Origin of the sequence: Plantactinospora siamensis (assembly GCF_042434095.1) — a bacterium.
Lineage (GTDB): Bacteria > Actinomycetota > Actinomycetes > Mycobacteriales > Micromonosporaceae > KBS50.
Window position 1 is genome coordinate 56,951 of the sequence record NZ_JBHLUE010000016.1, and the last position, 230,686, is coordinate 287,636.

At 73.7% G+C, this 230,686-nt stretch carries 194 protein-coding genes, 1 tRNA gene, 3 pseudogenes and 1 riboswitch (2 of these 199 cut by a window edge); of the genes and pseudogenes, 79 read left to right on the plus strand and 119 right to left on the minus strand.

What is annotated here, in order from left to right:
- Together ACFFHU_RS17740 and ACFFHU_RS17745 are read right to left on the minus strand one after the other, a co-directional pair.
- Positions 1-590, minus strand: the 5' portion of a protein-coding gene (locus ACFFHU_RS17740) for an SPFH domain-containing protein (RefSeq protein WP_377340319.1). 529 nt of this gene lie to the left of the window's left edge; the window shows 590 of its 1,119 coding nt (coding positions 1-590); the start codon lies at positions 588-590; its stop codon lies beyond the left edge, outside the window.
- Positions 591-602: 12 nt separating this feature from the next.
- Entirely contained in the window at positions 603-1,067 is a 465-nt protein-coding gene (locus ACFFHU_RS17745) for an NfeD family protein (protein ID WP_377340321.1), read from the minus strand.
- A gap of 102 nt (positions 1,068-1,169) precedes the next feature.
- Between ACFFHU_RS17745 and ACFFHU_RS17750 the strand changes: the two genes are divergently transcribed.
- Together ACFFHU_RS17750 and ACFFHU_RS17755 are read left to right on the plus strand one after the other, a co-directional pair.
- Entirely contained in the window at positions 1,170-2,477 is a 1,308-nt protein-coding gene (locus tag ACFFHU_RS17750) for a serine hydrolase domain-containing protein (RefSeq protein ID WP_377340323.1), read from the plus strand.
- Between the two features lie 118 nt (positions 2,478-2,595).
- Positions 2,596-5,076, plus strand: a complete 2,481-nt coding sequence (locus ACFFHU_RS17755) for a putative bifunctional diguanylate cyclase/phosphodiesterase (protein ID WP_377340325.1) — start codon at positions 2,596-2,598, stop codon at positions 5,074-5,076.
- A gap of 83 nt (positions 5,077-5,159) precedes the next feature.
- On the opposite strand, the gene ACFFHU_RS17760 is transcribed toward ACFFHU_RS17755, so the two are convergent.
- Positions 5,160-5,975, minus strand: coding sequence for a DUF3097 domain-containing protein (locus ACFFHU_RS17760; RefSeq protein WP_377340327.1), 816 nt, complete (start codon positions 5,973-5,975; stop codon positions 5,160-5,162).
- 222 nt (positions 5,976-6,197) lie between these two features.
- Between ACFFHU_RS17760 and ACFFHU_RS17765 the strand changes: the two genes are divergently transcribed.
- Positions 6,198-6,989: an Rv1486c family protein gene (locus ACFFHU_RS17765; RefSeq protein ID WP_377340329.1), complete on the plus strand. Its 792-nt coding sequence runs from the start codon at positions 6,198-6,200 to the stop codon at positions 6,987-6,989.
- Positions 6,990-7,046: 57 nt separating this feature from the next.
- Here ACFFHU_RS17765 and ACFFHU_RS17770 read toward each other — a convergent pair whose 3' ends face one another.
- The 4 genes from ACFFHU_RS17770 to fabG all read right to left on the minus strand — a co-directional run bounded on the left by ACFFHU_RS17770 (position 7,047) and on the right by fabG (position 10,689).
- On the minus strand, positions 7,047-7,826 hold the full coding sequence (locus ACFFHU_RS17770; protein ID WP_377340331.1) for an HAD-IIA family hydrolase: 780 nt from the start codon (positions 7,824-7,826) through the stop codon (positions 7,047-7,049).
- Positions 7,827-7,990: 164 nt separating this feature from the next.
- Positions 7,991-9,028 (minus strand): ferrochelatase, encoded by a 1,038-nt coding sequence (locus ACFFHU_RS17775; RefSeq protein ID WP_377340332.1) that lies wholly within the window; start codon positions 9,026-9,028, stop codon positions 7,991-7,993.
- Positions 9,029-9,174: 146 nt separating this feature from the next.
- Entirely contained in the window at positions 9,175-9,942 is a 768-nt protein-coding gene (gene fabI, locus ACFFHU_RS17780; RefSeq protein ID WP_377340333.1) for an enoyl-ACP reductase FabI, read from the minus strand.
- 42 nt (positions 9,943-9,984) lie between these two features.
- Positions 9,985-10,689: a 3-oxoacyl-ACP reductase FabG gene (fabG, locus tag ACFFHU_RS17785; protein WP_377340334.1), complete on the minus strand. Its 705-nt coding sequence runs from the start codon at positions 10,687-10,689 to the stop codon at positions 9,985-9,987.
- 151 nt (positions 10,690-10,840) lie between these two features.
- On the opposite strand from fabG, the gene ACFFHU_RS17790 reads away from it, so the two are divergent.
- The 4 genes from ACFFHU_RS17790 to ACFFHU_RS17805 all read left to right on the plus strand — a co-directional run bounded on the left by ACFFHU_RS17790 (position 10,841) and on the right by ACFFHU_RS17805 (position 15,195).
- On the plus strand, positions 10,841-12,064 hold the full coding sequence (locus tag ACFFHU_RS17790) for a sensor histidine kinase (RefSeq protein WP_377340335.1): 1,224 nt from the start codon (positions 10,841-10,843) through the stop codon (positions 12,062-12,064).
- Entirely contained in the window at positions 12,061-12,723 is a 663-nt protein-coding gene (locus ACFFHU_RS17795) for a response regulator (protein WP_377340336.1), read from the plus strand. The genes ACFFHU_RS17790 and ACFFHU_RS17795 overlap by 4 nt, the downstream gene beginning before the upstream one ends.
- Positions 12,724-12,817: 94 nt before the next feature.
- Positions 12,818-13,720, plus strand: coding sequence for an alpha/beta hydrolase (locus ACFFHU_RS17800; protein ID WP_377340338.1), 903 nt, complete (start codon positions 12,818-12,820; stop codon positions 13,718-13,720).
- Positions 13,721-13,899: 179 nt separating this feature from the next.
- Positions 13,900-15,195 (plus strand): acyltransferase family protein, encoded by a 1,296-nt coding sequence (locus ACFFHU_RS17805; RefSeq protein WP_377341189.1) that lies wholly within the window; start codon positions 13,900-13,902, stop codon positions 15,193-15,195.
- Between the two features lie 371 nt (positions 15,196-15,566).
- Here the strand turns inward: ACFFHU_RS17805 and ACFFHU_RS17810 are convergent, their stop codons facing one another.
- The 3 genes from ACFFHU_RS17810 to ACFFHU_RS17820 form a co-directional block, all read right to left on the minus strand.
- Positions 15,567-16,517 (minus strand): VWA domain-containing protein, encoded by a 951-nt coding sequence (locus tag ACFFHU_RS17810; protein ID WP_377340339.1) that lies wholly within the window; start codon positions 16,515-16,517, stop codon positions 15,567-15,569.
- Positions 16,514-17,428, minus strand: coding sequence for a DUF58 domain-containing protein (locus ACFFHU_RS17815; protein WP_377341191.1), 915 nt, complete (start codon positions 17,426-17,428; stop codon positions 16,514-16,516). The genes ACFFHU_RS17810 and ACFFHU_RS17815 overlap by 4 nt, the downstream gene beginning before the upstream one ends.
- 149 nt (positions 17,429-17,577) lie before the next feature.
- Positions 17,578-18,795 carry an AAA family ATPase gene (locus tag ACFFHU_RS17820; RefSeq protein WP_377340340.1) on the minus strand — a complete coding sequence of 406 codons (1,218 nt, stop codon included), beginning with the start codon at positions 18,793-18,795 and terminating at the stop codon, positions 17,578-17,580.
- Positions 18,796-19,171: 376 nt separating this feature from the next.
- On the opposite strand from ACFFHU_RS17820, the gene ACFFHU_RS17825 reads away from it, so the two are divergent.
- The 5 genes from ACFFHU_RS17825 (at position 19,172) to ACFFHU_RS17845 (ending at position 22,818) form a co-directional block, all read left to right on the plus strand.
- A complete protein-coding gene (locus ACFFHU_RS17825) occupies positions 19,172-19,405 on the plus strand; it encodes a hypothetical protein (protein WP_377340341.1) in 234 nt (77 codons plus the stop codon).
- Positions 19,402-19,893, plus strand: coding sequence for a PH domain-containing protein (locus ACFFHU_RS17830; RefSeq protein WP_377340342.1), 492 nt, complete (start codon positions 19,402-19,404; stop codon positions 19,891-19,893). The genes ACFFHU_RS17825 and ACFFHU_RS17830 overlap by 4 nt, the downstream gene beginning before the upstream one ends.
- A gap of 40 nt (positions 19,894-19,933) precedes the next feature.
- Positions 19,934-21,457: a PH domain-containing protein gene (locus tag ACFFHU_RS17835; RefSeq protein ID WP_377340343.1), complete on the plus strand. Its 1,524-nt coding sequence runs from the start codon at positions 19,934-19,936 to the stop codon at positions 21,455-21,457.
- A 105-nt stretch (positions 21,458-21,562) separates the two neighbouring features.
- Positions 21,563-21,970 carry a thioesterase family protein gene (locus ACFFHU_RS17840; RefSeq protein WP_377340345.1) on the plus strand — a complete coding sequence of 136 codons (408 nt, stop codon included), beginning with the start codon at positions 21,563-21,565 and terminating at the stop codon, positions 21,968-21,970.
- Complete coding sequence (locus ACFFHU_RS17845) at positions 21,967-22,818, plus strand: MBL fold metallo-hydrolase (RefSeq protein WP_377340346.1); 852 nt, start codon at positions 21,967-21,969, stop codon at positions 22,816-22,818. Before ACFFHU_RS17840 ends, ACFFHU_RS17845 begins: the two co-directional genes overlap by 4 nt.
- A gap of 52 nt (positions 22,819-22,870) precedes the next feature.
- On the opposite strand, the gene ACFFHU_RS17850 is transcribed toward ACFFHU_RS17845, so the two are convergent.
- Positions 22,871-24,040: a hypothetical protein gene (locus ACFFHU_RS17850; RefSeq protein ID WP_377340347.1), complete on the minus strand. Its 1,170-nt coding sequence runs from the start codon at positions 24,038-24,040 to the stop codon at positions 22,871-22,873.
- A 128-nt stretch (positions 24,041-24,168) separates the two neighbouring features.
- Positions 24,169-25,101 carry a PfkB family carbohydrate kinase gene (locus ACFFHU_RS17855; protein WP_377340348.1) on the minus strand — a complete coding sequence of 311 codons (933 nt, stop codon included), beginning with the start codon at positions 25,099-25,101 and terminating at the stop codon, positions 24,169-24,171.
- Positions 25,102-25,441: 340 nt separating this feature from the next.
- On the opposite strand from ACFFHU_RS17855, the gene ACFFHU_RS17860 reads away from it, so the two are divergent.
- Positions 25,442-26,581, plus strand: coding sequence for a lytic polysaccharide monooxygenase (locus ACFFHU_RS17860; protein WP_377340349.1), 1,140 nt, complete (start codon positions 25,442-25,444; stop codon positions 26,579-26,581).
- 82 nt (positions 26,582-26,663) lie between these two features.
- Here ACFFHU_RS17860 and asnB read toward each other — a convergent pair whose 3' ends face one another.
- On the minus strand, positions 26,664-28,619 hold the full coding sequence (gene asnB, locus ACFFHU_RS17865) for an asparagine synthase (glutamine-hydrolyzing) (protein WP_377340351.1): 1,956 nt from the start codon (positions 28,617-28,619) through the stop codon (positions 26,664-26,666).
- Between the two features lie 128 nt (positions 28,620-28,747).
- Between asnB and ACFFHU_RS17870 the strand changes: the two genes are divergently transcribed.
- Positions 28,748-30,235 carry an aminopeptidase P family protein gene (locus tag ACFFHU_RS17870; RefSeq protein ID WP_377340352.1) on the plus strand — a complete coding sequence of 496 codons (1,488 nt, stop codon included), beginning with the start codon at positions 28,748-28,750 and terminating at the stop codon, positions 30,233-30,235.
- A gap of 142 nt (positions 30,236-30,377) precedes the next feature.
- On the opposite strand, the gene ACFFHU_RS17875 is transcribed toward ACFFHU_RS17870, so the two are convergent.
- Together ACFFHU_RS17875 and ACFFHU_RS17880 are read right to left on the minus strand one after the other, a co-directional pair.
- On the minus strand, positions 30,378-31,034 hold the full coding sequence (locus ACFFHU_RS17875; RefSeq protein WP_377340353.1) for a hypothetical protein: 657 nt from the start codon (positions 31,032-31,034) through the stop codon (positions 30,378-30,380).
- A complete protein-coding gene (locus ACFFHU_RS17880; RefSeq protein WP_377340355.1) occupies positions 31,009-31,416 on the minus strand; it encodes a PadR family transcriptional regulator in 408 nt (135 codons plus the stop codon). The genes ACFFHU_RS17875 and ACFFHU_RS17880 overlap by 26 nt, the downstream gene beginning before the upstream one ends.
- 164 nt (positions 31,417-31,580) lie before the next feature.
- Here ACFFHU_RS17880 and ACFFHU_RS17885 point away from each other — a divergent pair, with 164 nt between their 5' ends.
- Positions 31,581-31,841, plus strand: coding sequence for a DUF6244 family protein (locus ACFFHU_RS17885; RefSeq protein ID WP_377340356.1), 261 nt, complete (start codon positions 31,581-31,583; stop codon positions 31,839-31,841).
- 327 nt (positions 31,842-32,168) lie between these two features.
- Complete coding sequence (locus ACFFHU_RS17890; protein ID WP_377340357.1) at positions 32,169-32,603, plus strand: hypothetical protein; 435 nt, start codon at positions 32,169-32,171, stop codon at positions 32,601-32,603.
- A gap of 69 nt (positions 32,604-32,672) precedes the next feature.
- Here the strand turns inward: ACFFHU_RS17890 and ACFFHU_RS17895 are convergent, their stop codons facing one another.
- On the minus strand, positions 32,673-33,548 hold the full coding sequence (locus tag ACFFHU_RS17895; RefSeq protein WP_377340358.1) for an alpha/beta fold hydrolase: 876 nt from the start codon (positions 33,546-33,548) through the stop codon (positions 32,673-32,675).
- A gap of 129 nt (positions 33,549-33,677) precedes the next feature.
- On the opposite strand from ACFFHU_RS17895, the gene ACFFHU_RS17900 reads away from it, so the two are divergent.
- From ACFFHU_RS17900 to fxsT, 4 genes are all read left to right on the plus strand, one after another.
- On the plus strand, positions 33,678-35,441 hold the full coding sequence (locus ACFFHU_RS17900; protein ID WP_377340359.1) for a RyR domain-containing protein: 1,764 nt from the start codon (positions 33,678-33,680) through the stop codon (positions 35,439-35,441).
- Positions 35,442-35,457: 16 nt separating this feature from the next.
- Complete coding sequence (locus tag ACFFHU_RS17905) at positions 35,458-35,940, plus strand: hypothetical protein (protein ID WP_377340360.1); 483 nt, start codon at positions 35,458-35,460, stop codon at positions 35,938-35,940.
- A gap of 168 nt (positions 35,941-36,108) precedes the next feature.
- Positions 36,109-37,365, plus strand: a complete 1,257-nt coding sequence (locus ACFFHU_RS17910; RefSeq protein ID WP_377340361.1) for a TIR-like protein FxsC — start codon at positions 36,109-36,111, stop codon at positions 37,363-37,365.
- A gap of 23 nt (positions 37,366-37,388) precedes the next feature.
- Positions 37,389-41,327, plus strand: coding sequence for an FxSxx-COOH system tetratricopeptide repeat protein (gene fxsT, locus ACFFHU_RS17915; protein WP_377340362.1), 3,939 nt, complete (start codon positions 37,389-37,391; stop codon positions 41,325-41,327).
- Between the two features lie 15 nt (positions 41,328-41,342).
- On the opposite strand, the gene ACFFHU_RS17920 is transcribed toward fxsT, so the two are convergent.
- The 7 genes from ACFFHU_RS17920 to ACFFHU_RS17950 form a co-directional block, all read right to left on the minus strand.
- On the minus strand, positions 41,343-43,343 hold the full coding sequence (locus tag ACFFHU_RS17920) for an aKG-HExxH-type peptide beta-hydroxylase (protein ID WP_377340363.1): 2,001 nt from the start codon (positions 43,341-43,343) through the stop codon (positions 41,343-41,345).
- A 33-nt stretch (positions 43,344-43,376) separates the two neighbouring features.
- Complete coding sequence (locus ACFFHU_RS17925) at positions 43,377-44,573, minus strand: FxsB family cyclophane-forming radical SAM/SPASM peptide maturase (protein WP_377340364.1); 1,197 nt, start codon at positions 44,571-44,573, stop codon at positions 43,377-43,379.
- A gap of 7 nt (positions 44,574-44,580) precedes the next feature.
- Positions 44,581-44,751 (minus strand): FxSxx-COOH cyclophane-containing RiPP peptide, encoded by a 171-nt coding sequence (gene fxsA, locus ACFFHU_RS17930; protein WP_377340365.1) that lies wholly within the window; start codon positions 44,749-44,751, stop codon positions 44,581-44,583.
- Positions 44,752-45,058: 307 nt separating this feature from the next.
- On the minus strand, positions 45,059-45,901 hold the full coding sequence (locus ACFFHU_RS17935) for a PhzF family protein (RefSeq protein WP_377340366.1): 843 nt from the start codon (positions 45,899-45,901) through the stop codon (positions 45,059-45,061).
- 187 nt (positions 45,902-46,088) lie between these two features.
- Positions 46,089-46,724, minus strand: coding sequence for a flavin reductase family protein (locus ACFFHU_RS17940; RefSeq protein ID WP_377340367.1), 636 nt, complete (start codon positions 46,722-46,724; stop codon positions 46,089-46,091).
- Positions 46,725-46,955: 231 nt separating this feature from the next.
- Positions 46,956-52,448: a pullulanase-type alpha-1,6-glucosidase gene (gene pulA / locus ACFFHU_RS17945; RefSeq protein WP_377340368.1), complete on the minus strand. Its 5,493-nt coding sequence runs from the start codon at positions 52,446-52,448 to the stop codon at positions 46,956-46,958.
- 154 nt (positions 52,449-52,602) lie between these two features.
- Positions 52,603-55,287 carry a cation-translocating P-type ATPase gene (locus ACFFHU_RS17950; RefSeq protein WP_377340369.1) on the minus strand — a complete coding sequence of 895 codons (2,685 nt, stop codon included), beginning with the start codon at positions 55,285-55,287 and terminating at the stop codon, positions 52,603-52,605.
- A 91-nt stretch (positions 55,288-55,378) separates the two neighbouring features.
- Between ACFFHU_RS17950 and ACFFHU_RS17955 the strand changes: the two genes are divergently transcribed.
- Entirely contained in the window at positions 55,379-55,918 is a 540-nt protein-coding gene (locus tag ACFFHU_RS17955; protein WP_377340370.1) for a GNAT family N-acetyltransferase, read from the plus strand.
- A gap of 24 nt (positions 55,919-55,942) precedes the next feature.
- On the opposite strand, the gene ACFFHU_RS17960 is transcribed toward ACFFHU_RS17955, so the two are convergent.
- Entirely contained in the window at positions 55,943-57,043 is a 1,101-nt protein-coding gene (locus ACFFHU_RS17960; RefSeq protein ID WP_377340371.1) for a threonine aldolase family protein, read from the minus strand.
- A 174-nt stretch (positions 57,044-57,217) separates the two neighbouring features.
- Positions 57,218-60,007, minus strand: a complete 2,790-nt coding sequence (locus tag ACFFHU_RS17965; RefSeq protein WP_377340372.1) for an ATP-binding protein — start codon at positions 60,005-60,007, stop codon at positions 57,218-57,220.
- Between the two features lie 156 nt (positions 60,008-60,163).
- Between ACFFHU_RS17965 and ACFFHU_RS17970 the strand changes: the two genes are divergently transcribed.
- On the plus strand, positions 60,164-60,685 hold the full coding sequence (locus ACFFHU_RS17970) for an RICIN domain-containing protein (RefSeq protein WP_377340373.1): 522 nt from the start codon (positions 60,164-60,166) through the stop codon (positions 60,683-60,685).
- Between the two features lie 104 nt (positions 60,686-60,789).
- Here the strand turns inward: ACFFHU_RS17970 and ACFFHU_RS17975 are convergent, their stop codons facing one another.
- From ACFFHU_RS17975 to ACFFHU_RS17985, 3 genes are all read right to left on the minus strand, one after another.
- Positions 60,790-61,179, minus strand: coding sequence for a DUF6841 family protein (locus ACFFHU_RS17975; protein WP_377340375.1), 390 nt, complete (start codon positions 61,177-61,179; stop codon positions 60,790-60,792).
- Between the two features lie 95 nt (positions 61,180-61,274).
- Positions 61,275-62,111, minus strand: coding sequence for a hypothetical protein (locus tag ACFFHU_RS17980; protein ID WP_377340378.1), 837 nt, complete (start codon positions 62,109-62,111; stop codon positions 61,275-61,277).
- A 24-nt stretch (positions 62,112-62,135) separates the two neighbouring features.
- On the minus strand, positions 62,136-63,305 hold the full coding sequence (locus ACFFHU_RS17985) for a MalY/PatB family protein (protein ID WP_377340380.1): 1,170 nt from the start codon (positions 63,303-63,305) through the stop codon (positions 62,136-62,138).
- 18 nt (positions 63,306-63,323) lie between these two features.
- Between ACFFHU_RS17985 and ACFFHU_RS17990 the strand changes: the two genes are divergently transcribed.
- Positions 63,324-63,500: a hypothetical protein gene (locus ACFFHU_RS17990; protein ID WP_377340382.1), complete on the plus strand. Its 177-nt coding sequence runs from the start codon at positions 63,324-63,326 to the stop codon at positions 63,498-63,500.
- Between the two features lie 3 nt (positions 63,501-63,503).
- Here ACFFHU_RS17990 and ACFFHU_RS17995 read toward each other — a convergent pair whose 3' ends face one another.
- On the minus strand, positions 63,504-64,361 hold the full coding sequence (locus tag ACFFHU_RS17995) for a DUF559 domain-containing protein (protein ID WP_377340384.1): 858 nt from the start codon (positions 64,359-64,361) through the stop codon (positions 63,504-63,506).
- A gap of 680 nt (positions 64,362-65,041) precedes the next feature.
- Here ACFFHU_RS17995 and ACFFHU_RS18000 point away from each other — a divergent pair.
- The 4 genes and pseudogenes from ACFFHU_RS18000 to ACFFHU_RS18015 all read left to right on the plus strand — a co-directional run.
- Positions 65,042-65,676: pseudogene (locus ACFFHU_RS18000) on the plus strand (C39 family peptidase); the annotation flags it as partial.
- Between the two features lie 150 nt (positions 65,677-65,826).
- Positions 65,827-69,009 carry a penicillin acylase family protein gene (locus ACFFHU_RS18005; RefSeq protein WP_377340388.1) on the plus strand — a complete coding sequence of 1,061 codons (3,183 nt, stop codon included), beginning with the start codon at positions 65,827-65,829 and terminating at the stop codon, positions 69,007-69,009.
- A 29-nt stretch (positions 69,010-69,038) separates the two neighbouring features.
- Positions 69,039-71,123: an ATP-dependent zinc metalloprotease FtsH gene (gene ftsH, locus ACFFHU_RS18010; RefSeq protein ID WP_377340391.1), complete on the plus strand. Its 2,085-nt coding sequence runs from the start codon at positions 69,039-69,041 to the stop codon at positions 71,121-71,123.
- A gap of 66 nt (positions 71,124-71,189) precedes the next feature.
- Positions 71,190-71,313, plus strand: a riboswitch (ZMP/ZTP riboswitch).
- A gap of 115 nt (positions 71,314-71,428) precedes the next feature.
- Complete coding sequence (locus ACFFHU_RS18015; RefSeq protein ID WP_377341192.1) at positions 71,429-72,268, plus strand: bifunctional 5,10-methylenetetrahydrofolate dehydrogenase/5,10-methenyltetrahydrofolate cyclohydrolase; 840 nt, start codon at positions 71,429-71,431, stop codon at positions 72,266-72,268.
- A gap of 136 nt (positions 72,269-72,404) precedes the next feature.
- Here ACFFHU_RS18015 and ACFFHU_RS18020 read toward each other — a convergent pair whose 3' ends face one another.
- Together ACFFHU_RS18020 and ACFFHU_RS18025 are read right to left on the minus strand one after the other, a co-directional pair.
- Entirely contained in the window at positions 72,405-72,926 is a 522-nt protein-coding gene (locus tag ACFFHU_RS18020; protein WP_377340393.1) for a hypothetical protein, read from the minus strand.
- A gap of 96 nt (positions 72,927-73,022) precedes the next feature.
- Positions 73,023-73,712, minus strand: coding sequence for a TetR/AcrR family transcriptional regulator (locus ACFFHU_RS18025; RefSeq protein WP_377340394.1), 690 nt, complete (start codon positions 73,710-73,712; stop codon positions 73,023-73,025).
- 74 nt (positions 73,713-73,786) lie between these two features.
- Between ACFFHU_RS18025 and ACFFHU_RS18030 the strand changes: the two genes are divergently transcribed.
- Positions 73,787-74,809 (plus strand): aldo/keto reductase, encoded by a 1,023-nt coding sequence (locus ACFFHU_RS18030; RefSeq protein WP_377340396.1) that lies wholly within the window; start codon positions 73,787-73,789, stop codon positions 74,807-74,809.
- 48 nt (positions 74,810-74,857) lie between these two features.
- On the opposite strand, the gene ACFFHU_RS18035 is transcribed toward ACFFHU_RS18030, so the two are convergent.
- Positions 74,858-75,304 (minus strand): VOC family protein, encoded by a 447-nt coding sequence (locus ACFFHU_RS18035; RefSeq protein WP_377340397.1) that lies wholly within the window; start codon positions 75,302-75,304, stop codon positions 74,858-74,860.
- A gap of 189 nt (positions 75,305-75,493) precedes the next feature.
- Here ACFFHU_RS18035 and ACFFHU_RS18040 point away from each other — a divergent pair, with 189 nt between their 5' ends.
- Positions 75,494-78,346 (plus strand): aconitate hydratase, encoded by a 2,853-nt coding sequence (locus tag ACFFHU_RS18040; protein ID WP_377340398.1) that lies wholly within the window; start codon positions 75,494-75,496, stop codon positions 78,344-78,346.
- Positions 78,347-78,451: 105 nt separating this feature from the next.
- Here the strand turns inward: ACFFHU_RS18040 and ACFFHU_RS18045 are convergent, their stop codons facing one another.
- From ACFFHU_RS18045 to ACFFHU_RS18075, 7 genes are all read right to left on the minus strand, one after another.
- On the minus strand, positions 78,452-79,042 hold the full coding sequence (locus ACFFHU_RS18045; protein ID WP_377340400.1) for a GTP-binding protein: 591 nt from the start codon (positions 79,040-79,042) through the stop codon (positions 78,452-78,454).
- Positions 79,023-79,409 (minus strand): DUF742 domain-containing protein, encoded by a 387-nt coding sequence (locus tag ACFFHU_RS18050; RefSeq protein ID WP_377340401.1) that lies wholly within the window; start codon positions 79,407-79,409, stop codon positions 79,023-79,025. The genes ACFFHU_RS18045 and ACFFHU_RS18050 overlap by 20 nt, the downstream gene beginning before the upstream one ends.
- A 4-nt stretch (positions 79,410-79,413) precedes the next feature.
- Positions 79,414-79,830 (minus strand): roadblock/LC7 domain-containing protein, encoded by a 417-nt coding sequence (locus tag ACFFHU_RS18055; RefSeq protein ID WP_377340403.1) that lies wholly within the window; start codon positions 79,828-79,830, stop codon positions 79,414-79,416.
- Between the two features lie 14 nt (positions 79,831-79,844).
- On the minus strand, positions 79,845-83,429 hold the full coding sequence (locus ACFFHU_RS31710; RefSeq protein ID WP_377352556.1) for a nitrate- and nitrite sensing domain-containing protein: 3,585 nt from the start codon (positions 83,427-83,429) through the stop codon (positions 79,845-79,847).
- A gap of 98 nt (positions 83,430-83,527) precedes the next feature.
- Entirely contained in the window at positions 83,528-85,249 is a 1,722-nt protein-coding gene (locus tag ACFFHU_RS18065) for a prenyltransferase/squalene oxidase repeat-containing protein (protein WP_377340405.1), read from the minus strand.
- A gap of 43 nt (positions 85,250-85,292) precedes the next feature.
- Entirely contained in the window at positions 85,293-86,186 is an 894-nt protein-coding gene (locus ACFFHU_RS18070; protein WP_377340406.1) for a terpene synthase family protein, read from the minus strand.
- Positions 86,187-86,192: 6 nt separating this feature from the next.
- A complete protein-coding gene (locus ACFFHU_RS18075) occupies positions 86,193-87,521 on the minus strand; it encodes a cytochrome P450 (RefSeq protein ID WP_377341194.1) in 1,329 nt (442 codons plus the stop codon).
- A gap of 293 nt (positions 87,522-87,814) precedes the next feature.
- Here ACFFHU_RS18075 and ACFFHU_RS18080 point away from each other — a divergent pair, with 293 nt between their 5' ends.
- Positions 87,815-88,060: a DUF2630 family protein gene (locus ACFFHU_RS18080; protein WP_377340408.1), complete on the plus strand. Its 246-nt coding sequence runs from the start codon at positions 87,815-87,817 to the stop codon at positions 88,058-88,060.
- A 95-nt stretch (positions 88,061-88,155) separates the two neighbouring features.
- Here ACFFHU_RS18080 and ACFFHU_RS18085 read toward each other — a convergent pair whose 3' ends face one another.
- Both ACFFHU_RS18085 and ACFFHU_RS18090 read right to left on the minus strand, forming a co-directional pair.
- Positions 88,156-88,800, minus strand: a complete 645-nt coding sequence (locus tag ACFFHU_RS18085; protein ID WP_377340410.1) for an HAD family hydrolase — start codon at positions 88,798-88,800, stop codon at positions 88,156-88,158.
- A gap of 93 nt (positions 88,801-88,893) precedes the next feature.
- Positions 88,894-89,754 (minus strand): carbon-nitrogen hydrolase family protein, encoded by an 861-nt coding sequence (locus ACFFHU_RS18090; protein WP_377340412.1) that lies wholly within the window; start codon positions 89,752-89,754, stop codon positions 88,894-88,896.
- Positions 89,755-89,836: 82 nt separating this feature from the next.
- Between ACFFHU_RS18090 and ACFFHU_RS18095 the strand changes: the two genes are divergently transcribed.
- The 7 genes from ACFFHU_RS18095 to ACFFHU_RS18125 all read left to right on the plus strand — a co-directional run bounded on the left by ACFFHU_RS18095 (position 89,837) and on the right by ACFFHU_RS18125 (position 95,149).
- Complete coding sequence (locus ACFFHU_RS18095; protein ID WP_377340414.1) at positions 89,837-90,409, plus strand: TetR/AcrR family transcriptional regulator; 573 nt, start codon at positions 89,837-89,839, stop codon at positions 90,407-90,409.
- 67 nt (positions 90,410-90,476) lie between these two features.
- Positions 90,477-91,406 carry a TIGR04222 domain-containing membrane protein gene (locus tag ACFFHU_RS18100; protein ID WP_377340416.1) on the plus strand — a complete coding sequence of 310 codons (930 nt, stop codon included), beginning with the start codon at positions 90,477-90,479 and terminating at the stop codon, positions 91,404-91,406.
- Positions 91,403-92,224 carry an MbnB/TglH/ChrH family RiPP precursor modification enzyme gene (locus ACFFHU_RS18105; RefSeq protein ID WP_377340418.1) on the plus strand — a complete coding sequence of 274 codons (822 nt, stop codon included), beginning with the start codon at positions 91,403-91,405 and terminating at the stop codon, positions 92,222-92,224. Before ACFFHU_RS18100 ends, ACFFHU_RS18105 begins: the two co-directional genes overlap by 4 nt.
- The gene (locus ACFFHU_RS18110) at positions 92,221-92,709 is read left to right on the plus strand and encodes an SCO6045 C-terminal-like domain-containing protein (protein ID WP_377340421.1); all 489 of its coding nucleotides are present in this window, start codon (positions 92,221-92,223) and stop codon (positions 92,707-92,709) included. Before ACFFHU_RS18105 ends, ACFFHU_RS18110 begins: the two co-directional genes overlap by 4 nt.
- Positions 92,710-92,859: 150 nt before the next feature.
- Entirely contained in the window at positions 92,860-93,618 is a 759-nt protein-coding gene (locus ACFFHU_RS18115; protein WP_377340422.1) for an SDR family oxidoreductase, read from the plus strand.
- 353 nt (positions 93,619-93,971) lie between these two features.
- Complete coding sequence (gene mug, locus ACFFHU_RS18120; RefSeq protein WP_377340424.1) at positions 93,972-94,562, plus strand: G/U mismatch-specific DNA glycosylase; 591 nt, start codon at positions 93,972-93,974, stop codon at positions 94,560-94,562.
- 53 nt (positions 94,563-94,615) lie between these two features.
- A complete protein-coding gene (locus tag ACFFHU_RS18125) occupies positions 94,616-95,149 on the plus strand; it encodes an SET domain-containing protein (protein WP_377340426.1) in 534 nt (177 codons plus the stop codon).
- Positions 95,150-95,379: 230 nt separating this feature from the next.
- Here the strand turns inward: ACFFHU_RS18125 and ACFFHU_RS18130 are convergent, their stop codons facing one another.
- From ACFFHU_RS18130 to ACFFHU_RS18150, 5 genes are all read right to left on the minus strand, one after another.
- Positions 95,380-95,742, minus strand: coding sequence for a hypothetical protein (locus tag ACFFHU_RS18130; protein ID WP_377340428.1), 363 nt, complete (start codon positions 95,740-95,742; stop codon positions 95,380-95,382).
- Positions 95,743-95,792: 50 nt separating this feature from the next.
- Positions 95,793-97,775, minus strand: coding sequence for an ABC transporter ATP-binding protein (locus tag ACFFHU_RS18135; protein WP_377341195.1), 1,983 nt, complete (start codon positions 97,773-97,775; stop codon positions 95,793-95,795).
- Between the two features lie 119 nt (positions 97,776-97,894).
- Complete coding sequence (locus ACFFHU_RS18140) at positions 97,895-98,659, minus strand: enoyl-CoA hydratase/isomerase family protein (protein WP_377340430.1); 765 nt, start codon at positions 98,657-98,659, stop codon at positions 97,895-97,897.
- Positions 98,660-98,710: 51 nt separating this feature from the next.
- Entirely contained in the window at positions 98,711-98,938 is a 228-nt protein-coding gene (locus ACFFHU_RS18145) for a helix-turn-helix domain-containing protein (RefSeq protein WP_095566055.1), read from the minus strand.
- A 185-nt stretch (positions 98,939-99,123) separates the two neighbouring features.
- The gene (locus ACFFHU_RS18150) at positions 99,124-100,728 is read right to left on the minus strand and encodes an ABC-F family ATP-binding cassette domain-containing protein (RefSeq protein ID WP_377340432.1); all 1,605 of its coding nucleotides are present in this window, start codon (positions 100,726-100,728) and stop codon (positions 99,124-99,126) included.
- 251 nt (positions 100,729-100,979) lie between these two features.
- Here ACFFHU_RS18150 and ypfJ point away from each other — a divergent pair, with 251 nt between their 5' ends.
- From ypfJ to ACFFHU_RS18165, 3 genes are all read left to right on the plus strand, one after another.
- A complete protein-coding gene (gene ypfJ / locus ACFFHU_RS18155; protein WP_377340433.1) occupies positions 100,980-101,906 on the plus strand; it encodes a KPN_02809 family neutral zinc metallopeptidase in 927 nt (308 codons plus the stop codon).
- Positions 101,907-102,028: 122 nt separating this feature from the next.
- Complete coding sequence (locus ACFFHU_RS18160) at positions 102,029-102,448, plus strand: PPOX class F420-dependent oxidoreductase (protein ID WP_377340435.1); 420 nt, start codon at positions 102,029-102,031, stop codon at positions 102,446-102,448.
- Between the two features lie 109 nt (positions 102,449-102,557).
- Positions 102,558-103,241 (plus strand): DNA alkylation repair protein, encoded by a 684-nt coding sequence (locus ACFFHU_RS18165; protein WP_377340437.1) that lies wholly within the window; start codon positions 102,558-102,560, stop codon positions 103,239-103,241.
- 26 nt (positions 103,242-103,267) lie between these two features.
- Here ACFFHU_RS18165 and ACFFHU_RS18170 read toward each other — a convergent pair whose 3' ends face one another.
- The 9 genes from ACFFHU_RS18170 to ACFFHU_RS18210 form a co-directional block, all read right to left on the minus strand.
- Positions 103,268-103,888 (minus strand): LysE family transporter, encoded by a 621-nt coding sequence (locus ACFFHU_RS18170; protein ID WP_377340438.1) that lies wholly within the window; start codon positions 103,886-103,888, stop codon positions 103,268-103,270.
- 320 nt (positions 103,889-104,208) lie between these two features.
- Positions 104,209-104,625, minus strand: coding sequence for a metal-sulfur cluster assembly factor (locus ACFFHU_RS18175; RefSeq protein WP_377340440.1), 417 nt, complete (start codon positions 104,623-104,625; stop codon positions 104,209-104,211).
- On the minus strand, positions 104,544-105,017 hold the full coding sequence (gene sufU, locus ACFFHU_RS18180; RefSeq protein WP_377340442.1) for a Fe-S cluster assembly sulfur transfer protein SufU: 474 nt from the start codon (positions 105,015-105,017) through the stop codon (positions 104,544-104,546). The genes ACFFHU_RS18175 and sufU overlap by 82 nt, the downstream gene beginning before the upstream one ends.
- Entirely contained in the window at positions 105,017-106,324 is a 1,308-nt protein-coding gene (locus ACFFHU_RS18185; protein ID WP_377340444.1) for a cysteine desulfurase, read from the minus strand. Before ACFFHU_RS18185 ends, sufU begins: the two co-directional genes overlap by 1 nt.
- Before the next feature lie 26 nt (positions 106,325-106,350).
- Positions 106,351-107,124, minus strand: coding sequence for a Fe-S cluster assembly ATPase SufC (sufC, locus tag ACFFHU_RS18190; protein WP_377340445.1), 774 nt, complete (start codon positions 107,122-107,124; stop codon positions 106,351-106,353).
- Positions 107,124-107,459 (minus strand): non-heme iron oxygenase ferredoxin subunit, encoded by a 336-nt coding sequence (locus ACFFHU_RS18195; RefSeq protein ID WP_377340447.1) that lies wholly within the window; start codon positions 107,457-107,459, stop codon positions 107,124-107,126. Before ACFFHU_RS18195 ends, sufC begins: the two co-directional genes overlap by 1 nt.
- Positions 107,459-108,655 carry a Fe-S cluster assembly protein SufD gene (gene sufD / locus ACFFHU_RS18200; protein ID WP_377340449.1) on the minus strand — a complete coding sequence of 399 codons (1,197 nt, stop codon included), beginning with the start codon at positions 108,653-108,655 and terminating at the stop codon, positions 107,459-107,461. Before sufD ends, ACFFHU_RS18195 begins: the two co-directional genes overlap by 1 nt.
- 109 nt (positions 108,656-108,764) lie before the next feature.
- Positions 108,765-110,198 (minus strand): Fe-S cluster assembly protein SufB, encoded by a 1,434-nt coding sequence (sufB, locus tag ACFFHU_RS18205; RefSeq protein WP_377340452.1) that lies wholly within the window; start codon positions 110,196-110,198, stop codon positions 108,765-108,767.
- Positions 110,195-110,986, minus strand: coding sequence for a helix-turn-helix transcriptional regulator (locus ACFFHU_RS18210; RefSeq protein WP_377340454.1), 792 nt, complete (start codon positions 110,984-110,986; stop codon positions 110,195-110,197). Before ACFFHU_RS18210 ends, sufB begins: the two co-directional genes overlap by 4 nt.
- Before the next feature lie 105 nt (positions 110,987-111,091).
- Here ACFFHU_RS18210 and ACFFHU_RS18215 point away from each other — a divergent pair, with 105 nt between their 5' ends.
- The gene (locus tag ACFFHU_RS18215) at positions 111,092-112,042 is read left to right on the plus strand and encodes a COX15/CtaA family protein (RefSeq protein WP_377340456.1); all 951 of its coding nucleotides are present in this window, start codon (positions 111,092-111,094) and stop codon (positions 112,040-112,042) included.
- Positions 112,043-112,088: 46 nt separating this feature from the next.
- On the opposite strand, the gene ACFFHU_RS18220 is transcribed toward ACFFHU_RS18215, so the two are convergent.
- The 3 genes from ACFFHU_RS18220 to ACFFHU_RS18230 all read right to left on the minus strand — a co-directional run bounded on the left by ACFFHU_RS18220 (position 112,089) and on the right by ACFFHU_RS18230 (position 114,513).
- The gene (locus tag ACFFHU_RS18220; RefSeq protein WP_377340458.1) at positions 112,089-112,997 is read right to left on the minus strand and encodes a DcsG N-terminal domain-containing protein; all 909 of its coding nucleotides are present in this window, start codon (positions 112,995-112,997) and stop codon (positions 112,089-112,091) included.
- A 2-nt stretch (positions 112,998-112,999) separates the two neighbouring features.
- Positions 113,000-113,329, minus strand: a complete 330-nt coding sequence (locus tag ACFFHU_RS18225; protein WP_377340459.1) for a hypothetical protein — start codon at positions 113,327-113,329, stop codon at positions 113,000-113,002.
- A 221-nt stretch (positions 113,330-113,550) separates the two neighbouring features.
- Positions 113,551-114,513, minus strand: coding sequence for a heme o synthase (locus ACFFHU_RS18230; protein WP_377340460.1), 963 nt, complete (start codon positions 114,511-114,513; stop codon positions 113,551-113,553).
- A gap of 311 nt (positions 114,514-114,824) precedes the next feature.
- Between ACFFHU_RS18230 and tkt the strand changes: the two genes are divergently transcribed.
- The 7 genes and pseudogenes from tkt to ACFFHU_RS18265 all read left to right on the plus strand — a co-directional run bounded on the left by tkt (position 114,825) and on the right by ACFFHU_RS18265 (position 124,214).
- Positions 114,825-116,963 carry a transketolase gene (gene tkt / locus ACFFHU_RS18235; RefSeq protein ID WP_377340462.1) on the plus strand — a complete coding sequence of 713 codons (2,139 nt, stop codon included), beginning with the start codon at positions 114,825-114,827 and terminating at the stop codon, positions 116,961-116,963.
- Between the two features lie 16 nt (positions 116,964-116,979).
- Positions 116,980-118,158: a transaldolase gene (gene tal, locus ACFFHU_RS18240; protein ID WP_377340464.1), complete on the plus strand. Its 1,179-nt coding sequence runs from the start codon at positions 116,980-116,982 to the stop codon at positions 118,156-118,158.
- A 16-nt stretch (positions 118,159-118,174) separates the two neighbouring features.
- A complete protein-coding gene (locus ACFFHU_RS18245; RefSeq protein WP_377341197.1) occupies positions 118,175-119,824 on the plus strand; it encodes a glucose-6-phosphate isomerase in 1,650 nt (549 codons plus the stop codon).
- Between the two features lie 2 nt (positions 119,825-119,826).
- Positions 119,827-121,374, plus strand: coding sequence for a glucose-6-phosphate dehydrogenase (gene zwf / locus ACFFHU_RS18250; protein WP_377340466.1), 1,548 nt, complete (start codon positions 119,827-119,829; stop codon positions 121,372-121,374).
- A 28-nt stretch (positions 121,375-121,402) separates the two neighbouring features.
- Positions 121,403-122,401, plus strand: a pseudogene (locus ACFFHU_RS18255) (glucose-6-phosphate dehydrogenase assembly protein OpcA); the annotation flags it as partial.
- Positions 122,402-122,526: 125 nt separating this feature from the next.
- On the plus strand, positions 122,527-123,300 hold the full coding sequence (pgl, locus tag ACFFHU_RS18260) for a 6-phosphogluconolactonase (protein WP_377340467.1): 774 nt from the start codon (positions 122,527-122,529) through the stop codon (positions 123,298-123,300).
- Between the two features lie 158 nt (positions 123,301-123,458).
- Positions 123,459-124,214, plus strand: coding sequence for an FkbM family methyltransferase (locus ACFFHU_RS18265; protein ID WP_377340469.1), 756 nt, complete (start codon positions 123,459-123,461; stop codon positions 124,212-124,214).
- Between the two features lie 139 nt (positions 124,215-124,353).
- On the opposite strand, the gene secG is transcribed toward ACFFHU_RS18265, so the two are convergent.
- The 11 genes from secG to rsgA form a co-directional block, all read right to left on the minus strand.
- On the minus strand, positions 124,354-124,617 hold the full coding sequence (gene secG, locus ACFFHU_RS18270) for a preprotein translocase subunit SecG (RefSeq protein ID WP_377340471.1): 264 nt from the start codon (positions 124,615-124,617) through the stop codon (positions 124,354-124,356).
- Positions 124,618-124,711: 94 nt separating this feature from the next.
- Entirely contained in the window at positions 124,712-125,503 is a 792-nt protein-coding gene (gene tpiA, locus ACFFHU_RS18275) for a triose-phosphate isomerase (RefSeq protein ID WP_377340472.1), read from the minus strand.
- Positions 125,503-126,702 carry a phosphoglycerate kinase gene (locus ACFFHU_RS18280; RefSeq protein WP_377340474.1) on the minus strand — a complete coding sequence of 400 codons (1,200 nt, stop codon included), beginning with the start codon at positions 126,700-126,702 and terminating at the stop codon, positions 125,503-125,505. The genes tpiA and ACFFHU_RS18280 overlap by 1 nt, the downstream gene beginning before the upstream one ends.
- A 52-nt stretch (positions 126,703-126,754) precedes the next feature.
- Positions 126,755-127,759, minus strand: coding sequence for a type I glyceraldehyde-3-phosphate dehydrogenase (gene gap / locus ACFFHU_RS18285; RefSeq protein ID WP_377340476.1), 1,005 nt, complete (start codon positions 127,757-127,759; stop codon positions 126,755-126,757).
- Between the two features lie 259 nt (positions 127,760-128,018).
- Positions 128,019-128,999 (minus strand): DNA-binding protein WhiA, encoded by a 981-nt coding sequence (gene whiA / locus ACFFHU_RS18290; RefSeq protein ID WP_377340477.1) that lies wholly within the window; start codon positions 128,997-128,999, stop codon positions 128,019-128,021.
- Between the two features lie 54 nt (positions 129,000-129,053).
- Entirely contained in the window at positions 129,054-130,145 is a 1,092-nt protein-coding gene (locus ACFFHU_RS18295; protein WP_377340479.1) for a gluconeogenesis factor YvcK family protein, read from the minus strand.
- Complete coding sequence (gene rapZ / locus ACFFHU_RS18300; protein WP_377341199.1) at positions 130,142-130,990, minus strand: RNase adapter RapZ; 849 nt, start codon at positions 130,988-130,990, stop codon at positions 130,142-130,144. Before rapZ ends, ACFFHU_RS18295 begins: the two co-directional genes overlap by 4 nt.
- Before the next feature lie 201 nt (positions 130,991-131,191).
- Complete coding sequence (gene uvrC, locus ACFFHU_RS18305; RefSeq protein WP_377340481.1) at positions 131,192-133,129, minus strand: excinuclease ABC subunit UvrC; 1,938 nt, start codon at positions 133,127-133,129, stop codon at positions 131,192-131,194.
- Positions 133,130-133,288: 159 nt separating this feature from the next.
- Positions 133,289-133,819: a Rieske (2Fe-2S) protein gene (locus ACFFHU_RS18310; protein ID WP_377340483.1), complete on the minus strand. Its 531-nt coding sequence runs from the start codon at positions 133,817-133,819 to the stop codon at positions 133,289-133,291.
- A gap of 219 nt (positions 133,820-134,038) precedes the next feature.
- A complete protein-coding gene (gene uvrA, locus ACFFHU_RS18315) occupies positions 134,039-136,996 on the minus strand; it encodes an excinuclease ABC subunit UvrA (protein ID WP_377340485.1) in 2,958 nt (985 codons plus the stop codon).
- Positions 136,997-137,118: 122 nt separating this feature from the next.
- On the minus strand, positions 137,119-138,207 hold the full coding sequence (rsgA, locus tag ACFFHU_RS18320) for a ribosome small subunit-dependent GTPase A (protein ID WP_377340486.1): 1,089 nt from the start codon (positions 138,205-138,207) through the stop codon (positions 137,119-137,121).
- Between the two features lie 181 nt (positions 138,208-138,388).
- Here rsgA and ACFFHU_RS18325 point away from each other — a divergent pair, with 181 nt between their 5' ends.
- Positions 138,389-139,105, plus strand: coding sequence for a maleylpyruvate isomerase family mycothiol-dependent enzyme (locus tag ACFFHU_RS18325; RefSeq protein WP_377340488.1), 717 nt, complete (start codon positions 138,389-138,391; stop codon positions 139,103-139,105).
- An 8-nt stretch (positions 139,106-139,113) separates the two neighbouring features.
- Positions 139,114-139,767, plus strand: a complete 654-nt coding sequence (locus tag ACFFHU_RS18330) for an MBL fold metallo-hydrolase (protein WP_377340491.1) — start codon at positions 139,114-139,116, stop codon at positions 139,765-139,767.
- Between the two features lie 21 nt (positions 139,768-139,788).
- On the opposite strand, the gene ACFFHU_RS18335 is transcribed toward ACFFHU_RS18330, so the two are convergent.
- On the minus strand, positions 139,789-140,247 hold the full coding sequence (locus tag ACFFHU_RS18335; RefSeq protein ID WP_377340493.1) for an SRPBCC family protein: 459 nt from the start codon (positions 140,245-140,247) through the stop codon (positions 139,789-139,791).
- A gap of 120 nt (positions 140,248-140,367) precedes the next feature.
- Between ACFFHU_RS18335 and ACFFHU_RS18340 the strand changes: the two genes are divergently transcribed.
- The 3 genes from ACFFHU_RS18340 (at position 140,368) to ACFFHU_RS18350 (ending at position 142,933) form a co-directional block, all read left to right on the plus strand.
- Entirely contained in the window at positions 140,368-141,051 is a 684-nt protein-coding gene (locus ACFFHU_RS18340; RefSeq protein ID WP_377340495.1) for a TetR/AcrR family transcriptional regulator, read from the plus strand.
- Between the two features lie 60 nt (positions 141,052-141,111).
- On the plus strand, positions 141,112-141,753 hold the full coding sequence (locus ACFFHU_RS18345) for a hypothetical protein (RefSeq protein WP_377340497.1): 642 nt from the start codon (positions 141,112-141,114) through the stop codon (positions 141,751-141,753).
- Between the two features lie 88 nt (positions 141,754-141,841).
- Positions 141,842-142,933: an NAD-dependent epimerase/dehydratase family protein gene (locus tag ACFFHU_RS18350; protein ID WP_377340499.1), complete on the plus strand. Its 1,092-nt coding sequence runs from the start codon at positions 141,842-141,844 to the stop codon at positions 142,931-142,933.
- Here the strand turns inward: ACFFHU_RS18350 and ACFFHU_RS18355 are convergent.
- The 4 genes from ACFFHU_RS18355 to ACFFHU_RS18370 form a co-directional block, all read right to left on the minus strand.
- The gene (locus tag ACFFHU_RS18355) at positions 142,930-143,883 is read right to left on the minus strand and encodes a hypothetical protein (RefSeq protein ID WP_377340501.1); all 954 of its coding nucleotides are present in this window, start codon (positions 143,881-143,883) and stop codon (positions 142,930-142,932) included. The two genes, ACFFHU_RS18350 and ACFFHU_RS18355, sit on opposite strands and share 4 nt — an antisense overlap.
- Before the next feature lie 228 nt (positions 143,884-144,111).
- Positions 144,112-145,758 carry a CocE/NonD family hydrolase gene (locus tag ACFFHU_RS18360; protein ID WP_377340502.1) on the minus strand — a complete coding sequence of 549 codons (1,647 nt, stop codon included), beginning with the start codon at positions 145,756-145,758 and terminating at the stop codon, positions 144,112-144,114.
- A gap of 201 nt (positions 145,759-145,959) precedes the next feature.
- Positions 145,960-146,853: a lytic transglycosylase domain-containing protein gene (locus ACFFHU_RS18365; protein ID WP_377340504.1), complete on the minus strand. Its 894-nt coding sequence runs from the start codon at positions 146,851-146,853 to the stop codon at positions 145,960-145,962.
- A gap of 46 nt (positions 146,854-146,899) precedes the next feature.
- Entirely contained in the window at positions 146,900-148,426 is a 1,527-nt protein-coding gene (locus ACFFHU_RS18370; RefSeq protein WP_377341200.1) for a VTT domain-containing protein, read from the minus strand.
- Positions 148,427-148,548: 122 nt separating this feature from the next.
- On the opposite strand from ACFFHU_RS18370, the gene typA reads away from it, so the two are divergent.
- Positions 148,549-150,414 carry a translational GTPase TypA gene (typA, locus tag ACFFHU_RS18375; protein ID WP_377340506.1) on the plus strand — a complete coding sequence of 622 codons (1,866 nt, stop codon included), beginning with the start codon at positions 148,549-148,551 and terminating at the stop codon, positions 150,412-150,414.
- 43 nt (positions 150,415-150,457) lie between these two features.
- Positions 150,458-151,336 carry a serine hydrolase gene (locus ACFFHU_RS18380; RefSeq protein ID WP_377340508.1) on the plus strand — a complete coding sequence of 293 codons (879 nt, stop codon included), beginning with the start codon at positions 150,458-150,460 and terminating at the stop codon, positions 151,334-151,336.
- A gap of 61 nt (positions 151,337-151,397) precedes the next feature.
- On the opposite strand, the gene ACFFHU_RS18385 is transcribed toward ACFFHU_RS18380, so the two are convergent.
- Together ACFFHU_RS18385 and ACFFHU_RS18390 are read right to left on the minus strand one after the other, a co-directional pair.
- A complete protein-coding gene (locus ACFFHU_RS18385) occupies positions 151,398-151,880 on the minus strand; it encodes an SRPBCC family protein (RefSeq protein ID WP_377340511.1) in 483 nt (160 codons plus the stop codon).
- Between the two features lie 128 nt (positions 151,881-152,008).
- Positions 152,009-152,806 (minus strand): tyrosine-protein phosphatase, encoded by a 798-nt coding sequence (locus ACFFHU_RS18390; protein ID WP_377340513.1) that lies wholly within the window; start codon positions 152,804-152,806, stop codon positions 152,009-152,011.
- A gap of 43 nt (positions 152,807-152,849) precedes the next feature.
- Here ACFFHU_RS18390 and ACFFHU_RS18395 point away from each other — a divergent pair, with 43 nt between their 5' ends.
- Together ACFFHU_RS18395 and ACFFHU_RS18400 are read left to right on the plus strand one after the other, a co-directional pair.
- Positions 152,850-153,935, plus strand: a complete 1,086-nt coding sequence (locus ACFFHU_RS18395) for a mandelate racemase/muconate lactonizing enzyme family protein (RefSeq protein ID WP_377340515.1) — start codon at positions 152,850-152,852, stop codon at positions 153,933-153,935.
- Positions 153,936-154,020: 85 nt separating this feature from the next.
- Complete coding sequence (locus ACFFHU_RS18400; protein WP_377340518.1) at positions 154,021-154,941, plus strand: C40 family peptidase; 921 nt, start codon at positions 154,021-154,023, stop codon at positions 154,939-154,941.
- Between the two features lie 8 nt (positions 154,942-154,949).
- On the opposite strand, the gene ACFFHU_RS18405 is transcribed toward ACFFHU_RS18400, so the two are convergent.
- Positions 154,950-155,942, minus strand: coding sequence for a TerC family protein (locus tag ACFFHU_RS18405; protein ID WP_377340520.1), 993 nt, complete (start codon positions 155,940-155,942; stop codon positions 154,950-154,952).
- A gap of 391 nt (positions 155,943-156,333) precedes the next feature.
- Here ACFFHU_RS18405 and ACFFHU_RS18410 point away from each other — a divergent pair, with 391 nt between their 5' ends.
- Positions 156,334-156,627, plus strand: coding sequence for an antibiotic biosynthesis monooxygenase family protein (locus tag ACFFHU_RS18410; protein WP_377340522.1), 294 nt, complete (start codon positions 156,334-156,336; stop codon positions 156,625-156,627).
- A 49-nt stretch (positions 156,628-156,676) separates the two neighbouring features.
- Here ACFFHU_RS18410 and ACFFHU_RS18415 read toward each other — a convergent pair whose 3' ends face one another.
- The 4 genes from ACFFHU_RS18415 to uvrB form a co-directional block, all read right to left on the minus strand.
- A complete protein-coding gene (locus ACFFHU_RS18415; RefSeq protein ID WP_377340523.1) occupies positions 156,677-157,558 on the minus strand; it encodes a GNAT family N-acetyltransferase in 882 nt (293 codons plus the stop codon).
- Positions 157,559-157,602: 44 nt separating this feature from the next.
- Positions 157,603-157,971 carry a VOC family protein gene (locus ACFFHU_RS18420; protein WP_377340526.1) on the minus strand — a complete coding sequence of 123 codons (369 nt, stop codon included), beginning with the start codon at positions 157,969-157,971 and terminating at the stop codon, positions 157,603-157,605.
- An 80-nt stretch (positions 157,972-158,051) separates the two neighbouring features.
- Positions 158,052-158,855, minus strand: a complete 804-nt coding sequence (locus tag ACFFHU_RS18425; RefSeq protein ID WP_377340528.1) for a helix-turn-helix domain-containing protein — start codon at positions 158,853-158,855, stop codon at positions 158,052-158,054.
- 22 nt (positions 158,856-158,877) lie between these two features.
- On the minus strand, positions 158,878-160,983 hold the full coding sequence (gene uvrB, locus ACFFHU_RS18430; RefSeq protein ID WP_377340530.1) for an excinuclease ABC subunit UvrB: 2,106 nt from the start codon (positions 160,981-160,983) through the stop codon (positions 158,878-158,880).
- A 388-nt stretch (positions 160,984-161,371) separates the two neighbouring features.
- On the opposite strand from uvrB, the gene ACFFHU_RS18435 reads away from it, so the two are divergent.
- Entirely contained in the window at positions 161,372-163,042 is a 1,671-nt protein-coding gene (locus ACFFHU_RS18435) for a hypothetical protein (RefSeq protein ID WP_377340532.1), read from the plus strand.
- Positions 163,043-163,077: 35 nt separating this feature from the next.
- Here the strand turns inward: ACFFHU_RS18435 and coaE are convergent, their stop codons facing one another.
- Positions 163,078-164,253 carry a dephospho-CoA kinase gene (gene coaE / locus ACFFHU_RS18440; RefSeq protein ID WP_377340534.1) on the minus strand — a complete coding sequence of 392 codons (1,176 nt, stop codon included), beginning with the start codon at positions 164,251-164,253 and terminating at the stop codon, positions 163,078-163,080.
- Positions 164,254-164,422: 169 nt separating this feature from the next.
- Complete coding sequence (rpsA, locus tag ACFFHU_RS18445; RefSeq protein WP_377340537.1) at positions 164,423-165,937, minus strand: 30S ribosomal protein S1; 1,515 nt, start codon at positions 165,935-165,937, stop codon at positions 164,423-164,425.
- Between the two features lie 316 nt (positions 165,938-166,253).
- On the opposite strand from rpsA, the gene ACFFHU_RS18450 reads away from it, so the two are divergent.
- The gene (locus ACFFHU_RS18450; protein WP_377340539.1) at positions 166,254-167,075 is read left to right on the plus strand and encodes a class I SAM-dependent methyltransferase; all 822 of its coding nucleotides are present in this window, start codon (positions 166,254-166,256) and stop codon (positions 167,073-167,075) included.
- Between the two features lie 37 nt (positions 167,076-167,112).
- On the plus strand, positions 167,113-167,709 hold the full coding sequence (locus ACFFHU_RS18455) for a Uma2 family endonuclease (protein WP_377340541.1): 597 nt from the start codon (positions 167,113-167,115) through the stop codon (positions 167,707-167,709).
- A 15-nt stretch (positions 167,710-167,724) separates the two neighbouring features.
- Here ACFFHU_RS18455 and ACFFHU_RS18460 read toward each other — a convergent pair whose 3' ends face one another.
- A complete protein-coding gene (locus ACFFHU_RS18460) occupies positions 167,725-168,663 on the minus strand; it encodes a MerR family transcriptional regulator (RefSeq protein ID WP_377340542.1) in 939 nt (312 codons plus the stop codon).
- A gap of 367 nt (positions 168,664-169,030) precedes the next feature.
- Between ACFFHU_RS18460 and ACFFHU_RS18465 the strand changes: the two genes are divergently transcribed.
- Complete coding sequence (locus tag ACFFHU_RS18465) at positions 169,031-169,378, plus strand: DUF3140 domain-containing protein (protein ID WP_377340544.1); 348 nt, start codon at positions 169,031-169,033, stop codon at positions 169,376-169,378.
- Between the two features lie 131 nt (positions 169,379-169,509).
- Here ACFFHU_RS18465 and polA read toward each other — a convergent pair whose 3' ends face one another.
- From polA to ACFFHU_RS18520, 11 genes are all read right to left on the minus strand, one after another.
- On the minus strand, positions 169,510-172,197 hold the full coding sequence (gene polA, locus ACFFHU_RS18470; RefSeq protein ID WP_377340545.1) for a DNA polymerase I: 2,688 nt from the start codon (positions 172,195-172,197) through the stop codon (positions 169,510-169,512).
- 129 nt (positions 172,198-172,326) lie between these two features.
- Positions 172,327-173,133 (minus strand): amino acid ABC transporter ATP-binding protein, encoded by an 807-nt coding sequence (locus ACFFHU_RS18475; protein WP_446686812.1) that lies wholly within the window; start codon positions 173,131-173,133, stop codon positions 172,327-172,329.
- The gene (locus ACFFHU_RS18480) at positions 173,133-174,116 is read right to left on the minus strand and encodes an amino acid ABC transporter permease (protein WP_377340546.1); all 984 of its coding nucleotides are present in this window, start codon (positions 174,114-174,116) and stop codon (positions 173,133-173,135) included. The genes ACFFHU_RS18475 and ACFFHU_RS18480 overlap by 1 nt, the downstream gene beginning before the upstream one ends.
- Positions 174,117-174,233: 117 nt before the next feature.
- Positions 174,234-175,139: an ABC transporter substrate-binding protein gene (locus tag ACFFHU_RS18485; RefSeq protein ID WP_377340548.1), complete on the minus strand. Its 906-nt coding sequence runs from the start codon at positions 175,137-175,139 to the stop codon at positions 174,234-174,236.
- Positions 175,140-175,228: 89 nt separating this feature from the next.
- Positions 175,229-175,939, minus strand: coding sequence for an ABC transporter ATP-binding protein (locus ACFFHU_RS18490; protein WP_377340549.1), 711 nt, complete (start codon positions 175,937-175,939; stop codon positions 175,229-175,231).
- A complete protein-coding gene (locus ACFFHU_RS18495) occupies positions 175,929-176,693 on the minus strand; it encodes an ABC transporter ATP-binding protein (RefSeq protein ID WP_377341204.1) in 765 nt (254 codons plus the stop codon). The genes ACFFHU_RS18490 and ACFFHU_RS18495 overlap by 11 nt, the downstream gene beginning before the upstream one ends.
- 220 nt (positions 176,694-176,913) lie before the next feature.
- Entirely contained in the window at positions 176,914-178,011 is a 1,098-nt protein-coding gene (locus ACFFHU_RS18500) for a branched-chain amino acid ABC transporter permease (RefSeq protein WP_377340551.1), read from the minus strand.
- Positions 178,008-178,958, minus strand: a complete 951-nt coding sequence (locus ACFFHU_RS18505) for a branched-chain amino acid ABC transporter permease (protein WP_377340552.1) — start codon at positions 178,956-178,958, stop codon at positions 178,008-178,010. The genes ACFFHU_RS18500 and ACFFHU_RS18505 overlap by 4 nt, the downstream gene beginning before the upstream one ends.
- A 106-nt stretch (positions 178,959-179,064) precedes the next feature.
- Complete coding sequence (locus tag ACFFHU_RS18510) at positions 179,065-180,171, minus strand: branched-chain amino acid ABC transporter substrate-binding protein (protein WP_377340554.1); 1,107 nt, start codon at positions 180,169-180,171, stop codon at positions 179,065-179,067.
- Between the two features lie 439 nt (positions 180,172-180,610).
- Positions 180,611-181,822 (minus strand): hypothetical protein, encoded by a 1,212-nt coding sequence (locus ACFFHU_RS18515; RefSeq protein ID WP_377340557.1) that lies wholly within the window; start codon positions 181,820-181,822, stop codon positions 180,611-180,613.
- A 185-nt stretch (positions 181,823-182,007) separates the two neighbouring features.
- Positions 182,008-182,640, minus strand: coding sequence for an ANTAR domain-containing response regulator (locus ACFFHU_RS18520; protein WP_377340559.1), 633 nt, complete (start codon positions 182,638-182,640; stop codon positions 182,008-182,010).
- A 108-nt stretch (positions 182,641-182,748) separates the two neighbouring features.
- Here ACFFHU_RS18520 and ACFFHU_RS18525 point away from each other — a divergent pair.
- From ACFFHU_RS18525 to ACFFHU_RS18535, 3 genes are all read left to right on the plus strand, one after another.
- A tRNA-Leu gene (locus ACFFHU_RS18525) sits at positions 182,749-182,821 on the plus strand.
- A gap of 51 nt (positions 182,822-182,872) precedes the next feature.
- Positions 182,873-183,625, plus strand: a complete 753-nt coding sequence (locus ACFFHU_RS18530) for a transcriptional regulator (protein WP_377340560.1) — start codon at positions 182,873-182,875, stop codon at positions 183,623-183,625.
- Between the two features lie 102 nt (positions 183,626-183,727).
- On the plus strand, positions 183,728-184,732 hold the full coding sequence (locus ACFFHU_RS18535; RefSeq protein ID WP_377340562.1) for an LLM class flavin-dependent oxidoreductase: 1,005 nt from the start codon (positions 183,728-183,730) through the stop codon (positions 184,730-184,732).
- A gap of 123 nt (positions 184,733-184,855) precedes the next feature.
- Here the strand turns inward: ACFFHU_RS18535 and ACFFHU_RS18540 are convergent, their stop codons facing one another.
- The 4 genes from ACFFHU_RS18540 to ACFFHU_RS18555 all read right to left on the minus strand — a co-directional run bounded on the left by ACFFHU_RS18540 (position 184,856) and on the right by ACFFHU_RS18555 (position 188,449).
- Positions 184,856-185,443: an RrF2 family transcriptional regulator gene (locus ACFFHU_RS18540; RefSeq protein ID WP_377340564.1), complete on the minus strand. Its 588-nt coding sequence runs from the start codon at positions 185,441-185,443 to the stop codon at positions 184,856-184,858.
- A gap of 77 nt (positions 185,444-185,520) precedes the next feature.
- Complete coding sequence (locus tag ACFFHU_RS18545) at positions 185,521-186,402, minus strand: acyl-CoA thioesterase (protein ID WP_377340566.1); 882 nt, start codon at positions 186,400-186,402, stop codon at positions 185,521-185,523.
- The gene (gene pyk / locus ACFFHU_RS18550) at positions 186,399-187,847 is read right to left on the minus strand and encodes a pyruvate kinase (RefSeq protein WP_377340568.1); all 1,449 of its coding nucleotides are present in this window, start codon (positions 187,845-187,847) and stop codon (positions 186,399-186,401) included. Before pyk ends, ACFFHU_RS18545 begins: the two co-directional genes overlap by 4 nt.
- A gap of 212 nt (positions 187,848-188,059) precedes the next feature.
- Entirely contained in the window at positions 188,060-188,449 is a 390-nt protein-coding gene (locus tag ACFFHU_RS18555) for a YciI family protein (protein WP_377340569.1), read from the minus strand.
- Positions 188,450-188,603: 154 nt separating this feature from the next.
- On the opposite strand from ACFFHU_RS18555, the gene ACFFHU_RS18560 reads away from it, so the two are divergent.
- The 3 genes from ACFFHU_RS18560 to ACFFHU_RS18570 all read left to right on the plus strand — a co-directional run bounded on the left by ACFFHU_RS18560 (position 188,604) and on the right by ACFFHU_RS18570 (position 191,545).
- On the plus strand, positions 188,604-189,902 hold the full coding sequence (locus tag ACFFHU_RS18560) for a low temperature requirement protein A (RefSeq protein ID WP_377340571.1): 1,299 nt from the start codon (positions 188,604-188,606) through the stop codon (positions 189,900-189,902).
- 86 nt (positions 189,903-189,988) lie between these two features.
- Positions 189,989-190,747 carry a TIGR03089 family protein gene (locus tag ACFFHU_RS18565; protein ID WP_377340574.1) on the plus strand — a complete coding sequence of 253 codons (759 nt, stop codon included), beginning with the start codon at positions 189,989-189,991 and terminating at the stop codon, positions 190,745-190,747.
- 192 nt (positions 190,748-190,939) lie between these two features.
- A complete protein-coding gene (locus tag ACFFHU_RS18570) occupies positions 190,940-191,545 on the plus strand; it encodes a GNAT family N-acetyltransferase (protein ID WP_377340576.1) in 606 nt (201 codons plus the stop codon).
- Here ACFFHU_RS18570 and ACFFHU_RS18575 read toward each other — a convergent pair.
- Positions 191,542-192,123: a pentapeptide repeat-containing protein gene (locus ACFFHU_RS18575; RefSeq protein ID WP_377340577.1), complete on the minus strand. Its 582-nt coding sequence runs from the start codon at positions 192,121-192,123 to the stop codon at positions 191,542-191,544. The two genes, ACFFHU_RS18570 and ACFFHU_RS18575, sit on opposite strands and share 4 nt — an antisense overlap.
- Positions 192,124-192,695: 572 nt before the next feature.
- Positions 192,696-193,496, minus strand: a complete 801-nt coding sequence (locus tag ACFFHU_RS18580) for an SGNH/GDSL hydrolase family protein (protein WP_377340579.1) — start codon at positions 193,494-193,496, stop codon at positions 192,696-192,698.
- A gap of 739 nt (positions 193,497-194,235) precedes the next feature.
- Between ACFFHU_RS18580 and ACFFHU_RS18585 the strand changes: the two genes are divergently transcribed.
- Positions 194,236-195,057 (plus strand): C39 family peptidase, encoded by an 822-nt coding sequence (locus tag ACFFHU_RS18585; protein ID WP_377340581.1) that lies wholly within the window; start codon positions 194,236-194,238, stop codon positions 195,055-195,057.
- Between the two features lie 159 nt (positions 195,058-195,216).
- Entirely contained in the window at positions 195,217-196,599 is a 1,383-nt protein-coding gene (locus tag ACFFHU_RS18590; protein WP_377340583.1) for a helix-hairpin-helix domain-containing protein, read from the plus strand.
- Between the two features lie 159 nt (positions 196,600-196,758).
- Here the strand turns inward: ACFFHU_RS18590 and ACFFHU_RS18595 are convergent, their stop codons facing one another.
- The 3 genes from ACFFHU_RS18595 to gltB all read right to left on the minus strand — a co-directional run bounded on the left by ACFFHU_RS18595 (position 196,759) and on the right by gltB (position 205,212).
- The gene (locus tag ACFFHU_RS18595) at positions 196,759-198,606 is read right to left on the minus strand and encodes an APC family permease (protein WP_377340584.1); all 1,848 of its coding nucleotides are present in this window, start codon (positions 198,604-198,606) and stop codon (positions 196,759-196,761) included.
- A 314-nt stretch (positions 198,607-198,920) separates the two neighbouring features.
- Positions 198,921-200,528 carry a glutamate synthase subunit beta gene (locus tag ACFFHU_RS18600; RefSeq protein ID WP_377340586.1) on the minus strand — a complete coding sequence of 536 codons (1,608 nt, stop codon included), beginning with the start codon at positions 200,526-200,528 and terminating at the stop codon, positions 198,921-198,923.
- Positions 200,521-205,212 carry a glutamate synthase large subunit gene (gltB, locus tag ACFFHU_RS18605; RefSeq protein WP_377340588.1) on the minus strand — a complete coding sequence of 1,564 codons (4,692 nt, stop codon included), beginning with the start codon at positions 205,210-205,212 and terminating at the stop codon, positions 200,521-200,523. Before gltB ends, ACFFHU_RS18600 begins: the two co-directional genes overlap by 8 nt.
- 146 nt (positions 205,213-205,358) lie before the next feature.
- Between gltB and ACFFHU_RS18610 the strand changes: the two genes are divergently transcribed.
- Positions 205,359-206,207: a GNAT family N-acetyltransferase gene (locus ACFFHU_RS18610; protein ID WP_377340590.1), complete on the plus strand. Its 849-nt coding sequence runs from the start codon at positions 205,359-205,361 to the stop codon at positions 206,205-206,207.
- A gap of 115 nt (positions 206,208-206,322) precedes the next feature.
- Here the strand turns inward: ACFFHU_RS18610 and ACFFHU_RS18615 are convergent, their stop codons facing one another.
- The 3 genes and pseudogenes from ACFFHU_RS18615 to lgt form a co-directional block, all read right to left on the minus strand.
- Complete coding sequence (locus ACFFHU_RS18615) at positions 206,323-209,871, minus strand: AfsR/SARP family transcriptional regulator (RefSeq protein ID WP_377340592.1); 3,549 nt, start codon at positions 209,869-209,871, stop codon at positions 206,323-206,325.
- A 156-nt stretch (positions 209,872-210,027) separates the two neighbouring features.
- The gene (locus tag ACFFHU_RS18620; RefSeq protein ID WP_377341206.1) at positions 210,028-211,218 is read right to left on the minus strand and encodes an FAD-dependent oxidoreductase; all 1,191 of its coding nucleotides are present in this window, start codon (positions 211,216-211,218) and stop codon (positions 210,028-210,030) included.
- Positions 211,219-211,580: 362 nt separating this feature from the next.
- Positions 211,581-212,825, minus strand: a pseudogene (gene lgt, locus ACFFHU_RS18625) (prolipoprotein diacylglyceryl transferase); the annotation flags it as partial.
- A gap of 95 nt (positions 212,826-212,920) precedes the next feature.
- On the opposite strand from lgt, the gene ACFFHU_RS18630 reads away from it, so the two are divergent.
- The gene (locus tag ACFFHU_RS18630) at positions 212,921-213,472 is read left to right on the plus strand and encodes an NUDIX hydrolase (protein ID WP_377340594.1); all 552 of its coding nucleotides are present in this window, start codon (positions 212,921-212,923) and stop codon (positions 213,470-213,472) included.
- A gap of 166 nt (positions 213,473-213,638) precedes the next feature.
- On the opposite strand, the gene trpA is transcribed toward ACFFHU_RS18630, so the two are convergent.
- The 3 genes from trpA to trpC form a co-directional block, all read right to left on the minus strand.
- Positions 213,639-214,439 (minus strand): tryptophan synthase subunit alpha, encoded by an 801-nt coding sequence (gene trpA / locus ACFFHU_RS18635; RefSeq protein ID WP_377340595.1) that lies wholly within the window; start codon positions 214,437-214,439, stop codon positions 213,639-213,641.
- 153 nt (positions 214,440-214,592) lie between these two features.
- Complete coding sequence (gene trpB, locus ACFFHU_RS18640) at positions 214,593-215,834, minus strand: tryptophan synthase subunit beta (RefSeq protein WP_377340597.1); 1,242 nt, start codon at positions 215,832-215,834, stop codon at positions 214,593-214,595.
- 35 nt (positions 215,835-215,869) lie between these two features.
- A complete protein-coding gene (gene trpC, locus ACFFHU_RS18645) occupies positions 215,870-216,730 on the minus strand; it encodes an indole-3-glycerol phosphate synthase TrpC (protein WP_377340599.1) in 861 nt (286 codons plus the stop codon).
- Positions 216,731-217,063: 333 nt separating this feature from the next.
- On the opposite strand from trpC, the gene ACFFHU_RS18650 reads away from it, so the two are divergent.
- A complete protein-coding gene (locus ACFFHU_RS18650; RefSeq protein ID WP_377340601.1) occupies positions 217,064-217,384 on the plus strand; it encodes a hypothetical protein in 321 nt (106 codons plus the stop codon).
- On the opposite strand, the gene ACFFHU_RS18655 is transcribed toward ACFFHU_RS18650, so the two are convergent.
- The 5 genes from ACFFHU_RS18655 to ACFFHU_RS18675 are packed head-to-tail and all read right to left on the minus strand — an operon-like array spanning position 217,276 to position 221,319.
- Complete coding sequence (locus ACFFHU_RS18655) at positions 217,276-217,830, minus strand: Trp biosynthesis-associated membrane protein (protein ID WP_377340603.1); 555 nt, start codon at positions 217,828-217,830, stop codon at positions 217,276-217,278. The genes ACFFHU_RS18650 and ACFFHU_RS18655 overlap by 109 nt on opposite strands.
- The gene (locus tag ACFFHU_RS18660; protein WP_377340605.1) at positions 217,827-219,380 is read right to left on the minus strand and encodes an anthranilate synthase component I; all 1,554 of its coding nucleotides are present in this window, start codon (positions 219,378-219,380) and stop codon (positions 217,827-217,829) included. Before ACFFHU_RS18660 ends, ACFFHU_RS18655 begins: the two co-directional genes overlap by 4 nt.
- Positions 219,377-219,853: a phosphoribosyl-AMP cyclohydrolase gene (hisI, locus tag ACFFHU_RS18665; RefSeq protein ID WP_377340607.1), complete on the minus strand. Its 477-nt coding sequence runs from the start codon at positions 219,851-219,853 to the stop codon at positions 219,377-219,379. The genes ACFFHU_RS18660 and hisI overlap by 4 nt, the downstream gene beginning before the upstream one ends.
- Before the next feature lie 45 nt (positions 219,854-219,898).
- Complete coding sequence (locus ACFFHU_RS18670; protein WP_377340609.1) at positions 219,899-220,903, minus strand: aldo/keto reductase; 1,005 nt, start codon at positions 220,901-220,903, stop codon at positions 219,899-219,901.
- On the minus strand, positions 220,900-221,319 hold the full coding sequence (locus ACFFHU_RS18675) for a MerR family transcriptional regulator (protein ID WP_377340611.1): 420 nt from the start codon (positions 221,317-221,319) through the stop codon (positions 220,900-220,902). Before ACFFHU_RS18675 ends, ACFFHU_RS18670 begins: the two co-directional genes overlap by 4 nt.
- Positions 221,320-221,425: 106 nt before the next feature.
- On the opposite strand from ACFFHU_RS18675, the gene ACFFHU_RS18680 reads away from it, so the two are divergent.
- From ACFFHU_RS18680 to ACFFHU_RS18690, 3 genes are read left to right on the plus strand one after another with little or no spacing between them, the layout of a single operon-like run.
- On the plus strand, positions 221,426-222,253 hold the full coding sequence (locus ACFFHU_RS18680) for an ABC transporter ATP-binding protein (RefSeq protein WP_377340613.1): 828 nt from the start codon (positions 221,426-221,428) through the stop codon (positions 222,251-222,253).
- A complete protein-coding gene (locus ACFFHU_RS18685; protein WP_377340616.1) occupies positions 222,250-223,005 on the plus strand; it encodes an ABC transporter permease in 756 nt (251 codons plus the stop codon). Before ACFFHU_RS18680 ends, ACFFHU_RS18685 begins: the two co-directional genes overlap by 4 nt.
- Before the next feature lie 54 nt (positions 223,006-223,059).
- On the plus strand, positions 223,060-223,674 hold the full coding sequence (locus ACFFHU_RS18690; protein WP_377340617.1) for a TetR/AcrR family transcriptional regulator: 615 nt from the start codon (positions 223,060-223,062) through the stop codon (positions 223,672-223,674).
- Between the two features lie 27 nt (positions 223,675-223,701).
- On the opposite strand, the gene ACFFHU_RS18695 is transcribed toward ACFFHU_RS18690, so the two are convergent.
- Entirely contained in the window at positions 223,702-224,223 is a 522-nt protein-coding gene (locus ACFFHU_RS18695) for a dihydrofolate reductase family protein (protein ID WP_377340620.1), read from the minus strand.
- Position 224,224: 1 nt separating this feature from the next.
- Positions 224,225-224,818, minus strand: a complete 594-nt coding sequence (locus tag ACFFHU_RS18700; RefSeq protein ID WP_377340622.1) for a dihydrofolate reductase family protein — start codon at positions 224,816-224,818, stop codon at positions 224,225-224,227.
- 101 nt (positions 224,819-224,919) lie between these two features.
- Here ACFFHU_RS18700 and ACFFHU_RS18705 point away from each other — a divergent pair, with 101 nt between their 5' ends.
- Positions 224,920-225,438: a winged helix-turn-helix transcriptional regulator gene (locus ACFFHU_RS18705; RefSeq protein ID WP_377340624.1), complete on the plus strand. Its 519-nt coding sequence runs from the start codon at positions 224,920-224,922 to the stop codon at positions 225,436-225,438.
- 22 nt (positions 225,439-225,460) lie between these two features.
- Positions 225,461-226,330, plus strand: coding sequence for an LLM class F420-dependent oxidoreductase (locus ACFFHU_RS18710; RefSeq protein WP_377340625.1), 870 nt, complete (start codon positions 225,461-225,463; stop codon positions 226,328-226,330).
- A 98-nt stretch (positions 226,331-226,428) separates the two neighbouring features.
- On the opposite strand, the gene ACFFHU_RS18715 is transcribed toward ACFFHU_RS18710, so the two are convergent.
- Both ACFFHU_RS18715 and ACFFHU_RS18720 read right to left on the minus strand, forming a co-directional pair.
- Positions 226,429-228,294, minus strand: coding sequence for an ABC transporter ATP-binding protein (locus ACFFHU_RS18715; protein ID WP_377340627.1), 1,866 nt, complete (start codon positions 228,292-228,294; stop codon positions 226,429-226,431).
- On the minus strand, positions 228,291-230,135 hold the full coding sequence (locus ACFFHU_RS18720) for an ABC transporter ATP-binding protein (RefSeq protein ID WP_377341208.1): 1,845 nt from the start codon (positions 230,133-230,135) through the stop codon (positions 228,291-228,293). Before ACFFHU_RS18720 ends, ACFFHU_RS18715 begins: the two co-directional genes overlap by 4 nt.
- A 185-nt stretch (positions 230,136-230,320) precedes the next feature.
- Between ACFFHU_RS18720 and ACFFHU_RS18725 the strand changes: the two genes are divergently transcribed.
- A protein-coding gene (locus ACFFHU_RS18725) for a TIGR03085 family metal-binding protein (protein WP_377340629.1) crosses the window boundary here: on the plus strand, positions 230,321-230,686 show its 5' portion. 264 nt of this gene lie beyond the right edge of the window; the window shows 366 of its 630 coding nt (coding positions 1-366); its start codon is at positions 230,321-230,323; its stop codon lies off the right edge, out of view.

Sequence of the window (230,686 nt, forward strand, 5' to 3'; positions counted from 1 at the left end):
TTGTGACCCTCGGCGTTCAGGATGGCGGCCCGCCGGTCCCGCTCGGCCCGCATCTGCTTCTCCATCGAGTCACGGATGCTGGGCGGCGGCTCGATGGCCTTGATCTCGACCCGGGTGACCTTGACGCCCCACCGGCCGGTGGTCTCGTCCAGCACCACGGACAGGTGCCGGTTGATCTCCTCGCGGCTGGTCAGCGCCCGCTCCAGGTCCAGCGAGCCGATCACGTTCCGCAGCGTGGTGACGGTCAGCTGCTCGATCGCCTGGAGGAAGTTGGAGATCTCGTACGTCGCCCGGACCGGGTCGACCACCTTGAAATAAAGCACGGTGTCGATGGAGACCACCAGGTTGTCCGAGGTGATCACCGGCTGCGGCGGGAAGCTGACCACCTGCTCGCGCATGTCGACCTTGGTCCGTACGGCGTCAACGAACGGCACCAGCAGGTTCAGCCCGGGGCTGAGGGTCCGCTTGTACTTGCCGAGCCGCTCGACCACGTCCATCCGCTGTTGCGGAACGATCCGCACGGCACGGATCAGCGTTATCACCACTATCAGGGCCACGGCGCCGAGCAGCACCGCGATCACAGTCCCCATCACACCCACCTCTTAAGATTCGGGTAGCTCACCGGACGCGGAGAAGTCATCCCGCCAAACCAGGGCGGTCACGCCCCGCACCTCGATCACACGCACCCGCTCCCCGGGCTGGAACACCTGGGTCGCGTCGAAGGAACGGGCGCTCCACAACTCGCCGTCGATCTTCACCTGGCCGCTGTCGGCGTCCACCCGTTCCAGCACGAGCGCCCGCTCCCCCTCGATGGCCGCCGCGCCGAACGACCGCGCCGGGCCGTCGTCGTCGAGCAACCGCCGCCGCAGGGATGGCCGGCCGAGCGCCACGGTCAGCGCCGACACCACCGCGAACACCAGCGCCTGCACCGCCACCGGGGCGCCCAGCGCGGCCGCGCCGGCGGCCGCGAACGCGCCGATGGCAAACATGATCAGGAACAGCGTCGTGGTGAAGATCTCGGCGATCGCCAGCGCGGCGCCCAAGACGATCCACAGCAGCGGTTCCATGACCCAATGGTGTCACGTTCGCGCACCCTCGGGTACTTGTGAAGATCACGATAGGGTTGGCCGGAACGCCGGCGCCGCCGGCCGGGCGAACCGGGAGGCCGGATGTTGCAGGCGGAGACCACCAGCCGGGTCGATGCCCGGATCGCCGCGGCCCAGGCCGCCGGCGCGGCCCCGTCGCTCATCCTCGGCGTGGTGCGGGACGGCCGGCTCGCGCACGTGGCCGCCGCCGGCACGGCCCCGGCGCCGGACCCGGACACCCAGTACCGGATCGGCTCGATCAGCAAGACGATGACCGCCGCCCTCGTGCTGCGGCTGCGCGACGCCGGCCGGCTGGCCCTGGACGACCCGCTGGAGAAGCACCTGCCCGGCACCCCGGTCGGCGCGGTCACCCTGCGGCAGCTGCTCGGGCACGCGTCCGGGCTCCAGCGCGAACCCGACTCCGACGGCTGGTGGGAGCGGGTCGACGGCCCCGACCTGGCCGGCCTGGTGGCCGGGCTCACCCCGGAGAAGCTCGCCCACCGGCCGCAGACCGTCTACCACTACTCCAACCTGGCGTACGGGCTGCTGGGCGGGGCGCTCGAACGGCTCACCGGCGCGTCCTGGTGGGCGCAGGTGCGCTCCGGACTGCTCGAACCGCTGGGCATGACCCGCACGACGTACCAGGCCACCGAGCCGTTCGCCCGCGGGTACGTCGTACACCCGTGGAACGGCACGCTGCGCGAGGAGCCGCGGACCGACACCGGCGCGATGGCGCCGGCCGGCCAGCTCTGGTCCACCACCGCGGACCTGGCCCGGTGGGCGGCGTTCCTGGCCGACCCGGACCCGGCGGTCCTGGCCCCGGAAACCCTCGCCGAGATGTGCCTGCCGGTGATCATGAGCGAGCCCGACACCTGGGCGCACGGGCACGGCCTCGGCATCGAGCTGGCTCGCTCCGGCGACCGGGTGTACGCCGGGCACGGCGGCTCGATGCCCGGCTACGTGGCCACCATCAGCGTGCACCGGCCGTCCCGCACCGGCGTGGTCGGCTACGCCAACTGCTACGGGCTGCGCGAGGGCCACCTGGGCCAGCTGGGCGTCGAGATCCTCGACCTGGTCCTGGACGCCGACCCGCCGGCCCCGACCGAGCCCTGGCGGCCGGCCGGCGCCGCCCCCGACGACGTGGCCGACCTGCTCGGCCGCTGGTGGTGGATGGGCCGGGAATACGAGGTCAGCTGGGATGGCGAGCTGGTGTTCGCGCCGCCGGGCCGCCCGGCGTGGCGGTTCACCCGCGCCGGCGCCGACCGCTGGCGCTGCCACACCGGCCAGAACGACGGCGAGATCCTGACGGTACGCCGGGACGCGGCCGGCCGTCCGGACACTGTGGACATCGCCACGTTCGTCTTCACCAGGGATCCCGACCGGGTCGAGTAACGGGCTCGGCGCCGGGGCGGCGCGCCCGCGCCGGTGCGCGCGGGCCGCTGTGCTAGCTTGCCGTCCCGTACACCGTCATCGATCGGTGCGACGGTGCCGCGCGGGCGGGGACGCACGGATGCGCGCCGGAGCGCACCGGAACGTAACGGAAGGCGAGCCGATCGCGTCGCTGTCGAGGACCCAGCCGGGGCCGTCCGGGCCGCCCGGCCGGGCCGGCCGCGCCGCCCGGACGGCGGCGCCGCTGGCCATCGGCCTGGGCGGCGCCGTGCTGCTCGCCGAGGCAGGCTGGCTGGTGCTGGGCCTGCCCGCCGGGCCGGGCGCCACCGACGCCACCGCGACCCTGGTGGCGGCCATCGCGGCCGGCTGCTGCCTCGGTGCGGCGCGCCGGCACCCGCTGCGGCTGCGCCGGTTCTGGCTGCTGATGGCGCTCACCATGGCGCTCGCCGCGCTGGGCCGGATCTCCTGGACGGTGGCCCGGCTCATCGGGCGGGAGGGACTGCCCAACAACATCGCGGTCGGGTCGATCTTCGTGGCCGGCATCGTCTCCGGGACGGCCGCCCTGCTCAGCTGCGTGTCGGGGCCCTCCACCGCGGTCGGTCGGCTGCGCGTTGTGCTCGACGGCGTCATCGTGGGGCTGTCCCTCGTGCCGGTGGGCTGGATGATCGTGCTGCGCGACGTGGCCGAGGCGCCGCTGGCCGATCCGCAGCGCGCCTTCGGGCTGTTCTACCCGATGCTCGACATCATGCAGCTGACCGTCCTGGTGGCGGTGAGCGGACCGCTCCGGCCGGTCTGGCGCCCGCTGTCGGCCATCGGGGCCGCGCTGGCGATCCGGGCGGTGGCCGACACCGCGTACGTGGCCCTGGTCGCCCGCGGCACGTTCCTGCCCGGCCGGCCGGTCGCGGTGTGCTGGCCGCTCAGCTACCTGCTGATCGCCGTGGCCACCCGGTTCCCCGCGCCCGCCGGGCTCGACGCCGCCGAGCCGGACGCCGAGGCCCGAACGCTGCCCTGGTGGCGGCTGGCCCTGCCGTACCTGCCGGTGGGCGGGGCCGTGGTGGCGCTGGTGCTGGCCCGCCGCCACGACGAGCCGCTGCCCCCGCCGGTCTTCGCGGCCGGCACCGCCCTGCTGGCCGTGCTGGCCATCCGGCAGGGCCTGGCCGCGTACGAGACCACCAACCTGGCCGAGCGGCTGCGCCAGCTCGCGTACGCCGACCAGCTCACCGGGCTGCCCAACCGGCTCCAGTTCACCCGGCAGCTGCGCCGGTCGATCCGGGGCCGGCGCCCGGTCGCCATCCTGCTGCTCGACCTGGACGGGTTCAAGCAGGTCAACGACCGCTTCGGGCACGCCAGTGGCGACAGCCTGCTGACCAGCGTGGCGGCCCGGATGCGGGCGGTGATCGGCGACGCCGGGACGGTCGCCCGGATCGGCGGGGACGAGTTCGCGGTCCTGCTGGAGGGCGGTCGGGCCGAGGAGCGCGGTCGGGCCGAGGAGCGCGGTCGGGCCGAGGAGCGCGGTCGGGCCGAGGAGCGCGGTCCGGCCGACGAGGGCGGTCGGGCCGAGGAGGACCGACGGCCCGGCGGGCAGGAGCCGGAGCGACTGGCCCAGCGCCTGCTCGGCGCGCTCGGCGGGGCCGGCTCGACGGCCGACGGGACGCACAGCCCCACGGCCAGCATCGGCATCGCCCAGTACGGGCCGCAGCACCTGGGCCACACCGACCTGCTGCGGGACGCCGACATCGCGATGTACGCGGCCAAGGCGGCCGGCAAGTCCGCGTACCGGATCTGCACGCCCGCGCTGCGGGAGGCCGCCGTGGGCCGGGCCGAGCTCATCGCCGACCTGCGCCGCGCCGTCCGGGACACCGACCAGCTCGAGCTGGAGTTCCAGCCCATCGTGGACCTGTGCACCGGCGCGGTACGCGGGGCCGAGGCGCTGGTGCGGTGGCGGCATCCCCGGCACGGCCTGCTGCGGCCCGACCGGTTCCTGCCGCTGGCCGAGGAGACCGGGCTGATCCTCGCGGTGGACCGGTGGGTGATCCGGTCCGCCTGCCGGGCCGCGGCCGACTGGCAGGACCTGGCCGCCGGCACCGCCGTGGCGGTCAACGTGTCGGCCGGGCACCTGCGCCGGGCCGACCTCACGGCAACCGTCGCCGACGCCACCGACGCGGCCGGCCTGCCGCCCGGCTCACTGACGCTGGAGCTGACCGAGTCGGCGCTCATCGAGGGCACCGACGCCGTGCTGGACCGGCTCGGTCAACTGCGCGCGCTGGGGGTGCGGATCGCCATCGACGACTTCGGCACCGGCTACTCGGCGCTGAGCTACCTGCACCGCATCCCGGCCACCGAGCTCAAGATAGACCGGTCGTTCGTCCGGCGGCTGGACGACGCCGACCGCCGCGCGTACGCCACAGTGGAAATGATCCGCCGGCTGGCCGACGCGTTCGGCCTCGGGGTGGTGGCCGAAGGGGTGGAGACGGACGCCCAGCACGAGGCCGTGGCGGCCATCGGTTGCCCGCACGGTCAGGGCTATCGGTACGGCCGGCCGCGACCGCTCGGCGAGCTGCGGCGGCTGCTGGCCGAAGCACCGGACCGGACCGGCCACTGAGCACTCCGGCCGACGCGGGCCCGCCGGGAGGGTGACGCCCGCGTGGCGGGCGGCCCGCGCCGGCACGGCGCCGGCCGGCGGCGTCACTCCGGCGGGACGGTGACGAAGTCGATGAGCCGTTCCATGGCGTTGATCAGCGGCGTCTCCACGTCCGCGAACGTGTCCACCCGGGACAGGATGTGCCGCCACATGGCGGCGGGCTCGGCCACGCCCAGGGCGGCGCAGACGCCCTCCTTCCACGGCCGGCCGGGCGGCACCACCGGCCAGGCCCGGATGCCCAGCGCCGACGGCCGCACGGCCTGCCACACGTCCACGTACGGATGCCCGGTGACCAGCACATCCGGCGAGGTGACGGCCGCGACGATCCGGCTCTCCTTGGAACCCGGGACGAGGTGGTCGACCAGCACACCGAGCCGGCGACGCGGCCCGGGACCGAACTCCCGTACCCGGCTCGCCAGCTCGTCGATGCCGTCCAGCGGCTCCACCACGATGCCCTCGATGCGCAGGTCGTCGCCCCAGATCCGCTCGACCAGCGCCGCGTCGTGCACACCCTCGACCCAGATCCGGCTCGCCTGCGCCACCCGGGCCCGCACACCGTCCACGGCGACCGATCCCGACGCGGTCCGCCGCCGGGCCGCCGGCACCGGCCCGGCGGTCGGCCGGCGAAGCGTCACCGGCGCACCGTCCAGCAGGAACGCCGCGGGCAGCAGCGGAAAGTTGCGCCGCCGCCCGTGCCGATCCTCCAGCACCACCGCGCCGGCCTCGAACCCGACAACCGCGCCGCAGAACCCCGAATCGGCATCCTCCACCACGAGGTCGGGCTCGGCGTCCACCTCGGGCGTCACCCGGCGTCGCCGCCAGTCCCCGGCCAGCACGTCCTCGCCGTATCTCCTCCCCATGCGACGCGACGGTAGCGGCTGCCGGCTCAGCGGCCACGCCGACACGCCACCACCGGCCACGTGGACGCGCCGCCACCGGCCACGCCGACACGCCGCCACCGGCCACGTGGACACGCCGCCGACGGCCGCGCCGACACGCCGGTTACGGCGTCAGCGGCATGGGAGCGGGCACACGCGCGCGGGAAGAGACAGCGGCCGGGCCGACCACGTACCCTTGCCTGCATGTCTGCTCCAACGGACGCGGCAACGCTGGCTCCGCGCCGGTCCAGCCGGTTCGTCGCCTGGGTGCGCGCGTGGCGGGCCGGCCTGGTCCCGTACGACGAGGTGGCCGCCGAGATCGCCGCCGGCGAGGAACACCTGGTCGCCGACGCGCCGGGGACCTGGACCGACGTACCGCTGGCGGAAGCGCTCCCGGCGTTGTCCCGCACCCCGGCCGACCAGGTCCGGCTGGTGCTGCCGGTGCCCGGCGACCCGCGCGGCCTGCCCGGGCCCGGGCCGTTCGCCGGCGCGGCGCTGCTGGCCGGCGAGGCCGTCGTGGCCGGCCAGCTCGGGTTCATCCCGGAGGTACGCAGCCACACGTCCGGCTCCGGCATGACCTTCGAGACGGTGCTGTGGCGGGTCTACCCGCTGCCGCCCGAGGCCGCGGCCGCGGCGCTGGCCGACCCCGGCGCGGCCGAGGCGGAGGCCGAGCTGGCCACCGCGCTGGCCGAGGCGACCGCCGCGCTGACCCGGCTCGACGTGGCGGCCTGGCGGCCCGAGCTGGGCGGCGCGCTCGCCGCGCTGCGCCGCCCGGACAGCTGCGCCGACCTGCCCCCGGGCTTCGACCCGCGCTCCCGCCGGCTGTTCGCCCGGGCGTCGGTGCTGGATCGCATGCTGGCGCTGGCCGAGCACGCCGCGCCCGGCGGCGCGGTCAACGGGTACGAGGCGCAGCAGCGCGACGCCGCGCTGCGGCCGCTCACCGCCGCCTGCCGGCGGGCGCTGGTGGCCGCCTGCAACGCCCCGCTGCGCCCCTGAGCCGGTTGCGGGGCGCAGCCCCGGAGCCTGGTTGAGGGGCGCAGCCCCGGCGCCGGCTCAGATCTCGTCGATCAGGTCGGCCACCGACCCGATGATCCGGGACGGCCGGTACGGGTAGCGCTCGGCCTCGGCCCGGCTGCTGATCCCGGTCAGCACGAGCACGGTTTCCAGGCCCGCCTCCAGCCCGCAGAGGATGTCGGTGTCCATCCGGTCGCCGATCATCGCGGTGGTCTCCGAGTGCGCCTCGATGGTGTTCAGCGCCGACCGCATCATCATCGGGTTCGGCTTGCCGACGAAGTACGGCTCGACGCCGGTGGCCTTCGAGATCATCGCGGCCACCGACCCGGCCGCCGGCAGGGCGCCCTCGGCGGACGGGCCGGTCGGATCCGGGTTCGTGCAGATGAACCGCGCGCCCGCGTCGATCAGCCGGACGGCCTTGGTGATCGCCTCGAAGCTGTAGGTGCGGGTCTCGCCCAGCACCACGTAGTCCGGCGAGAAGTCGGACAGGATGTAGCCGACCGCGTGCATGGCGGTGGTCAGCCCGGCCTCACCGATGACGTACGCCGTGCCGCCGGGCCGCTGGTCGGCCAGGAACTGCGCGGTGGCGAGCGCCGCGGTCCAGATCGACTCCTCGGGCACGTCGAAACCCATCCGGGTCAGCCGGGCCTGCAGGTCGCGGGGGGTGTAGATGGAGTTGTTCGTCAGCACCAGGAAGCGCTTGCCGGAGCCGCGCAACCGGCTGATGAACTCGGGTGCGCCCGGCACCGGCTGGCCCTCGTGCACCAACACCCCGTCCATGTCGGTGAGCCAGCTCTCGACGGGCTTGCGGTCCCTCATCGTGTCGTCCTCGCCGTCGGGGGTGTCTGATCGATCGGGGGTGGTCGGGTCGGGGGGTTGTCGGGTCGGTGGCTGCCGGCCTGGTCGACCGGTTGGCGTCGACCGGTCGCCGTGACCGGGCCGTGCCCTGCCGAGCGCTGAACGGGCCCGCTCGGCCGGCCCGGTCAGCGCCGCCGGGCCGGCACGCAGCAGCCGGCCGGGCAGAAGTCCCAGGCCGGCAGCGTACCCAACCGGCAGCGATCGGCCGCCACCCCGGCCCCGGCCGGGGTCAGGCGTTCCTCGACCAGCTCCCTGATCATCGTCACGAACCGCGGATCGGTGCCCGGGGTGGCCGCCCGCACGTAGTCCAGGCCGAGGCGCTTGGCGGTGTCGGCCGCCTCGGTGTCCAGGTCCCACACCACCTCGAGGTGGTCGGAGACGAACCCGATGGGGCTCACCACGACCTTGCCGATGCCGTCGGCGGCCAGGGCCGCCAGGTGATCGTTGATGTCCGGCGCCAGCCACGGCACCTGCGGCGGCCCGGACCGGCTCTGCCACACCAGGTCATAGGGCAGGTCGGTGCCGGCCGCCGCGGCCACCAGCGCGGCAGTCTCGCGCAGCTGGGCCTCGTACCGGCCGCCCTCCGGCCCGGCCGTGGCGGCCATGGAGGTCGGCACGGAGTGCGCGGTGAAGACCAGCCGGGTGGTGTCCGGCCCGGTGGGACCGAGCGTCGCGAGCGCGTCCCGTACGGCGTCGGCGTGCGGCCGGACGAAGCCGGGGTGGTCCCAGAACTGGCGCAGCTTGTCGATCACCGGCGCGGTCGAGCCGACGGCCGACCGGGCCAGCGCGAGGTCCTCCTGATATTGCCGGCAGGAGGAGTACCCCCCGTACGCGCTGGTGACGAACGCCAGGGCGGACCGGATCCCGTCGTCGCGCATCTGCGCCACGGTGTCCGCGAGCATGGGGTGCCAGTTGCGGTTGCCCCAGTAGAGCGGCAGGTCGAGGCCGTGCTCGGCGAACTCGCCGCGCAGCGCGGCCAGCAGCTCGCGGTTCTGCTGGTTGATCGGCGACACCCCGCCGAAATGCTGGTAGTGCTCGGCCACCTCGGCCAGCCGCTCGGGCGGCACGCCCCGGCCCCGGGTCACGTTGGTCAGGAACGGCAGGACGTCCTCGGGACGTTCCGGTCCGCCGAACGAGACCAGCAGCACTGCGTCGTACGCCATGCCGCCATTTTCCCCGCCGGTGGTGACCGGCGAACGGCGGCCCGGTGTTAGCTGCGTTACCCGGCCCGCCAGGGCGTTAGGAAGGGCCCCAGCGAACCCTCCGGCGGCGCGTGCTGCGCCGAAGCGCCCCCGGAGGGTTCGTCCTTTCAGGCGCCGAGCGCGTGGTAGCCGCCGTCGACGTGCACGATCTCGCCCGTGGTGGCCGGGAACCAGTCGGAGAGCAGCGCGAGCACCGCCCGGGCGGCCGGCTCGGCGTCGGTGAGGTCCCAGCCCAGCGGCGCCCGGTTGGCCCAGGCGTCCTCGAACTGCTCGAACCCGGGGATCGACCTGGCGGCCATGGTGCGCAGCGGTCCGGCCGAGACCAGGTTGCTGCGGATTCCCTGCTTGCCCAGGTGCAGCGCGAGGTAGCGGGAGGCGGACTCCAGCCCGGCCTTGGCCACGCCCATCCAGTCGTACACCGGCCAGGCCTTGGTGGCGTCGAAGGTGAGGCCCACCACCGAACCGCCCGAGCCCATCAGCGGCAGCGCGGCCATGGCCAGCGACTTGTACGAGTACGTGGAGACCTGCACGGCCTTGGCCACGTCCTCCCACGGCGCGTCCAGGAACCCGCCGCCCAGGCAGCTCTGCGGCGCGAACCCGATCGAGTGCACCACCCCGTCCAGCCCGTCGACGTGCTCCCGGACCCGGTCGGCCAGCGCGGCCAGGTGCTCGGGGTCGGTGACGTCCAGCTCGATCACCGGCGGCGGCTCCGGCAGTCGCTTGGCGATCCGTTCCACCAGCGACATCCGGCCGAAGCCGGTGAGCACGACCGTCGCCCCGTTCTCCTGAGCCAGCTTGGCCACCGAGAACGCGATCGAGGCGTCGGTGAGAACGCCGGTTACCAGCAGCCGCTTACCGGCCAGCAGTCCAGACACGTACGCGACCCTTTCGTTGTCGTTTGCCGGGAAGGGGATACGTCAGTGGCCCATGCCGAGGCCGCCGTCGACCGGGATGACGGCGCCGGAAATGTACCCGGCCGCGTCGCTGGCCAGCCAGGTCACCACGCCGGCGACCTCGTCCGGCGCGGCGAACCGGGCCGCCGGGATGGCCTTCAGGTATTCCGCCCGGCGCTGCTCGGGCAGCTCGGCGGTCATGTCGGTGTCGATGAAGCCCGGCGCCACCACGTTGGCGGTGATGTTGCGGCCGCCGAGTTCCCGGGTGATCGAGCGGGCCACCCCGACCAGGCCCGCCTTGCTGGCCGCGTAGTTGACCTGCCCGGCCGACCCGTACAGGCCGACCACCGAGGAGATGAAGATCATCCGACCCCAGCGGGCCCGCAGCATCTTGGTGGCCGCCCGCTTGGCGCAGCGGAACGCGCCGGTGAGGTTCGTGTCCACCACCCCGGTGAACTGTTCGTCGGACATCCGCATCAGCAGCGTGTCGGCGGTGACGCCGGCGTTGGCCACCAGCACCTCCACCGGGCCCAGTTCCGCCTCCACCGCGGCGAAGGCCGCGTCCACGGCGGCCGAGTCGGTGATGTCGCACCGGACCCCGAACAGGTGCTCCGGAACCTCGCTGCCGCGGTGCGTCACGGCCACCCGGTCGCCCTGCTTGGCGAACGCGTTGGCGATGGCCAGGCCGATCCCCCGGTTGCCACCGGTCACCAGCACAGTTCGGGCCACGGCTGCTCCTCGTGATCGTGCGGACGGTCGCGATGGAGACTAGGCGCTACCGACCGGTAGGCGCTAACCAGGGCGTACCACGCCGGTATGACGCCGTGGATCACGCCACGGTGGGACGCCGGGACCGGTCCCGGACCGTACGCTCCGGACGGTGAACCTCCCTCCCCCGGTCGCGGCGCTGCTGCGCACGCTGGCCGGCCCGGACTACCCGCCGGCCCGGCCGCTGCCCGGACCTCCGGCGGTCCGCCGCTACGCGGGCCCGACCGGCATCCTGGCCGTGGGCATCATCTTCGCCATCACGCTGGCCGAGGAGCACGACCGGGCGCTGCCGCTGGTCATCGCCATCCTCTTCGCCGGGCTCACCGTGGCGCCGCTGGCGGCGCTGCGGCGCCGCCCGCTGCTGGCCTGGCGGCTGCTGATCCTGGCGCTGGCGCTGTGCACCTTCAACGCGCCGGCCCGCGCGTCGTGGCCGTGGAACCCGGCCCTGGTCCTCATCGGGCTGCTCGTGCTCGCCGTGGTGGCGCTGCGGGTGGACTGGCCGCTGCTGCCCTGGATCGGCGGCATCACGCTGGTCCCCGTCGTGGCCCTGGTGGACGCCAACAACGTCGTCGGGGTCATCGTGCTGGTGGTGCTGTTGCTGGTGGTCGGCGGCCTGATCCGGCGCACCCGGCAGTCCGGCGCGGCGCTGGCCGAGCAGACCGAGCTGAGCGAGCTGGAGAAGGCCCGCCGGGCGGTCCTGGAGGAACGCGCCCGGATCGCCCGGGAGCTGCACGACGTGGTGGCGCACCACATGTCGATGATCGCCGTGCAGGCCGAAACCGCGCCGTACCGGCTGGACGCCCTGCCCGACCCGGCCCGGGCCGAGTTCGGGGCGATCGCCGGCTCCGCCCGGGAGGCGCTCACCGACATGCGCCGGCTGCTGGGCGTGCTGCGCAACGCCGACAGCGGCCCGCAGACCGCGCCCCAACCCGGCCTCGCCGAACTCCCCGAGCTGCTGGCCGGCGCCCGGCGCGCGGGGATGACCGTCGAGCTCGCCGGGCCGCTGCCCGTACCGGACGCGCCGGACCGGCCGGCGGTCCCCGCGCCGGTGCAGCTGGCCGCGTACCGGATCATCCAGGAGGCGGTGGCCAACGCGGCCCGGCACGCGCCCGGAGCGCCGGTGCGGCTCGCGGTCCGCGCCACCGGCGCGGAGCTGGAGGTACGGGTCGACAACGCCCACGCCGGCCCGGCGGCGCGGCCCGGGGCGGCCGGTCACGGCCTCACCGGGATGCGGGAGCGGGCGGTCCTGCTGGGCGGCGCGTTCAGCGCCGGACCGACCGGCGAGGGCTTCGTGGTGCACGCCCGCCTACCGTACGAACCGGAGGGTGACCGATGATCAAGCTGCTGATCGCGGACGACCAGGCCATGGTCCGGCAGGGCTTCGGGGCGCTGCTCGCGGCCCAACCCGACCTGCTGGTGGTGGGGGACGCGGCGAACGGCGCCGAGGCGGTGGCGGCGGCCCGCCGGCTGGACCCGGACGTGGTGCTCATGGACATCCGGATGCCGGTCCTGGACGGCCTGGCCGCCACCCGGCAGCTGGTCGGCGACGGCCGCGGCGAGCGGCCGCGGGTGCTCATCCTCACCACCTTCGACCTGGACGACTACGTCTACGACGCGCTGCGGGCGGGCGCCAGCGGCTTCCTGCTCAAGGACGCCCCGGCCGCCGACCTGGTGCACGCGGTCCGGGTGGTGGCCGCCGGCGACGCGCTGCTGGCCCCCGCGGTGACCCGCCGGCTGATCGCCGAGTTCGCCGCCCGGCCCCGGCCCGACCGGCCGCGCCCGGTCTCGCTGGCCGCGCTCACCGCCCGGGAGACCGAGGTGCTGCGGCTGATCGCGCGCGGCCGGTCCAACGCCGAGATCGCCGCCGAGCTGGTGGTGGCCGAGCAGACCGTGAAGACCCACGTCGGGCGGGTGCTGGGCAAGCTGCACCTGCGGGACCGGGCCCAGGCCGTCGTGCTGGCGTACGAGTCGGGCCTGGTCGCCGCCGGCGAGTAGCCCCCCGGTACCGGCGCCGGATCCCGCCGCGGGTTGATCCGCGCAGACCGGCCGCCCGCGCACCCTTCGGTTCCACCGACCGAGGGGGTACGACATGATCCGTCAACTTTTCTCCGGCGGCGCGCTGGCCACGCTGCTCGCCGCGGGGCTGCTGGCCCCGGCGCCGGTGACCGCCGGGCCGGCGCCGGCGCCGGCGGTGGCGTTCGACGTCGCGTACCGGCGCAGCGCCGCCGCCATGGTGGCGGCCGGGCCGCCGTACGCGGAATGGGCCGGGACGGGCCGACGGTTCCTGGCCTTCGATCCGGCCGGGGACGGGCTGGCCGTGGAGGCCGTCGGCGACCTCGACCACGCCGACCGGATCGTGGTGCTGGTGCCCGGCGTGGCCACCACGCTGCGCGACTTCGACCGCGGCCTCGGCGGGGTGCCGGGCCGGGCGCCGGCCCGGCAGGCCCGGACGGTGTACGCCGCCCTGCGGGCCACCGATCCGGCCGCCCGGGTGGCCGTGGTGGCCTGGCTGGGCTACGACCCACCGGAGGGGCTGGGCCTGGCGGCGGCCCGCCCGGAACGCGCCCGCGGCGGCGCGGCGCGGCTGGCCGCGTTCGCGGCGGACCTGGCCGCGCTCCGCCCGCACGCCGCCGTCACCCTGGTCGGACACAGCTACGGCGCGCTGGTGGTGGGGCTGGCCGCCGCGCGCCTGCCCCGCCAGGTGACCGACCTGGTGACGCTGGGCGGGATCGGGACGGGCGTGGACACGGCGGCCTCGCTGCACACCCCGGCCCGGGTGTGGGCGGCCGAGGCGCCGGACGACTGGGTGCGCCAGATCCCGCAGCTCCGGCTGGGCGACCTGGGCCACGGCGTACGCCCCGGCTCGGCCCGGTTCGGCGCGCGTCGGCTGCCCACCGACGGCGTGCCGGGGCACGACGGTTACCTCGCGCCGGGCACCGGCACCGTCCGCGCGCTGGCCGCGCTGGTGCTACGGGCGGAGGCGGTCCGGTGAGCACCTCGGTCCGCCAGCCCGGCCCACCGGCCCCGCCGGCCGCCCCGCCCGGCCCGGCCGCCCCACCCGGCCCGGCCGCCCCGCTTGGCCCGCCGATCGGCCCGGCGGCCTCGCTGGGCCGGGCGGTCTGCCCGGCGGCCTCGCTGGGCCCGGCGACCTCGCTGGGCCCGGCGACCTCGCTGGGCCCGGCGGCCCCGCCGGATGGCCGGGACCGGGCCGTGGACGGGGTGCGGGCGCTCGCGATGGCCGGCGTGGTGCTCGGGCACTGGCTGGTCACCGCGCTGGTGCTCACCCCCGACGGCGATCTCGTGGCCGACAGCCCGCTGCGGGCGATGCCGGCCCTGGCCCCGCTCAGCTGGCTGCCCCAGACGCTCGGCCTGTTCTTCTTCGTGGCCGGCTTCGCCGCCACCCGCGCCTGGACGGCCCGACCCGGCCGGGCTGGCCGGGCTGAACCGGCTGGCCCGGCTGGCCGGGCGGGCCGGGCTGGCCGGGCGGGCCGGGCTGGCCGGGCGGGCCGGGTTGGTCGGGCTGGCTCCCGGGGACAGCCGGCCCAAGCCGGCTCGGCCGGCCGCGGCCGGTACCGGGGCTGGCTGGCGAGCCGGTTGCGCCGGCTCGGCGGCCCGCTGGCCGCCTTCGCGGCCGTCTGGACGGCCGCCCTGGTGCTCGGCCTGGCCGCCGGCGCCCCGGACGGCACCGTCGAGACGGTCGGCCGGCTGGTGGCCAGCCCGCTGTGGTTCCTCGTCCCGCTGCTGGCGCTCACCGCTGCCACGCCCGTGCTGGACCGGTGCGTCGACCGGTGGGGCCCGCTGGCCGCGTCGCCGCCGCTGGCCGCGGTGATCGCCTCGGACGCCCATCCGGGCGCGTACACCCTGCCGCTGACGCTGACCGCGGCGTGGGCGGTGCCGTACCTGCTCGGGGCGGCGGCCGCCCGCGGTCGGCTGCGCGGCCCGGTAGCCGGCGCCGCGCTCGCCGGCGCCGGCCTGCTGGCCCTGGTGGCGCTGGTGGGCCTGGCCGGCTACCCGGACAGCGCCGTCGGCATCCCCGGCGCCGGACGGTCGAACCTGGACCCGCCGTCGTCGGCGACCGTGGCGCTGGCGCTCGCCCAGGTCGGGCTGGCCGTGCTGCTGCGCCCGGCGCTGAACCGGCTGCTCGCCCGGCCCCGCTGGTGGCGGCCGGTGCGCGCGCTCAACCGGCTCGCGCTGCCGATCTTCCTGACCCATCAGAGCGCGCTGATCCTGGTGACCCTGGCCGGGCTCTGGCTGGCCGGCGGGCACGCCGTACCCGGCCTGCACACCCCACCCACGGGCACCGGCTGGCTAACCGCGCGCGCGTGCTGGCTGCCGGTCTTCGCCGCCGCCCTGGCACTCCTGCTCGGCGCCCTCGCCCGGAAGCACGGTCGGGGCGGGCACGCCGGGCGGCTTCGGCGGGTGTACGATTCTCGTGGATCTTCCCGCCCGGCCGACCAGTGGAGGTGATCGCTGTGCGAGATAGCGATCCTCCTAGTCGTGGCCGGGTCGCCGGTCCGCCCCGCTGAGCCGTCGCCAGCCTGAGCTGACCCCGCTACACCGCCACGCACCGCCCGGGACCCGGCCGAAACGCCAGGGCCGTTCCGGGCGTGTCGTCCGGCGGTTCACCCGGTCGCGATTTCTCCCCGCTCCAGTCCTCGTTCCCGCGTGTCTGTCGCCTTCGGAGAGTCGCCATGCACCGTTACGCCGCCCCGCTGGGCTTCACCCTCGCCGCCGTCTGGGTCGTCTACCTCTTCGTCCTGGTCGGCGCCACCCACTGAGCGAGCGCCGCTGCGCCGCACACCCCGACCCACCCACCACAACTGCGCGATCGACTCCGGTCACGGCAGCCGTGAGGTCCACAGCAGACTCATGGCCGCGGCGACCAAGGCCAGTAGCAGGGCGATCCCCGCGTACCACTGGGTGACCTCGCGCGGCTCGGTCCGGAAGCCGATCGAGCTGCCCATGTCCTGGTACACCTTCTTCAGCTCACTCACCGACGCGGCCTCGTAGAAGAAGCCCTGGGTCGTCTCGGCGAGCTGGGCCAGCGAGAGCCGGTCCACCGGCACCCGCTGCTGCTGCCCGGCGATGTCCACCTCGCCACCGTCGGTGCCGAAGGCGATTGTCGACACGGGCACGTTCGCGTCCTGGGCCGCCGACCCCGCCTCCTCGATGGAGCGGCCCGAGGTGCGGTACCCGTCGGAGAGCAGGACGATGCGCGCCGGCGGCGGCCCCTGAGCCCCGTCGGCCGGCACCGACCGGATGGCGTCCAGGCAGGTGAAGACCGCCTCGCCGGTGGCCGTGGCCTCGGCGAGCGAGAGTCCGTCGATGGCCTCCACCACCGCCGTACGGTCCTTGCCGGGCGGGACCAGCACGTTGGCCGACTTGGCGAACGACACGAGACCCAGGTTGAAGGTCGGCGGCAGCTCCGCCACGAACTGCTTGGCCGCCTCCTGCGCGGCCTGCAGCCGGGTCGGCGCCACGTCGTCGGCCTGCATCGACAGCGACACATCGATCGCCAGCATGATGGTGGCGCGCTCCAGCGGCCGCCGCTCGTCGATCGAGGGCCGGGCCAGGCCGGTGGCGAGCACGAGCAGGCTGAGCAGGAACGCGCCCGCCGAGGCATGCCGCCGCCAACCGAGTCCCTTCGGCGCGAGGGAGCGCAGCAGCTCGACGTTCGTGAACCGCATCGCATAGCTGCGCCGGTGCAGCTGGCGCCAGACGTACACCCCGGCCAGGGCGAGCACCGGCAGCACGGCCAGTAGCCACCACGGTTGGAGAAAACGGATCATCGTGTGGTCCCCCTGGTGCGGGCGTGGCGCTGTGCCGCGACGAACCGCACCGTGTCCAGAAGCCAGTCGGAATCGGTACGCAACCGTAGATGCGCTGCCCCCGCGGCGCGCAGTTCGGTGGCGATCGCCGTCCGCTGCGCCGAGGCGGCCTCGGCGTACCGGCGGCGTAGCTTCGGGTCGGCGGTCTGCACCTCGTGCAGGTCGCCGGTCTCCGGATCAACCAGCTCGAGCACGCCGACGTCCGGCAGCTCCAGCTCGCGCGGGTCGACCACCTCGATCGCCAGCACGTCGTGCCGGACGGCGAGCTTGCGGACGGCCCGCCCCCACTGCGCCGGCGGGGCCAGGAAGTCCGAGATCACCACCGCCATGCCGCGCCGGCGGGGCGGCGAGTTGAGCATGTTGACCAGGGCGCCCAGGTCGGTCCGGCCGGGCCGGATCCGGGTGGTGGCGACGGCCCGGACGAGGCCCTGCGCCTCCTTGCGACCGGGGCGGGCCGGCAACCGCCGGACCCCGCTCACCCGGCCGGCCGCCGGGCCGGGCGCCGGACCGGCGGCGCCGGTGCCCACCACCGCGCCCACCCGGTTGCCGCCCCGGGCCGTCAGGTGCGCCATGGTCGCCACCGCCGCCACCACCAGGTCGCGCTTCAGCCAGCGGCCCGTGCCGAAGTCGAGGCTGGCGGACAGGTCGACGGCCAGCCAGGTCTCCAGCTCCCGGTCGGCCACCGTCTGCCGCACGTGCGGCAGCGTGGTGCGGGCGGTCACCGGCCAGTCCATCCGGCGTACGTCGTCTCCGGGCCGGTACTCCCGAGACTCGCCGGCCTCGCTGCCCGGCCCCGGCAGCAGGCCGAGGTAGTCGCCCTGCAACAGCCCGTCGAGCCGGCGGGTGACCAGCAGCTGCAACCGGGACAGCACGGCCTCCGCACGGCGCCCCGTCGCGCCGGCCGGATCTCCGCGATCCCCGGTCGCGGCCGCCGGATCGGACCGGCCCCCGAGGTTGGACCGGCCGGCGGCCCCGCCGGCCGGATCGGCGTACCCACCGCCCGGGCCGGTCCCGGGTCGGCTCACGCCGGCCGCCCGGGCCAGCCCGCGCCGGAGCTGGGCGCCGGGGTGGCCTGCTGGCGGGGGGTCACCGTCGGTAGCGGGATGGTGGAGAGCACCCGGCCGACGATTTGGTCAGCCGGTACGTCGTCGGCCAGCGCGTCGTAGCTGAGCACCAGCCGGTGACGCAGGATGTCCGGGGCGATGTCCTGGATGTCCTGCGGCAGCGCGTAGTCCCGGCCGCGCAGCATGGCCAGCGCCCGGGTCGCCCGCACGATGCCCAGCGAGGCACGCGGGCTGGCGCCGTACTGGATCAGCTGCGCGACGTCCGGCATGCCGTGCTCGGCCGGGGTCCGGGTGGCCAGGACCAGCCGCACGGTGTAGTCCACCAGCGCGTTGTGCACGAAGACCCGGTCAGCCTTGCGCTGCAGGGCGAGCAGGTCGCTGGGGCCGAAGACCGGCGCCGGCTCGGGGGGCTCGACCCCCATCCGGTAGACGATCTCCCGCTCCTCGGCGTCGGTGGGGTAGCCGACCAGGATCTTCATCAGGAACCGGTCCCGCTGCGCCTCCGGCAGCGGGTACACGCCCTCCTGCTCGATCGGGTTCTGCGTGGCCATCACGAGGAACGGCTCGGGCACCCGGTGGGTCTGGCCACCCAGCGACACCTGCCGCTCGCTCATCACCTCGAGCAGCGCCGACTGCACCTTCGCGGGCGCCCGGTTGATCTCGTCGGCCAGCAGGAAGTTGACGAAGATCGGGCCGAGCTCGACGTCGAACTTCTCGCTGGACTGGCGGTAGATCCGGGTGCCCACGATGTCGGCCGGCACCAGGTCCGGGGTGAACTGCACCCGGGAGAACGTGCCGCCGACGACCTTGGCCAGCGTCTCCACGGCCAGCGTCTTGGCCACCCCCGGCACGCCCTCGAGCAGGCAGTGCCCGCGCGCCAGCAGCGCCACGAACATCCGCTCGACCAGCCGGTCCTGGCCCACGATCACCTTCTTGACCTCGAACAGCGCCCGCTCCAGCAGCGTCGCGTCCTGCGCCGGGGTGCCGCCGGAGGCCGGGACGTCCCGGCCGGCCGGCCGCGCCGTGCCGGCCGGGTCCCGCGGTACGCCGCTCCCGGCCGGGTCCCGCGGTACGCCGCTCCCGGCCGGATCCTGCGGTACGCCGCTCCCCGCCGGCGACGGGTGACCGTCGGCGGCGGACGGGTTCGGAACGTCGGGTGTGGTCGGCTGGGCCACCGGTCCTCCACAACTTCTTCGGGTCACGCGGTCTGGGGCCACCGCTCGCCGGCCCCGCACCGGGGTCGCCGCTCGGCGACGCTGTCGACGCCACCGGCGCCGGACGTCGCCGCCATCGCGGACGGCGGCTGCCGGCGGGGTACCGCCGCACCAAGCCTCGCACGTCCGGTCGGGAAGCCGGTCGGCGGAAACCCCGGTTGGCGACGTGGCGACTTCGCCACCCGGCGCAGGCTGGACAGAGGGGGGCTGTTGGTGTGTACCATTCAGCCGTCGCCGGGCGGCTTCCCCCGTGGCCGCCCGGCGCTCAAACTTCCGGCGCCGGAGCGCGACGATTTCCCCCGGCCGCCCGCCCCGGTCCCGTCCGTAGACTGACCGCGTGGCCGACCTTCCCCCGCCCCAGTCCGAGCCGCCGATCTGTTCGGCCCGGGGCTGCCGCGCCCCGGCCGGGTGGGCGCTGCGCTGGAACAATCCTCGGCTGCACACCCCCGACCGGCGCAAGACCTGGCTGGCCTGCGCCGAGCACCGGGAGCACCTCGGCGGCTTCCTGACGGCGCGCGGCTTTCTGCGGGACGTCGAACCCGTGCCCGCATCGCCTAGGCTCGACCCGTGAGTGATCCGCTCGAACCCTGGCCCCGGACGGTCCGCTGGCAGCCGGTCTCGCGCAGCCTGATCTGGGTCGAGCTGGTCCGGCTCGGCGTCGGCCTCGCCATCCTGGTCGTGGGCCTGCTGATCGGGTGGGCCCTGACCGGGCACTGGTCCTTCCCCGCCGCCCTCGCGCTGGTGCTGCTGCTCGCGGCCTGGCGGGTTTCCGTGATCATCCGGGCGGTTCGCGCCTGGGGCTACGCCGAGCGGGACAACGACCTGCTGGTCCGGCACGGCCTGCTGGTCCGGCGGCTGTCGATCGTCCCGTACGCCCGGATGCAGTTCGTTGATGTGACGGCCGGCCCGCTGGAGCGGGTCTTCCGGCTGGCCACCGTGCAGCTGCACACGGCCGCGGCGGCCAGCGACGCGCGGGTGCCGGGGTTGCCGCCGACCGAGGCCGCCCGGCTGCGGGACCGGCTCACCGCGCTCGGCGAGGACCGGGTGGAGGGGCTGTGAACGGGATCACGACGCCCCCGCCGGTCCGCGGGCCGCAGCGGTGACCGAACCGGTCGGGCAGCCCCGGCGCCGGCTGCACCCGCTCAGCCCGCTGCTGCAGGGCGCCAAGACCCTCGTTGTGGTCGTCGCCGGGTTGTCCTGGTCGACGCTGTCCAGGCTCGGGCTGGGCTGGTTCGCGCTGACCGTGGCCGCGCTGGCGCTCGGCGCCGTGGCCCTGTCCGCGGTCAGCTGGTACAACACCGGCTACCAGCTGGTGGGCCGCGAGCTGCGGATCCACGAGGGCCTGCTGTGGCGGCGCACCCGGGCCATCCCGCTGGAACGGCTGCAGGCCGTGGAGGTGGTGCGCCCGCTGCTGGCCCAGCTCACCGGCCTGGCCGAGCTGCGGCTCGAGGTGGTGGGCGGGGCGAAGGCCGAGGCGCCGCTCGCGTACCTGACCGTGGCCGAGGCCGCCGAACTGCGCGACCGTCTGCTCCAGCTGGCCGGCCGGACCCGGTACGTGGCCGGCGCCGGCGCCGGCGACGCGGCGGCCTGGGCCGGTCCCGGGACGCCGGCCGACACCATCCCGGCGGCAGGCGAGGCCGCACCGGCCGGCGCCACCGGCCAGGTCGGCCCAGGCGTGCCTGGTGGTGGCCCGGCGCCCGCCGGACCCGGCGGTGCGACCCTGCCGGCCGGACCCGGCGGCGCGACCCTGCCGGCCGGACCCGGCGGTGTCCGCGCGCGCGGCCTGCCGGGTGCGCTGCCGTGGCCCGCGCAGGTCCGCCCGTTGCACGCGGTGGCCAACCGCGACCTGCTGATCAGCCAGCTGCTCACGCCGCAGGCGTTCCTGCTGCCGTTCGGCGTGGCCTTCGTGATCATCCAGTTCCTCACCGAGAAGTCCTGGTCGTTCGTCGCGGTGGCCAGCACGCTCACCGCGATCGCCGGCGTGCTGCTGCGGCCGGTGCGGCGCGTCCTCGACGACTGGAACTTCCGGCTGGGCCGGGACGGCGACGCGCTGCGGATCCGCAACGGCCTGGTGGAGACCCGCGCCCAGACCGTGCCGCTGAACCGGGTGCAGGCCATCGGGGTGACCTGGCCGCTGCTGTGGCGGGTGAACGACTGGCTGCGGCTCCGGCTCGACATCGCCGGGTACGCCCGGGAGGAGACCGACGACCGGAACCGGTCGGACCGGCTGCTGCCGGTCGGCGAGCTACCCGTCGCCCGGATGATCACCGCGGAGGTGCTGCCCGGCGTCGACCTGGCCACCCTGCCGCTGACCCCGCCGCCCGAGCGCGCCCGGTGGCTGCGGCCGATCGGCCGATCGGCGCTGGGCGCCGGGCTCACCGACCGGGTCTTCGCCGCCCGGCACGGGCTGCTCACCCGGGAGCTGATGGTGGTGCCGGTGGCGCGGATCCAGAGCGTACGGGTGGTGCAGGGTCCCGTACAGCGCCTGCTCCGACTGGCCAGCGTGCACGCCGACACGGCCGGCGGCCGGGGCGCGGCCGCGCTGCACCGGGACGTGCTCGAGGCGTACGAGCTGGCGGCCGCGCTGGCCACGCGGGCCCGGGCGGCCCGCGACCGGGGCTGACCGCCGGCACGACCCGGCGCCTTCGCCGGCCCCGAAGCCGGCTCGGCGCCGTCCGAACTCCCCTCGCTCCCCGGAGATCCCCGCGACACCGCCTAAGCTGGGCGCATGGAGCGACAGCAGGCGGACGACACCTTCCCGCCGGGGCTGGGTGCCCGGGTGGAGCTGACCGTGACCGACTCGGACACCGCCCAGGCGGTCGGCTCCGGCGACGTGCCGGTGCTCGGCACGCCGCGGGTGCTGGCCCTGGCCGAGGCGGCCACCGTGGCCGCGACCGCGGCCCGGATGCCGACCGGGCTGACCACGGTGGGGGTACGGGTCGAGCTGGACCACCGGCTGCCCACCCCGATCGGCGGCACCGTGGTGGCGCAGGCCCGGCTCGCCAAGGTGGACGGTCGACGCCTGCTGTTCGAGGTGACCGTCACCGACGGCGCGGAGACCGTGGCCGAGGCCCGGGTGGAGCGGGCGCTGGTGGACCGGCACCGGTTCGTCGAGCGGGCGTCCCGGCCGGCATGACCAGCGATCCCGCCTTCACCGAGGTCGGCGACCGGATCTTCGTGCTCCGGCACCCGGTGTTCGACGTTTCCGTGACGCTCGTTCCCGGCCGGACGGCCGCGCTGCTGGTGGACACCCTCTCCACCGCCGGCCAGGCCGCCGCGCTGGCCGACGCGGTACGCCGGATCACGACGCTGCCGCTGGTGCTGGTCAACACCCACCACCACTTCGACCACTGCTTCGGCAACGCCGTCCTGGCCAGGGCGGCGGAGGCCGGCAAGGCGTCCCGGCCGATCTGGGCGCACGAGGCCGCCGCGGCGCTGTTGCGGGACACCCCCGAGCGGGTACGCCGGGAGGCGTACGACGAGGCGCTGGCCGTCGACTCTGAGCTGGCCGCCGAGGTCGCGGCCACCGCGATCCTCGCTCCGGACCACACGGTGCACCAGGAGTCCACCCTCGACCTCGGCGACCGCGCGGTGCTGCTGCGGCACCACGGCCGCGGGCACACCGCCGGCGACCTGGTGGTCGCCGTGCCGGACGCGGACGTGCTGCTGGCCGGCGACCTGCTGGAGGAAAGCGGACCGCCGGACTTCACCGACGCGTACCCGCTGGAGTGGCCGGACACCGTGGACGCCCTGCTCGGCACGGCGTCATCGGGCACGGTGATCGTTCCCGGCCACGGCGCGCCGCTCGGGGTGGAGCGGGCCCGGATCCAGCAGGCCGACCTGGCCGCGCTGGCCTGGGCTATCCGGGACGGGCACGCCGACGGCCAGCCCGCCGAGGCGGTCGCGCAGCGGGCGGCGTTCGGCGCCGGCCCGTCGCTGGTGGCGGTCCGCCGCGGCTACGCCGAACTCTCCGGCGACGCCTGAGGGGTAAGGAAGGGCCCCTTGTTATCGCTTTCTGTATAGCAAGGGGCCCCTGTTAACGGTCGTCCCGGCCGCAGTGCACGCAGTGCGGTCGAGTGCGGTAGTGGAAGGCGGCCGCGGAGACCAGCACGAGGGCGCCCCACAGCAGCAGCGAGATGGCCGGCAGGTGGGAGAGCCAGGTGGTCCGGACGGCGGTGCCGGGGTAGTAGACCCGCCGACCGGCGGCGAACCGCAGCAGATCGGGCACCAGGGTGGTGGCGAAGCCAAAGAGCCCGATGCCGCAGACCGTGGCCAGGCCCACCGGCAGCCAGTGCGGGACGGGCCGGCCGGCGAGCCCCGGCACCCAGCGGGGCCAGGTCTCGCTCCACGGTCTGGTCAGCCCGAGGCAGAGCAGCCCGCCGCCGATGGCCAGACCGGACAGGATCAGCTCCAGCAGGAGAGTTCCGTGGCCCGGGTTGGCCGCGTTGATCTGCCGCAGGAAGTCCTTCGTGGTGCCCACCGGTATGCCGGCGGCCCAGCACAGCCGGACGACGGCGTAGCCGAACGGCGCCAGGAACGCGGCCACGGCGGACACCGTGCCGATCCGCGCCCACCGGGCCCGGGACCACGTCCCGGCACGGCCGCGCGGCCACGACGCGGCGCGACCGCCGGAACCTGCCGCCGCGCGACCGCCGGAGCTTGTCCCGGCGCGACCGCGGCCGCAGTGCTCGCACGCGCCGCGGGTGGCCCGGGCGTACGCCAGGGTGGCCGCGCCGAGCGCCAGGCCGGTGTATTCCAGCAGCACCAGATGCACGGTCGGCCAGGCCAGCCGCTTGAGGTTGGCCAGGTTGAGGACGGGAATGCCGTCCAGCGCCTGCGGGCCGGGCAGCACCAGGGCCAGCAGGACCGCCACGCCGAAGCCCACCACCAGCAGCGCCGGGCGCAGCGGCCCGCCTATCCGGCGCCGCATGAGCAGCACCGCGGCCACCGCGAGGCCGGCGAGCGCCAGCGTGGCCGCCTCCACCGCGGCCGGGCGCAGCGACGCCAGCCAGTGCTCCGGGAAGGTGCTCTCCGGATTGTCCGGCCGGGCGAAGGCGTACGGGCCGCCGAGGAACCAGACCGCCGCGGCCACCCCGTACCCGCTGAGCACTGCGACAACGACGGCGCCGGACCAGCGCGGCCAGCCGGACCACCGGCGGCGCCACGGGGTTGGCCGCGGTAGGGCGGGGACGGTACGCGACGACATGCGCTCAGCCTGCGGGCGCGCGGCGGCGGGCGACTCCCCCGGCAGGGTGACCGGCCCACGGCCGGTTCCCCCGGCAGGGTGACCGGCCCACGGCCGGTTCCCCCGGCGGCGGGACCGGGCCGCTCCGGTCAGGCCGGGAAGCGGGCGGCCACCTGGGCCCGGGTCGGCATCGAGACGGCCCCGCCCGGCGACTCACAGACCAGACCGGCCACCCGGAGGGCGAAGGCGACCCGGTCGGGCCAGGCGGACGGGTCCGGCACGGGCCCGTCGGCCAGCAGATCCGCCGACAGCGCCGCCATGACCGAATCGCCCGCGCCGGTGGCGTCGACCGCCGAGACCTCCGGGGCCGGCACCCGTACGGCGGCGCCGCCCGCCGCCACCAGCGCGCCGTTCGCGCCCAGCGTGACCACCACGGCCTCGGCGCCGAGCGCGCGCAGCCGCGCGGCCGCGTCCTCGACCGGCAGGTCCGGGTAGAGCACGGCCAGGTCGGCGACGCTCAGCTTGACCAGGTGGGCGCCGGCGGCGAACTCCGCCACGACCGCCCGCAGCTCGTCCACGGCCCCCGTGCCGGGCAGCAGGCTCGGCCGGACATTGGGGTCGAACACCCGAAGCGCCGGCGTGAGGGCCCAGGCCCGCCGGGCCGCGGCCAGCGCCGGCGGGCAGAGCAGCGCGATCGAGCCGCAGTAGAGCACGTCGGCGGCCTCGATCAGCGCCACGTCAAGGTCGTCCGGCCCGAGCAGCCCGTACGACGGTGGCTCGCCGTAGAACCGGAACTCCGGCTCGGCGCCGGCGAAGGTGGCCACCGCGAGCGCGGTCGGCGCGGGGACCGTGACCATGCCCCGCTGCCCCACCCCGGCGCCCTCGACGAACCCCCGGATCCGGGTGCCCAGCGCGTCGTCGCCCACCGAGCCGACGAACTGCACGTCGGCGCCGAGCCTGGCCAGGCCGACCGCCACGTTCAACGGGCCGCCGCCGACGACCTGGCGGTACACCCGCTCCCCGCCGCACTCCCCGTCGAGCAGGTCGATCAGCGCCTCGCCGAGTACCACCGCGTACCCCATGCGTTCCTCCACCCGTCGGTTCCGGCACCGACGTGCCGGTCCGGGCATTGTCCCAGCCAGCGGGCGGTCCGGCCGCCGACCGGGCATTGATCGGCGTTTCTCTATTGATTTCGGTCCCCGATCCGTGCTGCAATGCCCGCATCGGGTAGGCGCAGGGCCGTCAGGCGCCGCCCGACCTCAGCCGGGCATGCGCGTTCCGCGTCCTCGACCGATGGACGCCGGCCGCCGGCCGCGCCGACCGCCACCAGCGGCGGCCGGGGGCGGACCGGACGGTCCGAGGACGCACGATCCCGCACGCCACCGCACGCCGGTGGCCGAATCCCCGGCAGGGAGACCATCGATGAATCGTGTACGCAGGGTCGCGGCGCTCGCCGTCGTGGCCGGCACCGCCGTCGCGGCCGCGGCGCTGACGCTGCCACAGTCCGCCGCGGCGCACGGCGCCGCCATGATGCCCGGCGCCCGCACCTACCTGTGCTGGAAGGACGGGCTCACCACGACCGGCGAGATCAAGCCGAACAACCCGGCCTGCGCCGCCGCCGTCGGCATCAGCGGCACCAACTCGCTCTACAACTGGTTCAGCGTGCTGCGCTCGGACGCCGGCGGCCGCACCACCGGGTTCATCCCGGACGGCTCGCTGTGCAGCGGCGGCAACCCCAACTTCACGGGGTACGACCTGGCCCGGAACGACTGGCCGATCACGCACCTGACCGCCGGCCGGACGATGGAGTTCGACTACAGCAACTGGGCGCAGCACCCCGGCACGTTCTACTACTACGTGACCAAGGACAGCTGGAGCCCGACCCGGCCGTTGGCCTGGAGCGACCTGGAGAGCACCCCGTTCCTCACCGTGACCAACCCGCCGGCCATCGGCGGTCCGGGCACCAACGACGGGCACTACTACTTCACCGGCACGCTGCCGTCGAACAAGAGCGGCCGGCACATCATCTACTCCCGCTGGGTCCGCTCGGACAGCCAGGAGAACTTCTTCGGCTGCTCGGACGTGACCTTCGACGGCGGCAACGGTGAGGTCACCGGCGTCGGCCCGGGCGGCAACCCGACGCCCACCCCGAGCAACCCCACGCCCACCCCGACCCGCCCGACCCCGACGCCGACGAGCGCCTCGCCGACCCCGACCCCTACCCCGACGAGCGCGTCGCCGACCCCGACCATGCCCCCGCCCACCGGCACCTGCATGGCGATCTACAAGGTGGTCAACTCCTGGAGTGGCGGCTTCCAGGGCGAGGTCCAGATCATGAACCACGGCTCCAGCACCTGGTCCGGCTGGACGGCCACCTGGACGCTGCCCAGCGGTCAGACCATCAACCAGGTCTGGAACGGCACGCTGAGCACCAGCGGATCGACGGTGTCGGTCAGCAACGTCTCCTACAACGGCACCGTGGCGCCGGAGGGAAGCACCACGTTCGGCTTCCTCGCCGGCGGCACCAGCAGCCTGCCGACGGTCACCTGCACCGGTCGCTGACGGCGAGTCACCCGACGCGGACGTTAAGAGGGGCCCCCTGCTATATCAAAAGCGATAACAGGGGGCCCTTCCTTTCAACTGGTCAGCGGACCATGCTGCCGACGACCGGCTTGGTGAGCAGCGCCGAGGGGTTGCGCCGGATGCCCGGGTCGAGGGTCTTGGCCACGAAGATGGCGTGCCAGACGCAGAAGACCAGCACCGTCCACACCTTGCGGGAGTGGTCGGCCTCCTCCCGCTTGTGCTCGTCCAGCAGCCGCAGCGCGTACGGCAGGTCCAGCAGCTCGCCGGCGCCGGAGTTCGCGATCACGTGCCGGGCCCACTCGTACATCTCGCCGCGCAGCCAGACCCGGGTCGGCGTGGGGAAGCCCAGCTTGCGCCGGTTGACGATGGCCGGCGGGACGACACCGTTGAGCGCCTGCCGCATGGCGTACTTGGTGGCGTCCGAGCGGGGCGGCAGCTTCAGATCCACCGGGATCCGGGAGGCCACCTCGAAGACCTCACGGTCCAGGAACGGCACCCGCACCTCCAGCGAGTGCGCCATGGAGATCCGGTCGGCCTTCACCAGGATGTCGCCGCGCAGCCAGGTGTAGAGGTCGACGTACTGCATCTTGGTGACGTCGTCCAGCTCGGTGGCCTCGGCGTAGATCGGCGCGGTGACGTCGGTGTACCGCACCGAGGGGTCGTAGCGGCGCAGCAGGTGCCGCTTCTCCTCCTCGGTGAACATCCGCGCGTTGCCGTAGTAGCGCTCCTCGATGGGCGTGGTGCCGCGCTCGAGGAAGCTCTTGCCCTTGACCCCCTGCGGGATGGCCTTGGAGACCGCCCGCAGGCCCTTCTGGACACCGCCGGGCAGCCCGTTGACGCCGCTCAGCGACAGCGGCTCGCGGTAGATCGTGTAGCCGCCGAAGAACTCGTCGGCGCCCTCGCCGGAGAGCACCACGGTGACGTGCTCGGCGGCCTTCTTGGCCACGAAGTAGAGCGGCACCAGCGCGGGGTCGGCCACCGGGTCGTCCAGGTGCCAGACGATCCGGGGCAGCGCCTCCATCATGTCCTGCGGCCCGATCTTCGTCGGGATCGTGGTGACGTCCAGGTGCCGGGCCGAGTCCTGGGCCACCTCGATCTCCGAGTAGCCCGGAACGTCGTAGCCGACCGTGAAGGTGAGGATGTTCGGGTTGAACTCGCGGGCCAGCGCCACCACGGCGGTCGAGTCGATGCCGCTGGACAGGAACGACCCGACCGGCACGTCCGAGCGCATGTGCATCCGGACGCTCTCCCGCAGCGTCTCGCGGATCTCCGCGTACAGGTGCTGCTCGTCGTGCACGGGAGCCGGCCGGAACACCGGGCGGTACCAGCGGCGGACCTCGGCCCGGCTGCCCGGGCTCCAGGTGAGGTATTCGCCCGAGCCGATCCGGCTGATGCCGCGGTGCAGGGTGCCGGGCTCCGGAACGTACTGCAGGGTGAGGTAGTGGGACAGGTTGGCCGTGTCCACCCCGGCGTCCCCGGCGTACGCGGACGGGGCGAAGGGCAGCAGGGCCTTCTTCTCCGAGGCGAGGTAGAAGCCGTCCTGGGTCTCCAGGTAGTGCAGCGGCTTGATCCCGAAGTAGTCCCGGGCGCCGAACGCCTTGCGCTCCTGCCGGTCCCAGATGACGAATGCGAACATCCCGCGCAGCCGGCGCAGCACCTGCTCGCCCCAGTAGTGGTAGCCGGCGACGATCACCTCGCCGTCCCCGGCCGTGGCGAACTGGGCGCCGTAGGTGCGGACCAGCTCGTCCCGCAGCTCGATGTAGTTGTAGATCTCGCCGTTGAAGGTCAGCAGGTAGCGGCCGCCGGCGTACGGCAGCGGCTCGTGGCTGGACGCCACATCGATGATCGCCAGCCGCTTGTGCGCGAAGATCGCGTCCGCGTAGCCGCCCTCGGAGATCACCTCCACCCCGGTCTCGTCCGGGCCGCGGTGGTGGAGGCACTCCAGCGCCCCACCGATCGCGTCGCGGTGCGCCGCGGCGTTGCCGTGCGCGCTGAAGAAGGCCAGGAGTCCGCACATGGCGGTCATCTTTCCACGCGGGCCCGACGCCCGTGCCGGCACCGGGGGCTCTGCCGGCGCCCCGAACCGAGGTACGGTCGCAGGCGGGACGAGCAGGCGGCACGAGCACGCGGCGGCGAGGAGCGATCATGACCGAGGAGCGACCGGAACAGACGGTGACGCCGGAAGGCACCGAATCGCACGATCCGGACTTCCCTGAGAAGTTCCTGGAGTTCATGCGCTCCGGCTGGCGGGACGACACGCTGCCGGTCGGCCCGCGCCCCGAGGTGCCGAACTACGCCAAGCGCCGGGCCGCGCTCTCCGCGGCCTTCCCGGGCGAGACCCTGGTGATCCCCACCGGCACGGAGAAGGTACGCGCCAACGACACCGACTACCCGTTCCGGCCGGGCAGCGACTACGCGTACCTCACCGGCGACCACGACCCGGACGGCGTGCTGGTGCTCCGGCCGACCGGCTCGGGCCACGACGCCACCCTCTACACGCGCCCGCGCACCGGCCGGGACAGCGACGAGTTCTTCCGCAGCCGGCACGGCGAGCTCTGGGTCGGCCGCCGGTACGCGCTGGCCGAGAAGGCCACCGAGCTGGGCGTGGAGACGGCCGACCTGGCCGAGCTGCCGGCCGCGCTGGCCGACCTGGCCCCGCGGCGCACCCGGGTGCTGCGCGGGTTCGACCCGGGCGTGGACACGGCGGTCCGGCCGTACGACGAGCCGGGCCGGTCCGACGACGCCCCGCCGCGGGACCGGGAGCTGGCCCAGGCCATCTCCGAACACAAGCTGGTCAAGGACGAGTGGGAGCTGGCCCAGCTCCAGGATGCGGTGGACGCCACCGTCCGCGGCTTCGAGGACGTGGCCCGGGTGCTGCCGGCCGACCGGCCGGTGCGGGAGCGGCTGCTGGAGGGCGTCTTCGCGCTGCGCGCCCGGCACGACGGCAACGAGGTCGGCTACGGCTCGATCGTCGGGGCGAGCGAGCACGCCACGATCCTGCACTGGGTCCGCAACACCGGCCAGACCCGCCCCGGCGAGCTGCTGCTGATGGACATGGGCGTGGAGAACCGCAACCTCTACACCGCCGACGTGACCCGGGTGCTGCCGGTGAGCGGGCGGTTCAGCCCGCTGCAGCGGCAGGTCTACGAGGCCGTGTACGCCGCGCAGCAGGCCGGCATCGACGTCATCAAGCCCGGCGTGGCGTTCAAGGACGTGCACCGGACCAGCATGCGGGTGCTCGCTGAGGCGCTGTCCGACCTCGGGCTGCTGCCGGTGAGCGTGGACGAGGCGATGGACGAGAAGTCCACGATCTACCGCCGGTGGACCCTGCACGGCACCAGCCACATGCTCGGGATCGACGTGCACGACTGCGCGAACGCGCGCAAGGAGACGTACAAGGACGGCACGCTCGCCGAGGGCTACGTGCTCACCGTCGAGCCGGGCCTGTACTTCCAGCCCGAGGACGACCTGGTGCCCGAGGAGCTGCGCGGCATCGGGGTACGCATCGAGGACGACATCGTGGTCACCGCGACCGGCTCGGTGAACCTGTCGGCCGGCCTCCCCCGCCGCGCCGACGAGGTGGAGACCTGGCTGGCCGAGCAGCGCGAGGCCGGCCCCCGCCTGCCCGGCTGAGCCGAAAGGAAGGGCCCCTTCTTATCGCTTTTTGTATAGGAAGGGGCCCTTCTTAACGCCCGGTCGCGCAGCACCCACCTCGACGGGAGGCGAGCAGGGCGGCGGGGGTTGCGGCCGGTGGGGCGGCGCCGCGGCACGCGCCTCAGGCCGCCGCCACGGACCAGTGGCGGGCGAGCCCGGTGGCCAGCAGGAAGGCCACGAGGACGAGGGCCGCCTCGGTCCCGATCACCAGCGGGGTGAGCCGGAAGTCGAGCGCCGAGCCGAATCCGACCGCCGCCACGGTCCCGACCGCGAGGGCCGGCGGTAGCAGCACCACCATCCGTGCCGCGGTGTGCCGGATCCCGGGCACGTCCCGCAGGGCGAGGCGTACGGCCAGGACGGCGCCGGCCACGACGACCGCGGCCACACCGGCGTAGAAGACGCCGGCGGCCAACCACAGCGGTACGCGGACGCCGCGCGGCAGGTCGAACACGGCGGCGAACGCGTCGGTCAGGCCGCTGACCACGAAGTATCCCAGGAGCACGGAGAGGATCCCGCCGGCGCTCGCCACCCCGAGCAGCTGGCCGTACCGCGGCGGAATCGGCTTCGTGGCCGCCTCCTCCGCGATCCTGCGGGCGAACCCGGCGGGGTCCGGGCCGAGCAACTCCGCCGGATCGAGGCCTTCGGCCGCGGCCGCGTCGAGCTCGGCGCGCAGGTCCCCAACGAGCCTCGCGCGGTCGTGCGGACGCAGACCGAGGGCGCGCCACTCCCGGTCGGCGGTGGCGAGGAGGCCGTCAACGACCGGCATCGACGTGTTCATGGTCGTCTCCTGAGTTCGATGGACGGTGCGCGAGGGTCGTGGTCACCACGCCGGCGAACCGGGTCCACTGCTCCCGCCAGACCCGCAACCGGTCGTGGCCCGCGTCGGTGAGCCGGTAGACCTTGCGGGGTGGGCCGCTGGGACTCGACTCCGGGGCGTTGGCGACGAGCCCCATCCGGTGCAGCCGGGTGATCAGGGGATAGATGGTGCCGTAGCTGACCGCGCCGAAGCCGGCCGTGTCGAGCCGGCGGACCAGCTCGTATCCGTGCGCCGGCTCGACGGCGAGCAGGGCGAGCAGGCACATGTCCAGGCAGCCGCGCAGCAGCTGAGCCTGCCGCTCGGCCGCGTCGTCAGGGCCGTCCACCGGTACCATGCGGAACATAATAGCCACGGTATTATGCGGCGTCTAGTAGTTCCTTTCCCGCGATCGAACGCGGGCACCCCCGCACGACCAGGACATCGATGTTGGACGCTCTCACATACGCTGCAGGCGCACGATCACGATCGGTGAGTTCAACGTCATTGCGGCCTGCCGAGGGAGGACCGTTGAGCACCGCAGAGATCATCGCCCAGCTGACCGCCGCGTCCCGGAAGCTGGACGAGGCGCAGGGCAAGCTGCTGGCCGCGAAGCAGGACGTGGCAGAGGCGCAACGGCTGGTGGCGGCCGCGCTCCAGGGGGGTTCCACCCAACTGGCGGGCCACCTTGGCCAACTCGCTAGCGCCGTGGGCGAGGTCGCCACCCGTACGCCGGCCAGCAAACAGCAGGTGCAGCAGACTATCGCGAGAGCCCAAGCGCTGGGAAACTGACCGGGGGTGGTGGTAGCGCATCAGGCCGACCACCCGTCACGACCTCGCCCGGACAACGGGTGCCCCGGAACGCCTCAGACGCCTCCAGGGCACGACGTAACGCCGATCTGCCGAAGCGCGAGCGTCCGCCCCGACGCGAGCGCGCAACGGCAGAGGCCGTCGGCTTCTGGGCAGCATCGCTGGGGGCGGCATGGGCCACGGTCTCGGAGTTCATGCCGGCCCTTCCCAAGACGATAGCTGGATCGCTGCTGGGAACGGCGGCGGCCGTGAGCGCTGCCAAGGCCTGGCGCAACACCCTAGCTGAAAGGCGGAAGACCCAGGATGAAGGTGGATCCCGAGATTGAGCCGCTGGTGCGCGACGCCATTCATGCGGCGGTGATACGCGACTTCGACGTCCTCGATGAGCGGCTACAGGCCCTGCCTGCGGGCGAACCGACCGCGCGAGCCGTGGAACTGACCACGGCTCTCGTTTACCTCATCATGATCGACATTCACAACGGCAAGCCAACCGAGGAAGAGATTCGTGGTGTGGCTGCCGAGATCGCCCGCGGAGAGGCCTGGGCGGCACCCACCGCAGAAGAGGTAACCAGCTATCTGGTTCGCCTGCTGAACGGTCAACCGTTCGGCACCGAGGTCCCATCCGAGAACGTCGTGATACTCGCGTTCGTCTGTGCGGCAAACCTGTTGTCCTCGTGTCATCGGGACGACGAGGAGTGGTGGGACTACCTGGACCGGGCCGAAGCGGCCCTGGAGGCCGCCTGAGGACGCGCACCCGCTCCGGATGAGGGCCCGGCCGGTCGGGCCCCCCGTCCAGGCGGCGTCGCCGACCCGTCAGCCGGCGTCGGAGAGCACCTCGCGCAGCTTGCGGGCGAACGCCTCCGGCTGTCCGGGATAGCCGCCCTCGGGGCCCGCAAAGCCGCCGTGATGGCTCGGGAAGACCGTGGCCTTCTGCCCGAGCGCCTCGGCGGTGGCCTCCGCGGTGCGTCCGGTGAAGGTGTTCAGGGACTCCTCGCCCACCGCCACCACGATCCGGGTCGGCGCCCGCCGCAGCGCCTCCACGTCCGGACGGTACGCGGTGATCGCGTCGGCCCGGTCGGACAGCAGCGGGTCGTCCCGGACGCCGTTGTCCTCGGTCGGCATCCCGAACGCGGCCGGGTCGGGCGCCGGCAGCGCGAAGTAGTCGTCGGTGTACTCGCCCGGCCAGGACGACATCGCCATGAACGCCGCCATGCCGGCCCCCCAGCCCCCCTTCCGGTACGCCTCCCGCACGCCGGCCAGGGCCCGCGCGGCCGCCTCGGCGTCCGGAAGGACCGGGATCAGCGGCGGCTCGTGCGCCACCAGCGTGGTCACGTCGTTCGGGTACGCGGTCACCAGCGCGAGCGCCGTCACCGCGCCACCGCTGCTGGCGAACAGCTCCACCGGGCCGGCGCCGAGCGCCTCGATGAGCGCGTGCACGTCGCCGGCCTGCACCTCGGGCCGCTGATCGACCCGACCGTCCTTGCGGGTGCTGCGGCCGAGGCCACGCGGGTCGTAGGTGACCACCGTGCGGTCGGGGAAGTGCGACGCCAACGCGCGAAAACCGCTGGCGGCCATGGGTTGGCCGATCATCAGCAGCGGCGGCCGCCCGTCGGCGGTGGGCAGCGGTCCGCGTACGTCGTAGCCGAGATCGACCTCGGGGGTCTCAAGCACCTGGTTCTCCATACTCATAGAAACTCCCCGAGCCCCGGAAACTCATCGGTCGGCAGGCGACCGTCCGGCGAATCGGGTGGATGCGTCCGGGAAGCAGGTGACGGTACGCTTGCGGTGCGTCATCACCCGCGACGACAGGTGGCCGCCGTGCCCGACAGCCTGCCCGACACCGGTCCCGGGGGGTCGGCCCGCGCCCCGGCCGCGGTGCTGCTCCGGGTGGCGTTCGCGGTCCTGGGCCTCACGTCGGTGCTCGCCGGGTACCTCGGCCTGGCCCACTACCTGCGCGGCCACCCGGAGATGAGCAGCGCTCCGCTGGACATCCTCTACTACGACCTGCAGCTGTTCGTGCTCGGTTCACCCCCGCTGGACAACGGCGGCCCGTTCAATCCCGCCCTCGACCTGGCCCGGTTCACCGCACCGGCGTTCACCGCGTACGCCCTGGCCGAGGCCGCCCGGGCGATCTTCTCCACCGAGCTGCGCCGCTGGCGTACCCGGCGGCTGCGCGGTCACGTGATCGTCTGCGGCGACGGCATGGTGGCGGGCACGCTGGTCCGGCGGCTGCGCGCGGACGGCGAGCGGGTGGTGGTTATCCCGTCCAACGCCGTGGCCGTGGAGCCCTCGACGGCCCTGACCAACTCGCCGGACACCCACGTGACCGGCGCGGCCCGCGATCCGGAGGCGTTGCGCGCCTCCGGCATCGCGCACGCCCGCGCCCTGTACGCCTGCACCACCGACAGCGCCACCAACACGGCCATCGCGCTGGCCGCCGCACGCACCGGCCGGCAGAGCCCGCTCGCCGTGTACGCGCACGTCGACGACCCCGAGTTCGGGCTGGCCCTGCAGGCCCGGGTGCTCGGCGGCGGCGAGCCGGACGCCACCAGGCTGGCCTTCTTCAACGTCGACGACCTGGCCGCCCGGAAGCTGCTGGCCGAGCAGCCGCCGGTGCCGCTGCCCGGCGGCGGGCCGCCCCGGATCGTGCTGCTGGGCGCCTCCAACTTCGGCCAGGCGGTGCTGGTGGAGCTGGCCCGGCGCTGGCGCCGCAGCGGGCTGCGGGACGACGCCCCGCTCCGGCTGGCCCTGGTGGACGACCGGGCCACCGCGATCGCCGCCGACCTGGCGTACCGCTATCCGTTCCTGGCGATCTCCTGCCGGGTCACCCCGTTCGACGGCGGGCTGCCGCAGCTGCTCGACGACGGGAGCTTCCCGCTGCCGCCGGATCGGGTCTACATCTGTCGCGACGACGACGAGTGGGCGCTCAAGACCGCGCTGCTGGCCGAGCAGCTGTGGCATCCGGGGCCGGGGTCGATCGTGGTCCGGCTGGAGCGGCTGGCCAGCCTCCGCGAGGTCTTCGACACCGAGCCGGACTACCTGCTCGGCGGCGCGGCCGGGGCGGTCCGCCCGTACGGGGTGGTGCAGGCGGCCTGCGATCCCCGGTTGATCGGCGAGGACCTGGTCGAGCGGCTGGGCCGCGCCATCCACCAGGCGTACGTGTTGGAGCGACGCCGCAACGGCGACACCCCGGCCACGAACCCGGCGCTGGTGCCGTGGGAGGAGCTGCCGCCGGCGACCCGGGAGTCCAACCGGAAACAGGCCCGGGACATCGGCCGCAAGCTGGCCCGGGTCGGCTGCGCGCTCTATCCCCGGGTCGGGCCCAGCCCGGAGTACGCGCTCGCCGAGCCCGAGGTGGAGCTGCTGGCCGAGCTGGAACACGAGCGGTGGTCCAGGGCCCGCCGGGACGCCGGCTGGTCGTACGGCGAACAGCGGGACGACGACCGCCGGCTGCACCCCGCGGTGGTCGACTGGAAGGACCTCTCGGACGACATGCGGGAGCGCAACTACAGCGAGATCCGGGAGCTACCTGAGATCCTGGCCGACGCGGGATTCCGCATCGTCCGGGTGCGGGCCAGATGACCGGGGACGGGGGCGCATGCCGCGGATCGGGATCACCGGTCACGTCCGGTTGGCCGACGGCACGGCCGAGCTGGTGTACGACTGCCTGGCCGGGTTCCTCGCGCCGTACGCCGGGACCGACCTGCACGGCGTGACCTGCCTGGCCGACGGCGCCGACCAGCTGTTCGCCCGGGCGGTGCTCGCGCTCGGCGGCAGCTACGAGGCGATCATCCCGGCGCTGGACTACCGGCGGGCCGCCGTGCCGGCGGGAAACCGGGTCGACTTCGACGACCTGCTGGAACGGGCGGGATCGGTGTCCTACATGCCGTTCCCGCGCAGCGGGCGGGCCGCGTACGCGGCCGCGAACGACGAGCTGCTGCGCCGGTCGGACCTGCTCGTGGCGGTCTGGGACGGCCGGCCGTCGGACCGGCTGGGCGCCACCGCCCACGTCGTCCGGGCGGCCCGGGAGCGCGGCCTGCCGGTCACCGTGCTCTGGCCCGATGGCGCTCGCCGGGGCTAGGCGTACCACGCGGGAACGACAATAGTTACACCCATCGAAATCATCGGCGCATTGCTGTTGGTTGACTTCTATATACTCTCGGTCAGGTAGCCCTCGTCGCCAGCGGTCCCGAACGGCTCGCCTGAGCACAGCATCCGGCATGCAGACGCGGGCGGTCCGGAGGTGTGGGTGCTGTACTTCTTCCTCAGCTACGCGCGAGGGGACGACGACGTCTTCGTCGAGGAGTTCTACCGGGACCTGAGCCGCGAGGTGCGGGTCCGCGCCGGTCTCGACCGGGGCCAGGAGGTCGGCTTCGTCGACATGCACAGCATCGAGCTGGGCGCGGCCTGGTCCGAGCGGCTCGTCTCGGCGCTGAGCACCTGCCGGTCGTTCATCGCGCTCTGCGGCCCGCGCTACTTCACCAGCGAGGCGTGCGGCCGGGAGTGGCACGTCTTCGCCAGCCGCGCGGAACGGTACGAGCGGGACACCGGCCAGCCCTCCTCGGCGCTGCTGCCGATCCTCTGGCTGCCGCCGCGGCGGATGCCGGAGGTGGCCAGCGCCCTGCAGTACGACTCGGACGTGCTCGGCGAGGCGTACCGGAAGACCGGGCTGCGCCAGCTGCTGCGGTTGCAGCGCAACCGGGAGGCGTACATCGACTTCGTGGACGCGCTGGCCGACCGGATCGTGGAGACCGCCGACACGCACGAGCTGCCCCAGCCGGAGGAGCTGCCGCAGTTCGACGAGATCCCGAACGCCTTCCGGTCGGTGCCCGGCGGGCGCCGGGCGCTGCCGACGCCACCGTCCTCTCCGGAGCGCGGGCCGGACCGGGGTGACACGCTGTCCGTGCAGTTCGTCGTGGCGGCCGGCTCGACCGACGAGATGCGATCCATCCGCGCCTCGCTGGACTATCACGGCGCCCGTCCGGTGGACTGGGCGCCGTACCAGCCCACCATGTCGCAGCCGCTCGGCGAGTACGCGGTGGCGGTGGCCACCCGACGCAGCTTCGCGGCGGCCGTGGCCGATCTCGCCGAGCTCGGTCCCTCGGCCGAGGTGGCCAGCCAGGAGAACCGCATCCTCGTGCTGCTGGTCGATCCGTGGGCCACCCGGGTCGATCAGGCCCGGCTGGCCCTGCTCAAGTACGACCAGCAGGATCGGGAGCCGCGTACGCCGGCGTCGGCCGTGATGATCCCGGCCAGCCACGACGACTCGGAGACCCAGCTGCACTGGCGGGAGCTGTCCGACTCGCTGCGGGCCATCTTCGCCAGCCGGGTGGCCCGGGCCGACGACGTCATGTTCCGCACCAGCATCCTCACCCACCAGGCCTTCGAATCCGACCTGCAGGTGGTGCTCGAGGTGGCGGTCAACCGCCTCTTCGTCGAGGGCCGGGTGCACCGCAGACCGAGCGGTGACACCGCGGGCGGTTGGCCGCAGTTGCAATCACCCTAGAAACCCAAGGGGAGGGATGCGTCGTGACATCCTCCGGACCTGGCAAGATCGTCACCTTCTACTCGTACAAGGGCGGCACCGGCCGGACCATGGCGGTGGCCAACACGGCGTGGATCCTGGCCAGCAACGGGCACAAGGTGCTCGCGGTGGACTGGGACCTGGAATCCCCCGGCCTGCACCGCTACCTGCACCCGTTCCTGCGCGACAAGCAGCTGCGCGGCTCCCCCGGCGTCATCGACCTGATGCGCGGCTTCGCCAAGGCCACCGTCCGGGAGCCGGACCACGGCGGCGACGACCCGAACTGGTACGAGCAGTACGCCGACGTGCTGCAGTTCGCCTTCTCGCTGGACCGGTCCTTCCCGGACGGCGGCGTCATCGACTTCCTGCCCGCCGGTCAGCAGGACGCCTCCTACTCGGAGTCGGTCCGCACCTTCGACTGGCACAGCTTCTACGACCGGCTGGGCGGCGGCATCTTCCTCGAGGCGCTGCGCCGCAGCATGCGGGACAACTACGACTACGTGCTGATCGACAGCCGGACCGGGCTGAGCGACACGGCCGGCATCTGCACGGTGCGCCTGCCGGACATCGTCGTCGACTGCTTCACGATGAGCACCCAGAGCATCGACGGCGCCGCCGCGGTGGCGCACTCCATCCGCGGCCAGCGGGTCGGTGAACCGGTCCGGTTGCTGCCCGTGCCGATGCGGGTGGAGGACGCCGAGCAGCTCAAGCTGGAGGCCGGCCGGGACTACGCCCGGGCGCGGTTCGCGCCGTTCCTCAGCCACCTGGCGCCCGCCGCGCTGGAGCGGTACTGGGGTGACGTCGAGATCCCGTACAAGCCCTTCTACGCGTACGAGGAGATCCTCGCGCCGTTCGGCGACCGGTCCCTGCAGGAAAACTCCCTGCTGGCCGCGTTTGAACGGCTGGCCGGGGCGCTCACCGAGGGCCGGGTGGACCGGCTCAACCCGGTGCCCGAGACGGAGCGCCGGCGGCTGCTGGCCGAGTTCGAGCGTCCGCGCGCCACCGTCACGCCGGACGTGCTGGTCAGCTACGCCGCCGTGGACCGGATGTGGGCCGAGTGGATCGCGGCGCAGCTCACCGGGGCCGGGCTGCGGGTGCTGCAGCGCGAGGTCGACTTCTCGCTGACCCCGGACCAGGCCGACCCGGCCGGCGGGCTGGCCAACATGCAGCACATCATCGTGTTGCTGTCCCGCGAGTACGTCGGTTCGGCGCGGGCCGCGGAGTTCTGGAAGGCCGCCGCGGCCCGCGACCCGCTCGGCGGCCGCCGGTTCCTGATCCCGATCCGGCTGGACGCGGCCCGGGTGCCGCCGCCGTTCCTGGACCGCCCCCCGGTGGAGCTGTCCGACCTGACCGAGGAGCAGTCGGTGGCGGCCCTGCTGACCGCCGTGGGCCAGCCGGGGGTCGGCGCCGAGCGGCCGCCGGAGGGCTTCGCCGGGCCACGCTTCCCCCGCCGCCGGCCGCCGGTCTGGTCGGTGCCGCAGCGCAACCCCAGCTTCATCGGCCGCCGGCAGCTGCTGGAGGCGCTGCGCAACCGGCTGGCGGCGGCCGACGGCGCGATCGCGCCGCAGGTGCTGCACGGACTGGCCGCCGTGGGCAAGAGCCAGGTGGCGGTGGAGTACGCGCACCGGTTCCAGGCGTACTACGACATCGTCTGGTGGGTGCCGGCCGAACAGACCGGGATGGTGCCGGCCGAACTGTCCCGGCTGGCCGGTCAGCTCAAGCTGCCGACCGGCGACAGCCTGGCCGAACGGGTCCGGCTGCTGCTGGACGCGTTGCGCACCGGCGAGCCGTACCAGCGGTGGTTGATCATTTTCGACAACGCCGACGACCCGGCGGAGCTGCTGAGCTACCTGCCGCAGGGCTCCGGGCACGTGCTGGTGACCACCCGCAACCAGGCCTGGACCCGGCACGGGCAGACGCTGGAGATCGGCGTGTTCCGCCGGGAGGAGAGCGTCGAGTTCCTCCGCCGCCAGGTGACCGGGCTGGCGGCCGCGGAGGCCGACCGGGTCGCGGAGAAGCTCGGCGACCTGCCGCTGGCCATCCAGCAGGCCGGCGCCTGGCTGGCCGCCACCGCCATGCCGGTGGCGCAGTACCTGGAACGCCTCGACCACGAGCTGCCCCGGCTGCTGCGGACCGAGCTGCCGGCCAGCTACCCGCAGTCCGCCGCGGCCGCCTGGCTGGTCTCGCTGAGCCGGCTGCGCGACCAGATGCCGGCGGCCGCGAAGCTGCTGGAGGTGTGCGCCTTCTTCGCCCCCGAGCCGATCCCGATGTCGCTCATCTACGGCGACCGGTTCGTCAGCGTGCTGCTGCCGTTCGACCGGACGCTGCGCGACCCGATGCTGCAGGGGCGGATCATCCGGGAGATCGGCCGGTACGCGCTGGCCCGGGTCGAGGCCGGGCCCACCAGCATCCAGCTGCACCGGCTGGTCCAGGCGGTGATCCGGGACAACCTTCCGCTCCACGAGTGGGACGCCAACCGGGCGCACGTGCACGAGATCCTGGCCGCGGCGAACCCGCGGGACTCCAACAACCTGGCCAACTGGCCGACGTTCGCGGCGCTGCGCCCGCACCTCGGGCCGTCCAGGGCCGTCCAGTCCCCCGTCGAGGACGTCCGCCGGCTGATGATCGACATGGTCCGGTACCTGTGGAAGGCGCTCGACTCGCAGGGCAGCGAGCAGCTGGCCGAGGAGGCGCTGGCGGCCTGGCGGGAGTCCTTCGACGCGGACGACACGCTCACCCTGCTGATGCGCTTCCAGCTGGCCAACGCGCTCCGGTTGCAGGCGCGCTACCAGGAGGCGTACGACATCGACGCGGACGTCTTCGAGCGGCTGCGCAGCCAACTCGGCGACGACCACCCGTACACGATCACGGTGGCGAACGGCCTGGCCGCCGACCACCGGGCGCTCGGCCGGTACGCCGAGGCGTACCGGTTGGACCGCGAGACGTACGCCCGGTCCAAGGAGGCGTTCGGTGAGGACGACCGGACCTGGTTGGCCGCGCACAACCTCGGCGTGTCGCTCCGGCTGCTCGGCGAGTTCGACGAGGCGCTACGGATGGATGAGGAGGCCTGGTACAGCCGCCGGGACAACCTCGGTGAGCGGCACATGTACGCGCTCTTCTCGGCCGCCAACTACGGGCGGGACCTGCGGGACATCGGCGACTTCGCGCAGTCCCGGCTGCAGCTGGCGAGCACCGTGGCGATGATGCGGGAGGACCTGCAGGAGGACCATCCGGAGACGCTGCGGGCGGCCAAGAGCCTCGCCGTGACGCTGCGCAAGCTGGGCGAGTTCGCCGAGGCGTACGACCTCACCAGCGACACGCTGGCCCGGTCGCGGCGGGTGCAGGGCGAGAACCATCCGGACACCCTGGCCTGCGCGCTCAACCTGGCGTCCGACCAGTCGGCGCTGGGCCGGGACCCGGCGGCCGTGAAGACCGCGCAACGGGTGCACGACTGGTACCGCCGGGTGCTCGGCGAGGACCACTCCTTCACCCTGGCCGCCGCCAACAATCTCGGCATCTTCCTCCGCAAGACCGGCGACCACACGCGGGCCCGCGAGTTCACCGAACCCGCGCACCACCGCCTCGCCGACCGGCTCGGCGAGGATCATCCGTACACCCTCGCCTGTCAGGTCAACCTGGCCAACGACCTGTTCGGGTTGGGCGACATCGAGGCCGCCGCCGAACTCGACCGGCGGACGTACGAGCGGATCCGCCGCCGGCTCGGCGAACGGCATCCGGAGACGCTGGCGGCGGCCAGCAACCTCGGGGTCAGCCTGCACGCCGTCGATGAGCGGGCCGCCGCCATCGAGCTGTTCGACCAGGTCCTGCCGGTCTTCCGGCAGGAACTCGGCGACGACCACCCGAACACCCGGACCGCGGTGGCGGCGGCGAGTGGCGTCGCCGGCTCCCGGCTCAACTGCGACATCGAGCCGCCGCCCACCTGACGGCGACCCGGTCGATCACGGAGTCGGGGCGGTGATGGCGGGCGCGGAAAGCGGCGGACCGCCCGCCGCGACTCCATGCTCGACGGCGCCGTCGAGCGGGCCCTCCGCGGCGGCGCCGCCGACCGGGCGATCCGCGGCGGCGCCGTCGAGCCGGCCCTCCGCGGCGGCGCCCTCGACCGGGGCGTCCGTGCCGGTGGGCGGGGCCAGCCAGGCCGCCAGGGCCAGCGGATCCGGCGGCGCCGCACCGGCCGCCCGGACCGCCAGGTGGACGGCGTACACCACCTCGGGGCACTCCGTCAGCGCCCGGACGGCCGGCGCCGGCGGGCGAGGCGCGGCGAGGGCGAGCCCGGCCCAGGCGGCCACCCGGTCCGGCGCCTCGGCGATCATGGCCAGGTAGCCCCCGACCGCGGCCGCGTGGTCGCCGCGGACGAAGGCCAGGTCCGCGGCGCACGCCTCCGGGGCCACCTCCGGCAGCAGCCGGGGGTCGGCGCACACCTCCCGGAACCGGGCGGGCCGGGTCAGTCGCAGCCGGTCCAGGTCCTGCCGGCCGGTGCGAAACAGCCGGTCGTCGCTGGCCGGGGCGATCCTGGTCGGCACCGGCTCGCCCGCCGACGCCCGCCCGGCCAGCCAGTCGGCCGCCAACCCGGCGATCCGGCCCGGGTCGGGTCGCACATTGCGCAGCCGCCAGCCGATGCGGTGGTCGGCCGCGCTCACCCCGGCCGCCGTCTCGGCCGCGGCCGGCACGGGGACGGTACGGAAGCCGGTCAACGTCTCGCGCATGCCGTCCAGGAAGCGGCGACCGGCCGGGGTGAACGAGGTCGAGGCGGCGAGACCGCGGTGCGCCTCGTACACCAGGGCCCGCCACCGGGCGAACTCGCGGTCGGCGGCGGCGGCGGCGCCGCCCCGCAGGTGGTGCCGCTGCACCCGCCAGAAGTCGGTCACGGCGAGGAACGCGTACACCCCGTGCAGCAGGCCGCCCAGCGGCCGCGGGTCGTCCCGCCACGGCGCGTAGTAGCGGGGCTCGTCGTCATCGTCGTGCAACCGCTCGATGTCGAGCAGCGCCCACAGCTTGGCGTGCTGGAACTCGTGCACCAGCGCCAGGGCCAGGCCGAGCGCGTCGGCCGGCCGGGTCAGCGACATGGCGCCGAAGGCGTCGTTCGAGGTCACGTTCATGCCCTGATCGGCCCGGACGGCCCGCAACGGCACGACGGTGGTCAACCCGGCGGCGATCGCCTCGGCATAACCCCGGTGCGACTCGACCAGGATCGGCCACGCCTCGTCGAGCAGGCGCTGCCAGCCCGCCACGGCCGCGGCGTCCAGCCGCTCCGCGGCCGCCCGCTGCCCGCAGTTGCGATACGGGTCGAGATCGTCGAGGCACAGCCGGACGGTGAGCCCGGCCGCCGTCGCCGCGATGGTGCGCAGCGGCTGCCAGCCCGGCATCCCGTCGTCCGCGCGCTCGTGCCCGACCGGCCCGGCGCCCGCCCCGGCCGGCGAACCGGCATCGGTGCGGACGCCGCCGGGCGAGCCGGTCGGCACCCGCCGGTCGTCCACCCACAGCGCGCCGTCGGCGGACCGCAACCGCAGCTGGGCGCGGCCGGGCACCGCGACCCGGCCGTGCCGCGGCAGCATGACCGCGCCCTCGTGGACCGGCACCACCACCTCCGCCGGCAGCCCGGCGGCGGCCGCGGCCACCACGGCCAGCGCGCCGAGATAACCGAGCTCCCCGGTCACCGGTCGGCCGGCCCGCAGCGCCCGCAGGGTGGCCGCGATCCAGGCCCCGGTGTGCGGCGCCGCGAGCACGTCGAGCACGGCGGGCGGATGGCGGTCCTGCGCCACGGCCAGGGTCGCGTACCAGCCCTCGCACTCGGCCGACCGGGCCAGATCGAGCAGCACGCGCAGCCCGAGCAGCCGCCGGCTGAGCTGGGCCGTACGCAACCGGTTGATGGTGTCCACGCCGCCCTGCCCGCGGGCGAGGTCGGCGAAGTCGGCCGCCGGCAGCCGGTGCACCTCAATCATCGGGACCTACCCTTCCTCGACCGGTTCGCCGACTCACGCCGGCACCGCCAGCCGGGCGATGTCGACCCGGAGCCGGCCGGCGACGTGATCGACGAACCGCAGCAGGTCCGGGCAGTAGACGGACGGATTGTCGAAGCCGGCGCCGGCCCGGTAGCGGTGCGGGTAGTAGCCGCCGCCGCAGGTGTCCCGGATCCGGCAGGACCGACAGCCGGCGGCGAGCGCCCGCGCCCCGAGCTGGCGCGCGACCACCGCGGGGTGCGCCAGCGCATCGTCCAGCCGGTGGGTGAAGACGTTCAGCCCGGTCCCGGCGGCGCCGTGGTAGGTCGACCGCAGCGTGTCGATCTGCTCCAGCGCGCCGTCGGCGTTCACCACGATGGTGGCCACCGGGCTCAGCCCGATGGATTCGGACCGGCTCGCCCCGCCGAGCAGGACGTTCACGGTCTCCTCGAACAGCCGCACCCCGACCCTGGCCGGCTCGTCGTACCAGCGGTCGAACGCCGCCGACAGCCAGTCGCCGTACGGGGTCTCGGCGCCGGACCCCCGCCCCGGCGGCGGGCTGGTCCAGTTGCCGTGCGGCAGCAGCAGATCGATCAGCGGAGGCTCGTGCGCCACCAGGGCGTCGTAGGTGCCCACCGGGTCGTTGTCGAGGCTGACCACGCAGAGGATGCCGGCGAGGATGCCGGCGGCGCGAAGCAGCTCGATGCCCCGGCAGGCACGGTCGTAGCTGCTGTCCCCCCGGGCGCTGCGCCGGTGCCGGTCGTTGGCCCGGCGGTCACCGTCCAGGCTCACCCCGACCCGGACGCCGGCCTCGGCCAGCGCCGCCGCGCCGGCCTCGTCAAGGAGCACGGCGTTGGTCTGCACCGTCACGTCGACGGTGGCGTCCGGGACCGCGGCCCGCACCCGCCGGGCGATCGCCGCGAGCCGGGACGGCCCGACCAGCAGCGGCTCGCCGCCGTGCAGCACCACCCGGACGGCCGGCAGCCGGTGCTCGGCCACGTGCTCGGCGACGCGCCGGCAGGTCTGCCCCAGCACCCGGTCCGACATGGACCGCGGCTGGTCCCGCCAGCCGGAGTCGGCGAGCTGGTACATGTAGCAGTAGGTGCAGGCCAGGTCGCAGCGCGAGTGGACCTTCAGGACGTACTCGTGGAACGGCGTGGGCCGCCACCCGTCCGCGCCGGAAGCCGCGATAGCCGGGGTGGTGACGGGCGGGATGCCGGTCCGGTCGGCCACCTGCGCCTCAGACGGCCGAGTTCCACCCGGCGACGGCGGCCTGCGGTCGGTCCGCCTCGGCCAGGATGCGGCGCAGCGATCGGGCGAGCACAGAATCGTCCGAGGAACGCAGCTCGGCGAGCCGGAGCGTGGCCACGTCGGCCAGCTCGGGCCGCTGCTCCTCGTGGGTTGCTTCCATGGCAGCCGTCCTTGTCCATTGACCACGATCGGATGCTGGCTTCCGTTGCGTCGCCATCGACGGCGGATGTGATCGGCGGCCAACGGTCGCCAATGGTAGATGTCCGGGTGGCCACGGTGTATCACCCGGCCCGTCACAATCGCGTGTCGAAGGACCCGCCCGGATTTCGGATCCCGCGACGCCGCCGACCGGGTCGGCGGTCGAAACTTTCACCAACTACCGTGATGGTACGCCCCATTTGCCGGGCAAGACCCCTTTGCCGGTGTGTCGCGATAATGACATCCTTCGCGCGGTTGTTCCGGCCGGCTCACTCCGGCAGCGGCACGGCCGTCCCGGTGACGTCGATGCCGGCGGCCGGGTCCGCGCCGATGTCCACCCGCAGCAGGCTCGGCCGCCCGAGGTCCACCCCCTGATGCACGCTCAGGGCGGCCGGCACCGCCACCAGGCCGAGTTCCCGCAGGTAACCGCCGAAGGCCGCGGCCGCGGCCCCGGTCGCCGGGTCCTCGACCACGCCACCGGGCGGGAACGGATTGCGGGCGTGGAACAGGGTCGCCGACTCCCGCCACACCAGGTCCACCGTGGTCCAGTCGCGGGCCGCCATCAGGGCCGCCAGCGCCGGGTAGTCGTACTCCAGCTCCGCCAGCCGTCGCCGGGTGCCGGCCGCGAGCACCGGATGCCAGGCGCCGGCGTACGCCACCCGCGGCGGCAGGGCCGCGTCGAGGTCCTCGATGGACCAGCGCAGCGCGGCCAGCAGAGCCGTCAGGTCGGTGTCGGCCAGCGGGACCGTCCGCGGGGGCACGCTGGTGAGGGTGGCCGTGAACGCGCCGTCCTCGCCGCCGGACGTGCGCACCCGGACCGCGCCGGCCGCGGTGGCCAGCCGCAGCGTCCCGGCGCCGTGCCGCTGGGCGTACGCCACCGCCGAGGCGATCGTGGCGTGCCCGCAGAACGGCACCTCGGCCTTCGGGCTGAAGTACCGGACCGCCCAGGTCCGCTCGCCGGTCGGGGTCAGGAACGCGGTCTCCGAGTAGCCGAGGTCGGCGGCCACCGCGAGCATCTCGGCGTCGGTGGCGCCCCGGGCGTCGAGCACCACGCCCGCCGGGTTGCCACCGCTCGGCGTGTCGGTGAAGGCGGCGTACCGCAGGATCTCCATGACCCCGACGCTAGCCGGCGCGGCCGGGCGGCGTCGGCGGCCAATCCGCGGCCCGCGGCCCGCGCCGGTTCGGCGACGGTACGGCGGCCCCCGCAGCCCCCGCAGCCCCGCGGCCCCCGCAGCCCCGCGCCCCCGCGGCTCCGCAGCCCCCGCAGCCCCGCGGCCCTCGGCGGCCCCGCCGGCCGGCTCAGGCGGAGGTGCTCACCATCCGGTGCGGCATCTCCCAGCCCTCAGCGAGCCTGGACGGGTGGACGTTGCGGCCACCACCGAAGAACTCGCAGAACTTCATGATCAGCGGATCCCAGCCGACCGGGTCCACGTGCCGGGTCCCCGGGATCACCAGTTCCTCCTCGACGTGGGCGCGCAGCACCGCCACCTCGAACGCCGTCGCGTTCTCGGCGCCGCCGAACGGGTGGGTCGCGGCCACCCGGCACTCCAGCTGGATGGGGCACTCGGCCACCCGGGGCGGCGCCACCAGCTCGGACGGCTGCTCGGTGAGCCGGGCCACCGCGAACTTGTCCGGCTCATACCGATAGCCCTGCCGACGCTTGCCGGGCGGCACCACCGGTGTGCCCGTGGTCAGCGCCAACCGGTCGACGGCGTCGACCAGGGTCGACGGCGCCAGGTTGAGCACGCATTCGCGCTCACGTCGCAGGTTGGCCGTGGTCTGGCCGCTGTTTCCCAGGCCGAGCATGGCCGACTGGCCGAGCCACCAGGCGGACGACATCGGGGCGAGATTCGGGGTGCCGTTCTCGTTGCGCGTGCTGACCAGCACCACCGGGGTGCCGAAGTAGAGCACCTTGAGCCCCGGGACCACGTGCATCGTTCCACCCTCCGCCGGTCGACCACGGCCGCCATCGGGCGGCCCGTGGTCAACTCTGCGCGGAACGGACCGCCGATGCTGGCGCTCATCGGACCCGGCGCTCATCGGACCCGAGCGTTGGCTCGGGCGAGCTCGGTCGAGCTCGGGCGAGCTCGGTCGAGCTCGGGCGAGCTCGGGCGTTAGGAAGGGCCCCTTCCTATACAAAAAGCGATAACAAGGGGCCCTTCCTTCTCACTTCTGCACGTACACCGCCACGCTGCGGGCGGGCACCGTGAAGGTGCCGCTGCCGGTGTCGAAGGACGCCGTCCGCAGCACCGGGTCGGCCGAGTCGCGCAGCACCGGGTGCAGGCTCACGTTCGCGCCGCGCAGGCCCGGCACGGTCTGCCGGGCGGTGTCCGGGGTGCCGTTGAACACCACCGTCACCGACGACCAGCGGCCGTCCAGGCCCCGCCCGTCGATCCGCATGGTCACCACGCCGGGGGTCTCCCCCGTGCCGGACAGCGGGAAGGACACCCGGCGCTGGACCTCGGCCGCGCTGCCCAGCCCGAACACCGGCGACGAGCGCCGGATCCGGAGCAGCTCGGCGTACCGGGCATCGGCCTGGTTGATGGCCGCGCAGCCCGGCACCAGCTTCGGGTCGGCCAGCAGCGGCTTCGCGTACGGCCACTTGTCCTGGTTGTCCGCCGCCGGCGGCAGGCCGGCGCCGAACCCGTTGCCCTGGGCGCAGTCCCAGCGGATCTGGTTGAACCAGTCGCCGGAGTTGAACGAGTTGCGGTCCAGCGACTTGGATCGCAACCGCTCGGAGCCGGCCGCCACGAAGCCGGTGCCCTGGCCGAGCGCGGTGGTGGCCAGCGCGAGGACCTGCATCCGGGCCCGGTCCGTGTCGCTCGTGCCCTGCGGCAGCTTGTACGCCAACGCGTCATACAGGATCTCGTTGTCGTGCGCGTCGACGTACGTGACCGCCTCGCCCGGCGCGGCCGTGTAGCCGGCCGGCGAGCCGTTGTAGTCCACCTGCGACCCGGTGACCTGCTTGCCGGCGGAGTCGGTGAACCGGTAGCCGGCCAGGTTGCCGACCAGCCCGACCTTGATCAGGTCCTGGTAGTGCAGCAGCCGGGCCCGCTGCTCGGCGGCCGAGCCGTTGACCGGGTCACCGTTCGGGTCGGTGAACAGCCCCGAGGCGAAGCCCTGCACCCGGGGGTTGCCGTCGAACGGGCCGCCGCCGCGCACCGCGTCCCGCAGCCGGTCGTTGAACGTGCCGATGCCGGTGCCGGCCATGTTGGCCTGGGTGGCCTGGACGAACCGGGCGTCGTTGGCCACCTCGCCGAAGTTCCAGCCCTCGCCGTAGAGGACGATCGACTTTCCGTCGACCCCGTCGCGGGCCATGGTCAGCCTGTCCAACGCGGCCCGGACGGCCAGGATGTTCGCCTTCGGGTGGTGGCCCATGAGGTCGAACCGGAACCCGTCCACCTTGTACGCCCTGGCCCAGGTGACGATCGAGTCGACCACCAGCTTGCCCATCATGGCGTGTTCCGGCGCGGTGTTGGCGCAGCAGGTGGAGTTGGCCACCGTGCCGTCGTCGAGCAGCCGCTGGTAGTAGCCGGGCACGATCTGGTCGAGCACCGACTTCGGGTCGGTGCCGGCCGCCGACGTGTGGTTGTAGACCACGTCCATCACCACGCGCAGCCCGGCGCCGTTGACCCCGGCCACCATCTGCCGGAACTCCCGGGTCCGGGCCGCGCCCTGCGGGTCGACCGCGTAGCCGCCCTCGGGCACCGTGTAGTGCAGCGGGTCGTACCCCCAGTTGTAGCCGTCGGTGTCGGCGACCGCCGCCACGCACTCCTGCTGCTTCGCCGAGTCCGGCGGCAGGGCCGCCAGGTCGCACGCCGGCTGCTTCTGGTCGGCGCGCCGCTCGGGGATGGTGGCGAAGTCGAACGCCGGCAGCAGGTGCAGGTGGGTGACGCCGGCGTCGCCGACCGCCCTGAGGTGCCTCATCCCGGCGCTGTTCGGGTCGGTGAACGCGTCGAACGTGCCGCGCTTCTCGGCCGGCACGGTCTGGTCGGCGATCGAGAAGTCCCGCACCGACAGCTCGGAGATCTGCGCCCTGGCGGCCGGCACCGCGGCCGGCTTGCGCAGCGCGCCCCAGCCGGCCGGGGCCAGCCGCGGGTCGGCCAGGTCGATGATCTGGCTGTGGGTCGAGTCGGCCGACAGCGCCACCGAGTACGGGTCGGTCACCGCGGCCGTCACGACCTTCTGCGCGGCCGGCTGCCAGGCCCGCACCTGGTAGCGGTAGTACTTCCCGATCCAGTCGCGGCCGCCGGTCACCGACCAGACGCCGGTACGGTCGTCCCGGCGCATGGCCACCGTGCGGGGCGAGCCGGACGGGTCGTCGAACAGTTGCAGCGACACGCTCTGCGCGGTGGGCGCCCACACCGACAGCGTGCTCCGGCCACCGTGGAAGCTGGGGCCCAGCGTGGCGTCGGTGGCCCTCGGATACAGATCGTCCAGCACGCCGGGGATCTGCACGCCGGTGGCCGACAGCAGGTTGCCGGCGTCGTCGCTCTCGGTCACCACGAGCTGGCCGCGAAGCAGGTCCGGCGCCCGGGCCAGGTCGCGCCGGTCCAGCGTGAACGCGCCGTACTGCCACAGCTGTGGGAACTTCGCCCGCTGGGCCTCGGTGAGCCCGTTGCGCTGCGCGTGCAGCTGCACCCGGGTGTACATCCCGGAGAGCTTGCCGTCGGTGATGGCGAGCCCGCCGTTCGGCGCCGAGACCAGGTCGTACCGGCGCCCGTCGGTCGGGCCGGCCTGCCAGGCCACGGTCCTGGTGTCGATCCACTGGGCCCGCTGCTTGGTGATGTCCTGGTCGTGGCGCACGCTGGCGGTCACCGGCAGCAGGTGCCCGGGCGTGCCGGCCAGCAGCCATGCCTCGTGGCCGGCGCTGGCGAAGTCGAGGCGCTGGTCATCGGGGAGGTCCTTGGTGTCGCCGGAGTGGATGATGTAGTTCAGCCCGGTCGCCCCGGCCGCCAGCGGCACCTTCCAGTAGACGCCGTACGCGTCGGTCCCGGTCGGTGGCAGCGGGCTGCCCCAGTCGGTCGGGTTGGCCGCGCCGTCCCAGACGTGCAGCCCCCAGCCGCCGTAGTTGCCGTCGGCCCGCCGGTAGTGCAGTGTCGCCGTGGTCTGGTCGACCGGCGGGTCCGGCTGACCGGTGGCCGCCTGCCGGGTGGGATAGAGGGCCGGGTCGCCCTGCTTGACCCAGACCTCGCCGGTCTTGGTCACGTCGATGGTCCGGTCGGCCTCGACGTCCTTGGCGCCGTTCTTGTCCACCACGAGGAAGCCCACCGACTTGGCGCCCGGCTTGAGCTTCACCCAGGCGAACCGGCCGTACGAGTCCTCCCCGGCGAACGGCTGGCCCTTGGGCCAGTCGGTCTGGTAGGCCGGGTCGATGTCGCCCCAGGCGTACAGCCCCCAGTCGCCGTAGTCGCCGGCCGGGCGCTGGTAGTGCACCACCACCCAGTCCCGGGAGGTGGACTCGGGCGGGGTGCCGACCCGGGCGGTCGACCGGGCGGTGGCGGTCCGGCCCCGGCCGTCCCGCACCACCGCCTTGTACTCGATCGGGGTGCCGGCCGCCAGCCCGGTCAGGTCGTGGTAGACGAGGTACGGGGCGCGGTCGGCCCGGCCGAGCAGCGTCCACGGGCCGCTGCCGGCCCGCGCGGCCACCGTGACGGTGGCCAGCGGGTCGCCGGTGACCTGGGCGCTCACCGCGGCCCGGGTGGCCACCGTGCCGCCGGGCGCGGGGTCGGTGATCCGCACGGTCGGCGCCGCGGCCGGGACCGCGATCGGGCCGCCGGCCTTGTACACCACGGCCGACATCGGCGGTACGCGCACGGCGAGCTTGCCGTCCGCGCCGGCCTGTGCGGCGCCGGTGCCGCCGTAGATCCCGGTGAAGGTCGCGCCGGCCGACCAGGTGTCCAGGGTGGCGTCCTGTGCCGTGGCCGCGTTGTTGACGGCCACCACGTACTCGACCCGCTGCTTCGGGTCGACCCGGGAGAACGCGAAGACACCCGGCCCGTCCGAGGCGTACCGGGTGACCTGGATGCCGTCCCGCAGGCCCGGGTTGGCCGCGCGCAGCCTGCCCAGCTCGGCGATGGTCCGGTAGAGCGGGTGGGTCGGGTCGTACTGGTCGGACGCGTGCGTGCGGTCGGTGCCGATCAGGTCGTCGTGCAGGTAGTCGGGCACCTTCGAGGCGAACATGTCCTGCCGGGCGTCCTTGTCGCCGCCGGGCCCGGTGAAGCCCTGCTCGTCGCCGGAGTAGACCACCGGCTGGCCGCGGGTCAGGAACATGAGCTGGTGCGCGAGCTCGTCCCGGCGCAGCTCGGCGGCGGGGTCGTGCTCGGTCGCGGCGATGAACGAGCCGATCCGGCCCATGTCGTGGTTGCCGAGGAAGGTGGTGAGCCGGCCCGCGTCGGTGTTGCGGGAGGTGTAGAGGTCGTCGCTGGCGTACACGTCGGCCAGGGACTTGGCCGAGCCGTTGGCGGTGGTGTAGCCGCGGGCCGCCTCCTGGAACGAGAAGTCCAGGGTGGCCGGCAGGCCGCCGCGGCGCACGTACGTCGACTCGATCTCCTCGTCGGCGCTGTAGACCTCGCCGAACATGGAGAAGTCCGGCTTGCCGGCCCGCTGCGCGGCCCGGGCGATGCCCTGGCTGAACTGCGGCCAGAAGTCGAGGTCGGCGTGCTTGACGGTGTCCAGCCGGAAGCCGTCGATCCCGGTGGAGCCGATCCAGTCGCCATAGATCTTGGTCATCCCGCGCACCACCTCGGGCCGTTCGGTCCACAGGTCGTCGAGGCCGTAGAAGTCGCCGTACTCGCTGTTCTCACCGGTGAAGGTGGAGTCACCGCGGTTGTGGTACATGGTCGGGTCGTTCAGCCAGGCCGGCACCTTGGCGTGGCTGTCGGCCGCGGTGGCGAACGTCGGGCGGTGCGGGAAGGAGTCGAGGTTGACCGCCGGGAAGGCACGGCTGCCGTCGGCGTAGTTGCGGTCCTCGAACGGCCGGCCCTGCGCGTCCTTGTACGGCTTGGTCGCCTTGTCCACGTACGAATAGTCGTTGTCGGCGTACTTGATGACGTCGGCCGTGTGGTTGACGATCACGTCGAGGTAGATCTTGATCCCGCGCCGGTGGGCGAGGTTGACCAGCTTCTTCAGGTCGGCGTTGGTGCCGAAGTGCGGGTCGACCTGGGTGAAGTCGGTGATCCAGTAGCCGTGGTAGCCGGCCGAGACGTCCTTGCCGGTGCCCTGGACGGGCCGGTTCTTGAACACGGGGGCCAGCCAGATGGCCGTGGTGCCCAGGCCCTGGATGTAGTCGAGCCGGTTCATCACCCCCTTCAGGTCGCCACCGTGGTAGAAGCCCTTGTCCGTCGGGTCGTATCCGGTGCTGAGCCGGTCCCCGGGCAGGCCGCCACGGTCGTTGCCGGGGTCGCCGTTGGCGAACCGGTCGGGCAGGGCGAAGTAGAACTGTTCGGCATGGTCCTTGCGGTCGGCGGCCCGGAGGAGGGCGTCGGCCGACGGCTCGGCCGTCCACTGTGCGGCGCCGGTGCTGGACGCGGGGGCCGCGGTGCTCCGCTGGTGGCCGGCGTCGCGCGGCTGGGCCACGGCGGGGGTGCCGGTCAGGGCGAGCGTGAGCAGGGCGGCAAGGGCGGGGAATGTGGTGCGCGATCGGGGCGGGGGCTTCATCGACGGCCTTCCTCTGGTCGCTGATTGGCCCGCACGCTACTTCTTGCGCAAACTTTCCGCAATGCTCTGCAAACACCGCAGTAACCCGAGCCGCAGGCGTTAAAAGGGGGCCCTTCCTATACAAAAAGCGATAAGAAGGGGCCCTTCCTTCGCCTCAGCCGGCGGGGCGGTCGGGTGGGACGTGGCGCTTTACCAGTTCGCTGAGGGCTACGTAGCCGGCGGTGAGGGCGGCCAGCGCGGCCAGCAGCGTTCCAGGCGGCGCCACCAGCCCGAGCGGCGCGGCGAGCGGGGTGAACGGCACCGCCACGGTGACCACCGCGAGCGACGCGCTGGTGGCCAGCAGCCGGGTCGCCGGCCGGCTCCGGAAGAACGGCCGGTTGGTGCGCAGCACCAGCAGGACGCTGAGCTCGGTGACGGTGAACTCGATGAACCAGCCGGTCCGGACCAGCTCGGCGCCGGCCCCGAACCCCCAGCGCAGCACCGCCAGGGTCACCAGGTCGAAGGCCGCGGTGACCGAGCCGTACACCAGCATGAAGTCGCGGATGGCCCGGATGCTCCACCGGCGCGGCCGGCACACCTGCTCGGGATCCACATTGTCCCCGGAGATCGTCGTGTACGGCACGTCCGAGAGGAAGTTGAGCAGCAGGATCTGCCGCGGCAGCAGCGGCAGAAAGGGCAGGAAGGTCGCCGCCACGCTCATGCTCAGCACGCTGCCGAAGGCCGCGCCGGTGTTCACCCGGATGTACTTGAGGGTGTTCGCGAACGTCCGGCGGCCCAGCCGGACGCCCTCGGCGATCACCGCGAGGTCCTTGTCCAGCAGCACGATGGCGGCCGACTGCTTCGCCACGTCGACCGCGGTGTCCACCGAGATGCCCACGTCCGCCGCGTGCAGCGCGGGCGCGTCGTTGATGCCGTCGCCGAGGAAGCCCACCACCGCGCCGCTGGCCCGCAGCGCCCGCACGATCCGCTCCTTGTGCAGCGGCTCGACCTCGGCGAACACCGTGGTGTCGGCGACCCGGTCGCGCAGCTCCTGGTCCGCGAGCCGGTCCAGGTCCGGGCCCAGCAGCATCGGCCCGGCCAGCCCTACCGCCTCGGCCACGTGCCGGGCCGCGAGCCGGTTGTCCCCGGTGACCAGCCGGACCGAGACCCCCGAGGCGGCCAGATCCGCCACCGCGGGCCCGGCCTCCGGCTTGGGCGGGTCCTGGAAGGCCAGCAGCCCGCGCAGCTCCAGCCCGGTTTCGTCCGCGATGCCGGCCGAGGTGGCGCCGCGGCACTCCCGCACCGCCAGCGCGAGCACCCGGTGCCCGCTGCCGGAGAGCCGCTCGAACGTCCGCTGCACCCGATCGCGCACCCGGTCCAGCGGGACCGTCCCGTCGGCGGTCCGGGCCGTGCCGCAGACCGCCAGCACCGCCGCGTACGCCCCCTTGGTGATCAGCAACGGCGGCCCGGCGCCGCCGGGCCGCCCGGCGGCGTCGTCGGACCGCCCGGCGGCGTCGTCGGACCGGCCGGCGGCGTCGTCGGACCGGCCGGCGGCGTCGTCGGACCGGCCGGCGGCGTCGGCGGACCGGCCGGCGGCGTCGGCGAACCGGCCGGAGACCAGCACCGAGAGCCGCTTGCGGGTGAAGTCGTACGGGACCTCCGCGATCAGCCGCCGGTCGTCCCGCACCGGCCGGTCGGCCAGGATCGCCCGGTCGAGCGGGTTGCCGAACCCCCGCTGCAACCCGGCGTTCAGCCGGGCCAGCCGGCGCACCTCCTCGCTCGGCTCCCCCGCCAGGTCCAGCGCGCCGGCGAGCGCCACGTCGCCCGTGGTCACCGTGCCGGTCTTGTCGGTCAGCAGCACGGTCATGGCGCCGAAGTCCTCGATCGCGGCCAGCCGCTTGACGATCACCCGGTTCGCGGCCATCCGCCGCGCGCCGGCGGACAGGCTCACCGCCACGATGGCCGGCAGCACCTGCGGGGTCAGCCCGACGGCCAGCGCCAGCGAGAAGAGCAGCGAGTCGACGAATGGCCGGCCGAGCAGGAGGTTGACCACGAAGATCCCGGCGAGCAGCACCGCCATCACCCGCACCAGCAGCAGGCCGTACCCGGTCAGGCCGCGCTGGAAGCCGGTGGCCCGCTGGCCGGCCGACAGCCGGGACGCCATCGCGGCGAACTCGGTGTGCCGGCCGGTCCGCACCACCACCGCGGCGCCCTCGCCGGAGACCACGTGGGTCCCGGTGAACAACGCCCCGGCCCGGGCCGCCAGGGGCGCGTCGGCGGCGACCGTCACCGGCCGCTTCTCCACCGGAAACGGCTCGCCGGTCAGCTCGGCCTGGTCCACCTGCAGTTCCCGGGACTCGAGCACCCGGCAGTCCGCCGGGATCACGTCACCGGCCCGCAGCACCAGCAGGTCCCCCGGAACCACCCGGTCGGTGGGCACCGCCACCTCCCGGCCGCCCCGCCGGACATCGACGTGTACCCGTACCCGGGCCAGCAGCGCGTCCACGGCCCGCCCGGCCGAGCGCTCCTGCCAGAACCCGAGCGCGCCGCTGGCCAGGATGATCACGAGGATGATCACCCCGTCGGTGACGTCGCCCAGCGCCATCGAGACCACCGTGGCGGCGGTCAGGATCAGGATGATCGGGCTGGTGAACTGGGCCAGCAGCAGCCGCGGCCCACGCCGGCGCTCGTCCCGGCCGGACCGGTTCGGCCCGTACGCGCCGAGCCGGTGCTCGGCCTCGGCGTCGGACAGGCCGCGCCCGTCGGTGGCCACCGCGCGCAGCACGTCGGCCGGGTCCAGCGCCCAGAACGGGCGGGACTCCCCGTCCGGCGCGGCCCGGCCGCTTCCCCCTCGTGTCACCGCATCCGATGCTCGCACCCGGGCCGGGTCCGCCCGGCGGGATCGGCGTAATCCGCTGGCCTTCCGCGGGCGGACTCGGTTGACTACCGGCATGCCGACCCTGACCGCCCCGATCGAGCGGGTCCGCGAGTCCTTCCTCGCCGCGATGGCCGAGTTTCGGGCCGAGGGGCGGGGCGACCGTCAGGACTTTTCCATGATCGGCTCGGAGATCCGTGCCCACGCCGACACCTGGTCCTCCGCCGAGGGCTTCGCCCGGTTCGTCGCCGAGCTGCGCGCGCAGGCCCTGCCGGAGTCCCCGCGGCCGGCCGGGTACGTCCCGTCCACCACTCTGTGGTGGGTGGACGGCGCCGAGTACCTCGGTCGGATCGCCGTCCGGCACCGCCTCACGCCCTCGCTGCTGGAGTTCGGCGGGCACATCGGCTACGACGTACGCCCGACGGCCCGGCGGCGCGGGCACGCCACGGCGATGCTGCGGGCGGTCCGGCCGGTGGCCCGGGAGCTGGGCATCGACCCCGCTCTGCTCACCTGCGACGTCGACAACGCCGTCTCCCGCCGGGTCATCGAGCGCAACGGCGGGGTGTTCGAGGATCAGCGCGGCGACAAGCTCCGCTTCTGGGTGCCCACCGGCTGATCCGCTCCGCCCGGCCCGCCGGCGTCAGGACGGCAGGTGGGTGCGGAATCTGCCGGCCAGGTCGGCCACGGCGGCCGCGTCGAGGTCGAGGGCCGGGCCGGCGACCGTCACCTCGGTCATCGCCATCCCGGGCACGGCGCCGTCCCGCCAGCCGCCGGCGAACCACACCCGGTCCCGCTCGGCCAGCTCCAGGTTGGCCCGGTTCAGCTCGTCCGCCGGATGCGGCAGCCAGAGCTGAAACGCCTGGGTGTGCGGCGGCTCGGGGTGGATCCGGGCGCCGGGAACGGCCGCCAGCGCCGCGGCCACCGTGCGGGCGTGCCGCACGTACGCCGCCAGGCGCGGCAGCTCGGCGTCCAGGCCCTGCAGGGCGGTGACCGCGGCCGGCCACTGCTGATACAGGTTGCCGCCGTGCCGGTGCCGCCACGCCCGGGCGTACCGGGCCAGCTCGGCCGGGCCGGCGAGGGCCGCCCCGCTCATCCCGCCGAGCGACTTGTAGAACGACACGTACGTGCTGTCGGCCAGCGCCGCCACCTCGGCCAGCGACCGGCCCAGGTGCGGGGTGGACTCCCACAGCCGGGCGCCGTCGAGGTGCACCCGGGCGCCGGCCGCGCGGGCCGCCGCCACCACCGCCACCAGCTCGTCCCAGGACGGCAGGACGAGCCCGGCATCCCGCAGCGGCAGCTCCAGCATCAGGGTGCCGATCGGCTCGTCCAGCCCGGCGATCTCCTCGGCCGTCGGGTTCCGCGGGGCCGTCGTGGTGCGCACCGCGCGCAGCCCGCTGAGGGCGGCGTACGCGTCCCGCTCGTGCACCATGGGATGGCTCAGCGGGTGCAGCCCGACCGCCGGCGTCCCGGTCCGCTCCGCGCCGAACCGCAGCGCCACCTGCTGCGCCATGGTGCCGGTCGGGAAATAGACGGCCGCCTCCGTGCCGAGCAGCCCGGCCACCCGCTCCTCCAGCTCGGTGACCGGGCCACCGTCGCCGTAGGTGTCGGGCGGGCCGTCGACGTACCGGCTGCCGGCCATCCCGGCGAGCACCTCGGCCATGCTGCGGGGCCGCGGCCCGGAAAGGATCACCGTGCAGTCGCGCCGCGCCGCCGCCAGCCGTTCCCGGTCCGTCCCAGTCATGGCCGCGATCATGCCGTACGGGCCGCCCGGCGCCACACCCGGCGGGGCCTGGACCGGCGGCGGTGGCCGACACCCCGATCGGCCGCCGAGGCCGGCACCCCGGTCGGCCGCCGAGGCCGGCACCCCGGTCGGCGGCCGGGGCCGGCACCCCGGTCGGCGGCCGGGGCCGGCACCTCAGTCGGCGGCCGGGGCCGGCGGGCGGGAGAGGTAGCGGATCAGGTCCGGCCGGGAGCGCAGGTTCAGCTTCCGATAGACGTTCCCCAGGTGGTACTCCACGGTCTTGGGAGACAGGAAGATCCGCGTGGCGATCTCCCGGTTCGTGAGGCCCTCGGCGACGTGCAGCGCGATCTGCCGCTCCTGGGCGGTCAGCCGGCCGGCGGCGCGGTCGTCGCGGCTCGGCGCCTGCCGGCCGGTCGCGCTGATCTCCGTACGGCACCGCTGGGCCCAGCCCTGCGCGCCGAGGTTTTCGAAGAGGGCCAGCGCGCCCGTCAGCCGGTCCCGGGCGTCACGACGGCGCTTGGCCCGGCGGAGCCGCTGCCCGTGGCAGAGCAGCGTCCGGGCCCGTTCCAGCGGCACGACCACCGGATCGGCCACCGCCAGCGCGGCCGCGAACACCTCGTCAAGTTCCCGCTCCGGTGCGATCATGCCGCGCACCCGGGCCACCGCGGCCCGGGTGGTGACCCGGGCGGCGTCCGCGGGCAGCTCCCGGACCAGCCCGGCCGCCAGGTCCGGACGGGACAGATGGGCGTACGCCTCGGCCAGCTCGCTCCGCACGGGTAGCCAACTCGGCTCCGCGACACCCCCGCGGCGCAGCACGGCCTCGATCCACTCCAGATCGGTCACGGCCTCGGTCCAGCGTCCCGCCACCACCGACGTCATGGCGGCGGCGTACCGGATCTTGGCCTCGAGGTCCTGGTAGCCGGCCGGCACGATCCCGCGGGCCGATTCGAGGTGCGACAGCGCCTCGGCCTCCTCCCCGAGCAGCGCCTCGACCGTGGCCAGCGCCACCAGCGCGTCGGCCCAAACCACCGGCAGCCCGACCTGCTCGCCGATCAGCGCCCCCTCGGCGCCGGCCCGGTAGGCGGACCGCAGCCGGCCGGTCCGGCATTCCAACCCGGCCATCCGGGGCAGCGCGTACGCCAGCAGGTACAGGTCGCCGGCCGCCCGGGCCTGCCGGATCTCGGGCTCCAGCAACGACCGGGCGGTGTCGTAGTCCTCGATCCAGTAGAACACCTCGGCCAGTTCCGCGGCCGAGCCGTCGACCCGCTCGGCGCTGGCGGCCATCCATTCGCGGGCCAGCGCGACGCCGCCGGGCTGCCCCGCCAGCACCTGGGCGGTGGCCAACCGGATCGGCCCCTTGGGCCACTTCGGTCCCGACGGGCCCGAGAGCAGTTCCACCGCCCGGCCGCACACCGAGACCATTCCGGCGATGTCGAGCCGCGCCCAGCACCGATTGACCGCGCCGCTGACCATCCGGCCCGCGTCGAGCGGATCGGTCCGCGCGTACTCCTCCGCCTCGGCCAGGTAGGCCTCGTCGGCCGCCGCCGTGTCACCGTGTTGCAGAGCGACGTGGGTGAGCGCCCCCCGCGCCGTACAACGCAGGTCGACCCGCTTGGTGAGGGTGAGGGCCTCCTCGTGCAGCGCGACCGCACGACCGCTGGCGCCGGCGTTGGTCCACGCGATGGCCGCCCGGATCATTCGAAGCGCCCGGGTGTCCGGATCCGGCGTGAGCCGCGCCGACCGCTCGTACGCCCGGGCCCCGGCCACCACGCCGCCCCGGCGTTGCGCCCGCTCGGCCGACCCGACCAGCAGCGCGGCCACCTCCTCGTCCGGGCCGGTCGCGGCGGCGGCCAGGTGCCACGCCCGCCGGTCCACCGCGTCCGGGTCGACCGCCAGCGCCGCCGCGATCGCGAGGTGCACCGACCGGCGCTGCCCGGGTCCCACCAGGGAGTGCACCGCGGCGCGCACCAGGGGATGCCGGAAGGTCACCTCCTGCCGTTCCACCCTGATCAGGCCGGCGTCGACGGCCGGGTCCAGCGCGCCCAGGTGCAGCCCTTCGGCCTTGAGCACCCGCTCCAGCAGCACCAGGTCACCGGCCTCGGACAGCGCACAGACGATCAGTGCCCGCCAGGCCTCCGTCGGCAGGCCGCGGGCCTGCGCCAGGAAGGTCGCCTCGATGCGCTCGGCAAGCGCCAGCGGGTGGTCGAGCGGCGACCGGCCCCGGCGCTGACCCTCGGTCAGGGTGGCCGGCAACTCGATCAGGGCGAGCGGGTTGCCCTCGGTGGCGGCCGCGAGTTCGGCGGCCACCCGGCGATCCAGCCCGGACCGCATGGCCAGCCGGACCGCGGCGTCCTGCCCCAGCCCGGACACCGGCAGCTCGGGCAGGCCGGGCGCGTCGAACCCGGCCGCGGGCCGGGCGGCGAAGACGATCGCGACCCGGTCCGCGAGCAGGCGCCGGGCGGTGAACAGGAGCGCCTCGGTGGAGGCGTGGTCGATCCAGTGCGCGTCGTCGACGAGGCACAGCACCGGCCCCCGCTCGGCCGCCGTCGTGAGCAGGCTCAACGTCGCCACGTACGCGGCCAGCCGGTTGACCGAGCCGGGTCCGCCGCCGAGGGCGAAGGCGGCCCGCAGCGCGTCCGCCTGCTGTGCCGGCAGTTCGTCGAGCAGGTCCAGCACCGGACGAGCCAGCTCGAACAGGGCGGAGAACGGCAGCTCCGCCTCGAACGGCACGCCGGTGGCGCGCAGCACCCGCATCCCGCCGGCCCGCGCGGCGCAGCGATCTAGCAGGGCCGTCTTGCCCACCCCTGCCGTGCCCCGCAGCACCAGCGCGCCGCCCCGGCCCTCGACCGCAGCCGCCAGCAACTCGTCCAGCCGACCGCACTCGTCGGCCCGACCGACCAACTCCGCGTCCCCGCCACCCGACGCCCTGCCGGCATCCGCCGAACCCACCATCGCCGCGTCCATGGCCGAACGCTAAGGCCCGGCCGGGCCTCGCCGGGCCGCCCCGACACGAACCCGACAACGCCCCGCCCTCATCGACTAGGAGGTACCCGGATCCGGGCCGCGCCCCGGCTCCGTAGCGTCACATCCGCCGATGGAATGGCAACGACGGGAGGGAACATGATCCGACGCAGAATCGCCGGAACGGTGCTGGTGAGCCTGATGAGCGCCCTGCTGGGGGTGGTCCTCGTGCAACCGGCACAGGCAACGACCGGCTACTACAGGATCGTCAACTACGGCAGCGGGAAGTGCGCGGAGGTGGACCGGTTCGGGGCCCCGTACTCGAACGGTGGCCTGGTGGTGCAGCGCACCTGCGACGGGGCCGACGTACAGCTCTGGTCGCCGGGCGGCACCGGCCCGTACACGTTCCTCAACCGGGCCAGCGGCCTGTGCATGGACGTCCGCAACGGGGTCAACGCGGACGGCACCCCCGTGCAGCAGTGGGCCTGCACGGGAACCACCAGCATGAAGTGGAGCATCAACCCGAACTCGTTCACCGGGGTCCACCAGATCACCTCGCAGACCGGTGGCCGCTGCCTGGACGTGCGGGGCGGCTCGGGGGCCGACGGCGCGCAGCTCCAGATCTACCACTGCACCGGGTTCGGCAACTCGGCGCAGGTGTGGTCGTTCGTGCCCGCCTGAGCAGGCGGCTCGACCGTCGGCAGTCCCGGCCCCGCGGGCCGGGACTGCCCGTTAACAGGGGGCCCTTCCTATACAGAAAGCGATAACAGGGGGCCCTTCCTTCGTCAGCCGGCGCGGATGACCGTGCAGATGGCCGGGCCGTCGTCGGTCATCCGGAGTAGGTATTCGAACCGCTCGCCCGGCACGGCGCAGCCGCGACTGTCGAGGTATTCCCACTCGACGGCCACCATGGTGAGCAGCGCCGAGACCGGCCGCACGTGGAGGATCTGCGCGTTGGCCGCCACCAGCTCCCGGTCCTGGTAGTCGGGCGCCGCGCCCACGAAGGACAGCGCCACCGCGGCCGGCGTGGTGAAGGAGAAGCTGTACGCGTCCGCGACCACCATCCCGGGCATGGCGTAGCAGCCCGTGATGGCCGGCAGGTCGCCCGCCACCAGCGCGGCGCCGTACCGGTCGAGGAAATCGGTCAGCACCTGCAGGTCGGTGGAAGTGTTCACGCAGCCGCCAATATCCCCGCCGGCCCCCCCGCAAACCCCGACTCCTGCAAGGAAGGGCCCCTTCTTATCGCTTTCGGTATAGGAAGGGCCCCCTCTTAACGGGGCGGGATCCGGACCGCGATCTCCGCGCCCAGGCGCGCGCCGCCGGTGAGGGCCAGATCGTCGCCGCTCCAGAACCGCCCCGGGTCGTACCAGTTCGGACGCCGGCCCGCGGGCAGCAGACCCATCTCCTCGTACGTCACCGCCACCACCTCGGCGCAGTACGCCGTCTCCAGCGCGCTGTCCCGGACCTGCGCCGGCGGTCGTGCCGAAGGATCGACCGCGCCCTCGGCACGGCGCGGACCGCCCACGGCCCGCCCGGGTAACAGACCGCCCACGGCCCGCCCGGAGAACAGACCGCCCCCGGCCCGCCCGGAGAACAGACCGCCCCCGGCCCGCCCGGGGAAAGGGCCGCCCGCGGCCCGCCCGGGGCGCGGGTCCGGCCGGCCGGGCAGGCGCACCGCCGGGACCCGGCCGTACACCCAGCGCCAGGCCAGCCGCGCGCTGGACGGGAACGGCGTGCCGTCCAGCCGGGCCACGGTGCGCAGCACCGCGTCCTCCATCTCCCGGCCGGCCGGCGGCTCCAGCTGGCGCAGCCAGGCGCGCTGGCCGTACCGGTTGGCCCACACGCAGACCGCGTCCCGCAGGTCGTGCAGCTGCACGCCGCGCTGCCGGGTGCCGGACCACAGGTCGGGCAGCGACCGGCCCAGCTCGGCGTGCCACATCAGCGGCGGGAGGTCCTCCAGCACCACCGACATGCCCACGTGGTTGACCGGGCTGTTGGTGGTGAACTGGATGGCCCGGTCCGGCATGCTCCGGCCGCGGAACACCCAGACGTCGCCGGTACGGGCCAGCTCCACCGCCTCGTCCAGGCTGATGCTCGTGTCTGCCACCGGTACACCCTAGAAGGGCGGCGCTCAGTCCAGCGCCGCGACCATCCGGTGTACGGCCTCGGCGACGTTCTCCGGCGACGTGGCGAGGTTCAGCCGGACGTGCCCGGCGCCGCCCGTGCCGAACTCCGGCCCCGGGTTCAGGGCCACCCGACCCCACTCCAGGAACGTGGCGGCCGGGTCGTCCCCCAGCCCGAGCCGCCGGCAGTCCAGCCAGGCCAGGTACGTCCCCTCGGGCGGCCGGTACCGCACGGCCGGCAACCGCTCGGCGAGCAGCTCGGCCAGCAGCAGCCGGTTGGCGTCCAGCCCGGACAGCAGGCCGGTCAGCCAGCCGCCGCCCTCGGTGAGCGCGGCGCTGTGCGCGATGATCCCCAGGTGGCTCGGGCCGTGGCTCACCTCCTCGGGCAGCCGGGCCAGGTCCGCCGCCGCGGCGGGACCGGCCACCGCGAGCGCCGCCTTGAGGCCGGCCAGGTTCCACGCCTTGGAGGCCGACAGCAGCGCCAGGCCGTTCTCACCGCCCGGCACCGTCAGGTACGGCACGAACTCCGCGCCGGGCAGCACCAGCGGGGCGTGGATCTCGTCGGCGATCACGCGTACCCCGTACCGTCCGGCCAGCTCGGCCACCGCGGACAGCTCGTCCCGGGTGTGCACCGTGCCCGTCGGATTGTGCGGGCTGCACAGCAGGTAGGCCGCCGGCCTACCGCCGGTGGTGGCGTCCCGAAAGGCCGGCGCCAGCGTCGCCGGGTCGAGCCGGCCGTCCTCGCCGAGCGGCGCCTCGACCACCCGTCGCCCGGAGTGGACGATGAACTGGTAGAACGGCGGGTACACCGGCGGGTTGACCACCACGGCGTCGCCGGCGCCGGTGACCAGCCGGAGCATCTCCACCACGCCGAGCATCACGTCCGGCACGATCGCCGTGTGGTCCGGGTCGATCCGCCACCCCCAGCGCCCGGCCGCGAACTCGGCCAACGCGTCGGCGTACCGGGTGCCCGAGGGGTAGCCGGTGTCGCCGAGGGCCACGGCCTCGGTCAGGGCCCGCACGACCGGCTCGGCCAGTGGCACGTCCATCTCCGCGACCCACAGCGGCAGTACGTCCGGCGGGAACCGCCGCCACTTCATGCTGGTCCGCCGGCGCAGCTGGTCGAGGGTGAGCGCGCCCAGCGGGTTGGTCAACTCCGTGCTGCCCCGGTCCGCCATGCGGTCTAGCCTATGCGGATGCGGTGGTGGAAGATCCTCGGTCTGGCCGGGCTCGCGGGCGTGGCGGCGACCGGTGTGGTGGTGGCCCGGGCCGAGCGCAAGCGCCGGGCGTACACCCCGGAGGAGATCCGGGACCGGCTGCGCGAGCGGCACGCCGAGGCGGCCGGCGGCGGCACCGAGCCCGCGGCCTCCTGAGGTTTATCCGCGCCAGCCGGCGGCGGCGAGCGCCGCCCAGAGCTGGGCCAGCACCTCTGCCGGGCGCTCCCGGACCACCCAGGCCGGGAAGCGCAGCACCCGGACCCCGGCGGTCCACAGGTCGTTCTGCCGGCTCATGTCGGCCCACCAGTGCCGCACCTCGCGGTGCTGCCCGCCGTCGATCTCGATCTGCAGGTTCCACTCCTCGAACAGGACGTCCAGGTACCGGCGTCGGCCCGAGGCATCCGTGCGGCGGACCTGCCGGCTCGGCTCCGGCAGCCCGGCCCGGCGGCACAGCCGCAGGAAGTCGGCCTCGGCTATCGACGCGACCCCGTCCCGGGCGTCGGCCACCGCCTCGACGATGAGCCGGCGCCGGCGCACCCTGGACATCCTCGCCAGCACCTCGTCCAGATCCACGGCACTGACCAGTCGCTGCTGGCAGCCGGCCGCCACGATGGCCCGGGCGCGGTCATCGTCCGGCGCCCACTGCGCCGCGTCCACCAGCGAGCGGGCCGGCATCGTGCACGGCGGCAGCCCCATGGCATGGATGTCGGCCGGGATCAGAGTCCGGGAGCGATGCACCACGATGCCCGGCGGCGGGTCGTTCTCCCGCCGCCGCGCCCGGATCAACACGTGGATGGCCGTGGTGGCGTAACCCCGCAAACCCAGCTGCTCCAGCGCCGACGTGCCGGCCAGGGTGGCCCGCCGGCCGGCGCCGGCCGCCAGCACCGCGTGCCACCACCGCTGCCGCCGAGTCATCGTCCCCGAGTTGGCCAGGTAGATCCCGCGCGAAAGGGTCTGCCAGCGACCGGTGGCCAGGCGATGCTCGATGGCCGCCCGGCTGAGATGGCCCCTACCCAACCTGTGGACAACCGTCCCCGGCCGGACCGGGCCGGGTCAGCGGTTTGTGGATCGTGGATTCCTCTACCGCCTATGACCGGTAGAGGAATCCACGATCCACCGCCACCCATGACCACCGGGAGGTGACCCCGGGGGACGGGGTGTCCGGTATCGGACCACTTGGGGTCAGTGTCCCCCCTGATCAGCTGGACGGGAGGCCGCGCAGCCCCGGTGGCGGCCGTCACCGGCCCGCCGGGAACGCACCCCCGACCCGGGGCGTTGTACATGGACCGGCCACCACGCCCGCCCCACATGGCGGCGGTGGCGGCCATCACCGCACCGCCGGGAACGCCTCCCGGCCCCCAGGCGTTGAACATGGTTCCCCCGCCACCAGCGGTCCCCCACGCGAGCGGACCCGGCAGCGCGCACCCGAACCACCCCGCCGCACCCCCACGCGGCACCCACACTCCCCCACCCGCGGCACACCCCCACGCCGCACACCCCCGGATGAAAGGCGATCACCATGACCACCTTCACCCGCTTCCTGCCCAGCAGCATCGGCACCCCCATCCTGCGCAAGGCCGCCCTCACCGGCGCCGGCCTCGCCTTCACCGCCGGCGCCATCGCCGGCCCGCTCACCCTGGCCACCGAGGCCCACGCCGCCCCCGCGCACACCGGCAACAGCACGGTCGTGCACACCCAGGAGGGCAACGACAACCACGGCAACGACCGCGGCGGCGACAACGGCAACCGCGGCACCGGCGACGGCCGCGGCGGCAGCAAGCCCGGCGACACCCGCGACAGCCGCGACAGCCGCGGCGCGCAGCCCGGCGGCAAGAAGCTCGGGTTCGACTACGAGGCACAGCCGAACTACTACTACTGCGGCCCCGCCGCAGCGCGGAACGCCCTGTCCGCCGACGGCCACGGCATCTCCGTGGACGATCTGGCCAAGCACATGGGCACCACCGAGGCCGGCACCAACAGCGCCGAGGACATCACCCGCGCGCTGAACACGGTCCTGGGCGCGGACAAGTACCGCACCACGGCCCTGTCCGACCCGCACGTCAAGCCGGAGCAGGCCGACCAGCTCCAGCGTGACGTCAGGGCCACCCTGGACGACAACCGCGCCCTCGTGGCGAACGTGGCCGGCACGGCCACCGACACCGACGGCGCCGCCCACAGCTACGAGGGCGGCCACTACATCGCGGTGGTCGGCTACCAGGACGACGGCCGGCAGGTGCTCATCGCCGACTCGGCCAACCCGGACGTGGCCAGCTACTGGGTGAACACCACCGACCTGGCCAACTGGATGGCCACCCGCGGCTACAGCCACTGACCCGGAACACCAACCGAAGGGCCGACCCCACCCGGGGTCGGCCCTTCGGCGTCAGCACCATCCATTTCGGCCCTATCCAGGGACATCGACCGTTGTTACTATCCGGTTCCGAGTTTGTTTCATATCTCGCTCGTGCCGGAGGGATCGCCGATGTCCCGACGTACCGTCGCGGTTTTCACCGCCCTCATCACCGCGACGGCCGTCGCGGCCCTGCCCCCCACGGCGCCGGCGAGCGCCGCCACCGGCGCGACCGGCGCCGCCGCCCGCGGGACGGGGGCCACCACCATGGCCGCCGCGAGCGGCCCGGCCGACTACTGCCTGGACCAGTGCAACGACATCGTGCCGCCGGGCGAGAACGGCAACGCCACCCTGGTCGACATCCTCGCCCACCAGACCCTCGGCACCCGGCCCGCGCACTCGGCCGACCAGCTGGGCCGGTACGCGGACCTGGTTTCCGGCTACACCGGGCTGACCGACGAGCAGATCGCCAACTTCTACAACGACTCGTCGTTCGGGGTGCCGGCCGGGCAGGCCGAGCGCACCTACTCGCCGCGCGACGACGTGACGATCGTCCGGGACAAGACCATCGGGGTCCCGCACGTCACCGGCACCACCCGGGCCGGCACCATGTTCGGCGCCGGGTACGCCGGCGCCGAGGACCGGCTGTGGGTGATGGACCTGCTGCGCCGGGTCGGCCGGGGCCAGCTCACCCCGTTCGCCGGCGGCGCGCCCGGCAACCGCGAGTTGGAACAGCAGGTCTGGCGCAACTCGCCGTACACCGAGGCGGATCTGCAGCGCCAGGTCGACACCCTGCGCACCAAGGGCGCGCGCGGCCAGCAGCTGTACGCGGACGTCGAGCAGTACGTGGCCGGGATCAACGCGTACATCGCGCACTGCATGTCGGCCCGCAACTGCCCCGGCGAGTACGTCCTCACCGGCCACCTCGACGCGGTCACCAACGCGGGCGGTCCCGAGCCGTTCAAGATGACCGACCTGATCGCCACGGCCGGCGTGGTCGGCGGGCTGTTCGGCGGCGGCGGGGGCGGCGAGGTGCCGTCGGCCATCGCCCGGATCACCGCCCGGGCCCGGTACGGCGTCACCGAGGGCGACCGGGTGTGGAACGCGTTCCGCGAGCGCAACGACCCGGAGACGGTGACCACCGTCCACAACGGCAGCAGCTTCCCGTACGGCGACGCCGACGACAACGCCGCGAGCGTGGCGCTGCCGGACGCCGGCACCACCCGGCCGGAGCCGGTGGTGGCGAACCCGACCGGTTCGGCGGGCAGCACCGCGGCGGTCGGACCGGACACGGCCGTCCGGCGCGGCATGTCGAACGCCGTGGTCGTCTCGGCCGCGCGCTCGGGCACCGGCCACCCGATCGCGGTGTTCGGCCCGCAGACCGGCTACTTCTCCCCGCAGCTGCTCATGCTGCAGGAGCTCCAGGGTCCGGGGATCAGCGCCCGCGGCGTGGCGTTCGCCGGCCTCAACCTGTACGTGCTGCTGGGCCGCGGCCAGGACTACTCGTGGAGCGCCACCTCGGCCGGCCAGGACATCACCGACACGTACGCCGTGCCGCTGTGCAACACCGACGGTTCGGCGCCGACCGTCGACTCCACCGGTTACCGCTGGCGCGGCCAGTGCCTGCCGATGGAACGGCTGGTCCGCAACAACGCCTGGAAGCCCACGGTGGCCGACGGCACCCCGGCCGGCTCGTACGACCTGGTGTCGCTGCGCACCCGGTACGGCCTGGTGGCCTACCGCGGCACCTCGGGCGGCACCCCGGTGGCGTACACCCAGCTGCGCTCGACGTACCGGCACGAGGCCGAGTCGGCCATCGGCTTCCAGGCGTTCAACGACCCGGCCGCCATGGGCACCCCGGCGGACTTCCAGGCCAGCGCATCGAACGTCGGGTACGCGTTCAACTGGTTCTACGTGAACTCGGCCGACACCGCGTACTACAACTCGGGCGACAACCCGGTCCGGCCGGCGGGCGCCAACCCGAACCTGCCCACCAAGGCCGACCCGGCGTACGAGTGGGTGGGCTGGGACCCGGACGCCAACACCGCGCAGCTCACCCCGCCGGCTGCGCACCCGCAGGCGGTCAACCAGGACTACTTCGTGAGCTGGAACAACAAGCAGGCCCCCGGGTACGGCGCCGCGGACGGCAACTACAGCTTCGGCGCGGTGCACCGGGCGAACCTGCTGGACCGCCGGGTGAAGGCGGCGCTCGCGGCCGGCAAGCCGGGCCGGGCCGACGTGGTACGCCTGGTCGAGGAGGCGGCCGTGACCGACCTGCGGGCCGAGAACCTGCTGCCGGAGCTGCTGCGGATCCTCGACGGGCAGCCCGGCCAGGAGGCGCACGTGGCGGCGCTGCGGTCCTGGCAGGCCGACGGCGCCCGGCGGGTGGAGACCTCGCCCGGCTCGCACGTCTACGCCCACGCCGACGCGATCGCGCTGTTCGACGCGGCCTGGCCCCGGCTGGTCGAGGCCGCGTTCGCCGGCCAGCTCGGCCCGGACCTGTACGCCGCGCTGGCGGGCGTGCTGCCGATCAACGAGTCCCCGAGCGCCGGCCAGGCCGGCAGCGTCGGCCACGGCGGCCGCAAGCACGTCGGCTCCTCCTTCCAGTACGGCTGGTGGGGCTACCTGGACAAGGACCTGCGCGCCGTGCTCGGCGACCCGGTGTCCGGCGGGCTCGGCCGGACGTACTGCGGCGGGGGTGACCTGGCGAGCTGCCGGCGGGACCTGGCGGCGGCCCTGGACGCGGCGGCCGCCGAGCCGGCCACCGTCACCTACCCGGGCGACGGCGACTGCGCGGCCGGCGACCAGTGGTGCGCCGATACGATCATCCAGTCCCCGCTGGGCGGCATCACCCAGGACAAGATCTCCTGGCAGAACCGGCCCACGTTCCAGCAGGTGGTGTCGTTCCCCGCGCACCGCGGCGACGACATCACCAACCTGGCCCGGGGCGCGTCGGTGAGCGCCAACGGAACCTTCCTCGGGTTCTCCGCCGCGGCGGCCGTGGACGGTGACCGCAGCACCCGGTGGAGCAGCTGGTGGACGGACAACCAGTCGATCACCGTGGACCTCGGCTCGGCCCGCGCGGTGAACCGGGTCATCCTGCGCTGGGAGGCCGCGTACGGCCGGGCGTACCGGATCGAGACCTCGACGGACGGCCGGAGCTGGCAGTCGGTGTTCAGCACGGCGGCCGGCAACGGCGGAACGGACGTGGTGACCTTCCCGACCACCACCGCCCGGTACGTGCGGATGGCGGGCGTCCAGCGCGGCACGTCGTACGGCTACTCGCTGTGGGAGTTCGAGGTGTATCCGGGATAAATCCGGCCGGCGGAGGGTACGCGGTGGTCATGACCACCGCTGCCCCGCCGCCGGACGACGGCAGGACGCTGCCGCGCAGCTTCCCCCCGAAGCGGCCCGAGCCGGACCAGCCGGCCCCGCCGTGGCGGGTGGAGGGCATGCCCGGCGAGGGCGCCGGCCGGCCGCCGCAGCGCCGGCGGCCGGCCTGGCAGCGGTACGGGTGGCTGTTCCTGATCCTGCTGGTGGTCAACTGGTTCGTCTCGTCCAACCTGCTGGCGCCCGCCGAACGCACCCCGGTGTCGTACACGTTCTTCCTCAGCCAGGTGGACGCGCGCAACGTCGCCGACATCACCTCGACCGGCGACACGATCGAGGGCTCCTTCAAGCAGAAGGCCAGCTACACCCCGGTCGGGCAGACCAAGGGCAGCCAGGTGGAACGGTTCCGCACCGAGCGGCCGTCGTTCGCCGACGACAAGCTGTTCAGCACGCTGCAGAGCACGGGCGTACCGGTCAACGCCCGGCCGCCCGACGCGCCGGCGCCGATCTGGCAGCAGCTGCTGCTCGGCTTCGGACCCACCCTGTTGCTGATCCTCCTGCTGGTCTGGTTCCTGCGCCGGGGTGCTCAGGCGATGGCCGGCGGGGTGGGCGGGATCGGCCGGTCCCGGGCGAAGCTCTACCAGCCCGACGCCGGGCCCCGGACCACGTTCGCGGACGTGGCCGGCATCGAGGAGGTCCGGCAGGAGGTCACCGAGATCGTCGACTTCCTCCGCGATCCGCAGCGGTACCGCCGGCTCGGCGCCCGGGTGCCGCACGGGGTGCTGCTGTCCGGTCCGCCCGGCACCGGGAAGACCCTGCTGGCCCGGGCGGTCGCCGGGGAGGCCCGGGTGCCGTTCTTCTCGATGTCCGCCTCCGAGTTCATCGAGATGATCGTGGGGGTCGGCGCGAGCCGGGTCCGGGACCTGTTCGAGCAGGCCAAGAAGGTCGCGCCGTCGATCATCTTCATCGACGAGCTGGACGCCATCGGCCGGGCCAGGGGCGGCGCCCAGTCGCTGGGCGGCAACGACGAGCGCGAGCAGACGCTCAACCAGATCCTCACCGAGATGGACGGCTTCACCGGCAGCGAGGGCGTGATCGTGCTGGCCGCCACCAACCGGCCGGAGATCCTCGACGCGGCCCTGCTGCGCCCCGGCCGGTTCGACCGGCGGGTGACGGTGAGCCCGCCCGACGTGACCGGCCGCCGGAAGATCCTCGAGGTGCACACCCGGGGCGTACCGCTGGCCGACGACGTCGACCTCGGCGACCTGGCCGCCACCACGCCCGGGATGGTCGGCGCCGACCTGCAGAACCTGGTCAACGAGGCGGCCCTGGTGGCCGCCCGGCGCCAGCACGAGAAGGTCGAGCCGGCCGACTTCGGCGAGGCGCTGGAGAAGGTCACCCTGGGCACCGTGCGCGGGATCATGCTCACCCAGGAGGACAAGGAGCGGACCGCGTTCCACGAGTCCGGCCACGCGCTGCTCGGGATGCTCACCCCGGGCGCCGACCCGGTCCGCAAGATCTCGATCATCCCGCGCGGGCAGGCGCTCGGCGTCACCTTCCAGAGCCCGAACACCGACCGGTACGGCTACTCGGCCAAGTATCTGCGCGGCCGCATCATCGGCGCGCTCGGCGGCCGGGCCGCCGAGGAGCTGGTGTTCGGGGACATGACCACCGGCGCCGAGAGCGACCTGGACCAGGTGAGCGACATCGCCCGGCAGATGGTCGGCCGGTGGGGCATGTCCGACGCCATCGGCCCGGTCACCGTGCTGCCGCGGCCCGGCCAGGAGTCCCCGCTGGGCCTGGACGGCGTGGCGCCGGGCACCCGGGAGCTGGTCGACGGCGAGGTGCGGCGGATCGTCGAGGACTGCTACGCCGAGGCGCTGGCCACGCTGCGCGAGCACCGCGAGCAGCTGGACCGGCTGGCCCGGACGCTGCTGCGGCAGGAGACGCTGGACGAGGCCGACGCGTACGCGGCCGCGGGCATCCCCCGGGACGCCGCGCCGGCCGCCGTGGCCCGCGGCGAGACGCCCGGCGCCGATCCGGCGCCCGGTCTCCCGCCGGAGAGCGGCGCCGCGCCGACCGAGGTCGGTGAGCCGTAGGGCCCGCGCCGGGGCCGTGGCCCGCCGGGGGCGACCGGTCAAGAACGGGCCGCTGCGGGGTACGGTTAGCGCGGCCGTGACTGGCGCATCGAGTGGAGCACCACCGGGGAGCGGCCAAGCGTCCAAACGACCGGTAGCCACCCGGGCGATCCGGACGCCGTCAGCACCGCCGCGCGCCTGGGCGAATCGCAGTGCCTTATGCGACGCCGACCCCGGGAGCTGCCATGAGCGCCACCGAATCTGCCCGTCCCACAGCCGGCGCCGACCACGCGCCCTCCGCGGCGGGCGCCGACCTCGCCCGTCCGATGGCGGGCGCCGACCTCGCCCGGGACATCCTGGCCGGAGCGGCCGACCGCGCCGCCGCCCTGGAGGCCCGGACGGGGGTACGCCCCTGCCTGGCCACGGTGCTCGTGGGCGACGACCCGGCGTCCGAGACGTACGTGCGGATGAAGCGCAACCGGTGCGCCGCGGCCGGGATCGGCTCCCGGCTCGTCGCGCTGCCGGCCGGCATCTCCACGACGGAGCTGGTGGACCGGGTCGGCACGCTCTCGGCCGACCCGGCCGTGCACGGCATCCTGCTCCAGCATCCGGTGCCGGCCGGGATCGACGAGCGGGCCGCGTTCGAGGCCATCGCCCCGGCCAAGGACGTGGACGGGGTGACCATGCACTCGTTCGGCGCCATGGCGTTCGGCCGGCCGGGCTTCGTCTCCTGCACGCCCGGCGGGATCCTTCGGCTGCTCGACGCGTACGACGTGCCCCTGGTCGGCCGGCGTGCCGTGGTGCTGGGCCGCAGTCCCATCCTCGGCCGGCCGGTCGGGATGCTGCTGCTGGCCCGCGACGCCACGGTGACCTACTGCCACTCCCGCTCCCGGGACCTGCCCGAGCTGGTCCGGGGCGCGGACCTCGTGGTGGCCTCCGTGGGCCGGCCGGAGTTCGTCCGGGGTGAGTGGCTGAAGCCCGGCGCGGTGGTGGTGGACGCCGGCTACCACCCGGGCGGGCTGGGTGACGTGCACGCCCCGTCGGCACGGGTCCGGGCCAGCCTGCTCACGCCGGTGCCCGGCGGCGTCGGACCGATGACCATCGCGGTCCTGCTGGAGCAGACCGTGGCCGCCGCCGAGGGCCTGGTGACGTCCCCGGCGTCGTGACGCCGGTCGTCGTCCCCGCTCGGTCGGGGCCCGGGTGGCCATCCGGTCGCCGTCAGGTGGCATCCGGCCGCCGTCAGGTGGCGTCGCGCCGCCGTCAGGTGGCGTCGGGCGGCCGTCCGGCGGTGTCGGGCCGCCGTCAGGTGGCGTCGGGCTCCGGGTCGTCGTGGTCGCCCGGCTCGACCACGGCGCCGGTACGTCTCACGGCTGCCGGGTCGCACAGCACGGTCACCCGGTAGCTCAGCCCGAGATTGGACCAGATGTCGCCACGCAGCACCAGGCAGAGGCCGACGCCGTCCCCCTCGGGGTGCTCGTAGAAGTCGGCCGCCGGCTCGGCGAGCGCGCCCACCAGGCCCTGGGTGCCCTGCGCCGTGGCGGCCACCTGGATCAGCCCCGCCGTCACCTGAAGCTCCACGTCGGCCAGCGCGTCCACGTCGTACCAGTGGGTGTCCGGCAGGAACAGCTGGGTGTCGACGCCCCGGCGCTGGTAGACCGGTCCGGCCATCCCGGTTGCCGGGTCCGGGCGGTCGCCGATCCAGGCCACCCCGGCGTACTCGGTACGCAGCCGGCGCGCCTCGGGTCGCTCCGGGTCGGCGGGAAACGGCGCGACGACGAAGTCGAGCCGGGGCTGGGCGCTCAGGTGGACGTCTGCGGCGATCACGGCCGGCACATTAGCACCGGCGCGCACCGGTACGGGCCCACGACTGGCCCGTGGCGGCACGGGCGTTGACCCGAACCCGCCACCGGCCCGTGGGCGTCACCGGTGAGCCCGTGCCGCCTCCGGCGCCTGTTCCGCACCGCTAGGGGCCGGGCGGAGTGGCGCGGTCTCGCCGTACAGGGTTGACGTCCACGCGTTGGTGAGCGTCGCCACCAGCACGGCCTGGTCGTCGAACGGCGGGACGCCGGCCGCGGCGAGGTAGTAGAGCCGCTCGCCCTGCCAGGTCAGCGCCGCGGCGACGGCACGTACGTTCAGATCACCCAGGTGTTCCCGGGCCCTGGGGTCGGCGCTGATCCGGGCCACCGCCGCTTCGGTGAAAAGGTCCATCTGCCCGGTCCACAGCGCCCGCAGGTCGTCGTCGGACCCCAGGTTCTCGACGATCGCGGTCAGCACGCCGGCGTTGTCCCGCCACAGCCGCGCGCCGTCGAGGATCCCGGTCCGGAGCGCCTCGACCGGGTCCTGCCGCCCGTCGAGCCAGGGGCCGGCGGCCCGCTGCCCCTGCGCGACGGCCTGCCGGACCAGTTCGCCCAGCACGGACTGTTTGCTGGGGAAGTAGAAGTAGAAGCTGGCCCGGGACACCTGGGCGGCGGCCAGGATGTCGGCCACGCTGAGCGTCTCGAACCGGCGCTGGGACAGCAGCGTGCGGGTCGCCGAGAGAATGCGTTCCCGCAGTTCACCCGGTGCGGAGGGACCGGACCGGCGGGTCGGGCGGGCGGCGGGCGGCGGCATGCCCGTGACGATACCCAATTTGTCCGGACAACACGTCTAGACGCACTGTCTGAACAATATGTATGGTCGCTGTCATGAGATACCGGACCTTTGGCCACAGCGGATTACGCGTCTCCGAACTCATCCTTGGCGCGATGACCTTCGGGGAGCAGGGTGGCGTGGGCGCACCGCTGCCGGAGTGCGAACGGATCCTGGACGCGTACGCCGAGGCCGGCGGGAACGCGATCGACACGGCGATCAACTACCGGGGCGGCGCGAGCGAGGAGATCCTCGGCGAACTGCTGCGGAGTCGGCGGGAGCGGTTCGTGCTCGGGTCGAAGTACACCGTCTCCCGGGACGGCGGTGACCCCAATGCGGCCGGCAACCACCGCAAGAACCTGCGCGCCTCGCTGGACACCAGCCTGCGCCGGCTGGGCACGGACTACCTGGACATCTACTGGGTGCACATCTGGGACCGGAGCACCCCGATCGACGAGACCATGCGGGCGCTCGACGACGCGGTACGGGCCGGGAAGGTGTTGTACGTGGGGATCTCCGACGCCCCCGCCTGGATCGTGGCCCGCGCCAACACCCTGGCCGAGTGGCACGGCTGGAGCCCGTTCATCGGCCTGCAGGTGCCGTACAGCGTGCTGCACCGGGACATCGAACGGGAACTGCTGCCGATGGCCGAGGCGCTGTCCCTCGGGGTGGCGGCTTGGAGTCCGCTGGCCGGCGGGGTGCTGTCCGGCAAGTACACCCGGGCGGCCGGCCCGCAGGGCGCGAACCGGCTGGACGCCGACTCGCTGTCCGAGCGCGACCACGCGGCCGCGCGGGCCGTGCAGGACGTCGCCGACGAACTCGGCGCCACCCCGTCGCAGGTCGCCCTCGCCTGGACGATGGCGCGGTCGCCCGCCGTCCACCCCATCGTCGGGGCGCGCCACCTCGACCAACTGCGGGACAACCTGGGCGCCGCGGACCTGACCCTGCCCGCGGCGGCCGTCGACCGCCTGGACGCGGCTGCCGGATTCGCGCCCGGCTTTCCCACGGACTTCATCGACCAGACGTCGGAGTGGGTCTTCGGCGCCGCCCTCGTCGACCGGCAGGCCCGGCACCGTTAAGAGGGGGCCCCTGCTATACAAAAAGCGATAACAGGGGGCCCTTCCTTGCTATGCCGGGGCGAGGAACTCCAGGCGGTTGCCGTGCGGGTCGTGGGTGTGGAAGCGGCGCAGTCCGGGGAGCTCGTCGTTGGCCCAGGTCACGTCGTAGCCGGCCGCCGTCAGCCGGTCGGCGAGCGCGTCCAGGTCGGGCCAGAGCAGCCCGGGGTGCGCCTTGCGGGCCGGCCGGAAGTCGTCCTCGACGCCGAGATGCAGCTCGATGCCGGCCGGGCCGCCCGCGCCGCCCGGGCCAGCCGGGCCGCCCGCGCCGCCCGCGCCATCCGCGCCGGCCGCGCCATCCGAGCCGGCGGGCCGGTCCGGGGCGACGAACCAGCAGCCGCCGCGCGGGGCCAGCGCCGCCGGCTTCGGCTTCTCGACCAGGCCGAGCACGCCCGCGTAGTACGCCCGGAGCACCTCCTCGGAGCCGCGCGGGCAGGCGAGCTGCACGTGATGGATCATGGCGACCTCCCTCCCGGTCAGCGTGGCACGGGGTTGCGCGAATAGCAAGACGGACGTACGGTTTGATGAACTCGGACCGCGGGCCTGGCTCCGCGGGGTTACCTCGGCCGACGGTCGCGGTAACCGGTACGACAGACTTGCGGGCGAGCCCGGCGCACCGCGCCGGGGAGCCCGGCCGGCGGAACTGCGATGAAGGAGTACGACGTGGCGAGCCTCGACACCTTCGGTGCCAAAAGTGAGCTGCGCGTTTCAGACGCGAGCTACGAGATTTTCAAGATCGACAAGGTGGACGGGCATCAGCGCCTGCCGTACAGCCTGAAGATCCTCCTGGAGAACCTGCTGCGGACCGAGGACGGCGCGAACATCACGGCCGACCACATCCGCCAGCTCGGCGCCTGGGACCCGGACGCCGACCCCAGCGTGGAGATCCAGTTCACCCCGGCCCGGGTGCTCATGCAGGACTTCACCGGCGTGCCGTGCGTGGTCGACCTGGCCACCATGCGGGAGGCGGTCCGGGACCTCGGCGGCGACCCCACCCGGGTCAACCCGCTGGCCCCGGCCGAGCTGGTCATCGACCACTCGGTCATCGCCGACCTGTTCGGCCGGGAAGACGCCTTCGCCCGCAACGTCGAGCTGGAATACCAGCGCAACAAGGAGCGCTACCAGTTCCTGCGCTGGGGCCAGACCGCGTTCAACGAGTTCAAGGTGGTGCCGCCGGGCACCGGCATCGTGCACCAGGTGAACATCGAGTACCTGGCCCGGACGATCATGGAGCGCAACGGCCAGGCGTACCCGGACACGGTCGTCGGCACCGACTCGCACACCACCATGGTCAACGGCCTGGGCGTGCTGGGCTGGGGCGTGGGCGGCATCGAGGCCGAGGCCGCCATGCTCGGCCAGCCGGTCAGCATGCTCATCCCCCGGGTGGTCGGCTTCAAGCTGCACGGTGAGATGCCCGCCGGCACCACCGCCACCGACCTGGTCCTCACCATCACCGAGATGCTCCGCAAGCACGGCGTGGTGGGCAAGTTCGTCGAGTTCTACGGCCCCGGCGTGAGCGCGGTGCCGCTGGCCAACCGGGCCACCATCGGCAACATGTCCCCCGAGTACGGCTCCACCGTGGCGATCTTCCCGATCGACGACGAGACCGTGAACTACCTGAAGCTCACCGGCCGGGACGAGCAGCAGGTGGCGCTGGTCGAGGCGTACGCCAAGGAGCAGGGCCTCTGGCACGACCCGGCCCACGAGCCCGAGTACTCCGAGCGGCTCGAGCTGGATCTGTCCACCATCGAGCCGTCCCTCGCGGGGCCGAAGCGCCCGCAGGACCGGGTGCCGCTGGGCAACGCCAAGACGCTGTTCCGGTCGGCGCTCACCGACTACGTGGCCGCCGACGAGACCGGCGGCGACGCCGGCCGCACGCCCGGCGTCCCGCAGCAGGAGCGGCCGTACGGCGCTGCCGGGCACGCGGACGAGGCCAGCGCCGAGTCCTTCCCGGCCAGCGACGCCCCGGCCAACGGGGTCAGCGACCCGGCCGACGCGCCGCGCGACCTGGTCACCGCCGCGGTCGGCGCCGGCGGCCGGGCCAGCAACCCGGTCCGGGTCACCGGCGACGACGGTACGGAGTTCGAGCTCGACCACGGCGCCGTGGTGATCGCGGCCATCACCTCCTGCACCAACACCTCGAACCCGCAGGTCATGATCGGCGCGGCGCTGCTGGCCCGGAACGCGGTGGAGAAGGGCCTGGCCCGCAAGCCCTGGGTGAAGACCACCCTCGCCCCCGGCTCCAAGGTGGTCATGGACTACTACGAGCGGGCCGGTCTCACGCCCTACCTCGACAAGCTCGGCTTCAACCTGGTCGGCTACGGCTGCACCACCTGCATCGGCAACTCCGGTCCGCTGCCGGAGGCCATCTCCGCCGCGGTCAACGAGAACGACCTCACCGTGGTGTCGGTGCTGAGCGGCAACCGGAACTTCGAGGGCCGGATCAACCCGGACGTCAAGATGAACTACCTGGCCTCCCCGCCGCTGGTGGTGGCGTACGCGCTGGCCGGCACCATGGACATCGACCTGGCCAACGAGCCGCTCGGCGAGGACTCCGACGGGCAGCCGGTCTTCCTGCGCGACCTCTGGCCGAGCACCGCCGAGATCCAGGACGTGATCTCCAAGGCCATCGGCGCCACCGGCTTCGGCCAGGCATACTCGGACGTCTTCGCCGGCGACGAGCGCTGGCAGTCGCTGCCCACCCCCACCGGCGACACGTTCGCCTGGGAGGGCGCCTCGACGTACGTCCGCAAGCCCCCGTACTTCGAGGGCATGGCGCCGGAGCCGGCGCCGGTGGCCGACATCTCCGGGGCGCGGGTGCTGGCCAAGCTGGGCGACTCGGTGACCACCGACCACATCTCGCCGGCCGGCTCGATCAAGCCCGACTCCCCCGCCGGGAAGTACCTGGCCGAGCACGACGTGCCGCGGCACGAGTTCAACTCGTACGGCTCACGCCGGGGCAACCACGAGGTGATGATCCGGGGCACCTTCGCCAACATCCGGCTGCGCAACCAGCTCGTGCCGGGCGTGGAGGGCGGCGTCACCGTCAACCACCTCAGCGGCGAGCAGACCTCCATCTACGACGCGTCCGTCGCGTACGCCGAGGCCGGCGTGCCGCTGGTGGTGCTGGCCGGCAAGGAGTACGGCTCGGGCTCGTCCCGCGACTGGGCGGCCAAGGGCACCATGCTGCTCGGCGTGCGGGCCGTCATCGCCGAGTCGTACGAGCGGATCCACCGGTCGAACCTCATCGGCATGGGGGTGCTGCCGCTGCAGTACCCGGCCGACGCCACGGCCGAGTCGCTCGGCCTCGACGGCACCGAGACGTTCACGATCAGCGGCATCACGGCGCTGAACGACGGCGCCGTCCCGCGGACCGTGAAGGTCAGCACCGACACCGGTGTGGAGTTCGACGCGGTGGTCCGGATCGACACCCCGGGCGAGGCCGACTACTACCGCCACGGCGGCATCCTGCAGTACGTCCTGCGCAAGATGCTCGGCTGAGCTTCGAAGGAAGGGCCCCTTCTTATCGCTTTTCGTATAGGAAGGGGCCCTTCTTAACGCCTCCGCTCCGGCGGTGCGGGCGGCGGCGGGCGCGCTCGCCGCGGGTCAGCGGCGGCTCTCGCGGAGCTTCATGGCGTGCTCCAGCAGGTTGATGAGCACGTCCTTCGCCGACTCCTTGCGCCGGGCGTCGCAGAGCACCACCGGGACGTCGGCGTCGAGATTCAGCGCCTGCTGCACATCGTGCAGCGCGTACCGCTGGGCGCCTTCGAAGCAGTTGACCGCCACGATGAACGGGGTGCCGCGGCCCTCGAAGTAGTCGATCGACGGGAAGCAGTCGGCCAACCGGCGGGTGTCCGCCAGAACCACGGCGCCCAGCGCGCCCAACGACAGCTCGTCCCAGACGAACCAGAAGCGGTCCTGGCCGGGCGTGCCGAACAGGTAGAGCACCAGATCGTCGCTGATGGTGATGCGGCCGAAGTCCATGGCCACCGTCGTGGTGGCCTTCTCCTCCACCCCGGACAGGTCGTCGATGCCGACGCCGGTCTCGGTCAGCACCTCCTCGGTGCGCAACGGCGGCGTCTCGCTGACCGTACCCACCAGGGTGGTCTTGCCTACCCCGAAACCACCGGCGATCAGGATCTTGATCCCGGTGGGCAGGCCCTCCGGAACCCGGCGGTCAGAGTGCTCGTAGTCCATTGATAACCGCCTCGAAAACGCTGTCATCGGGAAGGGCCGCCGTGGCGCGCGGCTCACGCACCCGTACCAGTTCGCGTTCCACCAGGTCGCCGAGCAGCACCCGGACCGTGCCCAGCGGCAGGTTGAGATGCGCCGCGATCTCCGCCACCGACAGGGGCCGCTGGCACAGGGCCACGATGGCCAGGTGCTCGGGCCCCAGCCCCATCTCGGCGGTCGGGGTCCGTTCCGTGGCCACCACCAGCGAGATCAGGTCGAACGAGCCGGACTCCGTCCGCGCCCGGCCACGGGTCACCGCGTACGGGCGCACCACGGGGCCGGCGTGCTCGTCGAGCCACTGCTCATCCGCTGGATCACCGGGATCGACCATGGGCTCACCGTTCGCCCGGGGCATCGACCCGGTCCGGCGAGCTGAGGAACTTGCCCACCCGGGTCACCAGCATCGCCATCTCGTACGCGATGAGCCCCACGTCGGCGTCCTCGGAGGCCAGCACCGCGAGGCAGGCGTTCCGGCCGGCCGCCGTGACGAACAGGAACGACGACTGCATCTCGATGATGGTCTGCTGCACCTGCCCGCCGCCGAACCGCCGGCCCGCGCCCCGGGCCAGGCTCTGGATCCCGGACGCCATGGCCGACAGGTGCTCCCCGTCGTCCCGGCTCAGCCCGCGGGAGGCGGCCAGCAACAGCCCGTCGGTGGACAGGGCGATCGCGTGCTCCACCTGCTTCACCCGGCCGACCAGGTCGTCCAGCAACCATGCCAGGTCAACGCTTGAAGCCGTCTGCTGCACCACTCGTTGTCCTCTTTCTACCTGCTGGAAGCGCCGTCATGGTCGGCTGCGGGCGGGTCGTCATCGGTCCGGGCCGCGTCGGCCGGCGCCGCCCGCTCGGCGGTCCGCGCCGCGTCGCGGGCCGGTTCCGAGCCGTCGGCGGAAGCCTGGTCGTCGGCGGAAGCCTGGTCGTCGGCGGAAGCCTCGTCGTGGGCGGAAGCCTCGTCGTGGGCGGAAGCCTCGTCGTGGGCGGAAGCCTCGTCGCCGATCCGGGCCGCGCTGCCCACCGGTTCTTGGTTGCCAGCCCGGGCCGGGTCACCAACCAGGGCCGGGTCACCAACCAGGGCCGGGTCACCAACCAGGGCCGGGTCACCAACCAGGGCCGGGTCGCCAGCCGGTTCCCGGCCGTCGGACGGGACGGGAGCGTCCGTCGGCGTCGCGCCCTCGACCGGCGCAGCCTCATCGGCCGCCGGACCCGCCGCTGGCTCGGCATCGTCGGCCGGTACAGCATGGTCTGCCGGCGTCAGAGCCGTGGCCGGCGATGCCTCGTCGGCCGGCACCGGGCCAGCGGCGGCCGACTCGGCCCCGCCGTCGGTGTCGGCATCCGCGGCCAGCGCCGGGCTGGCGGGCCCAGCCATGCCGACGGCCTCGTCGTCGGCCGGCGGCTCGGTCGCGGCGGCGACCTGCTCCGCGCCGGCCTCGCTCAGTTGGGCCGCCGCCGACCGGCCCCGCCGGGTCCCGGTCTGGTACGAGGTCATCATCCGGCGGATCTGTTCGGGTGGCCGGGTCGGCGCGCCCGGTTCGGCCTCCTCGGACGCGGCCGACCGCAGCGGCGCCGCGATGCTGGCCTGGCGCACCCGGACCGGCAACCCGGAGTCGGCCCGCGTGGCCGCGGCCCCGGCCGGATCGCCGGCCGGGTTCGCCGGCCGGTCCGGCCCGGCCACCCCGGAACCGGCCAGGCCGTCCGCGCCACCGCCGGAACCGGCCAGGCTGTCCGCGCCACCGCCGGAACAGGCCAGGCTGTCCGCGGACGCGCCGGAACCGGCGGCAGCCGCGGCGGATCGGGCCGGAGGCGTACCGGTGGTCGATCCGGAGGCGGCCGGCGACCGGTCGCCCAAGACCTCCCGCAGGTGTGCGCCCGGAATCCGGCGGCGCCGGGTCGGCAGGGCCGGCTCCACCGCGGCGGCGCCGTCCGGGTCGGTGTCCGGCCCGGACGACAGCGCCCCCGCCGCGACCCCGCCGGCGCCCGGCCGGACCGGAAGCTCGGCGGTGGGCTCGGCGAGCGCGCGGGCCACGGCCTCCTGGTACGGCGAGCTCGACCGACCGTCGCCGGCCGGCTCCGCGTCACCCGCCGGATCGCGCGGACCGCCGTTGTCCCTCGATCCGACCCCGTCGCGGTCACCCGAGCCGAGATCGCCGCCCGAGCCCCCGCTGCCGTCGGCGCCGTCGCCGCGCGAGCCGGCGCCGTCTGGGCCGACCCCGCCGCGCGAGCCGCCGCCGGCCGCCGGGCCACCGTTGTGGCCCGGGCGACCGAAGCCGCTCGAGCCGGAACGCCGGGCCGGCAGGGTCGGGACGGAGTTCGCGGGGTCGGCGGGGATCACCGGGGCCGGGCGGCCGCGCTCGGCCACCGCCACCGACCCGCCGCCCGCCGGCTCGATGCCGGCGCCGGCCGCCTCCGTCCCGCCGCGCCGGGCCGCGGACGGCAGCGCCGCGCGCCCGCCGCTCAGCTCGCCCGAGTTGTCGAGGTTGTCCGCCACCAGGTTCTGCGGGATGAGCACGACGGCCGTGGTGCCGCCGTACGCCGACTCCTTGAGCTGCACACGCACCCCGTGCCGCTCGGTCAGCCGGCTCACCACGAAGAGCCCCAGCCGGCTCGCGGTGGCGAGGTTGAACTCGGACCGGTCGAGGATCCGGGCGTTCGCGGCGGCCAGTTCCTCGTCGGCCATGCCGAGGCCGCGGTCCTCGACCTCGATGACGTACCCGTTGGCGACCGACTGGCCGCGGACCTCCACCGTCGTGTGCGGCGGGGAGAACGACAGGGCGTTCTCGACGAGTTCGGCCAGCAGGTGGATGACGTCACCGACCGCTCGACCGGCGAGCGACACCGAGCCGAACGGCAGCACGGTCACCCGGGTGTAGTCCTCCACCTCGGCCACCGCACCGCGCACCACGTCGATCATCGGGACGTTCCGCCGCCACGCCCGGCCGGGCGTCGACCCGGACAGCACGATGAGGTTCTCGGCGTTGCGGCGCATCCGGGTGGCCAGGTGGTCCACCCGGAACAGGTCCTCCAGCTCCTCGGCGTCGGTCTCCCGCCGCTCCATGGCGTCCAGCAGGGTGAGCTGGCGGTGTACCAGGGCCTGCGTCCGTCGCGCCAGGCTAAGGAAGATTTCCCGTACGTTCCTGCGCAGCTCGGCCTGCTCGACGGCGGTCCGGATGGCGGTCTCCTGCACCGCGTTGAATGCCTGGCTGACCTGCCCGATCTCGTCCGGGCCGACCGCCAGCGGCGGGGCCTCGGTCGCCACGTCCACCTTGTCGCCGCGGCCGAGCCGCTCCACCACCCCCGGCAGGCGCTCGTTGGCCAGCCGCCAGGCGGCCTCGCGGAGCCGTTCGAGCTGCCGCACCAGGGCCCGGGCGGTGGTGATGGAGACCACGATGGATGCGATGACGGCGATCAGGCCGAGGCCGGCGGCCAGGATCATCCGGATGATCACGCCGATCGCCACCGGGGTGGCCCGGTGCACGACGGAGTCGCCGCCGGCCAGGATCACCGACTGCAGGTCGGCGAGCGCCGCCTCGGTAGCGTTCCGCCAGTCCAGCGCGCTCACCGGCAGCGGGTCGCCGCCCGGTCCGTGCGCGACGATGCGGTCCTCGAACGAGCGGAACCGGCTGAACGCCTGGCCCCCCGCCATCCGGTCGAAGCTGTCCCGGTCGGTGGTCGGCAGACTCGCCACCGCCTGCGCGGTGAGGAACCGCTGCGCGCCGACCAGCCGGGCGAAGGCGGCGTACTCTTCGGTGCTGAGCCGGCCGTTGCTCAGCACGCCGGCGATGAGCGCGTCCTCCTCGGATGCCAGCTCGCGGACCCGTTGCAGCTGGGTCAGCGCCCGCACATTGTCGGCGAGCGCCTCGTCGTCCAGGCCGCCGAGCTTGTCGTACACCCGGAACAGGGCGTCGATGGCCGTGCTGAAGGAGGCCGCGGCGGCTGTCCGGTCCGCCGTGCCGCTGTCGATCCCCGACCGGGTGGCGTCCAGCGCGTCCAGCTGGGTGACGGCCGCGTCGAGCCGGCGGCTCAACTCGTCATCGGCGGCCAGCTGCGCCCGCCAGGTGTGTGCCGAGGCGCCGAAGTCCTTGGCGAGCCGGGTGGTCTGCTGCCGCTTCGCCGCCAGCACGGCCCGCTGCTGCTCGGTCGGCTTGCTCAGGTAGACCACCGAGAGCCGCCGCTCCACCTGCAGCTCGGACAGCAGCGGCTCGCTGGGCTGCGCCACCTTACTGTCCAGGGTCTGCACCCAGATCAGGTTCAGCCCTTCCCGGAGCGTCACCCAGGCCGCGAACGCCCACAGCGCCGCGAGCGAGACCAGCAGGGCGACAATCTTGGTACGCAGGCGAAAGCTGCGGGAAGCCATTACACCGTCCCAGGCCGGGGGATCTCGGGCACGAGTGGAGCGCGGGCGGCGCGGAACGCATCGACCCCGGCGCACGCTAGCAGTGTCGTGAGCGCCACTCAACCCGTCCGGATCACGTCGGCGCCGGCGGGCGGCACCGCCGGCAGCGTGGCGTCGCGGAGCGCCAGCAGTCCACGATGGATGGAGGACAGCACGGCGGCCCGGACCACCGCGGTGGGCCGGTACAGATCCTTGTCGTGCCACAGCGACGGCCCCTGCCGAGCCCCGTCCGGATGGCTGATCAGGAACTTCACCCCCCGCCGCAGGGCCGCGCGGACACCGGTACGGCCCGGCGGGCCGGTCAGCAGGATGCGGACGGCATAGGCCGTCTCCTCGCTGGTGGACCCGGCCCCGCCCCAGCCGCCGTCCTCGCGCGCGCTGGCCAGCACCCACTCCACCGCCCGGTCGACGGCCGGCCCGGACTCGGCGGGCGCCGCGTACTCCGCCAGCGCGACCGCGGCGCACCCGGTGGCGTAGTAGGGCGAGGCGTGCCAGCGGTCGGTCCACCGGCCGTCCGGCTGCTGCCGGTCCACGAGCCAGACGGCCACCCGGCGGGCTGCCGAGGCGTACCGGTGGTCCGCGGCCCGGCCCAACGCGTCGAGGACGTGGGCGTTCGTCGTCACGGAGGCGCCGTCCTCGGCGGACCAGGTGCTGAAGTGGTCGCCCCGGTCGTAGCCGAGCAGCGCGGCCGGCGGCGCCGGCCGGCCGAGCAGGGTCAGCGCGTGCAGCACCACGGCCGTGGTGTCGGCGTCCGCGGGCAGCCCCGGACCGGTGGCCGCGCCGTCCGGGCCGAGCGCCGCCGCGAGGCTGCGGGTCAGCACCGATGGCACCGTCACCGGTACGCCGGCCCGGAGCAGGTCGGACAGCACCCAGGCCCGCTCGAACACCGTGATGGGGGTGGCGCACGGCGCGAGTTCGGCGTGCTGCCGGCGTACCGTGGCCAGGTAGTCCCGGGCGGACCGGTCCTGCCCGCTGCGTGCGGGCCAGGCCGCCGTGGCCGCCGGATCGCCGCCGCCCGGGCCGTCCAGCCAGGTGGCGGTGGCGGCGGGATCGCCGCGGCCCGGCGCGCCGAGCCAGGCGGCCGTGGCCGCCGGTGACGCGCCCACGGCGCCCGGCCCGCACGGCCGGACCCCGGCGGCCCGCGGGGCATCCGGGCCGAGCACCTCGAGCGCGTGCAGCAGCTTCTCCGGCAGCGGCCGGCCCGCGGCCACCAGCCCGCGCAGCCCCGCCCACCGCTTCCCGGACAGCCCGGCCGGCAGCGGCGGAGGCGCCGCGTCGCGCCAGGCGTCCAGGCCGGCGCCCGGCCACTGCGCCAGCCGGGCCAGCCGGCGCCCGATGCGATCGGCCAGGGCCGGAGCGATCAGGTCCACGGCGGGGGTGTCCGGCACGTCGCTCCCGGCGGCCGCCGCCAGGGCCCGGAGGCCGGCATCCGCCGCCCGCGCCGGCTCGGCCGACGGGTGCGGACGACGGCCGTCCTCGCCGGCCAGCGCGGTGGCCAGCAGGGCGTCGGTGGCGCTCAGCGTCGGTACCACGCCGTACCCGCCGGGCGGTCCCCAGCCGCCGTCGGCCCGCTGCCGCGCCAGCAGCCAGTCCACCCGGGCCGCGTTGCCGGGCAGCCAAGGCGCCAGCGCGACCAGCCGGGCGGTCTCGTACTCCGACGGGGAGACCTGCCCCCAGGGTTGCCGGACCAGCTCCGCCAGCAGGCGCTGCGCGGCCACCGGCACGCAGCCGCGCGGCCCGCCCTCCCGGTCCGAACGGGACCGTTGGCGCCGGGTACTCACGGGGCGGCCGTCCGTTCACGCTGCGGGGCTGGCAAAACCGCGCTCACCGGTCAGCCACCCAGAAGTCGCCGAGTTGGTAGAAGCCGGTGCTGAAGCCGAGCTGCCGGGACAGGTACGCCGCCTCGGCCGGCCGGTGCGTCCGCAGCGCCCCGAGCCGCTCGTGGCACTCCCCGACCAGCTCGTCGAGACGCCGCTCCACGGCTGACCGGTCACCCGCGACCATGATCGAGTTCAGGTCACCCCACCGCAGGTCCCGCTCGTACGTGCCCAGGTCGTTGACCAGCCGCAGCGCCCGCTGCACCGCCCCGCTGGCCGCCACCAGCGCGGGCAGCCGGTCGGCCACGTCGGCGTCGCCGATCCGGATCCAGTACGCGACGTTGACCACCGTGCAGCCGAGGTTGTCGGCGTTGTCGAGATACTCGTCGAGGGTCGGCAGCGCCCCCGCGGCCGACCGTTCCCGCCAGGACCACTCCCGGGCCATCGCCGTCAGCACGTTGTCCAGCTCGGTCCGCCAGCAGAGGCGGGCCCGGGCGAACCCGGGCCGGTCCGCCAGCTCGTCGCGCTGGTCGGCCAGCAGCCGGCCGAGGTCGTCGCCGGGCTCCGGCTGGGCCCCGTCGGCCACCGCGAGGCAGCGGGCGGCCAGCGCCTCGATCTCGGTACGTGAGGTCGCCACCGAGTCGATCAACCAGTCGACGGCGAATCCCCACAGCACGCAGCGGTTGGCGAAGCCGAGCTCGGCGGGGCTGCGGTCCGGCGCGCCGAAGGCCATGGCCGACGAGATCGCGCCGAACAGCGTGGCGTCGAACGGCTCGGCCGGGAAGAGCCGGGGATGGCGGTGGGCGTACGCGGTCAGCTCCCGTTGGCCCCGGGCGGCCAGTGCGCAGATCCGGCCCTGGTCGGCGGCCGCCGTCATGTCGGTCGCGAGGATGTCCAGCACGGCGGCTCAGTCCCGGACCGGCTGGCGGTGGGCCTCCACCGTCATGATGATCCGTTCCTTCGGCCGCAGCGACGCCGCCAACTGCTTGTGCGGCATCCCCTGCCCCACCGGCCGGAACCGGAAGCGGCTCAGCAGCGTGGCGATGATCAGCGGGGCCTCGAGCTGGAACAGGTACATCCCGATGCACTGGTGGGCGCCGCCGCCGAACGGGAAGTACGCCCACCGGTGGGCCCGCTTCGGCGCGCCGGGGGCGAACCGCTCCGGATCGAACTCCTGCGGCCGGGGCCAGAACGCCGACAGGTGCTGGGTGATGTACGGGCTCATCAGCATCGTGCTGCCGGCCTCGATCCGTACCCCGTTGATCACGTCGTCCCGGACCGCGGTGCGGGGCACCAGCCAGCCGGACGGATAGTGCCGGATCAGCTCGTCCACCACCATCCGGGTGTACCGCAGCTCGCCGAGCTGCTCGTTGCGCACCGGCTGGCCGGCCACGACCACCCGGTCGATCTCGGCGTAGAGCCGCTCCGCGATGTCCGGACGCTCGTGCAGCAGCGGCCAGAGCCAGGCCAGGACCACATATGTCGTCTCGGTCGTGGTGGCGAAGGTCGCCACCACGTCGTCCCGTACCGGCCGTTCCGGCAGCGGCTCGCCGCGCGCGTCGGTGGCCCCGGCGAGGGTGGCCAGGACGTCGTCCCGGCCGTCGGGCTGGGCGCGGACCCGGCGGATGACCGGCAGCACCAGGTCGTCGATGGCGCTCACGGCGCCCCGGAACGCCCGGTCGCCGGGCATCGGAACGGCGTCGGGGATGAACGGCGCGAGGATCCGCCAGCGGACCGACCTGGCGATCACATCCTGGTGCCGGACGATCCGCATGGCGTCCTCGATGGGGATCCGGTCGCCGAACAGGACCCGGTTGATCGCGAGGCAGACCATCCGGGAGATCTCTTGCGCGACGTCGATTCGCTGCCCCGGGGTAAACCGGTCGGCGCCCTCGTTGAGCGCCTCACTCATCCCGTCCACCAGGGCGGCGACCCGCTTGGCCGTGAACATCGGCTGAAGGCGGCCCCGGCTGGCCGTCCAGGCCGTGCCCTCGCTGAGAATCCCCTCGCCGAACAGCCGTTCCAACGCCCGCCACATCAGCGAGTCCCCGCCGCGGATGTAGTTGCCGGGGTTCTCCCGCAGCACATGCTGGACGTGGCTGGGATGGCTGACGAGGTAGGGGCGGAGGGCGCCGAAGTTCAACCGGACCATCTCGGCGCCGACGTCGTCGGCCACCTCGACCAGCGCGTCCAGCAGGTCCCGGTCGCGCCGGGGCACCAGCCGGCGCAGCGGGATGAGCCGTGCCGTACGGGCCGGCGACTCCGCCGGGTCAACCATGCCGCTTCCACACGCTGGCCTCCTCGACCACCCGGCGGGATCTGACCGCTGAGTGGTGACACAGTGATTGAGAGTTACGGTGCCCAAGAGCATTACATTCACGCGTCCGGATTTCTAGAGCACATGGAATGAAATCCTGCGCATCGATTCACTGCGTTCGCTCCCGCCGCTCCTGGTTGCCTGCGTCCACCCGCCCGGGGTCGGTGGGGGGAACGCGAGCGGCCGCAGGCCGGCTGTGCGAGGCTCGTGGCATGGACGACAAGACGATCATGAGCCGGATCACCGAACTGGTCGATGAGGAGCACCAGCTGCGCAGCCAGGTGCAATCCGGCGAGGTGTCCAACGACGAGGAGCGGGAACGGCTCCGCCACCTTGAGGAGTCCCTCGACCAGTGCTGGGACCTGCTGCGCCGGCGGCGGGCCGCGCGCGACGCGGGCCAGGACCCCGAGCAGACCGGCTCCCGGCCGATCGACGAGGTCGAGCGGTACCTCCAGTAGCGACCCCGGCCCGCCGGCTCCGGATCCGGTCCCGACCGTGGTCGGGCCGGCCGGGGGCTCGGCGGCGCCGGATCGCGCGGGACGGAGTCCGGCGGTCAGCCGGCGAGCACCTCGGCCACCGCCGGAATCACCCCGTCGGCGGTACGGGTGGGGGCGAACCGGGGCTCCTGCCAGCTGCGTCCCCGGTGCAGCCAGACGCTGGGCAGGCCCATCGCCGCGGCGCCACCGATGTCGGCCTCCGGCCCGTCGCCCACCACCCAGGCCCCGCGCAGGCGCATCTGGGCCCGCTGCGCGGCCACCGCGAAGATCCGCGGGTTCGGCTTGCTCACCCCCACCTCCTCGGAGATGACCCAGTCGGCGACGTACCGGTCCAGCCCGGTGCCGCGGATCTTGGCCTCCTCCCGCTGCACCGTGCCGTTGGTCACCACCACCGGCACCCAGCCGGCCTTGGCCACGATCTGCAGCGCGCAGGCGACCAGCGGGTCCAGCCGGGCGCGCCGGATCACCCCGTCGTGCAGGGCCTCCACCAGGTCGATGGACGGGATCCGCAGGTCATATCGGGAGCGCAGCGCGTCCGCGATGTCCCACCGGTCGGTGAGGCCATCGGCGTCCATGGACAGCAACCAGTCGATGTCGGCGTCCGGCGCGCCGATCTCCGACAGAAAATTCTTTCCCCACGTGCGGAAGGCGCCGGTGCGGTCGAGCAGGGTGTTGTCCAGGTCGAGGAGCAGCAACGGCACGCCGGAACATTACGTGACCTCGGTGGCCGCGCGACAGACCGGCTCGGTTAACAGCAGGACTGTGCGAACGACGATGACCCGGCAATAGTGTGATCAGACGGTTATCACCGCGCGGGGGCCGCCCTGGTGCGGGAGCCGGTCGGTGAGCATGGGGTGCTCGGCCCGGACGCTCCGCAGCAGTTCCGGCCGCAGCGTCGCGAGCACCACCTCCTCGCCGGTGTCGGCGGCCCGGCGCACCGGCCGGCCCTCCGGGTCGTACACGGCCGCGCCGCCGTTGAAGCGCCACGGATCGGTCCCGCCGACCGGGTTGGCGAACACCACGTACATCGTGTTGTCCAGGGCGCGGGCGGCGTAGTAGAGGTCGCGGCGGTGCTGCGAACCCTCGACGTACCCGCTCGGGCAGAGATAGCCGTGCGTCCCGCCGGCCGCCGCGGCCCGCCCGTGTTCCGGGAAGCAGCCGTCGTAGCAGACGCCGAGCCCCAGCAGCCAGCCGTCCAGGCTGAGCGTCGCGCCCCGGTCCCCCGGCATGAACAGCTCGTTCTCGTCCGGCCCGCACAGGTGCTGCTTGTCGTACCCGACGCGGATCGCGCCGGACGGGTCGGCCACCAGCACCGAGCAGGTCCGCCGGCCGTCCGGCCAGCGGACGGCCGCGCCCAGCACGGCCACCACGCCGTGCTCGGCCGCCGCCCGGGGCAGCGCCGCCAGCCGGGGGTCGTCGACCCGGCCGTCCGGACCGGCCGCCACGTCGGTGCCGGCCGGGTCGGCCCGCAGGGTCGGCGGATGGTACGCCGGCAGGAACAGCTCGGGGAGCACGAGCAGCCGGGCGCCGCCGGCGGCGGCGGTGGCCACCAACCGGGCCGCCGTCCCGGCGTTCCCGGTCACGTCGCCGGGCACGGCCTCGGCCTGCGCCGCGGCCACGGTCAGCGGGCCCGGCGGCTCCTCGTGGGCGTCCATGCCGGCATCGTAGCGGTCGCGCCACAAACCCAAGCCGTACGTACGGCTTGCTGGGACCCGGCCGACCTGGCACGCTTGACTGGTGCCCAGGGTAAGCCAGCACCAACTCGACGCGCGCCGCCAGGAGATCCTCGCCGCGGCGCGCGGCTGCTTCGCCCGGCACGGGTACGAGGGTGCCACCGTCCGCCGCCTCGAAGAGGCGACCGGCCTCTCCCGCGGGGCGATCTTCCACCACTTCCGGGACAAGGACTCGCTGTTCCTGGCGGTGGCCGAGGACGACGCGGTGGAGATGGCCGAGACCGTGGCCCGTAACGGCCTCGTCCAGGTGATGCGCGATCTGCTGGACCGGGCGGGCAGCCCGGACACGGCAGGCTGGCTCGGCAGCCAGCTGGAGGTCTCCCGCCGGTTGCGCACCGACCCCGAGTTCGCGAAGCGCTGGGCCGAGCGCTCGGCCGCGATCGCGCAGGCCACCCGGGACCGGCTCGTCCGCCAGCGAGACGCGGGCGTGCTGCGCGACGACGTACCGATCGAGGTGCTCACCCAGCTCCTGGAGCTGGCCTACGACGGCCTGGTGCTGCACCTGGCCATGGGTCGCCCGGCGGGCGAGCTGAGCCGGGTGCTCGACCTGGTCGAGGAGGCCGTCCGCCGCCGCTAGGCGGGTGTCGCCGGTGGCGCGGCTACCGCACAATGTGGACCACCTTCGCCGGACGAGGAGGGGTCCGATGGGCACTGTCACATTGGCGGCGAGCGGCGACACCTGGGGAATTTCCGGACCGACCTTCCTGCGCGGCTATCTCACCCTGGCCGCCCTGCTCGTCGCCGCCCTGGTGGTGACCCGGATCAGGGCCACCGGCGGCACCGGGACGCCGCAGCTCGCCATCGGGCCGCAGCAGGCGGCCTACCTGAACGGCGGTTCGCGGCTGGCGATCTGCGCGTCTCTCGGCGCGCTGCACGGCGCCGAGGCGATTGGGGTCGAGCAGGACCGGACGCTGACCGGGACCGGTCCACTGCCGGCCGGCGTCACCCCGCTCGACCGGGCCGTGCACGCCGCCGCCTACCGACGGCTGCGAGTCCGTGATCTTCCCACCGACCAACAGGTCGCGGCCGAGCTGGCCGCCCTGCGCACCGACCTCGAAACCCGTGGGCTGGTAGTCCGAACGGATCACCGCAGGGCTCTCCGGTCGGCGGCGGTCGCCGGGTGGGGGCTGCTCGCGGTCGGGCTGCTGCGCCTGGTCTGGGGAGTGTCGAACGGCCGGCCGGCCGGTTACCTGATGCTCACACTTCTCGTCCTGGTCGTGGTGGTCATCTCCCTCGGGCGGGTACCCGGACGCACCCGGGCCGGGAGGCGGCTGCTCAACCAGTTGCGGGCCGCCAACCGGCACCTCGCGCCCGGCCAGTCCCCGGCGTACGCCACCTACGGCTTCCAGGGCGCGGCGCTGGGCATCGGGCTCTACGGCACCGGCACGCTCTACTCGATGGACCCCGCCTTCGCCAGCGGTACCGGCCTCGCCACCGGACCGTCCGGCGCAGCCGGAAGCATGGGCAGCAGCTGCGGCGGCGGCTCGTCCTGCGGGGGCGGCAGCTCGTGCGGCGGGGGCAGCTCATGCGGCGGCGGGGGCGGCTGCGGTGGGGGCGGGGGGTGCGGCGGATGACCGGCCAGGTGACCGGCGTCGGCATCGGGTGGCGGCCGGAAATCTCCGGCTTCGTGGCCGAGCTGCCCGGTCTGCGCTTCGTCGAGGTCATCGCCGAGAGCCTGCCGCCCGGCGGTCCCCTGCCGCCGGGCCTGGCCGAGCTGCGCGAGCGCGGCGTGGCCGTCGTACCGCACGGGGTGCGGCTGTCGCTCGGCGGCGCCGAACCGGTGGATCCGAAGCGGGTCGCGCACCTGGCCGCGGCCGCCGACCTGGTCGGCGCGCCGCTGGTCAGCGAGCACATCGCGTTCGTCCGGGCCGGCGGGGTCGAGGTGGGGCACCTGCTGCCGCTGCCGCGGACCCGGGAGGCGGTGGACGCGGTGGTGGCCAACGTCGCGCGGACCCGGGCGGAGCTGCCGGCGCCGATCGCCCTGGAACCGATCGCCGCGCTGTTCGACTGGCCCGACGACGAGCTGGACGAGGCCGACTTCCTCACCGAGATCGTGGACCGCACGGGGGCGCTGCTGCTGCTGGACATCGCCAACGTCTACGCCAACGCCCGCAACCGCGGGCGGGATCCGGTCGCCCTGCTGGACCGGCTGCCGCTGGACCGGGTCGGTTACGTCCACGTGGCCGGCGGGGCCGACCGGGACGGCGTCTACCACGACACCCATACGCATCCGGTGCCGGCGCCGGTACTCGAGCTGGTCGGCGAGCTGTGCGCGCGGCGGCCGCCACCGGCGCTGATGCTGGAACGGGACGGCAGCTACCCGCCCGCCGCCGAGCTGCGGGCCGAGCTGGATGCCATCGCGCGGGCGGCCGGCCAGCCGGTGATCACGTGACCGGCGACCCGGCCGCGCCGGCCGGTTCGGATCCGTCTGCGGGCTCGGCCTCGCTGGCGCGCCGGCAGGCCGAGCTGGCCGCCGCGGTGACCGCCGGCGCGCCCGTACCGGTCGGCTTCGACGCCCGGCTGGTCGGCATCGCCCGTCGGGCCCTGCTCGGTAAGCGGGCCGGGGAGGTCGCCCGGCACTGGCCGGCGCTGGCCGCCGGGCTCGCCGGCCGGTGGCCGGCCGCGTTCGTCGAATGGGCCGCCGACCGGCCGGCCAACGGCGCCCTCCGGGACGGCTGGGACCTGGCCCGGTCCCTCCTGGCCGGCGGGGCGCTGCCGGCGGTGGCCGCCGCCGAGCTGGCACTGCGGGACGCCGTCTGGTGGTATCCGGGCGACGCGCCACCCCGGCGCCGCTGGATGCCGGCCCTGCGCCGGGCCGGCGGCGCCGTCGCGGTCCAGGTCGCCGGTCGGGTACGCCTGGTGCGTGCCGGCCGCTAGCGCGCCGTCCCGGGTCGGCCCGTCGCCGCCCGGCCGGTTGACCGGGCCGACCGGCCGGCGGCTGGGCTGAACGAACGGTCGCCGGGCCCGCGGACCGGCGAGCTGCCGGTCGCCCGTGCGACCGGGCCCCGAGTGCGGCAGGATGCCGGCATGGATCTCGGACTCGCCGACCGGGTGTATGTGCTGACCGGAGCGTCCCGCGGCCTCGGTCTGGCCACCGCCGAATGCCTGGTGGCCGACGGCGCCCGGGTGCTGATCTCGTCCCGCGACGCGGGCACGGTGGCCGACGCCGTACAGCGACTCGGCCCGGACCGGGCCCACGGCGTACCCGCCGACCTGGCCGACCCGGCCACCCCGGGCGGGCTGGTGGCGGCCGCCCGGGACCGCTTCGGCCGGCTCGACGGTGCGCTGATCTCGGTCGGCGGGCCGCCGCGCGGCACGGCGGCTCAGGTCACCGACGAGCAGTGGCGGGACTCCTTCGAGTCGGTGTTCCTCGGCGCCGTACGGATGGCCCGGACGGTGGCCGCGCAGCTACCCGCCGGTGGCGCCGTCGGGCTCGTCCTTTCCAGCTCGGCGCGGTCCCCGATCCCCGGCCTCGGCATCTCCAACGGGCTGCGGCCCGGTCTCGCCGGCGTGGCCAAGGACCTGGCCGACGAGTACGGGCCGCGCGGCGTCCGGGTGGTGAGCCTGCTCCCCGGCCGGGTGCTCACGGACCGGAACCGCGAGCTGTTCGCGGCCAGCGGCGACCCCGAGCGCGCCCGCGCGGAGGCCGAGGCGGCCATCCCGCTCCGGCGGGTCGCCGAGCCCGCCGAGTTCGGCCGGGTGGCCGCGTTCGTGCTGTCCCCGGCCGCGAGCTATCTCACCGGGCTCACCATCCCGGTCGACGGCGGCGCCCTGCGCACGCTGTAGGCCCACCCGCCCGCCACGGGCCTACCGGCCGGCGTCGCGGCCCCACCGGCGCCGGCGTCGCGGCCCCACCGGCGCCGGCGTCGCGGCCCAGGCCGGCCTTTTCGGGATGTGACGGCACCGACGGGACCTCCCGGCGGCCGAGGATCGCCTAGGCTCCCGACGCATGGGAGCGATCCGTCCGGTCACCGCGGTGCTGTGCCTGGTCTCCTGCCTGCTGTTCGTCACCGCCGCTGTGGCCGGGACAGTGGCGCTGATCCGCCGGCGGCGCCGCTGACCCGCCGACCGGTACGGGACGGGTTCGCGTGACCAGGACCGCTGGTCGACCGGTGCCGGCGTCGGAGACAGTTGACCGCATGCCCGAGATCGCCGCCGTCCCCCACCCCCGGCCCACCCGCGCCGAGGTGGCCGCGGCCGCCGGCCGGACCATCCCGGACGTCATCGCGCCCGGACTGCGCGTCCTGTTCTGCGGCATCAACCCCGGGCTTTACTCCGGGGCCACCGGCCGGCACTTCGCGCGGCCGGGCAACCGCTTCTGGCCGGCCCTGCACCGTGGCGGCTTCACCGAGCGGGAACTGCGGTCGTGGGAGCCGGACGAGCTGGTGGCCCACGGCCTGGGCATCACCAACCTGGTGGCCAGGGCCACCGCCCGGGCCGACGAGCTGCGGCCCGAGGAACTCATCGCCGGGGCCGCAGAACTCGCCGACAAGGCCCGGCGGTACGCCCCGGCCTGGGTGGCGGTGGTCGGGGTGACCGCGTACCGGATCGGTTTTCGGCGGCGGACCGCGACCCTCGGCGAGCAGCCGGAGCGGCTCGGACCGGCACGCTTGTGGGTGCTGCCCAACCCGAGCGGGCTGAACGCGCACTTCCAACTCGACGCCCTGGGCGCGCAGTTCGCCGCCCTACGCGAGGCCGCGGAAAAGCAACCCGCCGCGACCGCGCCATGAGCGTCCCACCGGTCCAGGGCTGGGCTGGGCGCCAGCCGGAGAAGGGAGCAGGCGTGGTCGAGCCACCCGAGCCGGACTGCTGGCTGCATCCCGATGTCGCGGTGCGGCCCTCGCCGATCGCGGGGCTTGGCCTGTTCGCCACGGCGGTCATCGAGGTGGGAACCGTCGTGTCCCGGCTTGGCGGTCGCATCGTCTCTGGGCAACGATTGCGAGAGCTGTTCGATGCGGCCGCCGGTGATCCCCGGCGGCCATATGTCGACACGATCGTGGTCGGCGAGGACCGGCACCTCGTGCTTCCGCCCCGGCGTCCGAACGGCTACGGCAACCACAGCTGCGACCCGAACCTGTGGTGGGTCTCCGCTTACGAGCTGGCTGCCCGCAGGCGGATCCCGATCGGCGCGGAGCTGACCAACGACTATGCGGCAAGCACGGGCGACCCGGCCTTCACCATGGATTGCTCCTGCGGCTCGCGAGGGTGCCGGGGCGTCGTCACCGGCGACGACTGGCGCCGGCCGGAGCTGCGCCGGCGGTACGGCCCGCACTGGGCGCCGGTGCTGCTGGCCCGGATCGCGGCGGAGCCGGGATAGTCCGGGCGGCCGGGCGGCCAGCGCCGGCCGAGTGGGCGAAGCCAGTCCGAGCAGAAGCCAGTCCGGGCACGAAGCCAGCCCGGGCACGAGGCCAGCCTGGACACGAAGCCAGCCCCGGCACGAAGCCAGCCCGAGCACGAAGCCAGCCCGGGCACGAGCCAGGCCGCGAGCACGAAGCCAAGCCGGGCCGGGCACGCCCGAGCGGCCGCGGGACTGACTAGCCCGCTCGGCTACGGGGCTCCCTCGGCGGGCCCGAGCAGGGAGGCCGGGTCGCCCGGGTAGCGGGCCGCCCGCTCGGCGAGCATGGCCCCGAACACCCCGTTCGGACGGTGGCAGTCCAGGCAGAGGAAGTTGTCGTCGAGCCGCCGGCCCTGGCAGTGCTCGCAGCGGCCGCGGTCGCGCGGGTCGTGATAGCCGGCAAGGGCGGCCACCAGCGCCCGGGCCACCGGTGCGGTCAGCTCCAGAGCGACCCGCCGGTCGCCGGCGACGAGATCGAGCGTGCCGACCGGCGCCGCGTCCGGCGCGAAGCCATGGACCTCGGCGACGAACTCCCGCAGGGCCGCCAGCACGGCGTCCAGGTCTTCGCGAGCCATGCCCCCACGGTACGACGTCGAACCGCGCGCCACGGGACGGGCCGCGGCGATCAGTTCGCGGCGGCCGGCGGCAGCGCCTCGTCGGCCACCACGTACTCGTGCATCGGGATGGTGGTCACCGGCTCCTGCGCGTCGGCCACCAGCGGGGCCGGCGAGGCGGCCACCGCGAACTGGGTGCGGTAGAGCTCGGCGTAGAGGCCGCCCACCGCCACCAGCTCGTCGTGGCGGCCACGCTCCACGACCCGACCGTCGTCCAGGACCAGGATCTGGTCGGCGTCGCGCACGGTGGAGAGCCGGTGCGCGATCACCAGCGCGGTACGGCCGGTCAGCGCCACCGAGAGGGCGCGCTGCACGGCGGCCTCGGACTCCGAGTCGAGGTGCGCGGTGGCCTCGTCGAGCACCACGATGGACGGCGCCTTGAGCAGCAGGCGGGCGATGGCGATGCGCTGCTTCTCGCCGCCGGAGAACCGGTAGCCGCGCTCCCCCACCACCGTTTCCAGCCCGTCCGGGAGGGAGCGCACCAGGTCGGCGATCTGCGCGCCGCGCAGGGCTGCCCAGAGCTCCTCGTCGGTGGCGTCGGGCTTGGCGTACCGCAGGTTCTCGGCGATCGTCTCGTGGAACAGGTGGGAATCCTGGGTGACCACGCCGATCTCGTCGCGCAGCGAGCCCAGCGTGGCGTCGCGGACATCCACCCCGCCCACCCGAACCGCGCCGTCGGTGACGTCGTAGACCCGGGACAGCAGCATGGAGGTGGTCGACTTGCCGGCGCCGGACGGGCCCACCAGCGCGACCATCTGGCCCGGCTCGACGGTGAACGAGACGCCCTTGAGGACCGGCTCGTTGGCCTGGCGGTCCAGCGCGGCCACGTCCTCCAGCGAGGCGAGCGACACCTCGGCCGCGCTCGGGTAGCGGAACCACACGTCCCGGAACTCGACCCGGCCGTCGCCCCGGGGCAGCGCGACCGCGTCCGGCTTCTCGGCGATCGACGGGGTGAGGTCCAGCACCTCGAAGACCCGGTCGAACGAGACCAGCGCGCTCATCACGTCCACCCGGACGTTCGACAGCGCGGTCAGCGGACCGTACAGCCGGGTCAGCAGCAGGGCCAGCGTGACCACCGTGCCGGCGCTGACCGCCCCGGTGACGGCGAGCCAGCCGCCCAGCCCGTAGGTGAGCGCCTGGGCGAGCGACGCGACCAGCAGCATGGCCACGAAGAAGGTGCGGGAATACATGGCGGACTGGATGCCGATGTCCCGGACCCGCTCGGCGCGGGCGGCGAACCGGGCCGCCTCCACCTCCGGCCGGCCGAACAGCTTGACCAGCAGGGCGCCGGACACCCCGAACCGCTCGGTCATGGTGGCGTTCATCTTGGCGTCGAGGTTGTACGACTCGCGGGTGATCTCCGCGAGCCGGCGGCCCACCCGGCGAGCGGGGATGATGAAGATCGGCAGCAGGATCAGCGACAGCACGGTGATCTGCCAGGACAGGGTGAACATGACACCGGCGGTGAGCACCAGCTGGATGATGTTGCTGACCACCCCGGACAGGGTGGTGGTGAAGGCCCGCTGGGCGCCGAGCACGTCGTTGTTGAGCCGGCTCACCAGCGCACCGGTCTGGGTCCGGGTGAAGAACTGCAGCGGCATCCGCTGGACGTGGTCGTAGACCTGGGTCCGCAGGTCCAGGATGATCCCCTCGCCGATGCGGGCCGAATACCACCGCTGGGCGAGCGAGAACAGGGCGTCGGCCACCGCCAGCACGGCGATGATCACGGCGAGCCGGATGACCGTGGCGCCGGCGTCGGAGCCGCCCTTGGTGATCGCGTTGACCACCCACCCGGCGAGCACCGGCGTGGCCACGCCGATCACGGCCGAGACCACCACGGTGGCCAGGAAGACGAGGATGTCGCGACGATAGGGGCGGGCGAAGTCGACGATCCGGCGGCCCGTCTCCCGGCTCACCTTGTGGCCGGCGACGTCGTCCTTGCTGCGCATCGATCGCAGCATGGACCAGCCCCCGCCGCCCATGCCACCTGCCATCGGATGGGTCACCCGTCACCTCCGTGTCGCACGCCGCCGCACCGGGGTCAGTCTCCCCGATGCCTACGACAACCCGGAGGGTAATCCCTTTCTTCCCGAACGGTCCTTACCGGTCGGACTCACTCCCCGGTGCCGGCCAGGTCGCGCAGCCGCCGTACCTGCGCCTCGCGCTCGGCCCGCTGCTGGTCGGCCGGCGACCGGCGGGCGGCGCCGGCCAGCAGCGCCTTGATCTCGATCACCGCGTCCCGGTTGCCGGCCAGCAGCGCGGCGGTCAGGTCGGCGGTGGCCGAATCCAGGTCGGCCGCGGGCACGACCAGCGTGGCCAGGCCCAGCCGGTCCGCCTCGGCGGCGTCCAGCCGCCGGCCCGTGACACAGATCTCCAGCGCCCGCGCGTAGCCCACCAGGTCCACCAGCCGGCCGGTGCCGGCCAGGTCGGGCACCAGCCCGAGGGTCACCTCGGCCATGGCCAGGCTCGCGTTGTCGGCAAGCACCCGCAGGTCGCAGGCCAGCGCCAGCTGGAACCCGGCGCCGATGGCGTGCCCGTGGACCGCCGCGATCGAGATCAGATCGGGCCGGTGCAGCCAGGTGAACGCGGCTTGAAACCCGGCGACCCGCTCGGCAGCGGCCTCGGGCGGCATGGTGGCCAGCTCGACGAACGACGAGTCCCCGTCGCCCCGGGCCACCGCGAGGTCGAGTCCCGCGGAAAAGGCGCGACCCGCTCCCCGTACGACCACGACCCGCACCTCCGGTGGCAGCTCGCGACCGAAGGTGCGCAGGGCCGCCCACATGGCGGGCGTCTGCGCGTTGAGGACGTCGGGCCGGGACAACGTCACCGTCGCCACCGGCCCGTCGCGATCCAGCCGTACGCCGTCGTTCGTGCTCACCGGGTCACCCCCGGGGCCCGTCGACGGGTCCGGCCTGGGCGGTTGCGTCGATCACGCCTTCTTGCGTCGGCGGGCGCCGCCACGCTGGCGCAGCTGCACGCCCGACTCGGTGAGCACCCGGTGGATGAACCCGTAGGACCGGCCGGTCGAGGCCGCGAGGGCTCGGATGCTCTCACCCGAGGTGTACCGCTTGACCAGGTCCTTGGCGAGCGTCTGCCGCTCGGTTCCGACGATCCGGCGACCCTTCTCAGTGCTGGTGGCTGTGCCGGTGGCTGCCATGTTGATTCCTCACGTCCCAGACTGTGCGGTTCGATACGGTCCCACCTATTAGACCGCCTCGGACGATCATGCGCCAGATATCAACTCTTCGCCAACCGACACGCACGACAGTGTCGCAATCCCGATAGGCTGACCTGCGGACATGGCGGGCCGTGAGCAAGTGGCTCCGGTTACCCGGGGTCACCTCAGGCCAGCTCGACCAGCTCCAGCAGGTCGTCGCTCCAGGCGTCCTCGTCGCCGTCGGGGAGCAGGATCGCCCGGTCCGGCTTGAGCGCCAGCACCGCGCCGGGGTCGTGGGTGACCAGCACGATCGCCCCCGGATACCGGGCGATGGCGTCCAGCACCTGCTCCCGGCTGACCGGGTCGAGGTTGTTGGTCGGCTCGTCCAGCAGCAGCACGTTGGCGCCGGAGCAGACCAGGGTGGCCAGCGCCAGCCGGGTCTTCTCGCCGCCGGAGAGCACTCCCGCCGGCTTTTGCACATCCTCGCCGGAGAAGAGGAACGCGCCGAGGATCTTGCGCAGGTCCGTGTCCGTCTGCTCGGTTCCCGCGCTGCGCATGTGCTCCAGCACGGTCCGGTCGACGTCCAGCGTCTCGTGCTCCTGGGCGTAGTAGCCCAGCCGCAGGCCGTGCCCGGGGCGTACCTCGCCGGTGTCCGGCTCGACCAGCCCGCCGAGGATCCGCAGCAGGGTGGTCTTGCCCGCGCCGTTGAGGCCGAGGATGGCCACCCGGGAGCCGCGGTCGACCGCCACGTTGACGTCCGTGAAGATCTCCAGCGACCCGTACGACTTCGACAGGCCGGTCGCGGTGAGCGGGGTCTTTCCGCACGGGGTCGGGGTGGGGAACCGCACCTTGGCCACCTTGTCGGCGACCCGCACCTCGTCCAGGCCGGACAGCAGCCGCTCTGCGCGGCGGGCCATGTTCTGCGCGGCCACCGTCTTGGTGGCCTTGGCCCGCATCTTGTCGGCCTGCGCCATCAGGGCGCCGGCCTTCTTCTCGGCGTTGGCCCGCTCCCGGCGCCGCCGGCGCTCGTCGGTCTCCCGCTGTTCCAGGTACGCCTTCCAGCCCAGGTTGTAGACGTCCACCACCGAGCGGGTGGCGTCGAGGAACCAGACCTTGTTGACGACGGCCTCCAGCAGCGAGGCGTCGTGGCTGATCACCACCAGCCCGCCGCGGTGGTTGGCCAGGAAGCCACGCAGCCAGGTGATCGAGTCGGCGTCCAGGTGGTTGGTCGGCTCGTCCAGCAGCAGGATGCCCCCGCCGTCCTCACCCGCGTCGGCGAACAGGATGCGGGCCAGCTCGATGCGCCGGCGCTGACCGCCGGAGAGGGTGCCGATCGTCTGGGCCAGGGCCCGGTCCGGCAGGCCGAGGTTGGCGCAGATCCGCGCGGCCTCCGCCTCGGCGGCGTACCCGCCGAGCGCCGCGAACTGGTCCTCCAGCGCGCCGTACCGGCGGACCAGCCGGTCCTCGGGGTTCTCCGCGAGCTGCGCCTGGATCTCGGTCATCTGCGCCAGCAGCACGTCCAGGCCGCGCGCCGAGAGCACCCGGTCGCGGCCGGTGACGTCCAGATCACCGGTACGCGGATCCTGCGGCAGGTAGCCCACGTTGCTGCGCCGGTCGATGCCCCCCGCGTACGGCTGGCCCTCGCCGGCCAGCACCTTCAGGGTGGTCGTCTTTCCGGCGCCGTTGCGGCCGACCAGGCCGATCCGGTCGCCCGGCTGGACCCGCAGGGTGGCCTCGGACAGCAGGATGCGGGAGCCGGCGCGGAGTTCCAGGCCGGTTGCAGTGATCATTTCGGCTAACTCGCTCTCGGGAGGAAGGGCTGACATGCGGGCACGCGGCAGCGCCGACGAGGATGGGTCCTCTCGCCGGCGCGGGGCGGGTCAGCCTTCGCAGAGCAGCACGCCGTCTATTGTACCGGCCGTCTCCGGAGCGGTGGGTCGGATTACCAATCAAGATCATCGGGTACCGTGCCGAACGTCCGGCCATCGTCCGGCGCTGATTCTTTTGACATGTGCTGACTTCTTCGACGATCGAGGTTTCCATGGAGCTGAACGAGAACGCTGACATCGACACCAGTCAGGTCGAGGACAGGCGCGGCTCGGGTGGCGGTGGTGGCGGCGGAGGCATGGGCATCCCCATCCCGATCCCCGGTGGCGGCGGCGGGCGCGGCGGCCTCATCGGGATCATCGTGGCCGTGGTGCTGGCGCTGGTGGGCGGCGGCTTCGGGGTGAGCCAGCTCGGCGGCGGGGGCGGCAACGACCAGCCCGCCGACAACTCGACGCTCGACTCGCGGTGCAAGGCACCAGACGCCAAGCAGCAGCAGGACTGCCGGAACACCCTCTACATCAACTCGATCCAGAACTACTGGCAGACCGCCATGCCGGACGCCTTCGGCAAGCAGTACCAGCCGGTCCACACCGTCTTCTTCAGCAACAGCGTGAACACGGGCTGCGGCCAGGCCGACTCCGGGGTGGGCCCGTTCTACTGCCCGGCCGACAAGAAGGTGTTCATCGACCTGACCTTCTACGACACCCTCAAGTCGGAGTTCGGGGTCAAGGGCGAGTTCCCCCAGCCGTACGTGCTGGCCCACGAGTACGGCCACCACGTGCAGGACCTGCTGGGCACCAACGCCAAGGCCGAGCAGGGCGGGGCCAAGGGCCCCAACTCCGGGTCCGTGCGGCTGGAGCTGCAGGCCGACTGCTACGCGGGCGCCTGGGCCAACCACGCCACCGAGACCAAGACCAAGAGCGGCAAGGCGATCTTCAAGTCGATCGACAAGCAGGACATCCAGGACGCGGTGAACACCGCGGGCGCGATCGGTGACGACGCCATCCAGCAGAAGTCCGGCCGGGGCAACGACCCCAGCTCGTACACGCACGGCACCTCGGCGCAGCGGCAGAAGTGGTTCGAGCAGGGCTACAACAGCGGCGACCCGAAGACCTGCGACACGTTCTCCGGCAGCCTGTGACGAGATCCGGCAGCCGCTGACGGGATCCGGGCAGCGGGAATGGCTTCGCTGGGACAGGGAACAGACCAACCGGTAGAAATGTCAGCCGGTACGGTGATATCCCCAGACCCGCAGGAGAGCCCATGTCGAAGCCCCCGCTGCCCGAGGCCGCCATCGAGATGTTGCGCAAGCCCAACCCGGCGGTCATGGCCGTGCTGAAGCCCGACGGCCAGCCGGTCTCGACCGCCACCTGGTATCTCTGGGACGACGGCCGGATCCTGGTGAACCTCGACGAGGGCCGGCGGCGGCTGGCGCACCTGCGCGCCGATCCGCGCGTCTCACTCACCGTGATCGACAACGAGAACTGGTACACCCACGTCAGCATCATCGGGCACGTCGCCGAGATGCGGGACGACACCGACCTGGCCGACATCGACCGGCTGTCCCGGCACTACGGCGGCAACCCGTACCCGCGCCGCGACCGGGGCCGGGTGAGCGCCTGGATCGAGATCGACCGCTGGCACGGCTGGGGCGACCTCAAGGACACCAAGCAAATCGGCTGAGTCGCAAGGAAGGGCCCCTTCTTATCGCTTTTTGTATAGGAAGGGGCCCTTCCTAACGCGGCTCACCGAGCCGACGGTCCGACAATCGCCGGATGCGATGATCCCCGGCATGCCTTCCTCGCTGGCCGACACCGTGATGACCCGGCTCACGACGGCGTACGGCGAAGCGCGCGACCCGGAGCGGGCCCTGGCCATGTCCACGTACATGCGCGGGCTTTTCCCGTTCCTCGGCATCCCGGCGCCGGCACAGCGGACCTTGAGCCGGACGGTGCTGGCCGGCCTGGACGCGCCGACGGAGGCCGACCTACGGGCGGTGGCGGTGGCCTGCTGGGATCTTCCGGAGCGGGAGTTCCAGTATTTCGCCTGCGGGTACCTGCGCCGCCATGCGCCGGTCTGTTCGGCGGACTTCCTGGCAACGGCCCGGTTCCTGGTCAGCACGAAGCCCTGGTGGGACACGGTCGACAGCCTGGCCGCGCACCTCGTCGGCCCGCTCGTACGCCGGCATCCCGAGCTGTCCGCGGCGATGGACGAGTGGATCGCCGACCGGGACCTGTGGGTGGTGCGTAGCGCCCTGCTGCACCAGCTCACCTTCAAGGAGGCGACCGACGAACGGCGACTCTTCGCGTACTGCGCCGCCCGGGCCGACCACCCGGACTTCTTCATCCGCAAGGCGATCGGCTGGGCGCTACGCGAGTACGCGAGGTCCGCGCCCGAGGTCGTCCGCCGGTACGTCGCGGCCAACCGCTCCCGGCTGTCCCCGCTGTCGGTACGCGAGGCCACCAAGCATCTCTGATCCGCCGCGGTCGCGTTGCCGGCTGGTCAGACCAGCAGGGTGACGGCCAGGCCGGCGATGAGCGCGCTGGACAGCAGCGCCGTCACGAGCCTGCCGGTAGGGCCGGCCAGAGCCCGGCCGACCAGCGATCCGCCCGCGGCGATCAGCAGCTGCCAGCTCGCCGAGGCGGTGAAGGCGCCGACCACGAACAGCACCGCGGCGCTGGCGGAGGAGCCGGCGGCCGGCTGCCGCCCGACCACGAGGGCGGCGAAGTAGACGATCGTCATCGGGTTGAGCAGGGTCAGCGCCAGCACCGCCGCGTACGCGCGGCCCGGGGTGGACAGCACCTCGGCCCGGCCGCCGGCCTGCGGTCGGCGGTGCCGGGTCACCGCCCGCCACCCGCCGTGCACGGCCAGCCCCAGCAGCACGACCACGGCCACCCAGCGCAGCGGCTGGGCCACCGGGGTGATGAGCCGGGCCAGCGCCACCCCGCCGGCGGCCGCGACCGCCGCGTACAGGCCGTCGGCCGTGGCCACGCCGGCCGCGGCGGCGGCGCCGACCCGCAGCGAGAACCGCGCGCTCAGACCCAGCACGAGCACGGCGATGGCACCGACCGGGAGCGCCACGCCGTACCCGGCCACCAGCCCGGCCAGGAAGGCCGCCGTCACGATCGGCGGCGAAGGACCGCGCCGGACACCGTGGCCACCCGCTGTCGCGCGGCCGCCGCGGCCAACGGTACAGGACGGGCGGCAAGCGGGTACGACGCGGTCACCCGCTCATTGTCGGCAACCCCCACGACCCGAGCCACCGCATTTCCGCGCCCCCGGCCTCCCCACCCGCCCCCGGGCCTCCCCGCGCCCACGCCTGCGGCGATCTTGCACCTTGGGCCCCCTTTCCGCGGCTTTTCGCCTCTTTTGCCGGGGCCAAAAGTGCAAGATCGCGGAGGAGGAGGGGTGGGGACGGGGGCGGGGGTGGGGAGAGGGCGGGGTTAGACGTTGAAGCCTAGGGAGCGGAGCTGGTCGCGGCCCTCGTCGGTGATCTTGTCGGGGCCCCACGGCGGCAGCCAGACCCAGTTGATCCGGAAGTCGTCCACCAGGCCGCCTCCCGGACCCTTGGTGAGCGCGTCCCGGGTCTGGTCCTCGATCACGTCGGTCAGCGGGCAGGCCGCCGAGGTGAGGGTCATGTCCAGGGTGGCCACGTTGTCGTCGCCGACGTGGATCCCGTACACGAGTCCCAGGTCGACCACGTTGATCCCCAGCTCGGGGTCGACCACGTCCTTCATCGCCTCTTCGATATCGGCGATCTTCGTCGTGCTGTCACTGCTCATGCCGTCACCTCCGGGCTCATTCCCATGCCTGCGCGCGCCGCCGCGTCCTTGAAGGCCATCCAGGGCAGCAGCGCGCACTTCACCCGGGCCGGGTAGCGGGCCACCCCCGCGAAAGCCACCCCGTCACCCAGTACATCCTCGTCCGGCGCGACCTGTCCCCGGCTGGACATCAGCTCGACGAACGCCGCGTGCACCGCCGCCACCCGGCCGGTGTCCTGCCCGGTCAGCAACTCGTGCAGCACGCTCGCCGAGGCCTGGCTGATCGAGCAGCCCATCCCGTCGTACGAGACGTCGGCCACCCGGTCGGCGTCCACCGCGACCCGGACCGTCACCTCGTCGCCGCAGGTCGGGTTCACGTGATGGGCCTCGGCGACCCGCAGGTCCGCGCCGCCGGCCTCGCGCAGCCCGCGGCCGTGCGGGTGCTTGTAATGGTCCAGGATGATCTCCTGGTACAGATCGTCGATCCGCATCAGCCGAACACCTTCCGTGCCTGATCGAGCCCGCGCACCAGCGCGTCGATCTCCCCTGTGGTGGTGTACAGGTAGAACGATGCCCGGGTCGTTGCCGGCACGCCATAGCGGACACACGTCGGTCGCGCACAGTGGTGCCCCACCCGCACCTGAACGCCCTGCGAGTCGAGCACCTGTCCCACATCGTGCGGATGCAGGTCGCCCAGGGCGAAGGAGATGGTGCCGCCCCGGCCTACCGGCACGGCCGGGCCGAAGATCCGCAGGCCGGGCACCGTGGAGAGGGCGTCCAGCGCGTACGCGGTCAGCTCCTTCTCGTGCCACTGGATGGCCTGCATGCCGATCCCGGAGAGGTAGTCGATGGCCGCGCCCAGCCCGACTGCCTCGGCGATCGGCGGCGTGCCGGCCTCGAACCGGGCCGGCGGGGCCGCGAAGGTCGACCGGCCCATCGTCACCGTCTCGATCATCGACCCGCCGCCGAGCACCGGCGGCATCGCCGCCAGCAGCTCGGATCGGCCCCACAGCACCCCGATGCCGGTGGGCCCGCACATCTTGTGCCCGGTGAAGGCGATGAAGTCGGCGTCGTAGTCGACCACGTCCATCGGCAGGTGCGGCACCGACTGCGCGCAGTCCAGCAGCAGCAGCGCGCCCACCTCCCGCACCCGGCGGGTGATCCGCGACGTGGCGTTGACCGTGCCGAGGATGTTGGACATGTGCACCAGCGAGACGAGCTTCGTCCGCTCGTTGACCAGCTCGTCCAGGTTCGACTCGTCGAGCCGGCCGCCGTCGGTGAGGCCGAACCAGCGCAGCGTGGCGCCCGTCCGCTCGCAGAGCAACTGCCAGGGCACGAGGTTCGAGTGGTGCTCCATCTCGGAGATCACCACCTCGTCGCCGGGCCCCAGCCGGAACCGCGGGTCACCCTTCGCGGCCGCCGAGGCGTTGGAGAAGGCGTACGCCACCAGGTTGATCGCCTCGGTGACGTTCTTGGTGAACACCACCTCGTCCGGGCTGGGCGCGTTGATGAACGCCGCCACCTTCGCCCGGGCCCCCTCGTACGCCTCGGTGGCCTCGGTGCCCAGCGTGTGCACCGAGCGGGAGACGTTCGCGTTGTGCCGCTCGTAGTGCTCGCGCAGCACGTCGAGGACCTGCCGCGGCTTCTGCGAGGTGGCCGCGCTGTCGAGGTAGACCAGCGGGTGCCCGTTGACCTCCCGGCTCAGGATCGGGAAGTCGGCCCGCACCCGGTCGACGTCGAAGCGCGGCACGTCGTCGTACTGCGGCATGCCCGGCGGGATGGCGATGGTGCTGCTCATCTGCCCCTCGCGTCCTCTCGCTCCGGTCAGGCCCGCGCCGCGCCGGCGCCGGCCACGTACCGCTCGTAGCCGGACTCCTCCAGCTTGTCGGCCAGCTCCGGGCCACCCTGCTCGACGATCCGGCCGGCGACGAAGACGTGCACGTGGTCCGGCTTGATGTAGCGCAGGATCCGGGTGTAGTGGGTGATCAGCAGCAGGCCGGTCTCGCCGGTCTCGCGGATCCGGTTCACGCCCTGGCTGACCACCCGCAGCGCGTCCACGTCCAGACCCGAGTCGGTTTCGTCCAGGATCGCCATCTTGGGCTTGAGCAGCTCCAGCTGGACGATCTCGTGCCGCTTCTTCTCGCCGCCGGAGAAGCCCTCGTTCACGTTGCGCTGGGCGAACGCCGGGTCCATCTGCAGCCGCTCCATGGCGCCGCGCAGCTCGCCGGCCCAGGTCCGCAGCTTCGGCGCCTGGCCGTCGATGGCCGTCTTGGCGGTACGCAGGAAGTTCGCCACCGACACGCCGGGCACCTCGACCGGGTACTGCATGGCCAGGAAGAGCCCGGCCCGGGCCCGCTCGTCGACGGACATGGCCAGCACGTCCTCGCCATCCAGCAGCACGCTGCCGCCGGTGATCTGGTATTTCGGGTGACCGGCGATCGAGTAGGCCAGGGTGGACTTGCCCGAGCCGTTCGGGCCCATGATGGCGTGCGTCTCGCCGGACCGCACGGTCAGGTCGACACCGGCCAGGATCGGCTTAAGCTCCCCGTCGGGCAGCTTGACCGACACCTGCAGGTCGCGGATCTCCAGGGTGCTCATTATCGGGTCACTCCATTGCTCGGCGTGAGGCTGACGTACACGTCGCCGTCACGGACATCGACGGGATAGACGGGAACGGGTTCGGTGGCGGGCAGCCCGGTCGGCTCGCCGGTCCGCAGGTCGAAGCGGGAGCCGTGCAGCCAGCACTCCAGCGTGCAGCCGTCCACCTCGCCCTCGGAGAGCGGGATGGCGGCGTGCGAGCACTCGTCGCGCACGGCGTAGAAGTTGCCGTCGTCGGCGTGCACCACGGCGATCTCGGCGCCGTCCACGTCGGCGCGGATCGCCGTGCCCTTCGGCACGTCGTCGGCGGCGCAGATCCGGATCGGTTCGGACATCACGCCCCCGCCGTCGCCGCGGCGTCCTCGCTCGCGACCGCGGGGCTCGCGAACTCGCTCCCCGCGCTCGCCAGCCGGGCCTCGATGGCGTCGCCCAGCCGCTCGCGCAGGGCCTCGACCGGGATCTTGTTGATCAGCTCTGCGAAGAAGCCGCGGACCACCAGCCGGCGTGCCTCGCCCTCCGGGATCCCCCGGGCCATCAGGTAGAACAGCTGCTCGTCGTCGAACCGCCCGGTGGCGCTGGCGTGTCCGGCCCCGGCCACCTCGCCCGTCTCGATCTCGAGGTTGGGCACCGAGTCGGCCCGCGCGCCGTCGGTGAGCACGAGGTTCCGGTTGATCTCGTACGTGTCGGTGCCGGTGGCCTCGGCCCGGATGAGCACGTCGCCGACCCAGACGGTGTGCGCGTCGGCGCCCTGCAGCGCGCCCCGGTAGCCCACGTAGCTGCGGCAGTCCGGCACGGTGTGGTCGACCAGTTGGCGGTGCTCGAGGTGCTGGCCGCCGTCGGCGAAGTACAGGCCGTACAGCTCGGCCTCGCCGCCCCGGCCGGTGTATTCCACGTTGGTGTACTGCCGGACCAGGTCGCCGCCCAGGGAGACCTGGATGTGGACGACCTTGGCGTCCCGGCCGAGCCGCACCTTGAGGTGCTGCGCCTGGACCGCGTCGGCGGCCCAGTCGGCCACCGTGACCAGGGTCAGCTTCGCGCCGTCGGCCACCGCCACCTCGACGTTGTCGGCCAGCGTGACCGAGCCGGTGTGCTCCAGCACCAGGGTGGCCTCGGCGAACCGGCCCACCTCCACGAACGTGTGCCCGTAGGCGACGCCCGCCGAGCCGTCGCCGACCACCCGCACCAGGGCCGGATCCGGTACGACCGCGTTGGCCGTGACCGAGACCAGCAGCGACTGCTCGGCGTTGCCGTACGCGAGCGCGCTGACCCGGTCGAACGGGGTGAGCACGCTGCCCACCCGCTCGTCGTCGTGCGGCACGGTGGAGACGGTGACCCCGGGCGGCAACTGGCCGTACTCGTGCTTGATCGTGCCGGTCGCCGCCGGCGTGCCGGTGGCCAGCCCGCGCAGCCGCTTCAGCGGGGTGAACCGCCAGTCCTCCTCCAGCCCGGTCAGGGCCGGGAAGTCCGCCACGTCGTACGAGCGGAGCGCCTGCGACTTCGTCTTCGGCGGCGCGAATGCCTGCGTGCTCATCTCATCCTGTCTCTGCTGCGAACCCGTACACATCTACCGCCGCCCGAGGTCGGCGCCCGGCGCTGCCGCCGCGACCGCTGACCGGCCGCGGCGGCGGTCGCCGCCGGCGTCAGCCGACGGCGCCCTCCATCTGCAGCTCGATCAGGCGGTTGAGCTCCAGGGCGTACTCCATCGGCAGTTCCTTGGCGATCGGCTCGATGAAGCCGCGCACGATCATGGCCATCGCCTCGTCCTCGCTCAGGCCCCGGCTCATCAGGTAGAAGAGCTGGTCCTCGCTGACCTTCGAGACCGTGGCCTCGTGGCCCATCGACACGTCGTCCTCGCGGATGTCCACGTAGGGGTAGGTGTCCGACCGGGAGATGGCGTCCACCAGCAGCGCGTCGCACTTCACCGTGCTGCGGCTGCTGTTCGAGCCCTCCAGGACCTGCACGAGGCCCCGGTACGACGTCCGGCCGCCGGCACGGGCGATCGACTTCGAGACGATGGTGCTGGAGGTGTGCGGAGCGGCGTGCACCATCTTGGCGCCGGCGTCCTGGTGCTGCCCCTCGCCGGCCATGGCCACCGAGAGCACCTCGCCCTTGGCGTGCTCGCCGGTCATGTAGACGGCCGGGTACTTCATGGTCACCTTGGACCCGATGTTGCCGTCGATCCACTCCATGGTCGCGCCCTCGTGGCAGACGGCGCGCTTGGTGACCAGGTTGTAGACGTTGTTCGACCAGTTCTGGATGGTCGTGTAGCGGCACCGGGCGTTCTTCTTGACGATGATCTCGACGACCGCGCTGTGCAGCGAGTCGGACGAGTAGATCGGCGCCGTGCAGCCCTCGACGTAGTGCACGTACGCGCCCTCGTCGACGATGATCAGCGTCCGCTCGAACTGGCCCATGTTCTCGGTGTTGATCCGGAAGTACGCCTGCAGCGGGATCTCCACGTTCACGCCCTTGGGCACGTAGATGAACGAGCCGCCGGACCAGACCGAGGTGTTCAGCGCCGCGAACTTGTTGTCGCCGACCGGGATGACCGTGCCGAAGTACTCCTTGAACAGGTCCTCGTGCTCCTTGAGCGCGGTGTCCGTGTCCAGGAAGAGGACGCCCTGCTCCTCGAGGTCCTCACGGATCTTGTGGTAGACCACCTCGGACTCGTACTGCGCGGCCACGCCGGCGATGAGGCGCTGCTTCTCCGCCTCCGGGATGCCGAGCTTGTCGTACGTCCGCTTGATGTCCTCGGGCAGCTCGTCCCAGTTGGCCGCCTGCTTCTCGGTGGACCGCACGAAGTACTTGATGTTGTCGAAGTCGATCCCGGTGAGGTCCGCGCCCCAGGCCGGCATGGGCTTGCGGCCGAACAGCCGCAGGCCCTTGAGCCGCAGGTCGAGCATCCACGCCGGCTCGTTCTTCTTGGCGGAGATGTCCCGCACCACCGCCTCGTTGAGGCCGCGCTGGGCGGAGGCGCCCGCGATGTCGGAGTCGGCCCAGCCGTACTCGTACCGGCCCAGGGCGGCGAGGTGCTCCTCCTGGGTGGTGACGGGCTGGACGGTCTGCTCGGTCATCTATCTGTCCTCACAGTGGAGACGGTGGTTCCGGTCTGGGTGACGGTGGTTCCGGTCGGCGCCCCGCCGGGCGCCGGAAGCGACCTGCCGCGCTGGGCCTGGGCCGGGATGTGCGTGGTGCACACCCCGTCGCCGTGCGCGATGGTCGCCAGCCGCTGCACGTGCGTGCCGACCAGGCGGGAGATGACCGCCGTCTCGGCCTCGCAGAGCTGCGGGAACTCGGCGGCCACGTGCGCCACCGGGCAGTGGTGCTGGCAGAGCTGGCCGCCGCTCGCGATCGTCGAGGCGTTGGCAGCGTAGCCCTCGGCCGTGAGCGCCCCGGCCAGGGCCTCGGCCCGGGCCAGCGGGTCCTCGCCGGCGTCCGCCATGGCCGACCGGCAGCGCGCCTCGAGGGCCGCCACCTGCTCGTTGGCGAACGCGTCGACCGCGTCCGGCCCGGCGTGCCGGGCGATCCAGCGCAGCGCCGCGGTCGCCATGCCGTCGTACGTGTGGGTGCCGCAGCGGACCCGGCCGGCGTCGGTGAGCAGGAAGATCTTGGCCGGCCGGCCGCGCTGCCGGCCGCCCCGGACCGGCTGCTCGCGGGCGATCACGTCGCCGTCGACCTGCATGGCGTCCAGGTGCCGGCGGATGGCGGCCGGGCTCAGCCCCAGGGCGGCGCCGAGCTGGGCGGCCGTGGCCGCGCCGCGCACCAGCAGCAGCCGGGTCAGCCGGTCGCGGGTGCGGCCGTCCGCCGAGCCGGCGGCCGGGTCGGCCGGCTCGCGCTCGGGAGGCGCCACCGCGTTTTTCACAACGCCAACGTTACGTAATTGGCCCGAGCGCCGCAAACCCACCCCCGGGTGATCCCAACCACCGGCCCACCGGCGCCGGCCGGCGCGTTCAGTACGATGGGCGCCGTGAGCCGATCTGGCCCCTTGAGCAGCGATTCGACCCTTCGCCGGCTGGCCGCCGCGGGCGTGGTCGCGAACGTCGTCCTCGTCGTCACCGGCGGCGCGGTGCGGCTGACCGACTCGGGCCTCGGCTGCCCGACCTGGCCCCGGTGCACCGCGGAGTCCTACCGGACCACGCCCGAAATGGGCGTACACGGCATGATCGAGTTCGGCAACCGGATGTTGTTCTTCGTGATCGGCGCCATCGCGGTGGCCGGCCTGGTTGCCGCGCTGCGCCGCCGACCCCGGCCGCGCGGGCTGGTGCCGCTGGCCATCGTCGCCGGGCTGGGCATTCCCGCCCAGGCCGTGATCGGCGGGATCACCGTGCTGAGCGGGCTCAACCCGTGGGTGGTCGGGCTGCACTTCCTGGCCTCGATGGCCGTGCTGGCCGGCGCGTACGCGTTCTGGCGGCGCGCGGCCGAGCCCGACGTCCCGGCCGTGCCCACCGTCCCGGGGGCGCTGCGGGGCCTCACCGGCCTGCTGACCGGCGTCAGCGCGGTCGTGCTGGTGCTCGGCACCTTCGTCACCGGCAGCGGTCCGCACTCCGGCGACCACGGCGCGGCCCGGAACGGGCTGGCCCCGGCCGCCATCGCCCAGCTGCACGCCGACGCGGTCTTCCTGCTGCTCGGCCTGTCGGTGGCGCTGTGGTTCGGGCTGCGGGCCGTGGGCGCGGACCGGGCGGCCCGGGCGGCCGCCGTGCTGCTCGCGGTGGAGCTGAGCCAGGGCGTGATCGGCTTCGTGCAGTACTTCACCCACCTGCCGATCGTGCTGGTCGCCGCGCACATGCTGGGCGCCGCCCTGGTCTGGCTGGCCACCCTCGGCGTGCTGTGGTCCACCCGCGAGCGCCATCCGGCGGTCGCCAACCCCACCACCGCCGACCCCGAACCCGCCAAGGCACTGGCCGTCCCCCGCAGCTAGGGCGCGTGTCAAAGCCCCTGGCCGGCCGAGGACTTTGACACGCGCCCTAGCGCAGCAGGCGGGCGGCGATGGCGTCGGCCAGCTGGTCGGGGGCGCCGGGAGCGTGCGACAGGAACAGTGAGGGCTCGGTCAGCTCCAGCTCGACCAGCACCGGCCGGGAGTCCGGGCCCGGGATCAGGTCGACGCGGGCATAGAGCAGCCGCTCGGGACCGCCCGGCACCGCCGCCAGCACCCGGTCACCCAGCTCGACCTCGGCCGGCTCCGGCACCCGGGCCTCGATCTTCTCGGCCAGGTAGAGGCCCTCGACCCCGGTGTCCGGGCCGGTCAGCATGGGGCCCTTGCGGATGGCGTGGCTGAACCGCAGCCCGTCGGGGTCGGCCAGGTAGATCAGCGCGGTCTCCCCCAGGGTGTCCACCGCCGCGAGGTAGGGCTGCACCATGCCGGTCCGGCCCGCCTCCGCCAGCCGCCCCAGGTGGGCCCGGGCGGCGGCGCGGTGCTCCGGGTCGGTCAGGTCGTACCGGCCGGTGTCCCGGCTCCCGGCGCTGATCGTGGGCTTGATCACGTAATCCCCGGCGGGCGGGAGCGACCAGGTCCGGTCCGGGGGGATCCACTCGGTGGGCACGGTGGGCAGGGTCCTCGACAGGCCGTCGAGGTAGGTCTTGTCGGTGTTCCACTCCAGCACGTCGGCCGGGTTGGCCAGCGCCGGCACGGTCCGGGCCCAGGCGGTGAACTCCGGCCGGCGAGCCGGGTAGTCCCAGGTCGACCGGATCACGGCGAGCGAGACCGAGGACCAGTCCATCCCGGCGTCGTCCCACACCACCGGGACGGCGCGTACGCCCCGATCCGCCAGCGGACCGAGCAGCAGCCGGTCGTCCGGGTCCAGGTCGGGCAGGGCCGAACAGGTCACCAGGGCGACCCGGGGCGTACCCCGGGTCGCCTGGTCGTCCCCTATCAATGTCAGCGAGCCATGGTCCGACGGGCCATCGAGCGCCAGAGATCGTTGCTCGGCCGCATCTGGTCCATGAGCTCGCGCTCCCATTCGTTCTCCACGGTGATGCCCGCGGTGACGCACGCCTCCCGGGCCACGTCCGTGCCCTCGGCGAACTGGTCGGCCCACACCCCGTCGGAGCCCACCAGGACGATCCGTGCCCCCCGCTTACCGACGTACTCGATGACCGCCCGCGCGCCGCCGTGCTCGGCGGCGAACGACTTCAGGCCGGCCACGAGCCCGGAGGGGGCCGGACCGGTCTTCTCGGTCGTCAGCGTCGTATCGGAACCATCTGCCATGTCCGCAGCGTAAACAGACGGAGGCTCACGTGTGGCCTGGTTGTCGGCAATATGTGACGGCAATTACCAGCAGGTTTAAGAATGCCGAAAGGCGATTCCGCCCCTTTGCACGCATCCATCCGTCCAGGGAAGCGGACAAAACAGTCAGAAATCCGACTCAAGCCACCGGAGGCCGGACCTTCGGACATAGCCCAACGTGGAAGTGGCCGGCCCGCGGAAAATCAGACCAGCGCGTCGACGGCGGCAGCCACGAACAGGATCGTCAGATAGGTGGTCGACCAGTGGAAAAGCCGCATCGGCCGCACCGCCTCGCCCCGGCTGGCCCGGCGCGCGAGCAGGTGCGCCTCGACCAGGAAGATCGCGCCGACCGTGCCCGCCGGCACCGCGTAGATCAGGCCGACTCCGGCGGCCAGCGGCCAGGCCGCCAGCGAGGCCAGCACGGTGAGCCAGGAGAAGAGCAGAATCTCCGTGTTCACCCGGCGTACCGAGGCCACCACCGGAAGCATCGGAATGTTGGCCCGGGCATAGTCGGCGCTGTATTTGATGGCGAGCGCGTAGAAGTGCGGCATCTGCCAGCAGAACACCACGGCGAACAGCGCCCACGCGGCCGGGCTCAGCGTGCCGGTCACCGCCACCCAGCCGATCAGCACCGGGGTGGCGCCGCAGATCCCGCCCCAGAAGGTGTTCTGGGTGGTCGTCCGCTTGAGCCAGAGGGTGTAGACCAGGTCGTAATAGGCGATCGACCCGAGCGTCAGCAGGGTGGCCGGCCAGTTGGTGAAGGTCGCCATCAGCGCCGTGGAAACGGCCGCGAGCACCAGCCCGAACACCAGCGCGTTGCGCGGCGACACGGTGTGCGAGGGCAGCGGGCGACGCTTCGTCCGCCGCATGACCTGGTCGATGTCCCGGTCGATGTAGCAGTTGATCACGCTGGCCGCGCCGGCGGCCAGCGAGCCACCGAGCAGGACCACGGCGATCAGCCAGAGCGACGGCAGGCCCCGGGCCGCGAGCATCATCGGCGGCACGGTGGTGATCAGCAGCTGCTCGACGATGCGCGGCTTCGTCAGCATGACGTACGCGCGCAGGACGGAGCCCCATCCGCCCGGAGCGGTCGAACCGCTCGTCCCGTTCGCCCGAGCCGGCGAGCCGGCCGCGGTGGAGACGGGGCGCTCGGTGACCATACTCACGGACTGCCACCTTCCGGCGTCGGCAGGGGAATTCTGATCGGCAGCCGAGGCGGATCCGCGTCTGCTCACCGAAGCAACAGCGTACGCGCCGCTTCCCGGGCCGCCCGGCCGACCCGGCAACGGTGCGGGCGATCACACCGGTCCCACCCGTTCGGTGGCCCGGCGACCGAGTAGCGGACCCCCGGGCCGGGTAGTCCTCCAGCAGGGTGTCCCGAAGGGCGACCGGGACGCAGATCCGCGCTCGGGTGTTCAACCGCGCTCGATAGGGTCATCACCGAGGGTTCCGCCCATTCGTGAGGAGCACATCGATCGTGGCTGAAAATCGACGGGAGCCAAACCCCTTGAACTGGTCCGACCTCGACCGCCGGGCCGTCGACACCGTACGCGTCCTGGCCATGGACGCCGTGGAGAAGGCCGGAAACGGTCATCCCGGCACGGCGATGAGTCTGGCCCCGGCCGCGTACCTCCTCTTCAACCGGCTGATGCGGCACGACCCCACCGACCCCGACTGGGCCGGCCGGGACCGCTTCGTGCTCTCCGCCGGGCACAGCAGCCTCACCCTCTACATCCAGCTCTACCTCTCCGGCTATGGCCTGAGCCTGGCCGACCTGCAGTCGCTGCGGCAGTGGGGCTCGCTCACCCCCGGTCACCCCGAGCACGGCCACACCGCCGGCGTGGAGACCACCACCGGGCCGCTGGGCCAGGGCGTGGGCAACGCCGTCGGGATGGCCATGGCGGCCCGCCGCGAGCGTGGCCTGCTCGACCCGGAGGCCGGCCCGGGCGCGTCCCCGTTCGACCACAACATCTGGTGCATCGCCTCCGACGGCGACATGGAGGAGGGCATCAGCCACGAGGCGGCCGCGCTGGCCGGGCACCAGAAGCTCGGCAACCTCACGCTGATCTACGACGACAACGAGATCTCGATCGAGGACGACACCCGGATCGCCAAGAGCGAGGACGTGGCCGCGCGCTACGCCGCGTACGGCTGGCACGTGCAGACGGTCGACTGGCGCCGCGGCGACGCCGACCAGGGCGACTACCACGAGGACGCCGAGGCGCTGTACCGCGCGCTGGTCGCGGCCAAGGCGGAGACCGGGCGGCCGTCCTTCATCGCGCTGCGCACGATCATCGCCTGGCCCGCGCCGAACAAGCAGAACACCGGCAAGTCGCACGGCTCGGCGCTGGGCGCCGACGAGGTGGCCGCCACCAAGAAGCTGCTCGGCTTCGACCCGGCGCAGAGCTTCACCGTGGACGAGAAGGTGCTCGCGCACGCCAGGGAGGCCACCGAGCGGGGCCGCGCGGCGCACGCCGAGTGGCAGCGGGCGTTCGACGGCTGGGCCAAGGCGAACCCCGAGCGCAAGGCGCTGTACGACCGGATGCGCACCCGTACCCTGCCGAACGGCTGGACCGACGCGCTGCCGGAGTTCCCGGCGGACGCCAAGGGCGTGGCCACCCGGGCCGCTTCCGGGAAGGTCCTGGAGGCCCTGGCGCCGGTGCTCCCGGAGCTGTGGGGCGGCTCGGCCGACCTCGCGGAGAGCAACAACACCAGCATGAAGGGCGAGCCGTCGTTCGTGCCGGCCGAGTACGCCACCAAGGAGTTCCCCGGCGACGAGTACGGCCGCACGCTGCACTTCGGCATCCGGGAACACGCCATGGGCGCGATCATGAACGGCATCGTGCTGCACGGCGGCACCCGCCCGTACGGCGGCACGTTCCTGGTGTTCAGCGACTACATGCGCCCGTCCGTGCGGCTCGCCGCGCTGATGAAGCTGCCGGTCGTGTACGTCTGGACGCACGACTCCATCGGGCTCGGCGAGGACGGCCCGACGCACCAGCCGATCGAGCACCTCAGCGCGTTGCGCGCGATCCCCGGCCTGGACGTGGTGCGCCCGGCGGACGGCAACGAGACCGCCTGGGCGTGGCGGATGGCCCTTGAGCACACCGACCGGCCCACCGGGCTGGCGCTCAGCCGGCAGGCCCTGCCCACCGTCGACCGGTCCGAGCTGGGCTCCGCCGAGGGCGTGGCCAAGGGCGGCTACGTGCTGGCCGACGCCTCCAACGGCAAGCCCGAGGTGATCCTCATCGGCACCGGGTCCGAGGTGCAGCTCTGCCTCACCGCCCGGGAGCGCCTGGAGGAGCAGGGCACCCCGACGCGGGTGGTCTCGATGCCCTGCCAGGAGTGGTTCCGGGAGCAGGACCAGGCGTACCAGCAGTCGGTGCTGCCGTCCGGCGTGAAGGCGCGGGTCAGCGTCGAGGCCGGCATCGCGATGTCCTGGCGCGACCTCGTGGGCGACTGCGGGGAATGCGTGAGCATTGAACACTACGGGGCCAGCGCGCCGTACAACGTGCTGTTCGAGCAGTTCGGGTTCACCCCGGACCGGGTCGTGGCGGCGGCACACGCCTCGATGGCCCGGGTCGGCACGATCACCGGCACCACCACCGGCAACTGAGGGAAAGAGGTCAGCGATGACGGACAGATTGGGCGAACTCACCGCCGCGGGCGTGGCGGTCTGGCTTGACGACCTTTCCCGGGTACGCCTCAGCTCCGGCGGCCTCGACAAGCTGCGCCGGGAGGACCACCTGGTCGGCGTCACCACCAACCCGACGATCTTCGCCAAGGCGCTCAGCGACGCCGACGAATACAACTCGCAGCTGCGCGAGCTGGCCACCCGGGGCATCTCCGTCGAGGAGGGCGTCCGGATGCTCACCGCGTACGACGTGCGGTGGGCGTGCGACGTGATGCGCCCCGCGTACGACGCGAGCGCCGGGGTCGACGGCCGGGTCTCGCTGGAGGTCGACCCGCGGCTGGCGTACGACACCGAGAAGACGGTGGCCGAGGCCAAGGCGCTGTGGTGGCTGGTCGACCGGCCGAACCTCTACATCAAGATCCCGGCCACCGAGGCCGGCATCCCGGCGATCACCGAGACGCTGGCGGCCGGCATCAGCGTGAACGTGACGCTGATCTTCGGCCTGGAGCGCTACTCCGCGGTCATGGAGGCGTTCCTGGCCGGCCTGGAGCAGGCCAAGGCCAACGGCCACGACCTGTCCACCATCGGCTCGGTGGCGTCGTTCTTCGTCTCCCGGGTCGACACCGAGGTGGACAAGCGGCTGGAGAAGATCGGCTCGGACGAGGCCAAGGCGCTGCGCGGCAAGGCGGCCGTGGCCAACGCCCGGCTGGCCTACCAGCGGTACGCCAAGGTCTTCGCCTCCGACCGGTGGCAGGCGCTGGCCGACGCCGGCGCGCACCCGCAGCGCCCGCTGTGGGCCTCCACCTCCACCAAGAACCCCGACTACCGGGACGTCATCTACGTCGAGGAGCTCATCGCGCCGGGTACCGTCAACACGATGCCCGAGCCGGTGCTCCGGGCCTTCGCCGACCACGGCGAGGTCCGCGGCGACACGGTGACCGGCGCGTACGACGACGCCCAGCGGGCGATCGACGCGCTCGGCTCGGTGGGCGTCGACTTCGACGACGTGATCGCCACCCTCGAGCGGGAGGGCGTGGAGAAGTTCGAGGCCAGCTGGCAGGAGCTGCTCGACGGCGTCCGCAAGTCGCTGGAGGCCGCGGCGCAGGGGCAGGGCAGCCCAAACGAGGCCGCCAAGGGCAACGCGGAAGCGGCGCAGCGCGCGGGTGGCAACGCGTGATCCCATGGGCCGCGACGTGACTGACCTGCTCTCCGGCCCGGTGGAGGCCGGCGGCGGGGTCTCCGTGTACGGCGCGGAGGCGGTGGACCGATCGGCCCCCGCCTCCGCGCGGTCCGCCCTGGTGGCGGCCGGGGTGCCGGGCCGGATGTCGGCCCGGGACGCCGGCCCGGGGGGCGCCGGGTCCGTCGGCGGGGCGCGGACCGGCCTCGGCTGGCTGGACACCCACCGCCGGAGCCGGGAGCTGCTGCCGCAGCTCGCCGAGCTCTGCGACGAGCTGGGCGACCTCGAGCACGTGGTGGTCGTCGGCACGGGCGCGGCCGCGCTGGCGTCGGCGGCCATCGCCCGCACCACCGGCCGGCCGCTGACCGTGCTCGACGGCGTCGATCCGGTGCGGGTGCGGGCCGCCCTCGGCGACCGGCTGGAGCGCACGGTCGTGGTGCTGGCCGACGGAGCCGGCTCGTCCCCCGCTACCGACGCGCTGCGCCGGGTCTACCGGCAGGCGTTTCTGGACACCGGCCGCACCGCGGCCGAGGCGGGCCGGCACTTCGTCGTGGTCACCGAGCCCGACTCGCCGCTGGTCGAGACGGCCGCCGAGCTGGGCGCGTTCGTGGTGCTCGCCGAGCCGGCGGGCGGCGGCCGGTTCGCCGCGCTCGACGCGTCCGCTCTGGTGCCCGCGGCGCTGGCCGGGGTGGAGGTGGTCGAGCTGCTCGACCAGGCCGAGGAGCTGGCCGGCGCGCTGGGCGGGGAGCGGGACAACCCGGGCCTGGCGCTGGGCGCCGCGCTCGGCGCGGCCGCCACCAACGGCCGGGACCGGGTCGCGCTGCTGCCGGACGGCAGCGGGCTGGACGGGCTGGGTGACTGGATCGCCCAGCTGCTGGCCGGCGCCACCGGCCGGGACGGGGTCGGCATCCTGCCGGTGGTCATGGAGGCGCCCGGCAGCCCGGGGTCGACCGGTCCGGACGTCCTGTCGGTCAGCTACGGAGGCGCGCTGCGGGCCGGGGCCGTACCGGGTGGCGGGGCCAGCCCCGACCTGGCCGTCGTCGGCCCGCTCGGCGCACAGTTCCTGACCTGGCAGTACGCGGCGGCCGTGGCCGCCGAGGTGCTGGGGGTCGACCCGTTCGACCGGTCCGGGGTGGCGGCGGCCGAGCGCGAGGCCGAGCGGCTCCTGGCGCAGCGCGGACCGACCGGAACGCCGACGTTCGTCGAGGGTTCCATCGAGGTGTACGGGCCGACCGCCGGCCCGCGAGACCTCGCCGGCAGCCTCGCGGCCCTGCTCGCCGGCATCGGCGCGGGCGGCTACCTGGCCGTGCAGGCCTACCTGGACCCCTCGGCCGACGCCGATGCCGCGCGGCTGCGCCCGCTGCTGGCCGCGGCCACCGGACGGACCGTCACCTTCGACTGGGCGGCGCGGGCGCTGGCCGGCGCCGGCCAGTACCATCGGGGCGGCCCGCCGCTCGGGTCGTTTCTCCACCTCACCGGCGCGGCCGACAACGACCTGCCGGTGCCCGACCGGCCGTACACCCTCGGCGAGCTGCAGGCGGCCCAGGCCGCCGGTGACCGGGCGGCCCTGCGCCGCCGGGATCGCCCGCTGCTCCGCCTGCACCTGACCGACCGGGCGGCTGGACTGAGTCAGCTGCTCCACGCCGTCCGCAATCTCCGGAGTTGAGAATGAGCCAGAGGACGACAGGGCAAGGAGGAGGCGTGAATCCTCTGCGCGATCCGCAGGACCGCCGCCTGCCAAGGATTCCGGAGCCGTGCGCTCTGGTGATCTTCGGGGTGACCGGCGACCTGGCCCGGAAGAAGCTGCTACCGGCCGTGTACGACCTGGCCAACCGCGGTCTGCTGCCGCCCGGTTTCGTAGTGCTCGGTTTCGCCCGGCGGGACTGGGGCGACGGCGACTTCGAGTCGCTGGCCTACGAGGCCGCCCGCAAGCACGCCCGGACGCCGTGGCGGGACGAGGTGTGGGCCCGGCTGATCGGCAACGTCAAGTTCGTGGGCGGCTCCTTCGACGACGACGCCGCGTTCGACCGGCTCGCCCAGACCCTCGACGACCTGCGCGACAGCCACGGCATCCAGGGCAACGCGGCGTTCTACTTCTCCATCCCCCCGGCCGCGTTCCCGGTCGTGCTCAAGCAGCTCGCCCGCACCGGCATGGCCGACAACGCCAAGTCCGGGGGCTGGCGGCGGGTCGTCGTGGAGAAGCCGTTCGGCCACGACCTGCAGTCCGCCAAGGAGCTCAACGACCTGGTCGACGACGTCTTCACCCGGGAGGACGTCTTCCGCATCGACCACTACCTGGGCAAGGAAACCGTCCAGAACATCATGGCGCTGCGGTTCGCCAACAACCTCTTCGAGCCGCTGTGGAACTCGAAGTACGTCGACTCGGTGCAGATCACCATGGCCGAGGACGTCGGGATCGGCAGCCGGGCCGGCTTCTACGACTCGGCCGGCGCCGCCCGCGACGTGCTACAGAACCACCTGCTCCAACTGCTGGCGCTGGTGGCCATGGAGGAGCCGACGAGCTTCGACGCCGCCGAGATCCGGGCCGAGAAGCTCAAGGTGCTCCGGGCCATCAAGCTGCCCCAGGATCCGCACCTCGACACGGTCCGTGGCCAGTACCTGGCCGGTTGGGTGGCCGGCGAGCGCGCCGTCGGATACCACGAGGAGGAGGGCGTGCCGCCCGACTCCACCACCGAGACGTACGTGGCCGTGAAGCTCGGCATCCAGAACCGGCGCTGGGCCGAGGTGCCGTTCTACATCCGGGCCGGCAAGCGGCTCCCCCGCCGGGTCACCGAGGTGGCCATCATGTTCAAGAAGGCGCCGCACCTGCCGTTCAACGCCACCGACATGGAGATGCTGGGCAACAACCAGCTGGTCATCCGGGTGCAGCCGGACGAGGGCGTGGTGCTGAAGTTCGGCTCGAAGGTCCCGGGCACCACCATGGAGGTGCGGGACATCGCCATGGACTTCCAGTACGGCGAGGCGTTCACCGAGTCCAGCCCCGAGGCGTACGAGCGGCTGGTGCTGGACGTGCTGATCGGCGACCGGACGCTGTTCCCGGACGCCGCCGAGGTCGAGCAGAGCTGGCAGGTCATCGACCCGCTGGAGGAGGCCTGGCAGGGCACCAAGCCCGAGCCGTACCGGGCCGGTGAGTGGGGTCCGCGGGCCGCCGACGAGATGCTGGGCCGCGAGGGCCGGGCGTGGCGGCGGGCATGAAGCCGAACGAGCGAACCTGGAGGATCCATTGATCGGCCTGTGGGACACCACCGGCAACGACGTGGTCAAGGCGCTGGCCGCCGAGCGGCGCAGCGCCGGCGGGGTGGCCAGCGGGATGGCCCTCACGTTGATCGTCGTGGTGGATGAGAAGCGGGTCCGGGAGGCCGAGGCCGCCGCCACCGTGGCGGCCGCCGCGCACCCGTGCCGGCTGCTGGTGGTCGTCCGCTCGGACGTGGAGCGGGACCGCAACCGGCTGGACGCGGAGATCGTGGTGGGCGGCCGGCTCGGCCCGTGCGAGGCCGTGGTGATGCGGATGTACGGCCGGCTGGCCCTGCACGCCGAGTCGGTGGTCATGCCGCTGCTCGTGCCGGACGTGCCGGTGGTCACCTGGTGGCACGGCGAGCCGCCGGACCGGATCGCCAACGACTACCTGGGCGTGGTGGCCGACCGCCGGATCACCGACTCGGCGCAGGCCAAGGACCCGATCGCCGCGCTGCACCAGCGGGCCGAGGACTACGCGCCGGGCGACAGCGACCTGGCGTGGACCCGGATCACCCCGTGGCGCACCCTGGTGGCCGGCGCCTTCGACGCCCGGGCCGCCGAGGTGACCGAGGCGGACGTGGTGGCGCCGCCGAGCGACCCGACGGCCGCGCTGATGTGCGGCTGGCTGAAGGCCCGGCTCGGCATCGACCCGACCTGGCAGCGCACCGACGAGTTCCCGCGGATGCGGTCGGTGCGGCTGCGCTGCGCCAACGGCGACGAGCTGGAGCTGGTCCGGGAGGACTCGATGGCCACGTTCCGCCGCACCGGGCAGGACGACCGGCACCTCCCGCTGGTCCGCCGGCCGCTCGGCGACGAGCTGGCCGAGGAGCTGCGCCGGCTCGACGCCGACCAGGTGTACGCGGAGGCGCTGTGCGGGCTGACCGGCATCCAGGGGCTGGATAGGCGGTCGCGGGAGCGGGTGCACATCTGGAAGGACCCGGCCACCGCCGAGCGCGCCGAGGCCGGTGTGAGCGCCCATGCCGGCCCCACCGGGCAGGCCGCCGGCGGCAAGCCCACCGGAAAGGCCGCCGGCGGCAAGCCCACCGGAAAGGCCGCCGGCGGCAAGCCGACCGGGGGCGCCGCGGGCGCCGGTCCCGTCGGGCAGAAAGCGTGAACGGCGAGACGAGCGTCGTCGTGCACGCCGAGCCGGACGTTCTGGCCCAGGCGGTGGCCGCGCGGCTGATCGTGGCCCTGATCGACGCTCAGGCGGCCCGCGGTGAGGCCAGCGTGGTGCTCACCGGGGGGCGGGTGGCCTCGGCCGTTTACCGGGCCATCCGCGAGCTGCCGGCCCGGGACGCGGTGGACTGGCGGCGGGTGGACCTGTGGTGGGGCGACGAGCGCTTCGTGCCGGCCGGGGATCCGGACCGGAACGACGCCCAGGCCCGCGCCGCGCTGCTCGACGCGCTGCCGCTGGACCCGGCCCGGGTGCACCCGATGCCGGCCGCGGACGGACCGGCGGGCAACGATCCGGAAGCCGCCGCGGCCGCGTACGCCGCGGAGCTGGCCGCCGCGGCCAAGCCGGGCACGGCCGCCCTCCCCCACTTCGACGTGCTGCTGCTCGGGGTGGGTGAGGACGGGCACGTGGCCTCGGTGTTCCCCGAGCACCCCGTGGCGTACGAGTCCCGGCCGGTGAGCGCGGTCCGGGGCAGTCCGAAGCCACCGCCGGTGCGGCTCACCCTCACCCTGCCGGCCATCAACACGGCCGACCAGGTGTGGCTGGTGGCCGCCGGACCGGACAAGGCCCGACCGGTCGGCATGGCGCTGGCCGGGGCCGGCCCGGTGCAGCTGCCCGCCGCCGGCGTGGCGGGGCTGAGCCGTACCCTCTGGTTGTTGGACCGGGAGGCGGCCGCCGAGGTCAAGCCGCGGTTCCGCAGCCTGCGCTGATCCCCGCTGCGGGTCCGGCCGGACCCGCCGGCCGGGACCCGCCGGCCGGGACCCGCCGGCCGGGACCCGCCGGCCGGGACCCGCCGGCCGGGGCCCGCGGGCCGGGACCCGCGGGCCGGCGCCGGGGATAGCGCGGCCGGGCCGGGGTAAAGCCGGGAATGCTCGGAGAACTCCTCGCGGACCCGTCGATGTCGAGGCTGCGCCGCTCGCTGACCCTGTCGTACGCCGATCCGGCCGTGGGCGCCGGCCTGGACGCCCTCTACGCGGACTTCGTCCGGCCCGGTGACCTCGTCTTCGACCTCGGCGCGCACGTGGGTGACCGGACCGGCAGCTTCCGCCGGCTCGGGGCCCGGGTGGTGGCCGTGGAGCCGCAGCCGCTGTGCGTCCGTGCCCTGCGCGCCCTCTATGGGCCCGACGACCGGGTGACGGTGGTCGAGGCGGCCTGCGGGGCGCGACCCGGACGGACCCGGCTGCACGTCAACTCGGTCAACCCCACGGTCTCCACGGCGTCGCCGCACTTCGTCCGGGCCGCGCACGGCGCGGACGGCTGGCGGCACGAGGTGTGGGACGAGGAGCTCGAGGTGCCGCTGGTCACCGTCGACGGGCTGATCGACCGGTTCGGCGTACCGGCGTTTGTCAAGATCGATGTCGAGGGCCTGGAGGATCAGGTGCTGGCCGGGCTGACCCGGCCGCTGGCGGCGCTCTCCTTCGAGATCACCACGATCCAGCGCGAGCTGGCCGTGACCTGCCTGTCCCGGCTCACCGGCCTCGGGTTCGCGCGCTTCAACCTGGCGCTCGGTGACGCGATGTCGCTGGCGCCGGACGACTGGCGCTCGGCCGCGGAGCTGGCCGCGTGCCTGCGGGCCCTGCCGGACGAGGCAAACTCCGGGGACGTCTACTGCCGCCCGGCCTGACCCGGAGCTGAATCCCATCATTCCGGACGATCCCCTCAGAACTCCGGCGAGGAACGCGCGCCGTCCGCAACCTCAACGCGAACCGCGCGCGGCCCCAGAGGGGGCCGCGCGCGGCGCACGATGACGGGAGAAGCGCCGGTCAGGACGTCCCGGCCGCCATCTGCAGCTTGAGCCAGAGACCGATGCCGACGATGCAGGCGAACCAGACAATGCCCACCAGGACCGTGTATCGGTCCAGGTTCTTCTCGGCGATCGACGAACCGGCCAGGCTGGAGCTGACCCCGCCGCCGAACATGCTCGACAGCCCGCCGCCCTTGCCGCGGTGCAGCAGGATGAGCAGGGTCAGCAGCACGCTCGTGATCAGCAGCAACACGACCATCGTGTACGCGAACCAAAGAGGCATGGTGTCGGGTTTGTCCTCTCGTTCCGATCCTCGCCCGGGCGTCGACCTCGTAGCGGCACCGACCTGCGGGCGGGCCCGTCAAGGATAGCGGCCGTCACCGGGCGATGTGCTCCGGGAACCGGCAGATGTTCGCGAACTCCTCGGCGTCGAGGCTCGCCCCGCCGACCAGGCCACCGTCCACGTCCGGCTGGGCCATGATCGCCGCGATGTTGTTGGCCTTCACCGAGCCGCCGTACAGCACCCGGACCCGGTCCGCGGTGGCCTGGTCGAACGTCTCGGCGATCCGCCGCCGGACCTCGCCGCACACCTCCTGGGCGTTCTCCGGCGTGGCCGTCTTGCCCGTGCCGATCGCCCAGACCGGCTCGTACGCGACCACCACCCGGGCCACCTGCTCGGCCGTGAGGCCGCGCAGCGCCGCGTCGAGCTGGTCGCAGCAGTGCGGTACGTGCCGCAGCTCCTCGCGGACCTCCAGCCCCTCGCCCACGCAGAGGATCGGGGTGATGTCGTTCGCCAGGGCGGCCGCCACCTTCGCGTTGATCAACGCGTCGTCCTCGTAGTGCTGGGCGCGCCGCTCCGAGTGCCCCACCACCACGTACGAGCAGCCGAGCTTGGCGAGCATGGCGCCGGAGATGTCCCCGGTGTACGCGCCGGCCTGGTACGGCGAGAGATCCTGCGCGCCGTAGCCGATCTTCAGCTTGTCGCCGTCGATCACGGTCTGCACGCTGCGCAGATCGGTGAACGGCGGCAGCACCACCGTCTCCACGGCCTCGAGCTGCTGCTCGTTGAGGCTGAACGCCAACTTCTGGACCAGCGCGATGGCCTCCAGATGGTTGAGGTTCATCTTCCAGTTGCCGGCCATCAGCGGCCGGCGCGTCTCGGTGGCCATCACTTCTCCAGGGCCACGACGCCGGGGAGGGGCTTGCCCTCCAGGTATTCCAGCGACGCCCCGCCGCCGGTGGAGATGTGGTCGAAGGCGGACTCGTCGAGCCCCAACGCCCGCACGGCCGCCGCCGAGTCACCCCCGCCCACCACGGTGAAGCCCTTGACCCCGGCGATGGCCTCGGCCACGCCCTTGGTGCCGGCCGCGAACGCCGGCATCTCGAACACGCCCATCGGGCCGTTCCAGAACACCGTACGGGCGCCCTCGATCTCGGCCGCGAACGCCGCCACGGTACGCGGGCCCACGTCCAGGCCCACCCGGTCGTGCGGGATGGCCTCGGCCGGTACGACGTCGTGCGTGGCGTCCGGCGCGAACGCCGTGGCCGCCACCACGTCCGCCGGCAGCAGGATCTTGCCCTCGGCCCGCTCCAGCAGGTCGCGGCAGGTGTCCAGCATCTCCTCCTGGAGCAGCGAGGTGCCGATCTGGTGGCCCTGCGCCTTGAGGAAGGTGAAGCACATGCCGCCGCCGATCAGCAGCCGATCCACCTTGGGCAGCAGCGCCTCGATGACGGCCAGCTTGTCGGAGACCTTGGAGCCGCCCAGCACCACCACGTACGGCCGCTCGGGGTCGCCGGTGAGCCGGGACAGCACCTCCACCTCGCGCAGCACCAGCCGGCCGGCGAAGTGCGGCAGCCGCTCGGGCACGTCGTACACGCTGGCGTGCTTGCGGTGCACGGCGCCGAACGCGTCGTCCACGTACGCCTCACCGAACGCGGCGAGCTGGTCCGCGAAGGCCCCCCGCTCGGCGGCGTCCTTGCTGGTCTCCCCCGCGTTGAAGCGGAGGTTCTCCAGCAGCGCCACCTCGCCGGAGGCCAACGCCTCGACGGCGGCCCGGGCCGAGTCGCCCACGGTGTCCGCGGCGAACGTCACCGGCGAGCCGAGCAGCTCGCCGAGCCGCCCGGCCACCGGGGCGAGGCTGTACTGCGGGTCGGGCTCGCCCTTGGGCCGGCCCAGGTGCGAGCAGACCACGATGGCCGCGCCCGCGTCCCGCAGGGCCGTGAGGGTCGGCAGCACCGCCCGGATCCGGCCGTCATCGGTGATGGCGCCGGACTGCTTGTCGAGGGGCACGTTCAGGTCGGCGCGCACCAGCACGCGCCGACCCGACACCCCCTCGGCGAGCAGGTCGTCGAGGTTCTTGATGCTCACAGAGTCAGCTCTCCGTTCGCGACTGCGGGGCTCGCAAGCTCACTCCTCGCGCTCACAGCGAGGAACCCACCAGCTTGGTCAGGTCGACGAGGCGGTTGGAGTAGCCCCACTCGTTGTCGTACCAGCCGAAGACCTTGACCTGGTTGTCGATCACCTTCGTCAGCGGGGCGTCGTAGATGCACGACGCCGGGTCGGTGACGATGTCGGAGGAGACGATCGGGTCCTCCGAGTAGGTGAGGATGCCCCGCAGCGGGCCGTCCGCGGCGGCGCGGTAGGCCGCGTTGATGTCCTCGACGGACGCCGAGCGGGTGAGCTCGACGGTGAGGTCCGTGATCGAGCCGGTCGGCACCGGCACCCGCAGCGAGTAGCCGTCCAGCTTGCCGTTCAGCTCCGGCAGCACCAGGCCGATGGCCTTGGCCGCGCCCGTGGAGGTCGGCACGACGTTCAGCGCGGCGGCCCGGGCCCGGCGCAGGTCCTTGTGCGGGCCGTCCTGCAGGTTCTGGTCCTGCGTGTACGCGTGGATGGTGGTCATCATCCCGTGATCGATGCCGAACGCGTCGTGCAGCACCTTGGCCAGCGGCGCGAGGCAGTTGGTGGTGCAGGAGGCGTTGGAGATGATGGTGTGCTTCGCGGGGTCGTAGGTGTTGTCGTTGACCCCCATCACCACGGTCACGTCGTCGTTCTTGGCCGGGGCCGAGATGATGACCTTCTTGGCGCCCGCGTCCACGTGCGCCCGGGCCTTGGTGCCGTCGGTGAAGAAGCCGGTGGACTCCAGGACGATGTCGGCGCCCAGGTCGCCCCACGGCAGCTTGCTCGGGTCGCGCTCCGAGAAGACCTTGACGTGTTGGCCGCCCACGCTGATCTCGTCGCCGCTCGCCTTGACCTCCTCGGCGAGCCGGCCGAGGATGCTGTCGTACTTGAGCAGGTGCGCCAGCGTGGCGTTGTCGGTCAGGTCGTTAGCGCCGACGATCTGGATGTCTGCCCCCGAGGCCAACGCGGCCCGGAAGAAGTTGCGGCCGATCCGGCCGAAGCCGTTGATGCCAACCCGGATGGTCACAGGTCCCATCTCCTCGCAATCTGGTCCGCCAGCGTCGCGATCCTCCGGGCCCGCGGCGATGCCGCCGACCGGGTGGAACCCACCGCTGCTGGTCATCTCGGCCGCCTCGCCGCGGTCGGAATGACCCGGACCGCCCGAGGCGGCACGCACGGCGAGGAAGCCCATCCGTCGGCCTCGTCGCCGTACGCTGCGACCCTATCGGAGCGCGGGCCGTCGCGCTGCGCTGGGGCACAATCCGTGCCTGGGAGCGCTTCGCGGATCAGACCACCAGCATGTCCGGGGTGACGGCCGCCTCGGTGTCCGGGATGCCGAGGTCCCGGGCGCGCTTGTCGGCCAGCGCGAGCAGCCGCCGGATCCGGCCGGCGATGGCGTCCTTGGTCAGCGGCGGGTCGGCCAGCGCGCCCAGTTCCTCCAGGGACGCCTGCCGGTGCTCCAACCGCAGCTGGCCGGCCGAGGTGAGATGGTTGGGCGCGTCGTCGGCGAGGATCTCCAGCGCCCGGGTCACCCGGGCGGCCGCCGCCACCGCGGCCCGGGCCGAGCGCCGCAGGTTGGCGTCGTCGAAGTTGGCCAGCCGGTTGGCGGTGGCCCGCACCTCCCGGCGTACCCGACGCTCCTCCCAGGCCAGCACGCTGGAATGCGCGCCGATCCGGGTGAGCAGCGCGGCGATCGCGTCGCCGTCCTTGACCACCACCCGGTCCACCCCGCGCACCTCCCGGGCCTTGGCGGCGATGCCGATCCGGCGGGCCGCGCCCACCAAGGCCAGCGCCGACTCGGGACCGGGGCAGGTGATCTCCAACGCGCTGGACCGGCCCGGCTCGGTGAGCGAGCCGTGCGCCATGAAGGCGCCGCGCCAGGCGGCCACCGCGCAGCAGACGCTGGCCGCCACCACGTGCGGCGGCAGGCCGCGCACGGGCCGGCCGCGCACGTCGAGCAGGCCGGTCTGCCGGGCCAGCGCCTCGCCGTCCTTCACCACCCGCACGATGTAGTGGCTGCCCTTGCGCAGCCCGCCGGAGGCGAGCACGTGAATCTCGCTGGAGTAGCCGTACACCTCGGCGATCTCCCGGCGCAGCCGCCGGGCCACCGCCCCGGTGTCCAGCTCCGCCTCCACGACGACCCGGCCGGAGACGATGTGCAGACCGCCCGCGAACCGCAGCAGGGCCGCCATCTCGGCCCGCCGACAGCAGGGCTTGGGCACGTCAACCCGGCTGAGCTCGTCCTTGACCGCCGCCGTCATCGCCATCGTGTTGTCACCTCGTGTGGCCCGTTCCGGCATGCTGCCGGAATTCGTACGTGCTTAACGATCGGCGCCCAGGAGAGGCACCAGCGCGGCTCCCAGCGCCGACGGGTCGTGCCGGGGGGCGCCGTCCGGGACGGCGACCGGGGCGAGCACGAGCCGGGCGCCCAGTGATTCTGCCGCACGCTCGACCGGTTCGGGATCGCCGACCGCCTTGGCGTCGGCGAGAACCAGGTCGACCGTGAGGTCCGGCAGGTACCAGCGCAGCGCCGCGAGGTGGTCCGCGACCGACAATCCGAGGGTCTCCTTCTCCGCCGCCAGGTTGAGCGTGACCAGCCGTCTGGCCGGGCTGGCGACGATCGCGGCGGCCAACTCGGGCACCAACAGGTGCGGGATGACACTCGTGTACCAACTGCCCGGTCCGAAGATCAGCCAGTCGGCCTCGGCCACCGCCGCGAGGGCCTGCGGACAGGCCGGCGGGGCAACCGGCGACAGACTCAACGACTCGACCCGCCCTCGGGTTACGGCCACGGCATGCTGCCCGCGTACGGTGACCGCCTCGGCCGGGCGAGCCGGATCCATCCCCCGGACGACCGCCTCGATCCCCACCGGCTCGCAGGACATCGGCAGCACCCGGCCGATCGCGCCGAGCATCGCGCCGGCATGGTCGAGCGCCGCCACCGGGTCCCCCAGCAGCTCCATGAGACCGCACAGCACCAGGTTGCCCACCGCGTGCCCGGCCAGCGGATCGGCGGGGCCGGCACCACCCGCCGCGACGCCGGCGCCACCCGCGGCAGGGCCGGCGCCGGGGCCCGGGCCGGCCGTCCCGCTCGGACCGGCGCCCGCGGCGCCCGGGCCGCCGGCGGCGAAGCGGTGCTGGAACAGGTCGGCACTGCGCCGGGTGATCGGATGGTCCGCGGCCAGCGCGGCGAGCGCCTGGCGCAGATCACCCGGCGGCAGGGCGCCGCGCTCGGCCCGCAGCCGCCCGCTCGACCCGCCGTCGTCGCCCACCGTCACCACGGCGGTGATGTCCAGATCCAGCTCCGGCGCGCAGCGCCGCAGGGCGCGCAGCGACGCGGACAGCCCGTGGCCGCCACCGAACGCCACCACCCGACGCGCCGCCCGGACCTCCGGTTGCCGGCCCGCCGTCATTCCCGCCCCAGATCGCGGTGGTGCGCGTGGGCCGACAGTCGCAGCTCGCGCAGCTGCTCAGCCAGCTCCTCCGCGATGGCCACGCTGCGATGCTTGCCCCCGGTGCAGCCGACCGCCACGGTGAGGTAGCGCTTGCCCTCCCGCTCGAAGCCGCCGGCCGTCACCCCGATCAGCCGCGCGTACGTCTCGACGAAGCTCACCGCGCCGGGCTGGTCCAGCACGTACCGGCTGACGGCCTCGTCCCGGCCGGTGTGCTCGCGCAGCTCCGGAACCCAGTACGGGTTGGGCAGGAAGCGAGCGTCCAGCACGAAGTCGGCGTCCGGCGGCAGGCCGTACTTGAAGCCGAAGGAGAGCACCGTCACCCGCAGCCGGCGGGCGTCCTCGCCGCCGAACAGCTCCTCCACCCGGCTGCGCAGCTGGTTGACGTTGAGATGGCTGGTGTCGATGATCACGTCGGCGAGGTCGCGGGCCTCCTCCAGCAGGCCGCGCTCGACCGCGATGCCGTCGGCCAGCCGGCCGTCCCCCTGCAGCGGGTGGGAGCGGCGGACGCTCTCGAACCGCCGGATCAGCACCTCGTCGTCGGCGTCCACGAAGACCACCCGGGGGCTGAAGCCGCGATCCTTGAGCGCGCGGATGGCCCCGGCGAGGTCGGTGGAGAAGGCCCGGCTCCGCACGTCCAGCACCATGGCCGTACGCCGGGCGGCGCCGCCGGCGCGCAGCGCGAGCTCGGCCATGTCCAGCATGAGCGCCTGCGGCAGGTTGTCCACCACGTAGAAGCCGACATTTTCCAGGGCCCGCGCCACGGTGCTGCGGCCGCCGCCGGAGACGCCGGTCACCACCACCAGCGTGGTGTCCTGCTCGGGTTCTCCGGCCGTGTTCCCGCCGTGCGACCCGTGCGCCGTCCGCGCCTCAGCCACTCGATTCCCCCAAGCCGTATCCGGGCCACCCCCGTTCACCCGGTGCGAGGGCCGACTCTATCGCGGCCCCTCCCCGGTCGCCGACGGCGACCGGGGAACCGCCGGCGAACAGGACCGATGCGCCGGTGATCAGGTCGTCGGCGGCGCGGCCTGCCCGCTCAATGCCGCCAGGATCGCCTCGGCGGTCCGCCGGCCCACCCCGGGCACCTCGGTGATCTCGTCCACGCTGGCCGCCGCCAGCCGCTTCACCGAGCCGAAGTGGCGCAGCAGCGCCTTGCGGCGTACCTCACCCAGGCCCGGCACGTCGTCGAGCCCGGACACGGTCATCCGCTTGGACCGGCGCTGCCGGTGGTAGGTGATGGCGAACCGGTGCGCCTCGTCCCGGACCCGTTGCATCAGGTAGAGCGCCTCCGAGCCGCGGGGCAGGATCACCGGGAAGTCGTCGCCGGGCAGCCACACCTCCTCCATCCGCTTGGCCAGGCCGCACAGGGCGATGTCCTCGATGCCGAGGTTGGCCAGCACCGCGGCCGCCGCGGCCACCTGCGGCTGGCCGCCGTCCACCACCACCAGCTGCGGCGGGTACGCGAACTTGCGCGGCCGGCCCGTGGTGGGATCGATGCCCGGGCGGTCCGGGTCCACCTCGGTCTCGGCACCGATCTCGCCGGTCTCGGCCCGGCTCTCCAGATAACGAGCGAACCGCCGGCGCAGCACCTCGGACAGCGCGGACAGGTCATCCGTGGCGCCCCGGACCGCGAACCGGCGGTACTCGCCCTTGCGGGGCAACCCGTCCTCGAACACCACCATGCTGGCCACCACGTCGGTGCCCTGGATCTGGGAGACGTCGTAGCACTCGATCCGCAGCGGCGCCGTGCCCATCCCGAGCGCGTCGGCGATCTCGTCGAGCGCCTGGCTGCGGGTGGTGAGGTCGCCGGAGCGGCGCAGCTTGTGCCGGGTCAGCGCCTCGGCCGCGTTCCGGCCGACGGTCTCCAGCAGGGCCCGCTTGTCGCCGCGCTGCGGCACCCGCAGGTTGACCCGGCTGCCCCGCTTGCCGGACAGCCAGTCGGCCAGCGCGTCGGCGTCCGCCGGCAGGGCCGGCACCAGCAGCTCGCGCGGCACGTCCGCCTCGCCCTGCTCCGCGCCGTAGACCTGGGTGCAGAAGTGGTGGACCAGATCGCCGGTGGCCAGGTCCTCCACCTTTTCCACCACCCAACCACGCTGGCCGCGTACCCGCCCGTCCCGGACGTGGAAGACCTGAACGGCGGCCTCCAGCGGATCCTCCGCGAACGCCACCACGTCGGCGTCGGTGCCGTCGCCGAGGACCACGGCCTGCTTCTCGGTGGCCCGGCGCAGCGCCGCCAGGTCGTCCCGGAGCCGGGCCGCCAGCTCGAACTCCAGCGCCGCGCTGGCCTCGGTCATCTCCCGCTCGAGCCGCCGCGCCATCGTGTCGGTGCGACCGGCCATGAAGTCGCAGAAGCTGTCGACGATCTGCCGGTGCTCGGCCGACGACACCCGACCCACGCACGGCGCCGAGCACTTCCCGATGTCGCCCAGCAGGCACGGCCGGCCGACCTGCCCGGCCCGCTTGAACACCCCGGACGAGCAGGTCCGCGCCGGGAAGACCCGCAGCAGCAGGTCGAGCGTCTCGCGGATGGCCCAGGCGTGCGAGTACGGGCCGAAGTAGCGCACGCCCTTGCGCTTGGCCCCCCGCATCACCTGCAGCCGCGGGTATTCCTCGTCGAGCGTGACGGCGAGGTAGGGGTAGGACTTGTCGTCCCGGTAGCGGACGTTGAACCGGGGGTCGTACTGCTTGATCCAGGTGAACTCCTGCTGGAGCGCCTCGACCTCGGTGCCCACGGTGATCCAGTCCACCGAGGCGGCGGTGGTGACCATCTGCCGGGTGCGCTGGTGCAGGCCCCACGGATCGGCGAAGTAGGAGTTGAGCCGGCTGCGCAGATTTTTGGCCTTGCCGACGTAGATCACCCGGCCGGTGGCGTCCCGGAACCGATAGACGCCCGGCGACTCCGGGATGGTGCCGGGAGCGGGACGGTAGGTCGACGGGTCTGCCACGCTTCCAGCGTAGTCCGACCCCCCGTCACGATTTCCCACCGCGTGTCCGGCTGGATCGATCATGAAGCTGCCGCCGCGAGGCGGTGACAGCCTCATGATCAACACGACCGCGCCGCGCCACGGCGGGCGGCGCCGACCGGTGCGGTCCGGCGCTCGGTCTCAGGCGAGGGTGATGTTGTCGCCCTTCACCGTGACGTCCCGCGGCTCCAGCGGCTTCGGCGCCGGCCCACCCTTTACCGAGCCGTCGGTGATGGCGAACCGGCTGTTGTGGCAGCGGCAGATGATCGTGCCGCTCTCGATCTTGGACACCGGGCAGCCCTGGTGGGTGCAGATGGCACTGAACGCCTTGAACTGGCCGGCCGCCGGCTGGGTGACCACCAGGCGCTGCGCGGCGAAGATCTTCCCGCCGCCCACCGGGATCTCGGACGTCTTGGCCAGCGCGGTCCCGCCGTCCCCTCCCCCGGTGGCGCTGGGTGCGGAACCCGCTGGCGCGCCGGCGGTCGGTGCGGAACCCGCCGGCGCGCCGGCGGAGTCGCCACCGGCTGGCTTGTCGTCATCTGAACTGCCGCAGCCGGCCAGCAGGACCGCGGCACCCGCCGCGCCGGCCCCGGCCAGCAGCGCACGCCGGGGCAGGTCCGCCGTCTCCGCCGCCTCGCCCGGGGCAGTGCTGGTCATCCGGTCATCGCTCATGCTCGATCCCTCTCTCGGCCGCGAGGCCGGCGCGGCCTCCAGACATGTCCAGGTAGAGACACGGCCTATCACACCGGCCGGTTCAGTGGCGTCGCCGTCCGGATCAGGCCATTGACGCGGTACGCCCGGTCCGGCGGCCGCGCCGGCGTACCGGATCAGACCCTCGACGCGGCACGCCGAGACCGGCGTCGGCGTCGGCGTCGGCGTCGGCGTACCGGATCAGACCTTCGACGCGGTACGCCGGGACCGGGTCGCGGCCCGGCTCCGGGTCGTGGTCGACCCGTTGGCCTTGGCCCCCCGCGCCACGGCGGCCGGCGCTCCGGCCGCGGCGCCGGCGAGCCCGAGGACGTGCCGCAGATGCTGCCCGGTGTGGCTCTCGGGCACCTCGGCCAGTTCCTCCGGGCTGCCGGTGGCCAGCACCGTGCCGCCCCGGTGACCACCCTCGGGACCCATGTCGATCACCCAGTCGGCCGTCTTGATCACATCGAGGTTGTGCTCGATGGTGATCACCGTGTTGCCCTTGTCCACCAGGCCCTGCAGCACGGTGAGCAGCTTGCGGATGTCCTCGAAGTGCAGGCCGGTGGTCGGCTCGTCCAGCACGTAGACCGTCCGTCCGGTGGACCGCTTCTGCAGCTCGGAGGCCAGCTTGACCCGCTGCGCCTCGCCGCCGGAGAGAGTGGGCGCCGGCTGGCCCAGCCGGACGTAGCCGAGGCCCACGTCGACCAGGGTCTTGAGGTGCCGGTGGATCGCCGGGATCGGCTCGAAGAACGCGGCGGCCTCCTCGATGGGCATCTCCAGCACGTCGGAGACCGTCTTGCCCTTGTAGTGCACCTCCAGGGTCTCCCGGTTGTACCGGGCGCCCTTGCACACCTCGCAGGGGACGTACACGTCGGGCAGGAAGTTCATCTCGATCTTGATGGTGCCGTCACCGCTGCACGCCTCGCACCGGCCGCCCTTGACGTTGAACGAGAACCGGCCCGGACCGTACCCCCGGACCTTGGCCTCGGTGGTCTCGGCGAAGAGCTTGCGGACGTGGTCCCAGACCCCGGTGTAGGTGGCCGGGTTGGACCGCGGGGTCCGGCCGATGGGTGACTGGTCGACGCCGACCACCTTGTCGACCTGGTCCAGGCCGCTGACCCGGGTGTGCCGGCCGGGCACCAGCCGGGCACCGTTGATCTGATTGGCCAGTACGGCGTGCAGGATGTCGTTGACCAGCGTGGACTTGCCCGATCCGCTGACCCCGGTCACGGCGATGAGCTGGCCCAGCGGGAAGCTCACGGTGATGTTGCGCAGGTTGTGCTCCCGCGCGCCGTGCACCACGATCTCCCGGCCGGCGGTCTGCGGTCGCCGGTGCGCCGGCGTCGGGATCGACCGGCGGCCGGCCAGGTAGGCCCCGGTGAGCGACTCGGAGTTGTCGAGCAGGTCCGGCACCGAACCGCTGTGCACGATCTTGCCGCCGTGCTCCCCGGCGCCCGGCCCGATGTCGACCACCCAGTCGGCGGTCCGGATGGTGTCCTCGTCGTGCTCCACCACGATCAGCGTGTTGCCCAGCCCCCGGAGCCGGACCAGCGTCTCGATGAGCCGGTGGTTGTCCCGCTGGTGCAGCCCGATGGACGGCTCGTCCAGCACGTACAGCACGCCCACCAGGCCCGAGCCGATCTGCGTGGCCAGCCGGATCCGCTGCGCCTCGCCACCGGACAGCGTCCCGGCGGGCCGGTCCAGGGAGAGGTAGTCCAGGCCGACGTCGACCAGGAACCGCAGCCGGGCGTTGATCTCCTTGAGCACCCGCTCGGCGATCAGCTTCTGCCGGTCGGTCAGCGTCATCGCGGCCAGCAGCTCGGCGCACTCGCCCACCGACAGCGCGCAGACCTCGGCGATGCTGCGCCCGGCCAGGGTCACGGCCAGCACCTCGGGCTTGAGCCGGGCGCCGCCGCAGGACGCGCAGGGCACGTCCCGCATGTAGCCCTCGTACTTGTCGCGGGACCAGTCCGACTCGGTGTCCGAGTGCCGGCGCTCGATCCACTGCACCACGCCCTCGAAGCCGGTGTAGTAGGACCGCTCGCGGCCGTACTTGTTGCGGTAGCGCACGTGGACCTGGTCGTCGGAGCCGTGCAGGATCGTCTTCTGCGCCCGGGACGGCAGCTTGCGCCACGGCGTGTCCAGGTCGAAGTGCTGGGCGTCGCCCAACGCCTCCAGGAGGCGCAGGAAGTAGTCGAGCGTGTGCCCCCCGGACCACGGCTGGATCGCGCCGTCCCGCAGCGTGCGCTCCGGGTCGGGGACCACCAGCTCCGGGTCGACCTCCTTCTTGGTGCCCAGGCCGGTGCACTCGGGGCAGGCGCCGTACGGCGCGTTGAAGGAGAAGACCCGGGGCTCGAGGTCCTCGATGGCCAGCGGGTGGTCGTTGGGGCAGGCGAGGTGCTCCGAGTAGCGGCGCTCCCGGTTGGGGTCGCCCTCGTCCAGGTCGACGAAGTCGAGCAGCACCAGTCCGCCGGACAGGGCCAGGGCCGACTCCACCGAGTCGGTGAGCCGCTGCTTGGCGCTGGTCTTGACCGTGAGCCGGTCCACCACCACCTCGATGGTGTGCTTCTCCTGCTTCTTGAGCTTGGGCGGCTCGGTCAGCGGGTGGACCACCCCGTCCACCCGGGCCCGGGCGTAGCCCTTGGACTGCAGCTCGGCGAAGAGGTCGACGTACTCACCCTTGCGGCCCCGGATCACCGGCGCCAGCACCATGAACTTGGTGCCCTCGGCCATCGCGAGCACCCGGTCGACGATCTGCTGCGGGCTCTGCTTGGAGATCCGCTCGCCGCAGACCGGACAGTGCGGCTCGCCGACGCGGGCGAAGAGCAGCCGCAGGTAGTCGTAGACCTCGGTGATCGTGCCGACCGTGGACCGGGGGTTGCGCGAGGTCGACTTCTGGTCGATGGAGACCGCCGGGCTGAGCCCCTCGATGAAGTCGACGTCGGGCTTGTCCATCTGGCCGAGGAACTGCCGCGCGTACGACGAGAGCGACTCGACGTACCGCCGCTGGCCCTCGGCGAAGATCGTGTCGAACGCCAGGCTCGACTTGCCCGACCCGGACAGGCCGGTGAACACGATCAGCGCGTCCCGGGGCAGGTCAAGGCTCACGTCACGCAGGTTGTGCTCACGCGCGCCACGGATGATCAGTCGATCGGCCACGGTCAGGGTACTCCCGGGGAGAAGAAAGGGTGGTTCTGTCCGGAACTGCCGGCGGAAGAGACGCCTCGGCAACTCTAGCCCTGGGGTATGACACTTTTCCCCACCGGCACATTCCCCCAGGGTCAGCTGGTGAAGGGGCGGGGTGGGGGTGGCAGGGAGCGGCCGTGCCGGCGGACGTGCCGCTGGCGTCGCCAGTCGGAGCGCTGCGCCGCCAGCCGGGCATCCCGGCGATCCGTCTCCACGGCCACCTCCCGGTGCAGCCGCTGCCAGCTCTCCCAGCGTCGCGGGGCGAGCTCCCCGTCCTCCAGCGCGACCCGGACCGCGCAGCCGGGCTCCACCCCGTGCCGGCAGTCCCCGAACCGGCAGGCCGCGACCAGCTCGGCCACGTCGGCGAAGGCCCGGTCCAGCCCGTCCGCGGCGGACTGCAGGCCGACCGCCCGGATGCCGGGGGTGTCCAGCACGGCGCCCCCGCCCGGCACCGGGATCAGCGCCCGGTAGGTGGTGGTGTGCCGGCCCTTGCCGTCGACCCGACGGATCGTCTGGGTGGCCATGGCGGTGCTGCCGACCAGGCCGTTGACCAGCGAGGACTTGCCGGCGCCGGACGGGCCGAGCAGGCCGAGCGTGCGGCCGGGCGCGACGAACGGGCGCAGCGCGTCGAGGCCGCCCGGCCGGTGCGCGCTCACCGGCAGCACCGGCACCCGGGGGGCCACCTCGGCCACCTGGGCGGCCACCGCCGCCGGATCGGCCGCCAGATCGCACTTGGTGAGCACCACCACGGGCAGCGCGCCGGACTCCCAGGCGAGCGCGAGCAGCCGCTCGATCCGGCCGATGTCCGGCTCGGGATGGACCGGTTCGACGACGGCCGCCGTGTCGAGGTTGGCGGCCAGCACCTGGCCGGTGGAGTCCTTGCCGGCGGTCCGCCGGACGACCGCGGTGGACCGCGGCAGCCGGCGCTCGGCCGTGATCCGGTCGTCCGGCCAATCGCGGACGAGCACCCAGTCGCCGGCGCAGGGCAGCTGGGCGGGGTCGGCGGCGGCCGCCGCGAGCAGCGAGCCGGCGACGGTGGCCCGGACCGGTCCCTCGGCGCACAGCGTGGTGAGCACGCCGCGGTCGGCCCGGACGACCCGGCCCGGCCGCAGCCCCGCGCCGCACCGGGCGGCGTGTTCGGCCAGCGCCGGGCTCCAGCCCAGCGCGGTGAGGTCGACAGTCATGTCAGCCCTTCGGAAAAGAGGAGGCGGGAAGGTTCGGCGCGCGCACGAAGACGGGCATGCTCCCACCTCCTTTCCGCAACCCGGGTGATGCGTCGCACCTTGACGGTAGGCGGCGGGTCGCGCGCACCGGAAGCGATTTCCGGTACGGCCGGCGCGGTCCGACCGGCTAGGGTCTCCAGGCGTGACCGTTGACCCACTCGTGCTGCTCCCCGAGGTTGACCGGGCCACCGAGCGTCTGTTCCGGACGGCCGACGGGTTGGACGACGCGGCGGCGCGCGATCCGTCGCTGCTGCCCGGTTGGAGCCGCGGCCACGTGCTCACCCATCTGGCCCGGTCCGCCGACGCGTACGGCAGGCTGCTGACCTCGGCGCGTACCGGCGCCCGCGTGCCGGCGTACCCCAATGACGAGGCCCGGGCCGCGGACATCGCGGCCGGCGCGGACCGCTCCGCCGCGGACCTGGCGGCCGACGTGCGCGCGGCCGCGGCGCGGTTCGCGGACGCCTGCGCGGGGATGCCGCCGGAGGCCTGGGCCGCGGAGGTGATCGTCCGGGGCCGTCCGCAGCTCGCCGCCACCCTGGTGTGGGGCCGGCTGCGCGAGGTGGAGGTGCACCACGCCGACCTCGACGCCGGGTACGCGCCGGACGACTGGCCGGCGGCGTTCGCGCTCCGGCTGCTGCACGAGGTGGTGGCCGACCTGGGCCACCGGCCGGGGAGCTCGGCGCTCGTGCTGCGCCCGGACGAGGGGCGGCACGAGCTGACCGTGGGCGAGCCGGAGGGGGCGCCGGCGATTTCCGGACCGGTGAACCGGATCGCCGCGTGGCTGATCGGCCGTTCGGAAGGCGCGGGGCTTACGGTGAGCCCCGACGGACCCCTGCCGACCCCACCCGAATGGATCTAGAGATACCGATGACCTACACCGGAGACGTCACCACCGGCGGCCCGACGGACGTGCGCGAGCTGCCCCACCTCACCATCACCAAGGTCTCCGTGGGACCGATGGACAACAACGCCTACCTGCTGAGCTGCCGGTCCACCGGCGACCAGCTTCTCATCGACGCGGCCAACGAGGCGCCGCGGCTGCTCGAGCTGATCGGGGACGGCGGCCTCGCCACGGTGGTCACCACCCACCGGCACATGGACCACTGGGTGGCCCTGGAGGAGGTCGTCGCCACCACCGGGGCCCGCTCGCTGGTGCACGTCGACGACGCCGAGGGCCTGCCCATCGCCTCGGACACGGTCAGCGACGGCGAGACGGTGCGCGTCGGCGACTGCGCTCTCGATGTCATCCACCTCGTCGGGCACACCCCCGGCTCGATCGCCCTGCTGTACCGGGATCCGGCGGGCGACCCGCACCTGTTCACCGGGGACTCGTTGTTTCCCGGTGGAGTGGGCAACACCCATCAGGACGCGGCGGCGTTCGCCAGCCTGATCGACGACGTGGAGCAGAAGGTGTTCGGCCGGCTCCCGGACGAGACCTGGGTCTATCCGGGCCATGGCAAGGACACCACGCTCGGCGCCGAGCGTCCGGCGCTGCCCGACTGGCGCGCCCGCGGCTGGTAGCCGGCCGGGCCGGCGAGCCGCTCAACCGTTGAGGTGGCCGGCGTCGGAGGGCCGTCCCGGGACGCCGGACTCGCAGAGGCGCTTGAGCGAGGCGCCCTCGGTCTCGACGTACCGCTGGAACAGCCGACCGTAGATCGGCCGGGTGAGCGGTTCGAACGGGCCGGTGAGTTCCGCGACGAGTTCCACGTGCGTGCCGTCCGGTCCCGGCGTCACCACGTGGTCACCGAGGCAGCGCAGCCCGGCCGCCCTCGTCACCCAGGCGAACGATCGGCCGGGTTCGAGACGGCACACCGTCCAGGTCGCCTCACGCAGCCGGGGCTGCCGCACCCGGGCCCGGCTGCCCACCCGCAGCGGCCCGTCCTCAAGCACCTCGACCCGGCTCATCGTGGGGGTCCACTCCGGCCATCGTCGAACGTCGGACAGCACCTGCCAGACCTCCTCGGCGGAGGCCTCGATGGTCACCCGGGCCACGTACCGCATCGTTCCTCGCTCTCGCCATGGGATGCTGGGCCAGGGAGCGCGCCGACCGCCAGCCGCGGGCGGGCGCGGCGCCCCCGTGCCGCCACTCCTGTACCACCTGGTACATGTACCATACGGTACATGGATGACGACCAGCAACCCTCAGCGGGCACGGCCCGGCAGCGACTGCTGGACGCGGCCATCGGTCAGCTCGCCGAGCAGGGCATCAGCGATCTGAGCCTGCGTCAGCTCGCGACCGCCCTGGGCACCAGTCACCGGATGCTGATCTATCACTTCGGGTCCAAGGAGGGCCTGCTGGTCGCCGTCGTCAAGGCCATCGAGGAGCGGAACCGCGAAGCCCTGCTCGCGATGGAGGCCGACCTCGACCAGTCGCCACTGGACGTGGCCCGGGGGTTGTGGCAGCTGATGCGCGACCCGGCGATCAGGCCACAGGCACGGCTCTTCTTCGAGGTCTACAGCCAGGCGCTGCAGGGCCGGCCCTACGCCAGCGGGCTGCTCGACGGGCTCGTCGAGGACTGGCTGCGCCCCGCCGTGGCTCGACTGCGTTCCCTCGGCGTCCCGGAGCGGGAGGCCCGCGCCCAGGCGCGGCTCGGCCTGGCGGTCAGCCGGGGGCTGCTGTTGGACCTGCTCACCACCGGCGACGAGGAGGGTGTCGACGACGCCACGCTGCTCTATCTGCAGATCATGAGGTACGGACCGGACGCGACGGCGCCGGTCCGTGACCTGCTGCCGCCCTCCGGCGGCGCCACCGACGGGGGCGAGGCGACGCCGAACGCCCGGCCCGCGGACGGGCCGCCGGCCTGACCCGGATTCGACGGCCGCGCGATTGGGCTGGTCAATGCCCGTGCCACTAGGGTGCACCGGGTGAACTGGCTCGACGTGATCGGCTGGATCGGCTCCGCGCTGCTGGTCTGGTCCCTGCTGCAGACCCGCCTCCTGCGGCTGCGGGCGCTCAACCTGGTCGGCTGCGTGGTGCTGATCGGCTTCAACGCCGCCCTGGCCGTGTGGCCCATGGTCGGTCTGAACGTGGTGCTCGCCGTGATCAACATCTGGTACCTGGTCCGGATGGTGGCCACCCGGCACGACGACCGGACGTACCAGGTGGTGGAGGTGGGCACCGACGACGGCTTCCTCGAGCACGTGCTGCGGGTGCACGCCGCCGACATCGCCCGGTTCAACCCCGGCTTCACCTGGGCTGCCGACGGGGTGGAGCCGGCGCCGGGCCGGTCCGCCTTCCTGGTGCTGCGCGCCGACGAGGTGGTGGGGGTCATGCTGGTGCGCGCCGCCGGGAACGGGGTGGCGCAGATCGAACTCGACTACGTCACGCCACGGTTCCGCGACCTCACCCCGGGCGAGTTCGTCTACCGGCGCAGCCGGCTGTTCACCGCGCGCGGCTTCCGCCGGGTGGTCACCCCGCCGGACATGGTGGCGCCGTACTACGCCCGGCTCGGCTTCCGGCCGGCCGGCCGCTCGTACGCGCTCGACCTGCCGGCCGGCGCCTCCTGACAACCGGCCGGACCCGCCGGCAGGACGTCATTCTGCCGGCGGCAGAAGATCCTTTCGGCTCGGGCCGGCCGCCGCCTAACGTCGGGGCATGACGAAGACGGCGCTGGTGATCGGGGCGAGCGGGCAGGTCGGGCGGGCGACGGTGGCCGCGCTCGCCGGCGACGGGTGGCGGGTCCGGGCCGCCGCGCGGGGCGAGCGGACCGGGCCGCCCTGGCCGGCCGAGCTGGGCGTCGAGCCGGTCCGGCTGGACCGCGAGGACGACGCCGCGCTGGCCGCCGCCGTGGGCGCCGGCTGCGACGTGGTCGTCGACATGGTCGCGTACGGCCGGCGGCACGCCGACCAGCTGCTCGGGCTGGCCGACCGGATCGGCTCGGCCGTGGTGATCTCCACCGGCGCCGTCTACACCGACGACGACGGGCGCGCGTTCGGCGCCGAGGACGCCCGCTTTCCGGTGCCGGTGACCGAGCGCCAACGCACGGGGGCCGGCGGCGCCGACGAACGAGGCGCCGGTGACTACGCGGGCGGCAAGGTCGATCTGGAGCGCCGGTTGCTGGCGGCCGGCGACCGGCTGCCCAGCACCCTGCTGCGGGCCGGCACGATCCACGGGCCGCACACGGTCTTCCCCCGGGAGTGGCACTTCGTCAAGCGGGCCCTGGACCGCCGCCCGGTGCGCATCCTCACGCACGGCGGCGCCAGCCGGTTCCAGCCGATCTCGACCCGGAACCTGGCCGAGCTGATCCGGCTGGCCGCGGCCCGCCCCGGGTCCCGGGTGCTCAACGCCGGCGACCCGGACGCGCCGACGGTCCGCGAGATCGGCGCGGCGATCGCCGCCCTCCTCGACGACCCCGCCGAGGAGGTGCTCATCGACGGGCCGTCGCCGGCGCCGCCGGTCGGCGAGACACCCTGGTCCCTGCGGTGGCCGTTCGTGCTCGACATGACCGCCGCCGAGCGGGAGCTGGGCTACCGGCCGCTGTCCGACTACGCCGGGACGCTGCCCGCCACGGTGGGCTGGCTGATCGGCGCCGCCCGGGACCGCGACTGGCGCGAGGTGTTCCCGTACATGGCCGGCCGTACCGGAGAATTCTTCGACTACCGGGCCGAGGACGCCTGGCTCGCCACCCGGCCGGGTCGAACCGCCCGGCCGGCCGGACCCGGCCGGACCGGCGGGGTCGGTCGCTAGCGCGGTGGCGGGACGATGCCCGGCGCGACCGTACGGCCGCTCCCCGCCGCCAGCCGGGCGGCCAGTTCGTCGACCACCTGCTGGGCGATGGTGGGCGGAATGGCCGCCGCGATCGCCGCGGGCGAGAGCCCGGCCAGCACGCCGGCGATGATGGCTGGCTCGTCGGTGAAGTCCTTGCCGGCCAACTGGCTGACCTGAGCGGTCAGCCTCGGGTACGCCTGAGCCATGGCCAACAGCAGCATGGCCGGCGAGCCGTCCTCGGGCGGTCCGACGAGCCCGCTTCCGCCCACCGGGGTCACCAACCAGTTGCGCAGGTTCTCCAGGTCGGCCAGGACGTGCCCCACCGTGCGGGCGTCGTATCCGGTGTCGTAGAGGAGCTTGTCGGACTGTTGCATGTCGGCCTCCGGTGGCGGTCTGATCAGACCGATGTCGGTCAGGTAGCGCACGAAGAGCGGGCGGAGATCCCGGTTTGCCTTCGTGGCGTCGCGGAAGAAGCTGAAGTGGGTGTGGTAAAGGTGTGTTGAGTCGCCGGTGCTGCGCAGACCCAGCCGGTCCCATCGGTGCACGGTCACCCCGTCGAGGGAATAGATGATCTCCCGGATGTCCCGGCTGTCCGGGGTGTCGGCCCGGCACTGGGTGACGCACCAGGAGGAAAAGGTGCGCAGGGTCTGCGGCCCGCCGGCCGTGGCCACCTCGAACCACCCCACGTCCAGCGCCGAGGCGTAGATGGTGAGCCCGGCCCGGTCCCGGGGCGACTCCACCACGGAGTAGTCGTTGGCCACCACCCGATCGGAGCCGCAGTGGTAGCCACCGCGGTGGGACGGGTCACCCACGATGCCGACCTCGGTCGGATCGAGGTCGGAGCTCACCGACGAGGTGCCCGGATGAAGATCGAGATACTGCAACAGCAAACTACGTACAGTGAGCAAATTGGGCGGTGCCTGCGTCATCACGCCCTCCCCGCAGCAGGACACAGCTCGGGCTTCCGATCGCCTTTCGCCTGGTCAAACCCTACTACTAGGCCATCGACATCCTTGCTGACGTTGATGGGTGCGAGAAAGGGATGTGGAGTGATGTCACCATGAGTGAATCTCCGTACGCGTGCCGCCGGCGCGTCATGGAGGCGTTTCGAGCGGTAAGTTCTAACTTCACATGACGCAAGCGACGGCCGGCGCGCCTCAGGACGGCAGGACCGGAAGATGCACCACCGACGGGTGGGCCGGGTCGTGGAAGATCTCCCGGTGCCCGGCCCGCATGCGCACGGCGCTGCCCAACGGCTCGCCCGTGCCGGGGTTGCGGGCGTACCGGGGATGCGCGCCACCGCTGACCTGGAGCCGGAGCCGGTGCCCCGGCCGGAAGCGGTGCGCCACCGGCCACAGCGTCACCGGCACCCGCAGCACCCCGTCGGCGGCCACCGGGAAGCGACCGGGTTCCACCCGCACCAGCCCGTCGCAGACGTTCCACGACCGCCCGCGACGGTCCACGTCGCACAGTCGCAGGAACAGGTCGAAGTATCCCAGCTCGCTGCGGACGTGCACCTCCGCGGTGACCGGCCCGATCACCTCCAGCGCGGCGTCGAGCCGGCCGCCGGTGTAGACCAGCACGTCGTCGCGCGCCTCGACCGGACGGTTGTCCACCGGGCCGGCGCGCTGCGCCACCAGCAACGGCCCGCCCAGCGACGGGGTCGGGTCGGCCGGGTCGTACCGGAACCGGTCCGGGGCCGAGACCGGCGGCGGCGCCGGCGCGAACCCGCGGTCCGGGTGCAGGTGCCACCTGGTGCGCGTGGCGGCCGGCGGCCAGTCCGGCAGGTCCCGCCAGCCCGCCCCGCCGCCCACGTGGATCCGCACCGGCGCCGGCCGGGCCGGCGGCTCGGCGCCGGCCAGTTCGGACCGCAGCCACGGCACCCCCTCGCGCAGGGCGGCCGCCAGCAGGCCCGGGCTGCCGTGCGTCCACGGACCGACGGTGAGCGTCGGCCGCTCACCGGCGGCCCGCAGCGCGGCGTAGTCGCCCAGCTGGGCGGGGAGGAAGATGTCGTGCCAGCCGGTGACCATCGCGACCGGCGTCCGGACCTCGGCGATGCGCGCGTCGAACACCCGGGACCGCCAGTAGGCGGCGCCCGGGGTGTGTTCGAGCAGCCATTCCTGGAAAAACGGGACGGTGCCGCCGGTGGCCACCCGGTCGGCCTCGACCAGCGGCAGGTGGGCCAGCCCGGCCAGCAGCCGGGGCTGGCCGCGCCGCAGCTCCAGTTGCCGGGCCAGCCACGGCACGGCCTGCGCCTCCAGCAGCTCAGCCCAGGTGAGGACGGTGTCCAGCGAGAAGGCCCCGCCCGCGTACGTCGAATCCCGGGTGCTGGCAGCGGTCACCACGGCCACCATGGCGCGCAGGTCCTCAACCTCGCCGGCCAGGGCCCACTGCACGAAGCCCTGGTAGCTGGCGCCGAACATGCCGAACCGGCCGCCGTACCACGGTTGCCGGCGCAACCAGTCGACCGTGTCCAGCCCGTCGGCCTTCTCGGACACGAAGGGCTCGAACCGGCCGCCCGAGCCGAAGGTGCCGCGGCAGGACTGGATCACCGCATGGAAGCCCTGCCCGGCCAGCAACCTCCCGAGCAGCCGCATCGGGCCGCCCCGCCCGTACGGGGTGCGGATCAGGACCGTGGGCACGTCGGGCCCGGCGGGCAGGTCGGGTGCGTAGTGATCGGTGAGCAGCGGCACCCCGTCCCGGGCGCGGACCCGGATGTCGCGGGTGAGGCCCACCCGGCGGGCGCGGGCGGGCGGCAGGCCCAACAGGGCGCCGCCGCCCCGGGCCAGCAGCGTGCCGATCATCCCGCCACCACCCCGGCGCGTCCCGCATCCGCCATGCCATCGCCTCCCGTCGGCGACCCTATGGGCCGACGTGGCCAGCGACAACCGGGCCCGAACAGGGCCGGAGCGGGTACGGGCCGGGCTCCTACCAGCCCGGGCCGGTGGCCGGGCCGGCGGCCGGGCGAGCGGCCGGGGCCGGCGGCCGGGCCGGGCCGGGCCGGATCAGTAGCTCAGGCAGACGCACTCGGTCATCAGCGCGCGCACGTTCCGGACGTACCCCGGGTTGGGGATGACCAGGCCATTGTCCGTGGCCACCGCGCCCGGCCCGAAGTTGTACGCCGCGATGACCGCGTTGAGCAGGCAGGAGTTCAACTCGGTGGCGCAGTTGGCCGCGTCGAGGCTGTAGTCGCCGTCGAAGTAGAGGTCGCCGATGTACTTCGTCAGCCAGGCGAGGTAGTTGGCGCCGAGCGTCGCGTTGTCCCGGTAGTCGTTGATGTCGTACGACTGCTCGAAGCGGTTGTTCACGAAGGTGGCGGTGTCCTTCATCACCTGCATGAGTCCCACCCCGCCGTCGCAGGCCACGATGTCGGACTGCCAGCCGCTCTCCTGCCAGGCCACCGCCTTCACGAGGTTGGTGGACAGCTTGAGGCCTGGTGCGGAGCCGGGCCAGTAGGTGCGGCCGGCCGCCGCCGTGAGCGCGTCCCGGGCCTGCGCATGGCTGGCCTTTACCCCGCGGTGCACGGGGGTGCAGCCGGGCACCGGCTTGGGCGGGGGCGGCGGCAGCTTGGCCTCGGTGCGCGGCGCCGGCTTGGCCCGCGGCTTTGGGGCGGTCGCCCGGCGCGGCTTCGGCCGGGACGACCGGCTGGGGGCGGGGTGGGCGGTCGCCCTGCTCGGGGCGGCGCTCGGCGTCGGATCATCGCTCGGGGTCGCGTCGGTCAGGGCCGGCTCGAGGGCGGCCGTGGTCGCCTCGACCGCCACCTCCGTCGGCGCCGCGTCACCCGCGGTGGAGTCGTGCGCTCCCCCGCAGCCGCTCGCCGCTCCCGCCAGCACCAGCATCGCCACCGCGAGCACGGCCGTCGGCAGCCGCCGACGCCCGTCCGGTCCCCCGCGCATCATGGGCCTCACGGTAACAGCGGGACATCGATCCGTGGGGGCGAGTTGATCATGGCAAGCTGCCCCGGTCGGCGGCCGCCAGGGTGCGGTCCCGGGTGGTCCAGGCCACCATGAGGAACACGGTCCACAACAGACCGAGCAGCACGGCCGTGGCGGTCTCGCTGGCCGTGTCGAGGCCGAGGTAGAGCCGGGCCAGCGCCACCGTGGCGATCCCGACCGCCGCGCCGGTCCAGCCGGCCACGGCCACCGGCCAGTGCGTACCGCGGGCCAGCAGCCAGGCCATCGTGCACAGGCTGCCGGTCACCACCGCGTTCTGGCTGGGAAACAGCGCCACCGGAGCCGGCGTGGGGCCGGGCACGGCCCGGATCGGGTCCGGCTGGGTGAGCTCGGCCACCACGGCCAGCAGCAGCAACGGGACGAAGGTGCCGACCGTGCCGAGCGCCCCGACCAGGCCGCTCCGACCCGCCGCCGACCCGCCCTCGGCCTCCGGGTCGCGGCCGTCACCCGGGCCACGCCCGCCGCCCCGACCGGCCCGCGACGCCCGCCCGGCGTCCAGGCCGGCCCGCGACGCCCGCCCTGCGTCCGGGGCCCGCCCGGCCTCGGGACCGGACCGGCCGGCCAGCAGCAGCGTGAGCAACGCCACACCGAGAATCAGCACCGGCCCGCGCAGCACGCTCAGGACGGCGACCGCCGCCTGCACGGCGCCGGGCGTACGGCGGGCCGCGAACCAGTCGGCGATGGCGCCGTCGACCACGGCCAGGCCGCTGTGCGCGACGACCACTCGCAGCAGCCAGCCCAGGGCGAGCCCGATCCCGAACAGCAGCCCGAGCCCGGCCAGCAGGTTGAGCGCCAGCGCCCAGCCGGCGCCGACCCGCCCGGACAGCCGGCGCACCAGATCGCCGTACCGGCGGCCGGCCCAGCGCAGCGGCGGCAGGGCGGCGCCGCGGGCGGCCAGCGCCCGGACCGGGTCGGGATTGCGGCCCAGCCAGCGCCCGGTCAGCACCAGCACGACCACGCAGGCCAGCAGGGCCAGCACCGCCCCGGTGGCGGCGCCCAGCAGCCCGGAGACGCGCCGGAACGACTCGCCGGCCAGGTAGCCGATCAGCACGGTGCTGCCCACCCAGCTCAGCACGCCGGCCAGGTTCCACGGCAGGAACCGGCCGTACGGCATGCCCGCCGCGCCCACCAGCCGGGGCAGCACGGTCCGCACGAAGGCCAGCCAGCGGGCCGCCAGCACGCCGCGGCCGCCCATCCGGCGGACCATCCGCTCGGCCCGGGCCCACCGCCGGTCCCCGATCCGGTCGCCCAGACGGCCGGTCCGCAGGGCGGGACCGTGCCGCCGCCCGCTGCGGAACCCGAGCGAGTCACCGACCGCGGCGGCGGCCATCATCACGATCATGGCGGGAACAAGCCGGACCGTGCCGGCGTATGATAGGAAGCCGACCAGCAGCAGGGTGGCCTCGGCCGGCACCAGCAGTCCGACGATCACCGCCGTCTCGCCGGCCACCAGCACGGCGGCCACGACATAGACGAGCCACGGCGGCAACTGCTGCAACAGCGTCGACAGGTCGAGCACCGCGGTCCCTTCGGACATGTCGGTCAGCCGGCCGGCCGGGGTCACCCCGGCCACCATCAATTAGCCTGCGCGTACGGGTCCCCCGGCGCGCCCCGATCGGCCCGACCACGAGAATGGACCCCATGCAGACCCGCTCGGATCTTCGTAACGTCGCCATCATCGCGCACGTCGACCACGGCAAGACCACCCTGGTGGACGCCATGTTGCGGCAGGGAGCGCAGGCCCACGCCCGGGGCGAGATGGCGGACCGGGTGATGGACTCGATGGACCTGGAGCGGGAAAAGGGCATCACGATCCTCGCCAAGAACACCGCGATCAGCTACCGGCCGGACGACGGCGACCCGGTCACCATCAACATCATCGACACCCCCGGCCACGCCGACTTCGGCGGCGAGGTCGAGCGCGGCCTCACCATGGTCGACGGCGTGGTGCTGCTGGTCGACGCGAGCGAGGGCCCGCTGCCGCAGACCCGCTTCGTGCTCCGCAAGGCGCTGCGGGCCCGGATGCCGATCATCCTCGTGATCAACAAGGTGGACCGGCCGGACGCCCGGATCAAGGAGGTGGTCGACGACACGTACGAGCTCTTCCTCGACCTGGACGCCGACGACTCCCAGATCGACTTCCCGATCGTCTACGCCTGCGCCCGGGACGGCGTCGCCTCGCTCACCCAGCCCGCCGACGGCTCGGTGCCGTCCGACAGCACCTCGCTGGAGCCGCTGTTCCGCACCCTGCTCGACACGATCCCCGCGCCCGCGTACGAGGAGGACGCGCCGCTGCAGGCGCACGTCACCAACCTCGACGCCTCGCCGTTCCTCGGCCGGCTGGCGCTGTGCCGGGTCCGCCAGGGCACGATCCGCAAGGGCGAGACGGTGGCCTGGTGCCGCATCGACGGCACCACCGAGAAGGTCCGCATCTCCGAGCTGCTGATGACCGAGGGGCTGGAGCGCAAGCCCGCCGAGCAGGCCGGGCCGGGCGACATCATCGCGGTGGCCGGCATCCCGGAGATCATGATCGGCGAGACGCTCGCGGACGTGAACGACCCCCGCCCGCTGCCGCTGATCACGGTCGACGAGCCCGCCATCTCGATGACCATCGGCACCAACACGTCCCCGCTGGTCGGCCGGGTCAAGGGCGCCAAGGTCACGGCCCGGATGGTCAAGGACCGCCTCGACAAGGAGCTGGTCGGCAACGTGTCGCTGCGGGTGCTGCCCACCGAGCGGCCCGACGCCTGGGAGGTGCAGGGCCGCGGCGAGCTGGCGCTGGCCATCCTGGTCGAGCAGATGCGCCGCGAGTCGTACGAGCTGACCGTCGGCAAGCCGCAGGTGGTCACCCGGGAGATCGACGGCAAGGTGTGCGAGCCGGTCGAGCGGCTCACCATCGACGCCCCCGAGGAATACCTGGGCGCGATCACCCAGCTGCTGGCCACCCGCAAGGGCCGGATGGAGCAGCTGGTCAACCACGGCACCGGCTGGATCCGGATGGAGTGGCTGGTGCCGGCGCGCGGGCTGATCGGCTTCCGCACCGAGTTCCTCACCGACACCCGGGGCACCGGCATCCTGCACCACGTCTTCGAGTCGTACGAGCCGTGGTTCGGCGAGCTGCGGACCCGCAACAACGGGTCGTTGGTGGCCGACCGGTCCGGCGTGGTGACCCCGTTCGCCATGCTCAACCTGCAGGAACGCGGCACGCTGTTCGTCGAGCCCACCACCGAGGTGTACGAGGGCATGATCATCGGAGAGAACTCCCGCTCCGACGACATGGACGTCAACATCACCAAGGAGAAGAAGCTCACCAACATGCGCTCCTCCACGGCCGACGAGACCGAGAAGGTGATCCCGCCGCGCAAGCTGTCCCTGGAGCAGGCGCTGGAGTTCTGCCGCGAGGACGAGTGCGTCGAGGTGACCCCGGTCGCCGTCCGGATCCGCAAGGTGGTGCTCGACCAGACCGCCCGGGCCCGGGCCACGGCGCGCCGCAAGCACGCCGGCTGACCACGGGTACGGCCGCCGCCGGCCGATCGGCTACGGTCGCTTCATGATCCGCGACAGGTTCGACGCCGAGCTGGCGGCGGCCCCGGGCACCGCCTCCGCGTACGTCGGTCGGCTGACCGGTCCGCCGGCGTACGCCCGGCTGGCCGACACCCCGCACTACGCGGCGAGCACCATGAAGCTGGCGGTGCTCGCCGCGCTCTACCGGGCGGCCGAGGACGGCAGCCTGGACCTCGACCGGCCGGTGCCGGTGCGCAACGACTTCGCGTCGGCCGCGCCGGGCGCCGGCCGGTTCGGCTGCGACCCCGACTACGACAACGACGACGCCGTCTGGGCCCGGGTGGGCGGCGAGGCGTCCCTGCGCTGGTTGGCCGACCGGATGGTCACCCGGTCCAGCAACCTGGCCACCAACGTGGTGCTCGGGTACGTCGGCCTGCCCGCCGTGGCTCGGGCATGGGCCGCCGGCGGGGCCCGGCACAGCGTGACCGGTCGGGGCATCGAGGACTTCGCGGCCCGGGAGCGCGGCATCACCAACGACGTCACGGCCGCCGACCTGGCCGCCCTGCTCGGCGCCATCGCCCGCGGCGCGGACGAGCCGGGCGGGCTGGCCGGCCCGGCCTCGTGCTCGGCCATGCTGAGCGTGCTGTTCGGCCAGGTACACCGCGAGGACCTGGCGGCGGGGCTGCCGGAGGGCACCCGGATCGCCCACAAGAACGGGTGGGTGAACGGCGTCCGGCACGGCGCCGGGGTGGTCTTCCCGGCGGACGCGCCGCCGTACCTGATCGTGGTCTGCACCACCGTGGACCTGGACGGTCCCGACCACCCGGACCCGCACGCGATCGACGCGGAGGCCTGCGCGATGCTGGCCCGGCTGTCCGCGGCCGCGTGGGCCGACCGGCACGTGCTGGGCGCCGACACACCCTGACCCGGCCGACCCTGCCGGCACACCGCCGACCCGGCCGGTTCCGGCCGCTCCGTCGGTGGTCCTACCGGAGCCGGCGGGCGGCGTCCGCCTCGCTGCCGAACGGCATGCCGCGCCCGGTCTCGGCATACCGCCGCAGGCTCTCCAGGAAGTGGTTCCAGCCGCTGGTGCACTGATCGATGCAGTCCAGCTCGGCCGTGAGGCCCTCGTGCCGGAACCGCAGCTCGGCGGCGCCCGCGTCGATCGGGGTGATCGCGAAGGTGGGCCGGGTGCCCACCCAGTCGGGCAGGAAGCCGCAGGCCGTCACGGTCCAGCGCACCGAGGTGGGCCGGGTCGCCTCGTCGACCCGCATCACGCACGGGTTTTCCGGGGAGTCGAAATAGAACCGCAGCTCGCCGCCCGCCTCGCCGGAGCCGGTGACCCGGGTCCACCAGGACGCCAGGCCGGCCGGGTCGGTCAGGGCGTCGAACAGGGCCTGCGCCCCGGCTCGCACCCGGAGGATCTGCTGGTAGTCCGTCGCCGTGGGTCGGCTCTCGATGTCCGTCATCCGATGACTCCGTTCCCTCGGGGCCGCCCCGCCGGTGGCGTCGGCCCATCGTGCAACCTTTGGTTGCAGTCTAGCCGGCGGAGATGGGATGCCGCAACCAATAGTTGCACGTGTCCCGGGCGGCCGGGTCACTCCAGCAGGTTCGCCCGCAGCGCCGCCAGCTCCGTGCCGGTCAACCCCAGCCCATCGGTGAGATAGCCGGCCAGGTCGCCGTACCGGCGCTGCACCTCGGCGTACGCGGCGTCCAGGTATTCCGGGCGGACCTCCAGCACCGCCCGCGCCGCCTCGATGTCCAGCCCGGGCCGCCGCTCGGCCATCTTCCGCAGCAGCACCTCCCGCAGGCTCTCGGTGGCCTCGTTGCTGCGCAGATAGTCGGCCCGGATGGCCGCCGGCGCCACGCCCAGCGCCGCCAGCAGGATCGCGGTCAGCCAGCCGGTGCGGTCCTTGCCGGCCGTGCAGTGGTACAGCAGCGGCAGGTTGCCCGGATCGGTCGCCAGCCGCACCGCCGCGGCGAAGCCGGCCCGCGCCGCCGGATCCGCCACGAACCACCGATAGATCGCCGCCATGGCGGCCGGCGTCCCATCCAGCACCAGCCCGGCGTACGCGTCCAGATCGTGCCCGAGCAGCACGGCCGAGACGTACGTGAACACCGGGTGGGCGGGGTCGTGCACCGGCAGGTGCACCATGCGGGGCCTACCGGGCAGCCGGTCCGGCGGCGCCACCACCGTCTCGGACGCGTCCCGCAGATCCAGCACGCACGCCGGCTTCAGCCGGGCCAGCACCGCCAGGTCCTCGTCGGTCAACCGGCCCAGCGCGGGCGCCCGGAGCAGCAGCCCGGCCCGGATCCGCCGCCCGCCGTGCCCGGCCAGCCCACCCAGGTCCCGCGCGTTCGGCGCACCCCGCAATGCCCAGCCCGTCGCCGCCATCCGACCTCCCTGTCCCGGATCCACCTGCCATAGGGTGCCCTACATGACCATCACGGCCGTACGCACCCACCGGCTCTCGGCGCCGCTGCACACCCCGTTCGTGACGGCGCTGCGCCGCACCACCACGGTGGAGACGCTGGTCGTCGAGCTCGTCGACGGCGACGGTCGGTCCGGCTTCGGCGAGGCCCCGCAGGTGTGGCAGGTGACCGGCGCCTCCATCGCCGGGGCCGAGGCCTGCGTGGCCGAGCAGCTCGGGCCGCGGCTCACCGGGCGGGACCCGGACGACCTGATGGCCCGGTGCGCCGAGGTGCGGCGGGCGGTGGCCGGCAACGAGGCCGCCAAGGCCGCCGTGGACACCGCGCTGCACGACCTGGCCGCCCGCCGGCTCGGGGTGCCGCTGGTCCGGCTGCTGGGCGGCACCCGCCTGCGGGTACCCACCGACGTGACGCTCTCCGCGGGCGACGCCCCGGAACTGGCGGCCACCGCGAAGCAGCGGGTCACCGACGGGTTCCCGGTGCTCAAGCTGAAGGTCGGGACCGACGCCGCCGGCGATCTGGACCGGGTACGCGCGGTCCGCTCCGCCGTGGGCGCGGCCGCGCGGATCCGGCTGGACGCCAACCAGGGCTGGAGCCCGCGCGAGGCGGTCCGGGTGATCCGCGGCATCGAGGACGCCGGGCTGGACGTCGAGCTGGTCGAGCAGCCCGTCCGGCGCCGGGACGTCGAGGGGTTGGCCTGGGTGAGCGACCGGGTGGACACTCCGATCCTGGCCGACGAGGCGGTCTTCGACGTGGCCGACCTGATCGAGGTGATCCGGCGGCGCGCGGCCGACATGGTGAACGTCAAGCTGGCCAAGTGCGGCGGCCTCGGCGCCGCGCGTACGCTGCTGGAACTGGCTCGGGCGCAGGACATGGGAACGGTGGTGGGTTCCATGATGGAAAGCCAGGTCGGCCTGGGCGCGGCGGCGAGCCTGGCCGCGGCGTACGGCACGACGGCCGTCTCCGACCTCGACGCGGCCTGGTGGCTGGCCTGGACCCCGGTCCGGGGTGGCATCCGGTACGACGGCGCCGAGGTCGTCCTGCCCGATCTGCCCGGGCTGGGCATCGCCGGGCTGGCCGGCACCGGGCGGTGAAGGGAAATTACCGGATAGTGTTGCTAGCCGTCGAGAACCTTCGTAGGGTCGCGATCAGGCGGGGTGCGGGAAGGCGGAACGGGTCATGACGCTACAGCCGGGCCGGGAGGCGGTCGTCCAGGTCGCGGTCGCGACCCTGTGGAGAGGCCCGGAGGCCGTGCGCACGGTCGACGCGCCGGCCCTGGCCAGCCGGACCGACATCGCGGGCTGGATCGCCGCCATGAACACCGATCAGCAGGTCGGCGACTGCGTGCTGAGCCAGCTCCTGCTCGGCGAGCGGGTGCTGGTCCAGGAAATCCGCCCGGACGGCTGGGTACGGGCACTGGCCCTGGAACAACCGGCCGCCAAGCTGGACCCGCGCGGCTACCCCGGCTGGCTGCCCGCGGACCAGCTGACCCCGGCCACACCCGAGCCCGACACCGGGACCCGGCTGGTCGTCGACACCACGGCCACCGCGCTGCACGAACACCCCGACGGTCCCCCGGTGCTGCCCGGCGTGATGCTCGGAACCCGGCTCGTCACGGCCGGACCGGTCCGGGACGGGTGGCGCCCGGTTCACACCCCCGGGCGCGAGCGCCCGCTGTGGGCGGTCGACGCGCACCTCACCCGCGAGCCGGACCACCCACCGACCGCCGTCGAGGCGCTCAGCGTGGCGTCGCGGCTGCGCGACGTGCGGTACGTCTGGGGCGGCGTCTCGACGTACGGGATCGACTGTTCCGGCCTGGTCCACCTGGCGTGGCGCCGGCTCGGCGTCCGGCTGCCGCGGGACGCCGACGACCAGGCGGCCGCCACCACCCCGCTGGAACTGGGCGAGGAACGGCCGGGCGACCTGTACTTCTTCGCTCGGCCCGGGCGCAAGATCCACCACATCGGCATCGTGACGGCCCGGAGCGGCGCCGGCGGGCCGCGCCGGATGCTGCACGCCTGCTACAACCTGCGCCGCGTGGTGGAGGAGCAACTGCCCGCCGAGCGCACGGCCACCCTGGTGGGCGTGCACCGGGTCTGAGCGCCCGGTCAGCCCTTCGCCGCGGTCAACTCCCGGCGGCGGTCCCGGGACGACTTGAAGACGCTGGCCGCCGTGGCGGCCAGCAGCGTGCCGATGATCACGCAGAGCGACAGCCAGATCGGCACGTGCGGCGCCCACTCCACCGGCCGGCCGCCGTTGACGAACGGCAGGTTGTTGTCGGCCAGCGCCTCCAGCATCAGCTTCACGCCGATGAACCCGAGCACGACGGCCAGCCCGATGGTCAGGTAGATCAGGCGGTCCAGCAGGCCGCCGATGAGGAAGAAGAGCTGCCGCAGGCCCATCAGCGCGAACACGTTGGCGGTGAAGACCAGGTACGGCTCCTGGGTGATCCCGAAGATCGCCGGAATGGAGTCCAGCGCGAAGATCAGATCCGTGGTGCCGATCGCGATCATCACGACGAGCATCGGGGTGAACAGCCGCCGGCCGCCCTCCCTGACCAGCAGGTGCCCGCCCGCGAAGTCGCGGCTGAGTGGCAGCGCCCGTCGGCTCCACCGGATGACGATGTTCTCCTGGAACTCGTCCTCGTCCGGCTCGCCCTGGCGAAGAAAGTTGATGGCCGTGTAGATCAGGAACGCCCCGAAGAGGTAGAACACCCAGGAGAACTGGGAGATCAGCGCGGCGCCCGCGGCGATGAACGCGCCCCGCATCACCAGCGCCAGCACGATGCCGATCAGCAGCACCTTCTGTTGGAACTGCCGGGGCACCGCGAAGCGCCCCATGATGATGATGAAGACGAACAGGTTGTCCACCGACAGGCTGTACTCGGTGAGCCACCCCGTATAGAACTCGACGGCCGGGGTCGACCCCTCGAACAGCCAGAGCCCGCCGCCGAACGCCAACGCCAGCAGGACGTAGAAGGCCACCCATAGGGTCGATTCCCGAATGGACGGCTCGTGGGGTCGGCGACCGATGATCAAGAGGTCGCCGATCAGCACCGCCGTCAATATGACGAGGGTGATCGCCCACATCCAGGCAGACACGTTCAAATCATTCCTCCGGCAGGCACGTCCCATCGCGTCATCGGCACAACTCGCTGTGCCTGGGCGCGACGTTGTCGGTGGTGACTGTCGGAGGTCTCTTCCACCGCCGGCCCGCCGACGGCGGTCCGACGATCGACGGCGCCGGGCCCGCCCGGAGGTTCCGGTTGGGGCCGTGCTGACGACACCGCCGCAGGGGAATACTCCCCTCCACGGCCCATTGTTGCCCATCCACCCGGGTTAGTGCATCCGGGGCGGCCCAGAGTTGTGTCGAGGGTCGCTTTGCGCACCCCATCCTAGGAGGCTGGGCCACGCCGGTTGCGGACCGGCCGGGGCCTATCGGGCCGGCAACCCCGGCCGCGCCCAGCGGCGCCGGCCGTGCGAGGCTGTGGCCATGGTGCTGGAAGTGGCATTGATCGACGTTCTTCCCGGACACGAGGACGACTTCGCGGCCGCGTACGCCGAGGGCCACCGGGTCCTTGCCGGCACGCCCGGTTGCCGGTCGGTACGGATGACCCGCGGCATCGAGTCGCCGACCCGGTTCGTGCTGCTGGTCGAGTGGGACTCGGTGGAGGACCACGAGCGGAACTTCCGGGCCACCGACCGGTTCACCACCTGGCGTTCGCTGATCGGTCCACACTTCGCCGAGCCGCCGGTGGTCGAGCACTTCACCGACGTACCGGCCTGATCTGCCTGGTGGGCTCGGCCGTCGCCCATCGGCGATGGTCCGTTGGGCGTCAGCCCCGGGTGGGGCGGGCGTACCGGGCGCGGCGACCCACCGCGGCGAAGCCGAGCCGGCGGTAGAGATCGCCGGCCGCGTTGTTCAGGTTGACGGTGAGCAGCGCCTCGACGCCGCCGAGTTCCCGCATCCGGCGCAACGCCTCGGCCACCAGCGCCGCGCCGATCCCCCGACCCCGGTACGCGGGCGGCACGCCGACCTGACTGATCCAGTCCTCGGCCGCGGTGAGGAACCCGACGTCGCCGTCCGGCCCGGTGGCCAGCAGCGACTCCGTGGGCCGGAAGTCGTCGTCGCCGGCGGTCCAGTCGAGCCACTCCTCGGCCGTCCATCCGGGAAAGCCCGGGCGGTCGGCAAAGGCGGCCGCATACACCCGGAAGAAGCGGTCGGCCGTCGCGGAAGACCATTCGAGCAGGCGCAGGCCGGCCGGCAGCGCCGCCCGCGGCGGCGGACCGGCCAGGTCGAACCGCAGCACGTCCTCGGCGAACACCCGAGCCAGCCCGCGCGTCGCGAACAGGTCGGCGGCGGGCTCGGTGAGCCACTCGGACTCCACCAGCACCTCGCCGCCCCGCCGGTCCGCCTCGACCAGGCCCCGGTCCAGCAGCGCGGACCCCAGCCCCCGCCCACGGTGCGCCGGATCGACGAGGCCCAGCAGCCGTACCTCCGAATTTGCCTGCGGGCGGACCGCGACCGCGGCGACCAGGCCGCCGTCCGGCCCGGCCACGCCGCGGGACCACACGTCGGCGCCGGTGAACCGGGACCGCAGGAAGCCCGCGGCGCCGGCCGCCGGCAGTCCGCCGTCGGCGGCCAGACACCGGGTGGCGAGCCCGACCAGGGCGTCCAGATCGTCGGGGGTCAGTTCGCGGCCTGCCGTCGTCTCCACGACCGGGAAGCGTAGGCGAGCCGATGCCGGCTGCCCACGGATTTTCAGGGCCGGTACGTGCCGAAGGACCAGACGTAACCGCCGACGTCCCGGACCGCGTACTCCCGGGATCCGTAGTCGGTGTCGCGCAGCGGCTGGACCACCGGCGCGCCGGCCGCCCGGGCTCGCGCATGGTGCGCGTCGATGTCGTCCACGGCCACGTACACGGCGAACCCGGCGGACTCGGGCCGGTGGACGGGCGGCGTGGCCGTCCCGACCATGACCATGCCGGTGCCGTACGCCAGCTGGGCGTGAGCCACGGTGCCGTCCTCGGCGGTGTACACCTTGTCGCGGGTAAGCCCGAACGCGCGTTCCAGCCAGTCGATGGCCGCGGCCGCGTCGGCGTACTGGAAGGTCGGATAGATGTCTGCCATGTCCCCATGGTGCTGGCCGGAGCGGGCCGGCGGATTGGACGGATGTGACCCGTGCCGGTTGGGCCGGTCGAATCCCCCGCTCAGCCCGGCGGGGCGATCGCGCCTGACCTGAGCAGCGCGGCCGGGGCGGCGCCGGCGAACTCGTGGAACTCCCGGATCAGGTGCGCCTGGTCGAAGTATCCGCAGGCGGCCGCCACGCCGGCCCAGCCGCCGGGCAGCTCACCGCCGGCCAGCCGGTACGCCCGGTGGAACCGCGCCAACCGCGCCACCGTCACCGGCGAGGCCCCCACCTCCCGGCGGAGCATGGCCGCCAGGTGCCGCCGGCTCCAACCGATCTCGTCGGCAAGCGCGCCGATGGCGGGACGGGGATCGTCGCGGGTCAGCCGCCGCAGGGCATGGGCCAGCCGCGGATCCGGCGCCGGCGTGGCCGCCAACCGGTCGGTCAGCGCCCGCTCGAGCAGTCCGAATCGGGCCGGCCAGCCATCGGCGCCGGCCAGCCGCTCAGCGAGCGCGGGCAGCCAGCGCCCCGGCAGGTCGTCCAGCCGTACCGCGCGGTTGGCCAGCTCCCCGGCGGGGAGCCCGAGGATCCGGCCCGCCACCAACGGATCGAGGATCAGCTGGACGGCCTCCCCGGTGCCGTGCAGCCGGGTGCGTGCCACTGAATCGAAGACGCCGGCCACGAAGGACGGGACGGCCGTCACCCCGCTGCCGGGCGCGCGGGGGTTGGCCACGTCCATCGGGTCGCCCCAGCCGAGGATGAGGACCACGTACGCCCCGGCGACCTCGTCCCGGATCACCTCGTCGGCGAGCGATTCCCGGTAGCCGAGGTACCGGTCGACCATTCCGCGCAGCGCGCTGGTCGGCGTCCCCGTCACCGCCTCCATGACCGGCACGGCCCCGCCGGAATCAGCGAACGCCCGCCACGTCCATGCCGCGCAACTCCTTCTTGAGCTCCGAGACCTCGTCCCGGATCCGGGCCGCCAGCTCGAACTGCAGCTCCCGGGCCGCCGCCAGCATCTGGTCGTTCAGCTCCTGGATCAGCTGCGCCAGGTCGGCTCGCGCCATGCCCTCGCGGGACGGCGTCGCGCCGCCCGCCGACCGGCTCCGCGTCTCCTTGACCGGCGCCTTGCCCCGGGACAGCTGGCGGGCCGCGCCACCCACCGTGGTGCGCTCGGTGTCCTCGGCCTCCCGATAGATGTCGTCGAGGATGTCGTGGATCTTCTTGCGCAGCGGCTGCGGGCTGATCCCGTTGGCCTCGTTGTGCGCGATCTGCTTGGCGCGGCGCCGGTTCGTCTCCTCGATGGCGTCGGCCATCGAGGGAGTTATCTTGTCGGCGTACATGTGCACCTGGCCGGAAACGTTCCGGGCGGCCCGGCCGATCGTCTGGATCAGCGACCGGCCGCTGCGCAGGAAGCCCTCCTTGTCGGCGTCGAGGATCGCCACCAGCGACACCTCGGGCAGGTCGAGGCCCTCCCGCAGCAGGTTGATGCCGACCAGTACGTCGTAGTCGCCCTTGCGCAGCTCGCGCAGCAGCTCGACCCGGCGCAGCGTGTCGACCTCCGAGTGCAGATACCGCACCCGAATGCCGTGCTCGAGCAGATAGTCCGACAGGTCCTCGGCCATCTTCTTGGTCAACGTGGTGACCAGCACCCGCTCGTCCCGCTCGGTGCGCAACCGGATCTCGTGCATCAGGTCGTCGATCTGGCCCTTGGTGGGCTTGACGATGACCTCGGGGTCCACCAGACCGGTGGGGCGGATCACCTGCTCCACATACTCCCCGCCGGTCTGCTCCAGCTCCCAGGAGCCCGGGGTGGCCGACAGCAGGACCATCTGCCCGACCCGGTCCAGGAACTCGTCGAACCGCAGCGGCCGGTTGTCGGCGGCGCTCGGCAGCCGGAAGCCGTGCTCGATCAGCATCCGCTTGCGGGAGGCGTCGCCTTCGTACATGCCGCCGATCTGCGAGACGGTCTGGTGGGACTCGTCGATGACCGTGAGGAAGTCGTCCGGGAAGTAGTCGAGCAGGCAGTGCGGCGGGTCGCCGGGCGACCGGCCATCGATGTGCATCGAGTAGTTCTCGATGCCCGAGCAGAACCCGACCTGGCGCATCATCTCGACGTCGTACGTCGTGCGCATTCGCAGCCGCTGCGCCTCGAGCAGCTTGTTCTGCCGTTCCAACTCGGCGAGCCGCTCGGCCAGTTCGGCCTCGATGCCGGCGATGGCGCGTTCCATCCGCTCGGGTCCGGCCGCGTAGTGCGTCGCCGGGAAGATCATCAAGCCGTCCGCCTCCCGGATCACCTCGCCGGTGAGCGGGTGCAGGAAGTAGAGCTTCTCCACCTCGTCGCCGAAGAACTCGATCCGCACGGCGAGTTCCTCGTACGCCGGAATGATCTCGAGCGTGTCGCCGCGGACCCGGAAGGTGCCGCGCTGGAAGGCCACGTCGTTGCGGGTGTACTGGATGTCAACCAGCCGGCGCAGCAGCTTGTCCCGCTCGATCTCCTGGCCCACCTTGACCCGGACCGCCCGGTCGAGATATTCCTCCGGGGTGCCCAGGCCGTAGATCGCGGAGACCGTGGCCACCACCACGACGTCCCGGCGGGTGAGCAGGGACATCGTGGCCTTGTGCCGGAGCCGCTCCACCTCCTCGTTGATCGAGGAGTCCTTCTCGATGTAGGTGTCGGTCTGCGGAATGTACGCCTCGGGCTGGTAGTAGTCGTAGTAGGAGACGAAGTATTCGACCGCGTTCTTCGGCAGCAGCTCAGCGAACTCCTTGGCCAGCTGCGCGCAGAGCGTCTTGTTGGGCGCGATCACCAGCGTCGGCCGCTGCAGCCGCTCGACCAGCCAGGCGGTCGTGGCGCTCTTGCCGGTGCCGGTGGCGCCCAGCAGCACGGCGTGCCGGTCGCCGCGCCGGACCCGCCGCTCCAGCTCGTCGATCGCCGCCGGCTGGTCGCCGGAGGGCCGAAACTCGCTGATGACCTGGAATCGGCCGTCCAGCCGGGGGATGTCGAGCGCCATGGTTCAACGGTACGCCGCGGCTCCGACAGTTCCGGCCCGTAAGCCGGGCGTCCGGGCGGCACGACGAGCCGGCCACGAAGCCCGGACGCCGGTGGGCGACCAACCGGGCCGCGAGCCGGCGACGGGGGGTAGGCGATCGACGCCGATAATGCCATTGTGTGCGTCAGATCACCGCGCTACGGTTTTCGGGTAGGCCGCTCGCGGCGGCCGACGGGCGGTTCAGCGGACCCGCAGAGGCGTTCGCGCCGCCCGGGCGCAGGGTTGCAGCCCCGTCGATGGACGGCGTGCGCACCCCGCGCGGTCGCGCCGAGGCGCTGACCGGCCGCCGCGAGCGCCACTGTCTTTCCGGAGCCCGTCACCTCCGTGCGCCGTTCCCCGTTGCTCACCCGTGAGGACCAGCGCCCCCGCCGCGGCCCATCGACGGCCGCTCATTCTGGCGCTGCTGACCTGCCTCGCGCTCGGCTCCGGCGTCGGCCTCGCGGTCGGGCTGGCCGCACCCGCGCCCCGGGACGACCCGGACGGGACCCGCCCGCTGACCGCCGCCGAGGCTCGACGGCTGGGCGCCATGTGGCCCACCAATCTGCGGGACGGCACGGTGGTCGTGCACGCCACCCTGAACCGGTCCGGTCGACCCGTCCGGCTGGGCGGCTGGGTGGACTGGCGACGCCGGCTCGGCTACCTCGCGGTGGACGGCCCGGGCGCCGGCCCGGACCGCGGACTCGTGCAGGCCGCGCCCGGGGTGCTGGCCCACCGGCCGCCGCCGGTCCCGGCCGGTCGGCCCGGCCTGCCGCCGCCGGCGCCACCCGCGGACGGCTGGCAGGTACGCCGACTCGCGCCCGCCGCCCGGGACCTCGACGCCCTCCTCGCCCTGCTCTTCGGGCTGGCCACCGACCGGGACGGCGCGGACATGCTGGCCCGGGTGCCGGCCCGGTGGTTGAAACCGGACCGGATCGATGGTCTGCCGGTGGACGTGTTGCTCGGGCCGGCCCTCCCGGAGGCGCCGGGAGGGCCGGCCGGTCAGCTCACCCCCGCGCCGAGCGGGCTGGCCGAGCTGGGCGGACCGGTCCGCTACTGGCTGGACCGGGACGCCCGGCTGCACCGGCTCGAGGCCACCCTGCCGGGCGCCGTCCCGGCACGCGTCGACCTCGACCGGCCCGCCTCACCGGAGATGATCATCCTGAACGCCATCGACGCTCTCGGCGGTGACCCGGTCCGGCCGCGCGCCGTCACGGACGCCGAGGCGGACCGGCTGGCCCGGATGTCCCGGCTGAACCGGGCCCGGGGCGGTGCCCGGGTGACCCTCGCGCTGCCGAGCCTGCCCGACGCCGACCTGCGGGGCAGCGGGTGGTTCGACTGGCGCCGTTCGGTGGCCTACCTGGCCCTCACCGACGCGGCCGGCGGCGACGCCCCGGCGCTCGTCCGAGCCGATCCGGCCGGCGTCGCGCGCCGGGAGGGCCCGCTCGTCGGCAGCGCGCGGCCGCGTCCCGCCCCGGACGAGCCGTCCGGCGACGCCCCGACCGGCGGGCACGGCGCGCCGGCCGGCGCCGCGAGCCCGGCGGCCACCCGGAACGAGCCGGCCGGCCGCACGACGCCCGGCGGGGACGCCCGGCCGAGCGGCGCCGCAAGTCCGGACGGCCCGGACTCCGCCGGCGCCGACGCCCCGCCGGGCTGGTGGGCGCCGCCGCTGCCGGCCCCGGCGGACGGTTGGACCGTCGCCACCTGGCGGCAACGGATCGACGACGCCGGCGGGCTCGACCTCGATCTCCTGCTCAGCGAGGGCCTGGCGGCCGGTCGGCGGTCGGCCTGGGACGCCGCGACGCTGCGCGCCAGTGCCGTGTGGCTCCGCGCGGACAGCCTGCGTGGCCGCCCCGTGAGCGTGTTCGAGGTTCCGAAGCCGGCCGAGGCCGGCGAGCCGCCCGGCAGCGCCCGGCTGCGGTACTGGCTGGACCGCACGGGCCTGCTGTGCCGGGTGGAGCTGCGGACGCGGAGCGGCGCGTACGCCCAACTCGATCTCGCGCCCGGCCGGGTGCCGCGGCTACCCCTGAGCCCCGAGACCTGACCGCCGGCACCAACCGCGGACCAACGCCGGGCGGATCAGGGCCGCCAGCCGGTCGCGGCGGCCCACCGCTCCGCCGCGACGTGCTCCTCGTCGAACCACGGCTCCTTCGTCTCGGCGTACCGCTGCGGGTCCCCGCTCGCGGCGAGCCGCCGCTTCAGCTGCGCGTACCGGTCCCGGCGCTCCGGGTCGGCCCGCAGGTGGTCCCGCATCAGCAGCGCGAACCGCCAGCCGGGCGTGCCGGTCGCGCGCAGGTGCAGGTTCACCGGGCGCCCCGGGTCGGCGCTGCCGTGCAGCCGCTTCGGCCAGGCGTCGACGCCGCCGTCCCGCGGGTTGTCCCACCAGTCACCGGGGCGGCGCGGGAACCCGGCCGCGGCCAGCGGCTCGGCCAGCCGGTCCGCGTCGGCCAGGTCGGCCACCGTGAGCTGGATGTCGAGCACGTCCTTGGCCGCCAGCCCGGGCACGGCGGTGGAGCCCACGTGGTCGATCCGCAGCGCCGCCGGACCGGCCGCGTGACCGATCCGGGCCGCGATCCGGGCGTACTGCTCCGGCCAGCTCGGGTCGGCGGGAACCTGCCGCGAAGGCGCGGCCGGGGCGACCCGCCGGTGCCGCAGGTTGGACTCGTAGGGCACCAGCCGGTCCCGCCAGAGCCCGTCCACCGCCGCGTACAGCTCGGCCAGCTCGCCGTCGTTGCGCAGCAGGACGTCCGCGGCCGCGGCACGCCGGGCGTCGTCGGCCTGGGCGGCGATCCGCGCCGCGGCGTCCGCGGGCGGCATCCCGCGGTCCCGCACCAGCCGCGCCACCCGGGTGTCCCGGCTCGCGGCCACCACCAGGACCAGGTGGTACGTCGGCGCCAGCCCGACCTCGACGAGCAGCGGCACGTCGTTCACCACGATCGCCTCGGCCGGCGCCGCCGTGATCAACGCGGCGGCGCGCTCGCGTACCCGGGGATGGATGATCCCGTTGAGCCGGGCCCGGGCCGCGGGGTCGTCGAACACGACGGCGGCCAGCGCCGGCCGGTCGAGCCCGCCGTCCGGCCCGAGGACCCGGTCGCCGAACGCGTCCAGCACCGCCCGCAGGCCCTCGGTGCCGGGCGCCACCACCTCCCGGGCGATCACGTCCGAGTCGACCAGCACGGCGCCGTGGCCGGCCAGCCGCGCCGCCACGACGCTCTTGCCGGATCCGATCCCGCCGGTCAGCCCCACCCTCAGCACCCGTCCAGTCAACCCGGCCGGCGGCACGGCGACAAGATCGGGGACGTTAAAAAGGGGCCCTTCCTATACAAAAAGCGATAAGAAGGGGCCCTTCCTTTCCCGGCAGAATGGCGGAGGCCCCGCCGCCGCGACGCAGTCGCGGCGGCGGGGCCTCCGCCGTCTGCCGGGCTTACTTGCCGCCGGCGAGCTTCTCCCGCAGAGCGGCGAGCGCCTCGTCGGTGGCCAGGGTGCCGGCCGGCTCCTCCGCCTGGCGCGACGGCGCCGGGGTGCTGGAGGAGGAGCTGCTGCCGCCGCCACCGCCGCCGCTGCTGGCCGCGGGGGCCGGCGTCGGGTTGGCGGCCGCCTCGGCCTCCGCCGCGCGGGAGGTCTGCACCTGCTTGGTGTGCGCCTCCCAGCGCTGCCGGGCCTCGGCGTACTGCGTCTCCCAGGTCTCGCGCTGCGCGTCGTACCCCTCGAGCCACTCGCCCGTCTCCGGGTCGAAGCCCTCCGGGTAGATGTAGTTGCCCTCGTTGTCGTACGTGGCGGCCATGCCGTAGAGCGTCGGGTCGAAGTTCTCCTCGCCCTCGACGAAGCCCTCGTTCGCCTGCTTGAGCGACAGCGAGATCCGCCGGCGCTCCAGGTCGATGTCGATGACCTTGACCATCACGTCCGAACCAACCTGGACGACCTGCTCCGGGATCTCCACGTGCCGCTCGGCCAGCTCGGAGATGTGCACCAGGCCCTCGATGCCGTCGTCGACGCGGACGAACGCGCCGAACGGCACCAGCTTGGTGACCTTGCCGGGCACGATCTGCTGGATCGCGTGGGTCCGGGCGAACTGCCGCCACGGGTCCTCCTGGGTCGCCTTGAGCGACAGCGAGACCCGCTCGCGGTCCAGGTCGACGTCCAGGACCTCGACCTCGACCTCCTGGCCCACCTCGACCACCTCGGACGGGTGGTCGATGTGCTTCCAGGACAGCTCGGAGACGTGCACCAGGCCGTCCACGCCGCCAAGGTCGACGAAGGCGCCGAAGTTGACGATCGAGGACACGACGCCCTTGCGGACCTGGCCCTTCTGCAGCTTGTTGAGGAACTCGGTGCGCACCTCGGACTGCGTCTGCTCCAGCCAGGCCCGGCGGGACAGCACCACGTTGTTGCGGTTCTTGTCCAGCTCGATGATCTTGGCTTCAAGCTCGCGGCCGACGTACGGCTGCAGGTCCCGGACGCGACGCATCTCGACCAGGGAGGCGGGCAGGAAGCCGCGCAACCCGATGTCGAGGATGAGACCACCCTTGACCACCTCGATGACGGAGCCGCGCACGACACCGTCCTCGTCCTTGATCCGCTCGATGGTGCCCCAGGCGCGCTCGTACTGCGCCCGCTTCTTCGAGAGGATCAGGCGACCCTCCTTGTCCTCCTTCTGGAGGACGAGGGCCTCGATGTGGTCACCGACGGACACCACCTCGGCGGGATCGACGTCGTGCTTGATCGACAACTCGCGCGAGGGGATGACTCCCTCGGTCTTGTAGCCGATGTCGAGCAGGACCTCGTCCCGATCGACCTTGACGACGGTGCCTTCGACAATGTCGCCGTCGTTGAAGTACTTGATGGTCTCGTCGATGGCCGCGAGGAAAGCCTCTTCCGTGCCGAGGTCGTCGACGGTGACCCGGTTGGCGCTCGAGGTGGCCTCGATGCTGCTCGTCATGTGGGCGGTTGCTCCGGTTGGCTGGATGTCGCCGCGGGTGGGTGCCGCGGTGACCTGTTCGCGCCAGCGGATCCGCCGGCGGGCACGCCGAACGATGACCGGTTGGTGATCATTGAACGTGTCCGTCGACCGCGGACCTTCTCCCTGCCGAGGCACACGATCCGCGAGCGCACCATACAGCTTACCGTGCGCATTACCACAGCGTGCAAGGCCGGGGTAGGTGATCCGAACCGCTTGCAGGGAAGCCGAGACAATATCAGGACATAGAGCCCGATGTCGACACCGGGCGCGGCGAAACATGCCCTACACTGCCGCGATGGGCGACGAGGGGCCGGGCGACGAACCGGGCGTTTCCCGCCGCCCGGTGACCGACGCCGAGGCCCGGCGGGCCAGTCGGGGCTGGTGGGACGCCGACGCCGACGCGTACCAGGCCGAGCACGGGGACTTCCTGGGCGACGTGGAGTTCGTGTGGTGCCCGGAGGGTCTGCGCGAGTCCACGGCTGGGCTGCTCGGGCCGGTGGTCGGCGCCCGGATCCTCGAGTTGGGCGCCGGCGCGGCCGCCGCCGCGCGCTGGCTGCACACCCGGGAGGCCGAGGTGGTGGCCATGGACCTGTCCGCCGGCATGTTGCGGCACGCCGCCGCGGCGGCCGAGCGGTCGGGGGTACGCGTGCCGCTGGCCCAGGCCGACGCGCTGGCGCTGCCGTTCCGCACCGGCTCGTTCGACACCGTGTTCACCGCCTTCGGCGCGGTCCCGTTCGTGGCCGACTCGGCCGCCGTGATGCGGGAGGTCTTCCGGGTGCTGCGGCCCGGCGGCCGGTGGGCGTTCTCGGTGACCCATCCCATCCGGTGGATCTTCCTCGACGACCCCGGCGAGGGTGGCCTGCTGGCCGTGCACTCGTACTTCGACCGGCGCCCGTACGTCGAGCACGACCCCGGCGGGACGCCCCGGTACGTGGAGCAGCACCGGACGGTGGGCGACCGGATCCGGGAGCTGGTGGCGGCCGGGTTCGTGCTGCGCGACCTGGTCGAGCCGGAGTGGCCGGCGGGCCACCGGCAGGTCTGGGGGCAGTGGAGCCCGCTGCGCGGGCGGTTGTTCCCCGGCACGGCCATCTTCGTGGCCGACAAGCCGCCGGCGTGACCGGCCCGAGCCGCGGCGTGCCGGTAACCTGTGAGCCGTGAGCGCGGAGCCGGTCCCGTCGACCCCTTCGCCCTGGCAGCCGGACCCGGTCCGGCAGGCCCGGGCCGACTACACCCTGGACGACCTGCGCAGGATCCCCCCCAACCAGGTCGAACTCGTCGACGGAGTCCTGTACGTGACGCCCTCCCCCAGCCTCAATCACCAAAGTGTCTCGCGTCGCCTCGCCAACTGGCTGGAGCGGCATGCGCCGAGAGATCTACGGGCCTCCCAGGACGTCGAGATCGCGCTCGGCCCCAACACCGCCCGGCAGCCGGACGTGCTGCTGTGCCGGGCCGATGCGGACGGCGACCGGTGGTACCTGCACCCCGACGAGGTCGTGCTGGCCGTGGAGATCGTCTCGCCCGGTTCCCGGCGGATGGACCGGTTCACCAAGCTGACCGAGTACGCCGCGGCCGGTATCCCCTGCTACTGGCGGATCGAGCAGGACCCGCCGCACGTGTACGCGTACCGGCTCAGCGACCAGCTCAACGCCGTGGGCGAGCCGCAGTACGAGCTGGTCACCGAGGGCGCCGACGTGATCGAGCTGACCGAGCCGTTCGAGCTGAAGCTGCCGATCGCCGAGATCACGCCCTGAGATCCACAGGGAGCGCTATCCCTCCGCCTGGGCACGCAGCGCCCGGACGAACCAGTCGAAGACCGGTGCCAGAGTCTCCGGGACCGGCCAACCGTTGATCACGGCGAGCAGGCGCCAGTAGCGCTCGACGCGCGGATCGTTGGCGATCTCCAGGCGCGCCAACACCCAACGCCGCAGGTTGGCATCGTCGGGGCGGTCGAAGACCTGCGCGTAGCGGGCCATCAGGGCGGTGAGCACCGGTGCGGCCCCCGGCGAGGTCGGGTCCACGCCGGCCGCCAGCGCCCGGCCGACCCGGTCGCGGACGGCTTCGGTGAGGTCGTGGTGCAACCCGGTGGTGTCGCCCTGGGCGCGTTCGGCCGCCTGGTACTCGGCCATCCGCCGCACGGACGCCTGAAAGTCCGGATCCTGGGCAAGCTCGGCGAGTTCGACCCAGGCGTGGACCTGCTCCGGCGTGGGGTCCTCGGGCAGGTCGGGCATGTTGGAACGCAGGAGGGCCACGAGTTCGGGGTTGGCGTCGAGGCCACCGAACGTGTCGTCGATGAAGGCGCTGATCAGTTGTCGGCGTTCAGCATCGGAAAGCTTGGCGAGCCGGTGCATCAGATCCATCTCCTCTCCGGTGGCGCCACGCCTGGCTACCGCCTGCAGCACGGCACGCCGCAGGCGCAGGGTGCGGATCTGCACCCCGAGCGCGTCGGCGTGTGCCGCGGCGACCTCGGGCAGGGAGCTCTGCCGCCCCAGGACCTTCCGGACGGTGGCAAGGTCGATCCCAAGGTCGCGCAGCGTCCGCACGAGGTCCAGCCGCGCGAGCGCGTCCGGGTGGTATTGCCGGTAGCCAGCCGGGCTGCGGTGGGCCGGCGGCACGATCCCCGAGTCGGAGTAGAACCGGATGGTCTTGACCGTCAGCCCGGTCCGCCGGGCCAGCTCACCGATCGAGTAGAGCGTCTCGCCGTCCATGCCCCTCACCCTCGCGCCTCCCCCGACTGGAGACTCAAGCGCCACCCCGGCCGATCCACGGTCGTTTCTCCGGCCCGCGCCCGGGTATCCGGGCGGCATGGCGAAGGAGCAGACCTTCGACAGGGGCGATCACGTCTCCTGGCCAGCCACAGCGGCCGCGGGCCCGCCGGTGCTGCAGGAGAAGATCACCGAGCGGACCCAGGTCCGGGGCCGCGCCGTCGACGCGCCCCGGCGGACCCGCGGTACCGGACCCGCAACGACGACTCCGGCCGGGACGTCGCGCCCCGCCCGCAGGCGCTGCGCCGGGAGCATGCCGCCCGTGAGTCGTGACAACCGGGAATCGTGACAACCGGGAGGTGTGATCGCCGTGAGTCGTGACAAGGGGGCGGACGAGGGCCGGGAGACCTACCGGGAGTTCACCGAGGCGGTCAACATGAAGCCCGGCGAGCTGCAGAGGTGGCTGGAGACCGACGAGTCCAAGGCCGTCGGCTGGCACAAGGGCGGCGGCGAGTCGGTCGGCCACGACTCCGGCCGGAAGATCATCAACCTGCTGCGCCGCAAGAAGGGCGAGCTCACCGAGGCCGACTACAAACACATGCGCAAGGTGGTCGGGTACGTGCGGCGGCACCTGGCGCAGCGCCCGCGGGGCGACGTCCGCGAGACGAAGTGGCGCTACTCGCTGATGAACTGGGGCCACGACCCGCTCCACCAGTAGCGTGCCCGAGCCAACCACGACCCGCGCTTCCCCGACAGTAGGTGTCGGCGCGCTCATCGACGAAGCCGCGGGCGCCGGCTGTGTGCCGGAGCCAAGCCGCCCCCGCCTTGCCGGCCCGAGCAGTCCCGGGGTCAGTGTTCGGCGGAGTTCCAGTCCCGGCCGGCGCCCACCGACACCTCGAGCGGCACGTCCAACGGATAGGCGCCGCCCATCTCCCGGTGGACTAGCTCGACCAGCTCGTCCCGCTCGCCCGGGGCCACCTCGAAGACCAGCTCGTCGTGCACCTGGAGCAGCATCCGGGAACCCAGCCCGGACTCGCGCAGCGCGCCGTCCACCCGGAGCATGGCCATCTTGATGATGTCCGCGGCGGAGCCCTGGATGGGCGCGTTCAGCGCCATCCGCTCGGCCATCTCCCGGCGCTGCCGGTTGTCGCTGACCAGGTCGGGAAGGTATCGCCGGCGGCCGAGGATGGTGGACGTGTAGCCGTCCCGCCGGGCTCGGTCCACCAGCTCGCGCAGGTAGTCCCGTACCCCGCCGAACCGGCTGAAGTACTCCTCCATGAGGCCGCGGGCCTCCTCGGCGGAGATGCCGAGCTGCTGGGACAGCCCGAACGCGCTCAGCCCGTACGCGAGCCCGTAGTTCATCGCCTTGATCTTGCGCCGGTGGTCGGCCGTCACGTCGGCCAGGTCGACCGCGAACACCGACGACGCGGTGGCGGCGTGGAAGTCGGCGCCGGAGTTGAACGCCTCGATCAGCGCGGCGTCGGCCGACAGGTGCGCCATGATCCGCATCTCGATCTGGCTGTAGTCGGCCGACAGCAGGGACTCGTACCCCTCCCCCACCACGAAGGCCCGGCGGATCCGCCGGCCCTCCTCGGTGCGGATGGGGATGTTCTGCAGGTTCGGGTCGGTCGAGGAGAGCCGGCCGGTGGCGGCCACCGTCTGGTTGAACGTGGTGTGGATGCGGCCGTCGTCGGAGACCGACTTGAGCAGCCCGTCGACGGTCGACTTGAGCCGGGCCACGTCCCGGTGCCGGAGCAGGTGCGCCAGCAGCGGGTGCTCGGTCTGCACGAACAGCCACTGCAACGCGTCGGCGTCGGTGGTGTAGCCGGTCTTGATCCGCTTGGTCTTCGGCAGCCCCAGCTCGGTGAACAGGATCTCCTGCAGTTGTTTGGGCGAGCCCAGGTTGAACTCCCGGCCCACCACCTCGTACGCGGCCTGCGCGGCGTCCTTGACCCCGGCCGCGAACAACGCCTCCAGCTCCGACAGGTAGCCGGTGTCGGCCGCGATGCCGGTGCGTTCCATCGCGCCGAGCACGCCCACCAGCGGCAGCTCCACCCCGGCCAGCAGCCGGCTGGACAGCTCGCCGTCCCGGGACAGCTCGGCGTCGATGGCGTCGGCCAGGTCGAGGGTGGCCCGGGCCCGCAGCATGAGGCTCTGCTCGACCTCGCCGTCGTCGCCCAGCCCGTCCAGGGTGAGCTGGCCGTCGGTGGGGGCGTCCACCTTCAGCTCCCGGTGCAGGTAGCGCAGGGCCAGGTCGGTCAGGTCGTACGACCGCTGGTCGGGCCGGGCCAGGTAGGCCGCGAGGGCGGTGTCCCGGGCGACGCCGATCAGCGTCCAGCCATGCGCCGCGAACGCCAGCAGGGCCGGCTTGGAGTCGTGCAGCACCTTGGGGCGCCCGGGGTCGGCCAGCCAGGCGCCCACGGCGGCGTCGTCGGCCGGCTCCAGCGCGGCCGGATCAAACCAGCCGGCCGCCCCGTCGGCGGTGGCCAACGCCATCCCGGTGAGCGTCCCGGTCCCCCGGCCGAAGCTGCCGCTGACGGCCAGCCCGCAGCGGGTGCCGGCCGGCAGGTGCGACTCGATCCAGCCGGCCACCGTCCCCGCGCCGAGCAGCTCGCCGGCCAGCTCGAAGCCGGCCTCCGCCTCCGGCTCGACCGCCTCCAGGTATTGATAGAGCCGGTCGCGCAGGATCCGGAACTCCAGCGTGTCGAAGACCTGGTGCACGGCCTCCCGGTCCCACCCGGTCCACCGGGCGTCCTCCGGGCCCAACGGCAGCTCCAGGTCGGTGACCAGGCGGTTGATGTCGTAGTTGCGGATCACGTCGGCCAGCCGCTCGCGCAGGCTCTCGCCGGCCTTGCCCTTGATCGCGTCGGCGTGCGCCACCACGCCCTCGACCCCACCGTACGTGTTGATCCACTTGGCCGCGGTCTTCGGACCGACGCCCGGAATGCCGGGCAGGTTGTCGCTGGACTCGCCGACCAACGCGGCGAGGTCGCGGTAGCGGTCGGGGCCGACGCCGTACCGCTCGGTCACGGCGGCCGGATCCATCCGGGCCAGGTCGGAGACGCCCTTGCGCGGGTAGAGCACGGTGACCTGGTCACCGACCAGCTGGAAGGCATCCCGGTCGCCCGTGCAGATCAGCACCGACATGCCGGCGTCGCGCGCCTGGCAGGCCAGCGTCCCGATGATGTCGTCGGCCTCGTAGTTCGGCTTGTCCACGAACGGGATGCGCAGCGCGTCCAGCACCTCCTTGATCAGGCTCACCTGGCCGGCGAAGTCGGTCGGGCTCTCCTTGCGGCCGGCCTTGTATTCCGCGTACTTCTCCGTCCGGAACGACCGGCGGGACACGTCGAACGCCACCACGATGTGCGTGGGCTGCTCGTCCCGGAGCACGTTGATCAGCATCGAGGTGAAGCCGTAGACCGCATTCGTCGGCTGTCCCGTGGTGGTGGAGAAGTTTTCCACCGGCAGGGCGAAGAACGCCCGGTAGGCCAGGGAATGTCCGTCGAGCAGCAGCAGGCGCGGGGGCGTAGCGGTCACGGCAGCGACCCTACCCGGCCCCACCGACAGCCCGGACGTAAGGAAGGGCCCCCTGTTATCGCTTTTTGTATAGGAAGGGGCCCTTCCTAACCGGCGGAGCGCGGCCGGCGCGGCGCCACCCGGCTGCGGCTACAGCACCTTGTCCAGGAACGCCTTCGTCCGCTCGTGCCGGGGGTTGGCGATCATCTCGCGCGGCGCCCCGGACTCGACCACCACACCGGCATCCATGAAGATCAACGAGTCGCCCACCTCACGGGCGAAGCCGATCTCGTGGGTCACCACGACCATGGTCATGCCGTCGGCGGCCAGGTTCTTCATCACGTCCAGCACCTCGCCCACGAGTTCCGGGTCCAGCGCGCTGGTCGGCTCGTCGAAGAGCATCAGCTTGGGCTCCATGGCCAGCGCCCGGGCGATGGCCACCCGCTGCTGCTGGCCGCCGGACAGCTGAGCCGGGTAGTTGCCCACCTTGTCGCCGAGGCCGACCCGCTCGAGCAGGGCCGCGGCCCGGTCCCGGACCACCGAGCGCTTCTCCCCGCGGACCCGCACCGGCGCCTCGACCACGTTGTCCAGCGCCGTCATGTGCGGGAAGAGGTTGAACCGCTGGAACACCATGCCGATGGCGCGGCGCTGCGCGGCCACCTCCTTCTCGCGCAGCTCGTGCAGCCGGCCGCCGCGTTCGGCGTACCCGATGAGATCGCCGTCCACCCAGATCCGACCGGCGTTGATCTTCTCCAGGTGGTTGACGCAGCGCAGCAGCGTGGACTTGCCCGAGCCGGACGGGCCGAGCACGCAACACACCTCGCCGGGGCGTACCCGCAGGTCGACGCCCTTGAGCACCTCGACCGCGCCGAACGACTTGTGCACCTGGTCGGCGTGCACCATCAGCCCGGCCTCGGCGGCCGGCGCAGCCGGCTGGGTCGGCACCACTCCGGTCATCACACACCCGCCGATCCGGCGCCGCCGCCGCCCTGTTCGGCGGCCATCCCGCGCAGCCGCAGCCGCGCGTTCTCCGCGGTGCCGTAGCCGCGGCCGTAGCGCCGCTCGAGAAAGTACTGCCCGACCAGCAGGATGCTGGTGAGGAAGAGATACCACAGGCAGGCCGCCACGTACATGGGGAACAGCTGGAAGGTCCGCTTGCCCACCTGGTCGAGCTGGTTGAACAGCTCGATGCTCACCGGCACGTAGATCACCAACGAGGTGTCCTTGAGCATGGCGATGGTCTCGTTGCCGGTGGGCGGCACGATCACCCGCATGGCCTGCGGCAGCACGATCCGGCGCAGGATCTGCCCCCGGGTCATCCCGAGCGCCTGCGCGGCCTCGGTCTGGCCGGCGTCCACCGACTGGATGCCGGCCCGGACGATCTCGGCCATGTACGCGGCCTCGGACAGCGCCAGCCCGATCAGCGCCACGGTGAACCCGGTGAGCACGTCCCGGGAGGTGAAGCCGAACGCCCGCAACTGCAGGTCGTGCACCCCGAACAGCGCGCCGAGCTGGTGGTCGAACGGCACCCCGAACTCGATCCGGGACCACAGGATGCCGAGGTTGCCGAAGACGGCCAGCAGCACCAGCCGGGGAATCGACCGGAAGAACCAGGTGAACAGCCAGGCCACCGTCGACAGGATCGGGTTCGGCGACAGCCGCATGATCGCGACCAGCACGCCCAGCGCCACGCCGATCACCATGGCGCCCACGGTCAGCGCCACCGTGCCGCGCAGCAGGCCCTGGATGATCGGCGGCCGGAACATGTTGTCGACCATGAAGGACCAGTTGAAGGCCTTGTTGGTGACCAGCATGTGCACGAACATGGCCGCCAGCACCGCCAGCACGGCCACCGCCACCCAGCGGCCGGGGTGCCGGACGGGCACGGCGCGGATCGGCTCCGGCCGTGCCCGTACCGTCGAATCAGACTCGACGCTCATGTCTTCGCTCCGCTACGCTCCGCGCCGCCATGAGGCTCCACCGCGCAGAGTCCGATGATTCCCCACCCGCCGCGCCCCAGCCGGCGCTGCGCGCTGAATCGCTTGCGCTCGCTCATGTCACGGGTTGATCGCCGGGTCGGTGATGGCACCGTCGGCGACCTTCCACTTGTCCAGGATCGCCTTGTACGACCCGTCCGTGATCAGCGCCTTGGTGGCCTCCTGGACCGCCTGCGCGAACGCCGTCTGGTCCTTGGCCACCACGTAGCCGTACGGCGCGGCCTCGTACATCTTGTCCAGCAGCTCGAGCTGCCCGTTGGACTGCGTCACCGCGTACACGCCCACCGGGTAGTCGGCCAGCATGGCGTCGTCCTTGCCGGAGACCACGGCCGCGGTGGCCTGGTCCTGGCCGGGGTACTGGTCGACCGAGATGGCCGGCTTGCCGGCGCCGGTGCACTTCTTGGACCGGGCGTTGATGTCGTCCACCTGCACGGTGTCCTTCTGGACCGCGATCTTCTTGCCGCAGGCGTCGTCGATCTTGATGCCGCCCGGGTTGCCCTTCTTGGTGGCCCACTGCGTGCCGACCTGGTAGTAGCTGACCATGTTGGCCTGCTTCTTGCGGTCCGGGTTGATGGTGAACGACGAGACGCCCACCTCGTACTTGCCCGAGTTGACGCCCGTGATGATGTCGCCGAACTGGGCCGAGGTGAACTCGGCCTTCAGCCCGAGCTTCTGCGCCACCGCGGTGAACAGCTCGACGTCGAAGCCGACGATCGTCTTGCCGTCGGTGTCGACGAACTCGGCCGGCGCGTAGCTGGAGTCCGTGCCGACCTTGATCACGCCGTCCGATTTGATCGCGTCCGGCACCTTCGCGGCCAGCGACGAGTCGGCCGAGGCGCTCACGGTCGGTCCGGCGCCGGGGGTGTCGTCCTTCTTCTCGCCGCAGGCAGCAAGCGGCAGGGTGAGCAGCGCCGCGCCGGCCAGGCCGACGGCCGCCCGGCGCCAAGTGGTGGGGCTGGTGAACATGTCGTGCTCCTTTTAAGGGGTGGGCGGTGTTCCGCGGTCGGGGGGACCGACCGGGTTGCCCGGCGGGTCGCGAGACCCACCCGGCAACCCTAGGCCACACCCAGGTAGGCCTCCTTGACCGCCGTGTCCCGCAGCAGGTCCTGGCCGGTGCCGCTCTTGACGATGCGACCGGTTTCCAGCACGTACGCCCGGTGTGCCCGGGACAGCGCCTGCTGCGCGTTCTGTTCCACGAGCAGGACCGTGGTGCCCTGCTCGTTGATCTCCGTGATGATCGAGAAGATCTGCTGGATCAGCATGGGCGCCAGGCCCATCGACGGCTCGTCCAGCAGCAGCAGCTTCGGCCGGCTCATCAGGGCCCGCCCCACGGCCAGCATCTGCTGCTCGCCGCCGGAAAGGGTGCCGCCGGCCTGCCGCCGGCGCTCCAGCAGCCGCGGGAACAGCTCGTACACCCGCTCCAGGTCGCTGGCGATGGCCGGCCGGTCCCGGCGGGTGTACGCCCCCATGTCCAGGTTCTCCTGGACCGTCATCCCCGGGAAGATGCCCCGGCCCTCGGGCGACTGGCTGATGCCGCGCACCACCCGCAGGTCGGCGCGCAGCTTGCTGATGTCCTGGCCGGCGAACCGGATCCGGCCCCCGGAGATGGGCCGGATTCCGGAGATGGCCCGCATGGTGGTGGTCTTGCCGGCCCCGTTGCCGCCGATCAGGGCCACCACCTCGCCCTCGTCGACGGTCAGCGAGATGCCGTGCAGGGCCTGGATGCGGCCGTACAGCAGGCTGACGTTCTCCAGCTCAAGCAGCATCGTCCGGTACCCCCAGGTAGGCCGCGATCACCTTCGGGTCCTCCCGCACCTGCGCGGGCAGCCCGTCGGCGATCTTTTTGCCGAACTCCAACACCACGATCCGGTCGGTGACCCCCATGACCAACCGCATGTCGTGCTCGATCAGCAGCACGGTCACGCCGGTGTCCCGGATGGACCGGATCAGGCGGAGCAGGTCCTCCTTCTCCGCCGGGTTGAAGCCGGCGGCCGGCTCGTCCAGGCAGAGCAGGGTGGGCCGGGTGGCCATCGCCCGCGCGATCTCCAGCCGGCGCTGCTCGCCGTACGAGAGGTTGCGGGCCAGCTCACCGGCGCGCCGGCGGATGCCCACGAACTCGAGCAGCTCGTACGCCCGCTCCCGGCCCTCGCGTTCCTCGCGCCAGTGCCGGGGCAGCCTGAGCAGCGCGGAGATCACGCTGGTCTTGTGGTGCGCGTCCGCGCCGACCTGGACGTTCTCCAGCGCCGTCATCTCGGGAAAGAGCCGGACGTTCTGGAAGGTACGGGCGATGCCGGCCTTGGTGATCGCGTGCTTCTTGCGGCCCACCAGCGACTCGCCGCGGAACCGGATGTCGCCCGAGGTGGGCCGGAACACGCCGGTGATCGCGTTGAAGCAGGTCGTCTTGCCGGCGCCGTTCGGTCCGATGAGGCCGAGGATCTCGCCCTCGCGGATCTCGAAGGAGATCCCGTCCAGCGCCACCACGCCGCCGAACCGCAGCCCGAGGTCATCGATCTCCAGCAGCGGCCGGCCGGCCGTGCCGGCCGCCGGTCCGGCGTCGCCGCGCGGCTCGGTGTCGACCCGGGACTCGGCGTCGCCGCGGGGCTCGGCGTCGCCCGCCGACCCGACGGCCGCGTCCGACTCGGCCGCGGTCCGCGGCGCGGGGGCCGGCGTGGCCTCCGTGGTCGCCGTCGTCTCCGGCGTGGTCGCCGTGGTCTCCGGCTCGGAGGCCGGGCTTCCGGTGTCACTCACCGACGATCACCTCCTTCTCCCGGTCCTTGAGCTCCTGCAGCCGCCTGCGGTTGGCGATCAGGCCCTGCGGCCGGAAGATCATCACGATGATGAGGATGAGGCCGAAGAACAGGAAGCGGTACTCGAACGCGTCCTGGCCGGCGATCTTGAGCCCGCGCAGCCGCTCCGGCAGGTACGCGATCAGCGCGCCGCCGACGATCACCCCGGCGATGTTCCCGGAGCCACCCAGCACCACGCCCGCGAGCACCAGGATCGAGAACAGCAGCGCGAAGTTGGTCGAGTTGATGAAGCCCTGCTCGCCGGCGAACAGCGTGCCGGAGAGCCCGCCGATGGCAGCGCCGATGGCGAACGCCCACAGCTTGAACTTGAAGGTCGGCACGCCCATGGCCTCGGCCGCCTCCTCGTCCTCCCGGACGGCCACCCAGGCCCGGCCCACCCGGCTGCGGTCGAGGTTCCGCACCGCGAAGATGACGATGATGATGAGGCTGAGCCCGAGCCAGTAGTACGGCCGGGTGTCGATCACGCCGAACAGCGGCAGCCCGTCGGACTTCTGCCCCGGCGGGTGCGGGATCTCTCCGAAACCGCGCTGGCCACGCAGCGCCGGCAGCGCGGTGGCGAAGACCCGGATGATCTCGGCGAAGCCGAGCGTCACGATCGCCAGGTAGTCGCCGCGCAGCCGCAGCGTGGGCGCCCCGAGCAGCACGCCGGAGACCATCACCACGCCGATGGCGATCGGCACGGTGACCAGCCAGCCCCACTTGGTGCCCAGGTCGCTGTCCGGGGAGGTGAGCAGCGCGGTCGTGTACGCGCCGAGCGCGAAGAAACCCACGTAGCCGAGGTCGAGCAGGCCGGCCTTGCCGACCACCACGTTCAGCCCCAGCGCCAGCAGCACGTAGTAGGCGATCGTGAACAGCGTGGTTGCCCAGTCGGTCTCGGTGGTGACGATGCCCGGGATCTGGATGTTCGGCAGCGCGTAGAAGAAGACGACCACCAGCAGCAGCACCAGCCAGCGCGCCGGCCGGGGCAACGCGTCCCAGCGGTCCCGCGCGGCGTCCATCCCGGCGCGGTAGCGGTTGACGAACGAACTCATGCCCGGGCCCTCCCCAGCGACTCGCCCAGCAGGCCGGTCGGCCGGAACAGCAGGATCACGATCAGCACCACGAAGGCCACCACGCCGACCCACTGCTGGCCGAACAGGCCGGATCCCCAGCCCTCCAGCATGCCCAGCAGCAGGCCACCGAGCAGCGAGCCGCGCAGGTTGCCGATCCCGCCGAGCACCGCGGCCGCGAACGCCTTGATGCCCAGGTCGAAGCCGACGCTGTTGTTCGTGCCGGTGATCTTGACGTCGTACATCAGCGCCGCGGCGCCGGCCATCAGGCCGCCGAGCAGGAACACCAGCGAGATGACCCGGTCCTTGTTCACGCCCATCAGCGCGGCCGTGTTCGGGTCCTGCGCGATGGCGCGCACGCCCCGGCCCAGCCGGGTCCGGTTGATGAACATGTCGAGCGCGATCATCAGCACGATCGCCAGCGCGATGATGCTCACCTGGATGTTGGTGATCGAGGTGCCGGCGATGTTGACCAGGTCCTTGCTGTGCACCAGCGTGGGCACCGCCCGCGGCGCCCGCCGGGTCTGCACGCCGACGAACTCGGAGATCACCACCGAGGCGCCGATCGCGGTGATCAGGAAGGTGAGCACCGGCGCGTTCCGCTTGCGCAGCGGCCGGTACGCGACGAACTCCAGCGCCACCGCCGTGACGGCCGAGAAGGCGCAGGCGGCCACCAGGCCGACCAGCAGGTACAGCAGGGCCGTGCCCAGCGCCGGGGTGGGCGAGTTCTGGTCGAGCCCCAGCCAGGTCCAGGACAGGTACGCCCCGAAGGTGCCCACCATGAAGACCTCGGAGTGGGCGAAGTTGATCAGGCGCAGGACGCCGTACACCATCGTGTAGCCGAGCGCGAACAGCGCGTAGATGGCTCCCTGGGCGAGGCCCTGGACGGTCAGGTCCCCGAAGTTGGAAAACAACTGGTCGAAATGCACATCGGTCTCCGAATGAGATCGGACAGCGGGCGCGGCCGGGAGAATCCCCCCGGCCGCGCCATCCGTCGGTTGGCGGACCGTCCGCGCGGGACGATCCGGCCCAGGATTACGACGTCTTGATCTCCTTGTCGGCGACGATCTGGCCGCCGGCGACCTTGTACGCCCAGATCTTCAGGTACTGCGGGTCCAGCTCACCGGCGCTGGTGAACTTGTAGGTGTTCGACACACCCTCGTAGGTCACGCCGTTGACGAAGGTCAGCATCTTGTCCTTGGTGGTGTTGCCACCGTCGATGCCCTTCAGGAAGATGTTCGCCACGTCGTACGCGATGTCGCTGTACGTGCCGGACTCCTGGCCCCACTTGGCCTTGTAGTTCTGCGCGAAGTTGCCCTTGGCCTCGGTCGGCGGGGCGCAGGGGCAGGTCAGGATGCTGCCCTCGGCGGCCTCCTTGCCGGCCGTGGTGATGTAGCCCGGGTCCTTCACGCCGTCCGCGGCCACCAGCGTGGCCTTGACGCCCGCGGCCCGCATCTGCTTCACCAGCAGGCCGGCCTCCTGGCAGTAGCCGCCGTAGAACACCGCGTCGGCCCCGGACGCCTTGACCTTGGTGATCACCGGGTTGAAGTCCTTGGTGACGTTCCGCTCGACCTTGTCGTCGCCAACCTTGAGCGAGCCGAGGGCGGTCTTCACGTTGTCGGCCAGGCCGGCGCCGTACGCCGACTGGTCGTCGATGACGTACACCTTCTGGGCCTTCAGGCTGTCCTTGATGTACGCGGCGGCCGCGGGGCCCTGCGAGTCGTCGTTGCCCAGACCCCGGTGGAAGATCTTCCAGCCCTTCGTGCCGAGGCTGGTCCGGGTGGCCGACGGGGAGATGATCGGCAGCTTGGCCTCTTCGAAGATCGGGGCGGCCGCCTCGGTCTCGCCGGAGAACGCCGGGCCGATCACACCGATGACCTTGGAGTCCTTCACGACCTCACGGGCCAGACCGGGGGCCTGCTTCTCGTCGCCCTGCGAGTCCCGCTCCTGCAGCTCGACCTTGCAGTCGGAGTGCTTCGCGTTGTATTCCTCGACGGCCAGCTTGGCGCCGTTCTTGATATTGATGCCGAGGTTGGCCGCGTCGCCGGTCAGGGCGCCGAAGAAGGCCAGCTTGAGGCCGCACTTGTCGCCGGACGCCGAACCCCCACCTCCGCTGTCGCCACAGGCGGACGCTCCAACCACCAGAGCACTGGCGAGCGCGAGCCCACCGACCACACGTACGAGCTTCTGCCTCAAGGCACGAACCCCTTCTCATCCGGGCGGTCCAGACCACCCCGTGCGCCTGCCGTGGGCGTGACGAACCTAACCACACACGCGATCTGGGCGGGGACGTTATCCCACCCGGCAAGCGCCCGGATAGCCCCCGGCTGACGCGTTGACCTAACCGTTACACGCCGTCATGAAAACGTATTCGGGTGTGTAAGACGCAACCATTCGACGGCCGCCGATCCCGGTACGGTCCGGGCAACAGAAATACCCCCGGCCGGTCCTTACCGGCCCCTCCCCGGGCCCCACGACACCGACCCTCCCGGGCCACGCGCCACCGACCCCTTTCCGGCCCCGCACCGGCCTCTTCCGGACCCGCGGCACGCCGGCTCAGCCGGGCCAGCGATGCGCCGGCTCAGCCGGCCCCCAGCGGGGCCCACCAGACGCCCGGACGGCCGGCGTCGTCCACGGCCACCACCACCCGGTCGCCGGCGCCGGCCACCGACACCCGGCGATCCCCGCCGGCCGGCGGAAGGGCGGCCGGCGCGGCCAGCGAGCGCCAGCTCGCGCCCGCGTCGGCCGAGATCCACAGCGCGTAGCCGGCCGAGTCGGCGGTCGCCGCCACCAGCCGGCCCGCGGCCGCGGCCAGCCCGTGCACCGCCGGCGCGCCACCCGAATCGCCGGCCCGGTCCGCCCCGAACCGGCCCAGCGCGGCGGCCCCGTCCGGACCTACCCGCCAGGCTCCGAACCCGGATTCCGCCGGTCCGACCGCCACGGCCGCGTCGCCCAGCGCCACCACCCGGTGCAACTCGCCCGCCTGGCCGGCACCGCCGTCGGCCGGCGACGCGCCGGACGCCGGGCCGCCGGCCGCGGCGGTGTCGAATGACGCCGTACGCCAGCCCCGCGCGTCGCCCTGCCACACGGCCGGCGCGGGTTCCAGCCGGCCGGGCACGTCCACGGCGCCCACCACCAGCCAGCCCGAGCCCGTGGCCACCGCGTCGAAGGCCCGCGGCCGGCCGCCGGCCGCCGCGGCGGCCAGCGCCACCGGCCCCCGGTACGCCGACCCGTCCGCCGACGGCCACACGCTCGCGGCGCCCGCGCGGTCCCCGGTGACCAGCCAGCCGGCCGGGCCACCGGCGATCCGGGCCAGGCTCACCGCGTCCGGCGCACCGGTGGCGTCGGTGGGCGCCGCGACCTCCACCAGGCCGGTTCCCGACTGGCGCCACAGCGACGTGCGCGGGTTGCCGTGCGCCCCGCCGTTCTTGGCGCCCACCGCCGCCAGCCGGCCGTCCCGGCAGCCGGCCGCGTACAACACGTTCTGCCTGCCATAGAAGCTCCGGCCCGCCACCGGCAGCGCGGACCAGGCGGCGCCGTCCCGGCTGACCCAGGCCGCCGGCCGGGTCTGCCCGGCCGCGTCCCGCAGGCCGCCGACCAGGAACCAGGTGCCGGCGCAGGCCACCACGTCACGCGGCAGCGCCGCGCCCGGCGGACCGGGCGGGGCCGGCAACTCGACCGCCCGCCAGTCCAGCGACGCCGGTACGGCCGGCGCGGCTCGGCGCGCCGGGCACCCGGCGAGCAGCACCGCGGCGGCCATCCCGGCCGCCAGCACCCGCGCCCCCCGAACCATGGCCGAGATGGTATCGACACGCGCCGCTGGGCGCGCGGGCCGGTGCGGAGACGCGGCGCCGACGGCTCGTGGCGGACGGCCCAGCCGTGGCGGACGGCTCAGCCGTGGCGGACGGCTCAGCCGTGGCGGACGGCTCAACCGTGGCGGACGGCTCAACCGTGGCGGACGGCTCAACCGGGTACGGCTCAGCCGGCCGGCGGCCCCTCGGCGGGGGCCGCGCCGGTGCCGAGGTTTTCCGCGATGATCCGCTCGGCAACGTCCCGCATGGTCATCCGGTGGTCCATGGCCGTCCGCTGGATCCATTTGAACGCCTGCGGCTCGGTCATCCCGTACGCCGTCATGAGCGCGCCCTTCGCCCGCTCAACGGTCTTGCGGACCTCCAGCCGGTCGGTGAGGCTGGCCACCTCCGCCTCGAGCGTCGAGACCTCGGAGTAGCGGGACAGCGCGATCTCGATGGCCGGCACCAGGTCACTCTTTTGAAACGGCTTCACCAGGTAGGCCATGGCACCGGCCGCGCGGGCCCGCTCCACCAGGTCACGCTGGCTGAAGGCGGTCAGGATGATCACCGGTGCGATGCGGGCGCCGGCGATCCGCTCGGCGGCCGCCAGCCCGTCCATGATCGGCATCTTGATGTCGAGGATGACGAGGTCGGGCTTGAGGTCCTCGGCCAGCCGCACGGCGGTCTCGCCGTCGGCGGCCTCCCCGACCACGTCGTAGCCCTCTTCGACCAGCATCTCGGCCAGGTCGAGCCGGATCAGCGCCTCATCCTCGGCGATGAGCACCCGGCGGCGCTCCACCCCAGCCTGCGTCTCGGCCACGAGCCCGTACCCCCACGAGTGTTCGGCTATCACGCACCCGGACCGGGTGCCACCGCCCTTAGCGTAGTGGGTACCCTGGGAGTGGCCGTAACGCCGTTCCGACCGAAAGTCCCCGTAGTCCAAGGGCAGAGACACGGAGCTCAAACCTCCGACAGTGTGGGTTCGAATCCCACCGGGGGCACGCCAATCGCCTTTAGGCAATTTTGTCGTACTGCCGTTCGACAATCCCGGTGTGCATTCTCTTGAGGTCCGGGCTCGCGCCCGGGAGATGTTCCGCGCCGGCGTCACCATGGCGGACACCGCACGCACCCTCGGCCTGCCCTATCACACGGTGCGGGAGTGGTGCCGGCGGCATCCGGTCGACGACCGGCAAGCGGGCACGGCCGCGCGCTGCTTCCGCTGCCATCCGTCCATTGCCGACAACCCGGATGAACTTGCCTACGCCTACCTGCTGGGCCTCTACCTGGGTGACGGGCACCTGGTCACCTCTGCCCGGGTGCCGGTGCTCCGGATCGCCTGCGCCGAGAAGTGGCCGGGGCTCATCGACGAGTGTGAGCGGGCCATGCTGGTGGTCCTCGCCACGTCGGTGCGCCGGGTTCCCCAGCCAGGCTGCGTGTCGGTGCAGAGCTACGGCAGGCACTGGCCGTGCTTGCTGCCCCAGCACGGGCCGGGCAAGAAGCACGAGCGGCCGATCGAGCTGGCGGAGTGGCAACAGCCAATCATCGATCGACATCGCGGCCCCTTTCTCCGCGGCCTGTTCCACTCCGACGGCGCCCGCTTCGCCAACCAGGTCCGCACCCGCGGCCGGACGTACGTCTATCCCCGGTACGTGTTCGTGAACCTCTCGGCCGACATCATGCGACTGTGCCAGGAGTCGCTGGACGCGCTGGGCATCGCCTGGCGGATGAACCGGCCCAACTCGCTCTCCGTGGCCCGCCGGGACGCGGTGGCCGCGCTGGACCGGCACGTCGGCCCGAAGCGCTGACGGGCGGATCCGCAGCGCCCGAGGTCCGGGTCAGCCGCGCCGGCCGGGAGATCCGCGCCACCGGGCGGAACAATTCCGGCTCGCTGGCCGTTGGGCACAGGCGTGATCGACGTACCGCTCTCCGTCCTCGACCTGGCCCCCGTGGCCGCCGGCACCGGCGCGGGCGCCGCCCTGGCGCACACCACCGAGTTGGCCCGGCGCACCGAGCAGCTCGGCTACCGCCGGTTCTGGGTGGCCGAACACCACAACATGCCGGGGATCGCCAGTTCGGCCCCCGCGGTGCTGCTGGCACACCTGGCGGCGAACACCTCGACGATCCGCGTCGGATCGGGCGGGGTGATGCTGCCCAACCACGCGCCGCTGGTGGTGGCCGAGCAGTTCGGCACGCTGGAGGCGCTGCACCCGGGGCGGGTCGACCTGGGCATCGGCCGCGCGCCGGGCACCGACCAGGTCACCGCGCTGGCGCTGCGGCGGACCATGGAGGGGCTGTCCGCCGAGGGCTTCCCGCGCGAGCTGGGCGATCTGATCAACTATTTCACCGGGGAGCGCGGCGGACCGATCACGGCCACGCCGGGCCACGGGAACATGCCCGCCGTCTGGCTGCTCGGCTCCAGCGGCTTCAGCGCGCAGCTGGCCGGCCTGCTCGGGCTGCCGTTCTCGTTCGCGCACCACTTCAGCGCCGGGAACACGCTGCCGGCGCTCGCGCTGTACCGCGAGTCGTTCCGCCCGTCGCGCTGGTTGGACCGGCCGTACGCGATGGTGGCCGTCAACGTGGTCTGCGCCGACACCGACGAGCGGGCGGAGTGGCTGGCCGGCCCGAGCTCGCTGTCGTTCCTGCGGTTGCGCTCCGGGCGGCCGCAGCCGCTGGCCAGCCCGGAGGAGGCGGCCGCGTACCCGTACTCGGAGCTGGAGCGGGAGTTCGTGGCCCAGCGGCGCGAGGGGCAGGCCATGGGCTCGCCCGAGACGGTCAGCCGGCAGCTCACCGAGCTGGTCGAGCGGACCGGCGCCGACGAGCTGATGCTCACGACCATGGTGTACGACCTGGCCGACCGGGTCCGGTCGTTCGAGCTGGTCGCCGACCGGGTGGCCGGCGGCCTGCGCCACTGACGCAGGCGGCCTGCGGCCAGCCGGCGACGGGGTCGAGCTCGGCCACCGGCTGGCTGCCCAGCGCGGCCGCGTGGCGGGTCCGGCGTAGGGTGCAAATCGCCGGTCAGACCCGGACCGCCGCCGTCAGACCCAGACCTCGGGGTCGGCCGTCAGCTCGGTGATCGGGTCCGGAAGCTGGCCGGTGGCCACATCGGCGACGGTCACCAGCTCGAGGATCTGCCGCTCGCTCGCGCGCAGGGCGATCCACACCTCCTGCAGGGCCCGGGCGGCGCCCTGGTAGCCCAGATCCTCCGGGCGCTGGCCGCGGACGTTGGCGAGCGGGCCGTCGATCACCCGGATGACGTCCGCCAGCGAGATCTGCTCGGCCGGCCGGGCCAGCGTGTAGCCGCCCTCCGGGCCACGCTGGGCCTGGACGATCCCGCCGCGGCGCAACTGGAGCAGGATGCTCTCCAGGAACTTGGGCGGGATGCCCTGGGCGCGGGCGACCTGCTCGGCCGTCACCAGCCGGCGGTCACCCTGTCCCCGGCCACCCGGCCGGCGCGGGCCCGCGCCGGCGCCCTTGGCGGCCGTCCCGCCGGCGGCCGTCCCACCGGCGGCCGTCCCACCGGCGGCCGTCCCACCGGCGGCCGTCCCACCGGCGGCCGGGCCGCCGGCGGCGGCGAGTTCGGCAACGGCACGCAGCGCATAGTCAACCCGGGCGGAAAGTCGCACGGGATCAGGCTAGTCGCCGGCCCGGACGCGCCGGGCGGCGGACCGACGGGCGGCGGGCCGACGGGCGGCGGACCGGGTCACGCGCCAACCCGGCGCAGCAGCCCCTCCTGTACGGCGCTGGCGATCTGCCGACCGTCGACCGTGAACATCCGGCCGGTGGCCAGCCCGCGGGCGCCGGAGGCGGACGGGCTCCAGCAGTCGTACAGGAACCACTCGTCGGCCCGGAACGGGCGGTGGAACCACAGGGCGTGGTCGAGGCTGGCCCCCACCACGCCGCCCGGGCCCCACACCTCGCCGTGCACCGAGAGCACCGAGTCGAGCAGGGTCAGGTCGGAGGCGTAGGTCAGCGCGCAGGCGTGCAACAGCGGGTCGTCCGGCAGCTTGCCGTCGATGCGCATCCAGACCCGCTGGTGCGGGTCGGCCGGCCGGCTGCCCGGCCGGACCCAGCCCGGCTCGCCGACGTACCGGACGTCGATGGGCCGCGGGATCTGGCCCCAGATGCCCAGCCGTTCCGGGTACCGGGCGAGCCGGTCGGCCATGGTGGGCACCTCGTCCGGCGGCGGTACGTCCGGCGGGCTGGGCGCATGGTGATCCAGCCCCTCCTCGGCGCGCTGGAAGGACGCCGACATGAAGAAGATCGGCTTGTCGTGCTGCAGGGCCACGGACCGGCGTACCGAGAAGGAGCGGCCGTCCCGGACGGCCTCGACCTGGTATTCGATGGGTTCGGCCGGATCGCCCGGGCGGACGAAGTAGCCGTGCAGGGAGTGCACGAACCGGTCCGGCACGACCGTGCCGCCGGCCGCGACCAGTGCCTGGCCCGCGACCTGGCCGCCGTACACCCGCTGCGGCCCGACCGGCGGGCTCACGCCCCGGAACGTCATCTCGGCCCGCTGCTCGAGGTCGAGCACCTCCAGCAGCTGGTCCACGGCGGCCTGACCGACGAGGACCTCGCCGGTCACCGGCGCCCCCGCGCGTCCGCCGCGTCGACCAGCGAGCCGAGCTGGTGCACCCGCAGCGTGTTGGTCGACCCCGGGGTGCCGGGCGGGCTGCCGGCCACGATCACCACGTAGTCGCCCGGGTTGGCCCGGTCCAGTCCGAGCAGCGCCTGGTCGACCTGCCGGAACATGTCGTCGGTGTGCTGCACGAACGGCATCAGGAACGTCTCCACACCCCAGCAGAGGGCGAGCTGGTCCCGCACCTCCGGCACCGGGGTGAAGGCGAGCAGCGGCAGGTCGCAGTGCAGCCGGGACAGCCGGCGGACGGTGTCGCCGGTCTGCGAGAACGCCACCAGCGCCTTGGCGTTGATGGCCCGGGCGATGGCCGACGCCGCGGAGGTGAGCGCGCCGCCATGGGTACGCGGGTCATGCTGCAACCGCGGCACGCCGATCGACCCGGCCTCGGTGGTGGTGATGATCTTGGCCATGGTGCTCACGGTGAGCACCGGATACTTGCCGACGCTGGTCTCACCGGACAGCATCACCGCGTCGGCGCCGTCGAGGACGGCGTTCGCCACGTCCGATGCCTCCGCCCGGGTGGGCCGGGAATTCTCGATCATGGAGTCGAGCATCTGGGTGGCCACGATGACCGGCTTGGCGTTCTCCCGGCACAGCTGAACGGCCCGCTTCTGCACCAGCGGCACCTGGTCCAGGGGCAGCTCGACGCCCAGATCGCCGCGGGCCACCATGACGCCGTCGAAGGCCGCCACGATGGCCTCGAGGTTGTCGACGGCCTCCGGCTTTTCGACCTTGGCCAGCACCGGGCGGTGCGTGTCGACCTCCGCCATGACGCCGTGCACCAGCTTGATGTCCTCGGCGGACCGGACGAACGACAGGGCCACCAGGTCGGCGCCGAGCCGCAGCGCGAAGCGCAGATCCTCGGCGTCCTTCTCCGACATGGCCGGCACGCTGACCGCCACGTTGGGCAGCGAGACGCCCTTGTTGTTGGAGACCGGGCCGCCCTCGGTGACGAGGCATCGGATGTCGTTGCCGTCGACCGCGGTGACCTCGACGGCCACCTTGCCGTCGTCGATCAGCAGCCGGTCGCCCGGCTTCACCTCCTGGGGCAGCTTGCGGTAGGTGCACGAGACCCGGTCCTGCCTGCCCGGCGTGTCGTCGCCGGTGATCACCACGGAGTCGCCGGTGCGCCACTCGTGCGGCCCGTCGGCGAACCGACCGAGCCGGATCTTCGGTCCCTGCAGGTCGGCCAGCACGGCGACCGCCCGGCCGGTGGTCTCGGCGGCCTTCCGGACCAGGTGGTAGACCTTCTCGTGATCGTCGTGGCTGCCGTGGCTGAAATTGAGCCGGGCCACGTCCATGCCCGCCTCGACCAGCCCCCGGATCCGCTCCGGCGAGGAGGTCGCGGGGCCCAGTGTGCAGACGATCTTCGCGCGGCGTGTCACGCCCATGAGGCTAGTCTCTCCTCCGGGTCGGCTCGCCGGCCGGCCCCTGTCGGAATCCGGAACGTTTGCCCAAGCTTCGCCTGCGCCGTACGTGGAACGATCGAGCGCTGGACGAACGGCGGTCGGAACACGCCGGACGGGATTCGAATGCGGGCAACGGCGACCGCAAGCGGGAATCGTACTCGCGCCCGTCGGCGGCCGGCGCCCGGCTCACGTCCTCAGGACTCCTCGCCGCCCGCCGGGAACGCCCGGCCGGCGGCCTGCGGAAACGCCAGCGACCCCGCCGGAGCGAGGAAGCTCAGGACGTCGAACCGGTAGAGCCCGGCCTGGACGCCCGGGTCGGCGGAGATCAACAGCCGGACGTCGTCGGTGGAGCCGGTGCGGCACAGCCCGAAGCCGCACGGCGGATCCGGGTTGCGGGCCTGCCCGTCGACCGCGCCGGCCACCAGGATCACCCCGCGGTCGTGCAGCTTCTGCAGGTACGCGGCGTGCTCGCCCTGGATCCGGCGGGCGGTCTCGGGCCGCAGCACCCGGCCGGCCGGTCCCGGATAGAAAACGATGCACTCGTACGTGTCGAGCGCGTAGTCGACCTCCGGCGCGTCGGCCATGGCACCCCCTCCGCGATCCGCTCCCGCCCTGCCACCCCGTACCCGAGCGTCCCACGGTCACCCGGGCACGCGGGGCGGATCGGCGCAGCCGCGTCCGGCCGCCGCAACCGCGGAACTGCCGCCGCCCGGACCGGGAAGGCCGGAGACTGGCCGGGTGAGCAGTCGCGCCGGGAACCGCCGTACCGGCTGGTTCGTGCCGGCCGGGCCCGGGTCCCGGGTGACCCGGCTGGAGCTGCTGTACGACCTCGTCTTCGTGTACGCGTTCGTCAACCTGGCCAACACGCTCTCGCACCGGGTCACGGCCGGCACGCTGCTGGCCGGCGGGGTGGTGCTGGCGCTGCTCTGGTACTGCTGGAGCAGCTTCGCGCTGCTGGGCAACGCGGTCCGGGCGGATCAGGGCCTGATTCCGGTGGCCGGGGCCGCGATCATGGTGCTCGCCTTCGTGCTGGCGCTGACGATCCCCGAGGCGTTCGTGGACCGGTCCGGGGGGCTGCCCGGCCCGGTGGCGTTCGCCGTGTGTTACCTCGCCGTCCGGCTGATCACCACCGGGGCGTACTGGCTGGTGCCGGGCGCCACGGGCCGCCCGGCCCGGCAGATCTGGGCGCTCAGCGCACCGGGCCTGGCCGCCACGGCGCTGATCCTGGCGGCGGCGCTGCTGCCGCACGCGGTCGCCCGACCGGGCGGGGCCGCCTGGCTCCGCCTCGGGCTCTGGCTCGCGGCGGTGCTCGTCGAGTACGCCGCGGGCTTCGCCCTGCCGTACGCGCGACTGGCGGTGACCTCGGCGGGGCACTGGGCCGAGCGGCACGGCCAGATCGTGCTGATCGCCCTCGGCGAATCCGTGCTCTCGCTTGGCGTCGGCGCCGGGCTGGGAGAGGGGCTCACCCTCACCTGGCCGGTGGTCGGGACGGCCGCGCTGGGTGTCGTGCTGATCGCCCTGCTCTGGTGGTCGTATTTCGACACCCTGGCCAGCTCGGTGGAGCAGGCCATGCACGGAACCCGAGGTCAGGAACGCATCACCCTGGGCCGGGACGCCTACACCTACCTGCACCTGCCGTTGATCGCCGGAGTGATCGGCACGGCCCTCGGCCTGAAACTGATCGTCGGGGCGGCGGCCGCGCCCGACCGGTCCCAGCCGCACACCGTCGAGGTCGCGGTGCTGTACGTCGGGGTGGCGCTCTACATCCTCAGCGTCGCGGCCGTCGTGTTCCGGACGTTCCGCACGATCCGCTACGCCTCGATCGGCACCGCGGCGCTGCTCGCCGCGCTGGCCGTACCCGCGTCGAGGCTGCCGGCGGTGGCCGCGCTCGCGCTGCTCACCGCCATCGGCCTGAGCCTCACCCTGGTGCATCGGTTCGTCGGGGCGGCTGCTCGGACCCGGGTACGGGAGGCCGCGCTGCATGAGCAGGAGGCGGTGGAGGCCGCCACCAACCGCTGGCGCGGCACGCATCTCTGAGCAGGCGCCGTACCCGGACCGCGACCGTGGCCGCCCGGGTCCGTCGTCGGCCGGATCCAAGCGGCGGGCCGGTAGGCTGCCGGGGCATGGACGTGCTCGCCGCCCAGGGGGCGCCGGGGCTGTTTGCCGGCCCGGCCGACCGACCGTTGCTGACCTTCTACGACGACGCCACCGGGGAGCGCACCGAGCTGTCCGCCGCGCGGCTGGGGCGATGGGCGGAGCGCACCGCGCGGCTCCTCGACGAGGGCTGCGAGCTGGCGACCGGCGACCGGGCGGCCGTGCTGCTGCCGCCGCACTGGCAGACCGCCGTGGTGCTGCTCGGCGCCTGGTCGGCCGGGCTCGCCGTGTCGTACCGGTCGGCGCGGACGGCCGGGTTGCCGGAGGTGGGCGCCGGCGCCGCGGAGCCGTACGACGCGGTGTTCGTGGCCCGGCACCGGCTGGCCGACTGGCTCGACCACGTGCCGGCGGCCCGGCACCGGTTCCGGCTGGATCTGGCCCCGGACGTGCCGGGCCGGCCGGCGCCGGACGGCTACCGGGACTTCCTGGCCGAGCTGGACCGGTACCCGGGCCCGGGGGGCGGCGGCCCGCTGGTCCGGGACGAGGCGGCGGCCAGCGTGGACGGGACCACCTTCCGGGAGTGGGGATCGCTCGCGGCCGCCATCGCCGAGCAGCAGGATCTGCGCCGCGGAGACCGCGTGCTGATGGACGCGGCCGAACGCGACCATCCGGTGTTCTGGCTGCTGGCCCCGCTGTTCGCGGGCGCCTCGGTGGTGCTGTGCGCGAATCTCCAGCCCGCGGAGCTGCCCGGCCGGATCGCCGCCGAGGGCGTCACCCGGATCGTCTGACCGGCGCCGCCGGGGACGACCGGCCCGTGCCGGGCTCGGCGGGCCGACGTGATGGGCCCGGTGCCGCCCGCCCGCGGCGGCGGCCGGTGCCGGCTGCCCGCGGCGGCGGCCGGTGCCGGCTGCCCGTGGCGGGCCGGCCGTGCCGGCGGCGGCCGGCTAGGGTGGCTCGACGATCACCGACGGGGGGTTTCCATGTACGCGGTCCAGCTCACCGCAAACGCCCAGTTGCGCCCGCTGGAGCCGTGGCAGGCCGGCGAGTTCTTCGCGCACATCGAGCGGGCCCGACCCACCGTCCAGCAGTTCATCCCGTGGGCCAGCTTCAGCACCGACCTGGACTCGGCGCGGGCGACCCTGCAGCGGTACGCCGACATGCAGGCGGCCGACACCGGCCGGATCTACGGCATCTGGCTGGACGGCACGCTGGTTGGCGGGCTGATGTACTTCCACTTCGACGCCGCCGGCGGCGGTTGCGAGCTGGGCTGCTGGCTCGAGCGGGCCGCCGAGGGACACGGGCTGATCACCATCGCCGCCCGCCGGCTGCTGGACTGGGCGTTCCGGGAGCGCGGCATGCACCGGGTGGAGTGGCACACCTCGCCGGAGAACGTCCGCAGCGGAAACGTGGCGCGGCGGCTCGGCATGACCCTGGACGGGACGCTGCGGCAGGCGTACCCGCACGCCGGCCGCCGGCACGACACGCAGATCTGGTCGCTGCTCGCCCCGGAATGGCTGGCCGACCGGCCGGCGGACAGCCGGCCGGCGGACGGCCAGCCGGCGCGGGATTCGGGGCCCGCGGCCTAGCTCGCCTCCCGGCGGTCCGGGGCGGGCGGGACGCCCGCCACCAATCCGTTTGCGCTGCGCCCATCCGCGCCCCGCGCATCGGCCCTGCGCGGGTCATCCCTCCGGGCGTCAACGCTCCGGGCGTCCGCGCCCCCATCGGCGCCCCGAACATCGGCGCTCCGAACATCGGCACCCCGGGCATCGGCACCCCGAGCATCGGCGCCCCGCCCGTCGGCGCCCCGGGCATCGGCGCCCCGACGCAGGTCCGCGAGCAGCCGCAGTGGATCGGTCCGTCCGTCAGCCTGGATCTCGAGCGTGGCCTCGCCCAACCGGACCCGCAGGCCCGCGCCGGCGCGCTGCCCGGCCAGCCAGCTCTTCAGCAGGTCGAACAGGCCGGGAAGCAGGCTCTCGGCGACAACGGCCACCAGAACGCTGTCGCCCAGGGGCGCCCGCCGCCCGGTCTCCGCCACCGACAGCCGGAACTCGGGCCGCTGATGCAGCCAGTCGATCAGCGGGGTCGGGACCTGCGGCTCGGGCACGGTGATGACCAGCCGTACGGGCTGTCGGGTGGTACAGCCGGACGGAGCGGTATCGTTCATCGTGCCCCTCCCGCTGGTGCGTTGGGCCCTTCGGACGCGTTCCGCCGGCGAGCGACGGCGCCACCCGGTGGAACATCGGTCGGCGGTCGAGCGGCGGCTCTGTTAGGTAATGGCGGCGTAATGTCGGCACCATACTCGCGCGTTCCCGCCATTGCCAGATCCCAATTTGCAGCGCATTCGTGGAACTTCCACCCTTCCGAAGCCCGGAATCGACCCCGGGTCGCGGCCGGTCACCGCCTCGGTGACCGGCGCCCGTGACCGCAACGCGGGGCTGATTCGCTGGTCAGCGGCCGATCGGCGGAGCACAAGTCCCGACACCGTCCGACGTGGACGCCAACCGGCGCGCGAATTCGGACGCATTCCGAGCGAGCGCATTTTCCGGCCGTCCGGACCGGGCGGTCCGCCCCGCCCCGCCGGCCGGGCCACCCGATCGGACAGCTGGCAAGAACGGGACGGACAGCGGGCTCATCGCTTTTCCGACAGCGCCCGTGGAGAGCGGGAGAAACTGTCCGGCGGTGACACCACTGGGTGCCACCGCCGGTTTACGGATAGTCGCCGGAATGCCGCCGGCGTCAGCCGGTAACGGCGTCGAGCGTGGGCAGATAGCCGTACCGGTAGCCGGTGGCGTTCGGGTGGTACGCCTCGATGACGCCGGTGACATCCTTGATCCACGGGCTCGACGCGCAGACGCCGTGCCCGGCGAAGTACGGGCGGGCGTCGGAGAACGTGGCGCCCGCCGCGGCGGCCCGATCGGCGATGACGCCGGCCAGCACGTCGGCGGCCTGGTTGAGGATGGTTCGCTTGTAGGTGCTCATGGCCAGCAGGCCGCAGTACCCGGTCTCGAAGAGCCGCGGGTAGCCGAGCACGATCAGCCGGGCGTTCGGCGCGTGGCTGCGGATCGCCGCGTACGTCTGGTCGAGCCGGCCGGGCAGCGTACCGGTGGCGAACGCCCGGGCCCCGTTCACCGCGGTGGCGCAGGCGCTGTCGCTGCCGAACCGGCAACTGCTCACGACGTCGGCGAAGCCGGCGTCGTTGCCGCCGATGGTGATGGTGACGAGGGTGGTGCTGCCGGTCAGCGCGGACACCTGGTTGTTGATGACATCCGAGGTCACCGCGCCGCCGCAGGCGGGGAACGAGAAGCTGTTCACGGCGTGCGACGCGACCCAGAGCTTCGGATAGGAGTTGGCGCTGCGCAGGCAGGTCGACAGGTCGTACGACCCGCCGCCCACACCGGACGAGTAGGAGTCGCCCAGCGCGACGTAGTTCACGGCCGTGGCGGCGTGGGCGGCGGCCGGGACACCGACGCCGACAAGCACGGCGCCGAGGGTCAGGGCCAGAGCGAGTACGGCGCGACGGAGCTGGCGGAGAGGCATGGGTGGACCTCCACGAGCAGGGGTGGGGGAACCTCTAGCCGCGCGCGTGGCCTCGGGGAAGAGCTGTTGTTACTTGGCGGTAATGCTAGCGAAGCCATCGACTTATCGAAAGGTCTTAGCACCGTCGTAACCCGCAAGACCCAATGTGGACGAACAGCCGCGTCCCAGCGGTTGTGGATCGTGAATCCCGCACCGCCTAACCGGTAGGGGAAGCCACGATCCACAACCGGCCGCGCCGCCACCCGGCACGGCTCGGGGGCGGATGTTCGATATCCGACCTTATGGGCTGATCGTCACGATCGGCTTGGCGGATGCCGGTCCCGATGACATGGCCGACTCGGCATGCGGGCGTCACACCCCGATGCACCCCGCCCGCCCATGCGGGCGGCGGTGGCGGCCGTCACCGGCCCGCCGGGAACGCACCCCCGACCCGGGGCGTTGTACGTGGGCCGGCCACCACGGCCCGCCCGAGCGGACAGCGGTGGCGGCCGTCACCGCCCCGCCGGGAACGCCTCCCGGGCCCGGGACGTTGTACAGGGTTCCCGCGCCACCAGCGAACCCTCCCCCGGAGCGGACCTCGGCAGCGCGCGGCCCCCAACAGACCCCCACCCGGCACGCCCCCGCGCGCCACGGTGCGAAAACACCCCCCACCCGGCACGCCCCCGCGCGCCCCGGTGCGAAAACACCCCCCACCCGGCACGCCCCCGCGTGCCGCACCCTCGGATGAAAGGCGATCACCATGACCACCTTCACCCGCTTCCTGCCCAGCAGCATCGGCACCCCCATCCTGCGCAAGGCCGCCCTCACCGGCGCCGGCCTCGCCTTCACCGCCGGCGCCATCGCCGGCCCGCTCACCCTGGCCACCGAGGCCCACGCCGCCCCCGCGCACACCGGCAACAGCACGGTCGTGCACACCCAGGACGGCAACGACAACCACGGCAACGGCAACGACCGCGGCGGCGACAACGGCAACCGCGGCACCGGTGACGGCCGCGGCGGCAGCAAGCCCGGCGACACCCGCGACGACGGTCGCGGCCGCGACAACCACAGCGGCGGCGGCAAGGAACTGAACGTCAACTACGAGGCGCAGCCCAACTTCTACTACTGCGGGCCCGCCGCCACCCGCAACGCCCTGTCCGCCGACGGCCACGCCATCAGCGTCGACGACCTCGCCAAGGAGATGGGCACCACCGAGGCCGGCACCAACAGCGCCGAGGACATCACCCGCGCCCTCAACAAGATCCTCGGCGCCGAGAAGTACCACACCACCGCCCTGACCAGCCCCGACGTGAAGCCGGAGCAGGCCGCCCAGCTTCAGCAGGACGTCAAGGCAACCATCGACGACAACCGCGCCCTCGTGGCCAACGTCGCCGGCACCGCCACCGACACCGACGGCATCACCCACAGCTACGAAGGCGGCCACTACATCGCCGTACACGGCTACCGCGGCGACGGCAACCAGGTGAAGATCGCCGACTCGGCCAACCCGAACGTGGCCAGCTACTGGATGAACACCACCGACCTGGCCAACTGGATGGCCACCCGCGGCTACAGCCACTGACCCGGAACACCAACCGAAGGGCCGACCCCACCCGGGGTCGGCCCTTCGGCGTACCGCTGGCACGCGGCCCGAGGGGCGACTGTCGCCACCGGCCGTGATATGCGAAGCTGCCTCGACTCTTTCCCGCGCCGCAGGCGCGACTCCCCAGGAGGTACGGCCGTGGCGTGGACGCTCGGGCACACCCTGATTCTGCTGTTGGTGCTGCTCATTGGGCTGGCAGCGGGCTGGCTCATTGCCGGCAGGCTGCGCGGTGGGGCCGGCGGGCAGACCGCGCACGGCTCTGCCGGAACGGGCCTCGCGGTCGGCGCCGGTTCGACACCCCAGGCCGACGTGCCGGGGCCGACCGCGCCGGACGCCGTGACCGTCATCGACGATCGCACCGGCGAGGCCGGTTCCGAGGCCGCGTCCGAACTGGACTCGCCCGATCGCGGGCGGCGGACCGGAACGGCGACCGGCGTTGAAACGGCGACCGGCGTTGAAACGACGACCGGCGCGGCCGGGGCGGACGAAGAAGCGGCGACCTCGCTGGACGAAGACCCGCCCGCCTCGGCGGCCGATGACTCGACGACCTCGCTGGACGAAGACCCGGCGGCCCCGGTGGACGACGAGGCGACGGCCCCGGTGGACGCCATGCCGGGGACCTCACTGGACGAAGCCCCCGCGGCGGCGGTGGCCAACGACGGCCGACCGACCGGCCCGGCGGATCGGGATGAGATCGCCGCCTCCGCCGGTGCCATGGCGCCGAGCGAGCCGGTGACCGCCGTCGAGGACGTACCGCCGCCCGAGGCCGTCGAGTCGTCGGCGGTCGCCGGGACGCCCGCCGATGACGGCGCGGCCGCGGCCGACCCGGAGCCGGAAGACGAATCGGAACCGGCCGCAAGCCGGGAATCGGCGGCCGGGCTCGCGGCCGAGGACGCTGCCGGGCCGAACGAGGACGCAGCACGCGAGGACCCGCCGAACGAGGACGCAGCACGCGAGGACGCGCCGAACGCGGACGCAGCACGCGAGGACGCGCCGAACGAGGACGCAGTACGCGAGGACGCGCCGAACGCGGACGGACCGAGCGACGGCACGACGGTGGCCCCGGCACCGACCGCCGCGGCCGGGACGCCGGTGGCAGGGGAGCCGGCACCGACCGTACCCGCGCAGGCCACGCCGGAGCCGGCCGCCGCGGCCGGAGCTCCGGTGGCGCCCACCCCGGCCGTACCCGGTCCGGCCACCGGGGAGAGCATCGGCGCGGCTCCGCTCGACGCGAGTCCCGACCCTGCGGAGGCGGCGGAACCGGGCCCCGATGACGACCTGCGCCGGATCGAGGGCGTCGGCCCGAAGATGGCCGCCGCCCTGCGGCAGGCGGGCGTCCGGACGTACCGCCAGCTCGCGGGCACCGATGTGGAGGCGTTGCGGGCCACGGTCCGCGGCGCCGGCATGCGGGTGCCGGCCAGCCTGCCCACCTGGCCGCAGCAGGCCGCGGCGCTGGCCTCGGGCGGGCCGGATGCGGCGGCCGCGTTCCCCGGCCCGGGCGGCGACGAGGCCGGCGTCTGACCGACGGAAACCGGCAGGGGACAACGGAGCAACACCGGTAGGCCACGCCGAACGGAGGCCGGCAGGGACCACGAAGACGCCCTCGCCGGGCCGAGCAGCTCCGGTAGACAACAACGGAAAGGACCCGTCGGCCTGGCCGACGGGTCCTTTCCGGATGGTTCACTCTGCCGCGGGACCACCCCGGCGCCGGTCGGGCGCCTCGTCCAGGTCGGCGTCGGCACGCTGTCCCGGTAGGGCGTCGGACGCCCCGACCGTGGCATCACCGGCACGCTGCCCCGGTACGGCGTCGGTGCCGCGTCCGCTCTCGGTACGACCGTCGGCGGCGTCCTCGCCGGCGGCCTGGGACGGCATCAGCACGCCGTCCTCGCCGCCGTCGTGCGCCACCTCGTCGTGCGGCGACGTCTCGATGATCTCCCGGACGGCGTCGCCGGACAGCCGCACCTTCAGCGCCATCAGGTAGATCAGCGCGCTGAACACGAGGTTCACCACGAAGCCCCAGCCCAGTCCGATCAGCCCGGTGCCCTCGTAGTCGCTGAGGTAGCTGATCAGCGCCAGTCCGCCGAGCCACGGGATGGTCCAGGACCCGGCCCGCCAGTTCATGTGCGGCAGGTGCACCGAGCCGGTGGCCCGGAAGATGCCGAGCAGCACCAGCCCGATGAGCACCCCGAGAAACAGCTTCCAGTTGGTGCCCCAGCCGGCCCAGAACACGATCATGTTGGACGAGAAGAACGCCAGGAAGGGGATCACGTCCCCGCCCGGCAACCGGAACCCGCGCGACTGGTCCGGCATCTCCCGGCGCAGCGCGGCGAACACCAGCGGGCCGGAGCCGAAGGACAGCACGGTGGCGCCGGTGACCAGCCCGACCAGCTGCTGCCAGCTCGGGAACGGCAGGAAGATGACCAAGCCGACCACGAACGCGATGATGGTGGACACCCACGGCACGCCGGACCGGGTGAGCTTGGCGGCCGGCTTCGGCACGTTGCCGTTCTGCGCCATCGCGTAGCCGAGCCGGGAGGTGATGGCCGTGTAGATCAGGCCGGTGTCGCCGGGCGAGACGATGGCGTCGGCGTACAGCAGCACGGCCAGCCAGGTCAGGCCCAGGATCGAGGCGATGGCCGCGAGCGGGCCGAAGGCGTCCTTGAAGGTGAGGTCGGCCCAGCTGCCGGACTTGCCGAGGGTGTCCTCCGGCACCGCGGCGATGAACGCCACCTGCAGACCGATGTAGATGATCATCGTGATCAGCACCGAGCCGATCACCGCGAACGGGACGTTGCGGCGCGGGTTGCTCGACTCGCCGGCCAGCTCGATGCCCTGCCGGAAGCCGAGGAAGGAGAACGTGATGCCGGCCGTGGCGATGGCCGTGAAGATCCCGTGCTGCCCGGACGGCGCGAAGCCGTGGCTGGAGAAGTTCACCCCGTGGAACGCGGTGACCAGGAAGGCCACGATGACCAGCACGATGATGCCGAGCTTCCACCACACCAGCACGTTGTTGAGCCGGGTGAAGAACCGCACCCCGATCACGTTGACCACGCAGAACACCGCCATCAGGATCACCGCGGCCACGTAGCCGGCGACGGTGAGCGTGTGGACGGTCTCGCCGGCCACCTCGTGCGCGTGCGTGAACGGGTAGTACCGGGTCGCGTACTGAAGCGTGCCCTCCACCTCGATGGGCGCCACCACGGCCGCGGCGAGCCAGGTGATCCAGCCCATGAGATAGCTGGCGAAGCCGCCGAAGGCGTAGTGGGGATACCGGACCACCCCGCCGGAGACCGGGAACATGGTGCCCAGCTCGGCGTAGGTCAACCCGATCAACATGATCATGATGCCGGCGATGAGCCAGGAGAAGATCGCCGCCGGCCCGGCGATCTGCGCGGCGTTCATCGCCCCGAACAGCCAGCCCGATCCGATGATCGAGCCGACCGCGGTGAACAGCAGGCCGATCCTGCCGATGTCCCGCCTGAGCTTGGGCCGGTCGCCCGTGCCCTCGGTTGTCGCGGTGGTGGCCATCGCCTCAGTCCTCTCGCCGGTGGTGGCGCGGCGACCGCGGGGGATGCGGACGCCGCCGGCGGCGCGGTGCCCCGCGTCACACTGGGTAGTCGATCTCGCTGCTACCCAGGCGGCGTTCCATTCACTCCTGTCCTCGGTAACGATGCGCGCACGGCTCCGCCCGGAAGCGGACATCGATGGATTGCGGGCCACAACCGGGGCCTCCGGCACGCCGGGGATCGCTGCGCGGCGTGCCGGAGTCGCGGACGGCGGGCCCGGTGAGCCCTCCGGCGGCAGCTGCCGGGCGAGGCGCCGCCGGAGGGTCGTCCGTGCGGTCAGAGCGCCGCGAGCGGGCGGCTCGACGGCTGGACCGGCGCCGGCAGCTCGCCCACCCCGCCCAGGTACGCGTGGATGGCCGCGGCGGCCGCCCGACCCTCGGCGATGGCCCAGACGATCAACGAGGCGCCCCGGTGCATGTCGCCGGCCACGAAGACGCCCGGCGCGCCGGTCTGCCAGCCCGGATCGGCGTCCAGCACCCCGCGGGCGTTGCGGGCCAGCCCGTACTGGTCGAGCAGCGGCTGCTGCTCGGTGCCGTCGAAGCCGATGGCCAGCAGCACCAGGTCGGCCGGCAGCTCCCGTTCCGAGCCGGGCAGCACGGTGAGGAACCGCTGACCGTCCCGCTTCTCGACGGTCACCTCGGCGATCCGCACCGCCCGTACCGCGCCCGTGCCATCGTCCACGAACTCCTGCACGGCGACCGCGAAGACCCGGTCGCCGCCCTCCTCGTGCGCGGGATAGCTGCGCAGGATCCACGGCCAGGTCGGCCACGGGTCCCGCCCCGCGTCCCGGGAGCGCGGCGGCTCGGGATACAGGTCGAGCTGGTGGATACCGGCGGCGCCCTGCCGGTGCGCCACCCCCAGGCAGTCCGCCCCGGTGTCGCCGCCGCCGATGATCACCACGTGCCGGCCGGCCGCGTCAAGCGGATCCGGCGGCCCGGCCACGCCGCCGGCAGCAGCCGCGCCGGCACCGCCAGCGCCCCCGGCCGCCGCGCCAGCACCGCCAGCCGCCGCCTCGGCCACGCCGGCGCCGCCGGCGAGCGCCACCGCGCGGTTGGCCGCCACCAGGTGCTCCATCGCCTGGTGTACGCCGCGCAGCCCGCGGCCGGGGGTGGCCGGGATGTCCCGGCCGGCCAGCGCGCCGCAGGCCAGCAGCACCGCGTCGAACGTCCGCCGCAGCTCCTCGGCGGTGATGTCCACCCCGACCTCGACGCCGGCGCGGAACTCGACGCCCTCGGCCGCGAGCTGCGCGAGCCGCCGGTCCAGCTGCACCTTTTCGATCTTGAAGTCGGGGATGCCGTACCGGAGCAGCCCGCCGATCGCGTCGTCCCGCTCGTACACGGTCACCGCGTGCCCGGCCCGGACCAGTTGCTGGGCGGCCGCGAGCCCAGCCGGCCCCGAGCCGACCACGGCGACCCGCTTCCCGGTGGGCGGCCCGACCGGGCCGGGCCGGACCAACCCCCGGTCGTACGCCTGGTTGATGATCTCGACCTCGACCTGCTTGATGGTCACCGCGCCCGAGTCCACCGAGCCCGGCCCCGCCGGCGCCGGCCCGGTCGGGATGGCCAGCACGCAGGCCGCCTCGCAGGGCGCCGGGCAGAGCCGGCCGGTGAACTCCGGGAAGTTGTTCGTGGCGTGCAGGGCATCGATGGCCCGGTCCCACGACCCGGCGCGGACCAGGTCGTTCCAGTCCGGGATCCGGTTGCCCAGCGGGCACCCGTCGTGGCAGAACGGGATGCCGCAGTCCATGCACCTCGTGGCCTGCTCGCGGATCAGCTCCTCGTCGGCCGGCGGATAGACCTCCCGCCAGTCCGTGATCCGAACGGGCACCGGGCGGCGGGCCGGTAGCCGGCGGTCGTACCGCAGGAAGCCGTTGGGGTCAGGCACGGGCCACCTCCTGGGCGCGGCCGTTCGCCGGGCCGCCCGAGCCGGCCACGCCGGCGGTGGCGCCGGGGGCGCCGGCGGGTACGGCGAGCGCGCTCATCACCGCGTCGTCGACGTCGTGGCCGGCAGCCTCGGCGGCCCTCATGATCTCCATGACCCGGCGGTAGTCCCGGGGGACGACCGCCGTGAACTCTCCGGCGGCGGCCGGCCACCGCTCCAGCAGCCGGCCGGCCACCGGGGAGCCGGTCTCGGCCAGGTGCCGCCTGAGCAGATCGTGCAGCACCGCACACTGCTCGTCGGTGGGCGGCCCCAGCTCGACCAGCTCGCGGTTGACCAGCGCGGAATCGAGCCGCCAGACGAACGCCGTACCGCCGGACATGCCGGCGGCGAAGTTGCGGCCGCAGCCACCGAGCACCACCACCGTGCCGCCGGTCATGTACTCGCAGCCGTGGTCGCCGACGCCCTCCACCACGGCCACCGCGCCGGAGTTGCGCACCGCGAACCGCTCGCCGACCCGGCCGCGCAGGAACAGCTCGCCGCCGGTGGCCCCGTACAGGATGGTGTTGCCGGCGACGATCTGGTCCTCGGCCCGGTCGCCGGCCGGCGCGCCGGGGTCGACGAACGGCGCCCGGGGATCCGGCCGGACCACCACCCGGCCGCCGGAGAGCCCCTTGGCCACGTAGTCGTTGGCGTCGCCCACCAGGCGCAGCGTCACCCCGGGCGGCAGGAACGCCCCGAACGACTGGCCGGCCGTGCCGGTGAGGGTGATCTCGATGGTGTCGCGGGGCAGCCCGGACCCGCCGTACCGCCGGGTCACCTCCCCGCCCAGCATGGCGCCGACGCTGCGGTGCTCGTTGCGGACCGGCAGCTCGACTCGGACCGGCGTGCCGGCCTCAAGCGCCGGCGCGGCGGCCGCGATGAGCTCGTTGTCCAGCGACGCGGTCAGGCCGTGGTCCTGGCCCCGGACGCGCCGCCGGGCGGCGCCGTCGGGCAGGTCCGGCAGGGTCAGCACCCGGCTCAGATCGAGGCCGCCGGCCTTCCAGTGCGCCACCGCGGGCAACAGGTCCAGCAGCTCGGTCGCGCCGACCGCCTCGTCCAGGGAACGCAGGCCCAACTCGGCCAGGTATTCCCGGACCTCCTCGGCGAGGAAGCGGAAGAAGTTCTCCACGAACTCCGGCCGGCCGGTGAAGCGCTCGCGCAGCACCGGGTTCTGGGTGGCGATGCCCACCGGACAGGTGTCCAGGTGACAGACCCGCATCATCACGCAGCCGGAGACGATCAGCGGCGCCGTGGCGAAGCCGTACTCCTCGGCCCCGAGCAGCGCCGCCACCACCACATCCCGGCCGGTCTTGAGCTGGCCGTCCACCTGCACCGTCACCCGGTCCCGCAGGCCGTTGCGCAGCAGCGTCTGCTGAGCCTCGGCCAGCCCCAGCTCCCACGGCGTGCCGGCGTGCTTGAGCGAGTTGAGCGGCGAGGCGCCGGTGCCGCCATCGTGGCCGGAGATGAGGATGACGTCGGCCTTCAGCTTGGCCACCCCGGCCGCCACCGTGCCCACCCCGACCTCGCTGACCAGCTTGACGTGCACCCGGGCGGCCGGGTTGACGCACTTGAGGTCGTGGACGAGCTGGGCCAGGTCCTCGATCGAATAGATGTCGTGGTGCGGCGGCGGCGAGATCAGCCCGACACCCGGGGTGGCGTGCCGGGTCCGGGCGATCCACGGCCAGACCTTGTTGCCGGGCAGCTGGCCGCCCTCGCCCGGCTTGGCGCCCTGGGCCATCTTGATCTGCAGGTCGTCGGCGTTCACCAGGTATTCGCTGGTGACCCCGAACCGGCCGCTGGCGATCTGCTTCACCGCCGAGCGGCGCAGCGGATCGTGCAGCCGCTCGACGTCCTCGCCGCCCTCCCCGGTGTTGGACCGGCCGCCGAGCCGGTTCATCGCCACGGCCAGCGTCTCGTGCGCCTCGGCCGAGATCGACCCGTACGACATGGCGCCGGTGGCGAACCGCTTGACGATCTCCTCGACCGGCTCGACCTCGTCGATCGGCACCGGCGGGCGGACCCCGGTGCGCAGCCGGAACAGCCCGCGCAGCGAGCCGGCCCGGGCGGTCAGGTCGTCCACGGTGGACGTGTAGCGGCGGAACACGTCGTACTGCCGGGCCCTGGTGGCGTGCTGGAGCAGGAAGACGGTCTCCGGGTTGAACAGGTGCAGCTCGCCGTCGCGGCGCCACCGGTACTCGCCGCCCGCGTCGAGCCGCCGGTCCGTGGCGTCGGCCGTCGGGGGGTAGGCGCGGGCGTGCCGGACGGCGATCTCGGCGTGCAGGCCGGCCAGGCCGACCCCGCCGATGCTGGTCGAGGTGCCGGCGAAGTATCGCTGGACCAGCCGCTCGTCCAGGCCGACGGCCTCGAAGACCTGGGCGCCGCAGTACGACGAGACGGTCGAGATGCCCATCTTCGACATGATCTTCAGTACGCCCTTGCCGAGCGCGGTCCGGTAGTTCCGCACCGCGGCCGACGGGTCGAGCCCGGGCAGCGCCCCGGTGCGGACCAGGTCCTCGACGGTCTCGAAGGCAAGATATGGGTTCACCGCCGCGGCGCCGTACCCGATCAGCACGGCCGCGTGGTGCACCTCCCGGCAGTCGCCGCTCTCCACGATCAGCGCGATCCGGGTGCGGGTCTGCTCGCGTACCAGGTGCTGGTGCACGGCCGCGGTGAGCAGCAGCGACGGGATCGGGGCCAGGTCGGCCGTCGAGTCCCGGTCGGAGAGCACCAGGATCCGTACCCCGTCCTCGATGGCCTCCGACACGTGCCGGCAGATCTCGGTGAGCCGGGCCTTGATCCCGGCCGCGCCGTCCCGGATCCGGTACAGCCCGGAGACCCGGACGGCCTTGAACCCCGGCATGTCCCCGTCCTCGTCGATGGAGAGGATCCGGGCCAGGTCGTCGTTGTCCAGCACGGGATACGGCAGGGTGATCTGCCGGCAGCTGGCCGGCCCCGGGTCCAGCAGGTTGCCCTCCGGCCCGATGGTGGAGCGCAGGCTGGTCACCAGCTCCTCCCGGATGGCGTCCAGCGGAGGATTGGTGACCTGCGCGAACAGCTGGTGGAAGTAGTCGTACAGCAGCCGGGGCCGGGTCGACAGCGGGGAGATCGGCGTGTCGGTGCCCATCGAGCCCACCGGCTCGGCGCCGGCCCGGGCCATCGGGCCGAGCAGGATCTTCAGCTCCTCCTCGGTGTACCCGAAGGTCTGCTGGCGCCGCTGCACCGATTCGTGGGTGTAGACCGTGTGCTCCCGCTTGGGCAGGTCGGCCAGCTCGATCTGCCCGGCCAGCAGCCAGTCGTCGTACGGCAGCTCGGCCGCCAGCTCCCGCTTGAGCTCGTCGTCGGTGACGATCCGGCCGGCGTCCGTGTCCACCAGGAACATCCGGCCGGGCCGCAGCCGCCCCTTGGCCACCACGGTGGCCGGGTCGAGGTCCAGCACGCCGGCCTCACTGCCCAGCACCACCAGCCCGTCGGCCGTCTGCCACCAGCGGCCCGGGCGCAGCCCGTTGCGGTCCAGCACCGCGCCCACCACGGTGCCGTCGGTGAAAGCCACCGCCGCCGGGCCGTCCCATGGCTCCATGAGGCTCGCGTGGAAGCGGTAGAAGGCCCGCCGGTCCGCGGGCATGTCCGGGTCGTTCTCCCAGGCCTCCGGGATCATCATGAGTACGGCGTGCGGCAGGCTGCGGCCGGCCAGGTGCAGCAGCTCGAGCACCTCGTCCAGCTGCGCCGAGTCGGAGGCGCCGGGCGTGCACACCGGGAACAGCCGGCGGATCGAGCCGGGGATGAGCGGGCTGGCCAGCAGAGCCTCGCGGGCCTGCATCCAGTTGCGGTTGCCGCGGATCGTGTTGATCTCGCCGTTGTGCGCCACGAAACGGTACGGGTGGGCCAGCGGCCAGGACGGGAACGTGTTGGTGGAGAACCGGGAGTGCACCAGCGCGATGGCGCTGGTCATCCGCTCGTCGGCCAGCTCGGGATAGAACGCGGGCAGCTGGTCCGGGGTGAGCATCCCCTTGTAGACCAGGGTCCGCGCGGACAGCGACGGGAAGTACGCCGGCGCGCCCCGCTCGGCGCTCTCCCGCTCGGCCTGCTTGCGGACGCAGAAGGCCACCCGGTCCAGGTCGATGCCGCGCAGCGGCTCGCCCGCCCGGCCCGCCGGCGCGTCGGTGAGCCGCCGCGCGGCCAGGAAGATCTGCCGGATCACCGGCCGGACCGCCAGCGCGGTCGCGCCGAGTCCGGCCGGGTCCACCGGCACGTCCCGCCAGCCGAGGATCTCCGCCCCCTCGACCAGCGCGTACTTCTCCACCACCCGGCGGGCCAGCGCCGCGGCCGACGGGTCGGCGGGCAGGAACACCAGACCGGTGGCGTACTCGCCTGCCGGCGGCAGCGGAAAGTCCACGACGGCGCGCAGGAACGCGTCTGGGACCTGGATGAGCAGGCCGGCGCCGTCGCCGGTGTTGGGCTCGGCGCCCCGGGCGCCCCGATGGTCCAGGCGGCGCAGCGCGGACAGGCCGCGGGCCACCACGCCGTGCGAGCGGCGCCCGTGCAGGTCGGCCACGAACGCCACCCCGCAGGCGTCGTGCTCGTACTCCGGGTCGTAGAGGCCGGTGGCCGGCGGAGCGGGCTGCGGCGGGAGAGGGTACGGAAGATCCACCGGGTCTCCTGTCGTCACTCACGTTCCATCTCGGTCGGGACGACGTCGGCCCTTGCTTGGATTCCCGAGTCTACGTTAGGGCCCGCCGTAGGCCACCAGGTCGGATTGATCACTCGTCCGGACTGTGGGACGTGTAGTCTCACGCGGTGCTTGACACGCGGGACACGCTCTTTGACCGGTTGGAACGCTTTTACGACGCGGTTCCGCGGGACGCCGCCCGGGCCGAGGAGTTCGGCGGGCTGGTGCTGTTCGTCCGCGAGTCGGACGGCGGCTGGCCGTACTATGCCCGGCCTCGGCTGGACGCCGCCGAGCCACCGTCCGCGGCCGATGTGACGGCGGTCCGGGCCCGGCAGCGCGACCTCGGCCTGCCGGAGGCGTTCGAATGGGTGCACGAGCGCACCCCGGGGCTGCTCGCGGTGGCCCGGTCGGCGGGGCTCAGCGTGCTGGAAGCGCCGCTCATGGTGCTCGATCCGGCCGCCCTGCCGGCCGCGACGGAGCTCTCCGACGTACCGGTGCGGATCCTCGACCCCGCGGCGCCGGACTTCCCGGCCGGCCTTGCGGCCCAGCGGGCCGTGGCGGCCGTCGGGTTCGGCGCCGCCGGCACCGACCGGGGCGACGCCGGGCCGGCCGAACGGGACGCGGCCCTGCTCGAACTCGGCCCGGCGGACCTGGCCCAGGAACGGGCCTTGGCGGCCGCCCATGGCCGGTTGACCGCGCTGGCCGAGGCGCCGGGCAACGGCGCGGTGGGCAGCGGCCGGGGAATGCGGGTGGCGGACGTGGCCGAGATCGCCGGGATCGCCACCCTGCCCCGGGCCCGCCGGCGCGGCGTCGGGGCCGCCGTCACGGCCGCGCTCGCCCGCCGACTGCTGGACGACGGCGCCGACCTGGTCTTCCTCTCCGCCGGCAGCGAGGACATCGCCCGGGTCTACCTCCGGGCCGGCTTCCGCCGGATCGGCACCGCCTGCATCGCCGAACCCGCCGCCCTCCTCGGCTGATCCCCTTCTCCCTCCCCTACCTCACCGACCCCCGGCGCGCGCTCTGGGTGGGACAAGGCGGCTTCTCCGCGCGAGTCGCCCGCCAGGAGTGCAAGATCGCGCCGGCCAGCGGGGGTCAGGCGGAGCGGGGGGCGGCCACGGCCACCGCGCTCGGGAGGGTTCGGAGCGGATCGGCGGGCACGGCGGGCCGGGACGGCCGCACCGCGCCGCCCCCGGTGAGCAGGGCGTCCAGCGGCGCGCGCCGACCCTCCCGCACGGCCGCGGCGAACGCCACGGTGCCGAGCTCGGCCAGCAGGGCCGCGCCGGTGGCCGCGGTGGCCGCCCGCTCGCAGGCCGGCACGGGGGCCCCGATCTCGTCCCGGATCCGGCCGGCCGCGCCGAGCAGCCGGGCCCCCCGCACCCGGTCCCGCTCCAGCCGGGCGACCTCGGCCAACGCCTCCAGCACGCTCGCGGTGCGCCACCGGTCTCCCACCGAACGGTGCGCCGCGATGCTCACCAGCAGGTGCGCCCGGGCCCGCGCGATCCGCCGGGCGCCCAACTCCACCAGGCCGCGCATGTTGTGCGCCCAGCCGACGCCCTCGGCGAAACCGATGGCCGCATACCGGTACAGCGCGGCGTCCAGCAGTGAGGCCGCCCGGTCCGGGTCGCCCTGGTAGAGCGCCACGGCGCCGAGGTTCATCAGCGCGGTGGCCTCCGCCTCGGTGTCGCCGAGCCGTTCGAACCGGCGCAGGCTGGCCCGCAGCCGCGAGTCGGCCCGATCGAGGTCGCCGGAGAGCCAGGCGGTCACCCCGCGCAGCTGCACGGCCTGCGCCTCGCCCCACTCGTCGCCGCAGTCGGCCAGCAGCGCGGTGGCGGCGGCCAGGTGCGCGGCCGAGTCGGCGTACCTGGCCTGCTCGCGGGCAACCGAGCCGAGAATGAGCTCCAGCCGCGCCTCGGCCGGCCGGTCGTCCACCGTCCGGCACACCGTGCGGGCCCGCTCGGCGTGCCGGACGGCCACCGGGTAGTCGCAGAGCAGCATGGCCAGCATGGCGGCGCCCACCCCGGCGCGGGCCCGCAGCGGCGCGGGCGCGTCGGGGTGCCGCCGCAACGCCGCGGACAGCCAGCCCAGCCCGTCCCGGTAGTGGCCCTCCAGCCGGCAGTACATGGCCAGCGCCGCGGCCAGCCGCAGGTCGCCCCACCCGTCCGGGTCCGCGGCAGCGCCGGAAGCGCCCATCGGACCCGCGGGACCGGCAGCCGCCTCGGCCCCCGCCGACGCCGGGCCGGCAGACCCCGCCGCGCCCCGGGATGCCGGGCCCACGGACGCCGCCGGGCCCACGGTCGCCGCCGGGACCGTGGTCGCCGCCGGGACCGTGGTCGCCGCCGGGCCCACGGTCGCCGCCGGGACCGCGGCCGCGGCGGCCGCCGGGCCCACGGACGCCGTCGAGGCCGCGGCCAGCCAGCGCATGGCCCCGCGCAGGTTGGCGTCGTCGGCGCGCAGCCGGTACAGCCAGCACTGCTGGGCCGGCCCGCGCAGGTTGCCGTCGGCCCGCTCGGCCAGCGCCACCACGTACCGGGCGTGCGCCCACCGGGCCGAGTCCTCGGCGCCGCTGCGAATCAGGCGGTGCAGGGCGTGCCGCCGGATCGGCGTCAGCATCCGGTACCGGGCCGGCCGGGCCGGGTGGTCGTCCGGGAGCCGGGCGTCGGGGCCGATCCCCGGAGGCCGGCCCGCCGGCCCGACGTCCGCCGGGTCGCGGCGGACCGCCACACCCCCCACGTCGGTCAGCTCGCCGTCATCGACCGCGGTCACCAGCGAGGCGTCGGCCAGCGCGGCCAGCGCGGTGACCCCGGCCGGCCCGCGGATCGCCAGCGCCGCCCCGGCGTCGAACCCGCCGCCGAAGACGGCGAGCCACTCGAACAGGGTGCGGGCCTCCTCGTCGAGCTGGCTCACGCTGGTCTCGACCGCGGCGGCCAGGGTCCGGTGCCGGCTCGGCGCCGTCGGGTCGGGGCTGCGCAGCAAATGCGGGTCCGCCGCCATCCGGCTGGCGATCTCGCCGATGCTGAGCAGCGGCGTCCACGCGGCCGCCAGCTCGATGGCCAGCGGCAACCCGTCCAGTTCGGCGCAGAGCCGTACGACGTCGTCGGCGCTGTCCGGCGCCACCGGCTGGCCCGACCGGGCCCGGGCGCGCTCCAGGAACAGCCGGGTCGCCGGATGCAGCACGAGGTCCGCCAGGGTGTGCCCGGCGCCCGGAGCGGGCGCCCCCAGCGGGGGCACCGACACCAGTCGCTCGCCGGTGACGCGCAGGGCGACCCGGCTGGTGGCGAGCACCCGCAGCCGCGGGCAGCCGGGCAGCAGCCGACGCAGCAGCGCCACGCAGCCGGGCACCAGATGCTCGCAGTTGTCCAGCACGAGCAGGGCGGCCGCGTCGCCGATCGCCGCGCCGAGCGTGTCGACCGGAGCGGCGCGGTAGAGACCGGGCCGTACGCCCAGCGCGGTGGCGACCGCCTCGGCCACCCGGGCCGGATCCTCGACGGCGCTGAGGTCGACGAACCAGGCGCCCACCCCCGCCCACCGCCCCGCCACGGCGATCGCCAGCCGGGTCTTCCCGGCCCCGCCGGGGCCGGTCAGCGTCACGAGCCGGCGCACGGTCAACAGCCGTTCCACCTCCGCCAGCAGGGACTCGCGGCCGAGCAGGGGAGTCATCGGGACCGGCAGCCGGGCTGGCGCGAGCGGCTGGGCGCCCGGGCCGTTGACCACCGTGGCGGCCGGCACGACCGCCGGTTGCCCGGCGCGCCCGTCCGCCGGCCCGGCTGCCCACTCCTCCGCGAGGTCGCCGCGCTGCGCCGCCCGGGCCAGCCGGTGCAGCCGCTCACCCACCTCGATGCCGACCTGATCCCGGAAGGTCCGCTCGGCCACCCCGGCCACCTCGGCGGCGGCCCGCCTGCCATCGGCGAGGAACGCCGCCACCAGCAGCAGCTCCCAGAGCCGGGCCCGGAGCGGGTGCCGGCGCAGCGCCGTGCTGAGGGCGGCGCGCGCCTCCGTGGCCCGCCCCTGGGCGGCGGCGCCGGCCTCGATCACCGCGCGGTTCACCACCGGCGCGCCGGCCGCCTGGTACGCGCCGGCCGCCAGCCGCAGCTCGCACTCCCAGCGGTCCTCCACGGCCGCCACGCGGGACTGCATCAGCCGGGTCACCTCGGCCGCCACCCAGGGCGGGCAGCCTGGCGGCACACCGCCGAGCGGCGGCTGCGCCGATTCGGTTTCCGGCGACCACAGCTCGAGCGCCGTCGCGAACAACCGGGCCGCTCCCGCCAGCTCGCCACCGGCCATCCGGGCGCGGGCCCGAACCAGCAGGCGGTCGAACCGCCGCGCGTCGACCAGCCGTCCGGAGACCCGCAGCAGGTAGCCGTCTCGGCGGGCCAGCACGGTCGCCGGCAGCCCGACCGCCTGCATGGCCGCGGTGAGTTCGGCGATCGGATCGTCCAGCACGGCGGCCGGACGGGCGCCCGACGAGCCGGACCCGGCCGCGAGTTCGGCCTGCGGCACCGGCTGATTGGCGCGCAGCGCCAGCAGGCCCAGCAACCGGCGTACCGGCGGCGACAGCGGGACCGGACCGTCGGCGCCGACCAACTCGACCGGGCCGAGCAGCCGGATGTCGGCGGGGACCGGCTGGGCCCGCCTGGGCTCCATCGCTCCGGGTTGCGCGCGCCGCACGGGAGTCCTCCCCTCACTCCCGGTAATTCTGACCCGATCGTCCGTGCCGACCGACACCCGTTCGGTCCGCCCACCCCGCCGTACGGGCCGCATCGCGACAACGATCAGGGGCTTGACCAGGAGAAATACTGCTCACACCGGTGGGCGCCACTGGGCCGCCGCGCTCGCGGCGCTGCCCAGCAGCCGGGGCGTGATGGCGCCCAGGGCCGCGTCCCGGGCCCGCAGCGCAAGCCGCCCCCGGGCGCCGAGCACCGCGGACATCCGCCGGGTCTGCCGGACGATCGTGGTGGCCCGGGGCAGCCGCAGCCGGCTGTACGACTCCACCGCGGTCCGCAGCTGCTCCCCCGGCTTGGCCGTGGCGGTGAGCACGCTCAACGTGGCGGCGTCCTCAAAGGCCAAACAGGCGCCCTGACCCAGGTGGTGCGGCATGGCGTGCGCGGCGTCGCCGATCAGCACGACTCCGCCGTCCCCGCCCGGGAATCCGTAGCTGCGGGGCAGCGGGCGCAGCTCCCGGACGTCCTGCTGGATCAGGTCCTCCGGGCCGGTGGCGCCCAGCAGCTCGCCGACCGGGCTGGGCCAGCTGGCGAGCCAGCGGCGCAGCAACGCCAGCTGGGTGGCCGGCGGTTCCGGCCGGGCCGCGCCCGCGGCGGTGGCGATCCAGTAGATGCCGCCGCGTGGGGCGCCCCCGGAGGCGCCCGGATCGCCGAGCGACGCGGCCACGAACCGGTAGCCTGCCCCGAGCACCTCGCCGCCGAGCGCGTCGTCCGGCAGCTGGGGCGCGCGGTACCACGGGATCACCGCCCGCCACGCCGCGCAGCCCGAGCTGACCACGGTGGCCTCCGGCGCCACCCGCCGGCGGACCGCGCTGTCGATGCCGTCGGCCGCCACCACCAGGTCCGCCGCGTACGTGAAGCGACCGTCCGACACCGAGGGTCGCTCCCCGGGCTCGGCCCGGGTCACCCGCACCCCGGTACGGATCTCGACCCGGTCACCCAGGCCGGCGATGAGCGCGTCGTGCAGGTCCTCGCGGTGCACCACGACCGGCGCGCGGTCACCGGTGAGCGCCCGCGGCTGGACGATGCGGTGCCCGTCCGGCCGCCGCACCCCGCGGTCCCGCAGCGGCGTGGCGATCGCCTCCAGACCGTCGCCCAGGCCGAGGGAGTGCAGCGCGCGGACGCCGTTCGGCCAGAGCACCAGCGCGGTCCGGTCGGCCCGTACCCGGTCCTCCGCCTCGAGCAGCGTGACCTGCCAGCCGCCGCGGGCCAGCGCGCCCGCCGCGGCCAGTCCGGCCACGCCGGCGCCGACCACCACGGCCGTACGCATCGGGGCGCCCGCGCTCACCGGTCCTGCTCGGCGGCGCCCGGGGCGGCCGTGCCGGCGGGTCCCACCGGGTCGCGGTCGGCGTCCTTGACCGCCCCGGCCGGGCCGGCGACCGCCGGCTCGGGCTCGGCCCGACCGCTGACCGGCGGCTCGGGCTCGGCCCGACCGCTGACCGGCGGCTCGGGCTCGGCTCGGCCGCTGACCTGCGGCTCCGGCTCGACCCGGCCGCTGACCTGCGGCTTCGGCTCGGCCGGCTTGGCCGGATCGGCTGGCCGGGCCCCCGGCTCGCCCGCGTCGGCCGGGCTGGTCGGCTCGGCGGCCCCGGCCGGGCGGGTCCCCGCCGCCACGTCGGACGGGTCGATCTCGTCGGCCCGGTCGGCCGCGTCGTCCCGCTCCATCGCGTCGGACCGCACGGCGCCCGCCGGCTCGGTCCGGTCGGCCGGCTCGGCCCGGTCGACCAGCTCGGTCCGGTCGGCCGGCTCGGTCCGGTCGGCCAGCTCGTCCGCGTCGGACCGCGCGGCCAGCTCGCCCGCGTCGGACCGCGCGGCGGCCGGGGCCGCCGGGGCCGTCCCGGTCTCCCGGTACGTCCGGAACTCTTCCTCGGTCACCACCCGATACCCGATGGGCTGCGCCGCGGTGGTCCGGGCGGCGAGGTCCACCTGGGAGACATCGCCCGCGGCCGGCGCCTCGGTGGCGGTCGCCGCACCGGACGGAACCGCGGCGGCGGGCCGGCCGGGCGCCCCGGCCGCGGCCACCGGCACGACGTACTCCGGGGCGCCGTGCACGCGCAGGAAGTAGAGCAGGGCCCCGGCGAAGACGAGCACGGCCGTGAAGACGTTGAGCCGCACCCCCAGGATCCGGTTGGCCTCGTCGGTGCGCATCAGCTCGATCCAGAACCGACCCGCCGTGTAGCCCATGACGTACAGCGCGAAGGCGCGGCCGTGGCCCAACCGCCACCGCCGGGCGGCCCAGAACACCAGGCCGGCCACGGCCACGTCCCAGATCGCCTCGTACGCGAAGGTCGGGTGGTACAGGCCCGGCTCCCGGACCGGCTGGCCGTCCGCCCGCAGCGCGTGCCCGGGGTTGTCCGGGTCCATCCGGTAGATCTTGAGCCCCCAGGGCAGGCTGGTCGTCCCGCCGTACAGCTCGTTGTTGAACCAGTTGCCGAACCGGCCGACGGCCTGGGCCAGCGGCATCCCCGGGGCGAGGGCGTCGGCCACCATGGTCAGCGGGATGCCGAGCTGCCGGGCCGCGTACCAGGCGCCCAGCGCGCCGCCCGCCACGGCGCCCCAGATGCCCAGGCCGCCGTGCCAGATCTTGAACGCGTCCAGCGGGTGGCCGCCGGCCCCGAAGTAGGGCTGCGGGGTCGTGATCACGTGATAGATGCGGGCGCCGATGATGCCGGCGGGGACGGCGTACAGCGCGATGTCCAGCACCGCCCCCGGCGCCACGCCGCGCCGGCGCAGGCGCAACTCGGTCACCACGCAGGCGACCAGGATGCCGAGCACGATGCACAGGGCGTACGCCCGGATCGGGACGGGCCCGAGCTGCCAGACCGCGGTGGTGGGGCTGGGCAGGGCCGCCTGTGGGGAGAGCAGGGCGAGGGTCACGGATGCACACGCTACCGCCGGACGGGGCCGCGGCGGCACCCCGGGCCGGCCGACACGACGGTGGCTGACTTCGCGGTTTCCCCACCGTACCCTCGATGGGTATGAACTCGCTCACATCAGCGGTGGCGGCCGTCATCACCGACGACGCCGGCCGCGTGCTGCTCTGCCAGCAGAGCCAGGGGCACCGCCGGTGGGGCCTGCCGGGCGGCCGGGTACGTCGAGCCGAGAGCCCGGTGCAGGCGGCCCTGCGGGACATCTTCGCCGAGACGGGCATGACGGCCGAGATCATCGACCTGGTCGGGATCTACCAGCTGACCGGCGACGGCGCCCGGCCGGCCGGCTCGACGGTCCCCGCCCCCCGCACGGAACTGCCCGACGTGCTCGTCCACGTCTTCCGGGGTCGCGTGCACGACGCCGAGGCCACCGTCAACGCTCCCGGCCGGATCTGCCGGCTCTCCTGGCACGACCCCGACGACCCACCGGCGCCGATGACCCCGACCACCCGGGCCGCGATCGCGGACGCCGTGGCCGGCCGGTCCGGGGTGCTCCGCGAGGTCCGCCGGGACGTCGAACCGGAACTGGCCGAGGCCGCCGAGCCCGCCGGCGCCGCGCCGGCGACGACCCAGCCGGCGGGCGCCGCCGCGTAGGCACGCCGCGCCCGCCGCGCCCGGCGCGGGTACGCGGATGCCATGCCCGACACGGGTACGCGGATGCCACGCCCGCACGCTGCGGCTTGGGGATGCCGGCCCGCGGGGCGACCCGCACATCCGGCCCGGCGTCCTGGGCGGCTCGGCCGCGCTCCCCCTCGGCGGATCAGCCGCGCTGCCGTACGCCCTCGGCCAGTTCGGCGCTCAGCCGGCCCAGCGCGGCCAGCCCGGCTGCCTCGCTCGGGGCGTCCAGCAGGCAGCGGATCAGCGCGCTGCCGACGATGACCCCGTCCGCGTACCCGGCCACCGCCGCGGCCTGCGCGCCGGTGCCGACACCCAGGCCCACCGCGACCGGCAGCTCGGTGACCGCCCGCAGCCGCGACACCAGGACCGGCGCGGCCGCCGAGGTCTGCGCGCGGGCGCCGGTGACTCCCATGATCGCCGTGGCGTAGACGAAGCCGCGGCAGTGCTCGACCGTCCGGACCAGCCGCGCGTCCGTGGACGAGGGCGAGACCAGGAAGGTGCGGTCCAGCCCGTGCGCGTCGGAGGCGGCCAGCCACTCGCCGGCCTCCTCGGGGATCAGGTCGGGGGTGATCAGGCCGGTGCCGCCGGCCGAGGCCAGGTCGCGGGCGAAGGCGTCCACGCCGTACTGCTCGACGGGGTTCCAGTAGGTCATCGTGACCACCGGCACGCCGGTCGCCGCCACCGACTCCACCGTGCGCAGCGCGTCGGCGATGCGTACGCCGCCGGCCAGCGCGATGTCGCTGGCCCGCTGGATGACCGGGCCGTCCATCACCGGGTCCGAGTACGGGATCTCCATCTCGATCACATCGACGCCGGCGGCCGCCATCGCGGTCATCGCGGCGATGCTGCCCTCGACGGTCGGGAAGCCGGCCGGCATGCAGCCGACCAGCACGGCCCGGCCGTCCGCCCGGGCCTTGTCGAACACCGCGCCGATGTTGCTCATGACGGCTCCTCGCTGCGCTCAGAGCCGCCATGAGGCTCGGCGCTGTGCCGGATGATTCGCTCGCTGCGCTCGCTCATGACGGCTCCTCGCTGCGCTCGGACCCGCCATGAGGCTCCACCGCACTGAGTTCGACGATTCGCTCGCTGCGCTCGCTCATGACGGCTCCTCGCCGTCCAGGATGCCGAAGTACGCCCCGGCGGTGTGCACATCCTTGTCGCCCCGGCCGGAGAGGTTCACCACGATCAGCGGCTCCCGACCCAGCTCCTCGGCCAGCCGCGGCGCGATGGCCGCCGTTCCGGCCAGCGCGTGCGCGCTCTCGATGGCCGGGATGATGCCCTCGGTGCGGCACAGCAGCTCGAACGCGGCCATCGCCTCGGCGTCGGTCACCGGCAGATAGTTGGCGCGGCCGCTGTCGTGCAGCCAGGCGTGCTCCGGGCCCACGCCCGGATAGTCCAGCCCCGCCGAGATCGAGTGCGATTCGACGGTCTGCCCGTCGGCGTCCTGCAGCACGTAGGTGCGGGTGCCGTGCAGCACCCCGGACGAGCCGCCGGTGATGCTGGCGGCGTGCCGGCCGGTCTGCACGCCCTCGCCGCCGGCCTCGAAGCCGTACAGCCGCACCTGCGGGTCGTCCACGAACCCGGCGAAGATGCCCAGCGCGTTCGACCCGCCGCCCACGCAGGCCGTGACGGCGTCCGGCAGCCGGCCGACACCCTCCAGGCACTGCCGGCGGGCCTCGTCGCCGATCCCCCGGACGAAGTATCGGACCAGCTCGGGGAACGGGTGCGGGCCGGCCGCCGTGCCGATCAGGTAGTGCGTGTCATCGACGTTGGCCACCCAGTCCCGCATGGCCTCGTTCATCGCGTCCTTGAGGGTGCGCGAGCCGGTGGTCACCGGGATGACGGTGGCGCCGAGCATCCGCATCCGGGCCACGTTGAGCGCCTGCCGCTCGGTGTCCACCTCGCCCATGTAGACCACGCACTCGAGGTCGAACAGCGCGGCCGCGGTGGCGGTGGCCACCCCGTGCTGGCCGGCCCCCGTCTCCGCGATCACCCGGCGCTTGCCCATCCGCCGGGTGAGCAGGGCCTGGCCGAGCACGTTGCGCACCTTGTGCGCCCCGGTGTGGTTCAGGTCCTCCCGCTTGAGCAGCACCCGGGCCCCGATCCGGGCCGAGAGCCGGTCGGCGGAGTAGAGCAACGAGGGGGTGCCGGCGTAATCGCGCAGCAGGGTGTCGAACTCGGCCCGGAACTCCTCGTCGGTCACCGCCTTGCGGTACGCGGCGTCCAGCTCGTCGAGCGCCGCGACCAGGGCCTCGGGGACGAACCGGCCGCCGAACCGGCCGAAGTGGCCGGCGGCGTCGGGGAACTGGCCGGACGATGCCGACGCGGAAGCCGTCATGGCGGGCGTCCTCTCGCTGCGGCGGTCGGTACGCCTCAGCGCACCGGCCGCGGGGTGGCCGGGTGGTTGCCGGCGTTGACCAGCTCGGCCACCGCCTCCCGGGGACTCTTCTTGGTGACCAGACCCTCGCCCACCAGCACGGCGTCGGCGCCGGCCGAGGCGTACCGGATCAGGTCGTGCGGCCCGCGCACCCCCGACTCGGCGATCTTCACCACGTTGCTGGGCAGCCCGGGCGCGATCCGCTCGAAGACGGACCGGTCCACCCCCAGGGTACGCAGGTCGCGGGCATTGACCCCGATCACCTGCGCGCCCGCGTCGAGCGCCCGGTCGGCCTCCTCCTCGGTGTGCACCTCCACCAGCGCCGTCATGCCCAGCGACTCGACCCGCTCCAGCAGCCCGACCAGCACGTTCTGCGGCAGCGCGGCCACGATCAGCAGGACCAGGTCGGCCCCGTGCGCCCGGGCCTCGTGCACCTGGTAGCTGGAGACCACGAAGTCCTTGCGCAGCACGGGCACGTCCACGGCGGCCCGGACCGCCCCGAGGTCGGCCAGCGACCCGCCGAACCAGCGACCCTCGGTGAGCACGCTGATGCACCGGGCGCCGCCGCTGGCGTACTGGGCGGCCAGGTCGGCCGGGTCGGCGATCTCGGCGAGCGGGCCACGGGACGGGGACGACCGCTTGACCTCGGCGATCACGGCCACTCCCGGCCGGCGCAGCGCGGCGTACGCGTCCAGCGGCGGCGGCGCCGCGCTGGCCAGCTCGCGGACCCGCTCCAGCGGGACTTCCTGGCGGCGCCGTTCGACGTCCTCGCGGACGCCCGCGAGGATCTCGTCGAGAACGCTGCCGGTGGGCGCCGACGCGGAATCGTCGGCCTCGGGTGCGTGGTCAGCAGTCACCAACGGAATCCCCTCTCCGGGTGTCATGGGCCGATGCTAGGGGGCGCCACCAGGCGGGCGACGCAGGGGGTATGGCGTCCCTCACCCCCGGGGCTGGGGCATAATGGGCCACTTTTGGTGAAGGGCGCATCACCGAACGCCACCGGAAGCATCGACGATCACCACACAATTGCAGCACGGACATCGTCGGGGCGCACGCTCGTGCCGGACCCGCGGTCGTCAAGCCACGGACATCACCGGGAAACAGCGGCCCGGCAGGCTTGCCATCCAGCAGACTCGAGGGGCTGACCGGCGGTCCCTCGTCCGGCACGACCTCGCGGGTGGGAGCCGACCATGACGACCGTAGCGCGGGTCCACCCCGGCGCCAGCGTCCCACGCGCGGTGCTCTCGCTGGCCATCGCCGTGGCGCACACCGTCGAGCGGGCGGTGGGTGGCGCCGAGCGCACCCGGGTGAGCCAGGCCAACGCCCGGGCGGTGGTCCGGGCGTACCGGGAGCGGGCCCGGCGCCGCGACGAGGTCCGGCGGGCCGTCGCCGCGCTGCGGGCTCACCCGGCCGTGGGGTCCTCGCCGCGGTCGAGCGCGTCCCAGGCCTCCCGGGTGTTCCCGGCCGCGACCCGGCCGTCGGGCGCCGGGCGGGACCCGGCCCGCTCGTAGCGGGCCCCCATGGCCGGCCAGCGGTGCCCGTACCGGGCGGCGAGGGCCGCGCCGGCGGCCGCCAGCAGGCCGCCAAGCAGGGACAGCGCCGGCCAGGTGGCCGAAACCGCGCCGCCGGTCGCCGGCGTGGCCCCGCCGGCCAGCGCATATCCGCCGCCGGCCGCCACGCCCAGGCCCGCCAGCGTGAGCCCGGCGCCGAGGAACCGGCGCGGTCGCCCCCGGGTGGCCAGCAACGCGCCCGCCCCGGCCAGCGCCACCACGGCGAGCGCCGGCAGCCAGGGCAGCAGGGCGCCACCGGTGTGGGTGACCCGGGTCGGCGGCAGCGGCGGCCGGGCGATCCGCTCCACGCTCCAGGTCCGGGTGGCCGCGTACAGCGCCAGGCCCGCGCCCGCGACCAGGGCGAGCACCGCGTACGCGAGGCCGCGCCCGCCGGCCAGCCGGCTCATCGGGCCGGCCGCAACGTCTCGGCCGCGGCGATGGCGGCCAGCACGGCGGCCGCCTTGCTGCGCGTCTCCCGGTCCTCGGCGGCCGGGTCGGAGTCTGCCACCACCCCCGCGCCGGCCTGCACGTACGCGCGACCGGCCCGGATCAGCGCGGTCCGGATGGCGATCGCCATGTCCAGGTCGCCGCCGAACCCGAAATAGCCCACCGTGCCGCCGTACACCCCGCGGCGGGCCGGCTCCAGCTCCTCGATCAGCTCCATGGCCCGCACCTTGGGCGCGCCGCTCAGGGTGCCGGCCGGGAAGGTGGCGGCCAGCGCGTCAAAGGCGGTCTGGTCCGGGCGCAGCGTGCCCGCCACGGTGGAGACGATGTGCATGACGTGGCTGTAGCGCTCGATGGTGGCGAACTCCGGCACCTCGACCGTGCCCGGGCGGCAGACCCGGCCCAGGTCGTTGCGGCCCAGGTCGACCAGCATCACGTGCTCGGCCCGCTCCTTGGGGTCGGCCAGCAGCTCGGCGGCCAGCCGGGCGTCCCGGACCGGGGTGTCGCCGCGCGGCCGGGTGCCGGCGATGGGGTGCAGCATGGCCCGGCGGGTCCCGTCGGCCGCGCCGGTGACCTTGAGGTGCGCCTCCGGCGAGGAGCCGACGATGTCGAACCCGTCGAACCGGAGCAGGTACATGTACGGGCTCGGGTTGGTCATCCGCAGCACCCGGTAGACGTCCAGCGGGTCGGCGTCGGTGGGCCGCTCGAACCGCTGGCTGAGCACGATCTGGAAGCACTCACCCGCCCGGATGGCCTCCTTGGCCGCGAGCACCGCCTTCGGGTAGCCGCCCGCGGGCGTACGGCTGGCGACCTCGCCCGGGTCGACGGCCGCCACCGCGGCCACCATCGGCGGGTTGGGCCGGGACAGCGCGCTGGTCATCGCGTCCAGCCGGCCCACCGCCCGGTGGTACGCGGCCCGCGCGCGCCGCTCGGCGTCCGGCTCCCCCGGCGCCGGCAGCAGCGCGTTCGCCACCAGCAGGGCCGAGGAGTCGAAGTGGTCCAGCACCACGAGGTCGGTGGCCAGCATCATGCCCAGCTCGGGCACGCCCAACTCGTCCGGGGCCAGCGCGGGCAGCCGCTCGAACCGCCGGACCAGGTCGTACCCGAGGTAGCCGACCATGCCGCCGGTCAACGGGGGCGCGCCGGACTCCGGCTCCCCCGCCGGGCCGGTGAGCGCCGCCACGGTCTGCCGGAGCACCTCGACCGGGTCGCCGGTCTCCGGCAGGCCGGCCGGCGGGGCGCCCAGCCAGGCGGCCCGGCCGTCCCGCTCGATCAGCGTGGCGGCGCTGCGCACGCCCACGAACGAGTACCGGGACCAGGCGATGCCGCTGGCCCCGGCGCCCGGCTCGGCCGACTCCAGCAGGAACGTGCCCGGCCCGCCGGCGAGCTTGCGGTAGACGCCCACCGGCGTCTCGCCGTCGGCCAGCAACCGTCGGGTGACCGGCAGCACCCGCCGGCCGGCCGCCGCGGCCAGGAAGGCCTCCTCGTCCGGTACGACCGCTCCGCTGGTCACGACCGACCGCCCGACGCCGCTGTCCCCGAGTCCGCTGCGGCGTCCGGCGCCCCGGCGGCGCCCTCGGGCCGGCCCGCCCCGGTCACCGGCAGGTCGGTGAAGAAGCAGGTCCGGTGCCCGGTGTGGCAGGCCGCGCCCACCTGGTCGACGCTCACCAGCACGGCGTCCCCGTCGCAGTCCAGCGCGACCGAACGGACGAACTGGTGGTGCCCGGAGGTGGCCCCCTTGACCCAGTACTCGCCACGGCTACGGGACCAGTAGGTGGCCCGGCCGGTGGTCAGGGTCCGGTGCAGCGCCTCGTCGTCCATCCAGGCGACCATCAGAACCTCGCCGGTGTCGTGCTGGCGGACGACCGCGGCCACCAGGCCGTCCGGTCCCCGGCGCAGCCGGGCCGCGATGGTCGGGTCGAGCGCGGCCGGCCGGGCCGGTCCGGCGGGGGCGCCGTTCGAGTTCGATTCGGACACGCGCTCCATCCTCCCGCATCCGCCCGGCGGCCGACCGGGCGGATGGGGCCGCGCTCAGCCGTTGAGCATCCGCATCATCTGCGGGGCGTACCGCTCACCGGCCACCGCCGACGGGGGCACCGCGGCGCCGAGCCGGCCCAGCTGCTCAGGGGTGAGCCGCAGGTCGGCCGCGGCGGCGTTCTCCTCCAGGTAGCGGACCCGCTTGGTGCCGGGGATCGGCAGCACGTCCTCGCCCCGGGCCAGCAGCCAGGCCAGCGCGGCCTGGGCCGGGGTGCAGCCGATCTCCTCGGCCACCGCCCGCGCCTCGGCCGCCAACGCGAGGTTGGCGTCCAGGTTCTCGGCCGCGAACCGGGGCGCCGCCGACCGGCGCCAGTCGTCGGCGGTCAGCTGGTCCCGCGACGTGATCGTGCCGGTGAGCAGGCCCCGGCCGACCGGCGAGTATGCCACCAGCGCCACGCCCAGCTCCCGGCAGGTGTCCAGCATCCCGCCCTCGACGTCCCGGCTGAACAGCGAGTATTCCATCTGCACCGCGGTGATCGGGTGCACGGCGTGCGCGGCCCGCAGCGTCTCCGGGCTCACCTCGGACAGGCCCAGGAACCGGACCTTGCCGGCGGCCACCAGCTCGGCCATGGCGCCCACGGTCTCCTCGATGGGCGTGTCCGGGTCGCGCCGGTGCACGTAGAACAGGTCGAGGGTGTCGATGCCGAGCCGCTCCAGGGAGGCGTCGCAGGCCCGCCGGGTCCAGTCCGCGCTGGTGTCCACGAAGCGGGACGCCACGTCGTCGGCCGCCCCGCCCGGTCGCACCCGGTTGCCGAACTTGGTGGCCAGGAACACCTCCGCCCGCCGCTGCCGGACCACCGGCCCGAGGAGCCGTTCGTTGTCCCCGTCGCCGTAGACGTCGGCGGTGTCCAGATGGTTCACCCCGAGATCGAGGGCCCGGTGCAGGGTCCGGGTCGATTCGGCGTCGTCCCGGGCGCCGTACGCGTGACTCATTCCCATGCAGCCCAGGCCGATGGCCGAGACCTCCGGCCCGGCGGCGCCCATCCGGCGTCGAATCATTGTCCGCGTTCCCTCCGGCCGTAGAGGTCGATCTTGTGATCGAGGATCCTCAGGTCCTCCCCCAGCTCCGCCATCCGGGCCAGCACCCGGTCCCGGTGCGCCTCGAACAGCTTCCGCCGGGCGCCCCAGGTGTGGTCGCCCTGCCGGGCCAGCTCGGCGTACCGGCGCATGTCCCGGACCGGCATGCCGGTCCGGCGCAGCCGGGTGAGCAGCACCAGCCGCTCCAGGTCCTGCCCGGTGTAGCGGCGCCGGCCGGCGGAGTCCCGGGCGACGGGGGCGACCAGCCCCTCCTGCTCGTACCACCGCAGCGTGTAGGTGGTGAGACCGACCCGGGCGGCCGCCTCGCCGACGCTCAGGGTGAGGTCCCCGTCCACCGTGCCGACCGGCGCGGTCTGCTCCTGCAAGCTCACATCCACCCGACCAGCCTTCCAGTTCGAGCGCACTCGAAGTCAAGCCCGTTGTGCGCGGGCAAGATTTCATCTACCGTTGAGTTCAACAGATGATGAGTTCTTGGGAGGACGGATGAGCACCATGTCCCGGGCGCCCGATCCCGACGCCCGCACCGCGATCGAGGTCCGGGACCTCGTCGTCCGGCGCGGCGGGCGGGACGTGCTGCACCGGTTCACCTGCCGGGTGCCGCGCGGCCGGGTCACCGGCCTGCTCGGCCCGAGCGGCAGCGGAAAGACCACGTTGATGCGGGCCATCGTCGGCGTGCAGCGGGTGACGGCCGGCACGGTGACCGTGTTCGGCGCCCCGGCCGGCGCCCCGGAGCTACGCCGACGCACCGGATACCTGACCCAGGCGCCGAGCGTCTACGCCGACCTGACCGTGCGGGAGAACGCACGCTACTTCGCCACCCTGCACGGGTCACCGGCGACCGAGGCCGACCGGGTGATCGCCGAGGTGGGCCTGGCCGACGCGGCCGGACAGCTGGTCGGCACGCTCTCCGGCGGCCAGCGCAGCCGGGCCTCGCTGGCCTGCGCCCTGGTCGGCCGACCGGAGCTGATCGTGCTCGACGAGCCGACCGTGGGACAGGACCCGGTGCTCCGCGACGACCTGTGGCGGCGGTTCCACGAGCTGGCCGCCGGGGGCGCCACCCTGCTGGTGTCCAGCCACGTGATGGACGAGGCCGCCCGCTGCGACCAGTTGCTGCTGATCCGCGAGGGCGCGCTGATCGCCGACGACACCCCCGACGCGGTACGCCGGCGCGCCGGCACCGACGATCTCGACGAGGCGTTCCTGCGGCTCATCCGCGATCGGGAGCACGCTGCCGGCGCGCCCGGCGACGGGGAGCACGCTGCCGGCGCGCCCGGCGACCGGGACACCGACCTGGAGAGGAACCCGTCATGAGCCCGCGGATTCTCGCCGCCACCATCGGCCGCATCCTGCGCCAACTGCGGCACGACCGGCGGACCGTGGCGCTGCTGCTGATCGTCCCGGCCGTCCTGCTCACGCTGGTCTACTACATGTACGACAACCAGCCCAGCCTGCCCGGCCTGCCGACCATGTTCGACCGGGTGGCCCTGATCATGCTGGGCATCTTCCCGTTCATCATCATGTTCCTGGTGACCAGCATCGCCATGCTCCGGGAGCGCACCACCGGAACCCTGGAGCGGCTGCTCACCACCCCGCTGGGCAAGCTCGACCTGCTGTTCGGCTACGGCATCGCGTTCGGGCTGGCCGCCGCGATCCAGGCCGGCGTCGCATCGGCCATCGCGTACTGGGTGTTCGGCCTGGACACCGCGGGCCCGGCCGGGCTGGTGATCATGATCGCCGTGGTGAACGCGGTGCTCGGGGTGGCGCTCGGGCTGCTGTGCAGCGCCTTCGCCCGCACCGAGTTCCAGGCCGTACAGTTCATGCCGGTCGTGGCGATCCCGCAGATCCTGCTCTGCGGGCTGTTCGTGGCCCGCGACCAGATGGCCGGCTGGCTGCAGGGGATCAGCGACGCGCTGCCGCTGACGTACGCGGTGGAGGCCCTGCAGGAGGTCGGCGCGCACGCCGAGCCGACCGGGACGATGTGGCGGGACCTGGGCATCGTGGCCGGCGCCGTGGTGGTGGCGCTGGTGCTCGCGGCCGCGACGCTGCGGCGCCGTACCGGCTGACCAGCCCACCGGCGGCGTCGCGGCCGGCCGCGACGCGGTGACGAGAGGAACGTGATGGCGCGACGTACCGGACGGCGGCCCGGCAACCCGGACACCCGGGAGGCCATCCTGGCCGCCGCCCGGTCGGCGTTCGCCGAGAAGGGCTTCGACGGGGCGTCCATCCGGGCCATCGCCGCGGGCGCAGGGGTCGATCCGGCCCTGGTGCACCACTACTTCGGCACCAAGGACCAGCTCTTCCTGGCCGTGATGGACGCCCCGATCGATCCGGGCACGCTCATCCCGGACCTGGTGGCCGGCGGCCGGGACGGGTTGGGCGAGCGGCTGGTGCGCACCTTCCTCACCATCTGGGACTCCCCGGCCGGGGCGGTCGGGGTGGCCCTGCTCCGCTCCGGGATCAACAACGACTGGAGCGCCCGGCTGCTGCGCGAGTTCCTGACCAGCCAGATCCTCCGCCGCGTCCTGGCCGGCCTGGACCTGGACCCGGCCGAGGCGCCGCTGCGCTCGTCCTTGATCGCGTCCCAGATGGCCGGGATGGCCCTGATGCGCTACGTCCTCAAGCTGGAGCCGCTGGCCTCCGCCCCGGCCGAGGCCGTGGTGGCCGCGGTCGGCCCCACCATGCAGCGCTACCTCGACGCCGATCTGTCCGCCGTGCGCGCGGCGCTGGGCTGAGCGGAGGACTCAGCGCGCCACCCGGTATCACAGGTTGGTGACCCGCGCGGTGTGCGTGACGCTGAGCTGCTCGAGTCGCACCTTCTCGCCGCCCGGCTGCCGGAACAGCGGCACGCCGTCGCCGAGCAGGACCGGGGCCACGTGCACGAGAACCTCGTCCAGCTCCCCGGCCGCCAGGCAGGACCGGGCGGTCTCGGCACCGAGCACCGCCCCGTACCGGTCGCCGGCGGCCCGGCGCGCGGCCGCGATCGCCGCGCCGAGGTCGGCGGCGAACTCGACGCCCGGGACGGCCGCGGCCGGGGGCCGGCTGGTGAGCACCACCTGCGGCACCGTGATGGCGCCGCCGTATGGCTTGCCCTCGTCGCTGGCGGCGCCGCCGTCGCCGCGCCAGGTCCGCCCGCCGAGCAGCACCGACCCGATCCGGCCGAGCAGGTCGGTGACCGTGGGATTCCCGCCGCCGGCGTGGTCGGCCAGCCAGGACATGTCGCCGCCCGCGGCCGTGGTGAAGCCGTCCAGCGACATCGTGGTGTGGAACAGGACCGTGGCCATCTCAGCGACCCACCCGGTAGGTGATGTGCGTGACCAGCCCGGCGCCGCGGGCCGAGACCGGTACGAGCCGCAGCTCGGGCACGTCGACGAAGAGCCGGCTGCCGCCGCCGAGCACCACGGGCGCGACGTGCGTGCGCAGTTCGTCGATCAGCCCGGCCCGCAGGTACTGGTTGATCGTCTCGGCGCCGCCGGCGATCGCCACGTCCCGGTCGCCCCCGGCGGCCCGGGCCTGTTCCAGCGCGGATCCGATTCCCGTGGTGACGAAGGTGATGGTGATCCCGTCCCTCATCACCAGCGGTTCCCGTTCGTGGTGGGTGAGCACGAAGACCGGCGCATCGTACGGCGGCTCCCCGCCCCACCAGCCGGTCCAGTCCGGGTCCCAGGCCCCGCGGCCCGGGCCGAACATGTGGCGACCCATGATGTGTGCCCCGGCGGCCATGCTCCGGTCCAACTCGGCCCGGTTCTCGTCCGGGGTGTCGAACATCCAGGCGTGCAGCGATTCCCCGCCCCGGCCGAGCGGGTCCTGCCGGGTCTGGTCCGGGCCCGCGACGTAGCCGTCGACGGAGATGCTGATGTCACAGACCACGTTGCCCACGGTGTCTCCTCGTCAGGCCAATCCGCTTGCAATCTGCAATCGGTCCCTCCGAACGGTACGGTGGTCTGGTTGCGAAACGCAAGCGGATTGGGGTGAAGACGATGGCGGACGAGCCGCGGTCCGGCTGCCCGATCAACCTCGCCGTGGAGGTCCTCGGCGACAAGTGGTCGCTGGTGATCATCCGGGACATGATGTTCGGCAACCGCCGGCACTTCCGGGAGCTGCTGGCCGGCTCCGAGGAGGGCATCGCCTCCAACATCCTCGCCGCCCGGCTCGGCCGGCTCACCGAGCAGGGACTGGTGTCCCGGGCGCCCGATCCGACGCACCGGCAGAAGGTGACCTACTCGCTCACCGAGCCGGCCATCCAGCTCGTGCCCGTGCTGGCCGCGCTGGGCGCCTGGGGTCGTCGGCACCTGCCGGCGACCCCGGCGCTGGCCGTCCGTGCCGAGCTGCTGGAAAACGGCGGGCCGTCGCTGTGGGCCGAGTTCATGGCCGAGCTGCGCGAGCTGCACCTCGGCATCCCCCGGCCGGCCGGCGCGCCGTCGGTGCTCGGTCGGCTGCGCGACGCGTACCGGGCGGAGCTGGCGCGCGGCCCGGCGGCCGGCCCGGGCACGGCCTAGGCTCGGCGGCGGAGGTGTCCCGATGAAGTTGGGCCTGCACTACTGGAACTTCGCCACTCCGGCCGATCCGGCGGCCATCGCGCCGACCCTGGCCGAGACCGCGACCCTCGCCGACGAGGCGGGGATCGCGTCGTTCACCGTGATGGACCACTACTTCCAGATGGAGAACTCGGCGCCGGCCGACGAGCCGATGCTGGAGGCGTACACGACGCTCGGCTACGTGGCGGCGCTGACCCGGCGGATGACGCTCGGCGTGCTGGTCACCGGCGTGATGTACCGGCATCCCGGCCTGCTCGCCAAGATCGTCAGCAGCCTCGACGTGCTGTCCGGCGGCCGCGCCCGGCTCGGCATCGGCGCGTCCTGGTACGAGCGCGAGCAGCGCGGCCTGGGCGTGCCGGTGGTCCCGGTGCCGGAACGGTTCGAGCGGCTGGAGGAGACGCTGCGAATCTGCCTGCAGATGTGGAGCGACGACAACGGGTCGTTCGCCGGCCGGCACTACCAGCTCGCCGAGACGCTGAATTCGCCGCAGCCGCTGAGCCGGCCGCATCCGCCCATCATGGTCGGCGGCGGCGGGGAGAAGAAGACACTGCGGCTGGTCGCCCGGTACGCCGACGCGTGCAACCTGTTCGGCAGCGGCCCCGACGACGTGGCGCACAAGCTCGACGTGCTGCGCCGGCACTGCGCCGACGAGGGCCGCGACTACGACGCGATCGCCAAGACGGTGCTGGTGATGCGGCCGGTGCTGGCCGACGTGGGCGCCTGGGTGGCCGAGGTCGAGGCGTACGGCAAGCTCGGCGTCACCGAGGTGCAGACCATGCCGGACCGGCACCCGGTGGAGTTCACCCGGCAGGTCGTCGACGAGGTGCTGCCCCGGCTGACCGAGCTGGGCTGACTCTGTCCCGGGTCGGGCCGCCGGGCGCGGCCCGACCGCCGGGCCCGCCACCCGCGCCACCGGGCGGCGGTGTCCGGCGCCGGCCCGGCCCGGCGGGGCTACCGGGTCTGTTCCAGCCAGGACGCGTAGAGCAGGGCGTACACCGAGGACGGCTCCCGGACCAGCTCGTCATGCGGCCCGCGCTGCACGATCCGGCCCCGGTCCACCACGATCACCTCGTCGGCGGCCTGCGCGGTGGAGAGCCGGTGCGCGATGGCCACCGTGGTGCGGCCCCGGGTCACCGCGTCGAGCGTGCGCTGCAACCGCACCTCGGTGGCCGGGTCGACGGCGCTGGTGGCCTCGTCCAGCACCAGCAGGTCGGGGTCGGCCACGTACGCCCGGGCCAGCGCCACGAGCTGCCGCTCGCCCACGCTGAGCGCCTCGCCTCGCTCACCGACCGGCGTGTCCAGCCCGGCCGGCAGGCCGGCCACCCAGTCGGACAGGCCGAGCTCGACGAACGCGGCGGCCAGCTCCTCGTCGCTGATCGACGGGCGGGCGAACCGGACGTTGCCGGCCACCGTGGCGTCGAACAGGAAGCCGTCCTGCGGCACCATCACCACCCGGGAGCGCAGCGAGCCGAACCGTACCCGGGTGAGCGGCACCCCGGACAGCAGCACCTCGCCCGTGGTGGGGTCCATCAGCCGGGTGAGCAGCTTGGCGAAGGTGGTCTTGCCGCTGCCGGTCTCCCCCACCACGGCCACCCGGGTCCGGGCCGGGATGCGCAGGTCGACGTCGGACAGCACGGGCGGGCCGAGCACCGGTCCGGAATCCCCGTCGCCCACCGGGTACGCGAACCCGACATCAGCGAACCGCACGTCCAGCGGCCCGGCCGGCAGGTCGACGCCGTCCTCGCCCGGATCCGCCACGTCGGGGGTCATGTCGAGCACGTCGAGCACCCGGCGCCACCCGGCCACCGCGTTCTGCGCCTCGTTGAGCACCTCGGTGGCGATCTGCACGGGCTGGATGAAGAGCGTGACCAGGAACAGGAACGCGGTCAGCTGGCCGATGGTCAGCCGATCGCCGACGCCCAGCCAGACGCCCAGCGCCACCACGGCGGCCAGCGCCAGCCCGGCCGCCAGCTCGCCGATCGACGAGCCGTAGATGCTGATCCGGATCGCCCGCCGCTGCGCCTGCTGCTGCCCGTCGATGGTCTCGTCCAGCCGCGCGGCCGTCCGCCCGGACACCCCGTACGCCCGGATGACGGGCGCGCCCACGACGCTCTCGGCCACGGCCGCGAGCATCGCCCCGGTCCGGCGCCGCACCTGCGCGTACGCACCGGACAGCCGCTTCTGCAGCACCCGGATGATCAGCACGGCCGGCAGGAAGGCCAGGTAGACGGCGAGGGTGAGCTGCCAGGAGTAGACCGCCATCACGACCGTGGTGACCACCAGCTGGCCGAGGTTGATCAGCAGGATCACCCCGCCCCACTGGAGGAACTGGGTGATCTGGTCGACGTCGCTGGTCACCCGGGACACCAGCGAACCGCGCCGCTCCGACTGCTGGTGCAGCATGGACAGGTCGTGTACGTGCCGGAAGGCCCGGATGCGCACGTTGGCCAGCGCCGTCTCGCTCACCGTGAACAACCGGCGCATCATCAGGTAGCCGCAGGCGGTGGTCAGCACCAGCACGGCCGCGGTGATCGCGACCACCGTGGCCACCACCGACAGGTTCGGACCGCCCGGCACGGTGAGGCCGCGGTCGATGCCCTGCTGCACCGCGACCGGCACGGCGGCCCGGCCCACCATCGAGACCAGGGCCAGCGCCACGGTCCCGGCCAGCCCGGTCCGCAGCTCGGGTGAGAGCGACAGCCCGCGCCGCAGCGTGGTCCAGGTGCTTTCCGCCGCCTCGGGGCCGGCCGCCGCCGTGGTCAGCCGATCCGCCTTCCGCTCGTCGGTCCGGCGTTCCTGCGCAACCGGGGCGGTCATGGGACCGGCACCTCCTCGTCGGCGCGGCCGGCGGCGCGTTCCCGCTCCGCCTCGGCCTTCTCGTACGCGGTCACCAGGTCGGCGTACCCCGGCGCCGTCGCCAGCAGCTCGCTGTGGGTGCCCCGGCCCACCACCCGGCCATGCTCGATGTAGACCACCTCGTCGGCCAGCGCGATGGTGGCGCGGCGGTAGGCCACCACCAGGATCGACGCGCCGGGCCCGGTCGGGCGGCCGGCGTCCCCGCCCGGCCGGCCGCGCAGCGCGGCCAGGATGGCCGCCTCGACGCGGGGGTCGACGGCGCTGGTGGCGTCGTCCAGCACCAGCAGCCGGGGCCGGCCAGCCAGCGCGCGGGCCAGGGTGAGCCGCTGCCGCTGGCCGCCGGAGAGCGAGGTGCCCCGCTCCCCAACCATGGTGTCCAGGCCGTCGGGCAGCGCCGCCACGAAGCCGGCGGCCTCGGCCAGCCGCAGGGCCGCCCACACGTCCTCGTCGGTCAGCCCCGGCCGGTCCAGCGTGATGTTCGCCCGCACGGTGTCGTCGAAGACGAACGGCACCTGCGCCACCAGCGCCGTGTTGGCGGTCAGCGAGGCGGCGGTGAGCGACCGGGCGTCCACGCCGTCCACCCGGACGGCGCCGGCGGTCGGGTCGACCAGCCGGACCGCCAGCGAGGCGATCGTCGACTTGCCGGACCCGGTCGGCCCGACCAGCGCGACGGTCCGGCCGGCCGGCACCTCGAAGGTGACGTCCCGCAGCACCGGCGCGACCGCGGCCGCCGGGTCCGCCGGCTCGTAGCCGAAGCCCACGCCCGCGAAGGCGAGCGTGGCCGGGGCGCCGTCCCGGGGGTCCAGCTCGGTTTCGCCGTACGGCATCTGCCCGGTGGCCGCGAGCACCCGGGACACCCGGTCCCACCCGGCGACGCTGCGCGGCAGCTCGGCCAGCACCCAGCCGATGGCGCGGACCGGGAAGGCCAGCACGGTGAACAGGAAGGCCACGCTCACCAGCTCGGTGACCGAGATGGCGCCCTGGCGCAGCCGTACCGCGCCCACCACGAGCACGACCAGGGTGCCAAGGCTGGGCAGCGTCTCCAGCATCGGGTCGAAGAAGCCGCGCAGCCGGCCCACGGAGATCAGCGAGTTGCGCAACTCGGCGGCCTGCGCGGCGAACCGGGCGGTCTCCTCGGCCTCCCGGCCCATGGTCTTGACCACCAGCGCGCCGTCGAAGCTCTCGTGCGCCGTGGCGCTCACCTCGGCCCGCATCCGCTGGGCCCGGGCCTGCCGCGGCGCCATCCGGCGGGAGTAGACGACGTTCAGCGCGAACAGCGCGGGGAAGACCGCGAGGCCCACCAGCGCGAGCGCCCAGTCGGTGGCGAACAGCGAGCCGACGGCCGCCACCAGCATGACCAGCGTGCCCACCGCGAACGGCAGCGGCGCGATCGGGAACCAGGCCGCCTCGACGTCGGAGTTGGCGTTCGACAGCAGCGTCCCGGTGGCGTGCCGGTGGTGCCAGGACAGCGGCAGCTCCAGATACCGCCGGGTGACCCGCCGGCGGTACGAGGCCTGGAGCCGGTACTGCATGTAGCCGGCGCCCAGCCGGCGGCCGAAGATCCCGACCACCCGCAGGCCGCTGATCCCGAGCAGGACCGCCGCGCTGAGCGCGACCATCCCGGCCTCGGCCCGGCCGGTCCGGATGGCCGGCACGGCGACCCGACCCACGATCGCGCCCACCACGTACGCGTTGGCGATCACCAGGAGGCTGAACAGCACGCTGCCGCCCACGGCCGCCGCGAAGATCCGCGGCTCCTCCCGGACCGCCCGCCCGAGCACTCGCAGTCCTCGGCCGAGCACGTCCCGGCTCGTCTTGTCGGTACCCACGCTCTCCCCCGCCGTAAGCCACAAAAGTCCACCGTCATCCTTACCGGTTCGGCCGCTCGTTACGACTCGTTAACGCCTGTGTCCACCATCACAACGCATTCGCGGCGGTTCGCGGACCGATCCGGCGGAGCGGCCCCGGTGGGCCTACGATCCCTGGCATGTCGAGGTACGCCCGCCGGGAGCGCCAGGAGCTCGCCGATCTGCTGCTCGCCGTCGGTCCCGACGCGCCCACCATCAACGAGGGCTGGGCCGCCCGGGACCTGGCGGCCCACATCGTGATCCGGGAGCGCCGCCCGGACGCGGCCGCCGGCATCCTGCTCCCGCCGCTGCGCCGGCACGCCGACGCGGTCCAGGGTCGGCTCGCGGCCGGGCCGTACGAGCGGCTGGTGGACCTGGTCCGCCGGCCGCCGTGGTGGAGCCCGGTCAGCAACCCGCTGCTGGACGAGCAGGCCAACCTGCTGGAGTTCTTCATCCACCACGAGGACGTGCGCCGGGCCCGTCCCGGGTGGCAGCCCCGCGAGCTG

Bases quoted from the DNA above. Each gene is read 5' to 3' on its own strand.
- ACFFHU_RS17745 (WP_377340321.1), bottom strand. From the start codon at position 1,067: ATGGAACCGCTGCTGTGGATCGTCTTGGGCGCCGCGCTGGCGATCGCC.
- ACFFHU_RS17750 (WP_377340323.1), top strand. From the start codon at position 1,170: ATGTTGCAGGCGGAGACCACCAGCCGGGTCGATGCCCGGATCGCCGCG.
- ACFFHU_RS17755 (WP_377340325.1), top strand. From the start codon at position 2,596: ATGCGCGCCGGAGCGCACCGGAACGTAACGGAAGGCGAGCCGATCGCG.
- ACFFHU_RS17760 (WP_377340327.1), bottom strand. From the start codon at position 5,975: ATGGGGAGGAGATACGGCGAGGACGTGCTGGCCGGGGACTGGCGGCGA.
- ACFFHU_RS17765 (WP_377340329.1), top strand. From the start codon at position 6,198: ATGTCTGCTCCAACGGACGCGGCAACGCTGGCTCCGCGCCGGTCCAGC.
- ACFFHU_RS17770 (WP_377340331.1), bottom strand. From the start codon at position 7,826: ATGAGGGACCGCAAGCCCGTCGAGAGCTGGCTCACCGACATGGACGGG.
- ACFFHU_RS17775 (WP_377340332.1), bottom strand. From the start codon at position 9,028: ATGGCGTACGACGCAGTGCTGCTGGTCTCGTTCGGCGGACCGGAACGT.
- ACFFHU_RS17795 (WP_377340336.1), top strand. From the start codon at position 12,061: ATGATCAAGCTGCTGATCGCGGACGACCAGGCCATGGTCCGGCAGGGC.
- ACFFHU_RS17800 (WP_377340338.1), top strand. From the start codon at position 12,818: ATGATCCGTCAACTTTTCTCCGGCGGCGCGCTGGCCACGCTGCTCGCC.
- ACFFHU_RS17810 (WP_377340339.1), bottom strand. From the start codon at position 16,517: ATGATCCGTTTTCTCCAACCGTGGTGGCTACTGGCCGTGCTGCCGGTG.
- ACFFHU_RS17840 (WP_377340345.1), top strand. From the start codon at position 21,563: ATGGAGCGACAGCAGGCGGACGACACCTTCCCGCCGGGGCTGGGTGCC.
- ACFFHU_RS17845 (WP_377340346.1), top strand. From the start codon at position 21,967: ATGACCAGCGATCCCGCCTTCACCGAGGTCGGCGACCGGATCTTCGTG.
- ACFFHU_RS17850 (WP_377340347.1), bottom strand. From the start codon at position 24,040: ATGTCGTCGCGTACCGTCCCCGCCCTACCGCGGCCAACCCCGTGGCGC.
- ACFFHU_RS17855 (WP_377340348.1), bottom strand. From the start codon at position 25,101: ATGGGGTACGCGGTGGTACTCGGCGAGGCGCTGATCGACCTGCTCGAC.
- ACFFHU_RS17860 (WP_377340349.1), top strand. From the start codon at position 25,442: ATGAATCGTGTACGCAGGGTCGCGGCGCTCGCCGTCGTGGCCGGCACC.
- asnB (WP_377340351.1), bottom strand. From the start codon at position 28,619: ATGTGCGGACTCCTGGCCTTCTTCAGCGCGCACGGCAACGCCGCGGCG.
- ACFFHU_RS17870 (WP_377340352.1), top strand. From the start codon at position 28,748: ATGACCGAGGAGCGACCGGAACAGACGGTGACGCCGGAAGGCACCGAA.
- ACFFHU_RS17875 (WP_377340353.1), bottom strand. From the start codon at position 31,034: ATGAACACGTCGATGCCGGTCGTTGACGGCCTCCTCGCCACCGCCGAC.
- ACFFHU_RS17880 (WP_377340355.1), bottom strand. From the start codon at position 31,416: ATGTTCCGCATGGTACCGGTGGACGGCCCTGACGACGCGGCCGAGCGG.
- ACFFHU_RS17895 (WP_377340358.1), bottom strand. From the start codon at position 33,548: ATGAGTATGGAGAACCAGGTGCTTGAGACCCCCGAGGTCGATCTCGGC.
- ACFFHU_RS17905 (WP_377340360.1), top strand. From the start codon at position 35,458: ATGCCGCGGATCGGGATCACCGGTCACGTCCGGTTGGCCGACGGCACG.
- ACFFHU_RS17920 (WP_377340363.1), bottom strand. From the start codon at position 43,343: ATGATTGAGGTGCACCGGCTGCCGGCGGCCGACTTCGCCGACCTCGCC.
- fxsA (WP_377340365.1), bottom strand. From the start codon at position 44,751: ATGGAAGCAACCCACGAGGAGCAGCGGCCCGAGCTGGCCGACGTGGCC.
- ACFFHU_RS17935 (WP_377340366.1), bottom strand. From the start codon at position 45,901: ATGGAGATCCTGCGGTACGCCGCCTTCACCGACACGCCGAGCGGTGGC.
- ACFFHU_RS17940 (WP_377340367.1), bottom strand. From the start codon at position 46,724: ATGCACGTGGTCCCGGGGCTCAAGGTGCTCTACTTCGGCACCCCGGTG.
- pulA (WP_377340368.1), bottom strand. From the start codon at position 52,448: ATGAAGCCCCCGCCCCGATCGCGCACCACATTCCCCGCCCTTGCCGCC.
- ACFFHU_RS17955 (WP_377340370.1), top strand. From the start codon at position 55,379: ATGCCGACCCTGACCGCCCCGATCGAGCGGGTCCGCGAGTCCTTCCTC.
- ACFFHU_RS17960 (WP_377340371.1), bottom strand. From the start codon at position 57,043: ATGACTGGGACGGACCGGGAACGGCTGGCGGCGGCGCGGCGCGACTGC.
- ACFFHU_RS17965 (WP_377340372.1), bottom strand. From the start codon at position 60,007: ATGGACGCGGCGATGGTGGGTTCGGCGGATGCCGGCAGGGCGTCGGGT.
- ACFFHU_RS17970 (WP_377340373.1), top strand. From the start codon at position 60,164: ATGATCCGACGCAGAATCGCCGGAACGGTGCTGGTGAGCCTGATGAGC.
- ACFFHU_RS17985 (WP_377340380.1), bottom strand. From the start codon at position 63,305: ATGGCGGACCGGGGCAGCACGGAGTTGACCAACCCGCTGGGCGCGCTC.
- ACFFHU_RS17990 (WP_377340382.1), top strand. From the start codon at position 63,324: ATGCGGTGGTGGAAGATCCTCGGTCTGGCCGGGCTCGCGGGCGTGGCG.
- ACFFHU_RS18005 (WP_377340388.1), top strand. From the start codon at position 65,827: ATGTCCCGACGTACCGTCGCGGTTTTCACCGCCCTCATCACCGCGACG.
- ftsH (WP_377340391.1), top strand. From the start codon at position 69,039: ATGACCACCGCTGCCCCGCCGCCGGACGACGGCAGGACGCTGCCGCGC.
- ACFFHU_RS18015 (WP_377341192.1), top strand. From the start codon at position 71,429: ATGGCGGGCGCCGACCTCGCCCGGGACATCCTGGCCGGAGCGGCCGAC.
- ACFFHU_RS18025 (WP_377340394.1), bottom strand. From the start codon at position 73,712: ATGCCGCCGCCCGCCGCCCGCCCGACCCGCCGGTCCGGTCCCTCCGCA.
- ACFFHU_RS18030 (WP_377340396.1), top strand. From the start codon at position 73,787: ATGAGATACCGGACCTTTGGCCACAGCGGATTACGCGTCTCCGAACTC.
- ACFFHU_RS18035 (WP_377340397.1), bottom strand. From the start codon at position 75,304: ATGATCCATCACGTGCAGCTCGCCTGCCCGCGCGGCTCCGAGGAGGTG.
- ACFFHU_RS18040 (WP_377340398.1), top strand. From the start codon at position 75,494: ATGAAGGAGTACGACGTGGCGAGCCTCGACACCTTCGGTGCCAAAAGT.
- ACFFHU_RS18045 (WP_377340400.1), bottom strand. From the start codon at position 79,042: ATGGACTACGAGCACTCTGACCGCCGGGTTCCGGAGGGCCTGCCCACC.
- ACFFHU_RS18050 (WP_377340401.1), bottom strand. From the start codon at position 79,409: ATGGTCGATCCCGGTGATCCAGCGGATGAGCAGTGGCTCGACGAGCAC.
- ACFFHU_RS31710 (WP_377352556.1), bottom strand. From the start codon at position 83,429: ATGGCTTCCCGCAGCTTTCGCCTGCGTACCAAGATTGTCGCCCTGCTG.
- ACFFHU_RS18080 (WP_377340408.1), top strand. From the start codon at position 87,815: ATGGACGACAAGACGATCATGAGCCGGATCACCGAACTGGTCGATGAG.
- ACFFHU_RS18090 (WP_377340412.1), bottom strand. From the start codon at position 89,754: ATGGACGCCCACGAGGAGCCGCCGGGCCCGCTGACCGTGGCCGCGGCG.
- ACFFHU_RS18100 (WP_377340416.1), top strand. From the start codon at position 90,477: ATGGGCACTGTCACATTGGCGGCGAGCGGCGACACCTGGGGAATTTCC.
- ACFFHU_RS18105 (WP_377340418.1), top strand. From the start codon at position 91,403: ATGACCGGCCAGGTGACCGGCGTCGGCATCGGGTGGCGGCCGGAAATC.
- ACFFHU_RS18115 (WP_377340422.1), top strand. From the start codon at position 92,860: ATGGATCTCGGACTCGCCGACCGGGTGTATGTGCTGACCGGAGCGTCC.
- mug (WP_377340424.1), top strand. From the start codon at position 93,972: ATGCCCGAGATCGCCGCCGTCCCCCACCCCCGGCCCACCCGCGCCGAG.
- ACFFHU_RS18130 (WP_377340428.1), bottom strand. From the start codon at position 95,742: ATGGCTCGCGAAGACCTGGACGCCGTGCTGGCGGCCCTGCGGGAGTTC.
- ACFFHU_RS18135 (WP_377341195.1), bottom strand. From the start codon at position 97,775: ATGGCAGGTGGCATGGGCGGCGGGGGCTGGTCCATGCTGCGATCGATG.
- ACFFHU_RS18145 (WP_095566055.1), bottom strand. From the start codon at position 98,938: ATGGCAGCCACCGGCACAGCCACCAGCACTGAGAAGGGTCGCCGGATC.
- ACFFHU_RS18150 (WP_377340432.1), bottom strand. From the start codon at position 100,728: ATGATCACTGCAACCGGCCTGGAACTCCGCGCCGGCTCCCGCATCCTG.
- ypfJ (WP_377340433.1), top strand. From the start codon at position 100,980: ATGGAGCTGAACGAGAACGCTGACATCGACACCAGTCAGGTCGAGGAC.
- ACFFHU_RS18160 (WP_377340435.1), top strand. From the start codon at position 102,029: ATGTCGAAGCCCCCGCTGCCCGAGGCCGCCATCGAGATGTTGCGCAAG.
- ACFFHU_RS18165 (WP_377340437.1), top strand. From the start codon at position 102,558: ATGCCTTCCTCGCTGGCCGACACCGTGATGACCCGGCTCACGACGGCG.
- sufU (WP_377340442.1), bottom strand. From the start codon at position 105,017: ATGCGGATCGACGATCTGTACCAGGAGATCATCCTGGACCATTACAAG.
- ACFFHU_RS18185 (WP_377340444.1), bottom strand. From the start codon at position 106,324: ATGAGCAGCACCATCGCCATCCCGCCGGGCATGCCGCAGTACGACGAC.
- sufC (WP_377340445.1), bottom strand. From the start codon at position 107,124: ATGAGCACCCTGGAGATCCGCGACCTGCAGGTGTCGGTCAAGCTGCCC.
- ACFFHU_RS18195 (WP_377340447.1), bottom strand. From the start codon at position 107,459: ATGTCCGAACCGATCCGGATCTGCGCCGCCGACGACGTGCCGAAGGGC.
- sufD (WP_377340449.1), bottom strand. From the start codon at position 108,655: ATGAGCACGCAGGCATTCGCGCCGCCGAAGACGAAGTCGCAGGCGCTC.
- sufB (WP_377340452.1), bottom strand. From the start codon at position 110,198: ATGACCGAGCAGACCGTCCAGCCCGTCACCACCCAGGAGGAGCACCTC.
- ACFFHU_RS18225 (WP_377340459.1), bottom strand. From the start codon at position 113,329: ATGGCAGATGGTTCCGATACGACGCTGACGACCGAGAAGACCGGTCCG.
- tal (WP_377340464.1), top strand. From the start codon at position 116,980: ATGACGGACAGATTGGGCGAACTCACCGCCGCGGGCGTGGCGGTCTGG.
- zwf (WP_377340466.1), top strand. From the start codon at position 119,827: ATGAGCCAGAGGACGACAGGGCAAGGAGGAGGCGTGAATCCTCTGCGC.
- ACFFHU_RS18265 (WP_377340469.1), top strand. From the start codon at position 123,459: ATGCTCGGAGAACTCCTCGCGGACCCGTCGATGTCGAGGCTGCGCCGC.
- secG (WP_377340471.1), bottom strand. From the start codon at position 124,617: ATGCCTCTTTGGTTCGCGTACACGATGGTCGTGTTGCTGCTGATCACG.
- tpiA (WP_377340472.1), bottom strand. From the start codon at position 125,503: ATGGCCACCGAGACGCGCCGGCCGCTGATGGCCGGCAACTGGAAGATG.
- whiA (WP_377340477.1), bottom strand. From the start codon at position 128,999: ATGGCGATGACGGCGGCGGTCAAGGACGAGCTCAGCCGGGTTGACGTG.
- ACFFHU_RS18295 (WP_377340479.1), bottom strand. From the start codon at position 130,145: ATGACGGCGGGCCGGCAACCGGAGGTCCGGGCGGCGCGTCGGGTGGTG.
- ACFFHU_RS18310 (WP_377340483.1), bottom strand. From the start codon at position 133,819: ATGAGCGATGACCGGATGACCAGCACTGCCCCGGGCGAGGCGGCGGAG.
- rsgA (WP_377340486.1), bottom strand. From the start codon at position 138,207: ATGACTGTCGACCTCACCGCGCTGGGCTGGAGCCCGGCGCTGGCCGAA.
- ACFFHU_RS18330 (WP_377340491.1), top strand. From the start codon at position 139,114: ATGACCTACACCGGAGACGTCACCACCGGCGGCCCGACGGACGTGCGC.
- ACFFHU_RS18335 (WP_377340493.1), bottom strand. From the start codon at position 140,247: ATGCGGTACGTGGCCCGGGTGACCATCGAGGCCTCCGCCGAGGAGGTC.
- ACFFHU_RS18340 (WP_377340495.1), top strand. From the start codon at position 140,368: ATGGATGACGACCAGCAACCCTCAGCGGGCACGGCCCGGCAGCGACTG.
- ACFFHU_RS18350 (WP_377340499.1), top strand. From the start codon at position 141,842: ATGACGAAGACGGCGCTGGTGATCGGGGCGAGCGGGCAGGTCGGGCGG.
- ACFFHU_RS18355 (WP_377340501.1), bottom strand. From the start codon at position 143,883: ATGACGCAGGCACCGCCCAATTTGCTCACTGTACGTAGTTTGCTGTTG.
- ACFFHU_RS18360 (WP_377340502.1), bottom strand. From the start codon at position 145,758: ATGATCGGCACGCTGCTGGCCCGGGGCGGCGGCGCCCTGTTGGGCCTG.
- ACFFHU_RS18365 (WP_377340504.1), bottom strand. From the start codon at position 146,853: ATGATGCGCGGGGGACCGGACGGGCGTCGGCGGCTGCCGACGGCCGTG.
- typA (WP_377340506.1), top strand. From the start codon at position 148,549: ATGCAGACCCGCTCGGATCTTCGTAACGTCGCCATCATCGCGCACGTC.
- ACFFHU_RS18380 (WP_377340508.1), top strand. From the start codon at position 150,458: ATGATCCGCGACAGGTTCGACGCCGAGCTGGCGGCGGCCCCGGGCACC.
- ACFFHU_RS18385 (WP_377340511.1), bottom strand. From the start codon at position 151,880: ATGACGGACATCGAGAGCCGACCCACGGCGACGGACTACCAGCAGATC.
- ACFFHU_RS18390 (WP_377340513.1), bottom strand. From the start codon at position 152,806: ATGGCGGCGACGGGCTGGGCATTGCGGGGTGCGCCGAACGCGCGGGAC.
- ACFFHU_RS18395 (WP_377340515.1), top strand. From the start codon at position 152,850: ATGACCATCACGGCCGTACGCACCCACCGGCTCTCGGCGCCGCTGCAC.
- ACFFHU_RS18400 (WP_377340518.1), top strand. From the start codon at position 154,021: ATGACGCTACAGCCGGGCCGGGAGGCGGTCGTCCAGGTCGCGGTCGCG.
- ACFFHU_RS18410 (WP_377340522.1), top strand. From the start codon at position 156,334: ATGGTGCTGGAAGTGGCATTGATCGACGTTCTTCCCGGACACGAGGAC.
- ACFFHU_RS18420 (WP_377340526.1), bottom strand. From the start codon at position 157,971: ATGGCAGACATCTATCCGACCTTCCAGTACGCCGACGCGGCCGCGGCC.
- ACFFHU_RS18425 (WP_377340528.1), bottom strand. From the start codon at position 158,855: ATGGAGGCGGTGACGGGGACGCCGACCAGCGCGCTGCGCGGAATGGTC.
- uvrB (WP_377340530.1), bottom strand. From the start codon at position 160,983: ATGGCGCTCGACATCCCCCGGCTGGACGGCCGATTCCAGGTCATCAGC.
- rpsA (WP_377340537.1), bottom strand. From the start codon at position 165,937: ATGACGAGCAGCATCGAGGCCACCTCGAGCGCCAACCGGGTCACCGTC.
- ACFFHU_RS18450 (WP_377340539.1), top strand. From the start codon at position 166,254: ATGGGCGACGAGGGGCCGGGCGACGAACCGGGCGTTTCCCGCCGCCCG.
- ACFFHU_RS18460 (WP_377340542.1), bottom strand. From the start codon at position 168,663: ATGGACGGCGAGACGCTCTACTCGATCGGTGAGCTGGCCCGGCGGACC.
- ACFFHU_RS18475 (WP_446686812.1), bottom strand. From the start codon at position 173,133: ATGACCGGAGTGGTGCCGACCCAGCCGGCTGCGCCGGCCGCCGAGGCC.
- ACFFHU_RS18480 (WP_377340546.1), bottom strand. From the start codon at position 174,116: ATGAGCGTCGAGTCTGATTCGACGGTACGGGCACGGCCGGAGCCGATC.
- ACFFHU_RS18485 (WP_377340548.1), bottom strand. From the start codon at position 175,139: ATGTTCACCAGCCCCACCACTTGGCGCCGGGCGGCCGTCGGCCTGGCC.
- ACFFHU_RS18490 (WP_377340549.1), bottom strand. From the start codon at position 175,939: ATGCTGCTTGAGCTGGAGAACGTCAGCCTGCTGTACGGCCGCATCCAG.
- ACFFHU_RS18500 (WP_377340551.1), bottom strand. From the start codon at position 178,011: ATGAGTTCGTTCGTCAACCGCTACCGCGCCGGGATGGACGCCGCGCGG.
- ACFFHU_RS18515 (WP_377340557.1), bottom strand. From the start codon at position 181,822: ATGGTTCGGGGGGCGCGGGTGCTGGCGGCCGGGATGGCCGCCGCGGTG.
- pyk (WP_377340568.1), bottom strand. From the start codon at position 187,847: ATGGGCGTGACACGCCGCGCGAAGATCGTCTGCACACTGGGCCCCGCG.
- ACFFHU_RS18555 (WP_377340569.1), bottom strand. From the start codon at position 188,449: ATGGCCGACGCGCCGGAGGTCGACTACGCGCTCGACACGTACGAGTGC.
- ACFFHU_RS18565 (WP_377340574.1), top strand. From the start codon at position 189,989: ATGGACGTGCTCGCCGCCCAGGGGGCGCCGGGGCTGTTTGCCGGCCCG.
- ACFFHU_RS18570 (WP_377340576.1), top strand. From the start codon at position 190,940: ATGTACGCGGTCCAGCTCACCGCAAACGCCCAGTTGCGCCCGCTGGAG.
- ACFFHU_RS18575 (WP_377340577.1), bottom strand. From the start codon at position 192,123: ATGAACGATACCGCTCCGTCCGGCTGTACCACCCGACAGCCCGTACGG.
- ACFFHU_RS18580 (WP_377340579.1), bottom strand. From the start codon at position 193,496: ATGCCTCTCCGCCAGCTCCGTCGCGCCGTACTCGCTCTGGCCCTGACC.
- ACFFHU_RS18585 (WP_377340581.1), top strand. From the start codon at position 194,236: ATGACCACCTTCACCCGCTTCCTGCCCAGCAGCATCGGCACCCCCATC.
- ACFFHU_RS18595 (WP_377340584.1), bottom strand. From the start codon at position 198,606: ATGGCCACCACCGCGACAACCGAGGGCACGGGCGACCGGCCCAAGCTC.
- ACFFHU_RS18615 (WP_377340592.1), bottom strand. From the start codon at position 209,871: ATGGAGCCCAGGCGGGCCCAGCCGGTCCCCGCCGACATCCGGCTGCTC.
- ACFFHU_RS18620 (WP_377341206.1), bottom strand. From the start codon at position 211,218: ATGCGTACGGCCGTGGTGGTCGGCGCCGGCGTGGCCGGACTGGCCGCG.
- ACFFHU_RS18630 (WP_377340594.1), top strand. From the start codon at position 212,921: ATGGGTATGAACTCGCTCACATCAGCGGTGGCGGCCGTCATCACCGAC.
- trpA (WP_377340595.1), bottom strand. From the start codon at position 214,439: ATGAGCAACATCGGCGCGGTGTTCGACAAGGCCCGGGCGGACGGCCGG.
- trpB (WP_377340597.1), bottom strand. From the start codon at position 215,834: ATGACGGCTTCCGCGTCGGCATCGTCCGGCCAGTTCCCCGACGCCGCC.
- ACFFHU_RS18650 (WP_377340601.1), top strand. From the start codon at position 217,064: ATGACGACCGTAGCGCGGGTCCACCCCGGCGCCAGCGTCCCACGCGCG.
- ACFFHU_RS18655 (WP_377340603.1), bottom strand. From the start codon at position 217,830: ATGAGCCGGCTGGCCGGCGGGCGCGGCCTCGCGTACGCGGTGCTCGCC.
- hisI (WP_377340607.1), bottom strand. From the start codon at position 219,853: ATGGAGCGCGTGTCCGAATCGAACTCGAACGGCGCCCCCGCCGGACCG.
- ACFFHU_RS18670 (WP_377340609.1), bottom strand. From the start codon at position 220,903: ATGATTCGACGCCGGATGGGCGCCGCCGGGCCGGAGGTCTCGGCCATC.
- ACFFHU_RS18680 (WP_377340613.1), top strand. From the start codon at position 221,426: ATGAGCACCATGTCCCGGGCGCCCGATCCCGACGCCCGCACCGCGATC.
- ACFFHU_RS18685 (WP_377340616.1), top strand. From the start codon at position 222,250: ATGAGCCCGCGGATTCTCGCCGCCACCATCGGCCGCATCCTGCGCCAA.
- ACFFHU_RS18690 (WP_377340617.1), top strand. From the start codon at position 223,060: ATGGCGCGACGTACCGGACGGCGGCCCGGCAACCCGGACACCCGGGAG.
- ACFFHU_RS18695 (WP_377340620.1), bottom strand. From the start codon at position 224,223: ATGGCCACGGTCCTGTTCCACACCACGATGTCGCTGGACGGCTTCACC.
- ACFFHU_RS18705 (WP_377340624.1), top strand. From the start codon at position 224,920: ATGGCGGACGAGCCGCGGTCCGGCTGCCCGATCAACCTCGCCGTGGAG.
- ACFFHU_RS18710 (WP_377340625.1), top strand. From the start codon at position 225,461: ATGAAGTTGGGCCTGCACTACTGGAACTTCGCCACTCCGGCCGATCCG.
- ACFFHU_RS18715 (WP_377340627.1), bottom strand. From the start codon at position 228,294: ATGACCGCCCCGGTTGCGCAGGAACGCCGGACCGACGAGCGGAAGGCG.